The following is a 230,686-nucleotide window of genomic DNA, read 5'->3' as shown; positions in this document are numbered from 1 at the left end:
AGAAAGGGCTAAGGATAAGGTTAGCACATTTTCAGGAGGAATGAAGAGAAGGCTTAATATTGCTTGTGCTATAGCTCATCATCCAGAGATTCTTATAATGGATGAACCTACTGTGGGAATAGATCCTCAATCTAGAAATCATATTTTAAAATCAGTAAAGAGAATGAGAGAGAAGGGAATGACTATTATTTACACCACACATTATATGGAGGAGGTTGAGGAGATATCAACTAGGATTATTATAATGGATAAGGGAGAAATAATAGCTTCAGGAACAAAAGAAAAACTTAAAGAAGAAATATTAAATTCTAAGAAATTTCTTATTGAGGGAGAGGGATTAGATAAGATAAATATAGAAGAATTTTATAATGTTGAAGGAGTAAAGGATGTTCTAATAAAGGAAGGAAAGATTGAGATTACAACCATAAGCTCAATAGAAAATTTAGATAAACTTATAGATATTTTAGTAAATAATTCTGTTAAAATAATTAACTTAAGTAGAGAAGAGGCTAGTCTTGAAACTGTATTTTTAAATTTGACAGGAAAGACATTAAGGGACTAAGGAGGGGGACATATGTATAAGTTTCTACAGATATTTAAGAGAGATTTTTTAAATTTATTAATTAACCCCATGTGGATTTTTTATAGTACAGTTTTTCCTTTTTTACTTGCAGCTATTTTTGGATTTTTAAGTAGTGGTAATTATGGTAAGGAAATTACATCTTATGATTATTATGGCATATCAATAATAATTTATATGGCTTTAAATACATCAACCTTAGCTGCCAATAGTTTTATGGAAGAGAAAATAAAAAAAGGAAATATGAGAATAATCTATTCTCCACTTCCTAAAAGTAACATCTATATTTCAAAAATATTAGCTACAGCTTTATTTTCATGTATATGCCACTTTTTAGTAATAGCACTACTAAATCTAACTTTGAATGTTAATTTTGGAGGTGAAAATATAATTTATATCCTCTTGATATTAGGGGTTTTTGAAGGGTTTGTTTCAATACTTGGAGTATTATTTTGTATTATTTTTAAAAGTGAGAATACTGCAAACCAGGTTTTAAGCATTGTAATAAATATATTTGGAATATTAGGAGGACTATTCTTTAGGTTAGATGGTTTTGGAGAAAGAATGGAAAAACTAAGTTATATATCTCCTGTAAAATGGCTTATTACTAATATATTTAAGGTCATATATGATAGAGATTTTTCATATTATATGCCTACATTATATATATTAATTTTACTATCTATAATAGCTCTATTATTGTGTAGGATATTTTACAAGGAGGAGGATTATATATGTTAAGTTTTATTAAAAATAATTATTACAGAATTAGTAGTAGAAAAGAGTATATTATTACCTCTTTAATATTAACTATGGTTTCAATATATTTAGCAGTATTATTAACCTCAAGTTTAGAGCTAAAGGGAAATATAGCTTTAGTTACTAATAAAAGTGAAGAGATGTTTAAGTCAAATTATATAAAAATCAATATTATGAGCAATGAGCCACCTACCTCTGAGTTACTCCTTGGAAAATATGATGGAGTTATAGTTGATAAAGGGCATGGTGAATATGAAGTTAATACTATAAAGGGTGAAGAGTTTAAAGAAATCTTAGAGGCTTTTATTAAAAATCCTAAGGAGTTCAAACCTGAAAGTAAAGATATAAGAGGGGTAGGGACTAATATTATAGGTTATCTTTTAATGTTTTTGCTTCTTCAAAGTATATTATATATGTTCACCTTAGGAGATGATATGGAACTAAAACAAATAGAAAGAATAATTGCATCTCCAGTATCTCTTTTTAAATATATGTTATCGCATTTTATAGTGGTATTTTTATTAATTTTTCTTCCTTCATTCTTTATACTTACTGTGATGAAGGGGATTTTGGGATTTAATATAGGTTTTAGCCTAATACAATATGCTGTAATTCTTAGTATAGTTATTTCTTTAGGAGTGTCTTTTGCTATGTTTCTTAATTCCTTAATTAAGGTATCAGATAAGACCAATATGATGGGATCTGCCATTGTGATTTTAACCACTATTCTTGCTGGGAGTTTTTATTCTTTTGAGAAGAGAAATAAAATACTTGAAAGTGCTTTATGGATATTACCACAGAAAAGTATTTTAAGTTTTGTACAAGGATTAGAAGGGAAAAGGGAAGTATATTCTATGATTCCTGAACTTTTTTATGTAATTATCATATCAATTGGATTTTATATAATAGCCACTCTAAAAATAAAAAAGGACTATATAGTTAGAAAAGATTAATGTAAAATATTCCTAAGGGTGATGCTATGAATAATAAAATGATTTTGATGTTAACTAGATTAAAAATACCTGAACCAAGAAGAGATTATATACTTAGGGAAAAACTTTTTTCAAAATTAGATAAAATAAATGAATATAAGGTTACACTAGTTAAAGGAGGAGCAGGAGCTGGTAAAACTACTTTAATTACATCTTTTGTTAAGGAGAGAGGAATAAAAAATTTAAGATGGATATCCTTTGATGAGAGCTGTAATAATGTTTTTATATTTTGGAGTTATTTTATAGAAATAATAGGCGAGTATCTAGGGGAATCAAGAGAAGAATTTGTGTCTATCCATGAATCTAATATAAAAAAGGATAATATAGAAAAACTAATAACCCTTTTAATTAACAAGCTAGAAGGGGAAAAGGATATTTATATAACTTTTGATGACTTTTATTATATTACTGATGATTTTTTATTAAGTACCATAGAATTCTTTTTAAATAACGCTCCTAGCAATATCCATATAATAATTATTACTAGGTATGATCCTAATCTATATTTAGCTGCTTTAAGTATGGAGGGAAATCTTCTTATAATAGATGATGATGACTTAAAATTTTCATTAAATGATGGAGTAAAGTTTTTAAATAATACTTTAAAGTTAAGGTTAGACGAGGATACTGCTAATTATATAAGTGAGGTTTCCGAAGGATGGATAGGTGGAATGCAACTTATTGCTACAGCTAAAGTAGGGAATATTAAAAAGGAAATAAGTAAATTAAATCTTAATAATAAGCTTTTAGGAGAATATTTAACAAAGGAAATTTATGAGTTTTTAGATGAGGAAGAAAAAAGATTTTTAGTTTTTACATCTATGCTGTCATATTTTAATGAAGAAATTTGTAATAGGCTTTTAGATGATATAAGGTACAATAAAATACTTAATAATCTTATGGAAAAAAATATTTTAATAATATGTATAGATGAAGAAAGTGGTATTTATAGATATCATAATATTTTAAGAGAATATCTAATAGGTAGATTTAATGAGCTTAGTAGAAAAGTTAAGCTTGAATATCATAAAAAGGTAGCATATATTCTAAAGGATATTGGAGATTATAAGGAAGCTATACATCAACTAATTCTAGGGAAAAATTATGAAGAGGCTATGAAACTAATTTTAGAACAGCCAGAAAATATAACACTATTTTCTTATGTAGATAGAATTCCCATATCATCTATTATTGAAAATCCAGACTTTTCCTACCAAAGTTTTTTTTATCACTACGTGAATATGGAATTTAATAAGTGTAGAGAGTTATACGGTATGCTTGAGGGGAATATAAGTGAGGATCTTAGATATTCAGCCTTTAGGCTTTCAAATTTACTTATAGAAGATAACCTAAAAATTGATGATTCTTCTATAATGTCAATTTCTGAAATTCATAAGCTACCATTAAAAGATATAACTAAAGCTTTTATTTTAATTAAGGATGCTTCTTTTTTATGTATTAATTGTAAGTACAAAGAGACATTAGAATATATAGAGGAGGCTATAAGCTATTCTAAATCTTTTTCTAATTCATATATAGATTTCTTTGCTTTTAGTATTAAATCCTATATATTTGAGGAAATGGGAGAGTTCAATAAATGCATAGAATTTTATGAAGAGATGGAGAAAATAAAGGGTAAAGATGAAAAAAGTTTTATGCTATCAATAAGCTTTTATATAGGTATAACTGGTGTATATTTAAAACAAATGAATATAGAAGCAGCAAAGAAGTCTTTGGAGAGTGTTAATAGAAATTTTTCAGAGGCATCTCTTTCATTGGATAGAGCATATAAATATAATTTAGCAGAATATAAGTTCATTATTGGAGAATATGAAGAAGCTATGGTCTTATTAAGAGAGCTTATGAATATGGAAAGTTATAAAAATACATTATATATATCTTTAATTTTAAATTATGTTTTTAAGAAAAATAAACTTTCAGGAGAGTATATTGAAGAGTTTATAAATTCATATGAAACCATAGAGGAAAAATATAAAACCTTAGAGAGTAAACTTTTATATGCAAATATATTATATAGTAAAGGAAAGGTAGAGGAAGGAATTAAGTTAGTAGATGAGATCTTAAGTTATTCTCGTAGAAACAAAATAAAGATGAAAATAGTACAAGCATCCCTTTGTAAAATAAAAATCATATATGATAATAAAGGGAATAAAAGAGAAGTAATAAATCTTTTTAGAGAAGCAATATTCTATAGTTATGAAAATAAAATACTCCAGCCATATTATCTGCAAGATGAAACCGTAGTTAAGGTAATAAAAGAATATAATAATGAGTTATATAACTCTTTAAATGTAAGAGAAAAATTACATTATAAAGAAGTATTGAAGATATGTAAAATAGGATCTCAAACTATATTAAGTGAAAGAGAGATGGATGTTCTTAATGAAATAGCCAAGGGCGCTTCAAATAAAGAGATAGCAGAGACTTTATGTATTTCATTAGCCACAGTTAAATCTCATATAATTAATATATATGGTAAGCTTCAGGTTAATAACAGGGTGTCAGCCATTGAAGCTGCTAAAAACCTTGGAATATGGTAAGTATTTAAATATAAGTTTAATAAAGTAGCAATTAATGTTTGGAAAAAAATACATTGAAAATATATTCCATTTTGTCTATAATATATTTAAATAAAGGAAAAACTAATGTAGAATTGGTTTTTACTTTATTATAATTAAACTGAGTTATAATCTTTACGATGCTAATATTTAATCTTAGTAGTAATATATATTATTATTGTAGAGAACTATATAAGCCTAAATATAAATATGAAAATATAAATGTAAAGGTGTTGTTAATATGCAAAAAGAGGTAGTTTGTAATTAACTAATTAAATAAGGATTATTCTTAAAAGTATTGTTTAAAATCTTGATTATTCAAGGTTTGTTTGTAGTGCAATTAATTATTAGTTGCTACTATATTATTATAATGCTTTTAAGGGTAATCAGTATTAAATGAGCATGTTACACCTTATTTGCATAGTAGGAGGAACCGTGTTCTAAACACGGTTTTTTTAATGCCTACTTTTGCTACATTTATAGATATAATATAAGATTTTAGTTTAAGTATCTTAAAATATATAGATATACTAATAGTAGTTTATATATGGATTTATCTGATAGTAGTTTTTTTAAGTGAAATAATTTATAAATTGAAGTTTTAACTATAGGGTTTTTAATATAAAGCCTATTTTTTACTAGGATAAACTAAAAAATATCACACCTTTTAAGGGATTGATATTTAGGGGAGGTTCCTATAAAAGATAGGTGTATAGTTTAATGTTTAAAGTAAAACCCTTACGTTTAGAGTTTTAATCATTGAATAAATTAAATTTTTACTTTAAATTACTATAACTATATTTTTAATTTAAGATTAGTAAATTAAAGTCTTATGTCTCATATTTATATTTAGGAAATAACTTTTAAGGTTGTAAGTGAACTTGTGTTCATTTAGAGCCTTTTTATTTTGGAGTGATTATTTTAATGAAAATAAATAAGCATTATATAAAAAAGAAAAGTAATAGGAGGGATGTATATGAAAATAATTAATATAGGAATTGTAGCCCACGTTGATGCAGGAAAAACCACTACAACTGAAAATCTTTTATATTATAGTGGGGTAATAAAGAATATTGGGAGTGTAGATCTAGGAAATACTCAAACAGATTCTATGGATCTTGAACGTAAGAGGGGAATTACAATTAAGTCATCAGCTACATCCTTTACCTTTAATAATGTTAAAGTGAATCTTATTGACACCCCAGGACATGTAGATTTTATTTCAGAGGTTGAGCGTTCTTTAAGTGTTTTAGATGGGGCAATATTAGTTGTATCAGCAGTAGAAGGGATTCAATCTCAAACAAGAATACTATTTAACACCTTAAGAAAATTAGGAATACCAACAATAATTTTTATAAATAAGTTAGATAGGGTGGGAGCAAACTTTACTAAGGTTTTTAATGAAATAAAGAAAACTATGTGTAGTAAGATTGTAAAATTACAAGAGATTTATAGTGAAGGAGGCAGGGAAGTCTCTGTAAATCATACATTTAAAGAAAATATAATAGACAATGCTATTGATGTTTTATCAGATTTAGATGAAGAGTTTTTAGATGAATATGTAAGTGGAGTAAATCACAAAGTAGAGGAAATAGAAGAAAAACTTTTTAAGTATTCAAGGGAAGGAAATTTATATCCAGTGTTTTCTGGTGCAGCATCAATCGGAGTTGGAATTAAAGATTTATTAAATGGCATATCTAAGTATTTACCATTCTCTAGTGAAGACTATGAAGGAGATTTATCAGGAGTAGTCTTTAAAATTGAAAGGACAGAAACAAAGGAAAAGAAGGTTTATATAAGATTATTTAAAGGTAAGCTATCTGTGAGAGAAAAAATAGAGGTCTTTAATAATGACAGAGTAGAAAAGGTTAAAAAAATTAATGCCATAGAGAATGGTAAGCCTATTGAAGTATCTACCATATATGCTGGAGATATTGGAGTCTTATATGGACTTACAAGTTTTAAAGTTGGGGATGTTATTGGAGCTCCCAATCATAGAATAAAGAGTATATCAATAGCGAGGCCCACATTAAAAACTAAAATATCTTCTATTAATAAAGAAGAGAATAATGAATTATTTAAAGCCTTAACACTTCTTACAGAAGAAGATCCATTATTAGAGCTTGGAAGAGATGAGAATGAAAAAGATATTTATGTAAACTTATTTGGGGAAGTTCAAATGGAAATTTTAAGTTCCATACTAAATGATAACTATGGAATAAAAGTAAAATTCTCAAATATTCAAACCATATACAAAGAAACTCCTAAGAGTATTGGCACAGCCACAATGTATATGAGAGAAAAGTTTAATCCCTTCTGGGCAAGTGTAGGACTTAAAATAGAACCCTTAGAAAGGGGAGAAGGATTAAAATATATTTCAGAAGTTACAACAGGATTTTTACCTAAGTCCTTTCAAAATGCTATTGAGGAGGCTGTTCTTAAAACTAGTAAGCAAGGATTATTTGGATGGGAGGTCACTGACATAAAGGTAACCCTTACCTTTAGTGAATTCTCAAGTCCTGTTAGTACTCCAGCAGACTTTAGGGATTTAACCCCTATGGTTTTTATGGAAGCTTTATATAAGGCAGGAACTAAGCTTTTAGAGCCTATACATGAATTTGAACTTAGAATTCCTCAAGAGGTATTAAGCAAGGCCCTATGGGATTTAGAAACAATGAGAGCAGAATTCAATAATCCAATTATTGAGGGTGAAGAATTTTTAATAAATGGACTTATTCCAGTAGAGAATTCAAAAGAATATAAGATGAAGATTGCCTCATACACAGGAGGAAAAGGAATGTTTTTAACAAGATTTTATGGCTACACGGAGATAATTATAGAGGAGGCTAAAGTTCGTGAGAGAAGCACTTATGATCCTTTAAATAAAAAAGAATACTTACTTCATAAACTAAATGTAATTAGAGATTAGTTTATATAAAATTTCTATAATAAGTTTATTTTAAAATCTACTTTATAAGTTTAATATTGATATAATAAGAGAGAAGGAAAACTAGATATGAAAGAAACAATAGAGAGAATAAGAAAATTTAAGGATGAAAGAGATTGGGCTCAGTTCCATACTCCAGAGAATTTAGCTAAAGCTATAAATATAGAATCTGGAGAATTATTAGAGCATTTTCTATGGGATAATAATTATAATAAAAAAGAAGTATGTGATGAGTTAGCAGATGTATTGGTTTATTGCGTTCATATGGCAGATTCTTTAAATGTAGATATAGAAGAAATAATAAATAAAAAGATGGATAAGAATGAAAAGAAATATCCAGTGGAGAAAGCAAGGGGATCAAGTAAGAAGTATACAGAACTTTAATTTAAGATGGAATTATAAAATCAGAAGAAACCCTATGAATTTTTAAATAGGATAAATGCTTCAATTCAATTATGAGTTGAAGTTTTTTTATGAGTAAAAACAGGGAAAATATATAAAATAATTTTTAAAATTGTATGGAAAAATAAAACTCTTTACATATATATGAAGTCTAATGGGTGTAAGAAAAAGTTACTAGTAATTGTTTTCTAGAAGGGGAGGACTTATGAAGGATATAGTTAAACTAGCAATAGAGGGGGATGAGGAGGCTTTTCTTTCTTTAATAAACAATAGAAAAGAGCAGCTATATAGAACTGCCTTTGCTTATGTGAAAAATAAGGAAGATGCCTTAGATATAATTCAAGATACTGTATATAAGGCTTATATATCAATAAATACATTAAAGGAGCCTAAGTATTTTAATACCTGGCTTACTAGGATATTAATTAATAATGCTATAAGTTTAATGAAGAAAAAGAATAATGTAGTTTATTTAAAGGAAGAGGTATTAAATAATATACCAATAACAGAGAAGAATATGGAGGAAAAGTTAGATTTATTATATTCAATAGATAAACTAGAGGAGAAGTTAAAAAGAGTAATTATATTAAAATATTTTAATGACTTAACTATAAAGGAAGTTGCCATGGTTTTAGAGATTCCAGAGGGGACAGTAAAGACCTACTTGAATAAGGGATTAAGTAAGCTAAGAACTTATATGGGAAGGGAGATAGTATAGTATGAATGAAATAGAAGATTTAAAAAAATCAATTGATATACCAGAGGAATTAGACCTAGCTATAAACTTAGGGTTAGAAAGAGGAAGAAAAGAGAGGACAGGTAAGAAAATAAGTTTATTTAAAAGTAAAAGAATAAAAAAGGTAGCTGTGGCAGCAGGAATAGTAATGGTTACTGCTATAGGATTAGGGCTAAGATTTCCAGCTTATGCAGAGGAAATTCCAGGAATAGGACAGGTAGTGGGATATATAAGTAAGACCTTTGGGGTAAATGGTTACGATAATGCTGAAAAAATTTCTTATTCTGCATATGCTGATGGGTATACTATTAATGTGGAAAATATTTATTATGATGGAGATGAGTTAACTGTATTCTACAATGTTAAGGGAGAAAAACCTCTAGATCCTTCTAAGGCGTATTGGTTTCAAGGAAATATAAATTACCATAAGGGATTACAGTATGAATATGGTATGGAAAAAGGAAATTTAATAGATGAGTATACCTTTGGAGGAATGATAAAATATTATGCAAAACCCCACGATGGAAGTAAACTCCCTAAGATATTTAAAGGAGAGTTTGATATTAAGAAAATTCTCATTGGATTTGGAAATACAGAAGAAATAGAAATTAATAAAAAGCCTATAAAGCTAAACCTAAATAGTGAGAATTTAAAAATAGAGGAATATAGTATAGGAAAAGAAATAGAATCCCATGGAAATACTATAGAATTATTAAAATTATATAAATATCCTAATAAGATTGCTATTGATACAAAATATAAGGTTAATAATGAAAATAGAGAATTAAACTACTACCTATGGGATACTAAAAAAGGGATATTAGAGTTTGTTTCTGGAAGTGATAAAGAAGATAATATATTAAGTATAAAACATGGACTTCCTAGTAAGGATGGAGAGGTATTTATTATTCCGGAAACTTCTGATAATCATATACAAAAAGAAAATGTAGAAATAGAAGGTAAGTTAGTAGAGATGGGTAAAAAATATGATTTTGGAAATAGGGGAACAGTAGAAATAGAAGATATTAAACAAGGAGAAAATGAAACTTTCATTACTATTAAGACTACTGGAGAACAATCAAGAGTTAAGTTAAATATATTTGAGGAAGGTACAACTGGTAGCTTTTATATACCTAAGTATGAAGTTGAAAAGGAAATACAAGGTTTATTAGAGCAAAGGGTTAAATATGCCTACCCTAAATTAGATTTAAATAAAAAGTATTATATAGAAGTTGTTAATAGAAATGATGACTATACTATATTAAAGGACCAAATAATAAAATTAGATATTAAATAATATATATGTTACATTAAACAACTTACATTTAACTGGTTGATGACTCAATAAGTTTTAATGTAGTTTTAATATTACAACTTATATAGATAAAGACTATTAAAAATATAAGATAATATAATCATATGTATTGAAGCAAAATTAACTAAAAACTTCAGCCTAGTAATAGGTTGGAGTTTTTTATAGTAAAAAATAGAAAAGGTATTAAAAAATAAAATAATAACTTGTAGTCATATAAATAATTTTTCTAAAAATAGAGGTGTATATATTTAAGAAGAAAAAGAAAAATATATATAGAAAGTAAAAAAAATATGGACATTAAAAAAACATGGTATATAATATACTTTATACCATAATGAGAGTTAGTTGTATTGAGATAATATAAAACATATGAAGAAAGGAGTTTAGAACACTTAATGAAATTAATTTTAAAATATTTAAAAAATTATAAACCTCTTATTGCATTAAATGTAATATCAATTTTTGGTTTTGCCTTAGTTGAGTTAGGCATACCTACAATAATGGCTAAAATTATTGATATTGGTATAGCAAATAATGATGTAAGTTATATAAAAAGAATGGGACTTATACTTGTGGTTATTTCTATAGTTGGGGTTATGGGTACCATATTACTTGGATACTGCTCCGCTAAGATATCAACTAGTATAACTAGAGATATGAGAAATGATGTCTTTAGAAAGTCTCAAGAATTTTCCCACAGTGAATATGATAAGTTTGGGGTATCATCCATGATTACGAGAACCACTAATGATGCTTTCCAATTATTATTATTTACAAATACTTTATTAAGAACCGCATTAATTACCCCAATAATGTTTACCGTAAGCTTAGTAATGATTCTTAAAACAAGTTTATCATTATCTATAGTATTAGCAGTAACCATACCTTTTATAGTAATTGGAGTAATAATTATAGCTAAAAAATCTCACCCAATGTCTCAAATACAACAAAAAAGATTGGATAAATTAAATCGTATATCTAGAGAGAATCTTACAGGAATAAGGGTAATTAGAGCCTTTGGTAATGATGATCATGAGAGAAAAAGATTTGCAAAGACCAATGAAGATTATACAAGCATATCTAAAAAGTTGCATAAGCTTATGGCTATTTCTCAGCCAATGTTCTTCTTATTATTAAATATAGCAATAATAGCAATATTCTGGGTTTCAAGTAATATGATAAATACTGGAAGCCTTCAAGTTGGACAACTGGTAGCTTTTATAGAATATTTATTCCATGCTATGTTTTCTATGATGTTATTCTCAATGGTATTTGTTATGTATCCTAAAGCACAGGTTTCAGCTGATAGAATTCAGGAATTATTAGATGAGAAACCTCTTATTGAAAGTCCGGAAAATGGAACTCGAGATACAGAGGTGAAGGGACTAGTAGAGTTTAAAAATGTTACCTTTGCTTATCCAAATGGGGAGGAAGCTGTACTTAAAAATATATCCTTTACAGCTAAAAAGGGAGAAACAATTTCCTTTATAGGAAGTACAGGTAGTGGAAAAAGTACATTAATTAATTTAATTCCAAGATTTTATGATGTTACAGAGGGTAGTATAACTGTAGATGGAGTAGATGTAAGGGATTATGATTTAAAGTCACTGCGTGAAAAAATTGGCTTTATACCACAGAAAACTCTATTATTTACAGGAACTATAGGAAGTAATATTAAATTTGGTAAGAAGGATGCAGATAAGGAAGAGTTAGAGCACTCTGCAAAGGTATCTCAAGCTTATGATTTTATAACTCATAAACCTAAAAAGTTTGAAGAGTCAATAAGTGAGGGTGGATCTAATGTGTCTGGTGGACAAAAACAAAGATTATCTATTGCAAGAGCAGTAGTTAGAAAACCAGAGATTTATATATTTGATGATAGTTTTTCTGCCTTAGATTTTAAAACAGATGCAACTCTTAGAGCAAGACTTAAGGAAGAAACCACAGATGCTGTAGTTTTGATAGTAGCCCAAAGAATAGGCTCTATACTTCATAGTGATAAAATTATAGTATTAAATGAAGGAGAAGTAGTAGGCATGGGTACTCATAGGGAATTATTAAAGACCTGTGAAATATACCATGAAATTGCATCATCTCAGCTTACAGAGGAGGAATTAGCATAATGAAGAAGTTTAAAACTAGTATAAACAGCCTAGCTACCTTTGTAAGACCTTATAGAGTACCATTTATTACTGCCATTGTATTTATAATAGCAGCAGCAGTCTTTAATGCTCTTGCTCCAATGACAGAAGGATTAATAATAACACAGCTTACAAAAGATGCCTTTAACATGATAAAAGGAGTTGAAGGGGCTTCAGTAAACTTTAGTTATATTTTGAAAACCCTTGGAATTTTAGCTGGAGTTTATGCCTCTAGTGCAATATCAACCTATATAGCTATTTCTTTATTAACCAATGCTATTCAAAATACCATGAGGGATCTAAGAGATGCTATTCAAGATAAGATTAGAAAACTTCCAGTAAGTTATTTTGATAAAAATACTTATGGAGATGTATTAAGTCGTATTACTAATGATGTAGATACAATTTCTAATGCAATGCAGCAGAGTTTTGTTCAAGTGGTTAATGCCGTATTGTCTTTAACTTTAGCTCTTATAATGATGTTTAGAATTAATCTTAACATGGCTCTTTTAGCTATGCTTATAATACCTTTAAGTTATTTAATTTCTAAAGTTATAGTTAATAAATCTCAAAATTTATTTTCTAAACAACAAAAAGCATTAGGTAAATTAAATGGTAAGGTTCAAGAAATATACACAGGGTTTAATGAGATAAAGTTATATGGAAAGCAAGAAGAGGCTATAGAGGAATTTGAAAGTATAAATGAGGAACTTTGTAGTACAGGATTTAAGGCTCAATTTATATCTAGTATAATGTCTCCTTTAATCTCTTTAGTAAGTTATTTAGGTATTGCTGCCATAGGTGTTATTGGAGCATTTTATTCCATTAGCGGAGCTATTACAGTAGGTAACTTACAGGCATTTATACGTTATATATGGCAGATAAATCAGCCACTTTCTCAGGTTACTCAGCTTTCATCTACAATTCAATCAGCCTTTGCATCCATTGAACGTGTGGCTGAAATATTAAATGAAGAAGAGGAAGTTCCAGATTCTAAAACTTCAGTAAGACTCCATAATCCTCGTGGAAATGTTACTTTCCAAGATGTTAAGTTTGGATACACCGATGATAATATGTTAATAAAGGGCTTAAGTGCAGAGATAAAAAGTGGTCAGATGGTAGCAATCGTTGGACCAACTGGTGCAGGAAAAACCACATTAATAAACTTACTTATGAGATTTTATGATATTAAGGGCGGTTCCATAAAGATAGATGGAGTAGATACTAGGGAGATGAAGCGTGAAGACCTAAGGTCAATGTTTGGAATGGTACTACAGGATACTTGGTTATTTAATGGAACAATTTATGATAATATTGAGTATGGTAGATTTGGAGCAACTAAGGAAGAGATTGTAGAGGCAGCTAAAATAGCTAATGTACATCACTTTATTAAAACCCTTCCAGAGGGATATAATATGTTCCTTAATGAGGAAGCTTCTAATATATCTCAGGGGGAAAAACAATTATTAACCATAGCTAGGGCTATAATATCAGATCCTGCAATATTAATATTAGATGAGGCTACTAGTTCTGTTGATACTAGACTAGAAGTATTACTTCAAAAGGCTATGAAGAATATAATGAAGGGAAGGACTAGCTTTGTTATTGCTCATAGGCTTTCAACCATCCGTAATGCAGATTTAATCTTAGTTATAAATGATGGAAATATTATAGAGCAGGGAAATCATGAGGAATTAATGAAAAAAGGTGGTTTCTACGAAAAACTTTATAATAGTCAATTTGAAGATAAGGAAGAAGATTAATCTAAAATATTCTTTTTAAGGATAGTTGTTTTATTTAATATTAAGTAGAAACTTATAAATAAATATTATCTAAGGGTTTTAGAGAACTTTAGAAAAAATATATTTATTTAATATAATAAGGTATGAAGTTTAAGAATTTATCTTAAATTTCATACCTTATTTTTATAGGACTTTAATATAAACTTTTAACCTATTTATTAAGATATTATTGCTTTATCTCAACCTATATATATGCATAAATTAATTTTAAAAACTAAAGCTTTATATAGAATTTCTAAGTAAATTTTATATTACAATTTTATAGTTAATCTAAATTCACATCTCTTCTAGGGATAGTAAGTTTAATTTCTTTCTCTATTTCATCTAAGACATTTTTGTTCTTTGGATCAATAAATAGACAAGTGTATCCTTCTTCTCCAGCTCTTCCAGTTCTACCAATACGATGTATATAAGTCTCTACATTTTCAGGGATATCATAGTTATATATATGACCAACACCACTTACATCTAGCCCTCTAGCAGCTACATCTGTAGCTATTAAATATTGAATATCAGCATTTCTAAAAGATTTCATTATTCTCTCACGCTTTGATTGAAGTATATCACTATGTAATTTTGCACAGTTATATCCACGCTGATGAAGTGCTGCCTCAAGATTATCTACTCTTCTTTTAGTTCTACAGAATATTATAGCCATAAATGGATTATCCTCATCTAAAACCTTACATAAGGAATCTTGCTTCCATCTATCTGTAGTTTCAACTACTTGCTGTTTAATATTATTTAAGGTGATTTCTTCTTTTTCTATAGATACAACTACAGGATCTTTCATATATCTATAAGCTAGTTTTTTTACTTGAGAGTCCATAGTCGCAGAAAAACAAAGAACTTGATGCTTTTTAGAAGTTTCTTTCATAATTTCTTCAACTTCATTTTTAAATCCCATAAGTAACATTTGATCAGCTTCATCTAATACTAATGTTTTAAGATTTTTAAGATTTATGGTTTTCCTTCTAAGATGATCTAAAAGTCTACCAGGAGTAGCAATAATTAAGTGAATATTATTTTTAAGTTTTTTAAGCTGAGAGCCTATATCCTTACCACCATAGGCTGCTAAAATATTTATATCTTTACCTTCTTTAAGTTTCATAGCCTCTTCAGTAATTTGAATAGCTAATTCTCTTGTAGGAGAAATTATTAAAACTTGAGTTGTATTTATATTTGGAGATATATTTTCAAATATAGGAAGTAGGAAGGCAAGGGTTTTTCCAGTACCAGTTTGAGCTTCAGCTATAAGGTCTCTTCCTTCTTTAATATGTATAATACTTTTTTCTTGAATTTCAGTGGGAGTATTAATACCAGAGTTTTTTAGCACATTTATTATATCTTTATTAATTCCTAAGTCTTTAAAATTCATCATTTCATACCTTTCATTAGTAATCTCTATTTTTAATTTCAATTAATAATATCATATTGTTAAGATTAACACTAATAAAAAATAGTATGTATAGTTTAAATTGTTATTATTTCATATTTAGTGAGATAAACTTAAAAATCTTATTGAAGATAGAATACAAATACTTTTTATATATTATAGATTGTTGTGTAAAGTCATCACAAAATATATAACAATATTTATATATTACCCTCATCGTATAATAAATATATTTACACATATAATAAAAAAGTCAGGTTTGGTTATATAAATTAATAACTTTAAAACCTTAGTATTTTTAATAATAAATTTTTATGATGAAACAAAGGAGAAATAAAATTATGAAGAATAAACCAGATGATAGAAGAGATAATGTAGATAAAATTCAATGCAATATTAGTAATACCATTCAAAATATTCATAAGGCTGAAGAAATGATTGAAATAACAGATGATGAAAAAACAAGAGAAGATCTTATGGCCAAAAATGAAAGAAGAGATGAGGCTCTTAATGCTATGAGAAAAGAAATTAAAGATGAAGCAATGGCTAAAGAGAATGGATATAAATAGTGAAAATTATAAAAGTAAAATATACTTATAAGAAATTAAACAATTAGCAATAAGAGGGTAATTTAAAATAAGTTTTTATTTTGAATTACCCTCTTGGAGTTTAAAATACCTTTATGAACAATAGCATACTTTTACAAACTTAATATATCTCTATAAATTTAACATACTTCTATTCTATACACTCAACATACCTTTATAAATCTAACATACTTTAATAAATCTAACATACTTCAATAAACTTTATATTCTCTTTATAGGAATATAGATTTGCATTGAAATTTTATCATATTCTGAGGGGTGACAATGCTCATCATAATACTCAAAATCAAGTTTACTTTCATCAATTTCATATTGGGAATTGGGGAACCAATGTTGAAGTATATATGTCCAAGTTCCCTTTATGGAGGATACAAATTCATCTTCATGAACCGGTGGAGTAGTAAATACAGCATAGGTAGCAGAAGGAATTTCTAGCTTATACATATCCTCAGAGGCCTTATCAAAATTATCAACAGCAACAGCCATTACATATGAAAAATCATCGGTATTCATATCAGTGTTAACACAAATACAATATTCTCCATGTTTTTGTGGATTTAGTTGTTTATATAGCCTTTCCTCGCAATTATTACCATCAAAACCACGGTGAGACCAGAAAGCGGGAATGTCTTTTGAGCGTAACACGTTCTTAAGGTTATTTTTAAATTCATACCCAGCAACCTTAAAACTATGCATGTCTATTATTTTAGGTTCCATAACAATACCTCCAGTTAAATTTTCTTTTAAATATAATAAATTAATTTTCGGGGGAAGCCCTTTAGGAGCATGAAGCCTATATAAGCTTGGAGGATAACCAAAGGTGCGTTTAAAGGCTTTATTAAAACCAGCATGGGTTTCAAAGCCATAATCCATTGCAATATCAATTATCCTTCCCCCTTTAGCTAAATCATGTAAAGCAAATTGCAATTTTCTTTTTGTTACATAGTCCATTACTGATAAGTTAACAAAACTACTAAAGATTTTATAATAATGATAGGTTGAAAAACCTGCAATTTTGGCCAAATCATCTACAGATAAATTATCATGAATATTAGCATCAACATAATCAATGGTTTTTTGAATTAAATTAATATACTCCATGAAGTCACCTCATTTAAATTTCCTAGGATAACTATATAATAACATTTACAAATATAATTTCTTATCCTAAATTGTTAAGATTAAAATTTAAAATAGAATATGACTTAAGATGGAGACATTAGAAAAGTTTAAAGAAAATTTTTATGATGAAGTTTATTGTAAATAAGTAAAATTAATTATGTTATAATCTATAGGATAAAGTAAAATAACTGTTTGTAGGATAAACATAAAGATGATATAAGGGAGAGAGAAAGACTTGGGATGAGGATAAACAAACTACTTAGTAATTATGGAATTTGCTCAAGAAGAGAAACAAATAGATTTGTTGAAGAGAATAGAATAAAGGTAAATGGAGAACCTTGTATTAAAGGACAATGGGTAGAGGAAGAGGATATAATACTCCTTGATAACCAGCCTATTAAGAAAAAACATAAGGTATATATACTTTTAAATAAACCAGTAGGGGTTACTTGTACTTCTGCTAAAGAAGTGGAGAATAATATAATTGATTTTATAAATTATCCAGAATATATTTTTCCAGTTGGAAGATTAGATAAGGAATCTCAAGGATTAATATTAATGACTAATGATGGTGAATTATCAAATAAAATTCTGCAATCAGAAAATCATTATGAAAAGGAGTATATAGTAACTTTAAATAAACCCTTTGATGATTTATTTATAGAAGGGATGAGCAAAGGAGTAGAAATTTGTAATGTAAGAACTAGACCCTGTAGAGTCACTAGAATTAGTGAAGATACATTTTCAATTATTTTAACTCAAGGATTAAATAAACAAATTAGAAGAATGAGTAAAACCTTTGGATATACAGTTATTAGGCTAGAGAGAATTAGGATTATTAATATGACTGTTTGTGGAATAGACATAGGTAAATGGCGTAATATTACTGATGAAGAATTAACAGAACTAAAGAAATTATGAAAATATACACATAATAAAGTGATTTAACTAATTAAATAAGTTAAATCACTTTATTGAATTTCAAGGCTATTTTTTATATTAAAGGGATTAAATATTTGATTATGGTTTATAATATATGAATTTTTAAGATCGGTAAAAGGTGATTTCTCCTAACTTAATTTATACTAATTATCAACTAAGATATATTGAGCAATAATCTCTAAATATCAGGCGATACAATATTTATTTAATTTCTTTTAAGGATTTAAGGAAATAAAGTGTCAAGTCATCATCATTTGAACAGCTAGCATATTGTTCTAGTTGATTTCCATTATACCAAGCACCTGTACCATCCGGAATATATCCTCGCTTTACATACATTCTTTGAGCAGATCCATAGCCATAGTGTAGTCCTACAGATAGAGAAACGAAATCATTCTTCTCTTTTGCAAGTTTCTCTACTACATTCATAATCTTAGTTCCTATACCTCTTTTTTGATATTTAATAAGGACATTAAAATCAACAATTTCAGGTATATTTTTATATGCAAAAGGACCAGTTTTTGCAAAGGAAAGTAGCGTTACATATCCAGCAACATCACCATCTATTTCAGCAATAATAACTAATCTTTCATTATTTTCTTGTTGAGTATAGTAATCATTAAATAGTTCATATGATTTATGCCAATTTTGTTCTGTAAAACCATGAACCAAATTTTTAATATCACTTTTTATCATAGAACGTATAAGTATATTATCTTTATTATAATAAATCATTATAATCCTCCTTTATGTGCATACATTTAAAAATATATAAGATTTCAACATTAGATTAAATTATGTTCCAATATTTATATAACACATATTAAGTTATCTTTTAATCTTATATTATGGAAAGAACTTAGAAAAAAATGGGCTTATTTTAATATAAAAGCTACTTAAGAACCTTTATAATATATGAATTTACATATATTATAACAAGTTCTTATAAGAAATGGTATAATTAGGTATATTGTTTCTTTAAGGGAAAATTTTTAAAATTGTATAGGATGATTTTTAGGGGGTTATCATGCAAAGATGTTGTAAATGCAAAAAAAATTTTCATATATAGAACTTTTATCTTCAACTTTTCAAGGCTATAAAAGCATAAAGTGTAAAAGTTGTAATTCCAGATTTAGAATCAATGAGCTTTCAAGATGGTCAATTTCTGCATTAATACCATTATTAGTTATACTATTTAAAGATTATTTATTAAGTTTAGGAAAAACAAATGCTATGTTGGTTTTGGGACTATATATAGTAATAATTATCTTAATAAGTCCATTTTTAGCTAAATATAAGCAAATAGATGAAAATAAATGATCTCCATAATGGGTGAATCAGCATATAATGACAATTGGATTTCACCTTTTTATTTACATTCCATTATTAATAGTATTTTAAAATAAGTAATAGCTTTTTTATTTAATCTGTAACAGAAAATTTATATCATGATAAAGTAAAGGGAATTTGTATTAAAATATGGGGGAAGATAAAATGAAAAGATTATATAGGTTATTATTTGCTTTACATGTGTTTGTAGGAATAGGGGCTATGGCTGGAGGGTTAGCCGCTATTCTTAATCCTAATAGCCCAATGGGTATCCATACTGATGTATTAAAAAATTCTCCTTTTAATAATTTTTTAATACCAGGAATCATTTTATTTACTGTAATAGGCATTGGGAATATTCTTGCTGCCTTAACTTTTACTTTTAAGTTAAAATATCAAGGATATATAAGTAGCATTTTTAGCTTAGCTTTAGTAATATGGATTGTTGTGCAATGTATAATGCTTAATTCAATTAATTTCTTGCATATTATCTATTTTATTATAGGAATAGTTGAGGCTCTATTGTCAGTAATTATGATTTTCGAGAATAGATTATTTCCAACAAGTATTATTGAAAGTCTGTATAACTCAATAATAAAAAGAGTATAAGATAAATATATAAAAAATTTAAGTTTTCTTATATATTATAATAGACCATTGATAAATTAAGTTTTATCAGTGGTCTATTGATTACTGTGAGAGTAATATAAAAGTAAATAATAAATATAAATAAAAGTTGGTGAGAACTAATATGATTACCTATGTTTTAGATTCTAATATAGTAATAAAATTATGGAATCAAAAGCCAGAATTTTTTAAACTTATGAAAGAAAATAAAAATTTTAAATATATAATACCTAAAAATATAGCAGAAGAGATAGCAGTAAAAGAAAGATGCAGGTATAAAGGTACTTATATTTTGTCACAAAGATTTTTAGATTTAATTAGTTATATAGAGGACTATAAGGGCATTGATATAGAAGATTTTATTAATAAAAATAACATAAAAGTATGTGAGAATAATAAAGCCTATTATTTTAATGATAATAAGTTATCTAAAAATGATTTGATTTTAATATCTTTAGCTAATAGTAATAAAAAATATATTATAGTGACAGAGGACAAAAGAATTTTAAAAGCCTCAAGAGAAATATTAGGATATAAAAAAGCCATAACTTTAGAGGAGTTTATTACTATAGAAGGGAATATTTTATAGGGGGAAACTGTAGAAAACAAGTTTATATATGATATTAATTTATTAAAGGGAAACCATATTTGAGGGGGGTTTATGAAAAAATTTTTTAATTATGTTGAGGAGTTACCATTATTATTTAAGAAACTTTTAGATTCACCAAGTTATAAAATTAATGGGCTTACTGAGGGGAGAATGAAGGAGATACTTGGGGAAAGTTCACCAGTAAAAGGTGTATATATAATGTATGATAATGAAGCGGCTATGTATGTAGGGAGATCAAGGACACTCGCACAAAAGATTGGAACCGATGAAAGGTCATTAGGAAAAATTCAAGCTACTGTATCTAAAAAGATAATGAATTATGAAGAAAGTACTTTTTCCACAATGGAAGAAGCAAGAGAGTATTTGTTTAATAATTATAGAGTAAAATTTATAAAAATAGATGATGAGATATTAAGGGCTTTACTTGTGGTTTATGTGGCAACAGAACTTAAAACACCATTTAATAATTTTATGGAACATTAATTAACAAGGGTTGAGTTTAATATGGACAAGGTACTAGTAATTAATATGAAATGGAAGCATAGGAAAAATCATAAGTTAGGAGAAAATATTTGAATATATTAAGAAATTTTAAGGTGAGATATAAAGAAAGACCTAATATATATGCATTTAGAGTTCTATTTTGGTTATATATATTAATTACTTTCTTATTTGTTGAAAGATTTAATTTTATGATTTTAAATTTAGCTTTAGCATATATACCTCTTGAAATATCGGTAGTTATAGATAATACAGATTATAAAGAAGGACGAATAAATAAGATGAAATATTGGATGCTACTATTATTATGGCTTTTCTTTTATCCTAATTCACCTTATTTAATTACAGATTTTTTTCATTTAGCTAAACTAAATTATATGGATACAGTAATTAGATCTAGATTTACCACTAATCCTTATGTATGGAAACATTTTGCCTATATGGCTACAGGCGTGATTTTAGGAATAGGTATGGGATTACTATCTTTAAAGATTATCTATAGATCATTTATAGACAGTATTAAAAAAGTAAATAGTGTTATATTTGTTACTACTATCTCTTTTTTATCTAGTTATGCTATTTATGTTGGGAGATTTTTAAGGCTACATAGCTTGGATCTTATAATTGCTCCATTAATCACATTAGAACGTATTTTATCAGTATTTTCTTTAAAGTTCTTCTATTTTATAATTTACATGACTATAGTACAGATTATTATATATATTGTATGGAAGCTTATAAAAGATTAGCTTAAGAAAATATATTTCAAATAAATATATTAGTAAAAGTATTATTTTACCTGATGAAAACATTATAAATTATTAATTATATTGTATAGTTAATTAATCCATAGAAGAGGTTGTATTATAATTCATAAATATGTTTTATAATACAACCTTATTTTAATTTGTAATCAATAATATATTTAAAATCACAGGTATTTAAAGTAATTATGGTTTCAAATTTTTTATATATAGGATAAAATTAGATTTGTGTCATACATATTTAAAGGAATAGGAGGGATTACGATAAGTTTTGTATTTTAATATAGTGTATAGGAAATATGAATAAGGATGGTGTGGGGATGAGTGATACAAGAACTAACTTGGAAAAGGGGAAAATAAGTTCATTACTTTTTAAATTATCACTTCCTGCTATTATAGCTCAAATTGTAAATGTTTTATATAATATGGTAGATAGAATATTTATAGGAAGACTTCCAAGTGGAGACATAGCTATGGCAGGGGTTGGTATAGCCTTTCCTATAATTTTAATAGTGTCAGCTTTTAGCGCATTAATAGGGTCTGGAGGGGCTCCGTTATGCTCTATAAAGATGGGAGAAAAAGATAATGATGGGGCAGAGAAGATTATGAGTAATAGCTTTTCTATGCTTATAATTATAGGAATAATATTAACAGTGATTTTCTTAATTTTTAAAGAACCTATACTTTGGGCATTTGGGGCTAGTGAAGCTACTATAGGCTATGCTGAGGATTATTTAACCATATATCTTATAGGAACAGTGTTTGTACAAATAGCTTTAGGAATGAATCCTTTTATAAATACCCAAGGGTTTGCTAAGATGGGAATGTATACTGTTATGATAGGGGCTGCTATAAATATAGTTCTTGATCCTATATTTATTTTTGTATTTTCCATGGGGGTTAAGGGAGCAGCCTTAGCTACAATAATTGCACAAATGGTGTCAGCACTGTGGGTTTTATGGTTTTTATTTGGTAAAAAGAGCATATTAAAATTGAAAAAGAATTACTTAATACCAAAGTTTAATATAGTTATTTCAATACTTGGATTAGGAGTTTCTCCGTTTATAATGCAATTAACAGAGAGTTTAGTACTTATAGCATTAAACAATAGTCTTCAGATATATGGGGGGGACTTAGCTGTAGGATCTATGACGATAATGGGTAGTATAATGCAAATTATATATATGCCTCTTATGGGATTAGCTCAAGGAGCCCAGCCTATAATAGGATATAATTACGGGGCGAAAAACTTTGAAAGAGTTAGAAAAGCCTTTAAGTTATTTTTAGTAACAGCCTTTATTTATACAACGATTTTATGGTTATTATTAAATATAGCACCAGAGTTTTTTGTGAAAATATTTAGTGATGAGCCAGAATTAGTAGATATAACAGCTAAAAATATAAAAGTGTTCTTCTTTGGAATTTTCATGTTAGGAGTTCAAATAGCTTGTCAGCGAACCTTTTTATCACTAGGACAAGCCAAGATATCTTTATTTTTAGCATTACTTAGAAAGGTAATATTGCTTATACCACTAATTTTTATAATGCCTAATTTTTTAGAAGATAAGTTGTTAGCGGTGCTTGTAGCGGAACCTATAGCAGATATATTAGCTGCTATTATAACTCTTATTTGTTTTATTATGTATTATAAAAAATTGTTGAAAGATGATGTATTAACAGAGAATTTTTCTTTAGGAGATTCTTAGTTTATAATACTATAAATTTATAATATATTAAGGCTTTTACAATAAGCATGAATTAGATTTTATCTAATTCATGCTTATTAATTTTTATAAAAATTCTTGAGATAATAATCTTTAAAAATGTATTTTTATAATAATTTAATAAATAAAGGTAGAAAAAAATATTAGGATATTAAACTTATATAGAAAATCAAGGGTAATATTGATATAAATTTTAATTGTATTTAAACAATTATATGAAAATTAAAGATAAGAAGAGATAAATTACAATATTTCCAATAAATAGAATGAATTTAAGGGTAAGTAACCATCAGTGGATTTGAAAGTAATAGAAAATAGGAGTATAAATAAACTGACCGGTCAGTTTAAAAATATTAAATGATTTAGGAGGTTTATATGGAGAGGGTTAACTTTTTTATGGATTATAAGAAAAATTTAGTACAACAATATAATCAATGTGCAGCTTATAAGCTGCTATGTGATAATCAGGGATTTAATCCTAGTATTAACCTAAAATCAGAAAATGATATGGATGAAGTACCATATTTTACAACTACACTTTTTAAAAAATCTCATGGACTGTTTAAGGATTTACTAAGAGTTCCTGCTGATAAATTAGATAAGTGGACAGTTTCTAGTAGTACAAGTGGAGATCCAAGTATAGTTGGTAGAAGAACAAAGGATATAATTAAAATCAAAGAATTTATTGAAAGAGAAAAATCTTTAAAATCTTTAAATGATTATGATTGTGTATTTTATCCAGAGCCAGAGGTAATGAAAAAATATAAAAGTCAAGTTATACTAGGAAAATCTACAGAATCATATATAGGTAATATGCTAGATATATTTAACTTTAGCGAAAATACAATCTTTCTTATAAAACCGGATAAGGAAGATTTAACAATAGATATGGATTCGTTTAAAGCTTTTTTAGAAGATCATAATAATATGGATCATAATCTTTCCATAAGAGGATCAACTATATTATTATTTGATTCAGTAAATAAACTAAAAGATAATATGAAACCAGTTAAATTAGGAAAGAATGCTATAATTCACACTGGAGGAGGAGGTTGGGATGGTAAAAAGGGGAACTTGTCCATGGGATCTGCATTGAGAAGACAAGATTTTGTTGAAATTGTTTCTGAGTTCCTTGGAGTCCCAAAGGAAAACTTTGTTGATAGTTACTCTTTTACAGAAAATAGCTTTCCTATAACCGGACATTATTCTAAAGAATATAAGGATTATTTATTTCATATTCCAACATGGGGAAGGGTTATGATTAGAGATATTAAGACATTAAAGCCTCTTAAGAATGAAGGGGATAAAGGATTCATTCAAATGTTAAATGCCTATGGAACATCAGCTTTTGCTGGGGCTTCAATTTTAGTAGATGATATAGGGGAGATAGTATCTATGGAGGAGTGTCCAGAATGTGGTAGTAAGTTAATGACTATACGAATTTTAGGAAGAGTTAAAGGATCAGAGGCTAAGGGATGTGGGGCTACTCTTAATGTAAAGGAGGGCATATAATGAAAATAGAATATACATGTGGAAGTAATGCTATATCAAGAAACATAAATAATCTTAATCTTGAGTTATTATGTTCAAAGGAAGACGAAATTATTTCTGAATTAGATAGATTAAAGAAAAATAAAGAATTAGCTCATAACATTCCATTAGAAAGTACAATAGAATTATTAGATAAGTGTGCAAAACTATGGTTAGATAAGGAATATTCAAAAGAACATATTAGGATAATTTCACAGATAACCAATCAAAGTGAAGAACTTGTATCCTATGAACTTGAGAATACTATGACAATGCTTTTACGTGAGAATACTGAAAAAATAGTTAAAGAGGAACTAGGAAATATTGAAGTCTTAGATAATTGGGTTGAAACCACTTATGGATATGTTCACAGACAGCCGAGAGGAGTAACCTTTCATAATATTTCTGGTAATGCCTTTGTTGTTATTCCTATGAGTATTTCAATGGGATTATTATCAAAAAACTGCAATTTAGTTAAGGTATCAGGAGATGAACCATACTTTGCATATGCCTTTTACAAAAGCTTATGTGATATAGATATTACCGTTAAAGAACGTTTATCAGTAATTTATTTTAATAGTGAAGAGGGAGATGTATATGATTCAATAGTAAAGAGAAGTAATTGTGTTATACATTGGGGTGGCGATTACTCAGGAAAGATAATGAGAGAGTTATGTGCTAAGTACAATTGCCATTTAATTATGCATGGTGCAAAGATAAGTTTTGAGGTTATAGATAATACGGAGGATATCACCAAAATATCAGAATTAGTTGCAAGGGATATAGTATTCTGGGAGCAAAAGGCGTGTCTATCCCCTAGATTAGTATTTGTTAATAATAATATAGATACTAAAGACTTTGCTGAATCATTATCTAATAATTTGAAGTCTTTAACTGAACTTTTGCCTAAGGCATATTTAAATCCCTGGAGCTCTATGAAAATAATACAAGATAGACAATATTGCCTTTTAAAATATGGATTAATGGATATAGAAAACGTAAAAGTATATTCCTCTTATAATGCAGATTATACAGTAATATTAAATAGTAAAATGCCAGATAAACAGGATATTGATAGATGTTTTAATAGATTTATTTTTATATGTCCATATGATGATATTAATGAAGTTTATAATTATGTGGAAGAAAATCTTAAAGATTATTTGCAAACAATGGGATATAGCGGAGATGATAATAGTTTTATAGAAAAAATCACATTATTAGGTGTAAGTATAGTAACAAAACCAGGAGAAATGCCCCTACATTATCCAGGAACCTCTCATGATGGAATACACAATTTAAATGAAATGACATTTGTAGCTAGTAAACAATTTTAAATAAATAGATAATAGTTATAAAATTAATGTTTATAATGGAGGGAAGGATATGGATTTAAAGAATAAATCAATTATTCTTACTGGAGCTTCTTCAGGTATAGGAAGGGAAATTTTAAATAAGTTAAAAGAGTATGATGTGAAAATTATAGCTGTAGGAAGAAATATAAATAAAATTGAAAGGAGAGATAACATAATACCATTTTCTTGTGATATTTCTAAAAAAGAAGAAGTAGACAGGCTATTTGAATTTGCTGAAAAAAAGTTAGGAAACATAGATATCTTTATAGCCAATGCAGGTTTTGCTTATTGTGAGGATTTAACTACTCCAAGTTGGGAACATATAGAAGAGATTTTTAGTGTAAATGTGTTTTCACCAATATACTCTGTTGAAAAAATGAGAGAGTTAAATAAAGATAGAAAATATTCAGCTATTATAACTTGTTCGGCTGTTAGTGAGGTACCTTTACCTGGATATTCACTATATTGTTCAACAAAGCATGCTATAAATGGATTTGGAAGGGTTTATAATCATGAAACTAGGGAAAATGAGGTTATATCACTGGTTTATCCAATTGCAACGAAAACCAACTTTTTCAAGAATGCTGCCAATAGAGCACCGATACCATTACCAATGCAGGACCCAGAAAAAGTGGCTATAGCAGTAATTGATGGAATTAAAAAAGATAAAAGATTTATTTACCCATCTAAATTTTATACTATTTCAAGAGTATTAAATAGAATACTACCTTTTGTATATCCAATATACGGAGGAATACAAAGGAGAAAATTTTATAAGTGGCTAGAAGGCTGTCAGCCTAATAATATGGCTCAATAGAAATTAATATAAGATTAATTATAAGTTAGTAGTTTAAAGATAAGAATATTATTTAAACTTGCTTAAAAGAAATAGGGAGTATGGTCCCTATTTCTTTTGAGTTTTACGGTAATATGAGAATTTCAATATAATCCTCTAATAAGGGGAATCTTAAAAAAGAGATTTTAAAAATAATAGGGTGTATTTATATAAAATATATATAGAATCTAGGAAAGAGTCATATGATAATATATAATTTAAGAACAGTAGAATATTAACTAAGTAGTAAGTTTTTTTATTTAAATTAATATATAAGTTCTAATATTAAAACTACATTAGATTTAGTCGAAACCAATTAAGTCATTAATCAATGAAATGTAAATTATTTAATGCAATATATATATAAAATTTATATTGCAAATGGAGGGGTAATATGAATAAAACTATTGGGATATTAGCCCATGTAGATGCGGGAAAAACTACTTTTGCAGAGCAAATACTTTATCATACACATAGTATAAAAGAGAGGGGAAGGGTAGATCATAAAACCTCATTTTTAGATAGTAATAATATAGAAAGAGAGAGAGGAATAACAATATTTTCAGATGAGGGAGTATTTACTTATAAGGAAGATAATTATTTTCTAGTGGATACTCCAGGGCATATAGATTTTTCTACTGAGATGGAGAGAGCTATAGGAATAATGGATTATGCAATTATAGTAATAAGCAGTGTTGAAGGCGTTCAAGGACATACAGAAACTCTATGGAGTTTACTTAGAGAATATAAGGTACCTACCTTTTTCTTTATTAATAAGGTAGATAGGGAAGGGGCAGACCCTAAAAGAGTATTAGAAGAAATTAAAGAAAAACTTTCAAGGGATACATATTTTTTAGATAAAGGATTTAGTGAAGATAACATAGCGGGGCCCCTTATTGAATTTATTGCTGAAAGGGATGAGAATCTTTTTAATAAGTATTTAGAAGGGGAGTACAGCTCTATTCTATGGATGAAATCCATGAAAGATTTAATTAAAAAAGGTGAAATGTTTCCAGTGTTTAATGGGTCAGCTTTATTAGATATTGGAATAAAAGAGTTTATAGAAAAACTACATATTTTTACCTACACTGAATATAGGGATGAAAATATATTTGGAGGAATTGTATATAAGGTAAGGTATGATGAAAATGGAGTAAGAATTAGTTACATTAAAGGGTTAAAAGGAAGTCTCAAAGTGAGAGATGAGATTTGTTATGAAAAACATGGAGAGAAGGTTCAGGAAAAAGTAACTCAAATAAGAAGGTATAATGGTAATAAATTTAAGCCTTTAGATGAGGTGTCTTCTGGAGAAATCTTTGCTGTAACAGGATTAAGTAGTGCAAAGGTGGGACAAGGAGTAGGAGAGTTTAAATGTGAAACAAAATATAATATGATACCTACCTTAAAGTCTAGGGTTATTTTTTCAGAAGAATTAAATATAAGGGAAGTATTAAAGAGCTTTAAAATATTAGAAGAAGAAGATCCATCCTTAAATGTTATATGGCATGAAAAATTAAAAGAAATACATATTCATATTATGGGAACTATTCAGTTAGAGGTGATTAAGAAGGTTGTAGAAGAGAGGTTTAAGTTTCAAGTAGATTTTGGACCCTGTGAAATTTTATATAAGGAAACTATTAATGGAAGCATTAATGGATATGGTCATTTTGAGCCTTTAGGTCATTATTCGGAAGTGCATCTTAATATAGAAGGTGGGGAAAGAGGAAGTGGAATAACTTTTGAGAACTTATGCCATGTAGATGACCTATCTTTAGGGCATCAGAATCTTATACATAAACATATATTTGAAAGAGATCATAATGGATTACTTATAGGATATCCATTAACAGATTTAAAGATTACTTTACTTACAGGAAGGGCTCATAATAAACATACCAGTGGAGGAGATTTTAGAGAAGCAACATTTAGGGCCTTAAGACAGGGGATAGAGAAAGCAGAGAATATATTACTTGAACCTTATTATGAATTTAAATTTCAGGTACATATAGATAAAATAGGGAGACTTATGGCAGATATACAAAAGTTAAATGGAAAATTCACAGGACCTGAGTTATTTAATGAAAGCGCTGTGATAAAAGGAGTAGGTCCAGTAGCCACCTTTATGAATTATCCACTAGAATTTATGGCATTGACTAAAGGAAAGGGAAGCTATAGCTTTACTTTTAAGGGATATGAGTCTTGTCATAATAGTGATGAGATAATTGAAAAAATAGGATATAATAAGGAGGGAGATAGTGATTATACCTCTAATTCCATTTTCTGTTCTAAGGGACAAGGTTATGTAGTAAAGGGGTATGAAGCAGAAAATTATATGCATTGTGAGGTTAAGGATAAATAGCGGTAACTTCAATATGCTAAGTTATTAATTATACTAAGGGGTGATTAAAGGTATGGGTAAGAAAAGATGTTTATACTGTGGTAAATTAATAACTAATGATAAAACTTATTGTGATATACAGTGCAAAGATAATTATAATAACTTTGAGCAATATGCAAGTAAAAGGACAAAAGCATTTCTTATATCCCTCTCCATAGCTATGATTATTATATTTCTAGGAATAATATTAATGGCAGCAAGGAAAGAGATAGGTGTAATAATGAGTATTATAGGAGGGGTAGGGGTATTTGGAACATTTATTGTTTTACCATTTGGTACCCCAGAAACAGTTAAGTTACTAGGCGTGAAAAAAACTACACTAATTGTACGGATTGTTGCTTTGGTAATGTTGATTTGGATATTAGTACCGTTTTTAAAAGATGCTATCTTTTAAAAGTAAGTTATAGAAAGGGACTAAAACCTACATTAAACAGGATTTAGTCCTTTTAATTATATGTTTTCTATTTACAGTATATAACATTTTGGATTTATACCATGAATACTGTTTTAAAAATGGACAGAAATAAATCATATCAACACTGCTAGTTATATTAGATCACATGTATTTAAAGTTTTGGATAGAACATTTTATATATTAAAAAGAAAGTAATATATAAGATGGAAAAGGGATGCCTAAAATCAATAATTATAGATTTTAACACATCCCATTTTATTAAATACTGTATCCTGTATTTTCAATGCAAGCCTTAATTTCAGATGAGGTAGCAGGTTCATTATAACCAACCTCTACAGTTCCTCTAGCAAGGTCTACATTAACCATTTGAACTCCTTTTATTTTATCTAAGGCGTTTTTAACCTTGGTTTTACTTTCAGTCCCACCCATGCCTGATACATTATAATGTACTCTTTCCATAAATTTCACTCCTTAATATTTAGCGTTATTTAAGGTTAGTATATATTGTAGAAGGGATTTTTATTCAATACATAAGGAATACTCTTTTAAATGGAATTAAATCCTATGATATAATAGTTATTACTTATAAAACATTTATGACTATAATCTTAAAATTTTAGCTTAACAAGGCTTTTACTTATAAAGAATCTTTTAAAAATAGTTTTACATATATTAATAATTTAGGGGGTGAGAAGATGAATATAAAGGAATTAGAGGAGATTCTTTTAAAAACTTCCTCTAGCTTAATGAGGATAAAGGGAGAAGAAATTTTTAATAAGAGATTAGCAGATAAGATTAAAGGAAAGAACATAGAAGGAATATATAATATATATGGACAGGTTTTAAATCCAATTAATAATGAGGAAATTAAAACTCATATAAAAATAGATTTAAAAAAGAAAAAATTGAATAGTGTAAGATGTAGTTGTGAAAATTTTAAAGAGATATCCATAAATAAAAAGTTATTTATGTGTCAGCATTTAACCGCTACTGCATACAGTTTTCTACATTCATTTTATAAAAATAATAAGGAAGGGAATAGAGAGAGTAAAAGGATAGAGGGAAGTAATAAAAAGCAACAGGTTACTATTCATATGAATGTAATCCATAGATTTTTAAAAGGACATCATAACTATGAGGTAGAGTTTAGATTAGGAGCAAAGCATAAATACTTAATCTCAGACTTAAGATCTTTTATATTAGCTTTAAAGAATAAGGAGAATATTTTCTTAAATCATAGTTTTACATATAATCCTCTAGACTATGATATATCAGAAGAAGATAAAAAAATTATAGAGTTAATTAGTAAATATATTAATAGAAAAGAGTATATATCATCAGGTAAAAGTCTTATAGTAAGCTCTAGAGAGCTTAAGGAATTTTTATATTATACTAAAGAAGAGAAAATTAAATTTAAATACAATGATATAGAGTATACTCCCTCTATTTATAAAAAAGATTTACCTCTTAACTTTACATTAAAAGTTCAAGGGGATAGTTTTGTTTTAACAACTCATAAAAAACTTCCTATTTCCTTAAGTGAAGAAGGGGACATATATCTTTTTAATGATGAATTATATTTACCATCAAAAAATCAGATTAGTAAATATTCCTTATTGTATGATAAGTTTAAAAAGAAAGATAAAATTTTATATAATAAAACCGTGGAAAATTATAATAAACTTACTTGTTTATTAAAAAGTATCTCAAGTAATATTACCTATTCTGAGGAAGTAAAGGCTTTTGGAGAGGAATTATTTAAATTAGAGTTTTTACTATATAAAGACAGGGGGAATATATACTGCAATGTAGAGAAAACTTATAATAATGAAAAGATAAATATCCTAGATAATAACTATAATAGTATAAAAGAAGAAAAGATACTTATGACTCTAGAGGGATATAAGTTTATTAGGGTAGAAAATAGACTTAAATTTATTGGAGGAGATGAGGAACTTTTTAATATTTTAACTAAGAAAAAAGAAGGCTTATATTCTTTAGGAAAGGTCATTTTAGGAGAGGGATTTAAGAATATAAATATATATAATTCCTCTTATATTAATTTAGACTTCTATGAAGATAATATGGGATTTAAAATGTGTTATACCATTGGAGATATTAAAGAAAGAGAACTAAATAGTGCATTTGAAAGCTATAAGCAAGGGAATAAGTTTTATAAAACAAGAAATGGAATATTTATTGACTTTAATGATGAAGGTATAAAAGAATTTTTTAACTTAATTCAAGTATTGATTACTAATAAAAGTATGGAAGAGGGATCAATAGAAGTAGATAAAAATAAGACATTATATATTCTAGAAGCTTTAAAGGATAGAAGTTTTAACATAGGAAAAGGTATTGATTTATTAAAGCATATAGAAGAGAAAATCATAAGTATGAATAATGAAGATATATTAGTTCCTAAAGGGTTAAAGGGAAATCTTAGGCCTTATCAAGTAGAGGGATTTAGGTGGTTTAAGACCATAAGTAATTTAGGCTTTGGAGGGGTTTTAGCTGATGACATGGGTTTAGGTAAGACAATTCAGACCATAGCTTTTCTAACCTCAGAGAAAGATAAAAAATCTTTAATAGTTACTCCTACTTCTTTAATTTATAATTGGAAAGAGGAGATAGAGAGGTTTTCGGAAAGTTTAAAAGTTAAGATTATACATGGAAGTGATAAGGATATAAAGAAATCTTTAGAGGAAGCAGATGTGATTTTAACTACTTATGGAACTTTAAGAAATAATATTGAAACCTATAAAGATATTAAATTTAACTATTGTATTATAGATGAAGCTCAAAATATAAAAAATCCTAAGGCTCAAAGCACCATTTCTCTTAAGAGGATAAATGCAGAGATGAGATTTGCATTAACAGGAACGCCTATGGAGAATAATTTAATGGAGCTTTGGTCCATATTTGATTTTATAATGCCAGGGTATTTATATTCAAAAGAAGATTTTGAGAAAGAGGTTATATATAATCAGGATAAAGGGATAAAACTTCTTAGAGATTTGATTAAACCATTTATTTTAAGAAGGACTAAGGGCGAGGTTTTAGAGGATTTAAAAGAGAAGAGAGAAAGAAAAGTATTGGTTGAAATGACTGATACACAAAAAGCCATATATAGTTCTTATATAAAAGAAGTTAGAGAGAAAATTAAGGAGAATACTAATGATAGAATAGAAGTGTTCTCTTATTTAACAAAATTAAGGCAGATATGTTTAGATCCTACCCTTGTAATTGAAGATTATAAAGGGGGAAGTGGTAAGGTCCATATAGCAATGGAACTATTGGAGGAACACATAAGTAATAATAAAAAGATATTATTATTTTCCCAATTTACTTCTGTGCTAGGTAACTTAGGTAAATTTCTAGAGGAGAAAAATATTGAGTATTTTTATTTAGATGGGGCTACAGAATCTAAAGACAGGGTTAGGTTAGTTAAAGATTTTAATAAGGGTAATAAAGTGAAGGTGTTTTTAATTTCTTTAAAGGCAGGAGGTACAGGATTAAATTTAACCTCTGCTAATACAGTTATACATTTTGACCCATGGTGGAATCCAGCAGTAGAGGATCAGGCCACAGATAGAGCCCATAGAATTGGCCAGAAGAATATAGTTGAAGTTATTAAACTAATAGCTAAGGGAACTATAGAGGAGAGTATCATTAGGCTACAGGAGGATAAGAAAAATCTTATTCAGAGTATTATTAATGAGGAACTAAAAAATAGTGATGCTTTTAATAAACTATCAAAGGAAGATTTATTAAATCTTTTTAATAGGGATTAGAATTTTAAGATTAGCATGGGATATATACCTAGGCTAATCTTATTTAATATATAATTTAGGATGAGAATACGTATTAAAAGTATATGTTTTGTTAAGAAAGTAAGTCATTATAGATGGCAAGTTTTTTAGGTAAGTACATAGATTCTAAGAAAATTGTACAATATATAGTAAAGATTATAGTTGAAGTTATTTGCAGAGTAATTATAGATATCTTCATGGACTAAATATTATAGAAAAAATTTATATAAATACATAAGATTGTGTAAAAAAGCATTGAATATTGAATAAAATATTAAATAATGTATAATTAATATGAATGTAGGACTTATAAACTTTATAATTTTAAAATACTTAAGATGTATTAATTGTTAATGAGGGTAATTTTATTATTTAACAATATAATATATTGCTTTTATGAAAGGATAGGAAGTAAGTAATGTATATTGTAATTGTTGGAGATGGAAAGGTAGGATACACCTTAGCTAAGCATCTATCTGAAGAAGGTAATGATGTTGTTATTATTGACAAGAATATGGAGGCTTTAAAACGTACTACTGATAATCTTGATGTAATGTGTATAAAGGGTAGTGGTACAAGCGTTAAGGTTCTTAAAGAGGCTGAGGTTAATAGAGCAGATGTAATGATTGCTGTGACAAATAGGGATGAAAGAAATGCTCTATGCTGTTTATTAGCAAAAAAACTAGGAGCAAAATATACTATTGCAAGAATTAGGGACCCAGAGTATGCTAGTGAGCTTAATATTTTAAAAAATGAACTTGGAATGGATATGGTTATTAATCCAGAAAGGGAAGCAGCATTAGAGATTGGAAAACTTATAAAGTTCCCGTCCATTTGTAGTGTGGAAAACTTTGCAGATGGAAATGTGGATTTAGTTAGTTTTAGACTTGTTTCAGGAGATAACATAGTAGGAAAGCCAATAAGTGAAATTAAATTTCCAAAGACATCAGTAATAATTTGTGCAGTTGAAAGAGAGCATGAAGTATTTATACCAACTGGAGATTTCGTTCTTGAAGAAAATGATAAAATATATGTTATAGGGGATCATGATAACATAGAAACATTTCTAAAGAACTTAAGAAGATATAAAAAAAGAGTTAAGAATGTAATGATATCTGGAGGAGGTAAGATAGCTTATTATCTTACAGAGAGTATTAGTAAAATTGGAGCAAAGGTTACTATTGTAGAAAAAGAATATGATAGATGTGAAAAGTTAAATGAATTGTTGCCAGAGGCAATTATCATTAATGGAGATGGAACAGATCAAGATTTCTTAGAATCAGAAAACCTAAAAGAAATGGATGCTTTTATAGCATTAACTGGTAGGGATGAAGAAAACTTAATTTCTTCACTTTTTGCTTTAAATGCAAAGGTTAATAATGTAATAGCTAAAATTACCAGGGTAAACTATAATGGCATAGTTAAACAGGTAGGGGTACAAAGTGTTGTAAGTCCTAAGATGGTTACAGCTAATAAAATAATAGGATATTTAAGAGCTTTAAAGAATAAGAATGGATCATCAATTAAAAATTTATATAAGATAGTAGAGGAAAAGGCTGAGGCATTAGAGTTTTTAGCTAATGAAACCACTAAGTGTTTAAATATACCTTTAAAGGATATAAACTTTAAAAAGGGAGTATTAGTTGCTGCAATAGTTAGAGATTCCAAAACCATAATTCCAGGAGGAAACGATTGTATTAAGAATGGAGATGGAGTAATACTTGTAACTGATAGAAAGAATGTAATGGACATTAATGAAATATTAATGGAAAGGGGAGTTTAAAGTGAACTACCCTATAGTATTTAGAGTTTTAGGAACAGTTACAATATATGAAGCTTTAGTAATGATATTTCCTCTTAGTGTAGCCTTAATATATGGTGGAGGGGATGCCAAAAGTTTTGTTATAACTATGATAATAATGCTTTTACTAGGAACCTTAATGACCAAAATAAAATCTAAGAGTAGTGTGTTTTATGCTAAGGAAGGTTTTTTAACTGTTGCTCTTTGCTGGATAGCTATATCAATATTTGGAGCTTTGCCTTTTTATTTAAGTGGATCTATCCCTTCATTTATAGATGCTATATTTGAAACGGTATCAGGATTTACAACTACAGGAGCCTCAATTTTAACTGAAATAGAATCCTTACCTAAGGGAATTGTGTTTTGGAGAAGCTTTACTCATTGGATTGGAGGAATGGGAATATTAATATTCACATTAGCTCTTATGCCTTCTGTAGGAGGGAATACGATACATTTACTAAAAGCAGAAAGCCCAGGACCAAGCCCAGGAAAACTTGTTCCAAGGATAAAGCAAACTGCTAAGATAATGTATTTAATTTACTTTTTTATGACTGTACTTCAGATAATACTACTTAAGCTTGCTGGATTAGATCTTTATAATGCTATGGTTAATGCTTTTGGTACAGCTGGTACTGGAGGATTTTCTAATATGAATACTAGCATAGCTGCTTATAATAATGTTTATGTAGAAGTGATTATAACTGTATTTATGCTTCTATTTGGAGTGAATTTTGTTTTATATTTTCAGCTTATTACAGGAAATATAAAGCAAGCTTTTAGAAATGAGGAAGTAAAATATTATTTTATTATAGTTTTTATATCTATGGTAATTATTGCTTTTAACATAAAGGGAAGTAACGGAATCTCTTTATTAGAATCCTTTAGGCAATCATCTTTCCAAGTAGCTTCTGTGGTAACCACTACTGGATATTCTACAGTTAATTTTGATTTGTGGCCAACTCTTAGTAAGGTAATATTAACATTACTTATGCTTATGGGATGTTGTGCAGGATCTACTGGGGGAGGAATTAAAACTGTCCGTATAGTGCTTTTATTTAAGACTATAAAAAGAGAAATTAATAAGATTATACATCCTAGGATGGTTAACTTAGTAAAGTTAGATGGAAAAGTAATAGAGGATGAGACCATAGGAAGTGTGGCTGTATTTATATTTACATACATTATTATTATTTTAATGGCTGTACTTTTAGTATCCTTCGATGGTATGGATATGGAAACCACCTTTTCATCAGTACTTGCAACTATAAGTAATATAGGACCAGGATTTGGTGTAGTTGGACCTATGGGTAACTTTAGTAGCTTTTCTCCTATAAGTAAATTAGTATTTTCATTTTGTATGTTAGCTGGAAGATTAGAAATATATCCAATGCTAATAATGCTAAGATTTACAAAACTTAAGAGAGCTTAAGGGAAAACTAAATTAATAGATATGCCACATGATAATTGAAACTAAGTTAGATAACCCCTTCTTTAAGATAATTAGTATATAAAATTATCTTAAAGAAGGGGGATTTTTATGTTTAAAATAAATACTTAAATGATTTATTAGGTGAAAATATATATTTGAGGATAAGGCATAATATGTGATTATATTATAGTACTAAATGAATGATTTTGAATGATGGTGAATGAAAATGAATTATTTTGAATGAAAATGATTGATTTATTTTAAAAAATACTGTATTATATGATTAAGGAAGTGATGTAAATGTTAACAGAAGAGAGACATGAACTAATTCTTCAAGAAATTAAGAAAAACTCTGTGGTTTATGTTAGTGAGTTAGTTACATTATTAAATACTTCAGAATCTACCATAAGAAGAGACTTAAATACTCTTCATAAAGATGGAAAACTTAAGAAGGTTCATGGAGGTGCCACAGCTTTAGATAAAGGTATTAATACTAAAGAAGATATGGTAGCTATTAGAAAGAAGCTTCATACAAATGAAAAGATTGAAATTGCAAAGTATGCAGCTAGCCTAATAGAACCAGGGGATTTTGTTTATATAGATGCAGGTACGACTACTGAGATTATGATTGATTTCATTGAAGAAAAGGATGCTGTATTTGTAACCAATGGAATAGGTCATGGTAAAAAGCTTGTAGAAAAACAATGTAAGACCTTTATCCTAGGAGGAGAAATAAAATGGGCAACAGAAGCCACCATAGGAGTAGAGGCTATTAATAGCTTAAAAAAATATAATTTTACAAAAGGATTCTTTGGAGCAAATGGAATATCAAAGAATAGAGGATACACAACTCCAGACATAAATGAAGCATTAGTAAAGGAAGAGGCCTTAGGCAGAACGAGAAATCCTTATGTACTAGGGGATAATTCTAAGTTTGATGAAATAAGCAGTGTTACCTTTGGGCAGCTTTCTAGAGCAGTAATAATTACAACAAAAATTGAAGATAATGAATACAAAGAATTAACAGAAGTACTGGAGGTGCTAAGGTAGTGATATATACTATAACATTCAACCCAGCCTTAGATTATATAGTTAAGGTGGAAGATTTTAATTTAGGAAGTGTAAATAGAACATCCTATGAGGAGATTTACCCAGGGGGAAAGGGAATTAATGTTTCTATAGTTTTAAGAAATCTAGGAGTTCCTAATATGGCCCTTGGATATATAGCAGGTTTTACTGGAGATGAAATAGAAAGAAGAGTTAAAGATTTTGGCTGTAATACTGACTTTATTCACTTGAATGAAGGCATGTCTAGAATCAATGTAAAACTTAAGTCTAAGAAAGAATCAGAGATAAATGGACGAGGCCCAGATATAAATAAGGAAGATTTAGATTTACTTTATAGTAAGCTTGAATCCTTAAAAGAGGGAGATATTCTTGTTTTGGCAGGAAGTATTCCAGTAACTCTTCCAAAAGATATATATGAAAATATTATGGAAAGATTAGAAAAAAACAATATAAAGTTTATAGTTGATGCCACAGGCAAGCTTTTATTAAATGTATTAAAATATAAACCATTTTTAATTAAGCCTAATCATCATGAGTTAGGAGACTTGTTTAATGTAGAGATTAAAAACGAGGAAGAGATAATTTATTATGGAAATAAACTTAGAGAAATGGGAGCGGAAAATGTTCTTATTTCTATGGCAGGAGAGGGTGCCATATTTATTTCTTCTAATGGAAAAGTAATTAAGAGTAAGGCTCCTAAAGGGGTTGTTAAAAATTCAGTAGGCGCTGGAGATTCTATGGTAGCAGGATTCTTAGCAGGGTATTTAAAAAATTTAAGTCTAGAAGAAGGTTTTAAAATGGGTGTTGCTACAGGAAGTGCTAGCGCATTTTCTAATGGACTTGCCACAAAGGAAGAGATATATAGTCTATTAGAGGAAATATAATAACTTATCCTAATATGTGTATTTTAAAAGTAGCCTTCACATTTTTTATTAAGTAGTTTATTTTAATTGATTAAAAGAATAATAGTGCAGAGCTAAGCTGTCAAAAAAAGTAATCTTAATTAAGTAATAGAATTATAAGAGCTAAAATTTAAAGTTAAGTTTAATTTAGTAATTAAGGAGGACATTTATGAAAATTACTGATTTATTAAAGAAGAACGGTATTGAGTTAAACACTAGTATAGAAACAAAAGAAGAGGCTATAAATAAATTAGTGGATTTAATGAATAATACAGGAAGTCTAAAGAATAAGGAAGAATATAAAAAGGCTGTTTTAGATAGAGAGAATTTAAGTACCACAGGAATTGGAGATGGTATAGCTATACCTCATGCAAAAACAAAGGCAGTTAAAAAAGCAGGATTAAGTGCTATGGTTGTTAAAGATGGTGTAGACTATGATTCTTTAGATGGAAATCCAGCCCAGTTATTCTTTATGATTGCCGCACCAGAAGGGGAGAATAATGTACACCTAGAAGTGTTAGCAAGACTTTCAACTATACTTATGGATGAAGAATTTAGAAAAAGTTTAATGGGAGCAAAGGATAAGGAAGAGTTCTTAAAACTTATTGATGATAAAGAAAATGATAAAATAGTTTCAGAGAATAAAAAAACTGAAAATAAGGGTTATAGAGTTTTAGCGGTCACAGCATGTCCTACAGGAATCGCTCATACCTTTATGGCAGCAGAAAGCTTAGAAAATAAAGCTAAGGAAATGGGAGTGTCAATAAAGGTTGAAACGAATGGTTCTGGGGGAGCTAAAAATGTTTTAACAAAAGATGAAATTGAAAAAGCAGAATGTATTATAGTAGCAGCAGATAAAAAAGTTGAAATGGAAAGATTTAATGGAAAGAGAGTTATCCAGACTAAGGTTGCTAATGGAATACACAAGGCAGAAGAATTAATTAACGATGCACTTAGTGGGGATGCACCAGTATATAATCATGGAACAAAAGCTGAGGAATCAAATAGGGATGAGGAAAAAGAGGGAATTGGTCGTGAGATATATAAACACTTAATGAATGGTGTGTCTCATATGTTACCCTTTGTTATTGGAGGAGGAATATTAATAGCACTAGCCTTCTTATTTGATGATTATACTATAGACCCAAAAAACTTTGGATCTAATACTCCTTTTGCAGCTTTCTTAAAAAATGTAGGAGGAACAGCCTTTGGATTTATGTTACCAATACTTGCAGGATATATTGCTATGAGTATTGGAGATAGACCAGCACTAGCAGTAGGTTTTGTAGGTGGTATGCTTGCAAACACTGGTGGATCAGGATTCTTAGGAGCATTACTTGCAGGATTTTTATCAGGTTATTTAGTAGTAGGATTAAAGAAGTTATTCTCTAAGTTACCAAATAGCTTAGAAGGATTAAAACCAGTATTGCTTTATCCATTCTTTGGAATATTATTAATAGGAGCAATTATTACATTTATAGTTAACCCTCCAGTGGCGGGAATAAATAATGGAATCACTAATCTATTAAATAATATGGGAGCCAGTAGTAAAATTTTACTTGGAGCAGTTCTAGGTGGAATGATGGCAATAGACATGGGTGGTCCTATAAATAAGGCAGCTTATGTATTTGGGACAGCTTCCTTAGCCAGCGGTAATTTTGAATTTATGGCAGCAGTTATGATAGGTGGTATGGTACCTCCTCTAGCTATTGCATTATGTACAACTTTCTTTAAAAATAAATTTACTAAGAGGGAAAGACAATCAGGATTAACTAACTATATAATGGGATTATCATTTATAACAGAGGGGGCTATTCCTTTTGCAGCTGCAGACCCATTAAGGGTTATACCAGCTTGTGTTATAGGTTCATCAGTAGCGGGAGCTTTATCTATGGCATTTGGATGTGCATTAAGAGCACCTCATGGTGGAATATTTGTTTTACCTGTTATAACTAATCCATTAGGATACTTTATAGCATTAGTTGTAGGTTCATTTATAGGTATGATAGTGCTTGCTCTATTAAAGAAAAAAGCTAATTAGTATATAAATACTAAAATTTTTATGATGAGTAATTAAATTATTAATATTTATAACTATAAGGGTTTAAAGTAAACATTAAAAAGTAAATAATATATAAAATATAAGTCCTATATCTTTTTTACATAGTAATAAAGATATAGGACTTATATTTTATTGTAATAGTTAGAGTATAAATAGCAAATACTAATTTAGAATAGAAGGAATCTTCATTCAGGTGGTGTTAAAACTTATAGCCATCAGATAAATATTTATTATGTTATAAATATGAATTAATTAAGTTTATAGGGAGGAATTTAAAATGAGGTTAAAAAGAGCATTAGTATTTTTACTATTACTTTTCACCTTTAGTAGTACAACAGTTTTTGCTATGCAACCTAAATCTCCTATTTTAATGGGAGAAATTTTAGAGGTACAAAAGGATGATAAGACTAATACAACTAGATTATTAGTGGAAGGATATATAAAATCCTGTGAAGTTTACAATGAGAAAGTTCTTGTAATAGTAGGAGAAGATACTAAAATAATGGGAGGCTGTGATGGGAAAGATGGAAAGCCGGACTTTGCAAAGGGAGATAAGGTTTTTGTAGTATTAAGTTCAGCTATGACTAAATCCATACCACCTCAATCTTCAGCAAAGAAAATTCAGGTATCTAAGCCTGTAAAATAGAAATCTTAATACATATTGTAAAAACTTATAACTATAACTAATAGAAGTTTTCAAGAGATATATAAATATCTTTTGAAAACTTTTTATTTATGTAGCATATTTGTATCTAAGAGTTTATTGAAAGACTATAAATTTTTAGATAGAATTTAAGTATATTAGTAAGAAATAATTAGAAGATATTTTGTGCCAGTTAAGTATTAAAGCAGTGAAAATTTATACTTTTAAATTATAAAGTCAATAAGTTAAAAACTATTGATTTAAATACCTTAGTTTAACTAGTACAAGAAGTTAAGTTATTATATATTATAAGAGCACTATGAGGTATTATTGAAGTTCAATAAACTCCCAGTGTTTTAACTTTTGAAATATAGGGTTGAAGGAGCTGAAAAATTTTGCTTAAAATAAGTTCAGAACAAGGTCAAAGTATTGTAGATAAGATGATGAAGGTAATACCATATAATATAAATGTAATGGATAATGTAGGAACTATAATAGGAAGTGGTCAAAAAGAGAGAATAGGAGTAGCTCATGAAGGGGCAATAGAGGCTATAAAAAGTCATAAGATGGTTGAAATATACTATGATGGGGAAGGGGCTAAAAAAGGTGTTAATCTACCCATAAGATTTGGGGGAGAGGTAGTTGGAGTAATAGGAATCAGCGGTAATCCAGATGAGGTTAGAGCTTTTGCAGAGCTAGTTAAGGTAACAGCAGAGTTACTTATTAATCAGCAGGATATGATGGATGAAAAAAGATTTAGAGAAAGATTAGAAGAAGAATTTTTTTATCATTGGATATATAACACAAAGGAGTATGAAGAAGACTTCATTCAAAGAGGAAAGAATTTAGATATAGATATATTATATTTAAGGAGAGCTGTTGTAATAGAGGGTCAGAATATAGAAAAAGAGGTTATTAAGAAGTTTTTATTTAAGGGGGAGTATGTTTTAAATTACTATAATAATAAAATATTAATTCTAATACATAAGGATAGGGATGTTAAGGCTCTTATAAATAGAATACTTAAAAAATATGAGAATCTAGAAATAGCCTTTGGTGGACCAGAAAGGATAGTAGGAGTTTCTGCAAAGCAGGCTATAAAAGCTTTAGAGATTGGAAAAACATTGCCTCTTTATAATAAAGTTTATGATTATGAGAAAGTTTCCATAATTGACCTTGTCGTAAAGAATGGAAAATCAAGTTCAATAGTTGAAGAGATGAAGGCCTTAGAGGAAGAGGGCGAGGGGTCAGATCTTATGAAAACTCTAATTACTTTTATAAAAAGAAATGGAGAGATGAGTAAGGTGGCAGAAGAATTACATATTCACAGGAATAGTTTAAGTTATAGATTAAATAAAATAGAAAGTATAACAGGGAAGAATCCAAGAAATTATATGGATTTATATGAGCTTATAAATGGAGTACTAGTACATAGTTTCAATAAAAGCACTGTGCAAATGCACAAAAAATAGGAGGGTTAAATTATAGTTCTGCCTAATGATAATGATTGCATTAACGTTTACAATGATAATATAAATAAAACTAACTGGGGGGAGAACAATGCAAGTAACAGCATTAGGAGCAATTATAGGATTGATTTTGGCAATTGTACTAATAATTAAAAAAGTTCATCCAGCCTATGGTCTGATTATTGGAGCCTTAGTAGGTGGATTAATAGGTGGAGCAGGACTAGTTGAAACAGTAAACTTAATGATAAATGGAACTAAGGGAATTGTAACAGCAATACTTAGGATATTAACAGCAGGAATTTTAGCAGGAGTTCTTATTGAATCAGGAGCAGCGGCTAAGATTGCAGAAACTATTGTAGATAAGATAGGAGAGTCAAACTCATTAATAGCATTAGCAATAGCTACTTTAGTATTAACTTCTGTTGGAGTATTTATTGATGTGGCAGTAATAACAGTATCACCAATAGCATTAGCAATAGCAAATAGAGCAAACATATCTAAAACATCAATTTTAATAGCTATGATAGGAGGAGGGAAGGCAGGTAACATAATGTCACCTAATCCTAATGCCATAGCAGCATCTGACTCTTTTAAAATTCAGTTAACTTCTCTTATGGCATCAGGAATAATACCAGGAATAGTAGGTCTTATTTTAACTTGTATTATAGCTAAAAGATTAATAAATAAAGGAATTAAGGTAAAACAAGAAGAAGTTCAAATAGCTTCATCTGAAAAGCCAAGTTTCCTATCTTCAATTATAGGACCTTTAGTGGCAATAGGACTTTTAGCTCTTAGACCACTATTCAACATAAATGTGGATCCTTTAATAGCACTTCCAATTGGGGGAGCAGTTGGAGCTCTTTCTATGGGAAAGATAAAAAATTTAAATGCTTATGCATGTAGTGGATTAAATAAAATGAGTGGAGTAGCTATATTACTTCTTGGAACAGGAACCATAGCAGGAATAATTGCAAACTCAGGATTAAAAGATTTAATTGTTAATGGATTAAGTAGTTCAGGACTTCCAGCCTTTGCTCTAGCACCAATAGCTGGTATATTAATGTCTGGAGCAACAGCTTCAACTACTTCAGGTACAGCAGTAGCTAGTCAGGTATTTGGACCAACCATACTTGATCTTGGAGTTTCACCATTATCATCAGCAGCTATGATACATTCAGGGGCAACTGTTTTAGATCACCTTCCACATGGAAGTTTCTTTCATGCCACTGGAGGAAGTGTATATATGGATATAAAAGATAGGCTTAAACTTATACCTTATGAATCATTAATAGGTCTTTCTATGACAGTAGTATCTACAATAATATTCGGAATACTAAAGTAAAAAGGAGTAATAGTTATGAAATTTGTTTTAGCACCAGACTCATTTAAAGAAAGCATGAAGGCTATAGAAGTTGCAGAAGCCATGGAAAAGGGAATAAAAAAAGTACTTAATAATGCACAATGTATAAAAGTTCCCATGGCAGATGGTGGAGAAGGCACAACCCATGCTTTAGTTCATTCAACAAATGGAATCCTTGAAAAAATAAAAGTATTAGGACCTTTAGGTAAAGAGGTAGAAGGGGAGATTGGAATCTTAGGAGAAGGTAAAGTTGCTATTATAGAAATGGCAAGTGCAAGTGGACTAGAGCTTCTATCAAAAGAAGAAAGAAATCCTATGATAACAACTACATTTGGAACAGGACAACTTATAAAAGCAGCCTTAGATAAAGGAGTAGAAAAGATACTTATTGGAATAGGTGGAAGTGCTACTAATGATGGGGGAACTGGAATGCTTAAAGCCTTAGGGGCTAAGTTTATGGATGAGGAAGGAAAAGAGTTACCTCTTGGTGGAGGAGAACTTTTAAAGCTAAAACATATAGATATAAGTGGATTAGATAAGAGAATAAAAGATGTAGACATAGAAGTAGCCTGTGATGTTACAAACCCTCTTACAGGAGAAAAGGGAGCAGCTTATGTATTTGCACCTCAAAAGGGAGCAGATAAAAACATGGTTAAGATTCTTGATGAAGGACTTAAAGTTTATAGTAATATAATAAAGGAAACTTTAAACAAGGATATTGAAAATGTAGAAGGAGCTGGAGCAGCAGGGGGACTTGGAGCAGGACTTATGGCATTTTTAGATGCTAACCTTAAAAAAGGTATAGATATGGTTATAGAGTATACGGGTTTAGAAGAAAAAATAAAGGATTGTGACTTTGTATTTACAGGAGAAGGAAGTATAGACTCACAAACTATTTATGGGAAAACCCCTATAGGAGTGGCAAAGCTAGCTAAAAAGTACAATAAACCAGTAATAGCCTTTGCAGGTAAAATAGGTGAAGGAGTAGAAAACCTTTATGATAACGGAATTAATTCCATAATAGGAATTCTACCGGAAATATGTACACTAGAAGAAGCCTTAAAGGACGGAAATAAAAATATGGAAAAGGCAGCAGAGAATATAGCTAGAATAATAAAGCTGAAATAAGAGGATTATAAAATTTTAAGGAACAGTTAATTATATATTTAATTTTAAATTTATTTTTAGGAAGACAGATTAATATATAGGGATCTTAAGTTTCTACTACTTATCCAAGTAAGGAATAAGGAAAGAAAATTAAGGTCCTTATATTATTTTGTTTCTTTATTTATGATTAATTTTTATTAAAAATAGTGATAGATTAGGTAAATAAAATATATAATACATCCTTTAATCTAAAAATAAAATAGTTTAAACACATGATTTTTATTTTTGGAGAAATATAAAATAAGTTTACATAAATATTAGCATAAATTTATGTTAAAGTTTTATGTATATAGCATTATTAAGGATGAAATTTATTTACACATACACCCTTATATGGTATTGTTTTACAAAGGGGGGGTTTTATGATTTCAAATTTATTAAGTAAAAAATTAAAAAAATATATAGCTATTACATTTATAGTGTTTATATCATCACTATCACTATTTAATGTAAAAGCATTTGCAGTTGGTGAACCTACTTGGAATTACACATGGGGATTTGCTAAAGGGTACTCATTAGCTGTAAAATCAAGGTATTGGCAATATGGTACAATGGATTGGACTTCTGCAATTTCGGCCACTCAAAGTGAATATAGTGCATCACCAGCTAATGCATCAATAAGAGTTAGTAGTTCAAATAATTATAATGATTGCAAAATAAGACTTAAATCTGCTGAATGGACACAATATAGTTGGTGGGGAATTACTGATGAGGCAACTGATGTTTCTGGGGCATATACTGTTGATTTGAATTCCTATACAGTTTCTAAGTCTTTTTCTAGTTCATCCCTTGAGTGGTATAAAAAGAAAATAACTGTTCATGAAGTTGGGCATGCATTTGGATTTAATCATGCAACGTCACCAGACTATGTTATGTGTCAAGGGTATATTAATGTAAACTATCTTACAAGTTATGAAAACCAAATGTTAGTAGACCGATATGGTCGATATAATTAATTATTAATAAGGAGAAGTTTATGAAGAAAAAAATTATATTTTCAGTAACTGTAGTATCTCTATGCGGTATTTTAGCTTTTCTTGTTTATGGGAATAGAAATGAAAAAAAAGAAGTTAATAACCCAACTAGTATTTGTATTGAAAATAATGGTGTTAAAGCTGACTTACCCTATATAGAAAATTTAAAGTCTTTAAAAGATGAATCTGATTTAATAATATTGTGTGAAGGTACTAATGTACAAGAAAAAAGAGATTACAAAGGTATTCCAAGTATTGTAACTACAGTTAAAATAAAAGAGGTTTTTAAAGGTACAAAAGATTTAAAGGAAGTTAAAGTAATACAACATGCTAAATTAGATGTTCAACCTAAAAGTGGTGAAATATTAATTATGTTTTTAATGAAGGGTAATGGGATTGACAATCCAGATTGTTATGGTGTAGTTGGAGCAGGACAGGGAATTTATGTATTGGAAGTACAAGATAATATTAACAGTAAAAATACATCAAGCTCAAACTATGAAGAAGCATATATAAAACCACAGGCAATAAAAAATGATAATATATTAAAAGAATTAAATGGGAAATATAAGGATATAAAGAATAAGCTTAAATAATTTTAGTAAGTTAACTAAAAGATAGGAAAGAAACTTTCCTATCTTTTTTTAGAATCACCACTACTTAAAGCTTAATTTATGAAATCTGTATTATTATTTATTATATAATCTAGATCTGGATATATGTTTAAAAGGGTATGTTGGATATATAAAATCTTTATTATATAATAATTATAGTAGATATACAGGGAGAGAAGGATATGTGGAATAAAAAATTACTTACAGCCATAAGATACTATACCCTTTTACTTATAATGCTAGGTATAGTTATGGAGAATAAACAGTTAAATAATGAACTTATAATATTCATATTTTTATTTATAATAAATAACCAGCTAAGATTTTTTTCATTAGATAGTGCTTTTCATAAGGCCATATCTTTTATTATAGAACTTATATTTATAACTCTTGGATATAAGTATGTAGGGGGATACCCTATTTTTTATCTTATATTAGAAGCCTTAGATAGTAATATATTATTTAAGGGAAAATTAAAGACATTATTTAATATGATAATATGTATTCAGGGAGTATATATTTCAGGGGCTCAGAGTTTGGAGATTGAAGCTATTAATATAGGCTTGTTAATAATTTTTATAGCAGTTTTATACTTTGTAAAGGATGAGAATGATAAAAAACTTAAGGCCCAGGAACTCTATGATAAACTTAGGGGATCAGAAGAAAAGCTTAAAAATGCTAATAGAGACCTGGAGATATATGCAAGTTCCATAGAAGAAATCACACTTTTAAGAGAGAGAAATAGATTATCAAGAGAAATACATGATAGTGTTGGACATGCACTATCTACCATAGCCATACAGTTAGGGGCTATTGAGACTATAGTAGGAAGAGATAATAATAGTGCAAAAGAACTTACAAAGGAGCTTAGAAGGTTTACCCAGGATAGCTTAAATGAGGTTAGAATGGCTGTTAGAGAAATAAAGCCAAAAGAGTTTAAAGATTATGAGGGAATTTTAATAATAGAAGAATTAATAAATAGCTTTAAAAAATTAACAGGAGTTGATGTAAGGTTATCCTTTACTAAAAAAAAGTGGCCTTTAAACCCAGATCAAGGATTTATAATATATAGAATAATACAGGAATTTTTAGCTAATAGTGTTAGACATGGAAAAGCTACATTAGTCCATATTTTTATGGCTTTTAGTGACTATAATCTAGTAGTTACATTAAAAGATAATGGACAAGGTGCCGAAAATATAGTAGAAGGAATTGGACTTAAAAGTATGAAAGAAAGGGTTAAAGAAGTGGGAGGAGATTTTAGCTACAATACAAAAATCAATCAGGGATTTTTAGTGAAAATAGAACTATATAAGAAGGAAAAACTTAAAATTCACTCAAAGGAGACAGAGAATGGGGAAAATTAAAGTCATAATAGTGGATGATGAAAAATTAGTAAGAAGTGGTCTTAAAATAATACTTGAGACTTTTAAGGATATAGAAGTAATTGATATGGCATCTAATGGGGAAGAGGCATTGGTAGCTTGTAGACGGAATGAACCCCATGTAGTTCTTATGGATATAAGAATGCCAAAATGTGATGGTGTTTTAGGAACAAAACTTATAAAAAAAGAGTTTAAGGATGTTAAGGTTCTTATTTTAACTACATTTAATGATGTGGAATATATTCATGAAGCTTTAAAATATGGTGCATCAGGTTACATATTAAAGGATAGTGATTATGATTTAATTTATGAAGGAATAAAAGGGTGTTTTAAGGGAAATGTAGTGGTTCATCCAGAAGTTGCATCTAAAATCATAAATGAAAATACCTCATATAATAAAAAAAGTACTGTAGAAGATACAATGACTAACTATGATTTAAATAATAAAGAAATAAACATAATTAAAGAAGTGGCAAGTGGTTTATCTAATAAAGAAATAGGAGAAAAGCTATTTTTGTCTGAAGGAACTATAAAAAATAATATAAGCAATATTTTATGTAAGCTAAGTCTTAGGGATAGAACTCAGCTAACCATATTCGCATTTAAAAATAATATAGTAGAGTAAAGACTAAAAAGTTACCTAATAGCTCCTAATAATAGCTTTATTATTAGGAGCTATTAGACTAGAGGTTCTAAAAAAAGTTAGTCCAATTTTAACTCAAATTGAACTAACTTTTTTAGAGAATTAAAGAACATTACTTACTATTGAACTTTTTTTTATATACTCAATTTCATCTTCATTTCTTGAGATTTCTTCATAACCAAATTTTTTATATAAATACTGATTGCCTAGACTAATTATAATTATTTCTTTATCATAATTAAAGCGGTGAAGTCAGCTATAACAAGCTATATAAAAAGTTACTTAAGTCATTTTGATAGTTACTTATAGTACTAGGAATACCTTCTTAAATTTTCTAAAATATAATTATAGAGGTTAAGGAGGTATTTTTATGTGCAATATAAAGGTGAAGAATATTTCTAAGAGATTTGATGATAAATTAGTTTTAGATAACATATCTTTTGAGATAAAAGAGAGAGATATATTTGGATTAATAGGACCTAATGGGGCAGGAAAGTCTACTCTTATAAGTATAATAACAGGGCTTCTTAAGGCTAATAATGGGGAAGTAGAAATAGGGGGATACTCTATTAAAGATGAACCGTTAAAGGCAAAGGAATTATTAGGACTTGTACCACAAGAGATAGCTTTAATGGAGCAACTATCAGCTTATGATAATTTAGAGTATTTTGGAGCCTTTTATGGTCTTAAGGGAAAAGTTCTAAAGGAGAGAATTCAGGAGGCCTTAGAGGTTACTGGGTTAACAGATAGAAAAAAAGAAAAGGTAACAAAGTTTTCAGGAGGAATGAAAAGAAGACTAAACCTAGCAGTAGCTATAATGCATAGACCTAAACTACTTATAATGGACGAGCCAACTGTAGGAGTAGATCCTCAATCAAGAAATTATATATTTGAGTTTGTAAAAAAAATTAATAAAGAAAATAATACAACTGTAATATATACTTCTCATTATATGGAGGAAGTAGAGAACTTATGCAATAGTATATTCATACTAGATTTAGGAAAAGAAATAGCATCAGGAACTAAATCCTCAATTAAATCCATGACTAGTATTCATGGAAGTATTAAGCTTACCTTAGAAGATCCTAGTGAAGAATTTATTTTAAGAGTAAAGGAATTAGAAGGGGTTAAAGATTCCTTTATTAAAGAAGAGATAATTAATATTTTTATAGATGAAGGTAGGTTTAATTTAGAGGATTTACTTATGTTATCTATGAGGGAAAAGAAGAAGATAAAGAATTTAAATGTAGAGGAGGCATCCTTGGAGGAGGTTTTCTTATCTCTTACAGGAAAAAAATTAAGGGATTAAGGAGAGGATAATGATGAGAGTAAAAGCAACTATAGTAGTTACAATCAAAGGATTAATTTCTCAGTGGAAGCAGCTTATAGTAGTATATGCCATATTTCCTTTATTATTATCCTTATTTATGGGATATACCCAAAGGGATGTTTTTAAGCCAGAAGTAAATATGGACAAGATAAATATTACTATTATAGATGAAGATAGTAGTAACTTTTCTAAAGGATTCAAAGATTTATTTCTTAGTGAAGGTATAAAAGAATTATTTAATATAACAGATAAAGGAGATTATATATTTACAATACCTAAAGGGTATGAAGAGAATATCTTATCTTCTAACGATATTACTATTAATATAGATGAGAAAGAAAGAGTTTCTAGAAGTAATGAAACCATAATAAAAACTGTTATAGAGGAATACGGAAAACAATTAACAGAAACTATGATGATTCAGAATAAGATAGGAGAGTTACCGAAAAATTACAAAGAATCTTCTTTAGAGGAAATCAGTAGTAAATTAAAGGAAGTATCTAAAGGTAATTCAATAAAAAATAATATGGTAAAAGGTGAGAAATCTCTATCCTCTTTTGAAAACCAAGGAGCTAGTCTTATGACTTTTATGGTTTTTTCAATGATTATGGGGTCTGTAGCAGGGTATCATTTGGATAAGGAGAATGGAAGCTTTAAAAGATTAATGGCTACACCAATTACAAAGGCCACTTTCTTTAATTTAGATTTATTAATTTTCTTTATTTATAATCTTATATGTGGAAGTATGTATATCTTAACCTTTAGGATTACAGGTCTTGCCTTTAAAGATGTGAGTTTAATAAATATCCTAGCCATATTATTTTTTCAGAGCATACTTATAGCATCCATAGCAGGAATAATTATTGCCTTTATAAATAAGAAGATGTCAAATATTTTAATTATTATATTTATGTATTTTGAAATAATATTTGGGGGAGGGTTTATTCCATTAAAAGAGGTAACAAATAAAATCTTCCTAGTCTTATCTGATTTTTCACCAGGAAAGGTAATTTCAGAGGCTTATAGAAGTGTTATGGTATTTAATTCCTTTGAGAGAATAGAAAAATATTTAATAATTATGATAATTACTTCAATGGTTATATATGTAATAAGTTTAATAAAAGTAAAGCTTAGATGGGAGGAATAATCATGAAATTCTTAACAATGATATGGGTTAACTGTAAAAGGTATTTTAAAGATTATAAAAATATAATTTTAATGTTTATTCTTCCTATAGCATGTGTGTCCTTAATGAATTTCTTAATGAATAATACTAAAGAAGGATTAGATGCAAAGGTTTCTATAGTGAATTTAGATAAGGGAAGTTTAGGAAGTAAATTTATAGAGGAATTAGGATTAAAGAAATCTTATGATAATATAGAAGAGGGCTTAGAAGATTTAAAAAATTATAATGTTGTTTCTGTATATGAAATACCAGAAAATTTTACAGAGAATTTAAGTAAAAGTATAAAACCAACTATTAAATCATATAAGCTTGAAGAAGGAAATAACACCTTTTTATTTGAATCAAAAATAGAAGATAAGATAAATAAATTTTTAAAGTTTAAAATTCTAGAGGATAATAATATAGTAAATAATGAAAAGGACTTAGATAAAAACATTTTAGGAGTTAAATATAATGTAAAAGAAGGATTATTAAGTTCGGAAGGGTTTATGCCTATAGTTCTTATAATGTTTTTCTTAGTTACCTTTTCTTCTTCTATAAGTTCTGACTTACTAGGTTTAAGAAAAGAAAAAATATTAGAAAGATTTTTATCTACTAATAATAGTGGATATGAAATAATGGGAAGTATCTATATATCAATGATTATTACACAGGTAATAATGTATACAGCTTCCTTTATATTTATGAAAGTAGTTTTTAATTTTAGCTTTGAGAATTTTGGAATATTAATTTTAAATATTGCTTTAATGAGTATGGTATCAATAAGCCTTGGAGTAATGATTAGTAGAATATTTAAGAGTGCAGAGATTGGAAACTTGGTTATAACCATGATATCTATTGTTATGTTTTTCTTATATTTTATGGGCATAGTGGGAGAAACATCCACTAAAATCCCACAGATGGTGGTTATGTTAAATAAATTTACTCCATTTTACTGGGCTCTTGGAAGTATAGAAAAGTCAGTGATATTTCCTAATGCATTTGTGTTAATACTTATATCTTTAACATTTTTTAGTGCAGGGAGTATTAAATATTCAACCTTTGCTAAAAAGTAAGTTAGTAAGGAAAAAAATTGGTTTTAATTTAATAGGTACTAAACTCAAGAAAGACTCTATGGAGTAGGGGAGAAAATCCTACTACATAGAGTTTTTATCTTTATAGAAATAAGAAAGTAAACAAAAACAAGTATTACAAAAATCTATAGATGCTATGGATTTTATTACAATACAGCATATTAATTGTATAGAATTTTATTTTGCAATAATATAAAGTTATATAAAGGTTTTTACATGGAGGAATTATGTACAAGGTTTATTTTAGTCAATATGATAAAGAGATAGAAGTTGAAAATAATAGGTTACTTATAGATGTTATAAGAGAAAACGATTTTAAATTAGAAACACCATGTAACTCTAAGGGATTATGTGGTAAGTGCAAGGTAAGGGTATATGGCCTAAAATCAGAACCTAAGGAAGAGGAAAGAAAATTTTTAAAAAATAATAATGAAAGATTAACCTGTGTTACAAGAATTAATGAAGATATTAAAGTAGAGTTTTTAATAGATGAGAATAAAGCTCTAAAAACTATAAATGAAGGTTATTCCTTAGAAGTAGAGGTAAATAGTAGAGTACATATTAAGAGTTTTAAAGAAATAGATTTAAGTGATATAAAAAGTTATATGGATTCTTTAAATCTTAAAGTAAAGAATATGGAGGTAATTAAAGCATTAGGAAACATATGTAAAAATCATAAGGATAATTTTTATGGAATAGTTTTTGAAGACACTATTATAGAGTTAGTAAAAGAAAAAAAAGACATTCTAGGATTAGCATTAGACATAGGAACTACAGGAATGTCTCTATATCTTTTAGATTTAAAAACAGGAAAGGTTATTAAAAAGACTTCAGCATTAAATCCACAAACTGTATTTGGAGGAGATGTTATATCTAGAATAAGCTTTGCCATGGAGGAAGAGGATGGTGTATACAAGCTTCAGAAGACAATTATAGATAAAATAAATGAACTAATAGGGGAGCTATTAATGGACAACCTTAGTAACAATGATATATATAGTATGGTTGTATCAGCGAACACTACTATGCTACATATGTTACTTGGAGTAAACCCAACATCAATAGCTAAGTCTCCTTATAAAGCAGTGTTTTTAGATAGTCTTGATTTAAGTCCTGAGGAATTAAATATTAAAATAAATCCTAATGGAGTTGTAACCATACTTCCTTCTATATCTGCTTACCTAGGGGCTGATATTACCAGTGGACTAGTAGCTATAGATATAGAAAACTATAAATCAGTGTTATTTATAGATATTGGAACTAATGGAGAAATAGTTTTATTAAAGGATGGAAAGCTTTTTGCAACTTCTACTGCAGCAGGACCAGCTCTTGAAGGAATGAACATAAGCTGTGGTATGAGGGCAGAAAATGGAGCCATAGAAGAGTTTTCCATAGATGAAAACTTTAATTTCTCCTATTCTACAATAGGAGATGTAGAGCCAAGAGGGATATGTGGAAGTGGACTTTTAGATATAACCTCAGCTCTTATAAACTTTGGAATAATAGAACCAAGTGGAAGATTTTCTAAGAATATTAGAGAAGAGTTAAGTAGTAGGGTTAGGGATAAAAAATTTTATATAACAGATGAAATATATATTTCTCAAAAGGATATAAGACAAATACAATTAGCTAAAGGGGCCATAGCTTCAGGGATAAATATGCTTTTAAAAGAATTAGACTCTAATATAGAAGGGATAGACCAGGTGATAATAGCTGGATCCTTTGGATATCATCTAAAAGAGGAAAGTATAAGAACAGTAGGTATAATACCTAAGGGATTTAAGGGCGGTATGAAGTTTGTAGGAAACTCTTCAGTGGAGGGGGCAAGAATAGCCTTGTTAAATAGAGAAAAGTTTTTAGAGATTCTTGAAATAAAAAATAGGGTAGAAGTAGTAGATTTAAGTAGTAAGGATTATTTCCAGAAATACTTTGTAGAAGCTTTAAATTTTAATTAAGTAAGAGGTGCTAAAGTTGAAGAATTTTAAATGCCAAGGAGAGGATAATGAACATATACCACAAGAAATTTTAGAGCTAGGTATACCATTTCCAGAGGCTTATAGTGAAAAACATTCTATGGTAAAGTTATCAAAAGAATTTAATAAATATAAGAATGATTATATTTATTTCTTGCCCTTTTGTTTAACAGTTTTACCAGAAGCTTTTGGAGCAAAGATAAATCTAGGAGATGAAAAATATCTACCAAGGATTAAAGAATATGCTGTAAATTCTTTGGAGGAAATAGATGATTTAAAGGATATAGATTTTAGCAGAGGTAGAATAAGTCAGGTGTTAGATGCTATAGAAGAACTTAAAAAAGAATCAAAATATGTAGCTTTAAAGGTGGAAGGGCCTTTTACAGTGATTACTTCTATAATGGATCCTAGGATATTTTATAAATTATTAAGAAAAGATAAAGATAAAGCCTTAAGTATAATAGATAAGGTAGAGAAAGGGATCTTAGATTATATAAATAAGGCTATGGAAAGAGGCGTAGACATAATATCCTATGGTGATTCCAGTGGTGTAGAGTCTATCATAGGTAAAAAATTATACATGGATTTTAGTGGCAATAGTACATTAAACATAATAAAAGGGTTTGGTAGTAAAAAGTATAAGGGGTTACTTCATTTATGTGGACTTACCTCTTTAAGCTTATATAATAATGAATTTATAGATTTAGTTCCTATAGACTATGATGATGGATTAACCTATGGGGAAGGATTAATAAATATTATGGAAAGAGGAGACTCTACTAGAATATTAGGAGGAAGATGCATAAAGAGTACCAATAAGTTATTAAAGGAATCAGTGGCTTATAAGGTAGTTTTAAAAATATAATCTTAAATTTACAGGGGGAAGAAAGAATGAAAGATATAGAATTATTACTTAATTTAAAAGAAAGCGTAGTTAACATGGAGGAGGATGAAACAAAGGAATTATCAGAGAAGTGTATAGAAGAAAATATAGAACCTTTTAGAGCTATAAGTGAAGGACTAGCTATGGGAATGAAAGAAGCTGGAGATTTATACGAAGAAGGAGAGTATTATATTCCAGAGCTTTTAATGTGTTCTGACGCTATGTATGCAGGTCTTGAAGTTTTAAAACCTAAATTACAAAAAGAGAGTAAGAATAATAACCTAAGAGCGGTGGTAGGGGTAGTAGAAGGAGATACCCATGATATAGGAAAGAATCTTTTTAAAATAATGCTAGAAACTAATGGATTTGAGGTTCTAGATTTAGGACGTGATGTATCTCCTAATGAGTTTGTAGAGGAAGCTAGGAAGTTTAATGCAAACTTAGTTGGCATGTCTACCCTTATGACTACCACTATGGATAATATGCAGGTGGTTATGGATTTACTTAAACAAGAAGGAATGAGAGAAAATGTTGTGGTTATGGTTGGAGGGGGACCTATATCTCAAAATTTTGCAGATAAAATAGGAGCAGATGGGTATGCTCCGGAAGCTTCTAGAGCAGCTAAGCTTGCAAAAAACCTTGTTAGAGAAAAATGCTTAAGTGCTTAAGGAGATTTAGGTATGTTAACATCCAAGGAAAGATTATTTAAGGTTCTTAGAAATGAAGTAGTAGATAGACCACCATGTATATGTCCAGGTGGAATGATGAACATGATAATAGAAGATCTTATGGATATAAGTAAGATAAGCTGGCCGGAGGCTCATAGTGACGCAGTGTTAATGGCTGATTTAGCTTATAGTATGTATGAAAATGGAGGCTTTGAAAACTGTGGAGTTCCTTTCTGTATGACTGTGGAAGCAGAAGCTATGGGAGCTATAGTTTCTTTAGGAAATAAGATTATTGAGCCTAGGGTAACTGAGTATGCTATTAATTCTATTACAGATTATAAAAATTTATCTAATATAGATTTAAATAAAGGAAGAGTTAAAGTTGTTTTAGATTCTATAAAAATCCTTTCAGAAAGAGATTTAGATATTCCAGTTATAGCTAATATAACAGGACCAATAAGTCTTGCCTCATCTATTATGGATCCTATAGATTTTTATAAGGATTTGGTTAGGAAAAAGGAAGAAGCTCATAAATATATGGAGTTTGTAACAGAAAATTTAATAGCTTTTGGGAAAGCACAGCTTCAGGCTGGAGCAGAGGTTATTGCCATATCAGATCCAAGTGGTACAGGAGAAATATTAGGACCAAAGTTATTTAATGAATTTGCAATTTTTTATATAAATAAAATAGTTAAAGCACTAAAACCTTATGCTAAAGGTGGAGTTATAGTTCATATATGTGGTAAATTAAAAAGTGTATATAAAATCTTACAAAACTTAGAGTGTGATGCTATAAGTTTTGACTCTATAACCAGTGTTAAAGAGGTTAAGGAAAATGTTAAAGGTAGAGCGATTATGGGGAATGTTAGTACTCTTACCCTATGTAAAGGGGAGGAGAAAACAATAAGAAATATATCAATCCATTGTATAAAAAATGGAGTAGATATACTATCTCCAGCATGTGGTTTAGGTACAACCACCCCTCTTAAAAATATTAAGGTTATGGTAGAGGAAGCAAAGAAGTTATCTTTTAAGGTTATATAATGAGATTATATTTAAAAGTTGAAGCATTATTAGGAAGTTTACAGTTTAAATATTTTTATTAATAATATAAAAATCCTAATCCTATTAATAAGGTTCAGCTACAATTTACAGGAAGTGAAATATTCATGTAAGTTGTAGCTGAATTTTATTATAAGTATATTTTTAAAGAAGTTTTAAAGAAACTTTCTTATACACAGGTACAAAGAAAAGAATTTTAAATAGATTATATTATAGAAAGATTTGCAGAAGGAGTATTATATGTTCGGAAATTTTACCCAAAATAATAATGCAAAATCATCTAATGATGATAATGTTAAGTTTAATATGAAAGAGTTTCAAGATAAATATTGCATATATGGCAAGTTACCAGGGGTAAGTTCAGATGACATAAATATTTATTACGATAATGACTATATAAGAATTTCAGTAAAGGTCAATAAGTCAATAAGTAGAGGAGGATTTGGAGGAAGCTTTACAATTAATCAATCTAGCAATGTATCTAAAGAATTTTATGTACCTAAAATAGAAGTTAATAAAATCAAGGTGGATTTTGATGGATTTAACTTAGCTTTAGTAGCTCCTAAAATAATAAAGTATACTAAGAGATCTCTTATAGAGATTAAAGATTATACAATAAAATAATAAAGGAAGGTTTATTAGATATAATAGAATACTAAGGTGAAAATAAAAACTATGAGCAATTTTATTTTAATAAATACTCATAGTTTTTATTTTAAACTTTTAATAATATGGATGATTAAAAACAAGGATATATAATTATTTTTAATTAAGGCACACCGTAGGTTTAGATTTTAAATTTTTCAATTAATAGTCTTAGATTTTCAGAATAATCCTTTAGATGTTCTGCTTGAACATCCATCTCTTGTAATCCAGAGGCTTGTTCCTCAGAGGCAGCACTTACTTCTTCAGTGGTAGCAGCTGTTTCTTGAGATACTGCAGCCACATCAGAAATTTTAGATACTACTATATCTTTATTATCATTTATTTTATCTAAGGAATAAGCAAATTCTTTAATACTTTTTTCTAAAGTATTAATCATATTCTCAATGGTAGAGAATTTATCTTTTGTTATTTCTAGACTATTACTAGTTTCTTCATTTAATTTTTTAGTAATATGAGTTTCTTCATAAAGATCTTTTATACTTAGCTTTATTTCCTCAATTACTTTATTTATTTCAGTTGCTGAGTTTGCTGATTCTTCTGCTAGTTTTCTAACTTCTTCTGCAACCACAGCAAAACCACGACCATATTCTCCAGCTCTTGCTGCTTCTATACTTGCATTTAAAGCTAAGAGGCTTGTTTGATCTGTTATTGCTTTAATGGTATCAACTATAAGGCTTATTTCTTCTGATTTATTAGAAAGTAAATCTACCTTATTTGATATAGTGTCACTAGATTGTTTATTTTTTTCATAGTTTTCACTAAGATTTTCTATGGATGAAGATCCTTCTATGGATGATTCTTTAACCTCTGAAGATACCTTAAGCATTGCTTTAGAACTAATTATAGATTTGTTAACTTCATCCTCTAAGCTATTTACTATGTTTACACTTTCCTCTAGCTGAGAAGCTTGTTCTGTAGCTCCCTCTGCAATTTGTTGTACAGATTTTGCAACCTCTTCTCCTACATGAATTGATTCTCTTATCACTCCAAATAAAGTATCAGAACCTTCATTAACCTTATTTGAGGACTCTTTAACTCCTTTTAATAGGACTGACATATCATCTATTAAGGCGTTTACTCCATTAATCATAGAATTTATTTCTGCATTATAGTTAGACTTTGATATTGGTTTATGAGTAAAGTCTCCATCTTTTATTCTATGCAATATAGCTACAACATCTTTAATAGGTTTTGTTAGCTTATCTGTAAATATTTTTGCGATTATTATTGTGAATATGAGAATTATAACAAAAGAAATAAGTGATAATAACATACCTTTTAAAACTATATTAAGTATTTCACTTTTAGGAACAAAAGTTACCATGGTCAAGCCAGTTTCTTCATCTACTTTTTTATAAGTGGCATAAGACTCTGTATCAATCTCAATGTCTTTACTTAAATTATTTCCTAGGTCTTGTATTTCTCCTATCCAAGGAGTATTGCTAGAATTATTACCAATTAAGTTTTTATCCTTATGAGCAATTATAGTTCCTTTACTACTTAAGATAGAAGCAAAGGCTTTATTTCCAAGGTCTATGCTATTTACAGTATCTGAAAGTTTATCAAGCTTTTTATCTATTGCTACTACACCTTGAATTTCACCATTTTTGTTTTTTACAGCTTTAGAATAAGTGATTATCATAGACTTAGTACTTGAATCCTCATAAGGTTCTGATACTACGGTAGTAGAAGGATTTTTTATTGCATCTGAATACCAAGATCTTGTTCTAGGATCATAGTTATCACCTACATTACTTTTTGGAGCAGAAATTAATTTTCCATCATTAGTTCCCATATAGGCAAACATTATATCTTCATTAGTGGTTACATAGTTATTTAAGCTTTTATCAAACCACATAATTTCATTATTTTTATTATCAATTACTCCTTGAGCATTAGGATCTAAAGAAAGGTAATTAATATCCCCTATACTATTCCTATGGTTGCTATTTAATGACTCTTTCAATATTCCTATACCGTTATTGTTTATTTTCTCTAAATCATTACGAAGGGTTTTATTAAGAGAATAAAAATTAATAGCTCCTATTATTAATATTGGAATTATGGATGTTAAAGCTAAAAGCATAAGTATTTCTCGTTTTAAGGTTCGTTCCTTATTAGTTTTCATTACTATCCCTCTTTTCATATGTATTGATATTGATTATCGGAAGCTTTTAACATAAATTTAGATAAAATAATATAAATTTAGACATTTAAATAGAGTTTTTTATAATTTTATTTAAATAATATAAAATACCGTATTATTATATTTAATTCATATTATTTATAATGTGAATTTTATGGTTTTAAAAGCTTCTAATAGTGAGAAGTATAAGATTATCACATATTTTAAAGTGATTTATAGAAAGAGATATGAAACACTTAATAAACACCTTAGTAATATTAAAATAATGTATTAAGAATATAAATTTAAACCTATTGAATGAATTTATGAGCACTGGAAATATGAGATACTTAGCTAATATTTACTTATGAAATAGTAACATTATTTTATAGATAAACACTATACATATTATTAGAAGATAACAGGATGTAAATATTTACATAACGTAGTATATTTACATTATTAAAATTTTTTCTGAATTTAAAAAAATTTTAAAATAGGTGTTGCATAGTAAGAGATAATATGGTAATCTTAGATAGTAGCGATACAAAAATAAAATTAAAGCTTAAGTAGATAATAACTTTCTCCGTTTAAGGATTAGTTAATCGAAAAAGTCTTTAAACAGGAGGAATTTTAAATGGCAGATAAAAATTTAGTATGTAAAGATTGTGGAAATGAGTTCGTTTTCACTGAGGGAGAGCAAGCTTTCTACAAAGAAAAAGGATTCGAAAATGAGCCAACTAGATGTGCTGATTGTAGAAGAGCTAGAAAGCAACAAAGAAACAACAGAAGATACGAGTAATTAGTATTTTATAGGACTATAAGAGTTTCTCTTATAGTCCTTTGTTTTATATTGAGTGACTTTACTTATAAAAATACTTAGAGAAATTTCTCTAGGTATTTTTTATTACAACTTAGTATGTAAAAATTACAACTTAGTTATAATAAATTGAATAGGAAAACAGGATAAAATATAATATTACTATAGATAAACTACTTAAGAACTAAAAATATGGTGAGCTTATATTAATAGTTTAAGTGGAATTTATATTTAATTTTTATGTGATATATCTATATAGGTTAATTTTAAAAACATAAGTTATAGGAGGGGGATAATTTGAAAATAGTAATTAATGAAAAAAAAGAATTTCAAGACACTGAAATAATTATTAATTGTAGACAGCTTGATGAAGAGTTAATAAAAATAATATCCTCCTTAAAAAGTTTAGAAGAGAAGGTAACAGGAAGCTTAAATGGTAAAATTTTTGTTATTGATACTTTGGAAATATATTATTTTGAATCCGTTAATAAAAAGACATTTATATATACAGAAAAAGAAGTTTATGAGACCCACTTAAGATTATATGAGATAGAAGAAAGATTTAAAAATTCACATTTTTTTAGGGCATCTAAATCAACCATTATAAATCTATCTAAAATAAAGATAATAACTCCTCTATTTGGAGGAAAAGTTGAGGCAATTTTAGAGAATGATGAAAAGTTATTTGTGTCTAGACAGTATGTGAAAATTTTAAAAAATAAATTGGATTTTTAGAAGGAGGGATAATATGAAGGAGTTTTTTGATGTAGCATATGATATAAAGGCACTAGTATCATTATTCTTTACTGGAGGATCCTTTATTTATTTTATTATAAGTTTAATAACAGGTAATAAATATATGCCTATAAGTTTTTTATGGCAGATGCTGATATTATCGTTACTTTTAACCTTAATGCAACATTTAATTTATCATGACAGGCTATTACCGAAGTTATCTGTAAAGATTAAGGTCTTATTTCACTATATATTGATTTTAATAACATTAATCAGCTTTATATATTTTTTTAATTGGTTTAATATAAAAGACTTTAGAAACTTTATTATATTTTATTTTATATATACTATATATTTTATTGCTGCATGCACATATTTTTCAATTTATTATAGGACTACTGGAGAAATGTTTAATAAAATGCTTAATAAATATAAAACTTCAAATAAATAAGCTTAGGGGTGAGATTTTATGTATGTAATTGAAACAAATAACTTAAGTAAAACTTATGGTAAACATAGGGGGATAATTGATGTAAATATAGCTGTTAAGAAGGGAGAGATTTTTGGATTTATTGGACCTAATGGAGCCGGGAAATCTACCACTATAAAAACTCTTCTGAATTTTATATATCCAACTAGTGGAGGGGGAACAATCCTAGGTAAGGATATAGTAAAAGAAAGTATGGAAATAAAAAAGCATATAGGGTATGTTCCTAGTGAAGTAAAGTATTATGAAAATGTTAAGGTTTTAGACTTAATAAATTATGCGGCATCTTTTTATCCAGAGAGTAATAAGGAGGATATAGAAGATATTATTAAGGAGCTTGATATTGAAAAGAATAAGACCATGGGAGAATTAAGCCTTGGTAATAAGAAAAAAGTTGCTATAGCACAAGCTATTATAGGTAAGCCAAAGGTTTTAATCTTAGATGAGCCTACTAATGGACTTGATCCTATTATGCAAAATAAGTTATTCTCCATATTGTTAAAAGAAAAAGCTAAGGGAACAACTATATTTTTATCTTCTCACAACCTAGTAGAGGTTCAAAACTTGTGTGATAGGGTATGTGTAATAAAAGAAGGACGAATAGTTGATACATTAAATATTAAAGAGTCTAATGAGAGATTAGGTGTTAAGGTAACATTAAAAGGGGAAGGGATAAATGAGGAAAAGATACTCAGCATGTGCTACAAGGTTATAAATAAGGAAGAGAATAAATATTGCTTTATTTATAGAAATAATGTAGACAAGCTTATAAAAGAGTTAAGTACCTATACAATAGATAATTTGCTTATTGAAGAGGAGAGTCTTGAGGATACGTTCCTAAATTATTATAAGAAGGAGGGAAATAAATAAGATGAATGTACTAAAGTTTGAAATAAAAAATTTAATTAAGTCAGCTTTAATATGGTCTTTAATATGTAGTGTTCTTGTAATACTATTTATAGCATTATTTCCTAGTATGAAAAATAGTGGAATGAAAGAATTAGTAGGAGCAGAATTAAATGCTCTTCCACCATCAGTATTAGAAGCATTTAATTTAGAATCTACTATGGATTTTTCAAATATATCTCAGTATCTAGCTTACGCTATGCAATATATAGTTATGGCAGGAGGAGTATATGGAGCTATACTTGGAGTATCTTCTCTTATAAAGGAAGAGACTGAAGGAACTATAGAATTTTTATATTCAAAGCCAATTACAAGAACTAGGATAGTAACCTACAAACTACTAGCTTCAGCTATAGTATATTATATTTATATATTTATAGTGGGATTAGCTACTAATATCATATCCTTTATGGTAATACCAGAAGATGTAAAGGCTTTAGATGTTATTATGGATATAAAAACTATATTTATAGGGTTAGCATTTTTAGGATATGTTTTTATGGCCCTAGGATTTTTAATATCAACTATTATTAAGTCATCGAAAATAGCAGTCCCTACAGCTATTGGGGTATTTTTTGTAACATACTTTTTAGGGATAATAGGAAAACTAAAAGAAGGATTAAGATTTTTTAAGTACCTATCACCCTTTGAATATGCGGTCCCATCCAATTTAATTAAAGATGGTTTTGATTTAAGTTATATATTTATGGGTATGGGTATTATTATAATTTCAGTTATAGGTACCTATGTTATCTATAGTAAAAAAGATATGAGAATTTAGAATATATAGTATAGTTAATAGGTAAATTAACAAAGAAAAAAGTTTAGCTTAGGGTTATGTTAGGTAAGGAGATATATAATTCATTACTAAACATAACCTTATTTTAAATATGGAAGAAAGGGCATAATATGGAGTAGTAAAAAGTTTGACATTAAAGACTTAGGAATGTATAATGGTTTGCATAGGAACTAATAAACTACTATAATTAATTCTTCTAAATCTATAAAAGTTCTAAATAGTTTGCGTAGAAACTTATTTTATAGTGAAAATCTCATTAAACCTAGACATAGATTAAAAGTTATAATTTAAAGCAATTATCCTATAAGTTTCTATAATCTATATTAGGGCTTTAGGCCATAATAAATTTTAGATTATAGCTATAAATTGACAGCATATGAATAAAGTATTAGAATTAGTTTGTATAAGAACTTTTAGAGGTGAAGTATATGAGTAACAATTTTAGTGCTTTTGAAATAGCAATGTTAATTAGGGAGATATATTCTAAAACTATGGCTTTAGTTGGGGATAATCTTAAGGAAAGTGGGCTTACCCACCAGCAAATAATAGTTATAAAATTAATCGCTCATAACAAGGAAATGACAATATCAGAGTTATGTGAAGCTATGAGCTTAGCTAAGGGAACAGTGTCAGGTATAATTAATAGAATGGAAAAAATAGGATATATAGAAAAAGTTAAGCATAAAGAAGATATGAGAAATACCTATGTAAGGTTCGGAAAAGAAGGATTAGAATTTGCAAAAAAATTTAGAACTACCATTAATGAGAATTTTAACACTATGTTCAAAAACACCAGCGAGGAAGAATTAATTGAAATAGCTAAGAACCTAAAACATATATTAGAAAAGCTTGAGGAGTGATAATAAATGAATGGATTATTAATATTTGCTATTGTTACAATAACTGCTGCATTAATTTTTTATACCATTGGAGTATTTGGAGAGAAAAAAGAAGGAAGTCTTAAAAAGAAGCATGTGATTATATTCTGGATAGGATTACTTTGTGATACCATAGGAACCACATCTATGAGTATTATAGCTAAAGAATCTAATGGAGGAATATTTACAGGAGGATTACATGGAATTACAGGAGCACTAGCTATTATATTAATGCTTATACATGCAGTCTGGGCAACTTTTGTATTATATAAGGGAAATGAGGAGAAGAAATTATTTTTCCATAAATTTAGTATGATAGTATGGCTTATATGGCTTATTCCTTATTTCATTGGAGTATTTATTGGAATGTCACATTAAAAATTTAATTTATAGTTTGAAATTTTATGAACTTTTTTATATATACTAGAAAATAATATATATTTACTTGTATAATTTTTATAATACTTTATAATATAAGTATAAAATAAAATATAAAGCTAGGGGTGCCTAATAGGCTGAGATATACCCTTGTACCTGATCTGGATAATACCAGCGTAGGAAAGCATTTAAATACATTTTTTATATTTGTAAGATAGTACTAAAAGCTATATTCTATGCTAGAATATAGCTTTTTTATTTTTTATAAAAAGGGGAGAATTTATATGAAGAACTATAGAATACCTACACTTACTATAGCAGGATCTGATTCATCAGGTGGAGCCGGAATTCAAGCAGATCTTAAAACCTTTAGTGCTCTTGGAACCTATGGTATGAGTGTTATAACAGCTATAACAGCTCAAAATACAAAGGGAGTATTTTTAGTTGAAGACCTAAGTAATGAGATTATAAAAAAACAAATAGAAGTAGTTTTTGAGGATATCCCTCCTAAGGCTGTAAAAATAGGAATGGTATCTAGTCCTTATATAATAAAAGAAATTGTATATACCCTTAAGAAATATAACACTAAGTATTTAGTAGTAGACCCAGTTATGATATCTAAAAGTGGATATTCACTTTTAAAGCCAGAGGCTAAAGAAAATTTAATAAAATATCTTATCCCAATGGCTTACATAATAACCCCTAATACACTAGAGGCAGAGGAAATAACAGGTATCCACATAGAAAATTTAGAGCATATGAAAAAAGCAGGAGAAAAAATCTTAGAACTTGGACCTAAGTATGTACTTATGAAGGGAGGTCACTTAGAAGGAGAGGCAGTAGATGTTCTCATAGGAAAAGATACCTTTAAGGTTTATAAATCAGAAAGATTAGATAGAAAAAATACTCATGGTACAGGTTGTACATTATCCTCAGCCATAGCTTCTCATTTAGCGCTAGGCTACGAAATAGAAGAAGCGGTAGGACTTAGTAAGGTATATATAACTGAAGCAATTAAAAATAGTTTTGATATAGGACATGGAGTAGGACCCGTTCATCATTTTTATAGATTTCAGGAGGGAAAATAATGTATGACTTAATAAATAAGGTTAAGGAAATAAATCCACTAGTACTTCATTATACTAATCAGGTTACAATAAATGATTGTGCTAACATAACATTAGCCTTAGGGGCTAGTCCTTTAATGAGTTATTCCTATGAAGAGGTAGAAGAAATAGTTAAGGTATCTAGTTCAGTAATTATAAATATAGGAACTATGAATTCAGAGTACTTAGAGTTATTTATAAAGGCGGGAAAAGCAGCTAATAAATATAATAAACCCTTAGTCTTAGATCCTGTTGGGGTTTTTGCTACTAAGACTAGAAGTGACTTTACTAATAAGCTTCTTAATGAGGTAAAGTTTTCTGTTATAAAGGGAAATGTAGCAGAGATAAAGTATATAGGTGGCTTTGATGTAAAAGGACAGGGTGTGGACTCCTTTGATGATGAGGAGGCTGAAGAAGAGGTTATAAAGAAGGTAGCGTTAAAATTAGGTTGTGTAGTAGTGGCTACAGGAAAAATAGATATTTTAAGTGATGGAGAAAAGATAATAAAAATATATAATGGTACACAAAAACTTAAAGGAATAACTGGGACAGGCTGTATGACTGGAAGTCTTATAGGAAGTTATTTAGGGTGTACAGAAAATATTTTAGAGGCTGCAGCAATGGGGATTCTTACTATGTCCCTAAGTGGTGAAATTAGTGATAAGGATGATATAGCACTTGGAAGCTTTAAAGTAAAATTAATGGATACAGTTTATGGATTAACTAAAGAAAAGATAGAAAGTTATAGCAAGGTTGAACTTATATAAAAGAATAGGAGAATACTTTAAAGGAGGGATAATAATGAAAGAAAAATTAGAACTTTATTTAGTTACAGATTCAGATATGTTAAAGGGAAGAGACTTTTATAAGGTTATAGAAGACTCTATAAAGGGTGGAGTAACTATGATTCAGCTAAGGGAAAAAGATGCCTTAGGAAAAGAATTTTTAGAAAAGGCTTATAATCTTAGAAAGTTAACTAAAAAATATAATATACCACTTATAATTAATGATAGAGTAGATATAGCTCTTCTTGTGGATGCAGATGGGGTCCATGTAGGGCAGAAGGATATACCAGCCAAAGAGGTAAGAAGATTAATAGGAAAAGATAAGATTTTAGGGGTATCTGCTAGAACTATAGAGGAAGCTATGAGGGCAAAAGAAGATGGAGCTGATTATTTAGGAGTAGGAGCTATATTTTCAACTACCACTAAATTAGATGCAAAGAATGTAAAAAAAGAGGAAGTAAAAAAAATAAAAGAGGATGTAGGTTTACCTATGGTGGGAATAGGAGGATTAAACTTAGGTAATATACAGAAAACATTTAATTATGGATTAGATGGATATGCAGTAATATCTGCTATATTAGGAGCTGAGGACGTATATAGTGAATGTATAAAATGGAATAAAGCTATTAGAGAATAGCATAATAAGGTGATATATAGAAAAGTATCTATGAATTAGTCTTAAATTCATAGATACTTTTTTAATTGTAGAATTTAATATATTAAGCTTTTAATATATGGTTATTTAATATAGTAAGTTTACTTTAAAGCTTAAAGTAAATTTTTATGTGGTCTCAGTAGCAGTATTTATATCTAAGTTTTCATTTTCAGAAGATTTAACCATAATAGCAGATGCTATCATAAAGCATAACCCTAAAAATTTAACTATGGAAAAGTCTTCGCCAACTATAGTCCAACCTAGGATTGCAGATATAACTAGTTCTACTGAACTTATAATTCCTACTATTGATAGATCTATTCCTGTCTCTATACCTGATAGATAGAATATGTAAGCTAGGGAAGCTGGTATTAAGCCAAGTCCAAGCATAAGGAGTATGGTAGAAGTATTTCCCAGGTAATGTGTCATATTCCATGGCTTTGCTAAAGGAGTCATAAATAGGGCACCAAATAAAAAACCATAGATTATAAGTGTTAGACTTTTGCAATTATTTAAGGCACCTTTACTTATTATAGGCATTAGAGCATAGGTTATACTTGACCCTATACCAAGGAAGATTCCTAAAAGATTTAGAGAAGAGAAATCAAAAACTCCACCAGTGACAGCTACAATTGCTCCTATAAAACATACACATAAAGAAATTTTTTTTCTTTTATCTATTCTTTCTTTATATACAATACTTGAAAATAAAGCTACAAATAAAGGTGAGGTATATAAAAGTACTGCAGATACAGAAACGCCAATTTTATTTATTGCATTAAAATAGAAGAAATTAAAGGCAGCTTGGCATATAAAACCTATAAGTATGGAATACAAAAGAGAAGATTTATTTATTTTTAAAGCTTCTGGAATAGTAAATAAGGAGTATAAAGATAATATTATAAATCCTAAAAATAATCTTGTAAAAGCAACTTGCTCTGGAGTTAAACCTTTTTGTATAAGTCCATCAACAAAAATTCCAATGGTTCCCCACAAAACCCCAGCTATAGCAATTAAAAAGCACCCCTTGTTTTTCATGGTAATCCCCCTTAAAAAATAATTAGTGGTATTAAGCCTTATGAAAAGCTTTTAATCACAATTAATAGATTACCTAAGTAAGTGTATTTATGTCAATAAGTTAAGGGATAAAATATTTACTATTTTTATAAGAATAATTAATCTATTACAAGGTATATAGATCTAAGCAATAAAAAACCACCAGTAAACTTAGAAGAGTCCACTGGTGATTTTTTATTATATAGATGTATTTATTATATAGATTTATTGAAAATATAAAATCTATTGTTTATTTTTATTAGTATTTTCCTCTAACTTATTATCTTTAGTGTTTTCATTATTAGAAGTCTTGTTATTAGTAGTATCTTTAGAACCTTCATCATTAGAAGCTTTATTGTTATTTTCTTTAGGAGTATTAGATGACTCCTTGTTTTTAGAGGTATTCTCCTCTTTCACCTTTGAGGTATCTTCTTTTTCTTCACTATTACTAGAAAAAAGATCACTAAAGAAATCTGTTATAGAATCCCAGGCATTAGAGAAAAAGTTTCCTATCTTAGAGAAAAAGCCTTTAGCTTCCTCACTAGTTAATTTGTCCTTTAAATCTTTGGTAACCTGATTTAATTGATCCTTAATATCTTTAAAGTTTAAGTCTAATTTATTGATTTTATCCATAAGCTCAGTAATAGTTTTAACATCATCATCATTTAATTTTGAGTGATTTTTAGTTTCTTTTTTTACTATTTTTTCAATTTCTTTTTCATTTTTAGGTTTTTCTTTAACTACATCTTTTTTTATCTCATTTATTAAATTAGCTGCATCATCTTGTCCTATTTTTTCTCCTAAGTCTCCAGTAACTACTATTTCTTGGTTTGCAGCTTTCTTTTTATCTTCATCTATTTTTTCACCTTTTTTACTGTTTTCAAATCCTTTTAATATTCCAGTAAGAGCAGCAGTACCAGACACATTAAATGGAGCAGAAGCCTTAACTTCAGCATTTTTAATACCAGCGGTGATTAGAGCATTCCTTATCATTCCCTCAGTAACCCAGTAAATATTATTAGTGGATATTTTTAGACCACCACTAGATGTAGGTTCTACAAAGGAGCTTGATATGGATCTTGTACCTAGTTGTTTTGAAGAAGCTACTCCTTTTAAGTATTTTTCCTCTTCATCTATGGTAACCTCAAGAACATTGGCTTCTTTTCTATCCACTCCAAAATATTTAAGCATGTCTTCTTTTTGCTCTTTAGTTAAATCAGCACCTAAAGTAACTACCTTAAATGCATCAGCATGGGCTTTTTTAGAAGGGAGGCTTCCCAGTAAGGTTATAGTAAATAAAATAAGTAAAATTTTACTTAAAGTCTTTTTAAACTTCATTTTGTAATCTCCTTTATGTTTTGTTATTAAGAAAAATTTAAGTAGTTAACTTTAGTTTATCCTTGTAAGGATTAATGATAATTAAATTTTAAGCTAAAAGTTATCTATTCCTATGTAGGTATTATTTACTACAAAAGGTTCATAAGTAAAGCAGTATAGTTTTTACCCACAGGATATATTAGATTTTTCTACTATGTTGTATATTATAGCATAGTAGGAAATAGAAAGAAGTTTAAATAATATTACAAACCATATTGAATATATTAAATTATAGTTTTTAGTAGTATTTTATATTAAAGAAGGTAACCAGACAGTCCTAAGATTCTTATAAGTATCTATATAAAAAACAAAATAATGATACAATATATGTATAATATGGGATTAAGAAGGAGTGGGCCTGTGAGAAGATATAAGAAAGTAATAAGGTGGGTATTAATAATATTAATTGTAATTTTCTCTTTAGTATTTTTATATGCATATAATTCAGGATTTTCTATTGAGGGTTCTTTACCGGAAATAGGTGATTCTATAAAAGGGGATGAAGTTCTATCAGTTGAAGATATGAAGGAAGACTTAGATTTTATAGTTGAGAGACTTAAAAAGATACATCCTAAAACCTATAATGGATTTACTAAAGAGCAAGAGGAACTTATTGAGAATATATATATAAAAATAAAAGTTCCTATGGAAGCACAAGATTTTTATTTTTTAGCAAATGAAATAGTTACTTCATTTAAGGATGCTCATACTAGTCTCTCTTTAAGTAAAAATGAGAATAATAGGGGATTAAAGCTAAAAATTAAATGGCTTTATGATGGACTTTATATTACGTCTTCTAGCGGCACATTAAATAAAGGAGATGAGATAATTAGTATTGGAGACGAAACTATAGAGGATATTCTAAAAGAATTGGAGAAGATAATTCCAGCAGAAAATATTTATTGGGTTAAGGTAATTGGAGAAAAGTATATCTTAGATGAATTTTTTCTTAAGCATCTAAATTTAATCCATAATAATGAGGATGTAAAAGTTAAAGTAAAAAGAGGAGAAGAAACTATAGTAAGTAAGATTAAGTTAGAGGAGAATTATAGAGAAAAGGAAGATAAAAAATTAGCATATTATAATATATATAAAGAAAACTCTTTAGGGATATTTACATTAAACTCTTGTGAAAATAATGGAGAATATAATAATAAGTTAGAGAGTTTTTTTAAGGAAGTAAGGGATAATAAAATAGAAAATATAGCTGTGGATTTAAGAAATAACACTGGTGGAAATTCTAAGGTAATAAATAGTTTTATAAGCTACTTAAATATAGATGATTATAAAGTTTTTAGTGGAACATATATAAGGTTTTCTAAGTATGCTTCAGATCAAAATGGTCATCTGAAAAACTTCGGTTATAAAGAATTTAGTGGATCAAATGATAAAAATAAAAAGGTTAAAGATAATACCTTATTATTTAATGGAAAAACCTATGTATTAACCTCTAATAAAACTTTTAGTTCTGCTAATGATTTTGCTATGACAATTAAGGATAATAACATTGGAACAATTATTGGTGAACCTACAGGAAATGCTCCAAGTTGTTATGGAGACATCATAATGTGTCAAAGTCCTAAGGGGAAATTTATACTATCAGTTTCTTATAAGAGGTTTTATAGGGCAGATAAGAGTAAAAATAATGAAACTTATATGAGTCCAGATATTATTGTAAATACTACTATAGAAGATATTATTAATGATAAAGATCCTCAAGTTGAAAAACTTAAGGAAGTTACAAATATTTCATTGAATTAAATCCTTTCCTTAGTAAAAAATAATAATAGAGTCAATAGAGAGGAGGAAGGGAAATGAAAAATAATAAAAAAACTAGCAACAATAATCAATGGACATCTTCTGTGGAGAACACAGGGGAAACAAAGGAAAGAGAGCATAAAACAGCTACAGATAACCAATGGACATCTACAGCTAAAACTAAAAAATAATTTATTTAATTTAGATTAAGTATTACAGCTATTTTATAAGGGTTAACATAAGACTTAATAGAGTATAGATAAATTATTTTGAGATTATAAATATATGGATATAATATTTTATACTAAAGTTATATGTAAGTTTAACAATATATCTTAAGCAAGTATTGATATTAAAAGATATGTTTAATAAAGAAGAAGAGCTTCAGCACAGGGCTCTTTTTTTCTTTTTTATTCAAGATATTAAATATATTTTAATTAAATATAAAGTAAAGAAAATAAAAATAATTAAGCAGTGAGGAGATATTTTAGGGAGAGATAAATTTTTATTAGTAAAGAAAGTATGGATTATATTAATAAATAGTAAAATTTACTATTAAAGTTGACTATTAGTCATTTTGGTAATATTATAGTTATGTAAATAAAATGACTAATGGTCATTAAAAGAGGAGAGCTTGTTAGGAATGAAAGCAGTTGAAGAAAACAGGAGTGGGAAAATCCTTGAAAAGAAAATAATAAAAGAGAAAAATATATACAACGCAGCCTATGATTTATTTACTACTAAGGGGATAAATAATACAGCTGTTGATGACATAGTGAAAAAAGCAGGAGTAGCTAAGGGAACCTTTTATCTATATTTTAAAGATAAATATGACATTATAAATAAATTAATACTCCAGAAAAGTAAGCAAGTCTTTAGTGAGGCTATGGATGAAACTGAAAAGCGAGGAATTGAAGATTTTGAAGAAATGTATTTGTTCTTTGTAGATTACATAATAGGATATTTTAAAGAGAATAAAATAATGCTTAAACTTATCAATAAGAATTTTTCTTGGAGTGTTTATAAAACTGCTTTAGAGAAGCATGAAAAATATGATGAAGTAGACAAGACCCTAGGGTTATTTATAAATAATTTAATGGAAAGAGGAATGGATAGAGAGGAGGCGGAACTTACATTATTTATGGTAGTAGAATTAGTTGGAAGTGTTTGTTATAGTTCTATAATTCATAATGAACCTGTAGACATAGACACTATTAAGCCAATTCTATTTAAAAAGATATTAGCTATGATAAGACAAGATTAAAGGAGATGATAAAGGTGAAGAGGTTTGGAAAGTTTATCTCAGAGCATAATGTATTAGTGCTTATAATAGGGGTTGCTTTACTAATTCCAGCTACCTTAGGCATGATAGGTACAAAAATCAATTATGACATCTTAAGTTATTTACCTCAAGAATTAGATTCCACAAAAGGACAAACTGTATTAGATAAAGTTTATTCAGATGCAGCTACCTCCCTTTTAATTGTGGAAGGGATGGAAGAGAAAGATATTGTTAAACTTAAGGAAGATGTAAAAAAGGTAGATGGAGTAGAGGATGCTTTTTGGATTGATGATGCACTAGATATAAGTATTCCTAAAGAAGTTTTACCAGATAAAATTAAAAATAATTTATACAGTAAAGATTCTACTATGATAATTATAAAATTAAAAGAGTCAGCAGCATCAGAAAGAACTCAAAATACTATAGCTAGTATAAAAAAGCTTATGAATAAACAGTGTTTCTTAAGTGGAATATCAGCTATAGTTAAGGACACAAAGGATCTAGCAGATAGGGAAACTCCACTTTATGTAGTATTAGCAGTGGTATTCTCAACTATTGTTTTACTTTTATCTATGGAATCAGCATTAGTACCAGTAATATTTCTAATAGCCATAGGTATGGGAATTTTATATAATATGGGAACGAATATTTTCCTTGGAGAAATTTCTTATATTACTAAGGCATTAGCAGCAGTACTTCAACTTGGAGTTACCATGGATTATTCTATATTTTTAATGCATAGGTATGAAGAGGAACTTGTAAATCATGAAAGTAAAAAAGAAGCCATGACAGAGGCTATCTCAACTACTATGTTATCTATTTCAGGTAGTTCTTTAACCACTATAGCTGGATTCTTAGCTCTTTGTACTATGGATTTAGCATTAGGAAAAGATATAGGTATTGTAATGGCTAAAGGGGTTGTAATTGGGGTATTATGTGCAATAACTATATTACCAGCTTTTATATTAACCTTTGATAAATTAATTCATAAGTTTAAACACAGAACTATATTGCCTGAATTTAAAAAAGTATCATATTTAGTAATAAATCATTATAAGGCATTTATAGTAATATTTATAGTAGCTTTTATACCAGCAATATTTGGAGCAAAAAACACATCAGTGTATTATAACTTAGATGAATCACTACCGAAAGATATGGAGTCAATAGTAGCAACAAATAAACTAAAGGATGAATTTAATATGATGACTACTCATTTTATATTAGTTAATGATGAGATACCACCATATAAACTTAAAGAGATAACAAGTAAAATTGAAAAAGTTGATGGAATTGAAAATGTTCTATCTTATGATAAATTTATTGGACCAACCATACCAGAGGAGTTTGTCCCAGATAAAATAAGGGATATATTTAAGCAGGGTGGTTACAACTTAATTTTGGCTAATTCAAAGTATAAATCAGCAGAGGAAGCTGAAAATATACAAATTCAAGAACTTACAGATATAGTTAAAGCTTATGACGAAAAAGCTATGGTAGCAGGGGAGGGGGCTTTAACTAAGGATTTAATAAATATAGCAGATGAAGATTTTAAGAAGGTTTCTATAGCCTCTACTTTAGCTATATTTATAATAATACTTTTAGTATTTAAGTCTGTAAGTATACCAGTACTTTTAGTTTCAGCTATAGAATTAGCTATACAAATAAACATGGGTATACCTTATTATACAGGAACAGTTATACCCTTTATTGCCAGTATTGTAATAGGCACTATACAGTTAGGAGCCACAGTAGATTATGCAATACTTCTAACCTCTAGGTTTAAAGAAGAACTTAATAGAGGATATGAGAAAAAGGAAGCTATGAGGGTAGCATTAGAAGGGTCAGCAAAATCTATAACTACCAGTGCTTTAACCTTCTTTGGAGCTACTGGAGGGGTTGCTCTTATTTCAGATATGGCTCTTATTAAGAGCTTATGCCTTTTAATTGCAAGGGGAGCTTTAATAAGTATGGTAGTTATTATATTAGTGCTTCCATCTTTACTGTTAGTTTCAGAAGGGATTATTTCAAAAACATCAAAGAACTGGAAGAGTGAAGAGAAAATAGAAGAAGCTAAAAATATACCGGTATAGGAGGGGTTATTATGAGAAAATCAATGTCTAAAAAATTGGTAGCAATGGTTACCTTAATATCAATGGCAAGTACTACCACTGTATATGGGTTGGAAATAAATAAGGATGAGTCTGTATATATAACCTTAGATTCTGATGGAAAAATAGAAAATAAAATAGTAAGTGCTTGGATACATTCTGATGAAGAAGGAATAGAAATTAAAGATAAAGCAAAATTAGAAAATATTAAGAACGTAAAGGGAGAAGAAAAACCTAAAATAGACGGAGAAGATGTAACATGGAATTTAGAAGGAAATGATTTATATTATAGAGGGGATGCGAAAGAAGAGATTCCACTAGATGTAACAATAAAATATTACTTAGATGATAAGGAAATATCTCCTAATGATATAAAGGGTAAGGATGGAAATATAAAAATAGAGTTAGAGTTTAAAAATAACTCTTATAAGGAAGTTGAAATTAAAGGCGAAGAAAGAAAAATATATACTCCTTTAGTAACTGCAGGAGAGGTTGCATTTTCTTTAGACAAGTTTTCAAATGTAAAGGTAGATGGTGGGTCTGTTATTTCAGAAGGAAATAATAATATTGTAGTATTTACGGCGTTTCCAGGTATGGAAGAAAGTTTAGGACTTAAGGACTTTAATATAGATCTTGGAATTGAACTTAGAGATAAAATTGTAATAGAAGCAGAAGCAAAGGATTTTGAAATGGGATCTATTATGATGGTTTCAACTACAAAGCTACCAGAATTTAAAGAGTTAGAGTCATCTTCAAATATTGATGAATTAAAAGAGGCTTTAGATAAGTTAAAGGATGGAAGTAGTGAACTTTTAGATGGTACAGGAAAGTTAAAAGATGGAGTAAATGAAGCGAAGAACAAATTACAAGAAGCAAAAAAATCCTTAGAAGATCCTAAGACAAAAGAAAAACTAGGCTTAATAATGGATAATAACAAAGTTAGTAGGGCTAGTACTTTAATAGATCATGGATACTTTGCAAAGGATTTAGATACATCTAAAATAAAAGAGATTCTTCCTTTAATTACAGAAGAAAATCTATATCATGGAAATGTTTTAATGGAAGATGGAAAGGTTTTAATAAAAAATGCTAAAACTTTTGAGGAATATATAAAAAAAGTAGAGATACTTAAAAAGGATAAGGAACTTAATGAACTCTTAAATAGTGGGCTTTCAATAAAGAAGCAATATGATGCTATATCTCCTAATACAAAAGACAAACTTAATATTCTTTTAAATGCAACTACTAATGAAAATATAATTAAGGGTCAAAATCTAGTAAAGGGAGCATTAAATACTGATAAAGATATGAATAATCTTATAGGGGGATTATTAAAGGCAACAGGTACTTCAAATATTAATGATGCTATTAAGGTTATAAATAATAATCTTAATAATGCTCAAAAGGCTTTAGGAAATGAAAATCTAGGAAAGCTTCAAGACATGGGTAAAGATTTTGAAAAATATGGTCAAAGTTATTTAATATTAAAATCCTATATGGTACGAGATATGAAGGAAGGATTAGATTTTAATAAGGCAAAAGAGAAGGCTATTTCAACCATATCTATGGTTTATGGAGAACAAGGTAATATGCTAATTCCTATGATTAATTCCATGACTATTAATGATTTTACTAAGGAAGCTATGAATGGGGATGCATTAAAACTCTCTTCTTACAAGAAATATATGGATGAAACTGTAAAAGACATAAAAGGAATTGCTCCAGGATTAAATGGGGTACAAGCTATCCTAGATGGAGGAGAACTTCAAAGATTATTAGGTTTTTATGGAACAATGAAGGAAAATGAAGCCTTTATAAAGCCTTTAATGGAAACTTATTTAAGCTTAAATGAGGAAGACATAAATTCTATTGTAGAAGTTAAAAATTCAGTAGCAAAGCTTTCTAAGGGAATTGAAGAAAATAAGGAGAAGTTAGATGGAATAGAGAAGGCTATAGAAGATTTTACTCATAATAATAGTAATGTTATAGATGAAATAAATAAATTTAAAAAGGATTTAAATGATGCAAGGAGCTTAATATCTACTTTAGAAAATTTAGCTAGTAATAAAGATAATATAGATATTAATGAAACAAAAGTATTAATTACAAAACTTATGACAATGCAAAATGACTTAAAAGAAAGTGAAGATATTTTAAGAATCACTAAAGACTCCCTTTCTAAAGGAAATATAGATAGGGCAAGAAACTTAATAAACTCTCTTCCTAAATTGCAAGAGGGAATAGAAACTCTAGCAGATGGAACAAATAAGCTTAATGATGGTATGAAGAAGTTTAATGATGAGGGAATAGAAAAACTGCATAAAGAGGGAAATGAAAAGGTTGAAGACATAGAGAAGATAATGGATATAAAAGATGAGGTAGTCAACCTTTCTAAGGAATATGATAGCTTTTCAGGCAAAGGAGAAGGAATAAACAGTAATGTTAAATTTATTATAAAAACAAAGGAAATAAGGAATGACAGTAAGGAGAAAGATGAAAAAGTAAAAAAAGAAGTAGTAAAAGAAACCACTAAGGAAAGCAAGAGTTTCCTAGGATGGATTAAAGGGCTGTTTTCTTAAGTAAAATCTTATTAATATTAAATTAGTAAAATTATTAGTTTAAACTATAAGATTTTAATATAAAACATTAGATTATTCATTAAAAATATCCTTAATCTATAGTGCTTTAGGCTGGTGTATAAATTAAATTTTAAACTTTAAACCCTATAAGGTTTTTAGGTTTAAAGGTAATAAAATTATCATCTTAAACCCTTAGAGTATAAAACTTTAGTTTTTAGGAATAAATGATTTTAGAGTGATAAATCAAATAAATATAACAAATTATACATCTATAGTTAATTTTATTAATATAAAATATAAGCACTATGATTTATTAAGTTTAATATTTAATAAATTTATAGTGCTTACTTATATTAAGTTTAATATTAAATTATTAAATAATAGTGTAAATTTTAAGCTTTGACATGGTTTTTAAAAATTTATAACATATTTTATAAAATGCATAAGCTTATAATAATATCATTAAATTAAACTAATAATATATAAATATCATATATTAGAATAGAATCTATATATTTAAGTTTATATATAGAGGAGTAATAATTAATTTTAAGGAGAAATGTATGAAGAAAAATTTTACAATAGACTTAATTTTTGAATATATATTATGCGCTATATGTATTTTTTATGTGATTATAGGGAGTATTACAGTAAAAGAGGGGTATATATTTTCTTCTCTTATTACATTGGGAACTATTATAGGAATAAGAATATTTTTTACCGCATGTAAAATAAAATTACCAATTTCTTTAAACTTAACAATTCAGTTTTTTATATTTATATCTATGATATTAGGAAAAATAAATAATTTCTATGGTTTATTTCCATGGTGGGATTTGTTTCTACATTTAGTATCAGGACCGGTTTTAGTTATGGTTGGATATATAATTTTTATAAAGATAAATAAGAAAAACATTAAAAATAATGTAACTGCAATTACAATAGTTATGTTTTCTTTATTTTTTGGTATTGCTATGGCTGGATGTTGGGAAATTTTCGAGTTTACTACGGATAAGTTATTAGGACTAAATTCTCAGGGCGGAAGTCTTCAAGATACTATGGAGGATATCATAGCTGGAACATTAGGATCAATTTTTATGATCCCCTTCTTATTAAAATATCTAAAGTATGGTAAAGGGGCTTTCTTTCATAATTTAACTAAGTCTATGATTGGAGAAAATCATAAAGATTATAATAAGAATAACTAAAAATATATTTAAAAAGAAATTAATAAAATACAATATTTAAGAAAAATAAAAAAACAGAACATAATTAAAGAACTATTTCCTTTAATTATGTTCTGTTTTTTATAGTATATTAAAATTATAGAGATTTTATATATGGATTTTTGCATAATTCTTGAAGTTTATCCTTATCTAATATATATATTTTCTTGTTTTCACACCTTATAACTTCTTCTGACTCAAGTTCTTTAAAGGTTCTATTTAGATGTCTATAGGTGGTTCCTAAGAATTGAGCAATTTCTTTAAAGGATGAATTTAAAATTACATAGTTTTCATCTGTTATATGGTGAGTTAAATAACTAGATAATCTATTTATAAGAGGATACACAAAATTATAGGAACTATTATTAATAGTTACATAAAGCTTTTCACTTAAAGAACTTATTAAATGATGAAGGAAATTAATATTATACATATATTTTTTTCTAAGGATATCAGAAGGTATTGCTATTAGATAAGTGCTTTCTATTGAGTTAACATCACAGAGTATAGGAACATTTTTAAAAAGTTCTAAGTCTCCTATAGAATTAAAATCTTTATAAAATTTTAAAAACATTGATTTACCATTTTCAAAAAGATAAGAAATTTTTATTTGTCCATCTACAAGTAAATAATAGTATTTAAGAGGACAGGTTGATTCTAATATATATTCATCCTTCTCATAAAAATGTAGGGTAGCATATTCTAATATTTCTTTATCTAATATGTTATCTATATTGTGTTTAATAATATAATGGTTTAAAAGGTCTTTGTCTAAAATTTTTTTCATAAGTTTCTCCTTAATAGGACATATGTCCTATATAAATTCATGAGAATATTGTAATTTATTTATAAGGTGTTGTAAAGTATAAGTATAGTAGAATAATGGAAATATAACTATTTATCAGAATATATATTTAATATTAAAATTAGTACAAAACATAAGGTAAAGAATATTAAGTTAATCTTTTGGGATATTAGGTTAAATGATAATATTTGAATATGATATAATTATAAAAAATTAAACAATAGATTAATAATTATAAAAATTATTAATTATATGGGGGGTATTATGAAATACGATATTATAATGTTTGATGCAGATGACACTTTATTTGATTTTAAAAAATCTGAAAGAGAAGCTTTTAAAAATACTATGGGTGAATTTAATATAGAATATGACGAAAACTATCATCTAAATATATATAAGGATATAAACAGGGTTATATGGAAGGAACTAGAGGAGGGGCTTATTACCCAAAAGAAATTAAAAGTTGAAAGATTTAAGCGATTATCATACAGGTTAAAGGTTAAATTTGATGAAGAAAAATTTGCAGAATCATATATGAATCATTTATCCTATGCATCTTATGTATATGAGGATAGTATAGGACTTTTGGAGGAGCTACATAAGAATAACAGACTTATTATAATTACCAATGGACTTAAGAAAGTCCAAGATAATAGAATAAAAAAATCTACTATAGCAAAATACTTTGAATATATAGTAGTATCTGAGGAAGTTAAGATATCAAAACCAGATCCTAAAATATTTGAACATACTTTAAATAATATAAGTTACACTGACAAAAGTAAGGTTTTAATGGTGGGGGATAGTTTAACTTCTGATATACAAGGAGGAATAAATTTCGGCATAGATACTTGCTGGTTTAATCCAGAGAAAATTGTTAATACAACAGAAATAAAGCCTACTTATGAAATTGCTAACTTAATAGAACTGAAAAGTATCCTTTAAAATATATAATTTTACTATTTAAAATAAACACTATGTTTCTATTTTAGAAAGTCATAGTGTTTATTTTTATAGGGAGATATAAAGGAAGACCTATTCTAATATAAGGTGTTTTTATTTATATAAATAAAACTTTTTTCACTTAAGATATATGAATTGATGATCCCTTTGGAACATTGTCCCATATCCATTTAGCATTTTGTATAGCTAGTCTTACGCATCCATCAGAAATAGCCATTCCAAGGCGACCATCTCTTACAGAACCATCAAGGTTATATAAAATAGAGTGGAATAGGTAATTATCTTTTATTTGAGTATAATACCAACACTTATAACCATGGTTAACACCAAAATAGAGTCCTTTGATTCCTACATTAAAGTTTCCTTTTGGTGTTGGAGTTGGGGGCTTGCCAATAGAACATAAATAGCTTTTTATAAGCTTCCAATTATTTTTAGAGCCTTGAAAAACATTTGTTTTAAAGTTTTTAGTATCTACCCATATAAAATAATTTGTAGGGCTAGAAAAGTTATTTTTATTTACAAAATCTGATGCAGAAGTCATATAGGGAATATCTTGTCTAAAATCTTTAGATATTAAATATAACTTATGTTTTAGTAAAGAGTAAGGTTTATATAAGGATTTTTTTAGAGACTTCTTCATTATAACTGCTCCTAGAAATATTATATTACTATATAGTATATTAAAATAAACTATATAAATATGTTTTAAATATTTAGTATATTATAAGATATAATAAAACTTAAGTACTTATAAACACATAGGCTAGGAGGCGTAGTTATTGAAAAAATTTAATGTAGCAGTTATAGGAGCAGGAGCAGGAGGATTAACCATAGGGTATACAGCAAAAGGGTTTAATAAAACTGTGGTTTTAATAGATAAAAATAGACCAGGAGGAGAATGTACCTTTGGAGGCTGTGTTCCAAGTAAAGCTTTTATAAATATAGCAAATCATATATATAAGGCCAAGGAGTATATAAATATAGTTCCAAATACAGAGGATATATTAAAAAAGGTAAGGGAAGTAGTAGAGAGTGTTTATGAAGCCAAGAGTATAGAAGTTTTAAAAAAAGATGGAATAGACTATATAAATGGCTTTTGTAAGTTTATAGATAAAAACACATTAGAAGTAGAAGGAGAAATAATAAAGGCAGATAAAATATTTATAGCTACAGGATCATCCCCTAAGATACCACCTATTAATGGACTAGATAAGATAGATTATTTAACTAATGAAAATATATTTTATAAGGATAAACTACCAAAGAGCATAATTGTACTTGGCGGGGGTTCCATAGGAGTAGAGCTTTCCCAGGCTATGAATAGGATAGGAATTGAAGTGTATTTAATTGAAAAGAATCCTTACATAATGTATAAAGAAGAGGGGGAACTTTCAAAGAGTTTAGAGGAAATATTAAGAAAAGAAGGAGTGAATATATATACTTCTTGTAATGCTAAAAATATAGAAAAGTATAAAGATGGTATAAAGCTTACCATTGAAAAAAACAATAAAGAAGAGAACATATACTCAGAGAATATTCTAATAGCAGTAGGAAGGGTACCTAACATAAAAGGACTTGAGTTAGAAAAAGTGAACATAGATTATGATTTAAAAGGAATAAAGGTAAATGAGTATTTAGAAACTTCCCTAAAGGGAGTATATGCTGTGGGAGATGTGGTAGGACCCTATTTATTTTCCCATATGGCAAATGTACAAGGAATTGCAGCAGTTAAAAATGCATCGCTTCCAATAAAAGAAAAAATGGATTATTCAAAGGTAGCATGGTGTACATTATCAGAACCAGAATTCGGTAGAGCAGGCCTTAGAGAAGATGAGGCAAGAAAAATATATGGAGACTCCATAAGGGTCTATGTAGAAGATTATAAAGATTTAGATAGAGCAAAATTCAAAAATAATCCTAAGGGTAGAGCTAAAGTAATATGTGATAAAAAGGGGTATATTTTAGGGGCAAGTGTTTTGGGAGATAGGGCTGGAGAAATTATATCAGAAATTCAAACCTTAAAAAGTTTAGGAATTAATTTAAAAAAGCTAACAAAGGTAATACATCCTTACCCTAGTTATTCAGAGATATTAGTAAAAATAAGTAAAAAATTATATGTAGATACTCTTTTAGATAATCCCTTTATTAAAGCATTTAAGAGGTAGTAAATAAACATTTATAAATGAATTATTTAAATTTTTTATATAAGTTTCAGGGAATATATAACTATATATAAAGCCTATAGAGACTTAACATTAAATAATATACCTAATTACTACCTAGGTAATAAAAAATTATGATAAGGAAAGTTGTGGCTTTGAAAGAAAGTTGAATCAAAATTCAAATAATGATAATGTTAACTATTATTAGAGGTATAGCTAGCATTATAAAATAAAATATTAACATCAAGAGACTATACATTCTTGCTTTTAGGAGAACGTATAGTCCTTTTTTATTAGGTAGATGATTATATGGCTAAATGATAAGTATATGAAACTTTACAACAAATTTACATTTTAAATAAATTTCTCATATACTAATTGTTTATAATATAAACTTCTGGTTAAATAATAATAGTAGTCTTCATTAAACAAAATAAAATAATATCACTGGAGGCGATATCTTTGAAACAAAAAATTTTAATAGTAGAAGATGAATTAGCTATATCAAGATTAATAAAATTAAATTTAGATATTGCTAATTATGATTCAAAAGAAGTGTATGATGGCTTTGAAGCACTTCATATTATTGAAAAAGAGAAGTTTGACTTGATACTGCTAGATGTTATGCTACCTAGTATTGATGGATTTACTATAATGAATAAGATAGAGCACTTGAATATTCCTGTTATATTCTTAACAGCTAAAGACTCACTTTTTGATAAAGTTAATGGACTGAAATTAGGAGCGGAAGATTATATTGTTAAGCCTTTTGAGGCGATGGAGTTGTTAGCAAGAATTGAAACAGTACTTAGAAGATACGGAAAAGCTAAAGAAATTTTGGAATTTAAAGATATAACAGTATATCTAAAGGAAAGAATAGTAAAGAAGAATGGTCAATTAGTAGAGTTGACTCTTAAGGAATATGAATTATTACTTATATTGATTCAAAATAAAAATATAGCTTTAACAAGGGAAATGTTATTGGAGAGTGTCTGGCAGTTTGATTATTTTGGAGGTACTAGAACCGTTGATATGCATATTGGGGCGGTTAGAAAAAAACTGGACTTAAATGATAATATTAAGACAGTTTATAAAATTGGCTACCGGTTGGAGGATTAATTGATGAAATTTTGGAAAAGAATATACATTTTCTCTTTAATTTTATTTATTTTAACCTTTAACTTTGCAGGCATTTCAATAATAGAAAAAATTCATAATGAAGCATTAAAAAGAGAAATAAATAGATGCTTAGGTGAACATTTGAGTATTTATTCAGGAGTGAATTTAAGTCTCCCTGTATATAACACCTTAAAAAGATATTCCCGTAATATAAACTCAGATGATGAAATTTTATCTAATGCTATTAATGATTATTATAAAAAGTACAATGATAAAAATGCTTATGTAGAGATTATAGATGCAAATAGCAAGATTATATTTAGTAATATAAATTTTAAAATCCCTGATACAAGAGAAGAACTAAGGTCCCTTCAACCAGACATAAGACAATATATTATAAAGGATATAGATAATAAATCATTTATATTCATATCAAACTTAATAAATATAAACAATAAATCCTATACATTTACCTATGTACGCAATATTTCAGAAATTTATGAGGAAAGAGAAAATCAATATGTTTTTTTTATCAAACTGGATCTAGTAGTATCTCTGATTTTCATGATCTTTATGTATTTTGTAAGTAAACATATAACAAAACCAATACAGAATCTTATAGGGGCTACCAAAAGAATAATTAAAGGAAATTTTTCTGAAAAGGTAGAAATAAACTCTAAGGATGAATTTGGTGTACTAGCAGAAAATTTCAATATAATGACTGAAGTTGTTGAGGAAAAAATAAATGAATTAGAAATAAATAATAGTGAAAAACAGAGGTTTATTGATAATTTAACTCATGAATTAAGAACACCATTAACTTCAATAATAGGGTATGCAAATTTACTTCGTTCCACCAAATATAATGAGGAAATTTTTATAGATAGTCTTGATTATATATATAAAGAGGGAAAGCGATTAGAAAAATTATCTTTTAAACTAATGGATTTAATACTATTAAAAAAAGAAGAATTTAAAATGCAAAAGGAAAGTATAAAAAACATTGTTTTTGAAGTAAAAGGGTCATTGCTTCCAAAACTCATTGAAAAAAATATAAGCTTAGTAATAGATGATAAGGATTTTGAACTACTGATGGAGCATGATTTAATGAAGGTGTTATTATTAAATCTTATAGACAATGCTATAAAAGCTTCCAAAGTTAACTCGGAAATTCACATTGGTATTAACAAAGATAAATATGAAGTTGTAATACAAGACTATGGTATAGGTATTCATAAGGAGCATATAGATAAAATTTTTGAACCCTTTTATATGATTGACAAATCAAGAACTAGGGCAAACAATGGTGCAGGATTAGGTTTAGCAATATGTAAAAGTATATTAGATATTCATAATGGAAGCTTTAAAGTTGAAAGTAAAGTGGACAAGGGTACATCAATTAAATTAATATTTAATACTCTTAAGGGTGGTGATTCTTACAATGAAAAATAAGAAAGTAATCCCATTATTAATAGTTTTTAGTATATATTTAACTTCCTGTGGTAATTTTAATAGCATAAAAAAAAATCAACTGGTAATTGAAAAGCTTGATAAAAATACTCCCTCTACTTCAGATATATCAAATGAAAAGAAAGTTTTAACAGAGGAAGAAGCTAAATTAAAAGCTTTAGAAGTTTTAGAAAAATATTTTAATATAAAGCTTTATTTAACAGAGGTTGGATCTAATGTTGAGTTCCATAGTTCATCTATGATAAAAAAATACTTAGCTGAAGTAACTCCAAATAGCTATTCAAAAGAGCAGATAGAATATAATAAATCCGCGTTAGAAAATGGTTTATATGAGGTGAATTTTTATAATAAAGTAGAAAACCAAGCAAAAGATACAGAATTCAAATATTTTTCTATGAAAATAGATTCAAAAACTGGAGAATGCGTATTTTTTAATGGTTATTATAATGATAAGGCGACAGCTTCTTCAAAGAGCCACATTTATATAGAAGAAGCAAAAAAAATAGCAGAAGAATTTATACTAAAAAATAATATTGGTAATATTAAAAATATAAAGCTAGTTAATGAAAATCAGAGAAGACAAAATGAGGGCGTTAACTACCGCTTTTTATTTGAAGATGCTGATGCAGCTTACAAGAAAGTACTAATTTGTATTGATGGAGACACTAAAAAAGTATACAACTTTTCAATAGGAGTAATGGAGATAATTTATTTTCCAACTGATAAGTGGTAAAAAGATTATATGAAAAAGGGTTCAACTTATTATTAAGATAAGTTGGACCTTTTTATTTATAACTTTACAACTTCCTTACGACTTGTAAAAACTTACCATATATTTAAACTTTACAATTAATTATATAGCCAAATGAAGAACAACTACATTAGTAACTACAACTTAGTTCAATTTATATAATATTTTGCTATAAAATTGGGAGGAGAAGTATGTGAGAAAGATAAATAAAGCTTTATTATTTGTATTATCATCTCTATATTTAGTTGGATGTAACAGCGCTGACACTAGTAAAATAAGCAATGAAAAGAAGGTTATAACACTTACTACCTTTAGTGCAAGTGAATTTTTAAAGGTATCAGAAAAGATGTACGAAGCTAGACATCCAGATATAGATATACAAATTAATGAGTACCTAGGAGAAATGAATACTTTGAAAGATGGAGCTGTAGAGAAATATATACAACAGACTAATACCAAGATGTTAGCAGATAATGGTCCAGATATTCTTCAATTTGATCATTTATCTGTAGAAAACTATGCAAGCAAAAATTTACTTGCCAATTTAACAGAGCTGATGAATGAAGATAAAAGCTTTAACAAAGACAATTATCATATGAATATTATTAATAACTCAACATTAAATGGAACATTATATGATATGCCTATGAGATTTTCTATTAGAACCTTAGTTGGTGATGAAGAAGCTATAAGCGAAACTAGAATAAATATTAATGATAAAAATTGGGATTGGTCAAAATTTATTGAAAATGGTGAAGCCTTACTTGATAAAAATGTACATAGTACAGTTATCGCAAATATGGAACCAGAACGTATGTTTAATGAATTAGTAAAAGATGAGTATAGTAAACTAGTGGATTCTATTAATAAAAAAGCTAATTTTCAATCAGATACATTTATTAATTTACTTAATACTTTAAAGAGTATGTATGAAAAAAAAGTGGCTACTAATGAGACTTCATATATAGGAGATTCTTACTTTATTAATTATTTAGCAATTTCTGAGGAAGATTTTTTCTTAGGCCCATCAGCATTTTATGAGCATGGAAAAACCTATTTAAAACCTCAAAAAAGTGATGAAGTTGGGAAAATTTCCTTTGCAACAACTATGAAGCTTGGAATAAATAAAAAATCATCAGTAAAAAAAGAAGCCTGGGATTTTCTTAGGTTTTTGATGTCAGAAGATGTGCAGAAGCTAGACTTTGATATAAAGGGATTCACAATCAATAAAAATGTATATGAAGAAAAAATGAAAAAAATAAAGGAAGCTCCCCTTACTCATCCTAATGGAACAATAATAAATGTTAAAAATCAGGACATAGAAAGACTAAATGAAATAGTAAATAGAGCAAATATACATTTAACTGAAGATGCTACAATGGAAAAGATTATGACTGAGGAGTTTAAAGCTTTTTTTAGTGGGCAAAAATCAGCTCAGGAGATCTCAAGACTGATTCAAAATCGTATAAGTATATATTTAAATGAATAATACTAAAAAATTTAAAGTATAGGGAGGAAAGAAAAAATGAAAAGAAACAAAATATTAATTATATTAATTACAGCGGCTTTAGCCATGAATACGGTAGGATGTGCTAGTACTTCGGAAACAGGAGTAATTAAAAATCCTCAGAATACTTCAGCTGAAAGTTCACAAACAAATGTGAAAACCCATGGAGAAACAAATACACAAACATTAGATTATTATGAAAAAAACAGCTTTTCAAAAGAAGAGCAGGAAATAGTAGATAGAGCTAAAAACTCCATTCCTAAATTAAGGGAGCTTGCTGAAAAAGAGAAGGCTTACTATTATAATCCACTAAATACAGTTATATTATCAAAACCTAACCCAAATTCAAAGGATAAATATAAAAAGGATTATTATGAAGTATCAATAGATATGTTGCCAGCTTATATATTAGTAAATAAGAACAATAAAGATATTGTATTTCGTGGTATAAATGATGGCAGAAATATGAGTAGTAAAGAGATAGAAAATATTATGCTAAGCAGGCAAGAAGAAAGATTAAGTTTAAAGCAAAAATCTATGAACTTAAGAAAGGGTATTAAAACAGAGGTTAAGGATAAATTACAGAAGAAAGTTAGGGAAGGCGAAAATATTACGGACAAAGATGTATTGGATTTTGCTAGGGAAGTTTTGGAACCTGAATTTAAATATATGAGAGTAGATGAGAAAAAAAGAGCTGAAGAAGAAAAAGTAATATCAAGACCAAATCCAAAGGGGGAAACAAAATTAGATAGAGAGTATTATAGGGTTAAATGTTACTTTGGCACATTATTTATTAAGCCTACCTTTGAAGAAAAAGATATATATCAGCTACTTTTTGAAGGTAAACCAGGAGATATTATATTCTCATTTGAATATTTAATTACCAGCACAGTTCAGAATGATGTAAGCTCTAAATTTTCTAAATAGAAGTATAGTGAATAAATAAATCAAAATTCACAAGAGCCAGGTCTTAAAAGATACTATATGTGAGCTTTTTAATTAATACAGGAATTTAACCTGAACTTTAAAAGGAGTTTTTATGAAATTGAGTAAATGGATAAGCAAAGAGAAAACTGCAGTTGCACTTTTTATCGCACCAAGTTTCATTGGATTTTCTATATTTTATATTATACCTTTTATTATTGGAGTATATTATTCTTTTATTGATAATGCTGTTAATGGTTCATTTGTGGCATTAAAAAACTATAAAGAGTTATTAAGTAATAGTTCATTTGTTAAGGCATCCAGTAATACTTTTATATTTATGGCTATTGGAATTCCTCTTATTATCATGATTTCATTAATGATAGCAATGTCTTTAAACAAAACTTTGTATTTTAGAAATATATTAAGAGGTGCATTTATACTACCATTAGGTGTTACTGTATCTTCTATTATTATAGTGTGGCAAATATTTTTTGATTGGAATGGTGTAATAAATCAATGGATAAGTGTATTTGGAATAGAGAGAGTTGATTGGATGAAATCAGAGTGGGCAATGTGGGTTTTGATTTCCATATATATATGGAAAAACATTGGATACAATATAATTCTATTTTTAGCAGGATTACAAAGTATTCCTAGAGTTTATTATGAAGCAGCGGATATAGATGGGGCGGGGAAATTTGCTAAATTTAGAAATATTACAATTGTTTACTTAACACCTACAATGTTTTTAGTTGTGTTAATGTCAATAATTAACGCCTTTAAAATCTTTAGAGAAACATATTTAATTGCAGGAGCTCACCCATATGATTCAATTTATATGATTCAACATTATATGAATAATATGTTTATATCTCTTGATATGCAAAAATTAACGGTGGCAGCAACTTTAATGTTTATTGTTATTTCATTAGTAGTATTAATATTATTCTTCATTGACCATGGTTTTAGAAAATATATGGAATAAGGAGGAGCTCATGAATAAATTAAAAAAAGTTAAGAAACTTGTACTTACATTAATCCTTGGAATTGTTGCAACATTTATGTTATTTCCTATATTAATTACTATAACAGACTCATTTATGACAGAAAAAAAAGTTGCTGAAAATTATCAAGTAATGGGGACTATGCCTAATAAAAATGAAGGAAATACCTTTGCTAATTTATCTTTGATACCAGAAAAAGTATCAATTGATCAATATACTTCTGTTATAAAAAATGATACCTTCAAAAGTATGTTTAAAAATTCAATCATTATGGTTATCCCTATTGTATTGGGACAGTTAGTTGTTGCATCTCTAGCAGCATATGTATTTGCAAAAATTAATTTTCCAGGAAGAGATATATTATTTATGATATATTTGCTCACTATGATTATGCCATTTCAGGTTACAGTAGTACCAAGCTATATTATAGCCAATCATCTAGGGTTATTAAATACTGCATCTTCAATTATTTTTCCAGGAATATTTGAAGCATTAGGTGTATTTGTTATTAGACAGTTTATGATTAATATTCCTAATTCATATATTGAAGCAGCAAAGATTGATGGTGCAGGACATTTTACAATATTCTTTAAGGTTATTCTTCCATTAATCCGTCCAGCCATTGGTGTATTAGTTGTTTTATTATTTGCTGATTATTGGAATATGATTGAACAACCATTGATTTTTTTAGAGGATAAAATTAAACAACCATTATCTTTATATCTATCACAGTTTAATAAAGAAATGCTAGGAAGCAGCTTTGCAGCATCAATTCTATATACAGTTCCTCTAGTAGGCATATTTTTATATGCAAAATCTTACTTAGTTAGAAGTGAACATTTATCTGGAATTAAGTAATTATTTAGATACTAAAAATAAGAGTTTTTAGTGAACCAATATATAAAGAAACAGGTGAGCCAGCATGGATTCTTCCTTTAGCATGGTCTCAGACAAGGTTTGTACTGACTATTCTTAAAATGGTCAATACAGAAGAACTTTAATTTAAATAAACTATTTTGTAGGAGGCTAGCAAATGGAGAATTTATTACTTAAGAATGTCTATAAAACATATTCAGGAAATGTAAATGTTGTAACAGATTTTAACTTGAAAATTCAGGATCAAGAATTTATTGTCTTGGTTGGACCCTCAGGATGTGGAAAATCAACAACTTTAAGAATGATTGCTGGGTTAGAGGAGATTACATCAGGAGAGATATACATAGGCGGTAAGCTTATGAATGATGTTTCTCCAAAAGATAGGAATATAGCAATGGTATTTCAAAGCTATGCATTATATCCACATATGACAGTTTATGAAAATATAGCTTTTAGTTTAAAAATTAAGAAGTTAGCGAAAGATCAAATTTATAAGAAGGTTAGAGAAGTAGCGGAAATACTTGATATTATCCAATTGCTTGATAGAAAACCAAAGGAATTATCAGGAGGACAAAGACAAAGAGTTGCATTAGGACGTGCTATGGTTAGAGAATCAAAGGTATTTTTAATGGACGAACCGTTATCAAATTTAGATGCAAAGCTTAGAACTCAAATGAGATCAGAAATTACTAAGCTTCACCAAAAACTTAAAACTACATTTGTTTATGTTACTCATGACCAGACAGAGGCAATGACTATGGGAACAAGAATTGTTGTTATGAAGGATGGTATAATTCAACAGGTAGATACACCAAAGAATATATATGATTATCCTGAAAATATGTTTGTTGCAGGTTTCATAGGCAGTCCACAGATAAATTTTATTGAGGTAGTGGTAATAGAAAAGGATAAGAAAATAGTGCTGTCTATGGAGGATGGAACTATATTAAATCTATCTGAAAAACAACAGGAAACTCTTAGAAATAAAAATTATTTAAATAAAAATATAGTACTTGGTATTAGACCAGAGCATCTCCATTATGTAAATATAGATGAGCCATCAAGTAGCTGTAATATAATAAAGTCAGAGGTTGAAGTTACTGAGCTTACAGGTGCAGAGCTATATCTTCATGTAAAAATAGCATCTCATTCGGCTATAGCAAGAGTGGATGCAAATATTGATATGAAAAGTTTTCATACAGTGACCCTTCAGTTCCAATTTCATAATATGAAATTATTTAATAAAGAAACTCAGAAAATCATTAATGAAGATTGATGAATAAAGTTCACATGAATATATAAATTACCTTTAATAGTAAGTAAGATGGAGGAATTGATTTTGTAGCATCCGTTCTATATATGCCTCCACTGATATCTATATTTTTATATACAAAATTTTATTTTGTTAAAAGTAAGCACTTATCTAGAACTAAGTAATTACCTAGATAGGAAAAAAAATTTACAACCTCGTTACAACTTACAAGAATTTATCATATATATACATCCTATAATTTATTATGTAATCCAATAAAACATATGATAAGGATTGATAAATAAAACCGAAGGAGAGTATGTAGAGGATGAATCCTAAATATAAGCGAAAAAGAAAAAAGCATTTAATAAGAATAAGCTTGAGGTTAATTTTATTTTTAGTTTCTATATTTTCATTAATTTTTATAGTTAGGTCCATTGGGAATGAAAGTATAACTAATAATAACGTTAAAGCTACAGAGGAAAATAATATAAAATTAAAGTATGATGACAACAACAAAAGTTTTGCAAATAACAATGTAAAATTTACAGTAGCCATAGATCCAGGACTATAAGTTCCGCGGGTGTTTTTGAAAAAGATGTAACTTTAAAAATTGCCCTTAAAGTTGGGAGATTATTAGAAAAAGATAATATTAAAGTAGTGTATACAAGAAAAAATGACACAGTTTCCTGGCCTTCTAATACAAAAGCAGACCTTAAAGAAAGAGTTAAAATTTCAAATGAAGCAAAAGCAGACCTATTTGTTTCAATACATGCTAATAGTAACACTAATACCTCTTATAAAGGTGTAGAAGCCTGGTGTAGAGCTCCTAATACTGAGGGAGAAAAGCTTGCTAGAAACATACAAAAGGAGCTAGCTAATTATAATTACACTACAGATAGAGGAATAAAATATGAAACTGAGGGTTCTTTAGCTGTATTTAAACTTAATAATTCCACATCCACATTAGTTGAACTAGGCTTTTTATCTAATTCTTCTGATGCTGAATTTATAACATCAGAAAGTGGGCAAGATAAATGTGCGGAAGCTATAGAAAAAGGTATATTAAATTATAAAGCCTCCTATAAAAAATAAAGTGAAGTTTCTAAAAATAAATATAGGGTAGTAGTATTATTGAGTGTGTAAAAAAATCTGTGTAAACCAGAATTTTGATATGTTATGAAAATATATCTAAATTTTGGTTTGCACAGACTTTTATTATGTTAAAGAAAGAATTATTAAAATAAGTTATTAAAGATAATAACTTATCAACAGCACATTACTTGTAACAAGCTCTAATGTGATAATAAACCACGGTATCTAAATGGTCTTTAGTAAAAAATTTAGAAGCTTTAATGATCAAATTTTTTACTAACCTACAGAAGTATTAGTTTAAATAATTCTTATTATGTTTTTACTTTATGTAAATAGAAATTACAATAAAGACCTATTATTTAATTCTATCATCATTCTCATATTTTCCTATAAAAGGCTCTTCATCTTTAGAAATATATATTCCGTCACCATGTCTAACATCATTTTCCCACTGACCAGTATATCTATTTCCATTAGGATAAATTTCAGTACCATATCCTTCACGTAAGTCATTTACCCATTGACCACAGTAGATATCTCCATTAGAAAATGTATATGTACCAAAGCCATGCTTTAGGTCATTTTTCCATTGACCTTCATATTTTTCTCCATCACTCCAAATATATACTCCATCACCAGTTCTATAATCACGAACCCAATAACCTATGTATTTTTCACCATCAGGCCATATCATCTCACCATAACCATCCATTAAATTATCCTTAAATTCTCCTCTATATATGGTACCATTTGCATAGGTGAATATTCCTTTACCGTGTTTTTTGCCATTTAATCTTTCACCTTCATAGGTACCAGTGGTACTATGGTCTGTAATAGTTGCATTAGAAACTTTTTTCATCATAGGCTTTAAAGCAGTAGTTTTCTTGAAATTTATTTTATTCATTAAAGTTATCATCCTCTCCAATTGCTATTAATAATTTAAAATAAAAGATTTATATTTTAATTCATAGTATAATAATAAACTATAAACTATAAAATACCAACAGTTAATATTATTAACTACTAATAGTTTATCTCAAATAATTAAATAAAATTCTATAGACTACATCAAAAGGGGGAGGTATATATGGAAAGTAATAAAAAAAGTTTAGTTGAGATACATTTAGCTGTACTTTTATTTGGGCTTTCAGGAGTATTTGGGAAACTTATTAATCAAAGTTCAATAATTATAGTACTTGGAAGAGTTTTCTTCTCTAGCATATTTTTATTTATAGGGATTCTTATTTTTAAGAAAAATATAAAATTAAACCATAGGAATCATTATTTTTATGTTTCAATTATGGGAATAATTTTAGCTATCCATTGGTTTACATTTTTTAAAGCAATACAGGTTTCAACTGTTGCTATAGGACTTTTTACTTTTTCAACCTTTGCTGTATTTGTAACATTTTTAGAACCCTTATTTTTCAAGGAAAGGATTAAGGGAAAGGATATAGTAGTTGCCTCTATTACAATAATTGGGGTATTTTTAATACTGCCTGATTTTAGCTTAAGTAGTAATGTAACTGAGGGAGCTTTATATGGGATAATATCAGCCTTAACCTATGCAGTTCTTTCAATTATGAATAGAAAGTTTGTAGGAGAGTATTCATCACTTATTATATCCTTTTATGAGCAATTTGTAGCCACTATTGTACTACTTCCTTTTGCTTTTATATATAAGCCAGTATTTTCTACTGGGGACATAATTTTTATTATAATATTAGGATTATTTTTTACAGCCTTAGCTCATTCCTTATTTATAAATGGATTAAAAGGAGTAAAAACTCAAGTTGCCAGTATAATATGTAGTCTAGAACCAGTTTATGGAGTTTTATTTGCAACTATTATATTGAAAGAAATGCCACACCCTCAAGTTCTTTTGGGTGGGAGTATTATATTAGCAACATCAATTTATTCAACTTTAAAAAATTAGAAATGGAGAAAATAATGAAAGATACATGGGAATGCAAGTGGATTGAGGACATAGATTTCCTTAGGGATAATTTAATAGAAAAACATTGTAATTTATTTTGTAATATAAAGAAAAAAGAATTTTTAACATATGTAAATAATTTGAAGGAAGAAATTAATAATTTAGACTTTAATGATATGAAGGTTGAATTAAGTAGAATTGTAGCTAGCATTGGGGATGCCCATACTGCTATAGCTTTTCCAGTTAAATACTTTATTCCAGTAGAATTTTATTATTTTAAGGATGGAGTATATATTACAGAAGATTTATATGGTAATAATATAAAAAATCATAAGGTCTTAAAGATAAGTGATATGAGAATAGAAGAAGTTTTAGAAACTTTAAAAGAAATTATATCCTATGAAAATGAAAGTTTTTTTAAACACAATGTGGTTCAATATCTAAAGGCCACGGAAGTCTTATATGGAGCTCTTTTAATAGATAATATCAATGAAGTAACTATGACTTTAGAGGATCTAGAAGGAAATATTAAGACTAAAACTATAAAAGCTTTAGATAGAGAAGAGTTAAAACAAGCTATTAAGGAGAGAAAAGAGATAAGCTCTGTGGAAGTTCCACTTTGTAGAAGAAATAAAGATAAGCTTTATTGGAGGGAATACATTAAAAGTAATAAAACCTTGTATTTAAAATATAACTCTTGTAGGGAAATGGAAGGGTTATCTGTTGCAGAGTTTATAAGGGATACCATAGAATTTATAGAGAATAATTATATAGAAAGACTTATAATAGATTTTAGGGATAACCTAGGGGGAGATTCAACCCTTTTTGATCCTTTTATAGAATATGTAAAACATAAATCCAAATTAAACAAGAAACATAATCTTTTTATAATAATAGGGAGAAAGACTTTTTCATCAGCACTTTTAAATGTCTATGAATTAAAGAATAACACAAAGGCTTTAATTATAGGAGAAGCCACGGGAGGGAAGCCTAATTGTTATGGAGAAATAAAGAGATTTAATCTTCCAAGCAGTGGCTTTAGTGTAAGTTATTCCACAAAGTTCTACAAGTTAATAGATGATGATCAGGTTAAGACCTTGCTTCCAGATATAATGATAGAAGAAACTATAGAAGATTTTATTAATAATAGAGATCCAGTAATGGAGTATATTAAAAAAATTATATAATTTAGAAAACTCCTCTTTAGGATTTAGAGAAATAAATCTTAAAGGGGAGTTTTAAATTTTAGATAGATTTAGCAATAATATTATGACGCATAAATTTATTAGAAAAACTTTTTATACCTTTTCGAAGTTACATTTTATTACAATTATTTGTCATCTATTTCTAAAGTTGAATATATAAATAAGGCATAAAGCTTCTTATTAATATATAAAAAATTAAAATAATTTGTAAAAAAACAAAAAAGTAGTAGAATAAATAGGGGAGAAATTCTTAACATTTGGAGGGATTATATGAAAATAAAAGAAAAATTATTAAAGGCTATTCCATTACTTGTAATTATAGCCTTGATAGTAAAGGTTTGCATTTTTATGGGGGTTGTAAGAGGAGTAAAATATAAGATAGATATACATAAGTTTTATACTATATATTATTGCTTACCTATAATATGTATCCTAGGATTAGGATTCTTATTTAAGGGAAAAGGCAAATATATTTATTGGATTGTAGCAGATTTTATTTTAAGTGTAATGATGGTCTTAGACCTAGCATTATATAGGGTATCCTATGACTTTTTTGGACTAGAAAAGATTGTATTTAAGGATTTAATAGTAAAATTCAATGGAAGAATGTTAGATTTCAAAAAACTTGATGTGGTATTTTTTATTGATTTAATAGTTATAGGAATAATTTATTTTCTAGGAAGAGAGTTTATAGTACATAAAAGAAGGGCAATATTATCTGTAGTACTTATAGTAATTTCCATAGGATCTATGAAGCTACTTGAATATGGGGCTGATAATGGAAAAATATTTAATGGGGATTATCCAATATATAATAAGTCCTTTTGGAATCCTAACATAATAATGGGGAATTTAGGTCCAATAAATTATCATATATATGACTTTAAGACTTTAATAGATAGACTTCCTAAAAACAATAAGGAAGACATTAAAGAGATAGATAATTGGTTAAAGTATAATAAGGAGGATATAGAAGATAACAAATACAAGGGAAAGCTTAAGGGGAAAAATGTAATTTTTCTTCAGGTAGAGTCCTTAGAAGAGTTTGTTATAGGTAGGGAAATTTATGGACAAGAGATAACACCAAATATGAATAAACTTCTTAAAAATTCTCTATACTTTAATAATATCTATGAACAGAATAATGCTGGTAGCTCTATAGATTGTGACCTTATGGCATTATCTTCAGTGCTTCCTTTAGGGGATAGTATAACCTTTTTAACTAGACCAGAGGTTAAATATAATTCTATAATGAGGGTTTTAAAGAAAGAGGGATATACGTCATATTCTTCTCATCCAGAGGATATACAGGACTTTAATTGGGGAAAAGCTCATAAAGCGGCTCTAGGTACAGAGAATTTATGGCCAGTGACAAATTATATGTTTGATGAGTCAGAGGGACCTTTTGGAATGATATCAGATAGAACCTATTTAAAACAATTTGTAGAAAAATTAGAAAATGTGAGTAAGCCATTTTATGGATTGGGTGTAACAATTTCTAGCCATGGACCTTTTGACTTAAAGGATGAAAGTAAAATGTTAAATTTACCTGAAGATTTAAATGGAAATATTCTTGGTAAGTATTTTCAATCTTTAAGGTATACAGATGAGCAAATAGGAAAAACCATAGAGAGTCTTGAAAAAAAGGGAATGCTAGATGATGCTATGGTAGTTATATATGGAGATCATGCAGGAGTACATAAGTACTATAATAGTAAATTAGAGGATGTAAAGTTAGAGGGAGACTGGTGGAAGGATACTGATAAAAAAGTACCTTTAATAATTTATAATAAAGACTTACAGGAAAATAAGATAGAAGCTTATGGTGGACAAATTGATATAATGCCTACAGTTCTTTATCTTTTAGGAGTAGAGGATAACCTTTATAGAGATAAAGTTATGGGAAGAGTATTAGTTAATACAAAGAGAAATTATACTGTAATTAAAGATAATGAGATAAGGGGAGAAATTAATAGTGAGGAAGAGGAAAAACATATAAAATCAGCTTATGATATAGGAAGAAAGATAATACTTAATCACTATTATGAGAAAAAGAATTTACTTCCTTAAGCCATTTAAAATAATTATAAGATTTAATGTAAATCTTCAACTTATTCATTAAAAGTATAGTTGATTTAGCTGGATTTATACATCTTGATGAATTAAGATAAATTAATAAAGCTTTAAAGAATAAGTTAAAAGTTATTTTTAAATCTCTATAAAATTATTACAAGGAGGGAATTAGTCGTGGAAAAAGTTTTAATAACTGGTGGAAATGGATTTTTGGCAAATAGATTAAAAGAGTCATTAAAGGAAAGGTATAAAATCTATAGCTTTAGTAGGGAAGATTTAGATGTAACTAATGAAGCTAAGGTATTAGGTATATTTAGAGATATAAAACCTAATTACGTGATACATACAGCTGCTATTGCAGATACGGGAAAATGTGAGAATAATAAGGAAATGTCCTTTAATATAAATGTTAATGGAACCATAAATATTGCAAAGGCAGCTAAAAGTGAGAATGCTAAGGTGATATTCTTAAGTAGTGAACAAGTTTACAATGGAAATGAGGAAGAAGGACCTTATTCAGAGGAAGTTATCCCAAAACCTAATACAGAGTATGGAAGACAAAAGCTTAAAGGAGAAGAAGAAGTTTTTAAATATAATAAGGACTCTATAGTTTTAAGATTAACCTGGCTATTTGGCATGCCAGAGAGAAATAAAAAGGTAAATTCTAATATATTATTTAATACATTAAATGCATTAACAAGAAGGGAAAAAATAAGAATATGCTCTAATGAATTTAGAGGTATGACTTATGTCTACGACATAGTAGATAACTTTGAAAAGATAATGCAGCTTAAAGGTGGAATATATAATTGTGGTAGCGAGAATAATATGAGCTCCTATGAAACTTCTTCTTATATATGTAAGTCTTTAAATGTAAGCTATGATCATAATGATATTATTTTAGAGGATACAGAAAAATATAAAGAAAAGCCAAGAGATTTAAGGATAAGCAATAAGAAGCTAAAAGATCAAGGTATAGACTTTGATACTACTAAAAAAGGAATAGATAGAGTAATTAAGGAATGGAGCTTAATACTTTAATAAAAGATAAATTATAAAAATAAAGCTAAGGTTTAAGTAAAATGTATTAGGCAGAATAGACTTTTTATTGTCTATTCTATATGGTGTATTTTAAATAAACATAGCTTTATTTTTATATTTCAAACTTATTCTATATCAATATCTTGAAGACTATTAAATATTTTATTACTACCTATTACTTTATAAGCTTCAGCTATTACATTAATGGCATATCCTGTATATATATCAGATATTCCAGAGAGATCTAAGGAGGAGTCTGAGGGATTAAAATTGTTTTCCTGTTGTTTTAGCCTGGAAAAAGCAACATCGGTTAATAATGTTATACCAATTAATATAATTTTATTTGCAAGTAGAGCATCCCTAGCAGAGTTATTTAGGACGCTTCCTATACCCTCTTTATTTAATAAAATAGCATTTCTTGCTTCTTTAGCTGCTTCTCCTAAGATTATGTAGCCTAGTATAGTAATATATATTCCAGATAATTCATCTTGGATTAGGCGGAGACTTAAGTCTAAATCCTTATCCTTATTATCATTCTTCTTATTATTAAGGTTTTCCGTTGAATCCTTAGAATCATTATAAATCATATACAACACTCCTTATAATTTATAATACAATTTATTTTAAGATTGGTGAAAGTTACATTAATATATAATATGTATTAATGTAAAGAATAGAGTTATGGATAATATATTTTATAAAAATATTTAGAGGAGGTGTATTATATGAAAAGATATGTAATTGTAAGTTTACTCGAGGGAGAGGAGAAAAAATTTCATAAAAGTCTAGTAAAGGAAGTATGTGATAAATTTAATGTAAGACCACAGAAACTTCCTATGCATATAACCTTAAAGGCTCCTTTTGAGATAGAGTCCATAGATGAGGTGGAGAAGACTACAGAAAAGTTTGTAGAAAACAGAAAATCTTGTGGAATTGAGATAAAAAATTATGATCATTTTAGAGATAATGTAATCTTTATGGATATTTTACCTTCTAAGGAAGCTCTAGAACTTCATAAGGAATATTATTTGGAGTTAAAAGAAATTGAGGATCTTAATTGGAGTAATAATGAAGGGGAGAGTATAAAGTTTCATTGCACTTTAGTAAGCAGAAGAATAAGTTCTAAATTTAAAGACATATGGAATCATGTAATAGAAAAAGAGATATTTTTTAAAAGTGCAATAAGTAATATAACCATAATGGAGTATAATTTCTATAAAAACATATGGGAAGTATATAAAAAGTTTTATTTAAATGATTAAGAGAGTATTTAGCAAGAAAAAATTTACTATATAAAAATTATTTATTTAAGATAAAATTATAAAACATGCTAAGTTTATTAGAAAAAAAGAACTAAAGAAAACCTTAGCAAGGTCGATAATAAAACAATAAATTTAATCTTTAGTTTCTAGGGACCATAATATAAATATGGGGGGATTAAATTGAAATTTAAAAACTTAAGAAGCAGAACCTTATTTTCAATATTGCCAGTTGTAATAGCATCTATGGTTATTGTTACAATAATAAGCTATTTTAGTTCAAAGACTTTAATTAATAAAGAAATAGGAACTAAAATGGAGAACCAGTTAAAAGCCAGCAGTGAGGAAATACAAAAGAAACTCTTAAAGCATCAACAAATAACCCAATCTCTTAGTAAGACAGTTGAATCATCCTATAAGGTTATTAATGAAGATAACTATTCTAATATTCTTAAAAATGTAATTGGAACCAATGAAGAAACCTTAGGAGCAGGGGTATGGTATGAGCCTTATAAGTTTAACAATAGCAAGAAGTATTTTGGACCCTATGCTTTTAAGGATAAGGGAGTTATAAAGTATTCAGATGAATATAGTAATGATAATAGTAAATACAATGAAGAAGAGTGGTATAAGATAGGAGTAAATAGTAGTAAAGAAATCCAATGGTCAAAGCCATATATTGATAAAGTAAATGACATAAGCATGGTTACTTCTACTAGCCCTATTTATGATGAAAATAAAAACTTTATGGGGGTAGCTACTTCAGATATAGGTCTTTCCACAATACAAAGTATGATAGAAGAAGTTAGAATAGGAGATACAGGTAGAGCCTTTTTAATTGATAGTTCAGGAGTTTACATAGCGGATAAAGACAAAGATAAAATAATGAATAAGAATATAAATGAAGAGAAAAATGAAAGTCTTAAGAAGCTAGGAGAAGAAATACTTAAGAATAAGGCTGGACAATCCTCCTTTAAAGAAGGTAAAGAAGAAAATATTATATACTATATGACTATACCTAACGTGGACTGGGCTATAGGTATGTATATTAATAAAGATGAATTATATAAACCTGTTCAAGGTCTTTTACTTAACCTTGTTATTGTTGGAATAATTGCAGTTATAGTTTCAATAGTTGTGGTAACTTTATTTGCAAGATATTTAACTAATAATATAAGTGGTGTAAAGGGAATGGCTATGTCAATAGCAGAAGGTGATCTTACTAAGACATTAGAGGTTAAATCTCAAGATGAAATTGGAGAAATGTCAAATTATATAAATAAAATGGCTGAGAACTTAAGAAGTATAATACTAACCATAGGAGAGAACTCTCAGGATATGAGTGCAGCTAGTGAGGAACTTTCAGCTATGGTTCAGGAGATTACTTCTCAGGCAGAAACAATAGGAGAAGCTGCCAATGGTATAGCCTCTAATTCTCAGGATGCTAGTGCAGTATCAGAAGAGGTAAATGCTTCTGTAGAGGAAGTTAGTGCTAGTATAAATATACTTTCTAATAAGGCTATGGATGGACGACATCAGTCAGAGGAAATAAGTGAAAGAGCAATTAAGATAAGTGAAGAAGCAAAGGAGTCCAGCTTTAGGGCGAAGGATTTATATAAACAGAAACAAGACAATATAATAAAGTCTATTGAAGATGGGAAAGTAGTATCAGAGATTTTAGTTATGGCAGAATCCATAGCTAGTATATCTGAGCAGACTAATCTTCTTGCATTAAATGCAGCTATAGAGGCAGCTAGAGCTGGTGAAAGTGGTCGTGGATTTGCCGTGGTTGCAGATGAAGTGAGAAAGCTTGCTGAGGAATCTTCTAAAACTGTAGGAGAAATACAAGACACAATAGGTAAGGTTCAGAAGGCATTTAAGAACTTATCCAATAATTCTGTGGATATACTAGAATTTATAAATGGGGAAGTATTAAAGGATTATGAGCTTTTAGTTGATACAGGAGATAAATATAATAAGGATGCTGAATTCTTAAATATTATGTCTAAGGATATTTCAGCAATGTCTGAGGAAGTTAATAAGACTATTACTGAGATAAGTAATGCAATACAAATAGTTGCAGAGAATTCAGAAACTACTGCAGATAGTACTGAAGGTATATTAAACAGCATTAAAGAAACTGCAGAGGGAATGAAGCAAGTTTCTGCAACAGCTCAAGGACAAGCAGAAACAGCAGAAAAATTAAATGTAATGGTTCAAAGATTTAAAATTTAATAGTATAATATAAATAGGGGTGGCTTTAGGGTCACCCTATTTATATATTGTAATTTTAATATAAAGAAATTTATTAAATAGAAAAGGAGGAGGGGCAGTGGCTTATAATTACGAGATATTAATAAAGTTAGCAGAGAGGGCTGCATTACTTCTTACCTGTTTATTTGTAATAACCAGGATACCAAGATTTAAAGAAATATTTCAAAAGGATGCTTATGAAAAGAAGGATTTAATTATTCTTTGCATAGTGTTTTCTATGTTTGCAGTTTTTGGAACTTATACTGGGGTACATGTAGAAGGGTCCTTAGTTAATGTTAGAATAATCACTGTAATATCTGGGGGAATATTATTTGGACCCTTTGTAGGTATAGTTACAGGATTAGTTTCTGGAATACATAGATATATAATAGATATAAATGGAATAACCTCAATACCTTGTCTTATAAGTAGCATAGTTGCAGGCCTTGTATCGGGATATATAAATAAAAAAATTGAAAAACATCATAGATGGATCGCTGGTATAATTGCAGGAATGTTTTGTGAGGCACTTACCATGGGACTTATACTGATTCTTACAGAGCCTTATGAAATAGGATTAGGTATAGTATCTAAAATAGCCTTTCCTATGATACTTGGAGAAATTAGTGTAGGATTTATTGTTCTTTTAGTTGAAAGCGTTGAAGAGGAAAAGGAAAAGGTGGCAGCAAAGCAAGCAAAACTTGCCTTAGATATTGCCAATAGAACATTGCCATACTTTAGGAAAATTAATAGTGAGTCCTTAATTAAAATATGTAATATTATAAAAGAAGAAATAGAAGCAGATGCTGTTGCTATAACTGATAGAGATAATATTTTAGCCTATGTAGGGGTTGGGAGTGAATACTACAATATAGGACATGAAATCATAAATGAAGCTACTAAGATTGTTATAAATACAGGAGAAATGAGTATAAATAATAAAGATGCAGATAATAAAAGTAATAAAATAAAATCTTCTCTTATAATACCACTTAAGGATAAGAATAATGTAATAGGAGCTTTAAAAATATATTATACTAGAGCCCATAAAATAACTTATTCTATTCAAAGTCTTGGAGTAGGTCTTTCTCAAATTATTTCTACCTTAATGGAGGTTTCTAAGGTTGAACAGATAAAGGAAATGGCTAATAAGGCAGAGATTAAGGCTCTTCAAACTAAGATAAATCCTCATTTTCTTTTTAATGCCTTAAATGCTATAACTTCTTTTATAAGAATAAATCCAGATAAGGCAAGGGAGCTTATAATAAATCTTTCAAGTTATTTAAGATTCAATTTGGAGCTAAATGATGAATTTATACATATAAGAAAAGAACTTAATCAGGTGAGGGATTATATAGAGATAGAAAAGGCTAGGTTCGGAAACAAGCTTAAAGTGGTTTATGATATTGATGAGGTAGAGGTAAAGATGCCAAGTCTTATAATACAGCCCTTAGTTGAAAATGCAATAGTTCATGGAGTGCTTAAAAATAAGGGTCAAGGAACAGTTACTATAAGAGTAAAGGATGAGAAGGAAAAGGTTAAAGTAGTAATAGAGGATACTGGTATTGGTATAGAAGAGGATATAATAGAGAGGGTATATAATGATAATATGCCAGATAATAAGATAGGTCTTTATAATGTTCATTTAAGATTAAAACTTATTTATGGAGAGGGACTTAAGATAGAAAGATTAGAGAAGGGTACTAAAATAGAGTTTTTTGTAAAGGGGTGATTTTATGAAGGCTATAATAGTGGAGGATGAATTTTTAGCTAGAGAAGAACTTAAATATTTTATAAAAAATTATAGCAATATTGAAATTGTAGATGAGTTTGAGGATGGAATAGATGTACTTAAATTTATTCAAGAAAATCAGGTGGATGTAATATTTTTAGATATTAACATAGCATCTCTTGATGGAGTTTTACTTGCAAAAAATATAAGTAAATTTTCTAAAAAACCATATATAGTTTTTATAACAGCTTATAAAGAACATGCAGTAGAAGCTTTTGAGGTAGAGGCTTTTGATTATATCTTAAAGCCTTATTCTGAAGAGAGAATAAAATCTATGTTAAAAAAGTTGGAACTTAGTTATAAGGATAGAAATGATGAAGAGCATAAAACATCAGTACGTAGTAGAATAAGTCTTTGGAAAAATGAAAAGATAATAGTTGTGGATATAGATGAAATCTACTATTGCGAGGCAAAGGAAAGGGTAACTTATGTTTATACTAAAGATGAAGAGTATTCTGTAAATATGAGTATATCAGAGTTCTATAATAGCCTTCCAAAGGAGAAGTTTTTCAAATGTCATAGATCTTATGTGGTTAGCATAACAAAGATTAGGGAGATAATTCCTTGGTTTAACAATACATATAACTTAAGATTACAGCATGTAGAGGCTGAAATACCAGTAAGTAGAAGCAATATAAAAGAGTTTAAACAAATAATGAATATATAAATGTATTTTATGTAGGTTTTTATGCATTTCATTCAAGAAACACTAAAAACTCATAACCCTAGGTTTATAATTAAGACATAAAAAAGAAATCATAGTAAAAATCTTAAGAATAAAACTAGGGAGTGAGTTAAATGAAAGAAAAGAAAGTTTACGGATTTATAATGCAGGCTCTAATTTTTTCAACTATAATGCTTTTATCTAATGTTATTGTAAAGGTTTTGCCGGTACCTATGCCAGCATCAGTTATAGGAATGGTGATACTATTTTTACTACTTTGCACAAAGGTTGTAAAGCTGGAAATGGTAGAAGGTCTTGGAGGATCATTAACATCTAAAATTGAATTTTTCTTTGTTCCATCAGGAATATCAGTTATAAATTCTCTTCCAGTTATGGAGAAGTACGGAATACAAATTTGTTTAACAATATTTATTGCAACTGTTATATTACTTGGTATTACAGGATTATTCTCAGACCTTATATTAGGAAAGGATACATCAAAAGAACTTAATGCTAAGGATAATAAGATAGATTTAAAAGATAGAAACAATAAAGGAATAGATAATAAAACTTCATTAGATAAGTTAAAGGAGGTTGTTTAGTATGACTCCATATTTCGGAATAGTAGTTTCTTTAGTAGCCTATGGCATTGGTAAGGTTTTGTTTAGTAAGACTAAGGGGTTCTTCCTCTTTACACCTTTATTTGTATCTATGATACTTGGAATACTATTTTTAAAACTAGGCAATTTCTCTTATGAAGAGTATAGTAGCGGAGGAAAAATAATAAACTTCTTTTTAGAACCGGCAACAATTGCCTTTGCCATACCTTTATATAAACAAGTAGATAAGCTTAAAAAATATTGGTGGCAAATACTATCAGCTATTACAGTAGGTTCAGTATTCTCAGTATTAATAGTTTATATATTAGGAAAAGTATTAAGCTTAGATTTAGCTGTTATGAAGTCAATGCTTCCAGAAGCGGCTACTACATCTATAGCATTACCTTTATCACAAGGCATGGGAGGAATACCTTATATAACATCCTTTGCGGTTATATTTAATGCAGTTATTGTATATGCTGTAGGAACTAACATCTTGAAATTATTTAGAATAAAGAATCCTATATCAAAGGGACTTTCTTTAGGAACAGCTGGACATGCACTAGGAGTTGCAAGAGGTATGGAACTTGGAGAAGTTGAGGCAGCTATGGGAAGTATAGCAGTAGTTGTAGTTGGAATTATTACAGTAATAGTAGTACCTATATTTGCTCAAATTATGGGATTATATTAGTAAAGAATTTTGAATTATGGCTTTAAAGTCTAATATTAATTAAGTAAGTAGTAGAATTTAAATGAAATTTATAAAATATAAAAAATTATACAAGGTTATAAAAAATGGATGAAAAGCTTAAATGGTAGTTTTTCATCCTTTTTTATATTATAAATTAATTTTGAAAAGAATATTTACTAGAAATATATCCTTTATTTTTATATAATTAAGAAAAAACTTTATAAGGAGATAAAATGTTTAGTACAGAGGGAATTTTACAAATTTTAAATGATTTTAGTTATATAGCAATTCCTTTAAGTATAGGAATAAGTACTTTAATAGCGGTATTAGGAGTACTTCCTTCAGTTTTTATAACTGGAGCTAATATAATGTTTTTTGGAGTTTATTATGGATTTATTATATCTTTAATGGGGGAAGTTATAGGGGCAGGAGTGTCCTTTTATATTTATAGAAAGACCTTTAAAAATAAGGTCCATACAATAAAAGGAAAATATAGGGTTGTAGATAAGATATTAGAGTCTAAGGGAAATAAGGCCGGTATGTTAGTTTTAGAAGGAAGACTTATACCTTTTGTTCCATCTGGAGTTGTAACCTTAGCTTCATCAGTTAGTAATATTAACCTTAGTATATTTCTTATGGCTACTTTTGCTGGAAAGGCACCTTCCATTGCCTTGGAAGTATTAATAAGTTATGATGTTATAAATATAAATAGTAATCTGCCAAGGCTTATTATAACATTATTGGCTTTAGTTCTTATAGGGTTTACAATTAAAAGTAAAGAGGAGTCAAAGGATTAAAAGTTTATATATACTTTAATAAGTATTAGTCATAAAAATAGAGTAAGGTGTAGTTTAAATACCTTACTCTATTTTTATATAAATGTTTTAGACACCTATTTTACTTTTATTTATATAAGCATATATTTATTGATAATAAGGGTACATATTAAGCAAAGAATAAGGGTAATTATTGAAAATAGGGAAAGGATTTTACTTTCATGCCATCCTTTAAGTTCAAAAGAATGATGAATAGGTGTCATAGGAAAGAGTTTTCTACCTGTTATCTTAAAAAATATAACTTGTATTATTACAGATAAAACTTCAATTACAAATATAAGACCTACAATTAATATTGTTATTTGTAAATTTAGTATTAGTGCTATTGAAGAAATAATACCTCCAAGGGCTAGTGAGCCAGTATCTCCCATAATTATTTTAGCGGGATAAGAATTAAATTTTAAAAATCCTAATAGTGATCCACAAAGAATAGAGGAAAATAGGGCTAAATTATAATGATTTGTAATTATGCTTATCACTGTGAAGAATGTTAATATAATTAAGATTAATGTAGTGACAAGTCCATCAACGCCATCAGTTAAGTTTACTGCATTAGTTGTGGATAAATAGAAGAATAGGGTAAAAGGAATATAATATATTCCAAGATTAAGGAATCTAGGGATAAAAGGAATAAATATTTCTTTACTAATAGAGGGATTAAAATAAGTAAAAAAAGATAAGAAACCAGATACTATTATTAATAGTACAAGTTTTTGAAAGGGAGAGAGTCCCTTATTATGTCTACCACATATTTTTAATACATCATCTATAAATCCTACGGCGCCAAATAGTAAAAGAGATAAGATGCAAATTAATACTTCAACATTTTTGTATCCTAAAAAAATCATTGATAGTAAAACAGAAGAAAGAATAAAAATAATTCCCCCCATGGTAAGAACCCCAGTCTTTTTCTTGTGGTTCTTAGGAGCTTCTTCATTTATAGGCTGACTAAATTTTAATAGTTTAAATATAGGAAGAATTAGAGAGTAAGAGACCATAGAAATAAAAAAGCTTATAAGAGTAAAGAGAATAATATGGTTCATTAAAACCACCTCCTAAAATATTGATAAATACATTTTTTATTGTAAGTTATATAAATATTAAGTAAAGGTTATTTCAAATTCCTGAAATAGATTTTAGGGTAGGAATAGGTAAAACCTTGGTAAATAAGGAATACAAGGTATAAGAAAAAATATCACTTTGTTAAATAGAAAATATTTAGTAAAATAGTAGTTAAGATTTTTCAACTTATTGAAAAAATATGATATATAAGATAGGGTTTCTAAGGAGGGGAAAAGGTGAGTTATTACAGCTTTGAAGAAGATATTATAAGAAATATAAAAAACAACACAATATGGATAGTTGAAAATAATTATAGAGGGAGTCAAACCTTAGCAGCTAGTAAGCTAGATATAAGGGTAAATACTTTAAATACCTATATAAAAGGAAATACTAAACCATCAATAGCATTTATATATAAGATATGCAAGGAAAATAATATTTCTATAAATGATTTTTTTACTATAAACCTTAGAGAGAATAAGAGAGAAGGAGTTAAAAAGCAACAAATAGAGGGAGTATATAATAAATTTGTGGGAAAATATTATACTTACTTTTTTGTAGTAGATTCTAATTCATTAAAAGAAGGTCTTATTCAAGAAGGGGTAATTAACATAAATTATAAGGGAGAAACAGATTTTGAAATATTAAATACCAATAAAAGATTTATAGGACATTTCACATTTTCTAATGAGTTATTATTTTTAAATCTTAAAGATAATAAAGAAAAAGTAAGTATTACAATGAAAAGTCCTAGTAAAACTATAAAAGAAAAATATATTTCTGGAGTTGGAATTATTAATATATCTTCTCCTGAAGATAATAGAGTTCCTAGTTCTCAAAAGATTATCTTAAGTAGAGTTAGAATTCCTATAGATAAATATTTTAACACCTTAAAAGAATTTCTTTCTTTAGGTTTAGAAATAAAAATAAAAAAGAAATTTTTAAGAGAAATATTTATAAAACATATAAATATAGAAAAACATAGAATAAATGAATTAAATACATTAATAGAACATAGGAGAATATCAGATGAGGACAAGATATGTCTAGGATACAAGGAAATTAAGTTTATACAAGAATTATTAACTAAAGAGGAGTTTATAATAGTGCAAAGCCATATTTTAAGTAGTGAAAATATTAAAGATGTAGTTTTTATAAATAGCATAAAGGCCAATGTAGAAGATAATAGAATGATATATAAGTTTATAAAAAATGAATTTAAGGACAAGGTAAAGTTTAAGTAATATGAGATTTTATTAATTTAAAATAAATAACCTTATAGGGTTTTAATATAAATACTTAACTTATTCATTGAAAGATACCGGTAATTTATATGATATTAGGTAGGGGTGTAAATAACCCTATAGTACTTTAAAATATTACTTTTAAAGTTAATAGTATGATTTAGAAGAAGTGTAAAGTATATGTATAAATTTTAGGAGGAAAAATGAAAAAGTCTTTTAAAATAAAAATAATAATAAGTTTTTTAACTCCAGGAATTTTAATTTTAAAAACCATTCTAAAAAATTATCCTTATGTAATAGAAAATTACTATTCTAAAGGGATAAATAAGTTTTTAATAAAAATATTAAGTAAAGTTACAGGAGTTTTTCCTTTTTCTTTAGCTGAGTTTTTAGTTGGGATTTTATCTATAACTTTAATTATTCTTATTATAAAATTACTTAGAAATTTTAATAAAAAAGAATTACCTAATAGCATACTTAATATAACTTCTTATTTATCTCTTTTGTATTTTTTATTTATGGTTATGTGGGGATTTAATTATTACAGACTTCCATTAAGTAATATAATTAATTTACCTGTAGAAAAATCATCTAAAGAAGATTTATATAATTTATGCTTAAGCCTAGTAGAGAGAGCTAATGCCCTTAGGGAAGAATTAGATGAGGATTCTAATGGAGTTATGAAACTCCAGTTAAGCAGTAAAGAGGTTTTTAAAGAGGGAAAAATATCCTATGAAAATCTTAGTGAAAATATAAAAGAATTAGATGGGGAGTATGGATTAGCTAAAGGAATTATATTATCAAAGCCTATGACTTATACAGGTATAACAGGAATATATATGCCTTATACAGGAGAGGCCAACGTAAATGTAAACATAACAGATATGATGTTACCATCTACAGTTTTACATGAGATGGCTCACCAAAGAGGGTTTGCAAGGGAAGATGAAGCTAATTATATTGCTTATGTTGGAGGAGTAAATCATCCAAGAAAAGAGTTTCAATATTCGGGAATAATGTTAGGATTAATACATTCTGTAAATGCCTTAGGAGACAAGGACATGGAAGCTTATAAAAATATAAAAAGTAAATATTCTCGGAAGGTAAGAAGAGATTTAAACTATCAAAGTGAATTTTGGAGTAAATATGAAGGAAGTGTAGAAGAATATGCCAGTAAGGTCAATAGTAATTACTTAAAATCTAATGGACAAGGTGACGGTGTAGAAAGCTATGGAAGAATGGTGGATCTTCTTATGGCAGAATATAAGAAAAAATTAAAAGGAGACTATTATGGAGGATAAGAAAAAGCAGCTAATAGAAGTTTATAATATTTTAACTAGTAGTGGAGTATATTTTTACTATGACAGTGAGGATATTCAATACGGAGAAGTGACTAATATGTATATAGGAGAGAATTCTAATATGTTTCTTCAAATTGATTTTGAAAAGGAGTATGAAATAACATTAGAGGATTTTCAAATATATCATAGTAAGGAAAATATTAATTATTATGATTGGACTGATATAAGAAAGTTTGATGAAATTTTGGATGAGTTAAATTAATGAATATAGTGAATTAAATAATAGTAGAAGGTAAAAAAGAATTAAGCTTTAAGCAGGTAAATTTTATAATTTACCTGTTTCTATATTTATAAAATAAAAGGATGTAAAATCCATTTTAATAAATAAATTTTACATCCTAAAAAAATATATATAACTATTATTAATCTCTACAATATTTGGAGTGCTTACAATTAACATGAATATGAACTGCATGAGTATAGATTTTTATTTCCCCGCATTCATCTTTTTTATAATGATTATCATGTTTATTACAAGGCCTTGAAGATGGAGCTTCATATTTTTCAAATTCTTCGTATTTATCATAAAGTTTAGATTCATCCATAGCTAATCTCTCCTTGTAATTATAATTTATAATATGGTTTATAATATATGATATTAAGATTATATAAATATGTGATAGAAAAGGAGGGAGTAGTTATGAGAATATATGATGGAAAACTTATTAATGATGAGTTAAAGTTTGGAGTTCTTACAACAGAAAATATTGAACAAGCTATAGAAAGAGCAGGAACTAAGAGAGGAAATAAGGGCTTGGAAGCTGCAACTACTGCCATAGAAAGGGCTAACTTAATAAAAAGTATATAAGTTTCTTCACTGTAATAAGGTAAAGTAGTACAAAGAAAAATTGACATAATAGTTGAAAAAATGAAATTTTTAATATATTGTATATCAATAAAAACAAATCCATAGCTAAGATGTATATGCTTTAGTTATGGATTTATTTTTTTGCATATATGAAAAGAGAGACTATAGCCATTGAATATAAAGGGTTATAAAGATATTTAACTTTAAAAAATATATTTATTTTTAAGTTAAATAGAATTTAAAAAATATTTTAATTAAATATACTATCAATAAAATGAATCTCTGAACGATAAGTTTAATGAAAATAAAATTATTATTAAAGTCGAACGAAAAATGTTGATTTATATTCCATATCTTATATAATTATTTATAATATGGAATATACAAAGAAAGGAAGTGAAAAATGAAAAAATAATTTTTGCTTAATAATTTTTAATTAACAACTTTTAATTAATAAAAAGGGGGAGAAAAAATGAGTAAAAATTATAAAAAAATGACTAAATCATCATGTAGCAGAAAAGGTTTTGCTAAGTCCTTAAGTATGATGACCATAGCAGCGGTGTTAATTGCTAATAGTACGGTAAGTGTTTTTGCTAAAGAAGTAAGTAAAGAGAAGATAAGTAAAGATGGGGTAAAGGTTCTAGGTAAAGAGGTAAATAAGAAGGATAGAGAACCTGGTGGTAAAAAAGTTCTAGATGATGAAAAGGTTTTAGGTAAGGAGAAAATTTCAGATACTGAAAGAATAGAAAGAGCAGAAAGCGTTAGCTATAGTGAAACAAGGAAATATACCTTTAAGGAGTTAAATGCTCTAAGTTATAGTGATTTAATAAAAACAATTAAGTCTATAAAATATGGGGACGTTCCTGAATTATTCCAGTTTAATAATGATAGCTATGAGTTCTATAAAAATGAGAATCGTGTACAGGCCCTAATAGATGCTCTTACTAACATAGGACAAACTTATACAAAGGAAGATGATCAAGGAATAGAAACTGTAGTTGAATTCTTAAGATCTGCTTTTTATCTTGGATATTATAATCAGCAGCTTAAGTATTTAAATACAAGAGAGTTTCAAAATAGATGTATACCTGCTATTAAGGCTATAGAAAATAATCCAAATTTTGGTTTAGGAACAAAGACTCAAGATAAGGTTGTAGAAAATCTTGGTAGCTTTATAGGTAATACCATATGTAACCCAGAAACAGTTAATGGTGTGATTAAAATATTTGATCAATATGATAGTAATTTAGCAGCTTATTCTAAAGAGAACAGCAAGGGAAGAGCAATATACGCATTAATGAAGGGGATAGACTACCAAATAGTAAATGTAGATCTTTATGGAACGGCACCTAAGGATACCATTTTCTATGGAAAAATAGATGGATATATAGGAGCTTTAGAAAGAGTAGCTCTTCTAGGGAATAGGTTAACAAGTGACAATAAGTGGTTTGCTGAGAATGGAATATATTTTACAGGAAGAATGGGTAATCTTAGAAATGATCCTAGAATATCTCAAAAGGCATTAACTGATGCTATGATGATATATCCTTATTTATCTTCTTTATATTACACTGCTGCAGAAAGGTTAGATGAAAACTTTGATGGTAAAAACTCTAATGGAGTTGCTATAGACTTAGAAGCTCTAAAAGAATTAGGAAAAGAAAAGTATCTTTCTAAAAATTATACATTTGATAATGGAACCTTTGTAGTAAGGGCTGGAGATAAGGTTTCAGAAGAAAAGATAAAAAGGCTTTACTGGGCAGCTAATGAAGTTAAAGCTCAATACCATAGAGTGGTTGGAAATGATAAGCCACTAGAGGCTGGTAATCCAGATGATATACTTAAGGTTGTAATTTATAACTCACCAGAAGAATATGAGATGAATCTTAAGCTCTATGGATATGAAACTGATAATGGAGGAATGTATATAGAAGGAATAGGAACTTTCTTTACTTATGAAAGAACACCTGAAGAAAGTAGATACACTTTGGAAGAGTTATTTAGACATGAGTACACTCATTATCTACAGGCAAGATATGTGGTTCCAGGAATGTGGAATGAAGGAGAGTTCTATAAAGATGGCGCTCTTACTTGGTATGAAGAAGGAACAGCAGAGTTCTTTGCAGGAGCAACCCGTACAGGAGGAATACTTCCGAGACAATCAGTAGCTAGTTATTTAGATCAAGATGAGGCAAGTAGATTATCCCTAAAACAACTCTTATATTCTAGATATGGAACATGGGACTTCTACCACTATGGATTTGCATTCTCAAACTATATGTATAATAAAAACGTAGAGATGCTACAAAGGATGACAAGCTATATTAAGAAAAATAATGCTGAGGATTATAAAAAATATATAAAAGAATTAAGTGAAGATAGTAACTTAAATAAAGAATATCAAAAATATATAGATGATCTTTTAGCAAATTATGATAACTTAACAGTGCCTCTAGTATCAGATGATTATACAAAATCACATCCAGAGAAAAGTAATAATGAAATAGTTAATGAAATAGATTCAGTTTTAGATTTAAATAACATTACAACAGAGATAAATAAATCAATGTATTTTAACACCTTTAATATTCAAGGTACATTTGTAGGTGGAAAGGCAACAAATGAAGATGCTGACTGGAAGACCATGAATAAAAACCTTGATGAAGTTTTAAAGAAATTAGAAAATAGTTCATGGAGTGGATATAAGACTTTAACAGCATATTTTACTGACTATAAGGTAAATAGTGATGGAAACTATGAGTTTAAAGTTAATTTCCATGGTTTATCTACAGATACTAAGGTTAATGTGGAAAATAAGTTACCGATAGCAGATGGAGAAGTAGATGCTACAGGAGTAACTAACGAATCAATAAAGTTTAATGGGGAAAAATCTCGTGATGAAGATGGAACAATAAAAGAGTACCTATGGGATTTTGGAGATGGAACAACAAGTAAAGAAGTTAAAGGAACCCATAACTATGAAAAAGAGGGAGTATATAAGGTTACTTTAAAGGTTACAGACGATAAAGGTGGACAAAGCGAAAAAGTCTTTGAAGTGAAAATAGTAAAAGGAAATTCATCAGGTAGAACCATTGAGACTGAACCTAATAATGAATTTAAGCAGGCTAATGGTGATGTAGTATCAGGACAAACTATTTCAGCTAGCTTTACTAAGGGAGATTCATCAGATAAGTTCTACTTTGATGTAGAAAAGGATGGAGAAGTAACCATAGATGTCAAAAATCCTAATGGATTAGGCATTAACTGGACTCTTTATAAAGAAGGAGATCTTAATAAATATATAGCATATGCTTTAAAAGATGGAACTTCACTAATCAATAGGGTGAAATTAGCTCCAGGAAGATACTATTTAAATGTATATAATTATGATAGTAATAAGTTAGGTGATTACACTTTAACTATAACTGGAGGTCTGAAAGGAAGCCTAGAGGATGGAGTTATAAAAGAGGTTGAAGGTAACAATAGCTTTGACAAGGCTATGGCTATAAAAAAAGGTAATACAGTAAATGCATATATTGATGATAATGACTACGAAGATATATATAGCTTTACATCAGACGGTGTTTCCGATGTGGAAATACTATTAGAAAAACAAGATAATATTAAGGTAAATTGGCTTCTTTATCATGAAAGTGATTTAAAGAATTACGTTGCCTATGCTAATATTAATGGAAATACTTTAAAGAATACCTATAAGGGAAAACCAGGAAAATATTATATTCATGTATATAAGCATGATACTAATACAGCAGGTAGCTATACTTTAAATCTAAAGTAATAAAAGAAAAGGTATTCTTAAAAGTATAGAAAAAAATTATTAATATAAAACACATAGCCTATATCTTAGATTACATAGTAATTAAAGATATAGGCTTATTTAATGGGAAGTAGGAAAATATAAGTAACTTATAGGGATGAATACATAAGTAGACCTTTGGTTAAGTTATAAAAAGTATTTAGTTGACTTTTTCATAATCATTCGGAAATATAAAGGACCTTTTAGGTCTTTTTTAGGAAAAAACAAATGAAATATAATAAACATAAAGAGGATGGTATACTATGGAGCTAAATAAAGATTGTATTGATATTTTAAAATATATGAAAGAAAAAAATGATTATGTAAGGATTCAAGAACTTGCAGAGAAATACAAGGTTACAGATAGAGCTATAAGATATAAGGTGGATAAAATAGAAGAGTTTTTAGTGAAGAATGGCTTAGGATACCTAGATAAGCAGCACAGTAAAGGGGTAAAATTACCTAACAATAAGAAAGTAGTGGACTTTATCAATAAATTTGTAGGAGACTATACCCCTTATAAATATGTTTATTCAAAGGATGAAAGAATTAAGTTTATAATTGTAAAACTTCTTCAAAGTAGCAAGCCTATAACAATAGGAGAATTTGAAAGTAAACTATGTATTTCTAAAAATACTGTTTTAAAAGAACTAGATGAAGTAGAGATATGGCTAGAAAGTAAGGATTTAGAACTTTCTAGAAAGCCCAAAGTTGGAGTTTTAATAGAAGGAGAGGAAATAAAAAAGAGGAAGGCTTTAATTGAAATAACTTCAGAGACAGTTTCCTCAGAAGCTTTAGTAAATTATATATCAAGAAGAATGATTCAATCCAAAATAAATAATCTTCAGTTTGATATATTATTTTCAGATATAGATATAGACTTTATAGATAATATAATAAGACATGCAGAAGTGGAGCTTAATAGGGAATTTAGTGATGAAGCGTATGGAGGTCTTATAACACATCTTGCCATAATGATAAAAAGAATTCAATTAGATAAAGAAATACATCTACCAGATATCAACAATGAGGTAGTAAAAAATACAAAGGAATATGAGGTTTCAGGAAATTTAATTAAAAGAATAGAAAAACATTATGGTATAAAGGTTCCAGAGGTTGAAAGAAGCTATATAGTTATACATCTTCTTGGAGCAAAAGTTTTAAGAGATAATGAAATTTACAAAGATGATCAATATAAACTTAACGATCTATATGGAGTAGTAAAAGCAATGACAGAGGAAATTGAGGAGATTTATACTTTAGACTTTGGTGAAGATAAAGAAAAACTCTTAGATGATCTCCTTCTCCATTTAAGGCCAAGTTTATATAGGATAAAGTATGGAGCTAATCTTATAAATCCATTATTTGATGAGATAAAGCTTAACTATAGGGATTTATTTTCTAAGGTAAAGATGGTAGCTAAGCATTTAGAGGATTATGTGGGTAGTACTATAGATGATCACGAAATATCATATATCGTAATTCACTACGCAGCAGCTTTGAGAAATTACAACCAAAAACATAATAAAAAAGCAAGGATTGTATTAGTGTGTGGAACAGGAATAGGAACAGCTAAGATAATATCTTCATATATATGTGAAAAGTTTAAGGTTGATATAGTTTCAACTACAGCCAGCAGAAATATATTAAGTTTAGATAAAAGTTCTTATGATTATATAATAACTACTGTTGATATACCAGATCTTAGAGAAGATGAATATATAAAAATAAGCCCTCTTTTATTAGAGAAGGATTATAAAAGTTTAGAGAAGTATTTAGCTGTTAACCATAAATCCAAAGTTAATTCAGAAGAGACATACGTTGTAAAAAGAATTATGAATATAGTTGATAAATATTGTGATATAAGAGATAGAGAGCAGCTACAATATGAACTTATGTATGAACTTAAAAGAAGAGAAGAATACACAAAAATAGAAGAAAAAACATATGTACTAAAAGATTTTATAAAATCGGATACTATAAGACTTAAGGCAAATTGTAAGGACTGGAGGGAAGCTATACATTTAGGATGTGAACCTTTAATAGAAAAAGGATCTATAGGAGAGGATTACACTAAGGAAATAATAAAAAACTTAGAGAATATAGGTCCTTATATGGTAATAGCACCTTCTATATGTTTAGCTCATGGAAAGTTAGATAAGGGAATAGAGGGAACATCTATGAGTCTTTTAAATTTAAAGTATCCAGTTAAGTTTAATAATGAGCTTAATGATCCAGTTAAACTTATAATAACCTTTGCTACAGATGATGATGAAAGACATTTAAATGCTTTATCAAACCTTATGGAACTTATAACCAATAAGGAGGATGTGCATACTGTTATGAATTCTTCATCTAAGGAAGAGATTATCGAGCTTATAAATAAATACTCTAAGTAGATTTAAGGAGGGAACTAAATGAAAAAAGAAGAATTGAGTTTACTAGAAGAAAAGTGCCGCAGAGTGCGTAGATTAATAATTAAGGAAATAGGTCATTTAGGAACAGGGCACGTGGGAGGAAGTCTTTCAGAGGTGGAAGCTTTAGTACTTTTATATAATAAAGTTATGAACATAGATGTTAAGAATCCTAAAATGGAGGGAAGAGACAGATTTGTATTATCTAAAGGACATGGTGGGCCAGGACTTTATGCAGTCCTTGCTGAAAAAGGATATATAAAAGAAGAAGATCTATATACCTTAAATCAGCCTAATACTAAACTTCCAAGTCATTGTGATATGAATAAAACAAATGGAATAGATATGACTACAGGATCTTTAGGTCAGGGGATATCTTGTGCTGTTGGTATGGCTATGGCTTCTAACATAAGAAAAGATGGAGCTTATATATATGCAATGGTAGGGGATGGAGAATGTCAAGAAGGTCAGGTTTGGGAATCAGCCCTTGCTGCATCAAGCTTTAAACTTAATAATTTAATTGCTTTTGTAGATTTTAATAAGCTGCAATTAGATGGACCTTTAACTGAAATAATAGAAATGTCACCTATGGATAAAAAATGGGAATCCTTTGGATGGAATGTTATAAATGTAAATGGACACTCCTTAGAGGAAATAGATAGTGCTATAGAAGCTGCAAAAATGCAGCATAAGCCTACTATGATAGTGCTTCATACCATAAAGGGTAAAGGTGTATCCTTTATAGAAGAAATGGGATTTAAGAATCATAGTATGAGTCTTACAAAGGAACAAATCGAAAAAGCTCTTGAAGAACTAAAGTAGGAGGTGTTTAGTTATGGAAATGAGACAGGTTTTATGTAAAGAATTAGAAAATTTACTTAAGGAAGATGAAAGAGTTATAGTTATGGATGCAGACTTAGCAAGTGCTAATGGTACCTTAGCTCTTAGAGATAAATTTAAAGATAGGGCTTTAGACGTGGGAATAAGTGAGCAAAATATGGCTAGTATGGCAGCAGGAATGAGTGCCTATGGTATGAAGCCTTTTATATGTACCTTTACTGCCTTTGCTACAAGAAGAATATGTGACCAAATAGCTATATCTATGTCTTATGCAAAACAAAATGTAAAGATAATAGGAACAGATGCAGGGGTTTCCTCTCAACTTAATGGAGGAACTCATATGAGTACTGAGGACATAGGAGTTCTAAGAAGTATTCCTGATGTAACTATAGTTGAAGTAGTAGATGAAGTACAGTTAGAACAAGCTATTAAGACTTTAGCTAATCATGAGGGTGTAGTTTATCTTAGAATGGTAAGAAAGGATGCACCTAAGGTATTTGAGGATGATTATAAGTTTAATTTATATAAGGCTGATACCTTAAAAGAAGGGAAGGATGTAACAATATTTGCTACAGGACTTATGGTATCAGAAGCTTTAAAAGCCTCAGAGAAGCTTAAAGAAGAAGGGATAGAGGCAGAAGTTATAAATATCCACACAATAAAGCCGATAGATAGGGAATCTATAATAAAGTCAGCTAAGAAAACAGGAGCTGTGGTAACTTGTGAAAATCATAATATTATAGGTGGATTATATAGTGCTGTTTCAGAGGTACTTTGTGATGAGCTTCCTACACCTGTTAAGGCAGTAGGAATAAGAGATCACTTTGGAGAGGTAGGAAAGCTAGATTTCCTAATGGATAAGTTTAATATGACATATGAAACTATAGTAGAAAAATCTAAAGAAGTAATAAAAATGAAAAAATAAAGGTAATAGTATAGACTATTAATAAGTGGGTTTGTAGAAGCTTAATGCTGATGCAAACCCACTTTCATTAAGAGCTATAATACAAGGATATAATCTTATAAATCTAAGGGATCTAGATTGAAAAAGCCAATTAATTCTTATGGATATATGGGTTTGTAGAAGCTTAATGCTAATGCAAACCCATTTTTCCTTATTTAATATCATATTTAAAAAGTTCAATTTTTCAAATTCACTTAGAAGTAGAAGGGAGTGAAAACATATTCAAAGAGAAAAAATAATTTTATATAATAATATCATAGAGAAAAACAAATAATAAATAAAACCAAAACAAAGAGAGAGGACTTAAGATGTTAGATAAGTTAATAACTTCAGAGGTTATAAAGGTAAAAGAAAGATGTGAAGATTGGAGGGAGGCTATAACTTTAGGAGTAAATATTTTAATTAATGAAGGAAGAGTGAAAAAGGATTATGAGGATGCTATATTTAGAAACTTTAAAGAACTAGGTCCTTATATGGTAATAGCTCCAGGAATAGTTTTATCCCATGCAAGGCCAGAGGATGGTGTTTTAGAAACTTCTATGAGTTTAGTAACATTAGAGAATCCTATAGAATTTGGAAGTGAGCTTAATGATCCAGTGAGCTTAGTGATTACTTTAGCTGCTACTGATAGTACGGGGCATATGGGAGCTTTAGCAAATCTTATGGAGCTTTTTATGAATAATGAAGATTTAAATAGGGTTATTAAAGCAAATAACAAAGAAGAAGTTTTAGAAATAATAAGCAAATATAGTAAGTAATTTTAAATATAAGTAAAAAATAAAAATAGAAAGAAATTTAAGGAGGAATATATTATGAAAATATTAGTATGTTGTGGAAGTGGACTTGGAAGTAGTTTTATGATTGAGATGAATATAAAGAAGGTATTAAATGAGTTAAATGTTACAGGAGTAGAAGTTAACCATTCAGATTTATCATCAGCAAAGGGAATGCCTTCAGATATATATGTAGGGACTAGAGATATAGCAGTACAATTAACAGGACTTGGTGGAGAAGTTATTTCTTTAAACAATATGATAGATATAAATGAGCTTAAAACAAAGCTTCAAGAAACTCTAACTAACATGGGAAAAATAAAATAAATTTATAGGAAGGAAGATAGAGCATGTTAAAGTTCTTATTAGATATACTTAGCGTACCAGCTGTTTTAGTTGGATTAGTAGCATTAATTGGGCTTGTACTTCAAAAGAAGTCAGCCTCAGAAACAATAACAGGAACCATTAAAACTATAATGGGATTCCTAATATTAGGTGGGGGAGCATCCATAGTAGTTGGAGCTCTTGGACACTTTGGAACTATGTTTGAACAAGGATTTGGAATACAAGGAGTTGTGCCAAACAATGAAGCTATAGTTGCTTTAGCTTTAAAAGAATATGGAACACAGACCGCACTTATAATGGCTTTTGGTATGATAGCTAATATATTAATAGCAAGATTTACAAAATTAAAATATATATTCTTAACAGGACACCATACATTATATATGGCTTGTATGGTAGCAGCTATATTAATTGCAGGAGGAGTTAAAGGATTACCACTTGTTATCATAGGATCTATAGTATTAGGACTTATAATGGCTATAATGCCAGCTCTTGCTCAACCTACAATGAAAAAAATAACAGGAGTAGATGATGTAGCCTTTGCACACTTTGGAACTTTTGGATATATATTATCTGCTGGAGTTGGTAAGTTAGTTGGAAAAGGATCAAAGTCTACTGAAGAAATAAATTTCCCTCAAGGATTAACATTCTTAAGAGATACATCTGTAGCAATAAGTTTAACTATGTCAATTCTTTATATAATAGTAGCTTTAGCAGCAGGTCCAACTTTTGTTGAATCTAAGCTAAGTGGGGGACAAAACTTTATAGTATTCTCCCTAGTACAAGCTATAACCTTTGCTGGAGGAGTTTATGTAATCCTTGCAGGTGTTAGATTAATATTAGCAGAAATAGTACCAGCTTTCAGAGGAATAGCTATGAAGCTTGTACCAAATGGAAAACCAGCTTTAGATTGCCCAGTTGTATTCCCTTATGCACCAAATGCAGTACTTATAGGATTCTTATCAAGTTTTGTTGGTGGAATAGTTGGAATGTTTATCTTAATAGCATTAGATGCTACAGTAATATTACCAGGAGTAGTACCTCATTTCTTCTGTGGAGCTACCGCTGGAGTATTCGGTAATGCTACTGGAGGAAGAAGGGGAGCTATAATAGGAGCATTTGCTCAAGGATTATTAATAACTTTCTTACCAGTATTACTTTTACCTACTTTAGGAAACTTAGGTTATGCAGGATCTACCTTTAGTGATGCAGACTTTGGAGTTATAGGAATAATACTTGGAAAATTATTAGCATTAATAAGCTAGTTTAGAAGATTAAAAGAGTTAAAAGACATAATCTTAGGAAGGTGATTTTATGAAATTATTTATAGATACAGCTATAACAGAGGAAATTATAAATGCAAATCATATGGGAGTTATTTGTGGAGTAACTACAAATCCTTCATTAATAGCAAAGTCAGGAAGAGATTTTAAGGAAGTTATAAAAGAAATAACATCCATAGTAGATGGACCAATAAGTGCAGAGGTTATAAGTCTTAAATCAGAAGAAATGGTAGAGGAAGCCTTAGAACTTGTGAAAATACATGAAAACATAGTTATAAAGCTTCCAATGACAGAAGAAGGATTAAAGACTACAAAGATATTATCATCTAAAGGAATAAAGACTAATGTAACACTAATATTCTCAGCAGCTCAAGCATTACTTGCAGCAAGAGCAGGGGCTACTTTTGTAAGTCCATTCCTTGGAAGACTTGATGATATTGGAATGGATGGAATGAACTTAATAGAAGAGATAGTAGATATTTTTGATGTACATGGTATAGAAACAGAGATAATAGCAGCTAGTATAAGAAATCCTATTCATGTAACTAGAGCAGCTAGAATAGGAGCACATATAGCTACAGTTCCATATAAGGTAATAAGAGAGATGACTAAGCATCCTTTAACGGATATAGGAATAGAAAAGTTCTTAAAAGATTGGGAAGGTGCTATAAAATAGTTTAGTATAAGAAATCTATGGGCAAGGAATGGTTTATAATTAACTGTTCCTTGTTTTTTATATTATGAAATATATATGGATAAAGAGGATAGTTAATTTAAATTGTAGAAAATTATATAGTACTATTAAGTTTAAAGACTTATATTTTTAAGTAAGGTGGTTATTATATGGTTGGGGAAAATAGAGAGATATTAATAAAAAAATCCCATGAAAGATCTGAGGGGTATGGGGTTTTAAGAAATATTAGTTGTTCTAAAAAGATAATTTATGGAGAAGAAGTTAATGAAATTTTACATCACAATAAAAAACTTATAGAAATATCAAAGTATTATATAGATATGGTACATTCTGCTCTAAATGATGATGATTTTATAATAGTATTGACAGATAAGGAAGGGTGTATCTTATATATTAAAGGACATGATACTATAACTAAGGACTTTCAAAAGATAAATTTTGTAGTGGGAGCTTATATGAATGAAAAAAATATAGGTACTAATGCTATGGGCACTGCTATAAAGGAGGATAAGGCGGTTCAAATAACAGCTAAGGAGCATTATATAAATATGTTTCAGGATTTTACCTGTTCTGCTGCGCCTATACATAATACTAGGGGAGAGGTAATAGGAAGCTTAAATTTAACAGGAAAATATAAAAATAAGCATCCTCATACTCTAGGGCTTATTATTTTTGGAGTGAGGGCAATTGAAAATGAATTATATAAACAGCAAACAAATATAATACTAAATGAAACCTATAGCTATATGGAGAGCATTATAGATAATCTAGATAAAGGAATAATAATTGTAGATATTAAAGGAAAGGTAAGAAATATAAATAAATTAGGTCTTAAAAGATTTAATAAGGATAAGGATGAAATTGTTGATAAGAATATAGAATACTTAGTACCTAATTGGAAAAGTATATATGAATACTTTAAAGAGGGAAATAAGAGTTATAATAAGGAGATTAAATTTGAACATAATAGTAAATATAAAACATTACTAAAATTTAAGCCTGTAAGAATTAAAGATAAAGTTATTGGGATGGTTTTAATTCTTTCTGATAAAAAAGAAGAAAATAATAATTTAAAAAATACAACTGGAGCCTTTTACAATTTTGAAGATATAATAGGAAATAGCGCTGCCATAGAAAATGTTATAACTAATTGCAGAATAATATCTAACAGCCCATCAACTGTACTTATAGAGGGGGAAAGTGGTACAGGAAAAGAAGTTTTAGCTCAAGCTATGCACAATTATAGTCATAGAAAAAATAATAAGTTTATAGCAATAAACTGTGGTGCTATACCAGAGAGCATAATAGAAAGTGAATTATTTGGTTATGAGGAAGGGACATTTACAGGAGGACTTAGAGGAGGAAAAAAAGGAAAATTTGAGTCAGCTAATGGTGGTACATTATTTTTAGATGAAATAGGGGATATGCCGCTGGATATGCAAGTGAAACTTCTTAGAGTCCTTCAAGAGAGTAGGGTTACAAGGCTTGGAGGTAATAGGGAAATACCCTTGGATATTAGAGTAATAGCTGCAACCAATAGAAATCTAAAAGAAGAAATAAAAATAGGTAAGTTTAGAGAAGATTTATATTATAGGATAAGTGTAATCCCAATAAGGTTACCACCACTTAGGGAGAGAAAGGGAGATCCTATTATTCTTATAAATTATTTTCTAAGAATAAAGGCATTTAAGTTAAATAAATCTATACCAAGCATAGAGAAAGAGTTATTAGATAAACTTATAAATTATAGATGGCCAGGAAACATAAGACAGTTAGAAAATTCTATTGAAAATTTAGTTAATCTTAAAGGGAATATATCTTTTGATTTGTTTGAAGAAGAGGTAAAAACTATTAAAAATGAAGAAGAAATTCAAGAACTCAATTTAGAAAGCTATATAGGATCTCTTAATGATATGGAAAAGCTTGCGATAATAAAGACTCTTAGAGTGTATAAGGGGAATATAACTAAGACTTCAAAAAAATTAGGAATAAGTCGAAATACCTTATATAGTAAAATTAAAAAGTTCAATATAGAACTGTGAAGAAAATGAACAATGTCCTATAATTGAGCAAAAATAATTAGCTTGAAGTTCAGTTATAGGACACTATATTTTGGAATAAAGTTATTTTTTTCACATATAAATAGCCATGGAGATAAATTTATTAAAAAAATATATAATTGGCACTAGAATTGCTGAATTATGTATATAGGTAGGATATATGCTCTTTAATTAATTTAGGGGATTAATTAAGAGGAGAAAATTATAAGAGTATATATTAGTATTTGCTTATATAACATAAGTATGATTGATAATTTATAAACAATATGTGTTTCTTAAGATACCTACCACTAGAAAAAGTAAATTAATATAATTTAGGGGGAATAAATTTATGGCACGTTTTACATTACCAAGAGATATTTATCATGGAGAGGGTTCTTTAGAGGTTCTAAAAACCATTAAAGGAAAGAGAGCCATTATAGTTGTAGGTGGAGGCTCAATGAAAAGATTTGGTTTTCTAGATAGGGTACAAAAATATTTAGAGGAAGCAGGAATTGAAACATTGCTATTTGAAGGAGTGGAACCAGATCCATCAGTAGAAACTGTTATGAAGGGTGCAGAAGAGATGAGAAAGTTCCAGCCAGACTGGATAGTTGCAATGGGAGGAGGATCTCCAATAGATGCAGCTAAGGCTATGTGGATTTTTTATGAATATCCTGAGTTTACCTTTGAAGAGGCAGTAGTACCTTTTGGATTACCAGAGCTTAGACAAAAGGCAAAGTTTATAGCTATACCATCAACTAGTGGTACTGCTACAGAAGTTACAGCCTTCTCCGTAATAACTGATTATAAGGCTAAAATAAAATATCCATTAGCTGATTTTAACATAACTCCAGATATTGCAATAGTTGATCCGGACCTTGCACAAACTATGCCAGAAACCTTAGTAGCTCATACAGGAATGGATGCTTTAACTCATGCTATTGAAGCATACACAGCTTCATTAAACTCAAATTTTTCAAATCCATTAGCATTAAGAGCTATAGTAATGGTTAAGGAAAATTTAATAGATTCATTTAAAGGAGATGTAAAAGCAAGAAACTTAATGCATGAAGCTCAATGTCTTGCAGGCATGGCTTTTTCTAATGCCTTACTTGGTATAGTTCACTCTATGGCTCATAAAGTTGGGGCAGTATTCCATATTCCTCATGGCTGTGCTAATGCTATATTCTTACCTTATGTAATAGATTATAATAGAAAAGAATGCGAAGATAGATATGGAGATATAGCTAGAGCTTTAGGTTTAAAGGGAGAAAATGATAAAGACCTTACAGATTCTCTAATTGAAACTATAAATGAGATGAATAAAAAATTAAATATACCACATACAATGAAAGAATATGGTGTTACACAGGATGACTTTAAAAACAATCTTAAGTTTATAGCACATAATGCAGTATTAGACCCTTGTACTGGATCTAACCCAAGAGCTATAGATGATAGTGCTATGGAAAAGGTGTTTACATGTGCTTATTATGGGGAAAAAGTAGATTTTTAGTAATGAAAAATAAAAATCTATATATTAAATAAAAAAAGTAGTATTATATGATTTTTAGTAGAAAAATATAAAAATAATCTTATAAAAATTATATTCAATAAAATTACAATTTAAACTAAAGAATTATTATAAAAATAAGGTACATGGATATAGGTATTAAATATCCATGTACCTTATATTATTAAGTTTAGTATATATTAAATAATTTACATTTCACTGATTGATGACTCAATAAGTTTCAACTGAATCTAATGTAGTTTTAATATTAGAACTTATATACATCTTAATTAGTCTATTTTTCTTTAGCAGTTAAGGTTGACTTTAGGATTATCATAAACCATATAAGACTTATTCCAAGTAAAGCATGTCCAGTTCCTGAGATATGGCTTAACCCTTTAAAATCAGAGCCGTTAACTTGTAATATTCCACGCATAGTCAAAGAAGCGCAAGTCCAAAGTAGTGATATATTATATAAAATAAACCACTTATTAAAGTTTTTATTTTTAGTTAAGTCTAAACTAGAACTTCCTAAGGTAAGTATAAGGAAAAATATAAATCCTAAGGTAAAAAGGTGAGGATGGACTGTAGTAAGATTTGTACTTCCAGTGAACTCATTAAATTTCATGAACTCTCTAGCAAATACTCCAGAAGCCATTCCTAGAACCAAATAAAAAAAACAGGCATTAAAAAGTTTTTTCATATAAATCCTCCTATAATAATTATTACAATCTAATAATATCTGTTAATTAATTATATATTAAGTAGTATATAGTTACAATGATAAATTCATTACATATATTTTATGAATAAATCAAAGTTATCATTAATAAGAATTATATATAATAAGATATTGGGGGGTTAAAGAGAGAAGAAACTATGCTTATAATATAAGCATAGGGTAATAGTTCCTATTTGAAATTCAAATAGTAGTAGTACTTTTTAAAACTCAAGGAAGAGATTGATAAATAGATTAAATATTTTTAAATAATTGGTGGAAACGATTTACAATATACTGTAAGATAATTATAATAATAGATAGAATATTATAAAAATTGCGCATATTACTTAAGCAAAACTTATATAGTAACAAATAAATCATATAGGTAGTAAGATAGGAAATAATTATCCAAAAGTCTACAAAATATTTTTCAAATATTCTGAAGAGTTAGAATATAAAATGGAGGTAGGATAATGGAAAACTTAAAAACTACCCCCCTAATAGGGGAGTATGAGAAATATGGAGGCAAGGTAGTTGACTTTGCTGGTTATGCCCTTCCTATACAGTTTAAAGGAATCCTTAATGAGCACGAGTCAGTAAGAGAGAGAGCTGGTCTCTTTGATGTATCTCATATGGGAGAGGTAACTGTAAAGGGAAAGGATGCTGAAGGTTTTGTACAATATCTTATGACAAATGATATAGAGGCATTAAAGGACAATGATGTTGTTTATACTTTTATGTGTAATTTCAATGGAGGAGTTGTAGATGACTTATTGGTTTATAAGTTCTCCAAAGACTATTATTACTTAGTTGTAAATGCTAGTAATAAGGATAAGGATTTTAAGTGGATAGTAGATAATAAAGGGCAATATGATGTTGAAATTAAGGATATATCAGAAGAGGTAGCTCAATTAGCACTTCAAGGGCCAAGGGCTCAAGAAGTTTTGCAGAAACTAGTACCTTCGGATTTATCAGAAATAAAGTTCTTTAAGTTTAAAGATGAAGTTTTAGTAAATGGAAAGAAGTGCCTAGTTTCAAGGACAGGGTATACAGGAGAAGATGGGTTTGAGATATATTGTGAGCCACAGGATGCAAAATATCTTTGGCACGATATATTAGAAGCTGGAAAAGAAGAAGGAACAGAGCCAATAGGTCTTGGAGCTAGAGATACCTTAAGATTCGAAGCTACTCTTCCTCTTTATGGTAACGAAATGGATGATACTATAACTCCGCTAGAAATGGGTTTTGGCTTCTTTGTAAAGCTAAACAATGGAGATTTTATAGGAAAAGATGTTTTAGCTAAACAGAAAGAAGAAGGAGTAAAAAGAAAACTTGTAGGCTTTGAAGTTTTAGATAAGGGAGTAGCAAGGCATGGATATCCAGTAGTTAAAGATGGTAATGAAATAGGACATGTTACCACAGGGTATATGTCACCTACTTTAAATAAAACTATAGGATTTGCTCTTGTAGATGCAGATAATTCTGCTTTAGGTACAGAGTTATCAATAAAGGTAAGGAATAGAGAGCTAAAAGCAGTGGTTATTAATAAAAAATTTTATGATAAAAAGACAAAAAAATAGGAGGGATTTATAATGGCAGTTTTAGAAAATCTATTATACACTAAGGATCACGAATGGATAAAGGTGGAAGGAAGTAAGGCATATATAGGGGTTACAGACCATGCACAGAAACTACTTGGAGATATAGTTTATGTTGAGTTACCAGAGGTAGATACTGACTTTGAAAAGGGAGATGTATTAGGCGTAATTGAATCTGTGAAGGCAGCAGCAGACATATATATTGCTATAAGTGGTACAGTTGTAGAAATAAATGAAGAATTAATAGACAATCCAGCAGCTATAAATGAAGCAGCCTATGATAATTGGATGATAGCAATTGAAATTAAAGATGAAAATGAATTAAATGAATTATTAAGTCCAAAGGATTATGAAGAAATCTGTAATGAGGAGGAATAGTATGTTTCCTTATATACCAAATACAGAAAAGGAAGTAGAGAAGGTTTTAAAAATTTTATCTATAGATTCTATGGATAAGCTTTTTACGGATATCCCAGATAAGGTTAAGTTAAACAGAGACTTAAATCTTGAAAAAGGATTATCAGAACTTGAAGTTGAAAAGAGAATGAAGGATTTAGCAGGAAAGAATAAATCCATAGAGGAATTAACTTGCTTTTTAGGAGCAGGAAGTTATGACCATTACATTCCATCTATAATAAAGCACATATTATTAAGAGGGGAATTCTTCACTGCATATACTCCTTATCAACCAGAGTTAAGTCAAGGTACCCTTCAAGGTATATTTGAGTATCAAAGCATGATATGTAATTTAACAGGAATGGAAGTTTCCAATTCTGCTATGTATGATGGAGCTACAGCTACTGTAGAAGCAGCTATGATGGCAATAGATAATACAAAGAGAAAAACCATAGTTGTATCATCAACTGTAAATCCAGAAACAATAGCAGTTTTAAATACTTATCTAAAGTATAGAGGATATAACTTAGTAGAAATTGATGAGAATGAAGGAAGTACAGATTTTGAAAAATTAAAGGCATCTTTAAATAAAGATGTAGCAGCTGTAATAATACAAAGTCCTAATTTCTTTGGAGTTATAGAAGATGCAGAGGAAATAGTCAAATCTATTCATGATAATAAATCTATTTTTATAATGAATGTGGATCCTATATCCCTTGGAATATTAAAGAGTCCAGGAGAAATAGGAGCAGATATAGTGGTTGGAGATGCACAATGCTTTGGTTCTAATATGAGCTTTGGAGGACCAGGACTTGGTTTTTTAAATACTACAAAAAAGCTTATGAGAAAGATGCCAGGAAGAATTGCAGGACAAACTGATGATGGATATGGAAATAGAGGTTTTGTTCTAACGCTTCAAGCAAGAGAACAACATATAAGAAGAGAGAAAGCAACCTCTAATATATGTTCAGATCAAACTTTAGTTTCCATAGGTGCTGCTATATATATGGCTACTCTTGGAAAGAAAGGTATTAAAGAAGTAGCACTGCAGTGTTTAAATAAGTCTCATTATGCCTTAGAGAAGTTAACTCAAAGTGGAAAGTATAAGAAAGCCTTTGATAAACCTTTCTTTAAAGAATTTGTTATAAAAGCAGATAACTGTCCTTGTGATATAAATAATAAATTATTAGAAAATAATATCTTAGGTGGATATAACTTAGGAAAGAACTACCCTAAATATAAAGATTCTATGATGCTTTGTGTTACTGAAAAGAGAACTAAGGAAGATATTGATAAATTAGTTAAGGTCATGGAGGAGATATAATGAAGGATTATAATAAAATTATATTTGAGCTTTCCAGTGAGGGTAGAATTGGATATAAGCTTCCTGAATTAGATGTACCAGAAGTTAATTTAGAAGAAGTTCTTCCTAAAAATATTATAAGAGAAGGTGAGCTTAATCTTCCAGAGGTAAGCGAAGTAGATGTGTTAAGGCATTATACAGCTTTATCTAATAAAAATTATTGTGTGGATAAGGGATTTTATCCTTTAGGATCTTGCACAATGAAATACAACCCAAGAATAAATGAAGATATGGCATCACTTCCAGGATTTAGCAAGATTCATCCTCATCAAAAGTCAGATAGTGTTCAGGGAGCATTAGGTCTTATGTATGATCTTTCAAGTAGGCTTTCTGAAATTACAGGTATGGATGATTTTACCCTTCAACCAGCAGCAGGAGCTCATGGAGAACTTACAGGGCTTTTACTTATAAAGGCTTATCATGAGGATAGAGGAGATTTTAAGAGAACTAAAATAATAGTTCCAGATTCTGCTCATGGAACTAACCCTGCTAGTGCAGCAGTTGCAGGGTTTGATGTGGTAGAAATTAAATCCTTAGAGGATGGCTCTGTATCTATTGAAGCACTTAAAGATGCGTTAAATGATGAGATTGCAGGACTTATGTTAACTAATCCGAGCACCTTAGGATTATTTGAAAAGAATATAAAGGAAATAAGTGATTTAGTTCATGAGGCTGGTGGTCTTGTATATTATGATGGTGCTAATTTAAATGCTATTATGGGAGTGGCAAGGCCAGGGGATATGGGTTTTGATGTATGTCATTTAAATCTTCATAAAACTTTCTCTACTCCTCATGGTGGTGGAGGACCAGGAGCAGCACCTGTTGGGGTATGCACAAAACTTTCTAAGTTCCTTCCAGTACCTATAATTAAAAAAGATGAAAATAAGTTCTTATTAGACTATGATAGAGAAAAGTCCATAGGAAGAATAAGAAGCTTCTATGGTAATTTTGGAGTTTTAGTTAGAGCTTATACCTATATTTTAACTATGGGACAGGATGGGTTAAAGAAAGCTTCAGAAAATGCAGTATTAAATGCTAATTATATAAAAGAAGCTTTAAAAGATCACTATAAAGTGGCTATAGATGAAATCTGTAAACACGAAGTTATATTTGCGGGACTTAAGGACAATCCTAATAAAGTATCTACTCTAGATGTGGCGAAGAGATTAATAGATTATGGAGTTCATCCTCCAACAGTATATTTCCCATTAATAGTTGAAGAAGCTTTAATGGTAGAACCAACTGAGACAGAGAGTCTAGATACTATTAATCACTTTATAGAAGTTATGAAAAAAATAGCTGAAGAGGCAAAGGAAAATCCAGAATTATTACATGATGCACCTTATAATACACCAGTAAGAAGATTAGATCAGGTTAAGGCTGCAAGAAACCCAGTATTAAAGTGGTAGTAAATAGAGGTGTGGCTTAGGTCACACCTTTTATAATCCTATGATTTTGTTTTAATTATTATAAAAATTCAACTTAATGAAAGTATATATAACTTGGATTTTTATATAGATGTAATCTTTAGTATTTAAAACTAAATTTTGAATTGCTATGATTTTATAGTGTTAAAATATTGAATTTATAAAATTAGTACCTATATAGGGTTATGCTTAGGAAAAATTTAAGAAGAATAGTAAAGAATAATTAATAATATATTAATAAATATATTGGAGGGATAACATGAAAGATATAATTGTTTTAGGTGGAGGACCAGGTGGATATGTAGCTGCTATAAGGGCAGCACAACTTGGAGCAAGTGTAACTGTTGTGGAAAGAGATAGCTTTGGAGGGACATGTCTTAATAGAGGATGTATTCCAACAAAAACTATATATAGGACAGCAGAAATTTTAAACATATTAAAACATATTAATGATTTTGGGATAAGTGTTAAAGATTATGAAATAGATGTAAATAAGATACAAGAAAGAAAAAGAGAAATAATAGGCTCTTTAGTAGGGGGAATAGAAAAATTACTAAAGGGTAATGGAGTAGAAGTAATAAGAGGAAATGGTACCATAATTGATAAAAATAGAGTTAAGGTTGAAACTGAGAATGGAGAAGTTATTCTTGAAGGAAAGAACCTTATTATAGCTACTGGATCAAAGTCTGAAATTCCAAATCTTAAGGGGATTCATAATAAAAAAGTAGTTACCAGTGATGAAATATTAGAGTTTACTGAAGTTCCTAAGAAACTTGTGGTTCTAGGTGGAGGAGTCATAGGAATGGAGTTTGCTAGTATATTTAACTCTATGGGAAGTGAAGTTACTGTTATAGTAGCTAGGGATTCTATTCTTTATGATATAGATAGAGAAATAAGCAAGAGATACACTGCTATGGCTAAAAAATCAGGTATAGAAATACTAACTTTAACCTCTGTAAAAGAAATAGATGGTGAAGAATTAGTAAAAGTAATTTGTGAAGGCAAAAAAGGTGAAGTTGTTATAGAAGCAGATTTAGTTTTAGTAGCTAAAGGTAGAAAAGCTAGTTATGACGGTGTGGATATTGAAGCCTTAGGGATAGAACTTAATAGAAAAAGTATAAAAGTAGATGAGAATTATGAAACTTCTGCTAAGGGTATATATGCTATAGGAGATGTTAATGGAATATCCCTTCTTGCTCATGCAGCTTCTCACCAAGGAGTAGAAGCAGTGGAACATATTATTTTAGGTAAAAAGTGTCATAAATCAGTAATTCCAAGCTGTATATTTACTTTCCCAGAAATAGCAGTGGTAGGACTTACTGAAGAGGAAGCTAAGGCTAAGGGCATAGAATATAAAAAGAATAAATTTTTATTTGGAGCCAATGGTAAGGCTTTAGCTTTAGGAGAAGGGGAAGGTTTCGTAAAGGCCATAAGTGATGAAAATAATAAGCTTATAGGAATTCATATTATGGGTCCTCATGCTTCAGATTTAATTCTAGAGGCAACTATAGCTGTGGAAAAATCTATGACTGTAGCAGATTTAAAGGAAGTGGTACACAGTCATCCAACCTTAGGAGAAGCCCTCCATGAGGCAATATTAGGATTAAATAAGGAAGCTATTCATAGTATAAATAAATAGGGAAATTAAACTGTAGCAACCTTATGGGAGCTACAGTTTAACTTGTTTTATAAAGTGAAATTAATGTAAATAGGATAAAATCATTAAAAAAATAAGATGGAGTCATAGGTTACCCATCTTATTCTTTATTTTTTATTTATAAGATTTTACATCTTTATATATATAATCTAACATATGATTTTTAGTTTCATTGATATCATAAACTTCATACCAAAGTCCATCGGTTAAAAACTTACCATTATAGTATCCCTCTTGAGGAAAGCGGTTCTGCTCAAAAGAGTAACTAGTGCCTTTAGTTGAGAGACTTATAATATCAGAGGAAGATAAACTAGTCTTTATATAAGGTAATACCTCATCTATTAAAGAATTAAGCTGCATAAGATTTAAACTCTTAGCTTTCTTAAATATTTCTTCAAGAACCTTCCTTTGCCTATCAGTTCTTTCTAAATCTCCATTTCCAACATATCTTATTCTGCAATATCCAAGAGCTTGGATACCACTTAAATGTTGCATACCAGTACCAGGAATAAGATTATAAGATTCCCCAGTTCTCTTTGCAGAGTCTTTTATATATTGATTAACCATTTTAAGTTCATAGTCTTTTATATTCATATCTATTCCACCCATAGCATCGATAACCTTAGGAAGGGTTGAGAAGTCAACCATTATAAAATCTTTTATGTTAAGGGCAAAGTTTTTATTAAGGGTTTTAACAGCAAGCTGAGGACCACCATAGGCATAAGCATGATTAAGCTTAGTTTTACCATGGCCATCTACAGGGACATAAGAGTCACGAAGGATAGATGTGAGTTTTAGCTTACTACGGGATTTATCCACAGTAAGCACCATTGTAGCATCAGATCTACCATTGGTTTCATTTTCACTTTTATCTACTCCAAAGAGAGCTATATTTATTATATCATTAGACTCTTTTTCTTTTTCTTCATCTATACCTAAGGCTTCTTTAGAAGTATCAAGGTCTACTGTATTTATTTTACTTACCTTGTTATGAATAATATAATATCCGGTGCCGAGAATTACCAGTAAAAAAGCTATTATGCAAGATATTATTATTTTAAGTTTTTTTCTAGGTTTTTTATTTCTTCTTTTTTTATTCATTGTTTTTTTTGAGTCATCACTCATAAGAACAACTCCTTTTAAATAATAGTAATTATAATTATATTTTTAAAATCATATCTTCTATTATATAAAGTTATATATTTTAGCAGGTTACAAAAAATCTACGATAAAATGAAATTTTATATAATATTTACCTTTAAAGTTAACAATGAGTTTAAAATATAAAAGTTAAAAGAACGTATTTCTATAAAACTTTTTAAGTTTTGGTTTCATTAGTTTTCAATTTGATCAATAGTAATATAATAATTTCCATTAGGAGAATGAACCTCTACTTTTTCATGAAGCCTATGTTTATAGATGGCTTTTCCAAGAGGAGATTCTATACTTATTTTACCTTCTAGTGGATCTGCATCTATGGTAGTTACTATTAAGAATTTTTCAATTTCATCATCCTCAAATTTTATATATACAGTTTTTCCTATACCAACCTGGTCTTCGGACACTATATCCTCAATTAAAATAGATGTCTTAATCATTCTTTCAAGAAATCTTATCCTACTTTCGTTCCTAGCTCTATCTCTTTTAGCAGACTTATACTCAAAGTTTTCACTTAAATCACCGTGAGCTCTAGCTTCTTTTAAGTCTTCATTAATTTGTTTTCTAGTAACAACTTTACGATACTCAATTTCATCCTCAAGCTTCTTTATGGCTTCCTTAGTAAGGTAATTATGCAATTTAAAGCACCTCTTTTCTAAGAATATTCTTATATTATAAAATAAATAAATTTAAAAGTTATGTTATTAATATAAGATGGATTATAAAAATCATTATAGTATATAGAACATTAATATACAATAATTACTAAGTTTAGTGTTTATATATTTAGCATAAGGTTTAGTAGGTATTATTTATTATATATTAGGAAAAAATATAAGGGTAGAGATATGGATAAAATACCATAATAAATAAAACTTAATATAAGCTAAAAAATTATAGGTATAAAAGGAAAAAAGGAGGAAGTATTATGAGAGTTAGGGATATATCTATTCCAACAGCTTTAGGAGTAGCAATTACAGTAGGATCTTTAGCTTTAAGATATAATGATATAAAAAAAAGAACAAGAAATCCTAAACTAAAAAGACTAGTGGTGGGGTTTGGAGCAGCTCATATATTATTAGGGACTATAGATTTAATTAAAGAAAATCCTAGATATGTTTAAAAACTAAGGGGTGTAACATTAAGTTATGTCCCTTAGTTTTTAAGGTTATATCCTATTTAACTATTAAGATTTAGCTCATTAATTTATTAAAGAATGGATAGTTAATATTTAATATGATTTTTAAAATGAGCTTGAATTCTATTATTATAAGTAAAATATAAGCCGCTGAAAATATAAGGATTTTAAAACTTAGAACTCTATAATGTACTTAAATAACATATAAATTTAGGAGGGGTTTATTTAAGTAGTATATGGTAAAATATACTTAGTACATAAGAAAAGGGAGGAGAATATGAATACATTTTACGTATATATAAAAAGGTATTATAAACTATTTCTTGTAGCAATATTTTCTTTGATGATAGAGATATTTTGTGATCTTATGCAGCCTACAATAATGTCCAAGGTTGTTGATATAGGAGTTAAAAATAAGGATATTAATTATGTAATTAATATGGGAGGAGTTATGGTTTTAGTGACCCTTATAGGAGCCTTGGGAGCAACTGGAAGAAACATACTATCTAGTACTGTATCTCAAAGTTTTGCTTCAGATTTAAGGGGGGATCTTTTTAAAAAAATAAATTCTTTTTCATTTAAGACATTAGATAATTTTACAACACCATCTTTGGTAACTAGACTTACAAATGATGTGACCCAGGTTCAGAATTTTGTTAATGGACTTATGAGAATTTTTGTTAAAGCACCTTTAATAGGAATAGGTGCTATTATTATGGCATCTAGGTTAAATCCTCCTATGGCCATAATTCTTATAATTATATTACCTATTATAATTTTAATAATATTTATGAATATGAGAATATCTTATCCATTCTTTATAAAAATTCAAGGAGCTGTGGATAGGGTTAATGGGATAATGAGAGAGTATTTAGGTGGAGTAAGGGTAGTTAAAGCTTTTAATAGATTTAACTATGAAAAACATCGTTTTGAAAATTCTAATGAAGAATTAACTAAGCTATCTAAAACTGCTATGATGGTAAATTCTTTATTTTCTCCAGGAATAACTTTAACAGTTAACCTATTTATAGTAGTAGTACTTTGGGTAGGAGGAAATAGAGTTAATAATGGAACCATGGAGGTTGGACAAGTAATAGCTTTCACTAATTATATGACTCAAATTTTATTTTCTCTTATGATGATTTCTCATGTATTTACTATGTTTATTAAAGCAAAGGCCTCCACAAAACGTATAGGAGAAGTTTTAAGAGAAGACAGTGATGATGTAAGGAAGGAAAGTGGTAACAGCTTAGATTTACAAGGAAATGTAGAGTTTAAAGATGTAAGTTTTTCTTATTTTAATAATTTAGAGGACTTAGTACTAAAAAATATTAGTTTTAAGGCTAAGGCTAAGGAAACCATAGGAATAATTGGCTCAACAGGTTCTGGGAAAAGTACTTTAGTAAATTTAATACCAGGATTTTATAATACAAATTTAGGACATATTGAAATAGATGGAGTTAATATAAAGAATATAAATTATAAAAGTTTAAGGGATAGCATAGCTATTGTACCTCAGAAAACAGTGCTATTTACAGGGACAATAAAGGATAATATTTTGTGGGGAAAAGAAAATGCAGATTTTGAAGATATTAAGGAAGCAGCATCTGTAGCTATGGCCCATGACTTTATAGTAAATACCAAAGATGGATATGATACTATTCTTGGAAAAGGTGGAGTTAATTTATCTGGAGGACAGAAACAAAGAGTTTCTATTGCAAGGGCTCTTATAAAGAAACCTAAAATTTTAATATTAGATGATTGCACTAGCGCTTTAGATACTTTAACTGAAACTAAAATTAGAGAAGGACTAAAAACCTATTTAGGAGAGGTAACTACATTTATAATATCCCAGAAAGTAACCTCTGTAATAGAAGCAGATAAGATAATAGTTATAGACAATGGAGAAATAGTAGGAATAGGAACCCATAAAGATTTAGTAGAGAGTTGTGATGTTTATAATGAAATATTGAATTCTCAGCTAGGTGAAGAGGAGTGGAAGTAATATGAGCAATAATAAAGACAGTAATAAGTCTAAAATAGAGGAATTTGCAGATTTTTCTTCCATGGGTAGAAGTAGTAGGGGAAGAGGTACAAGAGGTCTAAAGGGTCCAAAACCTAAGAATATGAAGGGGACTTTAAAAAGACTATGGGAATATTTTCAGAATGAAAGAAAGTTACTGGTTATATTATTTATATGTGTAATAATTTATTCTTTAGTCACATTATTAGTACCATATATAATTGGAAAATCTATAGATTCTATGTCTAAGGGAAAAGACAACGTAGATTTTTCTTATCTTAAGGTAACTATTATTTCATTAATAATAGCTTATATAATTAATGGAGTATTAACTATTATTCAGGGGCTAATTATGGCAAAGGTATCTCAGAGTATTGTAAAAAATCTTAGAAAAACTTTATTTGAAAAACTTCAAAAACTACCTCTAGCTTTCTTTGATTCTAATAGCCATGGAGACATTATGAGTAGATTAACTAATGATATAGATAATATTAGTAGTGTTATAGCCCAATCTACTACTGAACTTATGTCAGGAACAATAACTATTTTAGGGTCTATCATTATGATGATAATTTTAAGTATTCCCTTAACTCTTGGAACCTTAATCATAGTACCATTAATATTTTTACTTACAAAATCTATAACTAGAAAAACTAGGGTTCTTTTTAAGGAGCAACAAATAATTCTTGGGAAACTTAATGGACATATTGAAGAATCAATATCTGGAATTAATATAGTAAAGGCTTTTAACCATGAAGAAAAGAGTATATATGAGTTTGAAAAAATAAATAAGGATTTATATAATGTGGGAGTGAAGGCACAAATTAGATCAGGTTTTTTAATGCCTATGATGAATGTTATAAATAATATAGGTTTCACAATGGTTGCTTTAATTGGGGGAATTTTAGCCACTAAAGATATCATAACCTTAGGAGTTATTGCTAGTTTTTTAAGTTATTCTAGGCAGTTTTCAAGACCTCTTAATGATTTAGCTAATATTTTTAATAGTTTACAATCAGGGGTTGCAGGGGCAGAAAGAGTTTTCAATATTTTAGATGAAGAGGAAGAAACTTTAGATAGTAAAGGAGCAGAGGCGTTAATAAACCCTAAGGGAGAAGTGGAGTTCTCTAATGTTACCTTTGGGTATGGGGAGGATTCAGTTATCTTTAATAATATAAGTTTTTATGCAAAGCCAGGAAGCAGTACTGCCATAGTTGGTCCTACAGGAGCAGGAAAAACCACCATTGTTAATTTACTTACTAGGTTTTATGAAATTAATAAAGGAGAAATTTTAATAGATGGCAAAAATATAAAAAGTTATACTAGGGATAGCCTTAGAAAAACTTTTGGTATAGTTCTTCAAGATACCTATCTTTTTTCAGGAACCATAAAGGAAAATATAAAATATGGATCATTAAATGCTACTGATGAAGAAGTTTATAGAGCAGCTAAAATGGCAAATGCTCATAGGTTTATAAGTCATCTTAAGGATGGATATGAAACAGTTCTTACAGAAAGTGGAGCTAATTTAAGTCAAGGACAAAGACAGTTAATAGCAATAGCTAGAGCAATACTTTCTAATCCATCTATTTTAATACTAGATGAGGCCACAAGTAGCGTTGACACCCGTACAGAACTTCAGATACAGGATGCTATGGTAAAGCTGATGGGAGGAAGAACTACTTTTATAATAGCTCATAGATTAAGTACTATTCGTAATGCTAATAATATTATGTTAATAGACAAAGGAATTATAAAGGAAAGTGGAAGTCATGAAGAGCTTATAGCTAAAAGAGGAGAATATTACAATATGTATTTTAATCAATTTAAGGGACTTGTAGAATATTAACATAGAAGAGCTTTTTAGTTCTTCTATTTTTATATATAAATATTGTGGTTAAATATGTTTTTATTGGAAATACTAACATGGTAGAACACTAAAATATATTTTCATGAGGTGAAGTTATGAGAATACCAAAGCATATAGGAATAATCCCAGATGGTAATAGAAGATATGCAGTATCTAAAGGGTTAACTAAAGCCATGGGGTATGACCTTGGAATAGATCCAGGATTAATTCTCTTTAAACTTTGTCAAAAGCAAGGTATAGAAGAGATAACATATTATGGATTTACCACAGATAACACAAAGAGACCAGCAGATCAAAAGAAAGCTTTTGTAAAAGCTTGTATAGATGCAGTTAATCTTCTTTCAAAGGAAGATGCAGAACTTCTAGTAATAGGGAATAGTTCATCGAAAAGTTTTCCTAAGGAGTTAATACCTTTTACTAAAAGAAAAGTCTTTGGCAAGGGGGGAATAAGAGTGAATTTTTTAGTGAATTATGGATGGGAATGGGATTTGAATTTATTAAAAGAATCACAGATAAATAGAAAAAACATAACTGGAAACATAAACTCTAAGGATATTTCAAGAATTGATCTTATAGTAAGATGGGGAGGAAGAAGGAGACTGAGTGGCTTCTTACCAGTTCAATCAGTATATTCTGACTTTTATGTTATAGAAGACTACTGGCCAGATTTTAAGCCACAGCACTTTTATGATGCTTTAAGCTGGTATAATAATCAAGATATTACTCTTGGAGGTTAGAATAAAACAACAGTATATGTTTTTTCAACGATTTCGGTTTTGAGGTGCAAAAAAGTTTTTCATAGTTAAAATAGAAAGTAATTTCACAACTGAATTCACAATAAAACCACAAAATAAAAGTCGGCAAATCTTTGCCGACTTTTTTAAAGGTTATATAATTTTAATATAATTCACTAAAATCATGATTTATTATTTCTATCAATTTAAATTCTTCGTTTTCAAATTCAAATTTTAGTATACAACAATTTCCAAGCCTTTCTTTTTGGTCAATATGGCTAGTGTGAGCCCAATACCTCATAAATTGACGACAAGCAGCTCCGTGAGAAACAGCTAAAACAGTATGATGGTCATCATTTTTCATAATTGAACAGAGGGTTTCTGCAACTCTATTTCTCAATTCAATTTCATCTTCACCCCCATAATTAACAAAAAAATCTCCATAAGGTAATGGTGGATTCAAATCCTCGCTTTCCCCTTCAAAGGTACCAAAATTCCACTCTTTGAGTCCCTTGACTCTTTTATATGGAGTATTGGAAATGTACTCCAAGGTATCGCAAGCTCTTTCAGATGTAGATGAATAGGAATGGTCAAAATTTATATTATTTGTTTTGAAATATTCTCCAGCTATGATGGCTTGTCTAATTCCTAACTTAGTTAATGGAGCATCGCACCATCCTTGGATTTTTCTTCTAACATTAAAAAGGGTTTGACCATGTCTCATTAAGTATAATGTTTTTTTCATAAATTCATCTCCTAATTTTAGTATATGTTAATTTAATAAGCTAATAACCTGTAATTTAACCTCTATACATAAAGAATATTAGATATTTTCATTTTTCGTAGTCACTATTACTAATTCATATTTTATTTGTGACAAATATTCTGCTCTAGGTACTGATGATAAAAAACTCCAAATCTAATTGAGGACATTTTTATAGTAATATTTAAACTTACATATTCTATTTTAATTTCTCCTTGATTTTTGTTATATTCATCTTATAATAAATTGTATCACTAGGTAGTAGCTACCGAGCAAGAGTTTTTTATTTTTTAGTTTAGGAGGGGAATTTTATGTGTACAACTAAAGAGGTGTGTGACCAAGTTGGGATATCTTACGAAACATTAAAATTTTATTGTAAAGAAGGTTTAGTGCCTAATGTGAAAAGAGATAAGAATAATTATCGTAATTTTGATGAAAAAAATATTGCGTGGTTAAAAGGGTTACAATGTTTAAGGAAATGTGGTATGAGTATTAAAGATATGAAGCTATATATGAATTATTGTTTAGAAGGTCTTTCTACAATTCCAGAGAGAAAAGAGATGCTTAATAAATCAAAAGATTCTTTAGTTAAGCAAATTAAAGAACTTAATGAATGTATTAATTTTATTGATAATAAGCAATCTTTCTATGATGATGTACTTACTGGTAAAATAAAATATACTAGCAATTTAATTAATGTAGAAAATAAAGATGATACTTATTAAAGATTTTATTATAACAACAGTGGGTAACTGGATTAGAAATAAGAATATAAATAGCCAAGCATTTCATTTGATGGTCTTTCCTAACTACTAAGCTCTTTTTATATTGTATACTAATATATCTAAAAATTGAAAAATCACAGCATTAATAAATTTATTAAAGGCTGTGATTTTGCTTGTAATCTTTATGATATTTTAGTTTTACATTTTAAAACTGAACACGCTCATATGTTTTATCCTGCTGTTTAATTGTTAATATTTTAAATATATAAATGCTAAACAGATAACTCTTCTATTTCCACATAGTATACGTTGCAGTTACGACAAACAGTTATAGTAACAATATAGCTGTTGTCCACTTGTTTTTCTTTCAATAGTTTATTAAAGGATTTACCTTCATAATTTGATGATATATCACTTATAACGTAATTAGAATCTTTAGTAAATATGTAGAAGTGATACTCTAAAAATCTAAAAACTTTTTCTTTTTCTTTTACCCCATTAAGGCATTTAGAGCAAGGCTCCTCATAATAAGCCACATCAAATTCTACTTCATTAGATCCATTTAAAATATTTAATACAGTTTTAGTATCTATATTATTAATAGGATTTTCTTCATCATTAATAAAATACTCACAGTTGTTTTCAGAAAGCTCATAATTTTTATCATTAAAGCTAAAGGTATAATTTCCCATAAGTCACCTCTTATAATTATAAGTTTTATTTATAATTATAGCACTTTACTCAATAATTTAAACATAAAGTTAAATTATTAGGGGTAAACAGGGATTACAAAGGTTATAGAGTAAGTGGGAGAATTGATTTTATAAAACTCATTAAGTATAATATTTAATGGGAATATTTAAATTTAATTATGATAAATCCTTAAGTAATAACCTTTAAAAATATAGATAGAGATTTAAGAATATAAAGGTTTTTAAAGTTAAGGGAAAACATTTACAAAGGAGGATAGGATAGAATGTCATAGTTAAAAATACATTTACTAAAGAGAGGGGTAAAACATATGAATAATAAGGAGAAACACTTAGATGAAGTAGATAAAAAAATACCAGTGGTAGAGACATTGCTATTAGCTTTTCAACATGTACTGGTAATGTGTGCAGGAGCTATTGCAGTTCCTTTAATTGTAGGTAATGCAGTAGGCCTTTCTCAGAATCAAGTTATATTTTTAATTAGTGCAGACTTATTTCTAGCTGGAATAGCTACGGTAATTCAAAGTATAGGTATAAAAAACATTATTGGAGCAAAAGTGCCTTTAGTTTTAGGTACAAGCTTTGTTTCTGTAAATGCTATGGTAGCCATAGCTGGCACTTATAAGGGAGATCCAGAAACAGCAATAACCACTATTTTTGGAGCAGTTCTTATTGCAGGACTTTTTTGCTTTTTAATGGCACCGTTTTTTGGAAAGTTACTAAGATTTTTACCAAAGGTGGTTACAGGAACTGTAGTTACAATTATAGGGTTATCTTTACTTCCAGTAGCTATAAGATGGTCAGCAGGTAACAATATAGGCGCAGAAGATTTTGCAAGTTCTAAGAATATTTATATGGCTTTATTTGTTCTAGGAGTTATTCTAATATTAAGTAAGGTATTAAAAGGAGTATGGAATAATATGGCCATACTGTTAGGAATTATAATAGGTACTATAGTATCTAGTTTTTTTGGTATGGTAGACTTTACACTAGTTAGAGAGGCGAGTTTTATAGGAATTGTGAAACCTTTTTATTTTGGTATGCCAAGGTTTGATATAAGTGCTATTATGTCATTAATCCTTATAGTTATAGTAAGTATGACTGAGTCTACAGGAAATATGATGGCTATCCATGAAATTGTAGGTAAAAAGGTTGATAATAAACAAATAACCAGGGGACTAAGATGTGATGGATTAGCTACTATGATGGCAGCTATATTTAATACTTTTCCTCATACATGCTTTGGACAGAATATAGGTCTTGTTAATCTAACAGGGGTTAAAAGTAGATATGTAACATCAGCAGCAGGATTTATATTAATAATTCTAGGGATATTTCCAAAACTTGCAGCAATAATTGCAGCAATTCCATATCCTGTTCTTGGAGGAGCAGGATTTATAATGTTTGGAATGGTTGTATCTGGAGGGATAAATACCTTAGGAAAAGTTCAATTTAATGGTACTAAAAATGGGATTATAGTAGCAGTTAGCATAGGAGTTTCTTTAATTCCACTAGCAGTTCCTAATTTTTATCAAAGCTTTCCAACTTGGGTAAATACCTTATTTCATAGTGGAATAACCACAGGGAGTTTAATGGCTATTATATTAAATATATTGTTTAATGAGATAGGAAATAATAAAAATTCCTCAACTATAAATGAAAGCAATAGAGTAGCATAACATAAGATTTTAATTTATATAAAGCATTAAACCTACAAAGCCTTTATGGAGAGTATAAGGGTAAGATATAAAGCTTTTAAATTATTAAATGTAAAAAACTATGAGTTTTTCTTAAGACTCATAGTTTTTTAGAGTGTTTTCACCTTAGAACATAACTTATACAGATGTTAACTCCTTTAAATTAGGGGGTAACTATTGTATAAAATAATCTTAATTTATAAACCCTATATTAAAATATAGGCATCCTACCTTAAAAACTTACTTATACCTGTTATTTATTCAGTGATAAATAAGACTTTTAAGGTATGTATAAATTAAGAAGTGATATAGTAATTCTATAGAAGAGAAGGCTGCAACTCATAAATTTAAAATCTATTTTATAAAATTTATAGGGAAAATATTTATGTATACAATGAAAATAACTCTTGAATTGATGAAATATTCAGATAAATAATATATAATATAAGATATGTTATAGGGAAGTAATATAAAATAAATTTAAGGAGTTAGGTATTTTAATATGTTAGATTATAGTATTAAAGATATTTATAATTTGCTAAAGGATCTTTTAAAAGAAACTATAATAGATATAGAACCTGTAGGGAATCATGACATTAATAGACATTTGGTTTATAAAGTTTATACAAAGGGAAAAAATAAAATACTTAAGATATATTATAAGAAAAATAAAATAGATAATGAGGTTATAGCCTTAAGACTTTTAGAAGATACAAAAGTAAAATCCCCAAAAAATTTTTTGAGTGGAGAGTTTGAAAATGGAGATCCATGGCTTTTATATGATTTTATAGAGGGGGTTACTCTTAAGGAAGTTATTAAAACTATGCCAGAGGAGAAGAAGGAAAAGTTATTTGAAGAAATAGGAAGAGAACTTGGAAAACTACATAGTAGTTATGGGGGAGATTATTTTGGTCCCTTAGGAAAGGTAATGAAGGGGGAAAGCAAAGAACATAGTTATTACAATAAGTCACTTAACTCTATAGATGAATATAGAAAAGTAATAGAAACTTTAGATCTTCCCCATAAAGAGCTTATAGACAGCGGATTTAATTACCTTTATAATAATTTAAATTTAATAAATATAGAGGTAAAGCCAACATTATGTCATGGAGATTATAATGAGAGAAACATATTAGTCAAGGAAGACTATGAAGGGTACACTATAACCTCTATAATAGATTTTGAGACAAACCATCTTGGAAATAATGAAGAGGACTTAGTGTCCTTATATTTACTTTCTTTTAGGCAGAATAAAGATCTTGAGAGAAAGTTTTTAAAAGGATACAGTAAATTTGAGACTTTATATACTGATTTTAATAAAAGATTAAAATTTTATATGATAAAATTTATTCTAGGAAATTGTACGTGGTCCTATAGTAATGCAAAAGACTATTATAACTTAAATATACAGTGGCTTTATGAGGTGTTAAATGAAGAGTAGAATGTAAAAGTTCTACTCTTTTTTATGCTATAGATATATCATATGAGAATTAAAATTAAATCACCAGCTATCATTACTTAATGTGTATTAAAAGATTGAGTTTTGAGGTAGTTTATCTATATAGATTTACTTAGAAAAAAGCTCTCCTAAGTCTTAGTTTTATAGAATCATAGATCTATGGTTTATAGAAAGTAGTTTTACTTTAAGAATGAACTTACATTAGAAGTATTTATGAAGTACTTATATTATTTCAGAGGGATATATATATGCTTAGGGAGAATTAGAGCAAATTAAATCCACATTATTATAATTATAACAAGGATTCTTTAAATTTCATGGTTATAAGAATTTGATATAAGCTTGAAATTTAATATACTTATAATTAGGAGGCTAGATAGATGAAGCGAGGATTAAAATATAAATTTTTCACCTTATTTTCTTTGCTTATTGCTATAGTTGTTATTATTGGGGGGACTTCTTTAGGTAATATATTAAAAATAAAAAGTACTACTGATACCTTGATGAATGATAATTACTATTCAATAGATGCTACTAATAATATGCAAAAGTGTGTAGATAATCAAAATAATTCTTTGATAAATTTTATAAATTCAGGAGAAGAAAAATATAAAAAGGAGTTTTATCAATATAACGCTGAATTTTTTAAGTATTATACCTTTCAAAATAACAATATAACAGAAGAGGGAGAAAAGGAAGTAAATGCAGAGGTACTTAAAGATTATGATGAGTTTATTGAAAAATCAGCTTTGATATTTAATAGTAATAAAAGAGATATAGAGAGTATATTAAAGATATATACTAAAGAAATACAACCTAAATATATGAGTTTAAAAAATAATCTTAGAATAATAACAAGTTTAAATGAGGAAGGGCTTTTAAATAAAAAAGAGGTCTTAAAAGAAACTGTAGAAATATCCACATATACAATGATATTTATATCAATTATACTAATAGTTACAAGTCTTATATTATCAATAAGATATATAAATAAATTTTTACATCCTATACTACTTTTAAAAGAAGATATTATAAAGGCTAGAGAAGGAGACTTTAATCATAGGGCTAAGATAGTGTCAGATGATGAGGTAGGGCTTTTAGCAAAAGAATTTAATAGTATGAGCGAAAAAATATGTGAGTTTAAAAACTCTACCATAGGGAAAATCATGGAGGAGAAGAATAAATCTGAGGCTATAGTTAAGAGTATAGTGGATCCATTAATTGTATTAGATGATAGTTTAAGGGTAGTATCCTTAAATGATTCCTGTGAAAGAGAGTTTAACATGTCACTAAATAAAATTCAGGATCATCATATATTAGAGGCTATAACAAGTGGAGAACTTTTTGACTATATATCTAAGTTTATAAAATATGATAAGGAAAAAATCTCTAAAATAATAAACCTAGATGACTCAGTATATGATGTGAACTTATCATATTTTATGGATAGTGATAGAAGAAAAAGAGGGGTTATAGTATATTTTCATAATATAACTGAACTTAAAAGAATAGAAAAAATGAAGCAAGACTTTATAGCTTCTCTTTCTCATGAAGTAAAGACTCCATTAACATCTTTAGTAATGGGAGTGTCCCTTTTAGAGAATAGAGATACTCTTGAGGAAAATAAAAATATAATTAATACCATATCTGATGACTGTCAAAAGATAGTTAACTTAATAAATAATTTTTTAAGAATTCATGAGATTGAGTCAGCTGATAATCTTTTATTTAAGGAAGAGTTATCAGTAGAAGAACTAGTTGAAACAGCTTTAGAGTCCTTTTTTATAATCGCAGATGTTAAGGATATAAGTTTAATAACTGAATATGATGAAGATATACCTTTAATAAGTGGAGATAGAGAAAAGTTAGGATGGGTAATAAATAATATTTTGTCCAATGCAATAAAGTATTCAAATGAAGGTGGATTTGTAAGGATAAAAGTAAAAAATAATAAAGAGTCAGTAGAAATTCAAGTTAAGGATAATGGAAGAGGAATCTTAGAGGAGGATTTACCTAGAATTTTTGATAAATTCTATAGAGGGGTAGATGATGTGGAAGGTACAGGTCTTGGACTGGCTATTTCTAAGGATATAATAGCACTTCATAAGGGTACCATAAGTTGCGATAGTATTTATCAGTATGGAAGTATATTTAAAATAACTTTACCATTATGGGAGGATGAAGATGAAGAATAAGGTATTGATAGTAGATGACGTTAAGAATATAAGAGAGATGCTTAGAACTTGTCTTCAGGATGAAGGATATGAAGTTTTTGAAGCCACTTGTGCAAGGGAAGCTATGGAATGTATAGAAAAAGAGAATATAAAAATAGTTTTTAGCGATATAAAGATGCCAGAAGTCAATGGCACAGAACTTCTAAAGAGTATAAAGAATCATAATAGGAATATAATAGTAATAATAATGACGGCTTTTGGAACTATAAAAAATGCAGTGCAATGTACTAAGTATGGAGCTTCTGCCTATCTTCAAAAACCTTTTACAGCTAAAAGGGTTAAAGGTATACTAGATGAGGTTTTAGGAAAAGAGCAAGCAAAAACAGATATTAATTTTTATATAACCTCTGCAAAGAAGCTTTTAGATAAAGGGGATATAAATAAGGCTCATGAGATATTGAAAAGAGCTCTTATAATAAAGGATGACTGTGGAGAAATATATAGCCTTATAGGAGATATTGAGGAGATAAGTGGAGAACATGAGAAGGCAGAAAACTTTAGAAGCTTTGCTAAAGCTTTAGGATTTCATAAAGATGATAATGTGAGTAAAAGTTAACAGTTATGTAGGAAAACTATGTGTAAAACTTTGGCTACAATAGTAAATAGTTTGTTGAATTTTGTAATATTATGTGGTAATATTTTAATGTAATTTAATATAAAGTATTGATTATGAGGAATATGGTTAAAATCCATAGCAGCCCCCGCTACTGTAATTGCAGACGAAAAACAAAATCCACTAGATAATTTATATCTAGGAAGGTGGTTTTAGGATGAAGCAAGAGCCAGGATATTCTAATCTATAGTTTTTGAAATTCTACACATTCTTCGGAGGGAAGAAGTTAGTTTCACATAATATGTATATATGAAACTTCCTTTCTAGTATTTATAGTAAGGAAGTTATTTTATTTTAAGGAGTTGATTTATTGAGAGGAATAGATTTTTTAAGTAGTCCTTTCTTAAAGGAAGAAAGTCTTTTATTTGATCATGAAGTTTCTACAGATTATTTATGTAGTAATATAGCTTTAGTTTCAGAGCGTGCAAGGAGAAAATATCCAAAGCTTCATAAAGAATTAGATCCTTTAGTAGAACAGGTATATCATTTAAATGGATCTATAAGGGGAAAACTTTCTATAGATGAGAAGGATCTTATAGCTCTTCATGAAAGATATAAAAATATAAAAGGTAAGGTAGAGCATAGAGCAAAAGGAATGTTACTTCCAAAGGGATGTGAAATTGCCTGTAGGATACATATACTAAGATGTGAAGTAATACAGGTAGTAAGAACTATGCATAAGATAAAACATAGTGGAGTAGAGGTTCCTAATATATTATTTGATTATGGAAACCTGCTAGCCAATTATTTCTTTGTATTAAGTCTTTATGCTAACGAATTAGAAGGTAGAGAAGAGGAAGAATTTATCTCAAAGAGTTATTAGGAGGAAAAAATGAAGAACAATAATTTTAAAATAATAATATCATCATTACTAGTATTATTAATTGCAGTGGGTGGATTTTTAGGGTATAGGTATTACAATGAAAGTAAAAAAGTAAAAGGAAGTAAGGATATTGTAGTAGTAGTTAAAGATAGTAAAACAAACTATGATAAAACCCATAAGCATTCAACAGATACAGAGACCCTTGGAAAAGCCCTAGATGAAATGAATATAATAGGAACTAAGGATTCTCAATTTGGAAGATATTTAGAAAAGGTTGATGGAATAACTGTAAATGCAGATAATAAGGAATGGTGGAAAATTATAATTAATGGTGAGGATTCTCAATCAGGAATAGATGAGGCTCCTATAAAAAATGGAGATAAAATAGAGATTATCTTAACTGTAGGGTGGTAGTTATGAGTCATAGGGTAAATCCAATAAAAGAAATGATAATATTATCACTTCTTGGAACTATAGTATTTGTACTTCAAAGTGCATTAAGCTTTCTACCAAACATAGAGCCAGTATCATTTTTACTTATAATATACACATTGATATTAGGAAAAAAAGCAATAATTCCTGCTATGGTTTTTAATATGTTAATAGGACTATTAAGAGGCATGGGGACTTGGTGGTTTGGATATTTAATAGTTTGGCCTCTTCTTGTTTTAATAGTTTTACTTTTTAAGAATATTATTAAAGAGAATTTTTTAGGGTGGAGTATTTTATCAGGAGTATTTGGTCTTATTTTTGGGGCCTTATATGCTATACCACAGATAATAATAACATCTCCTAGCGTAGCTTTAGCATATTGGATTAGAGGTATTCCTTATGATATAGTCCATATGGTAGGAAATTATTTTATTATGCTTATTTTAGGAAAAAGAATATATAAATTATTATCATCTCTATTAAAGAAATCCTTAAATTAATTATAATAGAAAAAATATATATTAACTTTAGTACATACTTAAGAATTTACTTATGTACTAAAGTTTTTTTATTGGGTATAATAGAATATATGTTCGTGTATTTGAGGGGTGAAATATTTTGGAGAGAAAAATTTTACATGTGGATATGGATGCCTTTTTTGCCTCAGTAGAGGTTTTAGATAATAAATCTCTTAAGGGAAGGCCAGTAATAGTCGGAGGAACATCTGAAAGAGGAGTTGTAGCCACATGCTCCTACGAAGCAAGAAAGTATGGAGTTAGGTCTGCCATGCCAATTTTTATGGCAAAAGCAAGATGTCCTCAAGGGATATATTTACCTGTTAGACATTCTAGGTATAGGGAAATTTCAAAAGAAATATTTAATATTTTCTATGAGATAACCCTTTATGTAGAGCCCCTTAGTATAGATGAGGCATTCTTAGATATAAGTCATATGGATATGAACCCTGTTTATATTGGAAACTTACTGAAGGAAAGAGTTAAAAAAGAAATAGGTTTAACCTTATCAGTTGGAATATCTTATAATAAGTTTTTAGCTAAACTAGGATCAGATTGGAATAAACCTAATGGATTAAAGGTTATCACAAAAGAAATGATACCTAATATATTATTACCACTACCTATAAATAAGGTTCATGGTTTAGGGAATAAATCTGTAAAGAAACTAAATAATATAGGGGTTTTTACCATTGAGGATTTATACAACCTATCAGAAGAATTTTTTATGGATTATTTTGGTAAATGGGGAAAGGAAGTCTATGAGAGAATTAGGGGAATAGATAATAGGGAAGTTAAGGTTATAAGAGAAAGAAAATCCATAGGAAGAGAAACTACTCTTAGGGAAGACACTAAGGATAAGGATAAACTTAAAGAATATCTAAGAAGGTTTTCTTATGATATTAGTGAAACTATGAAGGGGAAAAATATGAGGGGGAAAACAATAACTATTAAAATTAAGACTAGTACTTTTATAAGTCATACAAAAAGTAAGACTTTAAATAATTATATAAGTTCTGAGAATGAAATTTATAAAGAGGCACTAGATGTTTTAAATACTATAGATTTTGTAGAAACCATCAGACTTATAGGGGTATCTGTTTCTTCTTTAAAAGAAAACAAGGTTGAACAAATAAGTTTTTTTCTATAAAGATTTAAAATGAAAAAACTTTGAAGGCTGTGGAGTTTATAGTTAGTAACTAATTGTGTCCATGTCAATGTCATACTTCGTTAATTATATTTTTATATTCAAAAAGGACTTCTAGCTTTTATAGCTTGAAGTTTTTGTAGTTTGAAGTCTTTAAATCAACTGTATAATATCATTGACTCCAGCATCTCTATTAATATCATCAATAAATAGAGATAATAAGAGGAATATTAAGAAAACTTCTTTTCATTAAAATAAATAAAAGAATATTATTTTGACTTAATAATAATGGTTTATTATAATTTCTTTAAACTATAAATATATAATTCAATGAAGAGAAAAGTAATTAGTATATTAGTATTTAAAGAGAGTGATGGATGGTGAGATCATCATAAGAAAGTTATTAATGAAGGACATCTCTGAGAAGTTTATCTGAATTTAGTAGGATAAAACCATTAACCTAGGTTATAAGGTAAGAGATAACTTTAAGTTTTTAAAGTTAATTAGGATGGCACCGTGGATAATAGCATTCACTCCTTATATGGAGTAGATGCTTTTTTTATTTATACAAACTCTGAAAATATTATGAATTAATTATAATATTTCTTCATAGAAGCCTAAGATGGAGATGTTAAGTAAATTTTGGTGCAGGAATAATTTTTATATATTACATTTCTTTAAATGTTTAAAGTTAATTAGGATGGTACCGCGAAAGTCTTCGCTCCTAAAGGGAGAGAGGGCTTTTTTTTATACTTATATGACTTAAGAATAACTTAGATAATAAGGAAATAATATTATATAATTTGGAGGTTTTATTATGAGTAGAAAGGTTATTAAAGAATTAAACAGGCATATTGGAGAGAAGGTTTTAATAAGTGGATGGGTTCATAGAATAAGGGAACTTAAAAATATAGTGTTTCTTATTCTAAGAGACAGAACAGGACTTGTACAATGTGTAGTTGATAAAAATAATCCATACATTAAGGAACTAAAGATAGAAAGCGTAGTATCAATTGAAGGAATAGTTAAGGAAGGAAAGAATAAATTTAATGATTTTGAGGTAGAAGTTTTGGAGATTGAAGTTTTAAGCAAAGCTTTAGAGGAACCACCTATTGAAATTAATAAAGAAGAATTAGAGGTTTCATTAGATACTATGTTAAATAATAGGGTTCTAAGTTTAAGACATAGTAGCCAAAATTCCATATTCCATATTAAAAATATTATAGTCAAAAGCTTTAGAGAATTTTTATGTGAAGAAGGATTTATGGAAATATTTACTCCTAGAATTGTAAAAGAAGGAGCAGAAGGGGGAACAGAAGTATTTAAGGTTAATTATTTTGGAGAAGAAGCATACCTTGCTCAAAGCCCTCAGTTTTATAAGCAGATGATGGTTATAGGAGGATTTGAAAGGGTATTTGAAATTGGGACTTTCTTTAGAGCAGAGTCTCATGATACCAATAGACATTTAAATGAGTTTATAAGCATGGATCTTGAAATGGCATTTATAAATGATGAAGAAGATATTATGGATATGGAGGAAAGGCTTATAAAATATATATTATATAAGTTAGATGTAGAAGGAAAGGAATATGTTAAAGGGTTTAATGGAGGAATTCCAGTAATTGGGGAAACTATACCTAGAATAGATATTAATGAAGTAGCTAAAATATTAAAAGAAAACTTTAACAAGGATCTAGAAGGAAGAGATTTAGATTCAGAGGGAGAAAGGCTTATATATAAGTATGTAAAGGAAAAGTTCAATAGTGACTTTGTCTTTGTAACAAACTATAGTAGAAAAAAGAGACCTATGTATACTATGCCTAAGGGAGAGGAAGGAACCCGTTCCTTTGATTTAATATTTAAGGGGGTAGAGATAACTTCAGGAGGTCAAAGAATTCATGACTATAATATGCTAGTAGAGAATTTTAAATATAGGGGTATAGACCCAGAGAGTTTTTCAAGCTACACAGAAAGCTTTAAGCATGGGGCACCACCTCATGGAGGATTAGCTATAGGCCTTGATAGATTTGTAGCATTACTTCTTAACTTAGATAATGTAAGAATATGTACAGCATTTCCAAGAGATAAAAATAGACTTATACCATAAAGAAAATTATTTAATGTAGGGCTTTATACAATATGTTAAGAGTAAAATTAAAATATAAAAATAAAAGATAAAAAAAGCTTTACTTATTTCTAGAATGTGATATACTAAGTGAGTAAATAAAAAAAGATTTAATAGCTAGTAATGATTCCTCTATTTGGAAATCAATTAATAACTTTAAATCTAAGAAAATGGAGGAATTGTAAATGGCAGATAAGAATTTAGTATGTAGAGATTGTGGAAATGATTTCGTATTCACAGAGGGAGAGCAAGCTTTCTACAAAGAAAAAGGTTTCGATAACGAGCCAACTAGATGTGCAGATTGCAGAAGAGCTAGAAAGCAACAAAACAACAACAGAAGATACGATAGATAATATAATATCTTTTGAAGACTATAAGAGAATTCTCTTATAGTCTTTTTTAATCTTCCCTTTTATACTATTGTATTTATAACATTAGAAATATAAGTTTTAACGCTTGTGTAATTGATTACAATAAGAGGTGTTAAATTACATATTATTTTATTAAATAAGGAGGGATTAAAATGGAAGTAATTGAAGTGAAAAACTTAAAAAAATCTTTTAAAATTTCTAAAAGAAATCCTGGAATTAAAGGGGCTTTTGGTGGATTATTTAAAAGAACTTATGAGAATATAGAAGCAGTAAAAGATGTTAATTTTACTATAAACCAAGGTGAAATAGTTGGGTATATAGGACCTAATGGGGCAGGAAAGTCTACAACTATAAAAATTCTTAGTGGAATAATGGTACCAGATGGTGGAGAGTGTGTAATCCTTGGCAGAACTCCTTGGAAGGAGAGGATAAATCATGTAAAAAATATAGGGGTTGTTTTTGGACAAAGGTCACAGCTGTGGTGGGATCTTCCTTTAAGAGATTCCTTTGAACTTTTAAAAGATATTTATAAAATACCAAGGAACACATATGAGGAAAATTTAAAAGAGCTTACAGAGATATTAAACACTAAGGATCTTATGGATATTCCAGTAAGACAATTATCCCTTGGTCAAAGAATGAAATGTGAGCTCATGGCATCTCTTCTTCATAAGCCTAAAATATTATTTTTAGATGAACCTACCATAGGCTTAGATGCAGTTTCAAAGCTAGTAGTTAGAGATTTTATCAAAAAGATAAATAGAGAAAGAGGGGTTACAGTAATTTTGACAACCCATGATATGGATGATATTGAAGATCTTTGTCATAGAGTTATAGTTATAGGAAAAGGTAAGGTATTAAGTGATGGACCTCTAGAGGATTTAAGAAAAGAAGTGTTATCAGAAAGAAGAATAATATTAAATACTTTTAATCCAATAAGCCAGAATCAGATCAATAAAATTTTGTCCCATAAATCTTATATTAATTATATAGAAAGTAAAAATGATAAAGTAATTCTAGGATTTGATCCTAATAAAACCTCCTCTCAAGATTTAATATCATTTTTATCCTCAAAAGTTTCAATAAAAGATATGCTAATAGAAAACCCACCTATAGAAGAAATTATTTCAAAACTCTATAAAAAATTTAATATAAATTAGGGGTGGAAATATGAAAAGTTATATAATCTTAATAAAAATGAGATTTATATTATTACTTCAATATAGAGCAGCTGCTTTTGCTGGAATATGTACACAAGTGTTATTTGGTTTTGTACGTGTAATGATTTTGATAGCGTTTTTTAGTAATGGCGGGGAATATCCCTTAAATCTTAAGGATACTGTAACCTATATATGGCTTAGTCAAGGGCTAATTGCAATGTTTCCATGGAATGGGGATAAAGAGATACAAGCTATGATAAAAAGTGGAGGGGTAGCCTATGAGCTATGTAGACCCACTAATTTATATTTTACATGGTATTCAAGAGCTCTAGCTTTAAGAGTAGCACCTACTATGCTAAAGTCTTTTCCTATTATTTTACTATCTATGGTATTTTTAAAAGAACCTTATAGAATGTATCCTCCAGAAAGCTTTTCTAGTCTTATTTTATGGGGAATAGGCACAGTATTAGCTTTATTTTTAAGTTGTGCCATAACTAATATAATAACCATACTAACTTTATTTACTATAAGTGGAGAAGGACTTAATAGAATACTACCATCCATTATAACCTTTTTATCAGGAATGATAGTGCCCCTTCCCTTATTTCCCGATAGATTTAGAAAGGTTTTAGAAGTTATGCCCTTTTCTAGTATTTTAGATGTTCCTTTAAGACTTTATATAGGGGATATAACTGCAGATAAGGCACTATATTTTTTTAGTATTCAACTAATATGGATAGTAGTTTTAATTGGGTTTGGTTACCTTTTATTAAATAAGCTATTAAAAAGAGTAGAGATAATGGGAGGGTAGATTTATGAAACTTATTAATGGAATTAAATTATATTTTACCTACGTAAAGACATCCATAAGAAGTCAAATGGAGTACAAGACCTCCTTTATTTTATTAAGCTTATCTACGTTTTTTGTAGGTTTTACAGAGTTTTTAGGGGTTATAATATTATTTGATAGATTTGGAAACATAAAAGGATGGACGCTATATGAAATAGCATTATTTTATGGAATGATAAATATGACTTTTTCCATAGCAGAAGCTATGGCTAGAGGTTTTGATCTTTTTAGTAGACAAGTTATAAGTGGAGATTTTGATAGAATACTTCTAAGACCCAGAAGTACAGCACTTCAGATATTGGGAGTAGAATTTACTGTTATGAGAATAGGAAGGATTTCATTAGGACTATTTTTAATTTTATATTCATCCTGTAAGCTTAATGTAGTTTTTGATTTTTATAATATAAGCTTATTACTATTTTCAGTTATAGGAAGTGTATGTCTTTTTATAGGATTATTTATAATTCAAGGGACAATGTGTTTTTGGTCTACAGAAAGCTTAGAGATAATGAATATGTTAACCTATGGTGGAGTAGAAACTATGCAGTATCCATTATCTATATATGGAAAATGGTTTAAAAGATTTTTTATATTTGTAGTTCCCTTAGGATGTGTTAATTATTTTCCTCTTATTCTCTATATGAACAAAGATGATTATATAAATTATCCTAGGATATTATATTATTTAAGCCCATGTCTTGGAATAATCTTTCTTTTAGTGTCCTTAAAGCTATGGAATATAGGGGTTACACATTATAGGTCCACAGGGAGTTAGTAAGTTTAATAAGTTAATAATTTTAAGGGAATAATTTAACTAGAACGAGATAAGAGGGAAATAGAATAAAAATATTTTGACAAAATATAAAACTATTGATAAAATTTAATGTCTTATATTGAAAAACAAGGAGAAAAAAATATGATAGAAAATGATTTTAAAAAGTTAGCCATAGGCAATGATATAATAAAAGGATTAACTAATCTAGGATTCACAGAGGCAAAAGAGGTACAGAAAAAAGTTATCCCTTTTATGCTCTCATCTAAGGATATTATAGTTAAGTCAGAAACAGGAAGTGGAAAAACTGCCAGCTTTGGAATTCCACTATGTGAAAAGGTAGAGGTAGAAGAAAATAAAATTCAAGGAATTGTCTTAACTCCTACAAGGGAACTAGCTCTTCAGGTTAAAGAAGAGATTTCTAATATAGGAAGAGTAAAAAAAGTAAGATGCGCTGCTATTTTTGGAAAACAGCCTATGAAAGAGCAGATAAATGAATTAAAGCAAAGGGTACATATAGTAGCAGGAACTCCTGGAAGGGTAATAGACCATATTGAAAGAGGAACTATAAATCTAGAAAATGCTAAATATTTAATTATAGATGAAGGGGATAAAATGCTTAATATGGGCTTTATAGACCAAATAGAAAAAGTAATTAATGCCCTTCCTAAAAATAGAAGTATAATGTTATTTTCTGCTACCATGCCTGAAGCAGTAGAGAAGCTTTGTGTAAAATATATGAATAACCCTGAAAAGGTAACTGTAACTACAAAGGTAGTAAATAGAGAGAGAATAGAAGAAGTTTACTATAATGTAGAGGATAAGGATAAGTTTAAAGCCTTAAAGAGGGTAATATATGGGGAAGTGCCTAATAGGGGAATAGTATTTTGTAATACTAAGGATACAGTTAAAAATGTTATAAAGCTTATGATTAATGAAGGGTTATCAGCAAAGGAACTTCATGGAGATATGGAGCAAAAGGAAAGACTTAAAATAATGGAAGACTTTAAAAATGGAGATTTTCAATTTTTAGTTGCTACAGACATAGCAGCTAGAGGAATACATGTTGATGATATAACCCATGTTATAAACTATGATGTGCCAGGAGAAAAAGAGGCATATGTCCATAGAATAGGTAGAACAGGAAGACAAGGTAAAAGTGGAAATGCTATAACCTTTGTTTCTAACTATGAAACTAAATTCTTAAGGTCCATAGAGGAATATATAGGATATACAATAACTCATGGTACTTATGCAGAAGATAGTAAGCTAAGAGAGGGAAAAAAGCTTTTAAAAGAAAAAAGCTCTAATCTTAAAAAGTCTGTTAAGCCTAAAAATATAAATAAGGATATAGTAAAAATCCATTTAAATGGTGGAAAAAAGAAGAAGATAAGACCAGGAGATATAGCTGGAGCATTAAATAGTATAGAGGGAATAACATCAGAAGACGTAGGTATAATAGAAGTTCAAGATGGATTTTCCTATGTAGATATATTAAATAAAAAAGGAAATACAATTCTAAATAATTATAAAGAATTATCAATAAAAGGTAAAAAAATAAAAATACAAAGAGCTAAAAATTAAAAAGATAGTTGGAATAATAGAATATTTTAGTATTTACTAATACTTTATCAATAATATTTTAAAAGAGTATGTGGTTTAATAGTAATTATTGCTAAAAAATATTATATTACTAAAAAAATATATAACTATTGCAAAAGTTTTTTCAGGTGATATAATAAAAAACATAAAATTAAATACGAAAACTTCTTATCAAGAGAAGCCGAGGGACTGGCCCGAAGACGCTTCAGCAACCAATAGTTTTATTATAGGTGCTAAATCCAGCAGAGTCTTTAAGACTCTGGAAGATGAGAAAAGGTATATCTTTAAAATGAGCGCTCATTAAAGAGAAATTTACCCTATTCGAATCTTCGAATAGGGTTTTTTGTTTTAAATTTTATTATAAATAATTAAATTAAAGAGATATTAATTTAAAAGTAAATATGTAAAAAATTATAATTACTTTAAATATTACTTTAAAGCTTAGATTAACTTAATTTTAAGAAGAAAGGGGAGGTAAGTATGATAGAAATAAAAAATATTAAAAAGACCTATGAAACTCCAAGTGGAAAAGTAGAGGCTTTAAAAGAGACAAGTTTAAATATAAATAAAGGCGATATATATGGGATTATCGGATATAGTGGAGCTGGTAAAAGTACTTTGATAAGATGTATAAATCTACTTGAAATCCCTGATGGGGGAGAAGTTATTATAAAAGATGTTAAATTAACATCTTTAAGGGAGAAAGAACTTAGAAAATCTAGAGAAAAGATAGGTATGATATTCCAGCATTTTAATTTAATGAAATCAAGAACTGTGGCAGAAAATATAGCTTATCCACTAAAAGGTAAGGGTTTAAATAAAAAGGATATAGATACTAGGGTTGAGGAACTTTTAAGCCTTGTGGATTTAAAAGATAAAAAAAATTCATACCCATCTCAGCTTAGTGGTGGACAAAAGCAAAGAGTAGCTATTGCAAGGGCACTAGCAAATAATCCAGAGGTGTTATTATGTGATGAAGCAACTTCAGCTTTAGATCCTAAGACTACTAAATCAATACTTGGATTATTAAAAAAGATTAATAAAATGCTAAATTTAACTATAGTACTAATAACCCATGAGATGCAGGTTATTAAAGAAATATGTAACAGGGTAGCTGTTATGGATAATGGATATGTTGTGGAAAAAGGAGAGATTACTAATATATTCTCAAATCCTAAGGAAAATATAACTAAGGATTTTATAGCCACAGTGTTAAATGAGGAAAAGGAAGCAGAAATAGCAAGGGAAGAAGACTTTGAAAATGTATATAAGTTATCCTATGTAGGAGGAAAAACAAGGGAAGCTATAATATCTAAGGTTTCAAGAGATTTTCAGGTGGATATTAGCATCCTTTATGGGAATATTGAAAAAATACAAGATACTATCCTTGGAAATTTATTAGTTAAGGTAGAAGGAGAAAGTAGTAATACTTTAAAAGCATTAGAATTTATAAGAAAAGAAGGAATAAAAGTAGAGGTGATTAAGGATGATAGATATAGCAAACTCTATAGCGCCTAATGTGGTGGAGCTATTTCCAAATATGATTTTAGCATTAAAAGAAACCTTAATAATAGTTTTAATATCTGGTATAATTTCAACGGCAATAGGGATACCCCTTGGAATAATATTAGTAGTTACAAGACCAAAGCATATATTAGAAAATAAGGTTATCTTTAAAATTCTAAGTAGAATAATAAATATATTAAGATCAATACCATTTATAATACTTTTAACTGCAATAATACCTTTTACAAGATTTGTAGCAGGGACAACCATAGGAATAAAAGGAGCGCTAGTTCCTTTAGTTATAGGAGCTATACCATCTATAGTAAGACAAATAGAAGCAAGTCTTTTAGATATAGATGAAGGAGTTATAGAAGCGGCTAAAGCTATGGGATCTAGTAACTTAGAAATTATATATAGGGTTTTATTAAGAGAAGGTCTACCATCTATTATTTATGCTCTTACCATAACAACTGTTAGTTTAATTGGTTTCTCAGCTATGGCAGGAACTGTTGGAGGAGGAGGTATTGGAGACTTTGCAGTGAGATATGGATACCAATACTTTAAAACAGATATAATGGTGGCTACCATTATAATAATGATAGTTTTAGTAAATTTAGTACAATTCTCAGGAGAGGTTTTAAGAAAAAGGTTTATTCATTAAAATTTATAATTTAAGAGGTGATTTACATGATTAAAATAAAAAGATTATTAGGATTAGCGTTAGTGTCAGTAATAGGAGTATCAGTATTTGTTGGATGCTCTGGTAAAAAGGAAGAAGGAAAAAGTAATGAAGAAAAGGTTGTTAAAATAGGAGTTACAGGAGATGGAACTGTGGAACCAAAATCTCCTTGGGCCTATGTTCAAAAACAACTTGAAAAGGAAAATATAAAAATAGAATTTGTTGCTTTTGGTGATTATAATAGACCTAACTTAGCACTTGCAGAGGGAGAAATAGATTTAAATTCTTTCCAACACGTTGCTTTCTTAGAGACCTTTAAAAAGGATCATAATTTAGACCTTGTACCAATAGGAAATACTAATTTAGCACCTATGGGAATACACTCAAAAACATTAAAAGATCCAAAGGAAATTAAGGATGGAGGTAAAGTAATAGTACCAAATGATAAATCCAATGAAGGAAGAGCACTTCTTATCCTTGAGGAAACGGGTCTTATAAAACTTAAAGAAAATATAGGTTATTATCCAACTCTTAAGGATATTGTAGAGAATAAGAAAAACTTAAAATTTATAGAGGTAGCAGCAACTCAAATACCAAGATCCTTAGATGATGCGGATTTAGCAGTTATAAACAGTGGAGTTGCATCTCTTGCAGGGCTTGATCCACAAAAATCTCCAATATTTTTAGAAGATGTAAAGTCTGAAAAAGCAAAACCTTATATAAACGTTATAGTTGCAAGAGGAAAGGACAAGGATAACGAAACTTATAAGAAAATTGTTAAGGCTTATAATACAGATGAAGTAAAGAAGTTAACTCAAGAATACCACAAGGGTGGAGTGGTACCAGCTTGGTAAAATCAAATAATAAGTAATAAGTAATAAATATTAATCTTAAAATGTTATATTTCTACTATATAAAATTGGTTGTTTAAAAAGGAATATTTATAAGTTACCATAGAGAAAAAGGATGCATATAAGGAAGGTGGGTTTTTCCTTATGCATCCTTTTGATTCTTTAATAATACTATTTTAAAATTTTTTTAATATAATGTATACTTTTTTATACATAGTGAGCAAGATAGTTACATATAAAAAAGTTTTCTATTTTTCATATTAGTAATGTAGGAACATTGTTTTTCTTCAAGATAAACCAGTAAGATAGAATTAAGACTTTGACAATAGGGGAAACTATTGATAAAATTAATAGTTACTGAATTTAGAAAAAAGAGGTAGATACTATGGATATGAATTTTGAAAAACTAGGATTAAGTAAGAATATTACAGAAGGATTAGATAAATTAGGAATTAAAGAACCTACAGAGATTCAAGAAAAAGCGATTCCTGCTTTGTTAAAGGGAGATAATGTGGTAGCTCAATCAGAGACAGGTACAGGTAAAACATTGGCTTATCTATTGCCTATAATGGAAAGGATAGATACTTCAAAAAAGGAAATGCAATGTATTATACTAGCTCCAACCCATGAGCTAGCATCTCAAATAAATAGTACCATATCAGAACTTATAAGTGTTTGTGATCTTAAGGTAACAGCTACTCCTTTAATAGGAAGTGCTAATATAACTAGACAAATGGAAAAATTAAAGAAAAAGCCACATATATTAATAGGCTCAGGTGGACGTGTATTAGATCTTATTAAAAAGAAAAAGATTACAGGTAATACAATAAAAACTTTAGTTTTAGATGAAAGTGATAAGCTTTTTGATAAGAATAATAAAGCTGGCACAAAGGAACTTAGAAATTCTCTAAATGAAGATATTCAAATTATGATGTTCTCAGCAACCTTAACAGAGGCATCTATTACAGGAGCTCAAACTATAATGGAGGATGCTGAGGTAATTAGAGTTAAGGAAGAAAATACTGTTAATGAAGATATAGACCATGGATATTTTATTTCAGAGCGTAGAAATAAAATTGACGTTCTTAGAAAGATAGTTCATGCAGATAAAATAAGCAAGGCATTAGTATTTATTAATAGTGGTTATAATGTAGATATAGCTTTAGATAAGCTTAAATTCCATAAACTTAAGGCAGAGGCGTTACACGGAACTAATGGAAAAGAAGATAGAAAAAGAGCACTAGATAATTTTAGAAAGGGAAAAGCAACCCTTCTAATTGCTACAGATATAGCAGCAAGAGGACTAGATATAAAGGGAATAACTCATGTTATAAACTTAGATTTACCAGAGGATTCAAAAGACTATATACATAGAGCAGGAAGAGTTGGTAGAGCAGGAGAAAAGGGGATATCATATTCCTTAGTAGATCCTAAGGAAGAAAAAGTTATAAAAAGGTTTGAAAGAGATTTAGGCATAGAAATAGAAAAGTTAGACTTATATAAAGGGAATGTAATAGAAGGTTAATAAAAGGGACTTATTGAAACATATCAATAAGTCCCTTTAGTATATTATTAATGAAAAAATTTAATTTAGTCATAAATATAGGGGTGCTTTCATAATATTAGATAAAGTAAATCTTTTAATAGTAAGATTTATAGGACTTTTATATTAAATTTATAAACCTTATGAAGTAGTGTCTAGTTAATTCATATTATAATAATGAATTATTTAGATAAAAATTAAGAAGATAAATTTATTATGGAGGGATGGGTATGCCTGATAAAGGAAAGAGTAAGAGCGGGTCAAGTAAAAACAGTGGAAAAAAAGATTCTAAAGGAAAAGAAAAGAAGAAGGAAAAGAAAAAATAAAATCTTAATATTTAAGAATATTAAGAGGTTAAGTAAAGGAATAAAACCACTAAGGATTAAATATTATCCAAGGTGGTTTTATTTTTTATATATTAAATCTAGGCTATGTTTTATATAAAATTAAGGATGTATTATATTAATAGTGAGAACTGGTGCATTTATTACAATAAGTTATAAAGCATATAATATATAGTATAAATCATATGCTGTGTACTATAGTATATTAGGATCTATATTATTTTTAGATTCACCATAATAATGAAGAGGTCTTAAAGCAGGGCCATTTATTATCTCTCCTTTATAAGTGAATCTAGAGGCGTGACAAGGGCAATCCCAAGATTTTTCTCCATCATTCCACTTAAGCTCACATCCAAGATGAGTACAAGTTATATCAACCATGTGCATAACTCCATCTGCATCCTTATAAGCACCATATCGCTCACCTTCAATGCTAACTACCTTCCCTTCATCTTCTTCTAAGAAAATATCATGGTCTCCCTCATTTATTTTTCCTTTCAATAAGTCTTTAGCCACATGCCCTCCTAATGAAATAAAGTTTTTAGTGGATTCTAAGGAGAAACTACGGCTAGGGCTAAATATATCTTCGTAGATGTTCTTACCATCAACTATAAGATCTTTTATAATTTGTGCTGCTAGGGTTCCAGTAGACATACCCCATTCATTAAAACCAGTGGCTACATATATATCCTTTGAAGAGGAGGTTAAGTGACCAATATAAGGGACTGAGTCTAAGGACTTATAATCTTGAGTGGACCAATGATAAGGAATAGATTCCACTGTAAAGGTGTTAGTAGCAAAATCTACTAAGTTATTATAACGACCTAATGTACTTCCTCCATGAGCAGTTTTGTGTCCTTCTCCTCCTATTAGAATAAGTGGTTTTTCTTCAGTGTTTATACTTCTTAAAGAACGGCCAGGGTCCTCTGCATTTATAAACATAGCATTTGGAAACTCTTCTTTTATATTACAGGCTATAACATAAGAGCGTTTTGCAACTAATTTAGTGAAATATAATCCAAAGCCATCATAAAAAGGAAATTGAGAAGCTATTATAACCTTTGAAGCTATGATATTTTTTCCATCATCAGTGGTTAGGGTTATTTTCTTTCCCTCTTCTTGATTTAAGTCCATTATATGGGTGTTTTCGAAAATATAACTTCCGTGGCTATGAAGATTTTTAGCTAAGGATAGAATATATTTTCTCGGATGAAATTCTCCTTGATTTTCAAAAGAAACAGCAGCTTTTACAGAAAGAGGCAAAGGAATACTATCTACTAATTTAGATTTTAATCCTATGCTAAGAGCAGCTTTATGTTCTTTCTCTAAGGTTTCCAAATAGCTATCCTCTAGGGTATACATATAGGAAGGAAGTCTTTTGAAATCACAATCTATATTATATTTCTTTATAGTATCCTCTATAAAATTTATAGACTCTTCATTAGCCATTCCATATTTAGCAGCAGCATCGAATCCAAAGGAAGATATAAGTTTATCATAGATTAAATGGTGTTGAGAGGTGATTTTAGCTGTAGTATTACCAGTAGCAAGGGAAGCTAAGGTGTTTTTTTCAAAAATCCCTACATTAAATCCAGCTGTCTTTAGTAACATTCCGCAGGTTACACCTGTTATCCCACCTCCTACAATGGCTATATCTATTTCTATATTATCTTCTAGTTTAGGATATTGAGAAGTAGTAGTTGAGTCTATCCAATAGGAATTAAGGGTGCTTTTAAATCCACTTAAGTCATAAGTTTTTATCATTTTAATCCTCCTTATAGGTATTTATCATATTTTTTCCTAAATTAATAAACCTATGCACATATAGGAATATCTTAAGGAGAAGTATATATTTATATGAAAGTCTTTATGAATCTACTAATTTAGAATAAAAATATATAAGCAAAAGAAATAATAAAAACTTAATTTAGATAAAGTTTTTATAGAAGGATAAGTGTATATAAAATAATTTAGATATTTTTAATACTATATTTAAAATTTAGAAGACAAGTATTTAAAATACTAAGCAATGGGAAAAAATTATTAATATAAGTAAATTTAAGTGAAGATATAAGAGGAAAGGTAGGTGAGGGTTTTGATTTCTAATTAGGGGAAAATTTTTTATGGTTTTAGAAATCAAAATTAATATGTTAAAAAGAATACATAATCCAGATATCTATCATGGAAATAGAAGAAAAAAGAACTTTTTTGAAGGATGGTATTTTAAGTTAGTGGATAGATGGGGGAAGGAAAGCCTTGCATTTATACCAGGAATTTATAAGGGAGAAGATAAAGGGAAGTCTCATAGTTTTATACAAGTGCTTCAAGGAAACAAATGTAGTTATAATTACATAAAATATAAGGAAGAGGATTTTATATATTCTAAAAATAAGTTTAACATAGCTATTAGAAAGAATTTATTTAGCCTAAATTCTATAAATATAGATTTACAATTTAAAGATTTATATGTTAAGGGTGTTCTTAGATTTAAGAATATAAAAAAGTGGCCAGATACATTTATAAATCCAGGAAGTATGGGGTTCTATAATTACTTTACTTTTATGGAGTGTTATAGCCAGGTATGTGCTTTAAATGGAGAGGTTCAAGGATATTTAGAGGTGAATGGAGAAGAAATAGATTTTAATTTAGGAAAAGTTTATATAGAAAAAAATTGGGGCAGGGAATTTCCAAATTCGTGGATATGGATTCAAAGTAATTCTTTTAAAGAAAAAAATGTATCTATCACATGTTCTATAGGAAGGGTACCTTTTATATTTGGAAGCTTTAGTGGATTTTTAGTTGGGATAACTTTAGAAAATAGATTTTATAGTTTTACTTCAATAAATAAGAGTAGAATGGACTTTAAAATAAGGGGGAGGGATGTAATTATAACTTTCCTAAGAGGAAATCTTTTACTTACTATAGAAACCTTTAGTGATAATAAAGAATTTATGTTATGTATGGGACCTAAGGGAAAGTCTATGATTCCCCTTGTTTATGAGACTCTTAAAGGAAGGGTAGTAATGGAGCTTAAGAATATAAAAACTAATGAAATTATATACAAAGGAGAAGGAAAGGCTGCAGGAATAGAATATGGGGGAGAGTTTATGGATAATTATAAGTTGTAGAGCTTAACATATAAAGTAATTAGTAGTTATAGAATATATTATAGTTTGTAGGGAGTCTAAAGAGGATTTATTATTTACTATGTTGTAGATATAAAAGTATGTTGTAGATATAGAAGTATGTAGTAGATACAGAAGTATGTTTTAAATATAAAAGTATGCTGGAAATATGAGAGTATATTATAGTAAAGTGGTAGAAAGGAATTTTAGATTTATAGATATATCTATGTTTAAAGTATAGAAATATATTTCAATAGTGTAGATTTATGTATTAAACGTAGAGGTGTGCATTAAAGGTATAAGGAGGAAATATGAATATAGCTATTATTGGAGATACCCATGTTAAAAATAGATTAGATAGACTAAGAAGATTTTTAGAGGAAAATATACAGGGATTTGATCTTATAATACATGTAGGGGATATTTTATCAGAAGAAGCTTTAGACTTAATAGAGAGTTTTAATAATACAGTAGCTGTATATGGAAATAATGATAAAGACCCCATAAGAAAACGGATTTCAGAAAAAGAGATATTAAATATAGAGAATTATAAAATTGGAGTTTTTCATGGAAGTGGTAAAGAGAAAACTACAATGGAAAGATCCTATGATGCTTTTTTAGGAGAAGATATGGATATTATATTGTTTGGACATTCCCATAGTCCACTTATTAAAACCCATAAAGGAGTACTTATGATAAACCCAGGATCCCCAACTCATAAAAGAAGGGAAAGGCTTTATTCTTTTGCAGTTTTAAATATAAATAAAGAAAATATAGAAGCTACTATTAAGTTTTTCTCATAATTATAGTTATTTTATATAGAGTGTAGGATATATGATTGAGGATTCTATACTTAAGAACATAGGAGTATATGAAAAATTATAAAGGAAAGAACCCACATATATATGGTATAATAACTAGTATTATATAAATTAATTAAAATTAGATTAATTATAGATATTAATGTAACCTGTATAAGAAAGGAATTTTAACATGGGAAAAATATTAGTTTTAGCAGAAAAACCTTCTGTAGGTAGAGAAATTGCTAGAGTATTAAAATGTAATAAAAAAGGTAATGGTTTTATAGAAGGAGATAAATATATTGTAACATGGGCATTAGGTCATTTAGTAACCTTAGCAGATCCAGAGGTTTATGATGAAAAGTATAAGACTTGGAAGTTAGAAGATTTACCAATGTTACCGAAATATTTAAAGCTTGTGGTTATTAAGCAAAGTGGAAAGCAGTTTAGTGTGGTTAAAGCACAGCTTAATAGAAAAGATGTAGAGGAAATAGTAATTGCTACTGATGCTGGTCGAGAGGGCGAACTAGTAGCAAGATGGATACTTGAAAAAGCCGGGGTTAAGAAACCTATAAAAAGACTTTGGATATCCTCCCAAACAGATAAGGCAATAAAAGATGGATTTAGAAATTTAAAACCTTCTTCTCAATATGATAATCTATACAAGGCAGCAAAATGTAGGTCAGAAGCAGACTGGGTTGTAGGATTAAATATAACTAGAGCTCTTACCTGCAAACATAATGCTCAATTAACTGCTGGACGTGTGCAATCTGCAACCTTAGCAATGATAGTAAATCGTGAAGAAGAGATAAGAACCTTTAAGCCAAAGAATTACTACGTAATAAATGCTAAGGCAAAAGGTTTTACTCTTCAATGGAGAGATAAAAATAATAATAGTAATATTTTTGAAGAGGATAAGGTAAATAAGATTCTATCTTCTACTAAGGGGAGAGAAGGAATTGTAGCTAATGTGACTGAAAGCTATAAAAAGCAATTTGCTCCAGCTCTTTATGATTTAACAGAACTACAAAGAGATGCTAATAGGATATTTGGATATTCAGCAAAACAGACCTTATCCATAATGCAAAGGCTATATGAAAACTATAAAGTATTAACCTATCCTAGAACAGATTCAAGATATATTTCTACTGATATAGTTGAAACTCTGCCAGATCGTTTAAAAGCAATTTCAGTGGGAAGCTATAGAGCTTTAGCTACAGAAATTTTAAATGGAAAGATAAATCCTCATAAAGGATTTGTAGATAATAGTAAGGTTAGTGATCACCATGCCATAATCCCAACAGAGGAGAGAGGAAATATAGGGCTTTTAAGTAGTGAAGAAAGACACATTTATGATTTAGTAGTTAAAAGATTTTTATCAGTAATGCTACCACCTTATGAATATTTACAAACTACAATAACTACAGAAATTAATGGGGAAACCTTTGTAGCAAAAGGAAATGTTATAAAGTCAAAAGGTTGGAAAAAGGTATATGATAGAATAGATGAATTAGCTGAAGATGAAGAGGATAAAGATAGTCAAGTATTACCTGTAATTAAAAAAGGGGATACATTAAATATACTTTCAGTTGAAAGTAAAAAGCAACAAACAAAGCCACCATCAAGATTTAACGAGGGAACACTTCTTTCAGCTATGGAAAAACCTCAAAAGTATGTAGCAGTAGATAAAGTTTCTGCTAAAACCTTAGGGGAAACTGGAGGTATAGGAACAGTTGCTACAAGGGCTGATATTATAGAAAAGTTATTTAATATGTTCTATATAGAGAAAAATGGAAAAGAAATAATTCCAACAGGAAAAGGAAAGCAACTTATAGAACTTGTACCAGAAGAACTAAAATCACCTTTAATGACAGCTAAGTGGGAATTAGCATTAGAACTTATAAGTAAGGGTAAAAAAGACCCAAAGGCTTTCACTGATGAAATGAGAGAATATGCATGTGAGCTAGTAAAGGATGTTAAGGGAAGTAGTGAAAAGTTTAAGCATGATAACATTACTGGTAAAAAGTGTCCAGAGTGTGGTAAATATATGCTAGAAGTAAAAGGAAAACATGGGGTAATGAATGTATGCCAAGATAGAGCTTGCGGACATAGAGAAAATGTAAGTAAGTTTACTAATGCAAGGTGCCCAGAATGTAAAAAAAGATTAGAGCTTAGAGGGAAGGGTGATGGCCAAATCTATGTTTGTCCTAATTCTAACTGTAACTTTAGAGAAAAAGCATCTGTATTTAGCAAGAGATTTGATAAAAATGATAAGGTAAATAAGAGAGAAGTAAATAATATAATGAAAAAGATGAAAAAGGAAGCAGAGGAACCATTAAATAATCCTTTTGGAGATTTAATGAATATGTTTAATAAGGATAAATAAGTAAAGGGAAGTAATGAAACTCATTATTTAAGATAAAGTATATCTTAAATAATGAGTTTTTAGAATTCAGTTGTATCTAAAGATGATATGAAACAAGAACTAAAAGAAAGCTCATTAAGTAGACATAGCTAAAAGTTAGTTTATTTTCTACTTAACGAGGAAATTTTGCAATGATTATAATATAGAGTAAACAATAACATATGATATGAAAATTATATAAAACTAGAAGATTACGTATATGGGGTAATATGTAAATTGATATCATAAAACTCTTAAATTATAATATTAAAAAACTAATAACCAAGGCAAATATCTTACATATTAATTCTTTGTTTTAGTATATTTATACTTATGTACATAAATTTAAAAATAAACTTATTATTTTAAAACAGATAGAAATAAAGATAAAGAGTTGATGATATTCATGCTTAGACTTCATCTTAAATTAAAGTTAAATAAATAGCAGTGCTTATTATTTCATAAAATAGAATACATTTTTTAAAATTAAGCTATAACTATTTAATTTACTCTCCATGTTCTTAAAAGATTATTATCTATACTTTTTATTATTTCTCTCCATTCAAAGCAGTCACGTATAATTTTGCTGTACTTACCATTACTTAATTCCATATCAGCATCAATCATATTTGTTACGACTTTAGAGTAATAAAGGTTATTAGGAGATGTTTTATCCCATGTTAGCGCCATTAGTTTTCCAAAGTAATCTCTTGCATCTAATAATGCAGTTTTAAATTCTTCCTTTTTATCTTTAAAGTGCTGTTTAAACTCCTCTTCAATGCCTGGTAGTTCAACTTCATCAGCATGATAAGATCTTTTAGCAAGATTTTCAGGAATTGTTCCTTGTTCGATAAGATTATGCTCATATATTTCAACCAATACATCAAATGCACCACCAGAAAATGGTAAAGATAAATCATGTTCTTCTGTTACATCTAACATGTCTGACATTTTCATATCATTAAATACACTTCTTATAGATTCACTTTCGTTTAATTCCCCTACACGTGATAGCTCGTTTATTGAAAAAAGGTTACCTTTTGTGTTATCTAATAGATGATTTAAGACACTATCAAAATGAAGTAAGGAAACTATGCTTATTAAATCACCAAAAGCTTCATGATGTCCACCATATTCATATGTTTCACTTTCTTCTGAGTCTGGAAAACCGATAACTTCATATTTTATTATATGACCAAGTTCATGCGCAACAACATCAAAGTTTTCGCAATAAGGATTTTCAAAGTCAGTAGATAAATGATTCTTTCTAGGAAATCCGAACTCAATGAATCCGTATCCTGCATGGGCATTATTCCAAACTATACGTGGAATTATTTCTAAACGTGAATAATGAGCGCGGAAAAACCAAGGAATTGCCTTACCAAAATAATCCTCCCATATATCAAGAACACGTCTAATTGAAGCATACATAGATGTAGACCCAAAAGCTCTATCTTTAGGATCTATATAATCAAAGTGTCCCTCAGAATCGGGTTCAACATTAGGATAATGTTGCCCACTATAAGGGGGAAGATATGGATGATCATAAGGATTTTTATTCTTTGCATCAATGACATACATTCTATCATCTTGTGGGCCAGCTTTAATAGTCCCTGGTTTAGAATTAATATATATTAATTCAGGTTCATTAAAGCCTTTCAAATTTTTATTTTGAGGATATACACGGAATCGAGTTCCAGTTTCTGATAGTTTAGTATCTAATTCTTGTGACATTATAATTCTCCTTTCAACTATATTATTTTGTTTTTATACAGTAGTATTTAATACTGCATACTAAAAGATTATAGTGTCACTTATAGAGTCTCTGTTATCTTTATTTTTATACTAGTGATTTTTAAATTAAAATAAATATTATGGTCGTGACTTAAGCTAAAATACATTAAATTCCTTCTAAAAGTTTAATATATAAACAATTAATTTCTATTAATTATAACAGATAAAAAATATTTCAATAAAGTTCTATATGTTACCTATAGTGCATTTGAATAATAAGTTATATATAGTGCAATATACATAATGTTTGTTATTAAGGTGGTGGGAAAAGTTTATTATAGATTGTATAGTAAATTCTTTCAGATAAAAATATAAATATATCTAAGGAGAGAAAATTATGAAAAACAATATAACTACTTTATTAATTGTTAGGCATGCAGATATAGATATTCCAACAGAAATAAAAGATGATAGAAACATAATCTTGAATGAACGTGGAGAAAAGCGAGCTGAAAATTTAGCTAAAGTTGTTGGGAAGGCTCCTGTAGTAGTTTATACAAGTACTGTTATTAGGTCAATACAAACAGCTGAACCTTTGCTAGAAAAACTATCTATTGAAAATAGAAAAAATGATGAGTATGAAAAAATTGTAGAAGATATTTTATTAAACTATGAGGGAAAAGTAGTACTAATAGTTCATCATTCTAATTCAATACCAAAGATTATAGAGAAATTTACTGGAGAAAGTAATCATGTTATTAATGGATTTGATGATTTCTATATAGTTAATTTTTATCATTCTGAGGATATTGAAAGCAATCATGCAAATGTTATACATTTAAAATATGATGTTTAAATAGAAATAAAAATTTGATTTTTAAGTTTATGTTAAGCTAATAATATAAAAAATAAAGATAATTATAGTAGTTTCTTCTCAAGAATATTTTGCAGATCTTATTAAGAATTTTAAGTATATTAAAATTTATCTCTTTAAATAAAATTTTTATATAAGATAATATAACTTATAATAAGGGTTTATTTCAAATTTTCAATAAAATTTGAAATAAACCCTTTATTGTACTTGGCATGAAAAATTAAAGACTAATTAACTTAAAAGCTCGTCTATCTTTTTTTCAGCCTCTTCCTTCTTTAAGATACCTAATTCTTGATGTTTTTCTATCTTTTTTATTGCCTCAAAGTTATCTATGGTTTTTCTAAGTTCTTGGATTCTTTTGTTATAGGCAGCCTTATCTATGTCTTCCAATACAAGAGCTTTATCTAGTTTTTCTTTCTCTTTTAAGAAGTCTTTTTCAAGGGTAGCTTTTTCTTTTAAAATCTTTTCTTTTGCAGCTTTTTTTTCAACTTCTATAATTTCATTATTTAAGTTTTGTATTTCTTCATAGATATTTTTAAGGTTATTTAGTAGATTTTCACTATCTATATTATCTTTATCCTTACAGTTAAAATGATCATAGGCGATTGATTTTCCGAGTTCTGTGTAGCCAGACTCCAGTTCTTTCTCTAAAGATTTAATCTTTTCTTTTAAATTATCCACAGATTCTAGGTTGTTTTTTGATAGGGTAGAAGAATTAAAAATCTTTTTTATAAAAGACATACAAACCCTCCTTTATATAAAATTAAAATGCCATAGTAGGCATATACATTTAAATATATGAATATACTTAGAGATAAATTACAACTATATGAAAAATATATAATAATTTATTTATGTAGGTTGACATAGCCTGATGTAACCGTTATACTAATAGTAGTATAACGAATTTGTAAACAAAAACACTATATTCCCCAAAATATATTGTTAAAAAAGTGGTTAGAATAAATGAGGTATCATTATTCTAACCACTTTTTTATGTTTATTAGATTATATACAATCTTAGGGATTTTTAGTGATGAGGAAGAATTAAATTCATCTAGAATAACATGAGGAAATTTTTATAAGGAAAATTAATATGACACAACAATCATATATATTTAGAGGTATGAATATAACTCTAGGTAGGTTATATTCACAAAGGGGAAATTAGAATTTATTTATGTGGGTTGACAGAATATAATGCATTCGTTATACTAATAGTAGTATAACGAATTTGTAAACAAAAACACTATATTCCCCAAAATATATTGTTAAAAAAAGTGGTTAGAATAAATGAAAGTATCATTATTCTAACCACTTTTTTTATAAAAATTAAAGGTAAGTCTAGTAAGTTTTAGGATATAGTTATTTATAATCATGAAAATAAGAATCAAAAATTTCATTAATAGCTTTTTCGCAACTAGAGTAAAACATAGAATATCTACTCATAAGTTCTTCGGCTTCCTTTGTAAGCTCAGAACCACCCCCGTGAGCACCTCCAGTTTTTCTTATTATTAGAGGAAATCCTAATTTTTTTTCAATGCTTTTTATAAGGGTATGAGCCTTGTTATATGAGATACCATAACTTTTAGCAGCTTCAGATAAGGAACCTTTTTCTTTAACTCCATTTAGTAATACATAGGGACCTTGTCCAAAAGCTTTACCATCCTTATCTAGCCATATTTTATATTTTACATCAAACAAAAGTAACATCTCCTTAAAATAACATTAGGTATATTAAACTATATTATTGATTATAGAAAAGTACAGTTAAACAATGCTTAAGCTTATAGAAAAGAAAAGTTTTTAGTAACTATTAATTTATATATATTTTAACCCAAATAATTGAAGAGTTAAAGCATTATAGAAAGTTTATATAATGTGTTAAAGATTATTTTAGAGATAATAAAAAAAAGTATAAATATTTAACAAGTAAAAGAAAATAAGAACTTAATAATTAAAATTATTAAGTAATAGGTTTACAAATTATTAATTTTTAAATATTAAGACGAATATACAAATAAATCCTTATAAAATCATTTGGATATTAGAGAAACTTATATATAATTAATGAATATTTAGGAAAAATTTAATAATATTTTTTAAAATATAATAAAGCAAAGAAAATAGAAGAATTCCCCTAATATATATGGGTTAGATAGTAATATTTAATAATAGTAGAAGTTAAACACTAATGATTTTTTTTAAAGATTGTGTTAAAATTTATACTTGGGATGTAGAAAAATGTTATATGAGAGAGAAAGATTTTGTGGAAAATACCTATTTGATATAAGGTATGCTTATATTGAATAAGTGAGGTTTCCGGTGATTATAATATGGTTATTTATGTAACCTATTATAATTTGTTACAGTATCTAGGGGGTTTCTATATTGATATATGGGTTAAGGAAATTTCTAAAAAGAGATACTTATCTGTATTATAAGAAATTCACCTTATTTTAGGTAAAGATTCAAGATAATTAAGGTAAACTTAGGAGGATACTATGAAAAGTGTAATAATTAATGGAGTAGCTTTAGAAGTTCAAGATAATATAACCATATTAAAAGCAGCTAAAGAAAATGGGATAGACATATCTACTTTATGTTTCTTGAAGGATTGTAATGATGTAGGAAATTGTGGAGTTTGTGTAGTTGAGGTAGAGGGAAAAGATGAATTAGTTACAGCTTGTAATACTTTTGTAGAGGAAGGTATGGTAATAACCACTAATTCTGAAAGAGTAACTGAAAGAATAAAAGAAAGAATATCTAATATGCTAGATTCTCATGAATTTAAGTGCGGTCCTTGTAAAAGGAGAGAAAATTGTGAGTTCTTAAAATTAGTTATAAAGCATAAGGCAAGAGCTTCAAAGCCATTTTTACCTGCAGATAAATCAGAATATATAGATGACAGAAGTAGGTCTTTAGTTATAGATAGATCTAAGTGTGTAAAGTGCGGAAGATGTGTGGGAGCATGTACTAATAAAACAGGTACATCTACTATAAAATTTGTAGATAAAGATGGAGAAAAGGTAATAGGAACAGAGGGATTAAAATGTTTCGATGAAACTAGCTGTTTATTATGTGGACAATGTGTAATTGCATGTCCAGTAGATGCTTTATCAGAAAAGAGTCATATGGATAGGGTGAAATCTGCATTAGAAGATACTGAAAAGCATGTAATTGTAGCTATGGCTCCATCAGTAAGAACCTCTATGGGAGAGTTATTTAAGATGGGTTATGGGGTGGATGTAACAGGAAAATTATATACAGCATTAAGAAATCTTGGATTTGACAAGATATTCGATATAAACTTTGGAGCAGACATGACTATAATGGAAGAGGCTACAGAGTTTGTTCAAAGAGTTAAAAATAATGGACCTTTCCCAATGTTTACATCATGCTGTCCAGCTTGGGTTAGACAGGTCGAAAATTACTATCCTGAACTTTTAGATAATATATCTACAGCTAAATCACCACAGCAGATATTTGGTGCAGCTACTAAGACTTATTATCCATCTATAGAAGGATTAGATCCAAAGAGTGTATATACTGTTACTATAATGCCTTGTACTGCTAAAAAGTACGAAGCTGATAGAGAAGAGATGGAGAATGATGGTTTAAGAAATATAGATGCTGTTATAACCACTAGAGAGCTTGCAAAAATGATAAAGGATGCAAAAATAGATTTTGCAAAACTTGAAGATAGTGTAGTAGATCCAGCTATGGGAGAGTATACAGGAGCAGGAGCTATTTTTGGAGCAACTGGCGGAGTTTGTGAGGCAGCTTTAAGAAGTGCTAAAGATTTTATTGAAAATAAGGAATTACAAAACATAGAGTATGAAGAAGTAAGAGGACTTAAGGGAATAAAAGAAGCAGCTGTTGAAATAGGTGGACAAGAATATAATATAGCAGTAATAAATGGATCTTCTAACCTGTTTGAATTTATGAAGTCTGGAAAAGTCAATGAAAAACAATATCACTTTATAGAGGTAATGGCATGTCCAGGGGGATGTGTAGATGGCGGTGGACAACCTCATGTAAGTGCTGCAGATAGAGAGAAAGTAAATATAAGAGCGGTGAGAGCATCAGTACTTTATAATCAAGATAAGAATCTTAAGAGAAGAAAATCTCATGAAAATGAAGCTTTAATTAAGATGTATGAAACTTATTTTGGTAAGGCTGGAGAAGGACTAGCTCATAAGCTTTTACATTTAAAATATAAAAAGTAAAGAGCCATTTAAATTAATAGGATTAAAATCTTATAGAAACCCTCTAACTTTTGCTGATTTTTAGTAAAAGTTAGAGGGTTTTCTTTTATTATAAATTATAAGTTAGAAATAATAACATATTATCTCTTAATATGCTATTCTCCTTTACATAAATTACCTCATTATAAAATTAATCTAAATTCTTAAGTTATTAAAGAGAATCTAGCAATCCTTTTTACCTATTGCTTTTAAGGGGGATGTAAGTTTTATTATTAGCTTTATACTTAGAGTATTATTACAATCTATTTTGTAACAAGTAATCAATTTTAACATTATTCCTTAAAAAAGCTTAAAGTATAACTTTAATACTTGTCTATCTAGTAACCTAATTATAGGACATGAGGTTTTAATATTATGTAAACTGTTTAGAAAAATAAATGTATTTTTACATAAACTTATGGGAGAGGAGTATAATTATATTAAATAAATAAGGAAATATATGATTATAAATTATAGAATGGGGGAGATTTATGTATAATATGTTTTTAAGGCTCTTAGTTGCAGGAATACTAGCGGGACTTATAGGAATTGAAAGAGAACTTAGATCTAAAGAAGCGGGGCTGAGAACGCATTTTTTAGTAGGTATTGGTAGTGCCTTAATAACCATTGTTTCAAAGTATGGGTTCTATGATATATTAGGACTTGATGGTATTGGCTTAGACCCAAGTAGAATAGCAGCACAGATTGTAAGTGGAGTTGGATTTCTTGGAGCAGGAACAATAATACTTCAGAAACAGGCTGTTAAAGGTCTTACTACAGCAGCAGGAATATGGGCTACATCTGGTATCGGTATAGCTGTAGGGGCAGGGCTTTATGAGATTAGTATATTTTCTACAGTATTAGTTTTAGTAGGACTTGAGATACTTCAAAAATCATTAAAGACTATTTTAAGAGGACAAGTTGATATGGTGATAGATATATTAAAAGAATCTAAAGGGGACATAATTAAATCCATAGAAGAATGTAAGGGAAATGTAATTTATTATAAGTCTAGAAAAAGTCGTAATAATGGGGAGGAAACTTATACTGTGGAGTTAAAAGTTAGGCTAAAAAAAGAAGGTAAAGCCTTAGATATTATAAGAAAGATAGAAGATACAGATGGGGTTATTAGTGTAGAAGTGGAGAATATATAAGTAGAATCAATAATTATCAAAATAATAAAATTTATCATGATGATAATAAAATTCTAATAATGATAATTATTTTTATAAAATCAGGAGATATTTTTACATTATATTATATAGGAGGTAGATATTTTTCCTATAGGGAAATTATCTAAGGAATTTTAAAGTTAAGAAAAAGTTTACAAAAATAAATCTATTAATTTAAATTAAGGATTATAATAAATAAGTAAAATAAGGAGTAAGAAAGAGAGTAAACACAGATAAATCAATAGAGCAATAGTAAAAAGTAGAATAGATATAAATTTATAAAAAGACAATTACTAATTTTGGATTGAAAATTGCTTTATAAATTTAGTGCTTAATTTTTATTAGGTAAAAGGGTTAGAGATAAATAAAGTAATTTAGCTAGGTGATTAAATTAATGTATATGAATATAATGACTTTTCTTTATAGGACAAGGGCTACTATCCTAAAGGTCAAAAGCATTAATTATAATTGATATAACATTTAATTCATATAATTAGATGAGTTTATGGATTTTTATAATGTATGAGGAAGATTAAAAGTCTAGCTTTAGTATATATTTTATATTGTATTTTAAATAAGGGGGAAGACAGATGAGGACTTTAATAAAAAACGGGACTATAGCTACGGCTTCCGATGTTTTTGAGGGTGATATTTATATTGAGGATGGAATTATAAAAGAAATAGGCATTGATCTAAATATGGAAGTAGATGAACTTATTGATGCAAATGGAAAATTTATTATACCTGGTGGAGTAGATGTACATACTCATTTTGATTTAGATGTGGGAATAGCAAGAGCAGCAGATGACTTTTATACAGGAACAAGGGCAGCAGCTTGTGGAGGTACCACATCGGTAGTTGATCATATAGGATTTGGTCCTGTAGGATGTAAACTTAATCATCAAATAAATGAGTATCATAAATTAGCAAAGGATAAGGCAGTAATAGATTACAGCTTTCATGGAGTTATACAACATGTGAATGATGAAGTTTTAAACGATATGGAGGAACTAGTTAAAGAAGGAATATCAAGCTATAAATTTTACTTAACTTATGGATTTAAGGTAAGTGATGAGGAGGCTTTTAAGGTACTTCTTAAGTCAAAGGAAGTAGGCTCTATAGTAACAGTTCATCCAGAAAACAACGATACTATAAATTATTTAAGAGAAGATTTTGTAAAAAAAGGATTAAAGGCTCCTATTTATCACAGTAAGAGTAGACCTGTAGAGTGCGAAGGAGAGGCTATAAATAGAATGTTAAATTTAGCTTCATTAGCTTCAGATTCACCTTTATATATAGTTCATTTATCTTGTAAGCTTGGGTTAGATTATATAAAAATGGCAAGGGAAAGAGGACAAGAAAATGTTTATGCAGAAACATGCCCTCAGTATTTATTATTAGATGAAGAAAGATATAACCTTCCAAATAATGAAGGGTTAAAATATATAATGAGTCCTCCATTAAGAGAGGAATATAATAAAGAAGCTCTATGGGATGGTATTAGAGATGGATCTATACAGGTTGTAGCCACTGACCATTGTCCTTTTAACTTCAATAAAGAAAAGCAGCTTGGAAAAGATGATTTTACTAAATGTCCAAATGGAGCACCAGGTGTAGAAGCAAGAGTTCCTCTCTTATTCTCAGAAGGAGTAATGAAGAATAGAATATCCATAAATAAGTTTGTAGAAGTAATAAGTACAAACCCAGCAAAAATCTTTGGATTATATCCAAAGAAGGGAAGTATAATGGCTGGATCAGATGCAGATATAGTAATAATAGATAAAGAGAAAAAAGTAACTATAACTAAGGATATTCTTCATGAAAATGTGGATTACACACCATATGAAGGATTTGAGGTTCAAGGGTATCCAGTACTTACTATGGTTCGTGGTAAGGTTGTAATGAAGGATAATGAATTCTTTGGAGAAAAGGGTTATGGAGAGTTTATAAAAAGAAAACCATATTGTAAGAATTAAAACTTAACAATAATTAAATCTAAGACTTTACTGCTAAATCTAATAAGATTAGTAGTGAGGTCTTTTCTTTATTTTACAAAAATTTAAACTATAATAGACTGTTTAATACTTTATGGAATTGATAAAATTGTTAATTTATATACTAATGTTTTATTAAAATAATTAATAGAACATGTTATATTGATTAATATTGACAATAATAGCTTTCTGTAATATCCTATCTTAGGGACATTTAGCGAAAAAATTTACAAAATGTTAAATTAAGGAGGAAATATGAAGGAATTACATAATGTAAAGATAGTAACGGCAGACCCTTCAGCCTTAGGTTTATTTGGACTAGCTATAATAACTTTAGTAGCATCTTCTCAAAAATTAGGAGTTACTAATGGAGTATCTTTAGTTTTACCTTGGGCAATATTTTTAGGTGCTTCTGCTCAATTAGTTGCATGTATAAATGATTTTAAACATAATAACACCTTTGGTGCAACAGCATTTGGAGCTTATGCTTTCTTTTGGTTTGCTATGGGCTTTACTTGGATTATTCAAAAGGGTGTATTAGGAGAGGGACTTGCAGCGGCTGCAGATACAAAACAATTAGGTTTTGCCTTTCTTGGATATTTAATATTTACTATGTTTATGACCATAGGAGCTATGGAAACTCATAAGGTATTATTTTCAATATTCTTATTTATAGATTTTTTATTTTTAGGTTTAACTATGAATTCACTAGGAGTAATGCCAGAATTAGGTCACCACATAGCAGCATATTCAGAACTTATAATATCACTATTATCTTTTTATGGTTGTGGTGCTGCAGTGCTTAATACTCACTTTGGAAAAGTATTTTTACCTGTAGGAAAGCCTTTTGGAATATTTAAGAAATAAATATATTTATAGAGAAATGGAGTAAATATATTGTACTATTATTTAAGAGATTTTAGTATTAAAAGCTTTTAAATAGATATACAATATGATAATTGAAACTAAATTACTAGCTATTATTATTTAATATGTATTAAAAGAGTAATCTTTTAGGTGGTTTATCTATAATAAAAAGTAAGGAAAGTCTTATGGGCTTTCCTTACTTTTATTTTAAACAGTATTTGTAGAGAGTAAAATAATTATTTTTTATTTTTCATATAATCATCCATAGCTTCAGCTACTTTTTTAGAGTATTTAACAGCTTCAACTACAGTCCTTGCTCCAGTTACCACGTCACCACTAGCAAAAACACCTTCTTTTGTTGTATTTCCAACATCATCTGTTATTAGAAGGCCCCATTTATTTATTTCAAGACCAGTGGTATTAGAAACTATATTAGCTCTAGGACCTTGGCTTACAGAGACTATTACACTATCTGCTTTGAAAAGACCTTCACTATCTTCTATAGTTGACACTACAACTTTTCCATCTTCATTTAAAGATCTAGATACCTCTAAATATTTAACCCCTTCATCGGTAATTTCTATAGGAGATTTTAAGAGTTGAAATTTAACCCCCTCCTCCTTAGCCATATTAAGCTCATGCTTTGTTGCTGGCATGTCCTCAAATGTTTTTCGATAAAGTATGTATACTTCCTTTGAACCTTGTCTTAAAGCAGTTCTAGCAGCATCCATAGCTACATCTCCAGCACCTATAACACAAACTCTATTTCCTAAGTTGTATACCTTAGGATTTTTAAGATAATCTATAGCATAATGAACATGACCAAGACTTTCACCCTTTAGATTTAATTTATTAGGTTTCCATACTCCAGTACCTATAAATATAGATTCATATCCATCATTTTTAAGATCTTCTAAAGTAATAACAGGACCAATTAAGGTATTAGGTCTTATTTTAACTCCAAGCTGAAGTAAGAAAATCTTGATTTTTTCTAAAATATCCTTTGGAAGTCTAAACTCTGGGATACCATATCTTAATACCCCACCAATTTCATCATGAGCATCAAATAAAGTTATATCATATCCTTTAAGAGCTAATTTAAAAGCAATGGTTATACCAGCAGGTCCTGAGCCTATGATTGCAACCTTTTTATTAAGTTTTTCTCTTTGGGTAAAGGTCTTTAAATTAAGAAATTCATTGGATATTATATACTCCATTTCATGGAAAGGTATAGGCTCATCTTTAATTCCTTTTATACAATGACCAAAACATTGTTTTTCGTGAGGACAAATTAGTGCACATACTACAGAAAGGGGGTTATTATTAAATAAAATTTCCCCTGCTTCTTTAAGTTTACCTTCTTGAAATAATTCAATTATTTCTGGAATTGGGGTATTTACAGGACAATTTTTACTACATCTTGCATTTTTACATTTATAACATCTATCAGCTTCTTTTAATAGTTTATTCAAACCATACACCTCCATTTATATTGTAATTATAAGCAAAGTTTCAGGAAAAGCATATGTTTTTTATTTAAATAGTATATGCTTTATCTTTATAGTAACAATATTTATATTATAACTTTCTTAGGGTAAAGTGACAATATGATAGTAATTAAAAATATTTAAGAAGAAAGAATATTTATTAATTTATTATTTTAATATATATTAAACCTAAAAAGATATATTTTAATGGTTTATAATTTTAAAATTAAAAAAATATAAATTTACTCTTGAAAAAAAATAATAAAGTTGTATAATTAGTTTTAAAATAAAAATTAAATAACTTATCAAGAGAGGTGGAGGGACTGGCCCTGTGAAACCCGGCAACCAATATATACTTTTATGAGTATATATACGGTGCTAAATCCTGCAGCATTGCTGAAAGATAAGGGAATCTTAAGGTGTAGATAAAGAGCCTAAAGGATAATCCTTTAGGCTCTTATTTTTTTATCCTTCTCCCAAAATTTATTATGAAAAATAACCAGCTTCAGTTGCAGAACTAAAAGATAAGTAACATTTTAGGGGGTAAATTTATATGAATATAAGTAAAAAGTTTAATGAAAAGGAAGTAGTTTTTTCTTTTGAGGTTTTTCCTCCAAAGGATACAACACCTATAGAAAGTATATATGGTGCTTTAGACAAGCTTACAGGCCTTAATCCAGATTTTCTTAGTGTAACCTACGGTGCAGGGGGAAGTCTTAAGAACAATAAAACTTGTATGTTATCTTCATATATAAAAAATTCTTGTAAAAAAGAAGCCTTAGCTCATTTAACCTGTATAGGATCTACAAAAGATGAGATAGACTTTATTTTAAAAGAATTAAAGGATAATAATATAGAAAATATTTTAGCATTAAGAGGTGACATTAGAGAAGAAGATAATACTAGAGGGGATTTTAAATATGGACATGAACTTATAAGTTATATAAAGTCCAAGGGGAATTTTAGGGTGGTGGCATCTTGTTATCCAGAAGGACATGCAGAGAATAAGAATATAGAGAAAGAAATAGAAAATACTAAACGAAAGTTAGAGGCAGGAGCAGATTCCTTTATATCACAATTATTCTTTGATAATGAGATATTTTTAAGATACTTAGAGAGTTGTTATAGTAAGGGGATAAATGCTCCAATACAAGCAGGAATTATGCCTGTAATAAATAAAAATCAAATTAATAGAATAGCTAGTCTTTGTAGAGTTAATATTCCTAAAAAGTTTCTAAGAATTATGGATAAGTATGGTCATGATAAAGAGGCATTGAAGGATGCAGGAATAGCTTATGCTACAGAGCAAATAGTAGATTTGGTTTCAAGTGGAGTTCAGGGAATTCACCTTTATACCATGAATAATGTTTATGTGGCCACTAAAATAAATGAAAATTTATCAACTATATTAAAGTCTATAAACAATAAGATTGCTATATAATTTAATATTAACATAGGGTTTTAAGTTGAAAATTAATTTACACATTTCTCTAAAATAAATTAAGGATGTTTTTAAATAAATGGGTTAAGCGTTTATATTAAAATCCTATAAGTTTAATAAAATAAAATTCGATTTAAAGAAGAGTCACTAAGGCTAAATTTTACTTAAAGGAATTAAAAATTTTAAAATTATTATTTCTATTCTTAAAAAAATTATTACCATAAATAAAGATTATAAAAATAAATATTTGTTTTAGGAGGAATAAAAAATGCAAAAAGTTGAAAGTTTTAAACTAGATCATACAAAGGTAAAGGCACCTTATGTTAGAAAGTGTTGTGTACTTCAAGGAGAAAAAGGAGACAAGGTTACTAAATTTGATTTAAGATTTACTCAGCCAAATAAGGAATCAATACCAACAGGAGCAATTCATGGACTTGAACATTTACTAGCAGGATATTTAAGAGATAATTTAGGAGAGATTGTTATTGATTTATCTCCAATGGGATGTAGAACAGGGTTTTATTTAATACTTTGGGGAGAGGTAGAACCAGTTAAGGTTAAGGTAGCCTTAGAAAAATCTTTAGAAGAGGTATTAAATGCTACTGAAATTCCAGCAGCTAATGAACTTCAATGTGGGAATTATAGAGACTTATCTTTATTTGGAGCTAAGGAGTATGCAAACCTTGCACTAACTCAAGGGTTTTCACTAAATATATATGGTGAGGATGATGAATAATTTTATCTTAAATATAGATAAACAAGAGGTTCTAAGATATTTAGGACATAGAGGTCAGGAGTTTTCTAAGGAGTTAAATAAAACCATAGATGAAGAAATTGAGGAAATTAAGAGTATGGCTAGGATAAAGGGAATATATAATAAATATTCTATTACCCTGGATGATGGACAAGTTATTTTAGAAGAAAGTAATTTAATTCTTAAGGGAAAGAGTATATATAATCATTTAAGTAAATGTAGTAAGGTTTATTTAATGGCAGTAACCCTAGGAATTCATGTGGATAAAAAAATAGCTTATTATGAAAAATTTGACCTTACTAGGGCCTTAATTTTAGACGCTTGTGCTACAACTTTAGTTGAAGAGTATTGCGATTATCTAGAAGGTATTATAAAGGAAGAAGAGGAAAAATCAAATAACACCATAACCTGGAGATATAGTCCAGGTTATGGTGATTTAACCATAGATATTCAAGGGAAGTTTTTAAGAGCATTAAATGGAGAAAGAGCTATTGGACTTACAGCATCTAGCCATAACCTATTAATACCAAGGAAATCTGTAACTGCTATTATAGGAGTTTCAGACTTTAAGATAGATAAAGGGGAAAGAGGATGTGAAAGTTGTATAGGAAAGAAAGACTGTAGTTTCAGGAAGGTGGGGGTAACCTGTGGAGGTTAAAGAGTATATAAGAAAGAACATATTAGTTTTTGATGGGGCTATGGGTACTATGCTTCAAGATATGGGTTTAAAGCTTGGTGAATTACCAGAAGAGCTAAATATAACATCTTCAAAAACCATAATAGATATCCATAGAAGATATATAAATGCAGGGGCAAAAGTTATAACAACTAACACCTTTGGAGCTAATAAGATAAAGCTTAAGGATTCTGAGTATTCAGGGGAAGAGATAATTTCCTCAGCCATTAACAATGCAAAAGAGGCCAGGGGAAATAGTGAGTCCTATATAGCGTTAGACATAGGGCCAATAGGACAACTTTTAAAGCCTATGGGAACTCTAAGCTTTTATGAAGCTTATGATATATTTAAAGAGCAAGTTGAAATAGGAGTAAAATATGGGGTAGATATTATTCTTATAGAGACTATGACAGATTTATTAGAGGCTAAGGCAGCAGTTCTTGCAGCTAAAGAAAACTCAGATATTCCAGTGTTTGTAACCATGACTTTTGAAAAGGACGGAAGAACCTTTTCAGGAACTGATATTTTGTCCATGGTTATTACATTGGAAGGTTTAGGAGTAGATGCTTTAGGAATAAATTGTTCCTTAGGCCCATTGGAAATGTTACCCTTAATTGAAGAGCTTACCTCCTATGCCTCAATTCCACTTATTGTTCAGCCTAATGCAGGGCTTCCTATAGTTAGAGATGGAAGAACTGTATATGATATAGGAAAAGAAGAGTTTGGGGAATTTATGAAGGCCTTAATTCTTAAAGGGATTAATATAGTAGGAGGATGTTGTGGCACTACAGATGAATTTATAAATGAACTTTATAAACTTACAAAGGGTAGGAAACCTTGTGAGGTTATAAATAAAAACATTGTAGGACTATGTAGTTCTTCAAAGACTATACTTATTAATGGGGTTAATATTGTGGGAGAGAGGATAAATCCCACAGGAAAAAAGCTGTTTAAGGAAGCTTTAAAAAATCAAGATATGGATTATATATTAAAAGAAGCTATAGAACAAGTAGAAAAAGGATCCAATATATTAGATGTAAATGTGGGGCTTCCAGATATAGATGAGAAGGCTATGATGAAAAGAGTAATAGAAGAGATACAGGCTATTATAAATACTCCTCTTCAAATAGATTCTAGTGATGGAGAAGTTATAGAAGAAGCTCTTAGAATATATAATGGAAAGGCTATTGTGAACTCTGTTAATGGAGAAGATAGTAAGCTTTTAGAAATCCTTCCTATAATAAAGAAGTATGGGGCTATGGTGGTTGGGCTTACCTTAGATAAAAAAGGTATACCAGAAAAAGCTGAGGATAGATATAGAATAGCAGAAAAAATAATAAGGGTAGCAGAGAGTTATGGAATAGGAAGAGAGAACATAATAATAGATTGTTTAACCCTAACAGCATCTACTAATCAAGAAGAAGTTATAGAAACCTTAAAAGCTATAGAGATGGTAAAGAACAATTTAGGGGTAAAAACAACCTTAGGTGTTTCAAATATATCTTTTGGACTACCAAACAGAGGGCTTATAAATAAGACTTTTCTTTCCATGGCTTTAACTAGGGGGTTAGATCTTCCTATAATAAATCCTAAAGATGAAGAAATGTTAAATATAATAAATGCTTTTAAGTTATTAAATAATGAGGATAAGGGTGGAGAAGGTTTTATTAATAAATACTCTAATGTAGAGGTATCTAAAGAAAATAATCATAAAGAAAATAAACATATGGATATAAAGGAAATAATAAAAAGGGGCTTAAAAGATAAATCTTATGGGGCGGCAAAAGAACTTTTAAAGATTAAAGATGAACTTTCTATTGTAAATGAAGAGTTAATTCCTGCTTTAGATCAGGTGGGAAATGATTTTCAAAGTGGAAAAATATTTCTTCCTCAATTAATACAATGTAGTGAAACAGTAAAGGGAGCCTTTGAGGCTGTGAAGGAAAGCTTAGTAAGAAATAATAGGAGTTCTATAAGCAAAGGAAAGATACTTTTAGCTACAGTGGAAGGGGATATTCATGATATAGGAAAAAATATAGTAAAGGTGATACTAGAAAATTACGGGTTTGAAATAGTGGACCTAGGAAAAAATGTAGCTACTGAAGATATTGTAAATAAAGTAAGAGAAGAAAAGATAAAATTAGTGGGGCTTAGTGCATTAATGACAACTACAGTAAAAAGCATGGAAAAAACTATTAAAAGATTAAGAGAGGAAAAGCTTGACTCCTTAGTTATGGTAGGAGGAGCAGTTCTTAATGAGGATTACGCAAGGCTTATTAAAGCAGATTTTTATGCAAAGGATGCAAAAGAATCAGTTAATATTGCAAATAAAGTTTTTTCAGAGGAATAAAATTACTTAAAAGTATTATAGGGCTTAAAAGTTGAAGTTTATTTTATACAATAGCTAAACAGCACCATTTAAAAGAGTTAACACCGAACAGGTTAAGTCCTGAGATCAAAATCATATATAGGGTTTTAATATAAAGAATTAACTTATTCATTAAAATAAACTTAATTTATAATGCTTTAGTCAGATGTATAAATTAAATTTAAAACTTAAATCCCTATAAATAGAAAATATATAAAAATAATAAAATAAAAAAGGCTTTATTACTTAGATAGGGGTAATAAAGCCTTTTTATGATTTATAAATTTACTTTAAAGGTGCTACAGTAAATCTACTATTAAAGGATTCCATTATATTAACAGTATTTCTACGAGAAGCATTAATTTTACCTAAGGTTTCCTTATTATATTTAGAAGTAATTTCACTTATTTCTTCATGTAATGGAATAATAGAATAACTATATTTCTCTTCACCTATAGGGGTTTTATTTACCCAGGTAGGAATATAGTCTACCTTATTTATTTTAATGGAATTATCATCTAAGGATTTTCTTATGGTAAAGTTTAATATTACTCCATCCTCTGTGCCTTCTTTCTTCACAATATCATATCTTTGATTGGAAATAAAATTCCCAAGAGAATAAGCTACTAAAGTTTCTTTTGAAGTTTTACTAGAATATAAAAACTCCATAGGTTGTATTACATGAGGATGACTACCTATTATAACGTCTACCCCATAATCATTTAAGGCTTTAGCTATGGAGATTTGATAGGCATTAGGCTTAGAGTTATATTCATCCCCCCAGTGCATATAAAAGACTAAAACTTCAGCACCTTCTTTTTTCATTGTATTAACTCTTTTTTTAAGTTTATTTAGGGTTTCTTCCATATTGCTAGGGTCAAATGTATCTATAAGTTTTTCAGCATTTTTATCAAGAACAATGGAGTTTATAGTTTTATTTCCTTTATTCATTGGAGTTTCAAAAACAAAGTTTGAGAATCCAATATTTATTCCTTTTATATTTTTTATTAAATAAGTTTTAGAATTTTCAGTATCTTTAATACCTACAAGATCTAAATTATGATTTTTTATAGTTTTAGCACTTCTAATTAACCCATCAGTTCCCCTATCTAATATATGATTATTAGCAGCAGTTACCATATTAAAACCAGATTTTTTTAAGGCATAGAGTATTTCATCAGGGGTATTGAATAAAGGATAACCTGAATATGTTTTTTCTTTTCCTCCAAGGGATGTCTCAATATTTGCTATAGAAAAGTCAGAGTTACTTATGTAAGGTTTTATCTCATTAAAATAAGAGGTGAAATCATAGGATTTTGTAACTTCGTTATATTGGGATAATAATTGGGTTTCATGAACTAGAATATCACCTACAGCAGTAAGATTCACATCTATATAATTTTCATCAAGCTTTATATTTGAAGGGTTAATATTACTTGAGAGGTCTTTAGATGTGGATTTATTATTTACTAGTAAGTAACTAAATAAAGCTATAATGAAACATATTAAACCGATATATACTTTTTTCATTTAATACCTCCTAACCTATTATATGGATTTTAATACTTATATCCTATATATAGCCATAAAGTATAGTTTATAAACCTATGCTATTTTCAAGAGTTTAATTTAAATATAAGAAGCATTTTTAAATTTATTTTACGTATCTTACCTTAGGGGGGGAAGAAATTAACCTTTTGAACTAGTTAATTATTAAAATGGTCAAAATTAGTGATTTTAAATTATAAGGTAACTAGAATAAGAAATTAAATTAGTTTTTATTTAAGATATACATAGGGATAAGAGGATTATATAAGATGCATAATATGAAAGGATCATAAAAAGAATATATGTTAAAAATATAGTTTTTTTATGAAACTACACCAGTTATATATATTATTTCATAAAAATTAGAATAAAAAAACAATAAATTAGAAAAGTTTAATATATTTTTAAAAATGCAATTGTTTTAATGTGGAATTATAATAAAAAAAACAAGGAAATTACAAGATTTTTTATAAATATTTAAATAAAGGTGGATAAAATAGAGATAAAATTTAAAAAAATGTTATTTTTTAAAAAATAAATTGCTTTAGATGTCACATTATGTATAATAATATGTGTTGCGATTTTAACATTGACACAATCTAAATTAGGGGGAACTAAAGATGAGCGAGAATGAGAAAAAAATTAAAAAATTAAACTTGGTAGCTTTAATTCTTATGATATTTACATCGGTTTTTGGATTTGCTAACATGCCAAGATCATTTTATCTTATGGGATATGGAGCTATACCGTGGTTTATATTAGCTGCAGTAACATTCTTTATACCTTATGCCTTTATGATGGCGGAATATGGAGCTGCCTTTAAGAATGAAAAGGGTGGGATATATTCATGGATGGATAAGTCCGTGGGACCTAAGTATGCTTTTATTGGGACCTTTATGTGGTACGCATCCTATATAATATGGATGGTTAATATAGCATCTGCAATATGGATTCCACTATCTAATACCATATTTGGAAGAGATAATACTTCAACTTGGAGTATATTAGGATTAAATTCAACTCAAACTCTGGGAATTCTTGGAGTGATTTGGATAATAGTAGTTACGCTTACTGCATCTAAGGGGCTTGAAAAAATAACCAAGATAACATCTGTAGGTGGTACTGCTGTAGCTCTTTTAAATGTAGTATTACTTATAGGAGCAATAATAGTTCTTATAGCTAATAAGGGAGAACTAGCCCAGCCTATAGAAGGAGCTTTAGATTTAGTGAAATCACCTCATCCATCTTATCAGTCACCTATTGCTATGTTATCCTTTTTAGTTTTTGCAATATTTGGATTTGGAGGAATAGAAGTTATAGGAGGACTAGTTGACCAAACAGAAAAACCGGAGATTACCTTTCCAAAAGGTCTTACCATAGCTGCAATAGTAATCTCTATAGGATATGCAGTAGGTATATTCCTCTGTGGTATATTTATTAATTGGAATAATGTGTTATCAAGTAATGATGTTCATATGGGAAATGTAGCCTATGTAATGATGAGAAACCTAGGATTTGAAATAGGAAATTCTCTTGGATTAAGTGAATTAGCCTCATTAAATTTAGGAGCATGGGTTGCTAGGTTTGTTGGATTTTCAATGTTCCTTGCCTTAACAGGAGCCTTCTTTACACTAGCTTATTCACCTTTAAAACAATTAATAGAAGGAACTCCTAAAAAAATATGGCCATCTAAAATAGGAGAAATTAAAAATGGGATGCCAGTAAATGCTATGAAGCTTCAAGGGATAATAGTTATAGTGATGATTTTAGCTGTATCTTTTGGGGGAGAAGGAGCATCAGAGTTCTTTTCAAAATTAGTACTTATGACAAATGTAGCCATGACCATACCATATATGTTCTTATCAGGAGCTTTTTCATCCTTTAAGAAGAAAAAGCATATAATAAAGCCTTTTGAGGTTTATAAATCTTATAATGGAGCCTTAATAGCTTCAATAATTATTACCTTAGTTGTTGGATTTGCTAACTTATTTACTATAATAGAACCTGCTATGAGAGGAGACTTATCTTCCACTCTTTGGATGATAGGAGGTCCATTGGTATTTAGTTTACTTGCTATTATTATATATAGTAGATATGAAAGAAGCTTAAGAAAAGATAAATCTAATAAGGATGTAGCATAAATTATATAAACAATAGAAATTATTATTTAGTATTTTTTGTTATTAAAACTTGAAATTATTAGTGAAATGTTATATTATTAATACCTAGTTCATATATGTTATATAATGAGGCGAGGAAGGAGAAAGATTAATGAAAAAAACTTTTAAGCTATTAGGTATTATATGTGTTATTATAATTTTCACATTTAGTTTTATGGCTTGTAACAAAAAACAAACTTTGCAGGTGTTTAACTGGGGAGAGAACATAGATGAGGACTTAATTAAAGAATTTGAAGATAAGTATGATATAAAAATTACTTATTCTACCTATGATACTAATGAGGATATGTACTTATCAGTAAAATCAGGGAAAACAAATTATGATGTAGTAGTCCCATCAGATTATATGGTTCAAAAGATGGTAAGGGAAAATTTATTAGAGGAAATAAACTTTAATAATATTCCTAATTTTAAAGAAATAGATGAATCTTTTCTTGGAAGACCCTTTGATCCAGAAAACAAATATTCTGTGCCTTATATGTCAGGAACCATAGGTATATTATATAATAAGGATATTATTAAGGAACCAGTGGATAGCTGGAATATACTATGGAATGAAAAATATAAAAAGCAAATGTTTATATTAGATGCCCAAAGAGATGCAATAGGAATGGCTTTAAAGAGGCTTGGATATTCACTAAATACAACTAATGAAGAGGAGCTTAAGAAGGCAAAGGAAGAACTTATTAAGCAAAAACCATTAGTACTTGCTTATGTACAAGATGAGGTTAAAGATAGAATGATAGCTGGAGATGGAGCTTTAGCAGTAATATGGTCAGGAGAAGGATTAAACCTTCAAGATGAGCATCCTAATCTCCAATACGTAGTTCCCAAGGAGGGAGCAAACTTCTGGGTAGATTCATTATCTATTCCAAAGGGAGCTAAGAATAAAAAAGAAGCAGAGCTTTTCATAAACTTTATGTGTGAGAAGGATTCAGCCTTAAGAAATGCTTCCTTAGTTGGATATACAACACCTCATAAAGAGGCTCAAAAATCTCAACCAGAAAGTATAAGAAATAATAGGAATGCTTATCTTCCAAAAGAAATATTAGATAAATGTGAAAACTATGAGGATCTAGGTGATAAGCTTAAATTATATGACGAGGTTTGGACGGAAGTAAAGGTTAATAACTAAAGAAAAAGATTTTTTCTTTAAGATAGTTTTTAAGGATTAATGCTAATTTTATATTAGTATTAATCCTTTTATTTTAGAAATATTTTATATGAAATATATAAAGCTTAAAGAAATTAAAGTGTTTGAGTAATAAACAAAAATTAGTTCAATTTGTTATTGTAATTGATAAAGATTTTAATATTGAAGATTTAAGAAAAGTATATATAAGAATATAAAGAAAAAATATTATATAAAACTCTCCAATATATAAAAAAATAAAATAATTTTATAAATTACTGTTAATTTATAAAGAAAACAGAGAAAAGCTATTTATAAATACATAAAAGTTATATAAACTAAAGATATTGAATGTAATAGTATGTAATCCTATAAATATATAAATTTAGGAGGAATATCATGGCATTAGAGATGTTTCGGTTCATAGATGAAGCCTTAAACACCTTAGAGGATAATTTTGAAAGCTTATATGAGATTTCAAAGGAACTATCAGAATTTTTTGAAGATCAGGTTCTTGAGCATAGTGAAGGATATATAAATATTAACTCAAGGGTTAAAACCCCAAATAGCTTAAAGGAGAAAATACTAAGATATAGCTATTATAACTTATATAAAGATTCAATAGAACTTTTTAAGAACTTATCTGACCTTATAGGTTTAAGGATTGAGTGTAGATTTATAGAAGATGAAGCATTAATATATAATATATTAACTAGATATTTTAATGAATTAGATAAGGATGGATTTTATTACAATAAAAATAACAGAAGTATAAGTTTAGATTTAAATGGAAAGCAACCAGAAAAGCAAAAGAATGGATTTAAAATTTATAAAATAGATGGAAAATATAAAAAGAATAATAAGGTTATTAATTTTGAACTTCAAATAAAGGCTCTTGTTAATATATTTTGGGGAGAGATAGAGCATAAAATAATATATAAGAACTATAACTATATGCTAGGAGATGGTTTTTTAAAGGATATAATGGGATCTATTAAGAATAACCTATCTATGATAGATCATCAATTGCTTATAATATATAATCAATTTAATAAATCAAATACCACAAATCCAGTTATAAGAAAAGCTCAATCAGAATCCTTGTTATCTAAAATTATATATGACATGTTCTCCACAAGAATGAAAAGTAGTATAGGGGTAGACATAGATTTTAAAAGACCCTGCGATACTATAATGAGTTATATTTTTAGAGGTAATAATATAGAGAAAATGGATGAGTATGGGGATACCTTAGTAAAAGCTTTTTCAAGATTAAATGAAATAAACAAAGAGTATATAGATTTTAACTCAATAATAGAATTTGAAAGAAGAGTTGAGTTCAATGATGAGTTTTCTAATATGGTGGGAGAATTATTTTTAGAATCTATAAATAAAGAATTTTTATGGAATCTATTTTTTAGAATATTATTTATAGTGGAAAAAGGAGATAATTCTAAGGCTTTAGAAAAATTTATAGAATTTTTAAGAGAGAGATTTATAAAAAATCCTGAATTTTTAAAGATGGGTAGTAGATTTAAAGAAGAAGAAATATCTATTATAAAAAATGATGTTATGAGAATAATAGCTGTTAGTTTTAAGACAATAAAATCTATAGACATTATATATGAGGAGAATATAGATAAAATTAATGAGGCATTAAGTAAAATAATAGAGCTTATAATGGAAGAAAATAAGGACTATAATGAGTATATAGTATATAGAGATATATACAATTATTTATTATACTTAAAATTACTATCTATATTTAACTGTAAATTAGATAGTAATAATTTAGAGGCTTTAATTTGGAGTATAAATAAAACCCATATGAAGGATGATTTAAATGATAATCTTTTAAAATATTTAGACCATATGAGTTTACTTTCAAAAATAAAACCACAGGATATTTTATCTTTATTAAATCATGATCATTTTACAATGGATTAAAAGTATATTATAAAAATTTATGGAGGTAGAAGATGCAGATTGAGGATTTAATTCTAGAAAGAGATGGAGAAAATATAAGTATTAGTTGGAGCAGTAGAATAAATAAAGAGGTAAAGATTTATTGGACAAATACTCCTAAAATTAATGATAATATAAAATTAATAGGGACTGCAAAAGAGAATTATATAAAGTTTAAAGATCCAGAACCTAATGTTAGAAACTATTATATATTAGAATCTGAAGGATATAATACAGAAATTTTAGGAGAAAGACTCCTGCCTCTTAAAGGGGTAAATAACTTCAGAGATATAGGGGGATACAAAACTGAAGATGGAAGACGAGTAAAGTGGAATAAGTTTTATAGGTCAGATGCATTAGGTACCCTAACTATGGAAGATATAGAATATGTAAAGAAGTTAGGGGTTAAAGCAGTCTTTGATTATAGATCTAATATGGAAGTAGAAAAAAGCCCAGATCCTAATATAGATGGGATTGAATTATTTAATATATCAGCAATGAGAGCATTAGATAAAAGTGATAAAAACTTTAGTATGTTTGATCTTATAAAGAAGGAAGGTAGCTTAAAACATATAGATAAAGATATGCTAAAGAATGGATACAAAGACATGGTAATTAATAATGAAGCCTTTAGGGAAACCATTAAATATATAGATAAGAAAGAGAATACTCCTATAATTTTTCACTGTACTGCGGGAAAAGATAGAACAGGTCTTGCAGCTGCCTTAATACTAATAGCCCTTGGAGTTTCAAAGGAAACCATATTAGAAGATTATATGTTAACAAATACCTATATAAAGAGCAATAATGATAGGTTAATGAAGCCGATTATTTCTATGTTAAAGGATAAGGAAAGCATTGATATATTTAAAGCTTTAATGGGTGTAAAAAAGGAATATATATTAGAATCATTTAATACAATAAAAGATAATTATGGAACCATAGAAAATTATTTAAATAAAGAGTATGGATTAGATGATGAGAAATTAAATAGATTAAGGGATTATTATTTATATTAAACATTAGAATAAGAAATACTAAAATATATTCTTTGAAAGGATGAGTATTATGGATATAATTGATTTCAACGAAATTAAAAATAAAGCAAGAGACAAGGATATAGATAAGTTTGAACAATATATATATGGGCTATATTATTCCTTAGCTCAAGGACAAATAACTATGAAGGATTTATATAGCAATTTAAATGAATACATGAAGGAAAATAATATATCTCAAGAAAAATTAATTAATATACAAAAAGAGATAATGAAAAGATATGGATTTAATTTTGAGGATATAGAAAATCAAATGAAGAGTATGGGAATAGATACTCAGAACTTTAATATGAATATGGATTATGAAGCCCTTAGAAAGACAATGAGTTTTAAAGAGAAATATAAGGATAAAATACAGGAAAAAGTATTTATTGTGTATGAGATAAATAATATTAAAATATATATTACTGGAAATGAAGTTATACTAAGGGGAGAAGGAAAAGTTAATCTTCAAAATAATAAAATAAGTGAATTCCTATGTTCTTATAAGAAGCTTTTAGGAGATGAAACTTTAAAGGTTTCTATATTTGAGAATGTACAGGAGTATGACTATTAGAAGATATAGGGGGATGTAAATGAATATAAAAGAAGGAACAAAATTTTCTCAAATAAAGAAGGTAACAGAAGAGGATAGTGCAAACAAATATGGGTCAGGTACCTTAGAAGTATTTGCAACTCCAGCTATGATAAGTTTTATAGAGAATACATGTAAAAATTCTGTAGAGGGCTGTTTAGACCAAGGTTTTACCACAGTTGGTACAGAAGTTAGTATAAAGCATATAAAGGCAACACCAATAGGTATGGAAGTGGTATGCACCTCAGAACTTATAGAAGTGAAAGGTAAGAAGCTTGTATTTTCTGTGGAAGTTGTAGATGAAGAAGGGAAAATTGGAGAGGGTCTTCATAAAAGATATATAGTAAATTCAGAAGATTTTTTAAAGAACACATATAAGTAATAAATAAGACTATTTTAAAACTAAAAAGGAAACACTACTTAGAGTATTAATTTTAGGTGGTGATATAATGAGTAGCAAATCTAAGATAACTAAAAATAATAATACTGGTAATGAATTAAACAATATGAAAACCATAGGTAATTTTACAAAGAATGCTGTGAAAACTTTTGAAGAAAACATAGTAAATAAAAAAGATTTTCTTGAGAATAATAAATTTAAATAACCCTAATAAAAGGAGATATAGTGAAAGGATTAAGCTATGCTCCTTTTTTTATTAAATAAACTAAGACAGTGGTTTTTAATTTTTACCTAAAAGTTTGATATAATATTTTATGTGTAAAAGATTAATAGTACATTTTTACTTAGGAGGTGAAAGCCATAAAGAACATTTTCTTTGAATATAAAAAGATAATAGGAGATTTAAAATTTGGGTTTAAAAGATTTATTAAATTTCAAATAGCCACTAAAATGCTTATAACCTTAGTCTTTATACCAATTATAAATCTTCTTATTAATAGTCTTATGAAGAATAAAGGAGTAAGTACCTTAGCAAATAATCAGCTATTTAAATTTATAATATCTCCTCAGGGTATATTGCTTATGTTACTTTTAATTATAATAATGAGCTCCATTATTCTTATAGAAGTAGGAGGATTAGTAGTTTTAAGTCATCAAATATATTTAAGAAAAGAGGAAAGTAGTTATTTAGAAATACTTAAATATTGTTTGTTTAAAATACCAAGGTTTAAGGGGGTCGGGGGAGTATTAGTACTTCTAAATATAACCATATTTACCTCTATGCTAAGGATTGGATTATCATCTAATTCTATTAATATATCAAAGATACCAGATTTTATAATGGATTATATTTATAGTAATAATCTTATAACAGTACTTTATTCTATATTAGTTTTAATTGTAGTGGTTTTATCTATAAGATGGATATTTTCTATGAACTTTATTATGTTAGAAAATAACTCCTCTTATGAAGCGATAAGGAATAGTGGAAGACTTGTGTCTAGGAATCTTAAGGTGTTTTTAAAACAATTTATAGGTATAACTTTAATGAACATTTTTATATCCTTATTTCTTTTAGTCCTATGGATGATTTTAGTCTATGGACTTATAAAATTCGTAGGAATAGAACCAGGAGCTAAAAGACTTATCTTAGCATTTTTTAAACTATTTCAGTTTATTATAGTTATATCTCTTAGCTTTCTTCTTCTAGCTTTTGAAACCCAACATTATACAAGACTTTACTACAAATTATACTATAATGATATAAGTAAAATAATAGTTCCTTTAAAACTTAAGGAAAGGTCATATAAGACATTTTTAAATAAATTATTTAAAAGAAAAAGATTTATATTTATTAGTTTTGTAATAATATTAGGATTCCTAACCCTAGTAACTAAAGAAATAATAGATGAGTCAGTGGATGCAAAGTATAGCGTAGACATAACTGCCCATAGGGGAAGTTCTAAAGAAGCACCAGAAAATAGTATGTTAGCTATAAGAAAAGCTATAGATAATAAGGCGGATTATGCAGAAATTGATGTTCAAGAAACAAGGGATAGAAATATTGTGTTAATTCATGATAGTAATTTAAAAAGGCTCACAGGGGTAAATGATTATATATGGAACTTAGACTATGATTATATAAAAACTTTAGATATATCCTATGGAACTAAGGAATATTCATTAGAAGAAAATATACCTTTACTTGAAGAAGTATTAGAATTATCAAAGAGCAAAATAAAGCTTAATATAGAAATAAAGCCTAATAATGATAATGAGGAAACTATGGCTATAAAAGTATTAGATTTGATAAAGGCTTATAATATGGAGGATGAGGTAATTATAACTTCTATGAACTATGATGTTCTTCAAAAGGTAAAGGATATAGATAGCAATATAAAAACAGGATATATAATGTATGCCATAGTAGGGGATTATGAGAAATTAAATGTAGACTTATTTAGTGTAGAAGAATCCTTTGTTACAAAGAGATTAGTAAGGGAAGCTCATAGACTTGAAAAAGAGGTTCATGTGTGGCTTGTAAATAATGAAGATGGACTTAAGAGACTTATAGATTTAGGGGTAGATAATATTATAACTGATGAAGATGAATATTTCTTATCCATATTAGAGGAAGAAAAAGAGAAGGACTATTTTAGTAAATTTTTAGAGTTTATGATATATTACTAAAATATATTAGGAAAGTTATTTTAAATTTAAAGGCAATGTACCTAAAGTTAATGGTACATTGCCTTTAGGTTTTTATAAATTTAAGGAAATAAAAAATTCGTTAAAGGTAATGTAGTGAGTTCTAGATATGGTTATTAAATTATTAATTATAAGCTGTGAAAGTTTGCTGTTACTTAAAGGGTTGCTTATTTCATCTTTATTTCTATGGAATTCTAATATTTTCTCAACTACATTGTATAGGGGATCCATAATGGACTCTTTCCTGCAACCATAATGCTTAGCATTCATTTCAAAGAAAATGGGAATATAAGAACTTAGAAATTCATCAATGTAAAGATGTACTGTTTCTAGCTTATCTTTTAAAGGAATGGGGGATAGCTCTATGGAACTTACAGATTTTAATATTTTATTCCAGTCTTCTCTAAAAATATTTATTGCTAAGTCCTCTTTGCTTTTAAAATAATTATAAAAGGTTCCAGTAGCTACTCCAGATTCTTTAGTGACTTCTCTTATGTTAAGTTTTGAGTATCCATTATTAAGTAAAATTTTCTTTCCTTGGCTTAATAGTGTATCTTTTATGTTATTTATTATCTTTGGCATATATACCACCAACCTTACTGAATATTGTTCATATTATAACCTTACATTAAAGATTATTCAATACATATAAAATTATAAGCATTTAAAACTAATATACAATCTAAAATTGTAATGACTAAAATTATATATTAGTTAAGTTATACCACTAGAATTATTCACATTTATAATTAGAATTTTATACCTTAGAAATTTAGCCCAGTAATTTTCACTCCTCCTAGATTTAACTATATAACAAGTTAAGTAAAATTAGTACTAATCTATATATTGAATTATATTTTTTAACTTTAAATTAACTTAGTTTTAACTTTAAATAAATTTTTATATTATAATTGAAGTAATATATAAAACATGGTATATATAAGAAAAAAGTAAAGAGTTTTAAAGAAGGTGGGATAAGTATGAATAAAATTATAGACACTATAAAATCTAGAAGAAGTGTTAGGAAATTTAAAGAGGATAAGATTAAAGAAGAAGAGCTTTTAGCTATTTTAGATGCGGCCATCCATGCACCATCTGGACATAATGATCAGCCATGGCATTTTACAGTAATTGAGAGAAAGGAAATGTTAGAGAGAATAAATAGGGAAGCTAAAGAGGAAATGATAAAAAGTGAGGAGGAGTGGATTTGTAAAATAGGAAAATCAAGTAGAAATATATTACATGATGCTCCTACATTAATCATAGTTTCAGGTAGAAGTGATACCTATTCACCTTTAATAGATGCTTCTGCAGCTACAGAAAATCTTATGATAGCAGCTACTAGCTTAAATATTGGGACATGTTGGGTTGGACTTGTAAACTATTTCTTTAAAAATCTAGAGAATATAAAGTTATTAGGGATTAAGGAAGGATATCAGCCTTTTTATGCTATAGCAGTGGGATACATAAAGGAGGGCTATGAAGCACCCAAAATAAATAGAAATAAAGAGGTAGTTAATTATATAAAATAAATATATTCTATAATTATAATGGGGCTGTCCTACTAATAATAGATAATACAATATATTGTATTATTTAGTGCGACAGTCCCTTATAAAATTATTAAAAGGAGTATAAGGAGTAACCAAAATGGTTACTCCTTATCTAAGTCTAGTGAAGTCTCATCTAAAATATATATTTCTTTTTCTTTAATTTTTTCTCCAGATTTCTCAGAATACACTGTATATATACCAGGAATAACTTCAAAATAGGAGGCTGTATATTTATCTTCATTTAAATATATTGGTCCTTCTGAACCACGGGTAATTTTTATTGGAGTAAGTTTTAATTTTTTATCTTCAGTTAAATATATATTTTCTCTTATTTTAATTTGTTCTTTTGCCTTTGACTCAGAAACCTTATTTATTATTTCTTTTTTTAAATCTGTATCTTTATTCAGAAGGGTTATAAATGCAGATTTTTGAGAAGAAGTTAAGTTTTTATTAGATATTATATTACTTAGAACATTAATATCTTTAAGTTCTATAGAAGAGGTTAAATTTTTATTAAAATCTCTTATAGAGCTATATAACATTATTGAAGACACACTTTTATAGGCAATAAATAAAGAGCCTAATACAAGAAATCCAATATAAATATATTTATATTTATTTAGTTTGTCTCTTCTTATTTTAGATAATTCTATTCTTCTTTCTTCTTCTTTCTTCTTAAGATACACATCTTTATTAATTTTTTTTAATTCCTCGTTGGCTTCTTTTAAAAACTTACTAGAAACTAAAACCACCTTTAAGTAGTTTAGTAGTTTTGGATTAATACTTTTAGCATAATTTTCTTCTTTTAAGGTTAAAAACTCTGAAGCTATATTATAAATAGAATCTAGATCTGAGTCTTTTAATATATCCTTATATTGTAATAAATGCTTCTCTAGGTTTTTTACTTTTAATAAAGGAATATTTGATACATTAAGTATCTTACAATCATTATTAAGCAAGACTCCTAAAGGATATACCCTTATATAATCTGTGGACTTTTTAGAAATTTTAATTTTTTCATTTATATTTTTTTCTAATAATTTACAACACATAAGTAAAGAAGTCTTAAAATTTTTACTTATGAGATGCTTATGCATACCTTGATGTTTAAATACCTTACCATCATTTGTGACCTCAATAAATATAGAATCATCTAGGTCAAGGTTAAATGCTTTTAAAACAAAGATTCCTTTTTTAGTTATTATAACCTCATCTAAATCAATGTTTTCTCCATTAACATTTACTGATATGTTATGGAAAGTTTTTGTGTTAGAAATTTCATTTAAGATTTTTAGTATTGAGTTATCTTGAGAAAGAGTAAATTTAATTGAATTAATTAATTTCAAGTTATTTATAACTTGAGAAATTAATTTTTTTAAATCACCATATTCCTCATGAAAAAACATATTTGAAATTTCTTTAGGGACTTCCACTACCCTAGAGAGTTCAGAAGAAGTGTTACAATAAGTAGAAACTTCTTCTTTGTAGCACTGGAGAATATGTACAATGGATTTAAGGTTCTGTGCCTTAGTTTTACTTAGATCATTAAATTCCCTTATTATAAGGTTTTCAACTTCATTAAAATATGATAGTACATTATTTTTATCATATTTTAAGTCATCAATAGGATTAAAATTTAAACTGTATAATTCCTTACCCAAATTGTCTTTTGTGTCCATTAAATTAGAAAACATTAGTAGTACCCCCAAAAGTAATGCTATTATATATATTCATATGAATATATTGTATAATTTATTCAACCAATTAGTAAAGACATTATACCACGAAAATGATATAATATTTCAAGAAAAGTGAGGTGTTATAATGAGTGATTTAGCAGGAAATGGATGTGACGTCTTAGTTCCTTTTAATGAAAGAAAGCCTTTAGAGGAAATCGAACGTAGCCTAATAAAGAAATATAGGAAGCAAATTTGGTCTAAATTTGTTAAGGCAGTTAAGGATTATAACCTTGTAGAGGATGGAGATAAAATAGCAGTAGCTATATCTGGGGGAAAGGATAGCTTGATTATGGCAAAGCTTTTTCAAGAGCTTAAAAGGCATGGTCAGATGGATTTTTCTCTTGAATTTATAGCAATGGATCCAGGATATCATGAAAATATTAGGGAGCTTCTTATAGATAATTGCAATTATTTAAATATCCCTTTACATATATTTAATTCAGGTATTTTTGATGTAGTAGATAAGATTGCAAAGGATTATCCTTGCTATATGTGTGCTAGAATGAGAAGAGGAGCATTATATTCTAAGGCGAAGGAATTAGGATGTAATAAGCTGGCTTTAGGTCATCACTTTAATGATGTTATAGAAACTACTTTATTAAATGTGCTGTATGCAGGTAACTTTAAGACTATGCTTCCAAAGATAAAAGCTTCTAATTTTGAAGGAATAGAGCTTATAAGACCACTTTATTATATTGAAGAGAAGAATATTCAAAAATTCACTCAAAGCAGTGGTATATGGCCATTAAACTGTGCTTGTATGGTAGCAGCTAAAAAGATAGGAAATAAGCGTTATGAAATTAAAGCACTTATAGAGAATATTAAGAAGGACTTTAAGGATGTTGATAAGTCTATATTTAAGTCTGCAGAAAATGTAAATGTAGAATCAATTCTAGGATGGATAGAAGGGGGAACTCATCATTCTTATCTAGATGAATATGATAAATAAAGTGTTATATTAGAGATTTAAATTTTATAACTATAATATAAAAGACTTTCCTAATAATTTAATAGGAAAGTCTTTTTAATTATTCATGAAATTTACATAACTAAGTTACTAGGTTAAAAAGCATATTAATATGTGGTGGTTTTATAAATTTAATACTTATTTAAATAGTCATATTTATTTTTACTTAAAAGATTATATGAGCTATTAAAGTTATTATAGGTAATGTTATCAAAGTTCTTATAATAAATATAAAAAGCAAATCTTTAACATTTAGAGGTATTTTAGATCCTAGTATAAGACCTCCTACTTCAGACATATATATAAGCTGGGTAACAGATAAAGCAGCTATTATGAATCTTGTCATATCACTTGCTATATTACTAGCTATAACTGAAGGAAGAAACATATCTGCAAAGCCTACCATAATTGTTTTAGATGCGGCAGCAGCTTCAGGGATTTGAAGTAGCTTTAAAAGTGGAATAAAGGGTAATCCAAGCCACTCAAAAAAACTAGTATATTCTGCTATGATTAAAGCTAAGGTTCCCATAGACATTATTACAGGAGTTACTCCAATCCACATATCAAATATATTTTTAAATCCATCTAAAGAAACTCTCTTAATAGTATTTTCAGGAGAATTTGCTTTTTCTATAGCTTTTTCTAAACCAAAGGAAAAGCTAGTATATCCTTCAGGGATGATTTCATTTAAGTTATTATTACTATTATTATAATAGCTATCGTTTATCTTACTTAAAGGTGGAATCCTTGGAATTATAATAGCGGCAACAACACCAGCAAAGGATACAGTAAGATAAAATGGAACAAACATATGAGAAAGATTAACTTGAGCTATTACAACTAAAGCAAAGGTTATAGATACTGCAGAAAAGTTGGTAGCTATAACAGCAGCCTCTCTTTTTGAGTAAAAACCATCCTCATACTGTTTGCTAGTTAAAAGAACTCCGATAGTACCATCACCAAGCCAAGAGGTTATACAGTCTATAGAAGATCTTCCAGGTAATTTAAATATAGGTCTCATTACTTTTGTAAGTAAAGAACCGAAAAATTCTAAAAGTCCAAAATCTAAAATTAAAGGTAATAATAAACCAGCAAATAAAAATACTCCAAATAGTACAGGTAAAAGGCTAGTTAATAAAAGTCCACCAGTATTTTCAGACCATATAGCCTCAGGTCCTATTTTAAAATAAGTTGAAATTACAAATATAAAGCCTAGGGTTCTTGACAAAAACCATACCTTAGAAATATTAAATAAATTATTTAAATATTTACTATTTATTATAAACTTAGGTTTAAAAATCTTAGTAATTAAAGTTAAAGTAAAGGCTAGGGATATAATAAAAGTCATTATAAAAGGAAGATAATCTCCTAGCACCTTTGATATTAATTTGGACAGCATAGCTACTGGTATAGTAACCTCTCCATTAAACACCATTGGGGTCATAAATAGTAGTATTCCTATAAACGAAGGAATTAAAAATTTTAATAAAGCTTTTAGGGTAACTTTATTAAATTTAGATAATTTTATTTCCATGAGTACACCTCTTTTTTCTTATGTTTTTAATTTAATTATAAATACATAATAATGTATAATAATGCATAAATCAAGGTTTTATTCAATGAAAATATAGGATTATTTGGATTTGCATATGCATAAATATACCTAAAATTTTGTTTTAAGTAAGGTTAATATATAGCTTGGAAATAATAAAAAAGTCTGCACACATTTATGGAAATATAAATAAATTAATATAAACACTATACAAAATAGGAATTATAATGTATTATTAAACCTATAAAGAGATAAAGTTAAACTTATATGGAGGGAATTATGAGCTGTTTAGGAAATTTAATATGGATAATATGTGGTGGGTTAATACATGCTGCAGGGTGGCTTATTATAGGAGGATTTTGGTGTTTAACAATAGTTGGAATCCCTATAGGAAAACAATGCTTTAAGATGGCATCTTTACAATTTGCACCCTTTGGAAAGGAAGTAGTTACCGTTAATGATTCAGGAATTAGTCTTTTGTTAAACATTCTATGGATAATATTTGGTGGATTTTTATTATGTCTTGGAAATCTAATAAGTGGAATATTATTATGCATAACAATAGTAGGTATTCCTTTTGGACTTCAGTTCTTTAAGCTTGCTAAATTGTCACTATGTCCTTTTGGGAAAAATATATATTAATAATATTATTATATTTAATAAGGGCTCTCTTTCTAAAGCAAATTTAATAGGAGGAGAGCTTTTATTTTATGATTTTTTATTAAAAAGTATAGTTTTTTAAATTAAAATATTATAGAAAATTAATATAGGGAATAATAATGGCAGTTATATAGAATAGTCATCACAAAATATATTTATTTTTAATCCATAACTTTTATGAAAATTATTCATAGAAAAATTCTGAAAAAGGCTAGTTATATGGCATTAGGAGGCATTTTATGATATAGTAGTAGGCGGAGTACTAGTATTATTTTAAGTGCTAAAATTATGTGCAAGAGAGTTGGTGGTAGTTATGGATAGTTTGCCCGATGGGAATAATTTTAATAGTAACTTAACAAAAATAAGGGAAGCCATAGCTATAAACCAGTATAAGGTTTCCCCTTAAAGAAAGGGGATTATCAATGGAAAAAATAATAGAACTTTTAAAGGATAATAAATTATTAGAGGCTAAAACAAAACTTATAGACCTAAATGTAGTTGATATCGCACAATTATTTGAGGAAATTGATAAAGAAAATGTAGTAAAAACTTTTAGAATTTTACCAAAGGATATTGCAGCAGATGTATTCTCATATTTAAATTATGATGAACAACGAGTGATCATAGAGTCTATAACAGATAGTGAAATAAGTAATATAATAAATGATTTATTTGTAGATGATGCTATTAATTTATTAGAAGAGATGCCTGCAAATGTAGTTAAAAAAATTCTTGAAAATGCAGAGGAGCATAAAAGAACTGTAATAAATCAATTTCTTAATTATCCACTAAATAGTGCAGGTAGTGCAATGACCATAGAATATGTGGATTTAAAAAAAGAGATGACCATAGAAGAAGCTATAAAGCATATTAAGAAAACAGGAGTAGATAAAGAAACTATAGACACCTGTTATGTAATAGATAAGGATAGAAGGCTTGAGGGTGTTTTATCCATAAGAACTATTATTTTGAGTCCTAATGAGGCTAAAATAAAAGATGTAATGGAAAGTAAGGTTATATGTGTAAATACGGTAGATGATCAGGAAACTGTAGCTAATATATTTAAGAAATATGACTTTACTGCCATGCCTGTAGTAGATAAAGAGAATAGATTAGTTGGAATAATAACCATAGATGATATAGTTGATATTATAGAACAGGAAAATACAGAAGACTTTCAAAAGATGGCAGCTATGGAGCCTTCAGAAGAAGAGTATTTAAAAACCAATGTGTTTTCTTTAGCAAAGCATAGAATTATATGGCTTTTAGTCCTTATGATATCAGCTACCTTTACAGGAAATATTATTAAAAAGTTTGAAGATGTGCTTCAATCTGTTGTAATACTAGCAGCATTTATACCAATGCTTATGGATACTGGTGGAAATGCGGGATCACAATCCTCTACCTTAATAATAAGAGGATTAGCCCTTGGAGAAATTAAACTTAATGATTTTATGAAGGTTATATGGAAGGAATTAAGGGTAAGTAGTATTGTAGCTGTTGTATTATCATTAGTGAATTTTTTAAGGTTATATTTATTAGAAGGTACAGATATATATATTTCTATAACAGTATGTATAAGCTTATTCTGCACTGTAATATTAGCTAAGGTTATAGGAGGGGTTCTTCCTATAATTGCGAAAAAGTTTAAGCTAGATCCTGCTATAATGGCAAGTCCACTTATAACCACTATAGTAGATGCTTTTGCTTTAATAATATATTTTACCACAGCCAAAGTTCTTGTTGGAATATAAATATACCTTATTAAAACTAGTATATAAGGATTTTTTTAAATGTTTTTATAATATAAGATAATTATAAGTTAAAAGGAAGCTGTATGATAATGCATGGGTATGCACTATCATACAGCTTCCTTTTATAAATCATAGGTTTTAACTTTAATCTTATATAGGGCTTTAATATAAGTACTTAACTTATTCATTAAAAATATTATTGACTTGTCTTGCTTTACCCAGATAGATAAATTAGCTTTTAAAATTAAAACCATAGAAAATTAAAATCATATTTAAAGTTATTTTATACAATAGCTAAAACACTTGATTTAAAGGAGTTAATGTGTGTATATCTTAAGTTCTAAGATGAAAGTCCTATATGGTAACATTATAATTGAGAGAAATTTATTATTTCTATATTATTAGATTTTATATAGTCCTTTAATCTAGTACTAGTTAATATTTTAAGCTCTTCCTCTCTAAAGTCATTATAGGAACTTAAAGACCTAAGTTCTTCATCTGAATATCCAGGATGCATCATAAATTCTAATATAGAGTTTGAATCCTTATGTTTATTAAGAATAGATATAAGGTTTTCAATGGTTGCTCCATCTTTATAAAAACTATCTGTAAAATCTGTAGTTTTTATATTTTCTTTATTACATAAAAGTTTAATAGAAGTAGTACCAGACCTTAAGGGAACATTAAGCTCCTTAGAAAGCTTTATAACTATATCTAAAAGCTCAGGATAAAACATAAAAAAGTGATGATGACCATCTATATGATTAAGTTCTAAACCACAACCTAAAAACTTATTAACTTGGGCCCTCATTTCTTTTTCAAACTCATCTATATTTATATTACATGGAAGCTTGGATACAGATTTGAAAAAGTCTCCATTTTCATCTACCAAGGACTTAACTAATGAGGGAGGAAGCACTGGTTTTCTATTTGTTAAAGTTAAGTGAAGTCCTAGGCTAGTTATATCATTTTCTTTGGCATACCTTATAGAATCTTCAAAATAAGGAGAGTTAACCATAGCTGTTGTATCACTAAGAACCCCCTTCTTAATTGCCTCAATTATTCCTTTAGAAACTCCTTTAGTTAGTCCAAAATCATCTCCGTTAAATATTACTTTCATAAAATCACCCCTAAAGATTTGTATACTTTAAGTATAGACTATAAAATATATTTTTCAAAATTTTATATGATTTTTATAAGAGCTTATCATAGACTATAGAAAAATTTAAAGAAGTTATAGAATATAATAATAACTATAAATAATACTTTTCCTAAATAGAGATTTGTTATATAATTATGTCTGTAAAATTATGTGAAAATATATTGTAATTTACATATTTTTATTCTATTATGTCTACTCTAAGCAAAAGATTAATTTATATAAAGAAACCATATAAAGCTTACGATAAGTATATAATCTAGGAGGGATAAAAATGAAAAACTTAACTATTAAGGAAAGGACTAATAACATATTTGCATTATGTATTTGGGTACTTGGAATTGTTTACTCAATAGGGTGTACAGGCCTTATTTTAAGAGGACTTATAAACTTATATGCTGGCATAGCGGCTCTTGTTCTTATGCTAGGTTCTTGTCTTATAATGACTTATTTTTATTTAAAAGACAGGGGAAATGTAAAGGTAAGACATATATGTGGAACCCCTTTTGCCATTACATATTTTCTATTATTATTTTTCTGTGAGATAAAAACTACTCCATTACTTATTATACCTATGATAATAGTGGCTACAGCTTATATAGAGGTAAGATTTCTTATTATACCTATAGTTGGAACTGTACTATTTAATATTGGATGGGTTTATAAGAATTTATCTCCAGAAAACTTAGGGATAATAGCTATGGAAGAGATGATAATAGGACTATTTATATTTTCTATAATTTTGGTTACAAAATTTTCAGAGTCTATGACTAAAAAGGCTGAGGAGGAACAATTAAAGGTTATAGAAGCTAATAATAAGCAACAGGGACTTCTTAAAGAGATAAATAAAGCTATAAATCTTCTAAATAAAAATACTGGAAATTTAAATAGTATGATAAATTCTATAGAGAAGTCATCAAATGTAATACATGGAGCTATGAGTGAAATCGTTAAGGGATGTGAAAGCACAGCTTCTAATATAGAAGAGCAAACCACAGCTACCACTAATATACAAAATGAAATAACCACAACTGCTGAGCTTTCTAAGGAAATGAAGAACTATTCAGAAGAGAGTGGTAAGATTTTTAATGAGAGCATAATAGTAGTCAAAAATCTTTCAGAAAAAGCATCTCTTGTAAAAACTAATAATAGAGAGGTCTATGAGATTTCAAAGAGCCTCAAGGATAAAACAAATAAGGTTCAAAGTATAATAGACATGATAACAGGTATATCGGATCAAACTAATCTTCTTGCATTAAATGCAGCTATAGAAGCAGCAAGGGCTGGAGAGCTTGGAAAAGGTTTTGCAGTGGTGGCAGATGAGGTAAGAAAATTAGCAGAACAAAGTAGGGCATCCTCAGAAGAGATATCAGGAATAATTCTTGATTTAGAAAAAGAGGTTAATAAGATATCTAAGTCAGTATCTAACTTGAATGAAATCAATGAGGAAGAAAGCGCTTTAGTTATAAAAACAGAGAATAACTTACAAGGGTTATTTAGTCACATAGCCGAATTTACAAAAGGAATAAATGAATTAAATGATAAAGTTCAATTTGTAATGAATTATAATAATAATATAAATGAGTCTATATTAAATTTATCTGCTATATCAGAGGAAACCCTCTCTAATTCTCAAGAAGCTAATAGTAATTTAGAAGAGTATATGGAGGATATGTATAATGCAAAATCTTCTGTAGAGGAACTTGTTACCTTATCTGAAAATATGAAAATCTTAGTAGAGTAGAATATATATAAGGTTTTATCCCATAATAATAGTGTAAACTTCTATTTAAGGAGGAAATACTATGACAAAAGATAAGGATAAGAGTAATAAAAAGGTTAAAACAAAGATAGTTCAAGGAGAAAAAGGTCCTTATATAAGTGAGGTTCAGGAATTTGAAGAGCCAGTAGGTTATGAGGAAGCTTTTAAAACATATTATCCTAAAGACAAAGAAGTTTAGTATAAATAGAAAAGGTATATCGTAATATATTTTATGATATGCCTTTTTGTTATATTTTTTTAATAAGTATAAAGTTTTAAATTACTGAGAAAACTCAATATAGTTAATCAGTTGCATATCAACTGTTATCTCCCACCTTACACGTGGATGGGGGGGATAGTGAGTAGCCATGAGATAAATAGGAGATTATTTTAGTAAGGTACTTTATTAATGACTATTTAAAGCTTCTATTAATAAGGAGGATAATATGAGAAAATCAAAAATAACAAGGGAAATAAGTTTATTAATCATAATAACTTTTATTTTTGTCCTAGGATGTGGAGAAAAAAAAGATATAAATAAATATAGAGCAGTTAAAACTTACACAGAAAAAAGAAGTACTGTAGAAAATCATATTAAAAGCACTCTAAGGACTTTAATAAGTGATGAATATGAAGGACGATTAGTTGGAAATAAGGGAAATATTTTAGCAGAAAAGTATATTGAGGACACCTTTAGAAATAACGGATTAGAGCCCTATATTAAAGATAATTATTATCATAGCTATAATCAAATAGTATATCTAAATAATGAAAGCAATCATTATATGAAGGTGAGTTTTAAAAATGGAGAATTTAAGGAATATGTTTATGGCAAGGATTATATAGATTTAAATAGAAGCAATGATTTAAGTCTAGAGGGTAAGATAACGTTTAATAATGAAAGTAGATCAGAGGAGTTTATAGGAGTTTTAGAGGATAATAATCCTAACCTAGGACTATTAATTAGAGGATTTAAAGGAACATTTTTAAAAAAGGAAGTTTTTGAAGGCTATGTAAGGATAGGTACAGGAATAAAACCAATTTTTCAGATCTCACCTAATATGTATGAGGAACTAAAAAGTAAGGAAGCTGTTGAGGCACAGATAAAATCAAGATACAAGGTAGAAAACAAAAAAGTAAATAATGTGGTTGGGAAGATTAAGGGTGAAAATTCAAAAGAAGCCATAGTTATATCGGCTCACTTTGATCATGTTGGCAGGGATGGAGATTCTATATTTAGAGGGGCTATAGATAATGCTTCAGGAACTACAGTGCTTTTAGAACTATCTAGGGAGTTAAGTAGACTTTCAAAAGAAAAGAGATTTAATAAAGATATAGTATTTTGTGCCTTTAATGGAGAAGAACAAGGACTTATAGGAAGTAGGGAATTTGTACCTATTTTAAAAAAGGATTATGAAAAACTATATAATATTAATATAGATTGTGTTGGAAAAAAAGATGGAGAAAATCTTTTATTAGCTGGAATAAAAGACAATGAACATGATTTTGTTAAAACAATGGAAAAATATTTAAATAAATATAAGTTAGATTTTAAGGTAAGAAATATGGAAGGTTCTAGTGATCATGCCTCTTTTGTAGCTAATGAAATATTTGGAGTTACCTTAGGTCAAGAAAATATGTTTAAGGGTACTAAAATTCATAGTATTAGAGATGATGAGACCTTAGTAGATTATGATTACATTGGAAGGGTGTATGATGCTGTATTAGAATTTATATTAGCAAATAGTCATAAGAATTTCCAATTAGAGTAATTAAAATATTAATACACTATTATTGTAAATTTGATTTAACAGTTTTTTATTTAAATGGTACTCTTATGTAAATCTAAGAAATTAATATGTTTACATTAGGGTATAAAGGTTAAAATTAAAAAAATGTTGGTGGGATAATTTAAGTTTTAATATAGAAGCCTTATCTATTCTTTATAAGAATAGATTTAGCTCCAGGTTGTATATCATAGTTTTAATTTTATGATATATAACCTGGAGCTTTTCAATAATTTAACTTAAGCTTAAGTTATTGAATATGTATAAGTAAAAATTTAATATTTTTATCTCCCCAGCCTAAATCAAAGGGAACATGGTATCTATCTACAGTGTGAGAATTAATTAATGGATATCCATGAGAGTCAAAACCAGTAATTATAGCAGTATGATCTATATCATTACCTTTATCATAAGCAATTACATCTCCAAGGGTTAATTTTCCAATAGCTCCATTTGAGGATTCTTTTAAGGGCTTTGTCACTTCTTTAAAATCACCTTTTTTAACTAGTTTTCCTTTGCCACTATAAAGAAGATAGTTTTTAAAGGCATCAGCATTACTCCAAGAGGCACTAGTTTCAGCTCCATTATATCCTTTATATATGCAATACCATGTGCCATCTTGTTTTAAGCTCCCAGCATCTTTATCACCAAGGCATTGAGAAACATAGTTGGTACAATTTCCACCTACTCCAGTAAAGTTTTTATACCTAGTATTATATTTATTGATTTCCTTTCCAGTTGCCCAGGGTACACCACAGTAAGTATCAGCATAGGATACAGCTTTCAATCTATCAAACTTTGAAGAGGAGGAGAGTTCTACATTGGTTCTTACATTATTTACAAAGTCATAATTTTTTTCCTTAGGTGCTGGAAGTAAGGTTTCGGAATAATTAACTTCATAAGTCTTTAGTCCATCTTCAAAGCAATCTAGATAATAATCATTTATTATAACCATATTAGAATCATTAATTTTTAGGGAGATATTATGAAATAAATTCACCCCAAACACATTTTCACAATTATCCTTATCATTAGAATATCCATAGGTAACCTTTACTCCTTCATCAACTCTAACAGTTGCAGAGTTTTTTCCTAGGGTAACCTTCTTAAAGTTTGGAATAGATTCTATGGATTTAATTATCATTCCTCTTTCAGAAGCCCAATCTCTTAAGTATTTAGCTCTTTTAACTTCATGTTCAAAGGACCACTTTCCATAATTATTTTTTAAATCATAATTATCTTTAAAGTTTTCTAGATCTCCACTTAAGGTGAAATTATTTCTAATTTTAAATATATTATTTATAAAATCTGTAACATTATTTTTATCTATTTCCTCTTTGGTATAGGCGCTGACTTCCTTTTCATTAAAGGAAAATAACATAATAAAAATAATAAAAATAGAAAAACATCTATTAAATATTTTCATACTTCACACTCCTTAATGATGATTACAATATATTGTTCCATAAAGGCAGTATATATATTACTTTAAAATAATTTTTTATAATTATGAAGTTAAAGTATTAAAAGAATTAGTAGCATATATAAGATACATAAAAAATAAAGATGTGGTATAATTATTAAGAAATTAAATGGGTAAATCCCTAAATCCATTAAATTTAGTCTTAGTTTATTAAAGGCTATAATATTTATTTTTTTAATGAATAAGTTGACTCAGATTCTACTTATTCTAAAAAGGTGTATAAATATTATAGTAAAGGCTGAATTTTGTGGGACTGGTTCGAGAACTCCCAGTATAAAAAACTAAGGATTTACGGTAAGGTGACATAGCTGTATCCTTGGCTATGGCTTTTTTGCGTTTAATTAAGCCATGGAGCCCGTTCTCAATAGTTGAGAAAAGGAGAAGGAATATGGAAAAAAGGAGAAAAGTAATTATTGATTGTGACCCAGGAATTGATGATTCCTTGGCATTACTTTTAGCTCTAAAATCAGAAGAGCTAGAAGTTGTAGGAATAACCATAGTATGTGGAAATGTTCCTATTAAAGAAGGGGGAGAAAATGCTTTAAAGACTTTAGAAATACTTAAAGCACTTCATATCCCAGTTTACTTAGGGGAAGAAAAACCTCTTAAAAGACAACTTGTAACAGCTCAGGATACCCATGGAGAGGATGGCCTTGGAGAATGCTATTTTGAAAAAATAGAAGGAGCAGAAGTGAAAGAAGGAGCAGTGGATTTTATAATAGATACCCTTAGAAAAGAAAAGGTATCCATTATAGCATTAGGTCCTCTTACTAATATAGCTAAGGCCATAGAGAAAAATAAAAAAGTTTTTGAAAACTTAGAAGAGTTTGTATCTATGGGAGGGGCATTTAGAATTCATGGAAACTGTTCTCCAGTAGCTGAATTTAATTATTGGGTAGATCCTCATGGAGCAGATTATGTGTTTCAAAATTTAGGACATAAGATTCATATGATACCTTTAGATGTTACAAGAAAAATCGTATTAACTCCAAATATACTAGAAGGAATTAGAAGACTCAATAATCCTATAGGAGAGTATATTGTAAAAATCACTAAATTTTATGTGGATTTTCACTGGAAGCAAGAAGGAATAATTGGATGCGTAATTAATGATCCTCTAGCAGTAGCATATTTTATAGACAAATCCCTTTGCACTGGATTCTCTTCCTATGTAGAGGTTGTAAAAGAAGGGGTAGCTGTTGGACAAACTATTGTAGATAAGGAAGACTTTTGGAGAAAATCTCATAATTCCTTAGTCCTTAATGAGGTAAACTCTAAAGAGTTTATGTATAGGTTTCTTGAAACAGTATTTAAGGAAAACCATGAAACTTTAAGAAAGCTTAAGGAGGTAATATAAATGAAAAAATTATCTCCATTAAAAATAAGCATAATAGGATTTGCCGTAGCACTAAATATTGTAGGAGCCTTTATAGCATTAAATCTTAGACTACCTATATATATGGATTCCATTGGTACTATAATGATTGCTTTTCTTATGGGACCAGTATACGGAGTTATAACAGGGATTATTGGGAGTTTTATAAGTGGTATTACCTTTGATATATATTCCATATATTTTGCGCCAGTACAAATATTTGTAGGGCTTTTAGGTGGAATTATGTTTAAGGGCGGTTTTATGAAAGGATATAAGATGCCTTTTGGGGTATTAATTCTATCTATTTTTTCATCACTTATAGGAGCCATAATAGCAGCTTTTTTATTTAATGGGGTTACATCCTCAGGATCTTCATATATAGTAACCATTATTTCAAATTTAGGTTTAAATAAGGTTATAAGTGTATTTTTAGTTCAATTTATAACTGATTATATAGATAGATTTATAAGTGTAGCTCTAATATTACCAGTGGTTCTATCACTTCCAGAAAGATTTAAACATAAGATTATAAGGAGTTAATTATGGATAGATATAGTATAATTGAAAATAAAAATCATAGAGAAATAGTACTTTTAAAAGGCTTTCCTTGTGTATGGGGAAAATGTAGCTTTTGTGATTATATATTAGATAATTCAACTAATGAAGAAGAAATAAATGAGATAAATTTTAATGTGCTTAGTAATATAACAGGAAAATATAAGGTTTTAGAGGTAATAAATTCAGGAAGCTGTTTTGAGATTCCTAGAAAAACCTTAGAAAAAATAAAAGAAATTATAGATGAAAAGGGAATAGAGAAATTATTTTTAGAAAGTCATTGGTGTTATAGAAATAGGTTAAATGAAATGAGAGAATTTTTTAATATTCCTATTATATTTAAAATAGGAGTAGAAACTTTTGATTATGATTTTAGAAATGATTTTCTAAATAAAAATGCTAAATTTAAAGCTCCAGAGGAGTTAAAAGAGTATTTTGATTCCCCGTGTATTATGGTAGGAATAAAAGGTCAGAGTAAAGAAAGCATAGATAAAGATATGGAGATAATACAAAATATATTTACCCATAGTACGGTAAATATATTCACCCCTAATACCTCTAAGTTAGAAAGAGATGGGGAGCTTATAAAATGGTTTATAGATAAATATTCCTTCTTAGATAAAAATCCTAATATAGAGATACTTTATAATAATACGGATTTTGGAGTGGGAGATTAAAAGAAACTGCACCTTGTGGAATATAAGGTGCAGTTTCTTTTTATAGTTATTACTCATAAAAATTATGTAATAAATATAATTAAACAGTATTTTATAAAAATATTTAATTTAGTTATAAACATTTTTATTATAAGGATGGTGATAATTTAAAATGGATGTATTGTAAGAGAAAGTAATTTAAGGATTATTTAAGGGTAAATACTAAAAAATCTAGTATAATGAGACATGATAAGAGAATAGTTGGGGGGATTTTAAGTGATCTTAGAAGTGAAAAATTTAGAAAAGTCCTTTAAAAAGGTAAAAGCAGTAGAGGATATATCTTTTTCTTTAGATAAAGGACAAGTTGTTATATTAGCAGGACCTAATGGAGCAGGTAAGACCACAACCATAAAATGTATACTATCCTTATTAAAAAAAGATGGGGGAGAAATAAGCATATATGGAAAGGACGTTAAGGGTAGGAGTGCTAGGGAAAAGCTTGCCTATATTCCAGAAAATCCAGATATATATCCTCTTCTTACAGTTTGGGAACATCTAAAATTTATAGCTTTGGCATATAGATTAAAGAACTGGGAGGAAGATGGAGAGAGGCTCTTAGAAAAGTTTTATATACTAGAAAAGAAGCATACCTTAGCTAAGGAACTATCAAAAGGAATGAAGCAGAAATTATCCATTGCCATGGCTATACTTCATAAGCCAGATATATTTTTCATAGATGAGCCTTTTATAGGGCTAGATCCAAAGGGAATAAAGGATTTTAAAGAAATTTTAAAGTCACTAAGAGATGAAGGGAAAACCATGTTAGTAAGTACTCATATATTATCTTCCATTGAGGAGTTAACCGATGAAATAATAATAATTAAAAAAGGGGAGCTTATTGCAAAAGGATCAAAGAGGGTATTAATAGAAAAATATGGCTTTAATGAAAACGCTACTTTAGAGGATGTTTTCTTAAAGATAACAGAAGAGTAGGTGATTTTAATATGAGTAAAGATTTTTTTACTTTAGTATATATGGATCTTTTAAAGTGGAAAAATGGGTTTAAATACTCCCTTACTAATCCAATAATTGCTATAAAAAAATTTTTTTCATTGATTTTTCCTCTAATATTCATTATTATACCTATGCTATTTTCAGGTAATAGAAATAAGGGTAAGATAAGAGAGTTTTTAACTCCAGAGGCTTTTTTGAGTGCTAGAGCATGTGTAACCCTAATAATATTTATTGTAACTTGTATTATCATATATAAATTTTGTAATGATCATACTCCAGGAGGATTTAATATAAATGATGTACATTATCTTTTTCCAAGCCCCATAGGAGAGAAGACTATACTTCTATATAGTATGCTTAGAAGTGCTATTATATCGATTCTTACCTATATATACCTATGGATAATATTACTTATCACTGGATTTAAAGGAATGGGAATAAACCTATATAATATGATATTTTCAAGCCTAATGGTAATAGTTTTAGTAGTTTTCTTTAAATCCTTAGGATATCTTATTTACTCTTTAAAAATAAGATTTAATTTAAAAAATAGTTTTAGAATCTTAGGACGGATATTTATTGGAATTCTTCTAGTGTATATAGGAGTTTTAGCATATAGGCTATATATAACCAATTTTCAATTTAAAGAAGTTTTTGAAAACCTTGTTATAGATAAAATATTTATTATAAGTAGTTTTGAAAAGGGAATAACTCTACCTTTATCCTTAAGTAATATAATACCATATAAAGAACTTATTACATTGATAGTAGTTACATCCTTACTAATAGCAGGTTTTTTAATATTTGGAGTAAATTATTATGAAGATGTAGCAGAAATTGTAGAGGGTAGAAATGATATTCTCAAAGTAACTAAGAGCTATAAGGATATGGATACAGCGGCAGAGGGGAATTATAAAAAGGTGAAAACTTCCATTAAATCTAAAGAGTTCTTTGGAGAGTGGGCATTTCTTTGGAAGCAAAACCTAACTAGCGGAAAGAAAAACATGACTAAAAAAAGAATAGGCATGGTCTTACTTATGATAGGTATAGGATATATCTTATCTAGAATTTTGAGTGGGGATAAGGAGTCTGTAGATAAAATACTACTTAGTATTGTTGGATTTATGGCTATATTTCAAGCAAATTCTTCGGCAGGAGAAAGTCTTAAAAGAGAACTTAACAATATGTATATATACATATTACCAGGCTCTGCGCTAAAGAAAATAATAGCAATAGTTACCCAGCCAGTAGCCTTATCTATTATTTATAAGTCTTTAATGTTTTTACCTTTACTCATCTTTTTAGAGGGAAATAAATTCCTAATTATATTAGCTCTTTTATCTAGTTCCATGTTTAGCTTTATAGGAATATTAAAAACTCTTTTAATTCAGCTTTTAATTCCTAGAGATGTAGAAATTAATGATGGAGGGTTTATAGGGACATTAATAAATCTCATGTTACTAATTATACCTATAGCTGTAGCAGTTATAGGGGTAAAGGTCTTGGAAAATACTATATTAGCCTTTATATTTGTTATAATTTCCTTAGCTATAGAAATTATAATTTTATTAATGGTTACAGATAAAATATTTAATAAATTAGAATACTAGTCTTTATAAAAGGATTTTCAAGATCATAAATATAAATAGTTTAACCACTAAGAGTATTAGGAATTTAGTATAATACTTTTAGTGGTTTTATTATGTTTTATTTTAGAGCCTTAGTTTTAAAATCAGGCTATATATTATATTTAAAGGTGGGTTATTAAAAAGTTGTCTTAAATTAAATTTTAAAGATTAGGAATTAACATTGTATTCATAATCAAGGATTGAGTATATGAATGAATCCCTTTTTTCTTTTTTAATTAACATATGCAAATGAGTAATTATAAATTAATATTTAAATATTTTTATATTTAACTTAAGGCTTTAAATAGAGGGTATAATTAAGAAATACCATATGAGATTATAAGGAAGTGTATTTAAATGAATAAGAAAATATTAATAGGAGAGATGGCAAAACTCCATAATATATCCACTCAAACCCTAAGATATTACGATAAAATAGATCTTTTTAAACCAAGATATGTAGATAATGAAAATGGATATAGATATTATGATATAGAACAATTTGGACACTTAGATTCTATTATATTTTTAAAAAGATTAGGTATGCCTCTTGAGGAAATTGAAAAATATTTTAGTGATAGAAATTTAAATTTTATGAAGGCGGTTCTTAAGAGCCAAAAGGAAAGATTAGAAAGGGAAATAGAGATTCTTAAAGAGAGAGAAAAAATTATAGATTATAAGCTTAAAATTTTACATATTTATGGGGAAGAAAATAATTTAGATACTTGTTATATAAAGAATATCGAAAAGAGGAATATGATATATCTAAACTTTGAAAAAGATAGGGATATAGTAGAAGTTGAATATGGAATAAAAACTCTTAGCAATATAATAAATGATGAGTTATGCTTATTTAAAGGTATGATAACCTATATATTAGATAAGAATAATATTAATAACAACATATATAAGGAATGGAAATCTTTAGCCTTAGTTTTTCAAGAAAAGATGATGAGATTTAATAAGATGAAGAAGGTAAATGAGGGAACTTATGCAACTATTGCTTTTAAGGGAAATATAGAAGGGGGAAAGAGTTATTATAATAAACTATTAAGATTTATTAAAGAGAAGAATCTTACCATATGTGGAGATGGTTTAATAGTTACCATAAGTGATATAGCTTTTTCATCCTATGAAGAGGACCATATATATGAGATACAAATTCCAGTAAATAAATAAGAATTAGGTTAAAAGAAATTCACATTAATAATATATTAAGACTATTTTAGATAATTAGATAAAGAAATCTTTATTATTATAAAAGAAAAGATTATGGGAAATTTGTAATTTTATTCTCTGTATTATATAATTTACCCAAGTATAACTAAAGGTAAATACTGCATATTTTATAAAAATTATTTACTACCTAAAAGGAGGTGAATCCCTTTAGTTTAAGGGAGATTTATGTTTAAATATATACTTATATTTTGGGCAGCTTTATTTGGATATTTTTTTCTAAGAGTTAAAAAAGGAAATAAAACAACTTAAAATTATTATATATGAACAGTGATTTTTATAAAACAATAAGTGGTTAGGATGGGGTGAAATTATGTCTTTTATAGAAAGAGTAAAAATAATCAAAAAAGAAGTATATAAGTTTAAGAAAGAATATCTTAAGAATAGCATATTAGAATTATTAGAGGAAGATAAAACTTTAGAAGATATAATTAAGCTACATAGTTTTTTAATAGAAAATATTATAGAAATCCATAATGAAGAGGAGGATTTTCATAATAGAAGAATACTAGAAGAGAATATTAATATAAGCAACTGTATTCATGATTTTAACAATTGTAGAAGGGCATATAATACTTATATTTTAAATAAAGTTAAAGAAGTATATTTTATTGGAGATATTCATTCGGATAGTATAAGTATAAAAAGAATCCTAAGTAAAGTGAATTTTTTTAATAAAATTGAAAAGAAAGAAGACTTTGCACTCCTATTTCTTGGAGATTACGTAGATAGAGGAGAGAATCACTTAAAAACCATAGAAATTTTACTTATTTTAAAATACCTTTTTCCTGAAAATATCTTTTTACTTAGGGGGAATCACGATGGTGGATATTTAGAGGAAGAAATATATAAATTAATAGTGGGGAGAAATTCTAATACAACAGATAGAGATTATTTTATATCATATATTTATAACTTGTTAAAAGAAAATAGCTTAGAATTAGACCTATTAAAGTGTTATATAGATTTTTTCCATTCCCTTTCTATAAATGCATTTGTTAAAAGTGAAAAACATGTATACATGGGGGTTCATGGAGGGCTTCCTAGGCCACTTGATAATGAAACTTTTTATAGTCATATAAAATCCCTGAGAGATCTTACAAATGAAAATATTGTAGATTTAATAAATAGAACCATAGTTCAAAACCTTCTTTGGAGTGATCCTAAGGAAGGGGACATAGAGGAAACTAAAAATAAGGGAAGATTTTATTTTTACAAAGAACATTTTAATAGCTTTAGGAAGAGGTTTGGCATATATAAGGTTATAAGAGGACATGAAGCTTATGAGGAAGGATATAAGGAGTTTTTTGAAGGAAAACTTTTATGTATATTTTCTAGTGGAAGATTAACTGATGCAATGGGGAATCAGGTTAATCATGAGACTAACTATAGAAACATAAGTCCTAAGATAATAAGATTATATAAGGATAAAGAGGAGATAATAGCTCTTTAATCTAGGGTTGTGGCAACTGTTATCCACAACCTTTTAAAGGTTGGGGGTGTTACAGCTCTGGTAGCCATCAGATAAAATCTAATTAAAGAAATAAGAGATTTTATAAATATCCTCTATATACTTAAAAATATACAGGATTATGAAAAGTTAATGGATAAAAGTATCCTTATTTAAGGAGAGGTATTTTGAATAAAGAATATTTTTTAAATGAAGTAAAAGAATTAAATAAAGAACAAAAAGAGGTTGTGGAAGCAACGGGAGAAAATCTACTTACTCTATCACCAGCGGGTACGGGAAAGACAAGGGCAGTAGCCCTAAGAACGGCAAATATAATTTTAAAGGGAGAAAATCCAGAAAAGATACTATGTGTTACCTTTACTAATAAGGCTTGTAATGAGATGAAGGATAGAATAATAAATACTGTAGGAAAAGAAGGACAAAGGGTATATGTAAAGACTTTTCATGGATTTTGTTTTGATATAGTAAAAAGCGAAGCTAAGAAAAATACAGATATATCAAGTGATTTTTTGGTTTTTGATGAAGAAGATTGCAGTGAAATAATTAAAGAAATTTTAGGACATATTAAAATGGACCTATTTATGCTAAGTAGCTTTATATATGAAGTTAAACATCATTCTGTAGCTGTAGAGCCTATATATAGAAGTGATATAGAATATGTAACCAAGGACTTTTTAAGTAAAAAAGGAGAAGGATTTTTTAAAAAATTCTCTAAAGGAGAAAGGATAGCCTTTACAAAGGATGCTTTAAGAAAGCGTGGATATGGACTTATAAGATTATATAATTCTATATTAAAAGAAAGACATGGCTTAGATTTTAGTGATCTTGTAATAAATACCTATGAAATATTAGAGGACAGGGAAACTTTAAATAGGTGGAGAGAAAAATTTAATTATATTCAAGTGGATGAAGTTCAAGATACTAGTTTATTAGAGTATGAAATAATAAAGAGGTTAAGTTTAAATAAAAACTTAAGCTTCTTTGGAGATATAAATCAAACTATTTATAGTTGGAGAGGATCCAAGCCTTTTACAATAATAGAAGATTTTAAAGAAGAATTTAAAAATGTACGAGTTATACATTTTAATAAAAATTATAGATCTACACAGGTTATTATAAAGTCATCTAATGAGTATTTAAAAACTATTGAAAGAATATATATGATAGAAGATGATTTGAAGAATAAGGAAATAGTCACAGAGGGAAATAAGATAGGGGAAAAGTTAAAGTACAAGGAGTTTAATACTTTAGAAGAGGAAGGAAACTTTATTTGTAATATTATAGAAAAATATTATAAGGATGATTTAAGTTCAGTAGCAATTCTAACAAGGAATAATAGACTAAATCTTGCCTACTCTAGCATATTAGAAAAAAGAGGTATACCTTCTTTTTTAGTAGAAGAATTTAAATTTTTTAGAAGGAAAGAAATTAAGGATGCTCTAGCCTATTTAAAACTTGCCCTAAATAAATATGATGTAAATAGTATGAAAAGAATAGTTTTAAATTATGTATCAAGGGTAGGGGATAAGACTATTGAATACATAGAGAAGAAGGGAAATAAAGATTTAGGCATAAGGCTTACAGACTTTTTAGAAAGTAGTACCATCTCCTTAGGAGAGCCTTATAGAATGTTATGTGATGCTATATTAAGTGGAGATGTAGTGATATTTGATGTAGAGTCTACAGGAGTTGATATAACAAAAGATGAGATAATACAAATAGCAGCCATAGGTCTTAATAGGTATGGAAGTGTAACTACTTTTGAAGAGTTTATAATACCAAGTAAATCTGTTGGATCTTCAGAAGAGGTTCATGGATTTAGTGATGAATATTTAAAGCAAAATGGAAAGAGCCCTAAGGAAGTTTTTTTAAAATTTTTAAGTTTTATAAAGGATAGGGTTGTAGTAGGCCATAATGTACAATATGACCTTGGAATATTAAATAGTGAACTTAGAAGACTTAACTTAGAGCCATTTAAAATTAAAGGATACTACGATACTTTGGACATAGGAAGAAAACTTTATCCTAATCTTGAAAATCATAAACTTGAAACCTTAAGTAAGGTTCTAAAATCAAATGTAAAACCTAGCCATAATGCTATGGATGATATTTTAGCCACTAAAGATATTTTATTATCTATGGCAAAGAAGCTTAATAGTACCTCTATGGAAAGAATGGCTGTTATGGGGCTTTATAATAAAAGATTTAAGGATCTTAAAGAGCAAATGGATGAATTAAGAGAACTTATGGAGATGGAAAGACCATATAAGGTATTAGAAAAAATTTATGAAATAAGTGGGATTATTGAATATTATAAGAATAAAAATGAAAATAATAGGGTAGAAAATTTAAAGGAATTATATAACTTCTTTAAAAATGGAGATAATTCTCTAGAAAGTCCAAAGGATTCATTAATAAGACTACTTACAATAACTTCATTATCAAATAGTGAAATAGACAGAAGCTTTTCTAAGGAAAAGAAGGTACCAATAATTACAGTGCATCAAGCTAAGGGTTTAGAATTCAAAAGAGTGTTTTTACCAGCCCTAAACAATGGAGTGTTTCCAAGCTTTATGAGTAAAACAAGGGAGGAAATATTAGAGGAGTGTAGGCTCTTTTATGTGGCAGTTACTAGAGCAAAAGAAACCCTATATTTAACTAGACATAGACATAAGTATGAAAGAGAGAATATTAAGGAAGAAGGAAGCAGGTTTTTAAATTATTTAGATAAAGAGTTAATAGAGAGTTTATAGAGAGCTATCTCACAATAAAAAGTGAGATAGCTTATTTTTGTTGTGAGATTAAGAAAATTAAGAAAAGGTAATTTCAAATGATTTTTATAATTTGAAATTGTGGACTCTTTAAAGTAGTTTCTTAGAAGGAGTTATTTCTTATTGGAATAAAGAAAATCTTCCTTAAATAAAAATATTATATATAAAAGATATTTAAGTTTTAAAATAATGATAAAAAAATAACATAAAACTTTAGTGGACGAAAATAATAAAGAAATAATAATAACATAAAAGCTTAGAGTAGGACAGAGAAAATTAGAGGTTTTTAATAAGTTAATAGATATAAAACATTAATTATCAATAGTAAACAATTACAAAAGGTAAGAAGTTATTAATTTAATAAAAAGTAGTAATGGTCTTTACAGAATAAAATAATTGTGATAATATTAACAATATAGAGAGGGAAAACATTAAAGTAATCTTAAAAAGAAGAAAAAATATCTGAAGAATATAAATTATAATTATATTTTTTTAGTATAGATTGTTAGTTATTTAACAAACAATCTATAAGACGAATTATTAATTCAATTAACTACCATATTATAAATAAAGAATTTTAACTAAATAACAGTATTATATAAATAATAGGAGTGAGAATTTATGAGAGTAAATAATGCAGAAACACTTATGAAAAGATTAGACCAAGTAAGAGAGGCACAAAGAAAATTTGCCACCTATACTCAAGAGCAGGTGGATGATATTTTTACAAAGGCCGCCATTGCTGCAAATAATGCAAGAATAGCTTTATCAAAAATGGCTGTTGAAGAAACAGGAATGGGAATTGTAGAGGATAAGGTTATAAAAAACCATTTTGCTTCAGAATATATATACAATAAATATAAGGATGAAAAGACTTGCGGAGTTATAGAAAAGGATGAGGCTTTTGGAATAACAAAGATAGCAGAACCCATAGGAGTAGTAGCTGCAGTTGTTCCAACAACAAATCCAACTTCTACAGCAATATTTAAAGCACTTATTTCCTTAAAAACAAGAAATGGAATAATATTTTCTCCTCATCCAAGAGCTAAAAATTCTACTATAAAGGCAGCAAAAATAGTTCTTGATGCTGCAGTTAAAGCAGGAGCACCAGAGGGAATAATAGGATGGATTGATGAACCCTCTGTTGAATTATCCCAAATAGTTATGAAAGAAGCTGATATAATACTAGCAACTGGTGGACCAGGAATGGTTAAAGCCGCTTACTCTTCAGGAAAGCCAGCTATAGGAGTTGGGGCTGGAAATACACCAGCTATAATTGATGAAACAGCTCATATAAAAATGGCAGTAAACTCAATTCTTTTATCTAAAACCTTTGATAATGGAGTTATATGTGCATCAGAACAATCCATAATTGTTATAAAGGATGTATATGATGAAGTGAAAAAAGAACTTAAGGAAAGAGGAGCATATATATTAAAGAAGGATGAAATAGATAAGGTTAGAAATATAATATTAAAAAATGGAAATTTAAATGCAGATATTGTAGGTCAGCCTGCAACAAAAATAGCTCACATGGCAGGAGTTAAAGTTCCAGAATCAACTAAAGTTTTAGTTGGAGAGGTAAAATCTGTAGAACTTGAAGAACCATTTTCTCATGAAAAGTTATCTCCAATACTTGGAATGTATAAGGCTGAAACCTTTGAAGAAGCTTTAAAAAAGGCTGAAAGATTAATAGAGCTTGGAGGATTTGGTCATACTTCAGTATTATATACCGATCAAAATAGATGTAAGGATAGAATAGATAGATTTGGTTCAACTATGAAGACTGGAAGAACTATAGTTAATATGCCAGCATCTCAAGGAGCTATAGGTGATATATATAACTTTAGATTAGCACCATCATTAACTCTTGGCTGTGGTTCATGGGGTGGGAACTCTGTATCAGAAAATGTAGGAGTTAAACACCTTATAAATATAAAGAATGTGGCTGAGAGGAGAGAAAATATGCTTTGGTTTAGAGTTCCAGAAAAAGTATACTTTAAATATGGTAGTTTAGGAGTTGCCCTTCAAGAACTTAAAGATATGAATAAAAAGAGGGCCTTTATAGTAACAGATAGGGTATTATTTAATTTAGGATATGCAGATAAGATAACTAGTATATTAGAAGCTAATAACATAGAATTTAAAGTGTTTATGGACGTGGAACCAGATCCAACCTTAAATACAGCTAAAAAAGGTGCAGAGGAAATGAAGACCTTTGAACCAGATACAATAATAGCTTTAGGTGGGGGATCAGCTATGGATGCTGCTAAGATAATGTGGGTACTATATGAGCATCCAGAGGTTAAATTTGAAGATTTAGCTATGAGATTTATGGATATAAGAAAAAGAGTATATAAATTTCCTAGAATGGGAGAAAAGGCAGAATTAGTATGTGTTGCAACCTCAGCTGGAACTGGATCAGAGGTAACTCCATTTGCAGTTATAACAGATGAAGAAACAGGATGTAAATACCCACTGGCAGATTATGAATTAACTCCAGATATGGCAATAGTTGATGCAGAACTTATGATGAATATGCCAAGGGGACTTACCTCAGCTTCAGGAATAGATGCATTAACCCATGCCATAGAGGCTTATGTATCAGTTCTTGCATCAGAATTTACCAATGGATTAGCCCTAGAAGCTATAAGACTTATATTTAAGTATTTACCAATGGCTTATAATGAGGGAACAACTAATGTTAAGGCAAGAGAAAAGATGGCCCATGCATCCTCTATGGCAGGAATGGCTTTTGCAAATGCCTTCCTTGGAGTATGTCACTCTATGGCTCATAAACTTGGATCAATGCATCATGTACCTCATGGAGTTGCCAATGGATTACTTATAAATGAAGTAATTAGATTTAATGCTACAGACAGCCCAAGAAAACAAGCTGCCTTCCCACAGTATAAATATCCAAATGCTAAGTGGAGATATGCAAGAATAGCAGATTATTTAAATCTTGGGGGAAATAGTGAAGAGGAAAAGGTAGAGCTTTTAATAAATGCCATAGAAGAGTTAAAGGCAAAGGTTAATATACCAACTACCATAGAAGAGTTTGGAGTATCTAAGGATAAGTTTTATAGCACTTTAGATGAAATGAGTGAGCAGGCTTTTGACGACCAATGTACAGGAGCTAATCCAAGATATCCATTAATATCTGAAATTAAACAAATGTATGTTAATGTATTTTCAAATAAATAATTTTTCTTTGAAAATATAAAAATAAAAATCACACCCGAAATGAATTACAAGACTCACAAAGTGGCTCTACACAATGTTGTAGGGCTTCTTTGTTTCTTAAAATTATTATATTTAGACATAGAATAAGTTTTTTGATATAATAAGCCTTAGTGTTCAATTAAAATATGTTTTTAGAGAGGAAAATGCCAATGATTACAGTAAGTAACATAAGCTTAAGATACGGAGCAAGAAAGTTATTTGAGGAGGTAAATTTAAAGTTTACCCCAGGAAATTGTTATGGTGTAATAGGAGCTAATGGAGCAGGAAAATCAACATTTCTTAAAATACTTTCAGGGGAAATTGAGGCTAACACAGGAGAGGTTATAGTACCTAATAATGTTAGAGTTTCAGTACTTAAGCAAGATCATTATCAATATGATGAATATGAAGTTTTAGAAACAGTAATAATGGGAAATGAAAAACTTTATTCCATTATGAAAGAAAAAGATGCTTTATATGCAAAGGCTGATTTTAGCGATGAGGATGGAATTAAGGCATCAGAACTTGAAGGTGAATTTGCAGAACTTAATGGTTGGGAAGCTGAGGCTGAAGCTTCAATGCTTCTTCAAGGTCTTGGAATAGGAACAGACCTTCATTATAAAATGATGAATGAGCTTAAGGGTGATGAAAAGATTAAGATTCTTTTAGCTCAAGCTTTATTTGGAAAGCCAGGAGTTCTTATTCTAGATGAGCCTACTAACAACTTAGATATAAAGGCTATTAACTGGCTTGAGAACTTTTTAATGGATTTCGAAGGAACAGTAATTGTTGTTTCCCACGATAGACACTTCTTAAATACTGTATGTACACATATATGTGATGTGGATTTTGGGAAAATTAGACTTTATGTTGGTAACTATGATTTCTGGTATGAGTCTAGCCAAATAGTTGCTCAAATGATTAAGGATCAGAATAAGAAGAAAGAGGAAAAGGTAAAGGAACTTCAAAACTTTATAGCAAGATTCTCAGCTAATGCATCTAAATCTAAACAAGCAACTTCAAGAAAGAAGCTTTTAGATAAGATTACCATAGATGAATTACCTTCTTCTTCCAGAAGATATCCTTTTGTTGGCTTTAAACCAGAAAGAGAAGTTGGAAATGATGTTTTATTTGTAGAGAATTTAAGTAAGACTATAGATGGGATTAAGGTTTTAGATAATGTTACCTTTAGAATAGGAAGAGAAGATAAAATTGCCTTTGTAGGTGATGAAATAGGGGTAAGTACTTTATTTAAAATATTAACTGGAGAATTAGAATCAGATGAAGGAACATACAAGTGGGGAGTTACTACATCTAATGCATATTTTCCAAAGGATAACTCAGAATTTTTTAATGACTGTGACTTATCTTTAGTTGATTGGTTACGCCAATTTTCAGAGGAGCAAAGTGAAAGTTATTTAAGAGGTTTCCTTGGAAGAATGTTATTCTCAGGAGAAGAGGCATTAAAAGAGGCTAAGGTTCTATCAGGGGGAGAGAAAGTAAGATGTATGCTATCTAGAATGATGTTGTCTAGTGCAAACATACTTATATTAGACCAACCAACGAACCACTTAGATCTTGAATCTATAACTGCTTTAAATAATGGTCTTATGGATTTTAAGAGCGTAGTTCTTTTTGCATCTCATGACCATCAATTTATACAAACTATTGCTAATAGAATAATAGAGATAAATGGAGAGGGAATAATCGATAAGCAATGTACTTATGATGAATTCCTAAAGGGAAAAGGAATAGAATAGGATTTTTTATAGGATTTTTACTGGAGAGCTAGTAAAAATCCTATTTCTTTATTTTTATAAGTTAATTTATGAAAAAAGCTTAAATTTTAAAATAACATTAGCACAATATAAGATAAATTAACTAAAAAACAACATATTTAAGATGGCATATATCAGGAAGTATTTAATAATTTGTATTTTAAAACATAGAGAATAAATATATAATAAATATATAGGTTATATAGGAGTTTAGTCATGGGAGGGTTAGGTATGAAACATAAAGAAAAGGAAGAAATTGGAGTGAAAGAAGAAGCAGGGGAGATAGTTAGATTTAATAAGGCAAAATCATTGGACCTTTTTTTAGGTATAATATTTATTTTTTTATGTATTAGCTCTGTAATGGGAATGAAAGATGTATCTGCAACTACTGGAAAGTTATCTATAGGAATAGCTATATTTAATGGGTTAATGTCAGTGGTTTCAGGATATTTTGGATTTATGCTCCTACTTAGAGATAAACTAGGATACATAAGACTCGGAAAAGATTGTATAGGATTTAATAAAACTTTTAAAGAAAAAAAGATTTTATTAAAAGATATCTTGAAAATTATAAAAGTTACTAAGAAAGAAAATCTTGTAGCCTATAGAGTTGTAGCTAAGGGTATTATATTAGAAGTACCAATGGAATACTATAAGGAAGAAGAAGTAAATAAAATAAATGCTTATCTAAAGAGTAAAGGGAAACTTTAAAATTACTATAGAATATTTTTTTTCATAGGACATAAACTACAAAAAGAAAGGAGAGTGTCTTATGAATAAAACAAATAATAGTACAGATAAAGGTCAAAAAAGGGTAGAGCTTCAAAATATGCCAAAGGGTAGAGGTTATAAGAGAACAAAACCTAGATATGAAAATTTTAAAGGCGAGCCTATAGAGTAATATGAAGTTAAGAAGGGATATATATTTTCCCTTCTTAATTTTTGTTTAAATTTCAAAAGTAAACTCATCCTAGCGTATCAATAAAAGAAACTTAGAGAAAAATATAGAAATAATCAGTATTGATGGAATAATCACATGTATTTTAGATGTAATGAAATAAAATAGTAGAAGATTTTATATAAAATAAGTCATGTCCTCAAAAATAAGGACTATTGATTTTTGAAAATTAAACAGATTAAGATAAAGAACCAGCAATTCTTTTAACAGTAAATAATTAGCGAAAAGCTAAGATTAAACTTTTAAATTGAGAGTTTGATCCTGGCTCAGGATGAATGCTGGCGGCGTGCTTAACACATGCAAGTCGAGCGAGAGAGTCTCTTCGGAGACAATCTAGCGGCGGACGGGTGAGTAACACGTGGGCAACCTGCCTTGTAGTGGGGGATAGCCCTCCGAAAGGAGGATTAATACCGCATAATATTGCTTTAAGGCATCTTAGAGCAATCAAAGGAGTAATCCGCTACAAGATGGGCCCGCGGCGCATTAGCTAGTTGGTGGGGTAAT

The 230,686-nt window shown here is 28.5% G+C and carries 193 protein-coding genes, 1 rRNA gene, 1 pseudogene, 5 riboswitches and 1 other annotated feature (1 of these 201 cut by a window edge); of the genes and pseudogenes, 166 read left to right on the top strand and 29 right to left on the bottom strand.

The features are described 5' to 3' along the window. From BR69_RS0101000 to BR69_RS0100955, 10 genes are all read left to right on the top strand, one after another. On the top strand, positions 1 to 562 hold the 3' portion of the coding sequence (locus tag BR69_RS0101000; protein ID WP_027631507.1) for an ABC transporter ATP-binding protein. The gene continues 377 nt to the left of window position 1, outside the view; 562 of the gene's 939 nt are visible here — the last part of the coding sequence; the start codon falls outside the window, past its left edge; the stop codon is at positions 560 to 562. A gap of 12 nt (positions 563 to 574) precedes the next feature. Further along, positions 575 to 1,321 carry an ABC transporter permease gene (locus BR69_RS0100995; protein WP_027631506.1) on the top strand — a complete coding sequence of 249 codons (747 nt, stop codon included), beginning with the start codon at positions 575 to 577 and terminating at the stop codon, positions 1,319 to 1,321. Further along, complete coding sequence (locus tag BR69_RS19635) at positions 1,315 to 2,292, top strand: ABC transporter permease (protein ID WP_051623434.1); 978 nt, start codon at positions 1,315 to 1,317, stop codon at positions 2,290 to 2,292. Before BR69_RS0100995 ends, BR69_RS19635 begins: the two co-directional genes overlap by 7 nt. A 26-nt stretch (positions 2,293 to 2,318) precedes the next feature. Then, positions 2,319 to 4,892 carry a LuxR C-terminal-related transcriptional regulator gene (locus tag BR69_RS0100985; RefSeq protein WP_027631505.1) on the top strand — a complete coding sequence of 858 codons (2,574 nt, stop codon included), beginning with the start codon at positions 2,319 to 2,321 and terminating at the stop codon, positions 4,890 to 4,892. A 994-nt stretch (positions 4,893 to 5,886) separates the two neighbouring features. Further along, a complete protein-coding gene (gene tet / locus BR69_RS0100980) occupies positions 5,887 to 7,839 on the top strand; it encodes a tetracycline resistance ribosomal protection protein (protein WP_027631504.1) in 1,953 nt (650 codons plus the stop codon). An 87-nt stretch (positions 7,840 to 7,926) separates the two neighbouring features. Beyond that, positions 7,927 to 8,241 (top strand): nucleotide pyrophosphohydrolase, encoded by a 315-nt coding sequence (locus tag BR69_RS0100975; protein WP_027631503.1) that lies wholly within the window; start codon positions 7,927 to 7,929, stop codon positions 8,239 to 8,241. A gap of 223 nt (positions 8,242 to 8,464) precedes the next feature. Further along, the gene (locus BR69_RS0100970; RefSeq protein ID WP_027631502.1) at positions 8,465 to 8,977 is read left to right on the top strand and encodes a sigma-70 family RNA polymerase sigma factor; all 513 of its coding nucleotides are present in this window, start codon (positions 8,465 to 8,467) and stop codon (positions 8,975 to 8,977) included. A 1-nt stretch (position 8,978) separates the two neighbouring features. Next, on the top strand, positions 8,979 to 10,292 hold the full coding sequence (locus BR69_RS0100965) for a DUF4179 domain-containing protein (protein ID WP_027631501.1): 1,314 nt from the start codon (positions 8,979 to 8,981) through the stop codon (positions 10,290 to 10,292). A gap of 413 nt (positions 10,293 to 10,705) precedes the next feature. Continuing rightward, positions 10,706 to 12,433: an ABC transporter ATP-binding protein gene (locus tag BR69_RS0100960; RefSeq protein ID WP_027631500.1), complete on the top strand. Its 1,728-nt coding sequence runs from the start codon at positions 10,706 to 10,708 to the stop codon at positions 12,431 to 12,433. Further along, positions 12,433 to 14,214, top strand: coding sequence for an ABC transporter ATP-binding protein (locus tag BR69_RS0100955; RefSeq protein ID WP_027631499.1), 1,782 nt, complete (start codon positions 12,433 to 12,435; stop codon positions 14,212 to 14,214). Before BR69_RS0100960 ends, BR69_RS0100955 begins: the two co-directional genes overlap by 1 nt. A 304-nt stretch (positions 14,215 to 14,518) precedes the next feature. On the opposite strand, the gene BR69_RS0100950 is transcribed toward BR69_RS0100955, so the two are convergent. Beyond that, positions 14,519 to 15,631, bottom strand: a complete 1,113-nt coding sequence (locus tag BR69_RS0100950; RefSeq protein ID WP_034849011.1) for a DEAD/DEAH box helicase — start codon at positions 15,629 to 15,631, stop codon at positions 14,519 to 14,521. A 359-nt stretch (positions 15,632 to 15,990) separates the two neighbouring features. Here BR69_RS0100950 and tlp point away from each other — a divergent pair, with 359 nt between their 5' ends. Next, positions 15,991 to 16,218 carry a small acid-soluble spore protein Tlp gene (gene tlp, locus BR69_RS0100945; protein WP_027631497.1) on the top strand — a complete coding sequence of 76 codons (228 nt, stop codon included), beginning with the start codon at positions 15,991 to 15,993 and terminating at the stop codon, positions 16,216 to 16,218. Positions 16,219 to 16,458: 240 nt separating this feature from the next. Here tlp and BR69_RS0100940 read toward each other — a convergent pair whose 3' ends face one another. Further along, entirely contained in the window at positions 16,459 to 17,358 is a 900-nt protein-coding gene (locus tag BR69_RS0100940; RefSeq protein WP_027631496.1) for an AraC family transcriptional regulator, read from the bottom strand. Positions 17,359 to 17,619: 261 nt separating this feature from the next. Between BR69_RS0100940 and BR69_RS0100935 the strand changes: the two genes are divergently transcribed. Then, positions 17,620 to 18,300: a pseudouridine synthase gene (locus BR69_RS0100935; protein ID WP_027631495.1), complete on the top strand. Its 681-nt coding sequence runs from the start codon at positions 17,620 to 17,622 to the stop codon at positions 18,298 to 18,300. Positions 18,301 to 18,522: 222 nt separating this feature from the next. On the opposite strand, the gene BR69_RS0100930 is transcribed toward BR69_RS0100935, so the two are convergent. Beyond that, a complete protein-coding gene (locus BR69_RS0100930) occupies positions 18,523 to 19,056 on the bottom strand; it encodes a GNAT family N-acetyltransferase (protein WP_027631494.1) in 534 nt (177 codons plus the stop codon). 309 nt (positions 19,057 to 19,365) lie between these two features. On the opposite strand from BR69_RS0100930, the gene BR69_RS0100925 reads away from it, so the two are divergent. From BR69_RS0100925 to BR69_RS0100875, 11 genes are all read left to right on the top strand, one after another. Then, positions 19,366 to 19,641, top strand: a complete 276-nt coding sequence (locus BR69_RS0100925; protein WP_027631493.1) for a TIGR04104 family putative zinc finger protein — start codon at positions 19,366 to 19,368, stop codon at positions 19,639 to 19,641. 174 nt (positions 19,642 to 19,815) lie between these two features. Further along, positions 19,816 to 20,259 (top strand): hypothetical protein, encoded by a 444-nt coding sequence (locus BR69_RS0100920; protein ID WP_027631492.1) that lies wholly within the window; start codon positions 19,816 to 19,818, stop codon positions 20,257 to 20,259. Between the two features lie 142 nt (positions 20,260 to 20,401). Then, positions 20,402 to 20,866 carry a PIN domain-containing protein gene (locus tag BR69_RS19630; protein WP_051623433.1) on the top strand — a complete coding sequence of 155 codons (465 nt, stop codon included), beginning with the start codon at positions 20,402 to 20,404 and terminating at the stop codon, positions 20,864 to 20,866. A gap of 72 nt (positions 20,867 to 20,938) precedes the next feature. Next, positions 20,939 to 21,370 (top strand): hypothetical protein, encoded by a 432-nt coding sequence (locus tag BR69_RS0100910; RefSeq protein WP_027631491.1) that lies wholly within the window; start codon positions 20,939 to 20,941, stop codon positions 21,368 to 21,370. 89 nt (positions 21,371 to 21,459) lie between these two features. Then, positions 21,460 to 22,137, top strand: coding sequence for a DUF1361 domain-containing protein (locus BR69_RS0100905; RefSeq protein ID WP_027631490.1), 678 nt, complete (start codon positions 21,460 to 21,462; stop codon positions 22,135 to 22,137). A 335-nt stretch (positions 22,138 to 22,472) separates the two neighbouring features. Next, the gene (locus tag BR69_RS0100900; RefSeq protein ID WP_027631489.1) at positions 22,473 to 23,858 is read left to right on the top strand and encodes an MATE family efflux transporter; all 1,386 of its coding nucleotides are present in this window, start codon (positions 22,473 to 22,475) and stop codon (positions 23,856 to 23,858) included. 393 nt (positions 23,859 to 24,251) lie between these two features. Further along, the gene (locus BR69_RS0100895; protein ID WP_027631488.1) at positions 24,252 to 25,388 is read left to right on the top strand and encodes a LuxE/PaaK family acyltransferase; all 1,137 of its coding nucleotides are present in this window, start codon (positions 24,252 to 24,254) and stop codon (positions 25,386 to 25,388) included. Beyond that, positions 25,388 to 26,743, top strand: a complete 1,356-nt coding sequence (locus BR69_RS0100890) for an acyl-CoA reductase (protein WP_027631487.1) — start codon at positions 25,388 to 25,390, stop codon at positions 26,741 to 26,743. Before BR69_RS0100895 ends, BR69_RS0100890 begins: the two co-directional genes overlap by 1 nt. A gap of 49 nt (positions 26,744 to 26,792) precedes the next feature. Beyond that, on the top strand, positions 26,793 to 27,578 hold the full coding sequence (locus tag BR69_RS0100885) for an SDR family NAD(P)-dependent oxidoreductase (protein WP_027631486.1): 786 nt from the start codon (positions 26,793 to 26,795) through the stop codon (positions 27,576 to 27,578). 412 nt (positions 27,579 to 27,990) lie between these two features. Next, a complete protein-coding gene (locus BR69_RS0100880; RefSeq protein ID WP_027631485.1) occupies positions 27,991 to 29,955 on the top strand; it encodes an elongation factor G in 1,965 nt (654 codons plus the stop codon). Positions 29,956 to 30,007: 52 nt separating this feature from the next. Further along, positions 30,008 to 30,388 (top strand): DUF2116 family Zn-ribbon domain-containing protein, encoded by a 381-nt coding sequence (locus BR69_RS0100875; protein ID WP_027631484.1) that lies wholly within the window; start codon positions 30,008 to 30,010, stop codon positions 30,386 to 30,388. A 279-nt stretch (positions 30,389 to 30,667) separates the two neighbouring features. On the opposite strand, the gene BR69_RS0100870 is transcribed toward BR69_RS0100875, so the two are convergent. Then, complete coding sequence (locus BR69_RS0100870; protein WP_027631483.1) at positions 30,668 to 30,868, bottom strand: heavy-metal-associated domain-containing protein; 201 nt, start codon at positions 30,866 to 30,868, stop codon at positions 30,668 to 30,670. Positions 30,869 to 31,104: 236 nt separating this feature from the next. On the opposite strand from BR69_RS0100870, the gene BR69_RS0100865 reads away from it, so the two are divergent. The 22 genes from BR69_RS0100865 (at position 31,105) to BR69_RS0100760 (ending at position 58,537) form a co-directional block, all read left to right on the top strand. Next, positions 31,105 to 34,203, top strand: coding sequence for a DEAD/DEAH box helicase (locus BR69_RS0100865; protein WP_027631482.1), 3,099 nt, complete (start codon positions 31,105 to 31,107; stop codon positions 34,201 to 34,203). A 436-nt stretch (positions 34,204 to 34,639) separates the two neighbouring features. Beyond that, positions 34,640 to 36,004 (top strand): Trk system potassium transporter TrkA, encoded by a 1,365-nt coding sequence (gene trkA, locus BR69_RS0100860; RefSeq protein WP_027631481.1) that lies wholly within the window; start codon positions 34,640 to 34,642, stop codon positions 36,002 to 36,004. Position 36,005: 1 nt separating this feature from the next. Further along, complete coding sequence (locus BR69_RS0100855; protein WP_027631480.1) at positions 36,006 to 37,451, top strand: TrkH family potassium uptake protein; 1,446 nt, start codon at positions 36,006 to 36,008, stop codon at positions 37,449 to 37,451. 300 nt (positions 37,452 to 37,751) lie between these two features. Then, the gene (locus BR69_RS0100850; RefSeq protein WP_027631479.1) at positions 37,752 to 38,501 is read left to right on the top strand and encodes a DeoR/GlpR family DNA-binding transcription regulator; all 750 of its coding nucleotides are present in this window, start codon (positions 37,752 to 37,754) and stop codon (positions 38,499 to 38,501) included. After that, on the top strand, positions 38,501 to 39,403 hold the full coding sequence (gene pfkB, locus BR69_RS0100845; RefSeq protein WP_027631478.1) for a 1-phosphofructokinase: 903 nt from the start codon (positions 38,501 to 38,503) through the stop codon (positions 39,401 to 39,403). The genes BR69_RS0100850 and pfkB overlap by 1 nt, the downstream gene beginning before the upstream one ends. Before the next feature lie 187 nt (positions 39,404 to 39,590). After that, a complete protein-coding gene (locus BR69_RS0100840) occupies positions 39,591 to 41,462 on the top strand; it encodes a PTS fructose transporter subunit IIABC (protein ID WP_027631477.1) in 1,872 nt (623 codons plus the stop codon). 298 nt (positions 41,463 to 41,760) lie between these two features. Next, on the top strand, positions 41,761 to 42,129 hold the full coding sequence (locus BR69_RS0100835) for a hypothetical protein (protein WP_027631476.1): 369 nt from the start codon (positions 41,761 to 41,763) through the stop codon (positions 42,127 to 42,129). Positions 42,130 to 42,521: 392 nt separating this feature from the next. Then, positions 42,522 to 43,598 (top strand): CdaR family transcriptional regulator, encoded by a 1,077-nt coding sequence (locus BR69_RS19625; protein WP_051623431.1) that lies wholly within the window; start codon positions 42,522 to 42,524, stop codon positions 43,596 to 43,598. Positions 43,599 to 43,686: 88 nt separating this feature from the next. Further along, entirely contained in the window at positions 43,687 to 44,937 is a 1,251-nt protein-coding gene (locus tag BR69_RS0100825) for a GntP family permease (protein WP_027631475.1), read from the top strand. Positions 44,938 to 44,952: 15 nt separating this feature from the next. Next, positions 44,953 to 46,083 (top strand): glycerate kinase family protein, encoded by a 1,131-nt coding sequence (locus BR69_RS0100820; protein WP_027631474.1) that lies wholly within the window; start codon positions 44,953 to 44,955, stop codon positions 46,081 to 46,083. A 401-nt stretch (positions 46,084 to 46,484) separates the two neighbouring features. Further along, positions 46,485 to 47,078 carry a matrixin family metalloprotease gene (locus tag BR69_RS0100815; protein ID WP_027631473.1) on the top strand — a complete coding sequence of 198 codons (594 nt, stop codon included), beginning with the start codon at positions 46,485 to 46,487 and terminating at the stop codon, positions 47,076 to 47,078. Positions 47,079 to 47,098: 20 nt separating this feature from the next. After that, positions 47,099 to 47,692 (top strand): hypothetical protein, encoded by a 594-nt coding sequence (locus tag BR69_RS0100810; RefSeq protein WP_027631472.1) that lies wholly within the window; start codon positions 47,099 to 47,101, stop codon positions 47,690 to 47,692. Positions 47,693 to 47,892: 200 nt separating this feature from the next. Then, the gene (locus BR69_RS0100805) at positions 47,893 to 49,077 is read left to right on the top strand and encodes a sensor histidine kinase (RefSeq protein ID WP_027631471.1); all 1,185 of its coding nucleotides are present in this window, start codon (positions 47,893 to 47,895) and stop codon (positions 49,075 to 49,077) included. Continuing rightward, positions 49,064 to 49,720 carry a response regulator transcription factor gene (locus BR69_RS0100800; protein WP_027631470.1) on the top strand — a complete coding sequence of 219 codons (657 nt, stop codon included), beginning with the start codon at positions 49,064 to 49,066 and terminating at the stop codon, positions 49,718 to 49,720. Before BR69_RS0100805 ends, BR69_RS0100800 begins: the two co-directional genes overlap by 14 nt. A 388-nt stretch (positions 49,721 to 50,108) precedes the next feature. Further along, entirely contained in the window at positions 50,109 to 51,047 is a 939-nt protein-coding gene (locus tag BR69_RS0100795) for an ABC transporter ATP-binding protein (RefSeq protein ID WP_027631469.1), read from the top strand. Between the two features lie 10 nt (positions 51,048 to 51,057). Next, a complete protein-coding gene (locus BR69_RS0100790) occupies positions 51,058 to 52,215 on the top strand; it encodes an ABC transporter permease (protein WP_084315157.1) in 1,158 nt (385 codons plus the stop codon). 2 nt (positions 52,216 to 52,217) lie between these two features. Beyond that, a complete protein-coding gene (locus BR69_RS0100785; protein ID WP_027631467.1) occupies positions 52,218 to 53,309 on the top strand; it encodes an ABC transporter permease in 1,092 nt (363 codons plus the stop codon). A gap of 245 nt (positions 53,310 to 53,554) precedes the next feature. Continuing rightward, a complete protein-coding gene (locus BR69_RS0100780; protein ID WP_027631466.1) occupies positions 53,555 to 55,282 on the top strand; it encodes an ASKHA domain-containing protein in 1,728 nt (575 codons plus the stop codon). 16 nt (positions 55,283 to 55,298) lie between these two features. Beyond that, positions 55,299 to 56,165, top strand: a complete 867-nt coding sequence (locus tag BR69_RS0100775) for a uroporphyrinogen decarboxylase family protein (protein WP_051623430.1) — start codon at positions 55,299 to 55,301, stop codon at positions 56,163 to 56,165. A gap of 26 nt (positions 56,166 to 56,191) precedes the next feature. Next, a complete protein-coding gene (locus tag BR69_RS0100770; protein ID WP_027631464.1) occupies positions 56,192 to 56,851 on the top strand; it encodes a corrinoid protein in 660 nt (219 codons plus the stop codon). Positions 56,852 to 56,863: 12 nt separating this feature from the next. Continuing rightward, complete coding sequence (locus BR69_RS0100765; RefSeq protein WP_027631463.1) at positions 56,864 to 57,895, top strand: methylcobamide:CoM methyltransferase MtbA; 1,032 nt, start codon at positions 56,864 to 56,866, stop codon at positions 57,893 to 57,895. A 258-nt stretch (positions 57,896 to 58,153) separates the two neighbouring features. After that, a complete protein-coding gene (locus BR69_RS0100760) occupies positions 58,154 to 58,537 on the top strand; it encodes an alpha-crystallin domain-containing protein (protein WP_027631462.1) in 384 nt (127 codons plus the stop codon). A gap of 163 nt (positions 58,538 to 58,700) precedes the next feature. Here the strand turns inward: BR69_RS0100760 and BR69_RS0100755 are convergent, their stop codons facing one another. Further along, positions 58,701 to 60,707 (bottom strand): methyl-accepting chemotaxis protein, encoded by a 2,007-nt coding sequence (locus BR69_RS0100755; RefSeq protein ID WP_027631461.1) that lies wholly within the window; start codon positions 60,705 to 60,707, stop codon positions 58,701 to 58,703. Positions 60,708 to 61,341: 634 nt separating this feature from the next. On the opposite strand from BR69_RS0100755, the gene BR69_RS0100750 reads away from it, so the two are divergent. The 10 genes from BR69_RS0100750 (at position 61,342) to thiE (ending at position 68,235) form a co-directional block, all read left to right on the top strand. Further along, positions 61,342 to 61,506, top strand: a complete 165-nt coding sequence (locus tag BR69_RS0100750; RefSeq protein WP_027631460.1) for a zinc-ribbon domain-containing protein — start codon at positions 61,342 to 61,344, stop codon at positions 61,504 to 61,506. Between the two features lie 315 nt (positions 61,507 to 61,821). Further along, entirely contained in the window at positions 61,822 to 62,259 is a 438-nt protein-coding gene (locus BR69_RS0100745) for a LytTR family DNA-binding domain-containing protein (RefSeq protein ID WP_027631459.1), read from the top strand. A 13-nt stretch (positions 62,260 to 62,272) separates the two neighbouring features. Then, a complete protein-coding gene (locus BR69_RS0100740; protein ID WP_027631458.1) occupies positions 62,273 to 62,710 on the top strand; it encodes a DUF3021 family protein in 438 nt (145 codons plus the stop codon). An 18-nt stretch (positions 62,711 to 62,728) separates the two neighbouring features. Next, on the top strand, positions 62,729 to 63,616 hold the full coding sequence (locus tag BR69_RS0100735; RefSeq protein ID WP_027631457.1) for an ABC transporter ATP-binding protein: 888 nt from the start codon (positions 62,729 to 62,731) through the stop codon (positions 63,614 to 63,616). Position 63,617: 1 nt separating this feature from the next. After that, on the top strand, positions 63,618 to 64,433 hold the full coding sequence (locus BR69_RS0100730) for an ABC transporter permease subunit (RefSeq protein WP_027631456.1): 816 nt from the start codon (positions 63,618 to 63,620) through the stop codon (positions 64,431 to 64,433). 446 nt (positions 64,434 to 64,879) lie between these two features. Continuing rightward, positions 64,880 to 65,311: a MarR family winged helix-turn-helix transcriptional regulator gene (locus BR69_RS0100725; RefSeq protein ID WP_027631455.1), complete on the top strand. Its 432-nt coding sequence runs from the start codon at positions 64,880 to 64,882 to the stop codon at positions 65,309 to 65,311. A 6-nt stretch (positions 65,312 to 65,317) separates the two neighbouring features. Continuing rightward, positions 65,318 to 65,707, top strand: a complete 390-nt coding sequence (locus tag BR69_RS0100720) for an HsmA family protein (protein ID WP_027631454.1) — start codon at positions 65,318 to 65,320, stop codon at positions 65,705 to 65,707. A 111-nt stretch (positions 65,708 to 65,818) separates the two neighbouring features. Further along, positions 65,819 to 65,907, top strand: a riboswitch (TPP riboswitch). 84 nt (positions 65,908 to 65,991) lie between these two features. Further along, positions 65,992 to 66,795: a bifunctional hydroxymethylpyrimidine kinase/phosphomethylpyrimidine kinase gene (gene thiD, locus BR69_RS0100715; RefSeq protein ID WP_027631453.1), complete on the top strand. Its 804-nt coding sequence runs from the start codon at positions 65,992 to 65,994 to the stop codon at positions 66,793 to 66,795. After that, positions 66,795 to 67,580 (top strand): hydroxyethylthiazole kinase, encoded by a 786-nt coding sequence (gene thiM / locus BR69_RS0100710; protein WP_027631452.1) that lies wholly within the window; start codon positions 66,795 to 66,797, stop codon positions 67,578 to 67,580. The genes thiD and thiM overlap by 1 nt, the downstream gene beginning before the upstream one ends. Positions 67,581 to 67,614: 34 nt before the next feature. After that, complete coding sequence (thiE, locus tag BR69_RS0100705; protein WP_034849005.1) at positions 67,615 to 68,235, top strand: thiamine phosphate synthase; 621 nt, start codon at positions 67,615 to 67,617, stop codon at positions 68,233 to 68,235. Positions 68,236 to 68,379: 144 nt separating this feature from the next. On the opposite strand, the gene BR69_RS0100700 is transcribed toward thiE, so the two are convergent. After that, positions 68,380 to 69,291 carry a DMT family transporter gene (locus tag BR69_RS0100700; protein WP_027631450.1) on the bottom strand — a complete coding sequence of 304 codons (912 nt, stop codon included), beginning with the start codon at positions 69,289 to 69,291 and terminating at the stop codon, positions 68,380 to 68,382. Positions 69,292 to 69,552: 261 nt separating this feature from the next. Further along, positions 69,553 to 70,647, bottom strand: coding sequence for a DUF1002 domain-containing protein (locus tag BR69_RS19620; RefSeq protein ID WP_051623429.1), 1,095 nt, complete (start codon positions 70,645 to 70,647; stop codon positions 69,553 to 69,555). Positions 70,648 to 71,046: 399 nt separating this feature from the next. On the opposite strand from BR69_RS19620, the gene BR69_RS20980 reads away from it, so the two are divergent. The 6 genes from BR69_RS20980 to BR69_RS19610 all read left to right on the top strand — a co-directional run bounded on the left by BR69_RS20980 (position 71,047) and on the right by BR69_RS19610 (position 79,624). Next, the gene (locus BR69_RS20980; protein WP_051623428.1) at positions 71,047 to 72,447 is read left to right on the top strand and encodes a S41 family peptidase; all 1,401 of its coding nucleotides are present in this window, start codon (positions 71,047 to 71,049) and stop codon (positions 72,445 to 72,447) included. A gap of 53 nt (positions 72,448 to 72,500) precedes the next feature. Further along, positions 72,501 to 72,635 (top strand): hypothetical protein, encoded by a 135-nt coding sequence (locus tag BR69_RS22255; RefSeq protein WP_278246072.1) that lies wholly within the window; start codon positions 72,501 to 72,503, stop codon positions 72,633 to 72,635. Between the two features lie 452 nt (positions 72,636 to 73,087). After that, a complete protein-coding gene (locus tag BR69_RS0100680) occupies positions 73,088 to 73,708 on the top strand; it encodes a TetR/AcrR family transcriptional regulator (RefSeq protein WP_027631449.1) in 621 nt (206 codons plus the stop codon). A gap of 14 nt (positions 73,709 to 73,722) precedes the next feature. Then, entirely contained in the window at positions 73,723 to 75,819 is a 2,097-nt protein-coding gene (locus BR69_RS0100675; protein ID WP_027631448.1) for an efflux RND transporter permease subunit, read from the top strand. 11 nt (positions 75,820 to 75,830) lie between these two features. Then, complete coding sequence (locus BR69_RS0100670) at positions 75,831 to 78,416, top strand: YhgE/Pip domain-containing protein (RefSeq protein ID WP_027631447.1); 2,586 nt, start codon at positions 75,831 to 75,833, stop codon at positions 78,414 to 78,416. A 563-nt stretch (positions 78,417 to 78,979) separates the two neighbouring features. Beyond that, entirely contained in the window at positions 78,980 to 79,624 is a 645-nt protein-coding gene (locus BR69_RS19610) for a DUF2238 domain-containing protein (protein ID WP_051623427.1), read from the top strand. A gap of 115 nt (positions 79,625 to 79,739) precedes the next feature. On the opposite strand, the gene BR69_RS0100660 is transcribed toward BR69_RS19610, so the two are convergent. Continuing rightward, positions 79,740 to 80,429 carry a Crp/Fnr family transcriptional regulator gene (locus tag BR69_RS0100660; RefSeq protein ID WP_027631446.1) on the bottom strand — a complete coding sequence of 230 codons (690 nt, stop codon included), beginning with the start codon at positions 80,427 to 80,429 and terminating at the stop codon, positions 79,740 to 79,742. 282 nt (positions 80,430 to 80,711) lie between these two features. On the opposite strand from BR69_RS0100660, the gene BR69_RS0100655 reads away from it, so the two are divergent. Beyond that, entirely contained in the window at positions 80,712 to 81,395 is a 684-nt protein-coding gene (locus tag BR69_RS0100655) for a YjjG family noncanonical pyrimidine nucleotidase (RefSeq protein ID WP_027631445.1), read from the top strand. A gap of 139 nt (positions 81,396 to 81,534) precedes the next feature. On the opposite strand, the gene BR69_RS0100650 is transcribed toward BR69_RS0100655, so the two are convergent. Continuing rightward, positions 81,535 to 81,954, bottom strand: coding sequence for a L,D-transpeptidase (locus BR69_RS0100650; RefSeq protein ID WP_242840640.1), 420 nt, complete (start codon positions 81,952 to 81,954; stop codon positions 81,535 to 81,537). A gap of 238 nt (positions 81,955 to 82,192) precedes the next feature. On the opposite strand from BR69_RS0100650, the gene BR69_RS0100645 reads away from it, so the two are divergent. The 11 genes from BR69_RS0100645 (at position 82,193) to BR69_RS19600 (ending at position 93,576) form a co-directional block, all read left to right on the top strand. Further along, positions 82,193 to 83,578: a dihydrolipoyl dehydrogenase family protein gene (locus BR69_RS0100645; protein ID WP_027631443.1), complete on the top strand. Its 1,386-nt coding sequence runs from the start codon at positions 82,193 to 82,195 to the stop codon at positions 83,576 to 83,578. A 459-nt stretch (positions 83,579 to 84,037) separates the two neighbouring features. Further along, complete coding sequence (locus BR69_RS0100640; protein WP_027631442.1) at positions 84,038 to 84,694, top strand: response regulator transcription factor; 657 nt, start codon at positions 84,038 to 84,040, stop codon at positions 84,692 to 84,694. 3 nt (positions 84,695 to 84,697) lie between these two features. Then, positions 84,698 to 86,146 (top strand): sensor histidine kinase, encoded by a 1,449-nt coding sequence (locus BR69_RS0100635; protein WP_027631441.1) that lies wholly within the window; start codon positions 84,698 to 84,700, stop codon positions 86,144 to 86,146. After that, positions 86,136 to 86,897: a YcdB/YcdC domain-containing protein gene (locus BR69_RS0100630; RefSeq protein WP_027631440.1), complete on the top strand. Its 762-nt coding sequence runs from the start codon at positions 86,136 to 86,138 to the stop codon at positions 86,895 to 86,897. Before BR69_RS0100635 ends, BR69_RS0100630 begins: the two co-directional genes overlap by 11 nt. A gap of 211 nt (positions 86,898 to 87,108) precedes the next feature. After that, positions 87,109 to 88,404, top strand: a complete 1,296-nt coding sequence (locus BR69_RS0100625) for an ABC transporter substrate-binding protein (protein WP_027631439.1) — start codon at positions 87,109 to 87,111, stop codon at positions 88,402 to 88,404. 36 nt (positions 88,405 to 88,440) lie between these two features. Next, positions 88,441 to 89,349 carry a hypothetical protein gene (locus BR69_RS20975; protein ID WP_027631438.1) on the top strand — a complete coding sequence of 303 codons (909 nt, stop codon included), beginning with the start codon at positions 88,441 to 88,443 and terminating at the stop codon, positions 89,347 to 89,349. Positions 89,350 to 89,461: 112 nt separating this feature from the next. Next, positions 89,462 to 90,334 (top strand): carbohydrate ABC transporter permease, encoded by an 873-nt coding sequence (locus tag BR69_RS0100615; protein ID WP_207640744.1) that lies wholly within the window; start codon positions 89,462 to 89,464, stop codon positions 90,332 to 90,334. Between the two features lie 10 nt (positions 90,335 to 90,344). Further along, positions 90,345 to 91,211, top strand: a complete 867-nt coding sequence (locus BR69_RS0100610) for a carbohydrate ABC transporter permease (protein ID WP_027631436.1) — start codon at positions 90,345 to 90,347, stop codon at positions 91,209 to 91,211. A gap of 175 nt (positions 91,212 to 91,386) precedes the next feature. Continuing rightward, positions 91,387 to 92,505: an ABC transporter ATP-binding protein gene (locus BR69_RS0100605; protein ID WP_027631435.1), complete on the top strand. Its 1,119-nt coding sequence runs from the start codon at positions 91,387 to 91,389 to the stop codon at positions 92,503 to 92,505. A 304-nt stretch (positions 92,506 to 92,809) separates the two neighbouring features. Further along, the gene (locus BR69_RS0100600; RefSeq protein ID WP_027631434.1) at positions 92,810 to 93,055 is read left to right on the top strand and encodes a hypothetical protein; all 246 of its coding nucleotides are present in this window, start codon (positions 92,810 to 92,812) and stop codon (positions 93,053 to 93,055) included. Next, entirely contained in the window at positions 93,025 to 93,576 is a 552-nt protein-coding gene (locus tag BR69_RS19600; RefSeq protein WP_084315151.1) for an N-acetylmuramoyl-L-alanine amidase, read from the top strand. Before BR69_RS0100600 ends, BR69_RS19600 begins: the two co-directional genes overlap by 31 nt. A 355-nt stretch (positions 93,577 to 93,931) precedes the next feature. Here the strand turns inward: BR69_RS19600 and BR69_RS0100590 are convergent, their stop codons facing one another. Continuing rightward, on the bottom strand, positions 93,932 to 94,480 hold the full coding sequence (locus BR69_RS0100590; RefSeq protein WP_027631433.1) for an MORN repeat-containing protein: 549 nt from the start codon (positions 94,478 to 94,480) through the stop codon (positions 93,932 to 93,934). 183 nt (positions 94,481 to 94,663) lie between these two features. Here BR69_RS0100590 and BR69_RS0100585 point away from each other — a divergent pair, with 183 nt between their 5' ends. The 4 genes from BR69_RS0100585 to BR69_RS0100570 all read left to right on the top strand — a co-directional run bounded on the left by BR69_RS0100585 (position 94,664) and on the right by BR69_RS0100570 (position 99,831). Further along, the gene (locus BR69_RS0100585) at positions 94,664 to 95,512 is read left to right on the top strand and encodes a DMT family transporter (protein ID WP_027631432.1); all 849 of its coding nucleotides are present in this window, start codon (positions 94,664 to 94,666) and stop codon (positions 95,510 to 95,512) included. A 14-nt stretch (positions 95,513 to 95,526) separates the two neighbouring features. Continuing rightward, positions 95,527 to 96,699, top strand: a complete 1,173-nt coding sequence (locus tag BR69_RS19595) for a S41 family peptidase (RefSeq protein WP_051623425.1) — start codon at positions 95,527 to 95,529, stop codon at positions 96,697 to 96,699. Positions 96,700 to 96,987: 288 nt separating this feature from the next. Further along, entirely contained in the window at positions 96,988 to 98,787 is a 1,800-nt protein-coding gene (locus BR69_RS19590; RefSeq protein WP_051623424.1) for an LTA synthase family protein, read from the top strand. 177 nt (positions 98,788 to 98,964) lie between these two features. Then, positions 98,965 to 99,831 (top strand): SDR family oxidoreductase, encoded by an 867-nt coding sequence (locus BR69_RS0100570; RefSeq protein ID WP_027631431.1) that lies wholly within the window; start codon positions 98,965 to 98,967, stop codon positions 99,829 to 99,831. A gap of 125 nt (positions 99,832 to 99,956) precedes the next feature. Here the strand turns inward: BR69_RS0100570 and BR69_RS0100565 are convergent, their stop codons facing one another. Next, a complete protein-coding gene (locus BR69_RS0100565) occupies positions 99,957 to 100,418 on the bottom strand; it encodes a hypothetical protein (protein WP_027631430.1) in 462 nt (153 codons plus the stop codon). 138 nt (positions 100,419 to 100,556) lie between these two features. Here BR69_RS0100565 and BR69_RS0100560 point away from each other — a divergent pair, with 138 nt between their 5' ends. From BR69_RS0100560 to BR69_RS0100530, 7 genes are all read left to right on the top strand, one after another. Further along, entirely contained in the window at positions 100,557 to 101,093 is a 537-nt protein-coding gene (locus BR69_RS0100560; RefSeq protein ID WP_027631429.1) for a 2'-5' RNA ligase family protein, read from the top strand. Positions 101,094 to 101,273: 180 nt separating this feature from the next. Continuing rightward, positions 101,274 to 103,325 carry a methyl-accepting chemotaxis protein gene (locus BR69_RS0100555; protein ID WP_027631428.1) on the top strand — a complete coding sequence of 684 codons (2,052 nt, stop codon included), beginning with the start codon at positions 101,274 to 101,276 and terminating at the stop codon, positions 103,323 to 103,325. Positions 103,326 to 103,422: 97 nt separating this feature from the next. Next, entirely contained in the window at positions 103,423 to 105,075 is a 1,653-nt protein-coding gene (locus BR69_RS0100550) for a sensor histidine kinase (protein ID WP_027631427.1), read from the top strand. A gap of 4 nt (positions 105,076 to 105,079) precedes the next feature. Continuing rightward, positions 105,080 to 105,802 carry a LytR/AlgR family response regulator transcription factor gene (locus tag BR69_RS0100545; RefSeq protein ID WP_027631426.1) on the top strand — a complete coding sequence of 241 codons (723 nt, stop codon included), beginning with the start codon at positions 105,080 to 105,082 and terminating at the stop codon, positions 105,800 to 105,802. A gap of 131 nt (positions 105,803 to 105,933) precedes the next feature. Beyond that, positions 105,934 to 106,401: an antiholin-like murein hydrolase modulator LrgA gene (gene lrgA / locus BR69_RS0100540; RefSeq protein ID WP_027631425.1), complete on the top strand. Its 468-nt coding sequence runs from the start codon at positions 105,934 to 105,936 to the stop codon at positions 106,399 to 106,401. Position 106,402: 1 nt separating this feature from the next. Continuing rightward, positions 106,403 to 107,089, top strand: coding sequence for an antiholin-like protein LrgB (gene lrgB, locus BR69_RS0100535; RefSeq protein ID WP_027631424.1), 687 nt, complete (start codon positions 106,403 to 106,405; stop codon positions 107,087 to 107,089). Positions 107,090 to 107,322: 233 nt separating this feature from the next. Then, positions 107,323 to 107,886, top strand: a complete 564-nt coding sequence (locus tag BR69_RS0100530; RefSeq protein WP_027631423.1) for a TVP38/TMEM64 family protein — start codon at positions 107,323 to 107,325, stop codon at positions 107,884 to 107,886. 110 nt (positions 107,887 to 107,996) lie between these two features. On the opposite strand, the gene mraY is transcribed toward BR69_RS0100530, so the two are convergent. Beyond that, positions 107,997 to 108,968 (bottom strand): phospho-N-acetylmuramoyl-pentapeptide-transferase, encoded by a 972-nt coding sequence (gene mraY, locus BR69_RS0100525; protein ID WP_027631422.1) that lies wholly within the window; start codon positions 108,966 to 108,968, stop codon positions 107,997 to 107,999. A 255-nt stretch (positions 108,969 to 109,223) separates the two neighbouring features. Between mraY and BR69_RS0100520 the strand changes: the two genes are divergently transcribed. The 3 genes from BR69_RS0100520 (at position 109,224) to BR69_RS0100510 (ending at position 111,794) form a co-directional block, all read left to right on the top strand. Continuing rightward, positions 109,224 to 110,231: a helix-turn-helix domain-containing protein gene (locus tag BR69_RS0100520; protein WP_027631421.1), complete on the top strand. Its 1,008-nt coding sequence runs from the start codon at positions 109,224 to 109,226 to the stop codon at positions 110,229 to 110,231. Between the two features lie 203 nt (positions 110,232 to 110,434). Further along, the gene (locus tag BR69_RS0100515) at positions 110,435 to 111,532 is read left to right on the top strand and encodes a DUF3810 domain-containing protein (protein ID WP_034848993.1); all 1,098 of its coding nucleotides are present in this window, start codon (positions 110,435 to 110,437) and stop codon (positions 111,530 to 111,532) included. Further along, on the top strand, positions 111,522 to 111,794 hold the full coding sequence (locus BR69_RS0100510) for a hypothetical protein (protein ID WP_051623423.1): 273 nt from the start codon (positions 111,522 to 111,524) through the stop codon (positions 111,792 to 111,794). The genes BR69_RS0100515 and BR69_RS0100510 overlap by 11 nt, the downstream gene beginning before the upstream one ends. A 160-nt stretch (positions 111,795 to 111,954) precedes the next feature. Here BR69_RS0100510 and BR69_RS0100505 read toward each other — a convergent pair whose 3' ends face one another. Next, positions 111,955 to 112,137, bottom strand: a complete 183-nt coding sequence (locus BR69_RS0100505; RefSeq protein WP_027631418.1) for a hypothetical protein — start codon at positions 112,135 to 112,137, stop codon at positions 111,955 to 111,957. 137 nt (positions 112,138 to 112,274) lie between these two features. On the opposite strand from BR69_RS0100505, the pseudogene BR69_RS21335 reads away from it, so the two are divergent. The 11 genes and pseudogenes from BR69_RS21335 to BR69_RS0100445 all read left to right on the top strand — a co-directional run. Continuing rightward, positions 112,275 to 112,400 (top strand): annotated as a pseudogene (locus BR69_RS21335) (6,7-dimethyl-8-ribityllumazine synthase); the annotation flags it as partial. Positions 112,401 to 112,872: 472 nt separating this feature from the next. Then, on the top strand, positions 112,873 to 116,199 hold the full coding sequence (locus BR69_RS19585; protein ID WP_034848990.1) for a collagenase: 3,327 nt from the start codon (positions 112,873 to 112,875) through the stop codon (positions 116,197 to 116,199). A gap of 281 nt (positions 116,200 to 116,480) precedes the next feature. Beyond that, a complete protein-coding gene (locus BR69_RS0100490) occupies positions 116,481 to 118,616 on the top strand; it encodes a BglG family transcription antiterminator (protein ID WP_027631417.1) in 2,136 nt (711 codons plus the stop codon). A gap of 18 nt (positions 118,617 to 118,634) precedes the next feature. Further along, positions 118,635 to 119,453 (top strand): transketolase, encoded by an 819-nt coding sequence (locus BR69_RS0100485; protein ID WP_027631416.1) that lies wholly within the window; start codon positions 118,635 to 118,637, stop codon positions 119,451 to 119,453. A 13-nt stretch (positions 119,454 to 119,466) separates the two neighbouring features. Further along, positions 119,467 to 120,396 (top strand): transketolase family protein, encoded by a 930-nt coding sequence (locus BR69_RS0100480; protein WP_027631415.1) that lies wholly within the window; start codon positions 119,467 to 119,469, stop codon positions 120,394 to 120,396. A 347-nt stretch (positions 120,397 to 120,743) separates the two neighbouring features. Beyond that, entirely contained in the window at positions 120,744 to 121,193 is a 450-nt protein-coding gene (locus BR69_RS0100470; RefSeq protein WP_027631413.1) for a PTS sugar transporter subunit IIA, read from the top strand. A gap of 54 nt (positions 121,194 to 121,247) precedes the next feature. Further along, the gene (locus BR69_RS0100465; protein WP_027631412.1) at positions 121,248 to 121,535 is read left to right on the top strand and encodes a PTS sugar transporter subunit IIB; all 288 of its coding nucleotides are present in this window, start codon (positions 121,248 to 121,250) and stop codon (positions 121,533 to 121,535) included. Positions 121,536 to 121,558: 23 nt separating this feature from the next. After that, positions 121,559 to 122,818 (top strand): PTS ascorbate transporter subunit IIC, encoded by a 1,260-nt coding sequence (locus tag BR69_RS0100460; RefSeq protein ID WP_027631411.1) that lies wholly within the window; start codon positions 121,559 to 121,561, stop codon positions 122,816 to 122,818. A gap of 49 nt (positions 122,819 to 122,867) precedes the next feature. Continuing rightward, positions 122,868 to 123,512: a fructose-6-phosphate aldolase gene (fsa, locus tag BR69_RS0100455; RefSeq protein WP_027631410.1), complete on the top strand. Its 645-nt coding sequence runs from the start codon at positions 122,868 to 122,870 to the stop codon at positions 123,510 to 123,512. Between the two features lie 167 nt (positions 123,513 to 123,679). Further along, positions 123,680 to 125,572: a sigma-54-dependent Fis family transcriptional regulator gene (locus tag BR69_RS0100450; RefSeq protein ID WP_027631409.1), complete on the top strand. Its 1,893-nt coding sequence runs from the start codon at positions 123,680 to 123,682 to the stop codon at positions 125,570 to 125,572. Positions 125,573 to 125,921: 349 nt separating this feature from the next. Then, positions 125,922 to 127,088, top strand: a complete 1,167-nt coding sequence (locus tag BR69_RS0100445; protein WP_027631408.1) for an iron-containing alcohol dehydrogenase — start codon at positions 125,922 to 125,924, stop codon at positions 127,086 to 127,088. A gap of 292 nt (positions 127,089 to 127,380) precedes the next feature. Here the strand turns inward: BR69_RS0100445 and BR69_RS0100440 are convergent, their stop codons facing one another. Further along, a complete protein-coding gene (locus BR69_RS0100440; protein WP_027631407.1) occupies positions 127,381 to 127,788 on the bottom strand; it encodes a DUF2871 domain-containing protein in 408 nt (135 codons plus the stop codon). Positions 127,789 to 128,279: 491 nt separating this feature from the next. Between BR69_RS0100440 and gcvT the strand changes: the two genes are divergently transcribed. The 5 genes from gcvT (at position 128,280) to lpdA (ending at position 134,229) form a co-directional block, all read left to right on the top strand. Continuing rightward, positions 128,280 to 129,386 carry a glycine cleavage system aminomethyltransferase GcvT gene (gcvT, locus tag BR69_RS0100435; RefSeq protein WP_027631406.1) on the top strand — a complete coding sequence of 369 codons (1,107 nt, stop codon included), beginning with the start codon at positions 128,280 to 128,282 and terminating at the stop codon, positions 129,384 to 129,386. 12 nt (positions 129,387 to 129,398) lie between these two features. Beyond that, complete coding sequence (gcvH, locus tag BR69_RS0100430; RefSeq protein ID WP_027631405.1) at positions 129,399 to 129,782, top strand: glycine cleavage system protein GcvH; 384 nt, start codon at positions 129,399 to 129,401, stop codon at positions 129,780 to 129,782. Between the two features lies 1 nt (position 129,783). Continuing rightward, on the top strand, positions 129,784 to 131,124 hold the full coding sequence (gene gcvPA / locus BR69_RS0100425; protein WP_027631404.1) for an aminomethyl-transferring glycine dehydrogenase subunit GcvPA: 1,341 nt from the start codon (positions 129,784 to 129,786) through the stop codon (positions 131,122 to 131,124). Beyond that, positions 131,124 to 132,572 (top strand): aminomethyl-transferring glycine dehydrogenase subunit GcvPB, encoded by a 1,449-nt coding sequence (gcvPB, locus tag BR69_RS0100420; protein WP_027631403.1) that lies wholly within the window; start codon positions 131,124 to 131,126, stop codon positions 132,570 to 132,572. The genes gcvPA and gcvPB overlap by 1 nt, the downstream gene beginning before the upstream one ends. 277 nt (positions 132,573 to 132,849) lie before the next feature. Continuing rightward, on the top strand, positions 132,850 to 134,229 hold the full coding sequence (gene lpdA, locus BR69_RS0100415; RefSeq protein WP_027631402.1) for a dihydrolipoyl dehydrogenase: 1,380 nt from the start codon (positions 132,850 to 132,852) through the stop codon (positions 134,227 to 134,229). A 132-nt stretch (positions 134,230 to 134,361) separates the two neighbouring features. Here the strand turns inward: lpdA and BR69_RS0100410 are convergent, their stop codons facing one another. Both BR69_RS0100410 and greA read right to left on the bottom strand, forming a co-directional pair. Further along, positions 134,362 to 135,372 (bottom strand): LCP family protein, encoded by a 1,011-nt coding sequence (locus tag BR69_RS0100410; RefSeq protein WP_084315149.1) that lies wholly within the window; start codon positions 135,370 to 135,372, stop codon positions 134,362 to 134,364. A gap of 209 nt (positions 135,373 to 135,581) precedes the next feature. Next, positions 135,582 to 136,043, bottom strand: a complete 462-nt coding sequence (gene greA, locus BR69_RS0100405) for a transcription elongation factor GreA (protein ID WP_027631400.1) — start codon at positions 136,041 to 136,043, stop codon at positions 135,582 to 135,584. 290 nt (positions 136,044 to 136,333) lie between these two features. Between greA and BR69_RS0100400 the strand changes: the two genes are divergently transcribed. From BR69_RS0100400 to BR69_RS0100385, 4 genes are all read left to right on the top strand, one after another. Further along, a complete protein-coding gene (locus tag BR69_RS0100400) occupies positions 136,334 to 136,528 on the top strand; it encodes a hypothetical protein (protein ID WP_027631399.1) in 195 nt (64 codons plus the stop codon). A gap of 292 nt (positions 136,529 to 136,820) precedes the next feature. After that, entirely contained in the window at positions 136,821 to 138,548 is a 1,728-nt protein-coding gene (locus BR69_RS0100395) for an ABC transporter ATP-binding protein (RefSeq protein ID WP_027631398.1), read from the top strand. A 1-nt stretch (position 138,549) separates the two neighbouring features. Further along, positions 138,550 to 140,415 carry an ABC transporter ATP-binding protein gene (locus tag BR69_RS0100390; protein WP_051623422.1) on the top strand — a complete coding sequence of 622 codons (1,866 nt, stop codon included), beginning with the start codon at positions 138,550 to 138,552 and terminating at the stop codon, positions 140,413 to 140,415. 116 nt (positions 140,416 to 140,531) lie between these two features. Then, positions 140,532 to 141,173, top strand: coding sequence for an undecaprenyl diphosphate synthase family protein (locus BR69_RS0100385; protein ID WP_027631396.1), 642 nt, complete (start codon positions 140,532 to 140,534; stop codon positions 141,171 to 141,173). A gap of 160 nt (positions 141,174 to 141,333) precedes the next feature. Here BR69_RS0100385 and BR69_RS0100380 read toward each other — a convergent pair whose 3' ends face one another. Next, the gene (locus BR69_RS0100380; protein ID WP_242840635.1) at positions 141,334 to 141,894 is read right to left on the bottom strand and encodes a histidine phosphatase family protein; all 561 of its coding nucleotides are present in this window, start codon (positions 141,892 to 141,894) and stop codon (positions 141,334 to 141,336) included. A 350-nt stretch (positions 141,895 to 142,244) separates the two neighbouring features. Here BR69_RS0100380 and BR69_RS0100375 point away from each other — a divergent pair, with 350 nt between their 5' ends. Continuing rightward, positions 142,245 to 142,658, top strand: a complete 414-nt coding sequence (locus BR69_RS0100375) for a MerR family transcriptional regulator (protein ID WP_027631394.1) — start codon at positions 142,245 to 142,247, stop codon at positions 142,656 to 142,658. A 272-nt stretch (positions 142,659 to 142,930) separates the two neighbouring features. Here the strand turns inward: BR69_RS0100375 and BR69_RS0100370 are convergent, their stop codons facing one another. Next, positions 142,931 to 143,350: a DUF3785 family protein gene (locus BR69_RS0100370; RefSeq protein ID WP_027631393.1), complete on the bottom strand. Its 420-nt coding sequence runs from the start codon at positions 143,348 to 143,350 to the stop codon at positions 142,931 to 142,933. A gap of 329 nt (positions 143,351 to 143,679) precedes the next feature. Between BR69_RS0100370 and BR69_RS0100365 the strand changes: the two genes are divergently transcribed. The 18 genes from BR69_RS0100365 (at position 143,680) to BR69_RS0100275 (ending at position 163,729) form a co-directional block, all read left to right on the top strand. Then, a complete protein-coding gene (locus tag BR69_RS0100365; RefSeq protein ID WP_027631392.1) occupies positions 143,680 to 145,047 on the top strand; it encodes a nucleobase:cation symporter-2 family protein in 1,368 nt (455 codons plus the stop codon). A gap of 520 nt (positions 145,048 to 145,567) precedes the next feature. Beyond that, positions 145,568 to 146,506: an aminoglycoside phosphotransferase family protein gene (locus BR69_RS0100360; protein ID WP_027631391.1), complete on the top strand. Its 939-nt coding sequence runs from the start codon at positions 145,568 to 145,570 to the stop codon at positions 146,504 to 146,506. 398 nt (positions 146,507 to 146,904) lie between these two features. After that, on the top strand, positions 146,905 to 148,719 hold the full coding sequence (locus BR69_RS0100355) for a sensor histidine kinase (protein ID WP_027631390.1): 1,815 nt from the start codon (positions 146,905 to 146,907) through the stop codon (positions 148,717 to 148,719). Continuing rightward, positions 148,709 to 149,314 (top strand): response regulator, encoded by a 606-nt coding sequence (locus BR69_RS19580; protein WP_051623421.1) that lies wholly within the window; start codon positions 148,709 to 148,711, stop codon positions 149,312 to 149,314. The genes BR69_RS0100355 and BR69_RS19580 overlap by 11 nt, the downstream gene beginning before the upstream one ends. An 80-nt stretch (positions 149,315 to 149,394) precedes the next feature. Then, a riboswitch (cobalamin riboswitch) is annotated at positions 149,395 to 149,567 on the top strand. A 114-nt stretch (positions 149,568 to 149,681) separates the two neighbouring features. Continuing rightward, the gene (locus BR69_RS0100345; RefSeq protein ID WP_027631389.1) at positions 149,682 to 150,194 is read left to right on the top strand and encodes a hypothetical protein; all 513 of its coding nucleotides are present in this window, start codon (positions 149,682 to 149,684) and stop codon (positions 150,192 to 150,194) included. 9 nt (positions 150,195 to 150,203) lie between these two features. After that, on the top strand, positions 150,204 to 150,608 hold the full coding sequence (locus BR69_RS0100340) for a DUF4430 domain-containing protein (protein WP_027631388.1): 405 nt from the start codon (positions 150,204 to 150,206) through the stop codon (positions 150,606 to 150,608). A 2-nt stretch (positions 150,609 to 150,610) separates the two neighbouring features. Continuing rightward, positions 150,611 to 151,126, top strand: a complete 516-nt coding sequence (locus tag BR69_RS0100335; protein WP_034848979.1) for a hypothetical protein — start codon at positions 150,611 to 150,613, stop codon at positions 151,124 to 151,126. 118 nt (positions 151,127 to 151,244) lie between these two features. Next, a complete protein-coding gene (locus BR69_RS0100330; RefSeq protein ID WP_027631386.1) occupies positions 151,245 to 152,291 on the top strand; it encodes a DNA polymerase IV in 1,047 nt (348 codons plus the stop codon). Positions 152,292 to 152,609: 318 nt separating this feature from the next. After that, positions 152,610 to 152,829: a binding site (T-box leader), on the top strand. A 276-nt stretch (positions 152,830 to 153,105) separates the two neighbouring features. Then, on the top strand, positions 153,106 to 154,395 hold the full coding sequence (gene aspS, locus BR69_RS0100325; RefSeq protein ID WP_027631385.1) for an aspartate--tRNA(Asn) ligase: 1,290 nt from the start codon (positions 153,106 to 153,108) through the stop codon (positions 154,393 to 154,395). A gap of 203 nt (positions 154,396 to 154,598) precedes the next feature. Beyond that, entirely contained in the window at positions 154,599 to 154,766 is a 168-nt protein-coding gene (locus tag BR69_RS0100320; RefSeq protein ID WP_027631384.1) for a zinc-ribbon domain-containing protein, read from the top strand. A 170-nt stretch (positions 154,767 to 154,936) separates the two neighbouring features. Then, entirely contained in the window at positions 154,937 to 155,944 is a 1,008-nt protein-coding gene (locus tag BR69_RS0100315; protein ID WP_027631383.1) for an ABC transporter ATP-binding protein, read from the top strand. Between the two features lie 10 nt (positions 155,945 to 155,954). Then, complete coding sequence (locus tag BR69_RS0100310; RefSeq protein ID WP_027631382.1) at positions 155,955 to 156,755, top strand: ABC transporter permease; 801 nt, start codon at positions 155,955 to 155,957, stop codon at positions 156,753 to 156,755. Positions 156,756 to 156,759: 4 nt separating this feature from the next. Then, positions 156,760 to 157,569 (top strand): ABC transporter permease, encoded by an 810-nt coding sequence (locus BR69_RS0100305; protein WP_207640743.1) that lies wholly within the window; start codon positions 156,760 to 156,762, stop codon positions 157,567 to 157,569. 141 nt (positions 157,570 to 157,710) lie between these two features. Further along, on the top strand, positions 157,711 to 159,150 hold the full coding sequence (locus BR69_RS0100300) for a DEAD/DEAH box helicase (RefSeq protein ID WP_027631380.1): 1,440 nt from the start codon (positions 157,711 to 157,713) through the stop codon (positions 159,148 to 159,150). Between the two features lie 183 nt (positions 159,151 to 159,333). Beyond that, positions 159,334 to 159,441, top strand: a riboswitch (SAM riboswitch). Positions 159,442 to 159,648: 207 nt separating this feature from the next. After that, positions 159,649 to 160,686 carry a methionine ABC transporter ATP-binding protein gene (locus BR69_RS0100290; RefSeq protein WP_027631378.1) on the top strand — a complete coding sequence of 346 codons (1,038 nt, stop codon included), beginning with the start codon at positions 159,649 to 159,651 and terminating at the stop codon, positions 160,684 to 160,686. Beyond that, on the top strand, positions 160,655 to 161,335 hold the full coding sequence (locus BR69_RS0100285) for a methionine ABC transporter permease (RefSeq protein WP_027631377.1): 681 nt from the start codon (positions 160,655 to 160,657) through the stop codon (positions 161,333 to 161,335). The genes BR69_RS0100290 and BR69_RS0100285 overlap by 32 nt, the downstream gene beginning before the upstream one ends. Before the next feature lie 26 nt (positions 161,336 to 161,361). Next, positions 161,362 to 162,207, top strand: coding sequence for a MetQ/NlpA family ABC transporter substrate-binding protein (locus BR69_RS0100280; protein ID WP_051623420.1), 846 nt, complete (start codon positions 161,362 to 161,364; stop codon positions 162,205 to 162,207). A gap of 382 nt (positions 162,208 to 162,589) precedes the next feature. Then, complete coding sequence (locus tag BR69_RS0100275) at positions 162,590 to 163,729, top strand: DEAD/DEAH box helicase (protein ID WP_027631375.1); 1,140 nt, start codon at positions 162,590 to 162,592, stop codon at positions 163,727 to 163,729. Between the two features lie 557 nt (positions 163,730 to 164,286). Here BR69_RS0100275 and BR69_RS0100265 read toward each other — a convergent pair. After that, positions 164,287 to 165,855, bottom strand: coding sequence for an FAD-dependent oxidoreductase (locus BR69_RS0100265; protein WP_027631374.1), 1,569 nt, complete (start codon positions 165,853 to 165,855; stop codon positions 164,287 to 164,289). Between the two features lie 359 nt (positions 165,856 to 166,214). Here BR69_RS0100265 and BR69_RS0100260 point away from each other — a divergent pair, with 359 nt between their 5' ends. From BR69_RS0100260 to BR69_RS0100250, 3 genes are all read left to right on the top strand, one after another. Beyond that, positions 166,215 to 167,219: a tocopherol cyclase family protein gene (locus BR69_RS0100260; RefSeq protein WP_207640742.1), complete on the top strand. Its 1,005-nt coding sequence runs from the start codon at positions 166,215 to 166,217 to the stop codon at positions 167,217 to 167,219. 308 nt (positions 167,220 to 167,527) lie between these two features. Further along, positions 167,528 to 168,019, top strand: coding sequence for a metallophosphoesterase family protein (locus BR69_RS0100255; RefSeq protein WP_034848972.1), 492 nt, complete (start codon positions 167,528 to 167,530; stop codon positions 168,017 to 168,019). Between the two features lie 190 nt (positions 168,020 to 168,209). Beyond that, positions 168,210 to 170,402 carry a DNA topoisomerase III gene (locus BR69_RS0100250; protein WP_027631371.1) on the top strand — a complete coding sequence of 731 codons (2,193 nt, stop codon included), beginning with the start codon at positions 168,210 to 168,212 and terminating at the stop codon, positions 170,400 to 170,402. A gap of 519 nt (positions 170,403 to 170,921) precedes the next feature. Here BR69_RS0100250 and BR69_RS19575 read toward each other — a convergent pair. Further along, a complete protein-coding gene (locus BR69_RS19575) occupies positions 170,922 to 172,154 on the bottom strand; it encodes a gluzincin family metallopeptidase (protein ID WP_051623419.1) in 1,233 nt (410 codons plus the stop codon). 397 nt (positions 172,155 to 172,551) lie between these two features. Here BR69_RS19575 and BR69_RS0100240 point away from each other — a divergent pair, with 397 nt between their 5' ends. Beyond that, positions 172,552 to 173,010, top strand: coding sequence for a phosphoglycerate mutase family protein (locus BR69_RS0100240; RefSeq protein WP_027631370.1), 459 nt, complete (start codon positions 172,552 to 172,554; stop codon positions 173,008 to 173,010). 249 nt (positions 173,011 to 173,259) lie between these two features. Here BR69_RS0100240 and BR69_RS0100235 read toward each other — a convergent pair whose 3' ends face one another. Both BR69_RS0100235 and BR69_RS0100230 read right to left on the bottom strand, forming a co-directional pair. Further along, the gene (locus BR69_RS0100235) at positions 173,260 to 173,769 is read right to left on the bottom strand and encodes a hypothetical protein (RefSeq protein WP_027631369.1); all 510 of its coding nucleotides are present in this window, start codon (positions 173,767 to 173,769) and stop codon (positions 173,260 to 173,262) included. A gap of 624 nt (positions 173,770 to 174,393) precedes the next feature. Beyond that, positions 174,394 to 174,732, bottom strand: coding sequence for a winged helix-turn-helix domain-containing protein (locus BR69_RS0100230; protein WP_150112238.1), 339 nt, complete (start codon positions 174,730 to 174,732; stop codon positions 174,394 to 174,396). A gap of 800 nt (positions 174,733 to 175,532) precedes the next feature. Here BR69_RS0100230 and BR69_RS0100225 point away from each other — a divergent pair. From BR69_RS0100225 to BR69_RS0100210, 4 genes are all read left to right on the top strand, one after another. Then, a complete protein-coding gene (locus tag BR69_RS0100225; protein WP_027631367.1) occupies positions 175,533 to 177,257 on the top strand; it encodes a ferredoxin hydrogenase in 1,725 nt (574 codons plus the stop codon). Between the two features lie 509 nt (positions 177,258 to 177,766). After that, positions 177,767 to 178,429, top strand: a complete 663-nt coding sequence (locus BR69_RS0100220) for an MgtC/SapB family protein (protein WP_027631366.1) — start codon at positions 177,767 to 177,769, stop codon at positions 178,427 to 178,429. Between the two features lie 608 nt (positions 178,430 to 179,037). Further along, complete coding sequence (gene hydA, locus BR69_RS0100215; protein ID WP_027631365.1) at positions 179,038 to 180,423, top strand: dihydropyrimidinase; 1,386 nt, start codon at positions 179,038 to 179,040, stop codon at positions 180,421 to 180,423. A gap of 273 nt (positions 180,424 to 180,696) precedes the next feature. Then, positions 180,697 to 181,308 (top strand): acetate uptake transporter, encoded by a 612-nt coding sequence (locus BR69_RS0100210; protein ID WP_027631364.1) that lies wholly within the window; start codon positions 180,697 to 180,699, stop codon positions 181,306 to 181,308. Positions 181,309 to 181,544: 236 nt separating this feature from the next. Here the strand turns inward: BR69_RS0100210 and BR69_RS0100205 are convergent, their stop codons facing one another. Beyond that, entirely contained in the window at positions 181,545 to 182,795 is a 1,251-nt protein-coding gene (locus tag BR69_RS0100205) for an NAD(P)-dependent oxidoreductase (RefSeq protein WP_027631363.1), read from the bottom strand. 299 nt (positions 182,796 to 183,094) lie between these two features. Then, positions 183,095 to 183,205, top strand: a riboswitch (SAM riboswitch). 143 nt (positions 183,206 to 183,348) lie between these two features. On the opposite strand from BR69_RS0100205, the gene metF reads away from it, so the two are divergent. The 4 genes from metF to BR69_RS0100185 all read left to right on the top strand — a co-directional run bounded on the left by metF (position 183,349) and on the right by BR69_RS0100185 (position 188,016). After that, on the top strand, positions 183,349 to 184,236 hold the full coding sequence (gene metF / locus BR69_RS0100200; protein ID WP_027631362.1) for a methylenetetrahydrofolate reductase [NAD(P)H]: 888 nt from the start codon (positions 183,349 to 183,351) through the stop codon (positions 184,234 to 184,236). A gap of 268 nt (positions 184,237 to 184,504) precedes the next feature. Beyond that, positions 184,505 to 184,972 carry an S-ribosylhomocysteine lyase gene (locus BR69_RS0100195; RefSeq protein ID WP_027631361.1) on the top strand — a complete coding sequence of 156 codons (468 nt, stop codon included), beginning with the start codon at positions 184,505 to 184,507 and terminating at the stop codon, positions 184,970 to 184,972. Beyond that, a complete protein-coding gene (locus BR69_RS0100190; protein ID WP_027631360.1) occupies positions 184,965 to 185,648 on the top strand; it encodes a hypothetical protein in 684 nt (227 codons plus the stop codon). The genes BR69_RS0100195 and BR69_RS0100190 overlap by 8 nt, the downstream gene beginning before the upstream one ends. After that, positions 185,638 to 188,016, top strand: coding sequence for a homocysteine S-methyltransferase family protein (locus BR69_RS0100185; RefSeq protein ID WP_027631359.1), 2,379 nt, complete (start codon positions 185,638 to 185,640; stop codon positions 188,014 to 188,016). The genes BR69_RS0100190 and BR69_RS0100185 overlap by 11 nt, the downstream gene beginning before the upstream one ends. A 303-nt stretch (positions 188,017 to 188,319) precedes the next feature. Here the strand turns inward: BR69_RS0100185 and BR69_RS19570 are convergent, their stop codons facing one another. Continuing rightward, positions 188,320 to 189,564 carry a CapA family protein gene (locus BR69_RS19570; protein ID WP_051623418.1) on the bottom strand — a complete coding sequence of 415 codons (1,245 nt, stop codon included), beginning with the start codon at positions 189,562 to 189,564 and terminating at the stop codon, positions 188,320 to 188,322. A 638-nt stretch (positions 189,565 to 190,202) separates the two neighbouring features. Here BR69_RS19570 and yjeM point away from each other — a divergent pair. The 8 genes from yjeM to BR69_RS0100140 all read left to right on the top strand — a co-directional run bounded on the left by yjeM (position 190,203) and on the right by BR69_RS0100140 (position 199,081). Beyond that, entirely contained in the window at positions 190,203 to 191,723 is a 1,521-nt protein-coding gene (gene yjeM, locus BR69_RS0100175; RefSeq protein WP_027631358.1) for a glutamate/gamma-aminobutyrate family transporter YjeM, read from the top strand. 130 nt (positions 191,724 to 191,853) lie between these two features. Beyond that, positions 191,854 to 192,897 carry an ABC transporter substrate-binding protein gene (locus BR69_RS0100170; RefSeq protein WP_027631357.1) on the top strand — a complete coding sequence of 348 codons (1,044 nt, stop codon included), beginning with the start codon at positions 191,854 to 191,856 and terminating at the stop codon, positions 192,895 to 192,897. Positions 192,898 to 193,293: 396 nt separating this feature from the next. After that, complete coding sequence (locus BR69_RS19565) at positions 193,294 to 194,841, top strand: GTP pyrophosphokinase (RefSeq protein WP_051623417.1); 1,548 nt, start codon at positions 193,294 to 193,296, stop codon at positions 194,839 to 194,841. Positions 194,842 to 194,873: 32 nt separating this feature from the next. Beyond that, positions 194,874 to 195,878, top strand: coding sequence for a tyrosine-protein phosphatase (locus BR69_RS0100160; RefSeq protein ID WP_034848967.1), 1,005 nt, complete (start codon positions 194,874 to 194,876; stop codon positions 195,876 to 195,878). A 49-nt stretch (positions 195,879 to 195,927) separates the two neighbouring features. Next, positions 195,928 to 196,473: a DUF3867 domain-containing protein gene (locus BR69_RS0100155; protein WP_423219664.1), complete on the top strand. Its 546-nt coding sequence runs from the start codon at positions 195,928 to 195,930 to the stop codon at positions 196,471 to 196,473. 19 nt (positions 196,474 to 196,492) lie between these two features. Then, positions 196,493 to 196,873: a thioesterase family protein gene (locus BR69_RS0100150; protein ID WP_027631354.1), complete on the top strand. Its 381-nt coding sequence runs from the start codon at positions 196,493 to 196,495 to the stop codon at positions 196,871 to 196,873. A 67-nt stretch (positions 196,874 to 196,940) separates the two neighbouring features. Beyond that, the gene (locus BR69_RS21935; protein WP_162832168.1) at positions 196,941 to 197,096 is read left to right on the top strand and encodes a hypothetical protein; all 156 of its coding nucleotides are present in this window, start codon (positions 196,941 to 196,943) and stop codon (positions 197,094 to 197,096) included. 146 nt (positions 197,097 to 197,242) lie between these two features. Further along, on the top strand, positions 197,243 to 199,081 hold the full coding sequence (locus BR69_RS0100140) for a glycerophosphodiester phosphodiesterase (protein WP_027631353.1): 1,839 nt from the start codon (positions 197,243 to 197,245) through the stop codon (positions 199,079 to 199,081). Between the two features lie 72 nt (positions 199,082 to 199,153). Here the strand turns inward: BR69_RS0100140 and BR69_RS0100135 are convergent, their stop codons facing one another. Further along, on the bottom strand, positions 199,154 to 199,681 hold the full coding sequence (locus BR69_RS0100135) for a TetR/AcrR family transcriptional regulator (RefSeq protein WP_027631352.1): 528 nt from the start codon (positions 199,679 to 199,681) through the stop codon (positions 199,154 to 199,156). A gap of 398 nt (positions 199,682 to 200,079) precedes the next feature. On the opposite strand from BR69_RS0100135, the gene BR69_RS0100130 reads away from it, so the two are divergent. Further along, positions 200,080 to 200,631 carry a nitroreductase family protein gene (locus BR69_RS0100130; RefSeq protein WP_027631351.1) on the top strand — a complete coding sequence of 184 codons (552 nt, stop codon included), beginning with the start codon at positions 200,080 to 200,082 and terminating at the stop codon, positions 200,629 to 200,631. Positions 200,632 to 200,753: 122 nt separating this feature from the next. Here BR69_RS0100130 and BR69_RS0100125 read toward each other — a convergent pair whose 3' ends face one another. Then, positions 200,754 to 202,346 (bottom strand): hypothetical protein, encoded by a 1,593-nt coding sequence (locus BR69_RS0100125; RefSeq protein WP_027631350.1) that lies wholly within the window; start codon positions 202,344 to 202,346, stop codon positions 200,754 to 200,756. Between the two features lie 130 nt (positions 202,347 to 202,476). Between BR69_RS0100125 and BR69_RS0100120 the strand changes: the two genes are divergently transcribed. Continuing rightward, complete coding sequence (locus BR69_RS0100120; RefSeq protein ID WP_027631349.1) at positions 202,477 to 203,340, top strand: tRNA 2-thiocytidine biosynthesis TtcA family protein; 864 nt, start codon at positions 202,477 to 202,479, stop codon at positions 203,338 to 203,340. A gap of 184 nt (positions 203,341 to 203,524) precedes the next feature. Here BR69_RS0100120 and BR69_RS0100115 read toward each other — a convergent pair whose 3' ends face one another. After that, positions 203,525 to 204,886 (bottom strand): YjiH family protein, encoded by a 1,362-nt coding sequence (locus tag BR69_RS0100115; RefSeq protein WP_027631348.1) that lies wholly within the window; start codon positions 204,884 to 204,886, stop codon positions 203,525 to 203,527. Positions 204,887 to 205,189: 303 nt separating this feature from the next. On the opposite strand from BR69_RS0100115, the gene BR69_RS0100110 reads away from it, so the two are divergent. After that, positions 205,190 to 205,552, top strand: a complete 363-nt coding sequence (locus BR69_RS0100110) for a YccF domain-containing protein (RefSeq protein WP_027631347.1) — start codon at positions 205,190 to 205,192, stop codon at positions 205,550 to 205,552. 440 nt (positions 205,553 to 205,992) lie between these two features. Next, positions 205,993 to 207,324, top strand: coding sequence for a magnesium transporter (gene mgtE / locus BR69_RS0100100; protein ID WP_027631346.1), 1,332 nt, complete (start codon positions 205,993 to 205,995; stop codon positions 207,322 to 207,324). A 367-nt stretch (positions 207,325 to 207,691) separates the two neighbouring features. On the opposite strand, the gene BR69_RS0100095 is transcribed toward mgtE, so the two are convergent. Then, a complete protein-coding gene (locus tag BR69_RS0100095; protein WP_027631345.1) occupies positions 207,692 to 208,444 on the bottom strand; it encodes a carbohydrate deacetylase in 753 nt (250 codons plus the stop codon). Between the two features lie 313 nt (positions 208,445 to 208,757). Here BR69_RS0100095 and BR69_RS0100090 point away from each other — a divergent pair, with 313 nt between their 5' ends. From BR69_RS0100090 to BR69_RS20970, 3 genes are all read left to right on the top strand, one after another. Further along, positions 208,758 to 210,227: a methyl-accepting chemotaxis protein gene (locus tag BR69_RS0100090; RefSeq protein ID WP_027631344.1), complete on the top strand. Its 1,470-nt coding sequence runs from the start codon at positions 208,758 to 208,760 to the stop codon at positions 210,225 to 210,227. A gap of 61 nt (positions 210,228 to 210,288) precedes the next feature. Further along, positions 210,289 to 210,444 carry a hypothetical protein gene (locus BR69_RS21740; protein WP_160169928.1) on the top strand — a complete coding sequence of 52 codons (156 nt, stop codon included), beginning with the start codon at positions 210,289 to 210,291 and terminating at the stop codon, positions 210,442 to 210,444. A 247-nt stretch (positions 210,445 to 210,691) separates the two neighbouring features. Further along, a complete protein-coding gene (locus BR69_RS20970) occupies positions 210,692 to 212,017 on the top strand; it encodes a M28 family metallopeptidase (protein ID WP_051623416.1) in 1,326 nt (441 codons plus the stop codon). A 265-nt stretch (positions 212,018 to 212,282) separates the two neighbouring features. Here the strand turns inward: BR69_RS20970 and BR69_RS0100075 are convergent, their stop codons facing one another. After that, positions 212,283 to 213,458, bottom strand: a complete 1,176-nt coding sequence (locus BR69_RS0100075; RefSeq protein ID WP_027631343.1) for an amidase domain-containing protein — start codon at positions 213,456 to 213,458, stop codon at positions 212,283 to 212,285. A 304-nt stretch (positions 213,459 to 213,762) separates the two neighbouring features. Next, a riboswitch (PreQ1 riboswitch) is annotated at positions 213,763 to 213,806 on the top strand. 97 nt (positions 213,807 to 213,903) lie between these two features. On the opposite strand from BR69_RS0100075, the gene BR69_RS0100070 reads away from it, so the two are divergent. The 13 genes from BR69_RS0100070 to BR69_RS0100005 all read left to right on the top strand — a co-directional run. Beyond that, positions 213,904 to 214,872, top strand: a complete 969-nt coding sequence (locus BR69_RS0100070) for a nucleoside hydrolase (RefSeq protein WP_027631342.1) — start codon at positions 213,904 to 213,906, stop codon at positions 214,870 to 214,872. Beyond that, positions 214,873 to 215,430, top strand: coding sequence for an ECF transporter S component (locus BR69_RS0100065; protein ID WP_027631341.1), 558 nt, complete (start codon positions 214,873 to 214,875; stop codon positions 215,428 to 215,430). It begins immediately after the preceding gene. Between the two features lie 2 nt (positions 215,431 to 215,432). Then, positions 215,433 to 216,122, top strand: coding sequence for a radical SAM protein (locus tag BR69_RS0100060; protein WP_027631340.1), 690 nt, complete (start codon positions 215,433 to 215,435; stop codon positions 216,120 to 216,122). A 255-nt stretch (positions 216,123 to 216,377) separates the two neighbouring features. Then, a complete protein-coding gene (locus tag BR69_RS0100055; RefSeq protein ID WP_242840634.1) occupies positions 216,378 to 217,094 on the top strand; it encodes an ABC transporter ATP-binding protein in 717 nt (238 codons plus the stop codon). Between the two features lie 11 nt (positions 217,095 to 217,105). Then, positions 217,106 to 218,725, top strand: a complete 1,620-nt coding sequence (locus BR69_RS0100050) for a putative ABC exporter domain-containing protein (protein WP_027631338.1) — start codon at positions 217,106 to 217,108, stop codon at positions 218,723 to 218,725. A 375-nt stretch (positions 218,726 to 219,100) separates the two neighbouring features. Next, positions 219,101 to 219,922 carry a MerR family transcriptional regulator gene (locus BR69_RS0100045; RefSeq protein ID WP_027631337.1) on the top strand — a complete coding sequence of 274 codons (822 nt, stop codon included), beginning with the start codon at positions 219,101 to 219,103 and terminating at the stop codon, positions 219,920 to 219,922. Between the two features lie 370 nt (positions 219,923 to 220,292). Next, positions 220,293 to 221,432: a metallophosphoesterase family protein gene (locus BR69_RS0100035; protein WP_027631336.1), complete on the top strand. Its 1,140-nt coding sequence runs from the start codon at positions 220,293 to 220,295 to the stop codon at positions 221,430 to 221,432. A gap of 185 nt (positions 221,433 to 221,617) precedes the next feature. Further along, a complete protein-coding gene (locus BR69_RS0100030; protein ID WP_027631335.1) occupies positions 221,618 to 224,203 on the top strand; it encodes a 3'-5' exonuclease in 2,586 nt (861 codons plus the stop codon). A gap of 639 nt (positions 224,204 to 224,842) precedes the next feature. Beyond that, complete coding sequence (gene adhE, locus BR69_RS0100025; RefSeq protein WP_027631334.1) at positions 224,843 to 227,428, top strand: bifunctional acetaldehyde-CoA/alcohol dehydrogenase; 2,586 nt, start codon at positions 224,843 to 224,845, stop codon at positions 227,426 to 227,428. Between the two features lie 188 nt (positions 227,429 to 227,616). Then, positions 227,617 to 229,206 carry an ABC-F family ATP-binding cassette domain-containing protein gene (locus BR69_RS0100020; RefSeq protein WP_027631333.1) on the top strand — a complete coding sequence of 530 codons (1,590 nt, stop codon included), beginning with the start codon at positions 227,617 to 227,619 and terminating at the stop codon, positions 229,204 to 229,206. 249 nt (positions 229,207 to 229,455) lie between these two features. Beyond that, a complete protein-coding gene (locus BR69_RS0100015; protein ID WP_150112236.1) occupies positions 229,456 to 229,935 on the top strand; it encodes a hypothetical protein in 480 nt (159 codons plus the stop codon). Between the two features lie 61 nt (positions 229,936 to 229,996). After that, complete coding sequence (locus BR69_RS22250) at positions 229,997 to 230,125, top strand: clostri-philic family protein (RefSeq protein ID WP_278246071.1); 129 nt, start codon at positions 229,997 to 229,999, stop codon at positions 230,123 to 230,125. A gap of 300 nt (positions 230,126 to 230,425) precedes the next feature. Next, positions 230,426 to 230,686: ribosomal RNA gene (locus BR69_RS0100005) — 16S ribosomal RNA — on the top strand; the annotation flags it as partial.

The sequence above is a fragment of the Clostridium hydrogeniformans DSM 21757 genome, from assembly GCF_000686705.1.
In the GTDB taxonomy this organism is placed as follows: domain Bacteria; phylum Bacillota; class Clostridia; order Clostridiales; family Clostridiaceae; genus Clostridium_Z; species Clostridium_Z hydrogeniformans.
Note: the sequence above shows the minus strand (reverse complement) of the source record. Positions and strands in the feature narration are given on the sequence as shown.

Excerpts from the sequence above, each read along its gene's own strand:
- tlp (WP_027631497.1), top strand. The coding sequence starts at position 15,991 with ATGAAGAATAAACCAGATGATAGAAGAGATAATGTAGATAAAATTCAA.
- BR69_RS0100590 (WP_027631433.1), bottom strand. The coding sequence starts at position 94,480 with ATGAATAAAATAAATTTCAAGAAAACTACTGCTTTAAAGCCTATGATG.
- BR69_RS0100755 (WP_027631461.1), bottom strand. The coding sequence starts at position 60,707 with ATGAAAACTAATAAGGAACGAACCTTAAAACGAGAAATACTTATGCTT.
- BR69_RS0100235 (WP_027631369.1), bottom strand. The coding sequence starts at position 173,769 with ATGTCTTTTATAAAAAAGATTTTTAATTCTTCTACCCTATCAAAAAAC.
- gcvH (WP_027631405.1), top strand. The coding sequence starts at position 129,399 with ATGGCAGTTTTAGAAAATCTATTATACACTAAGGATCACGAATGGATA.
- BR69_RS19575 (WP_051623419.1), bottom strand. The coding sequence starts at position 172,154 with ATGTCACAAGAATTAGATACTAAACTATCAGAAACTGGAACTCGATTC.
- BR69_RS0100780 (WP_027631466.1), top strand. The coding sequence starts at position 53,555 with ATGTACAAGGTTTATTTTAGTCAATATGATAAAGAGATAGAAGTTGAA.
- BR69_RS0100155 (WP_423219664.1), top strand. The coding sequence starts at position 195,928 with ATGGATATAATTGATTTCAACGAAATTAAAAATAAAGCAAGAGACAAG.
- BR69_RS0100290 (WP_027631378.1), top strand. The coding sequence starts at position 159,649 with ATGATAGAAATAAAAAATATTAAAAAGACCTATGAAACTCCAAGTGGA.
- thiD (WP_027631453.1), top strand. The coding sequence starts at position 65,992 with ATGAAGAACTATAGAATACCTACACTTACTATAGCAGGATCTGATTCA.
- metF (WP_027631362.1), top strand. The coding sequence starts at position 183,349 with ATGAATATAAGTAAAAAGTTTAATGAAAAGGAAGTAGTTTTTTCTTTT.
- BR69_RS0100075 (WP_027631343.1), bottom strand. The coding sequence starts at position 213,458 with ATGAAAATATTTAATAGATGTTTTTCTATTTTTATTATTTTTATTATG.
- BR69_RS19630 (WP_051623433.1), top strand. The coding sequence starts at position 20,402 with ATGATTACCTATGTTTTAGATTCTAATATAGTAATAAAATTATGGAAT.
- BR69_RS0100315 (WP_027631383.1), top strand. The coding sequence starts at position 154,937 with ATGGAAGTAATTGAAGTGAAAAACTTAAAAAAATCTTTTAAAATTTCT.
- BR69_RS0100810 (WP_027631472.1), top strand. The coding sequence starts at position 47,099 with ATGAAGAAAAAAATTATATTTTCAGTAACTGTAGTATCTCTATGCGGT.
- BR69_RS0100960 (WP_027631500.1), top strand. The coding sequence starts at position 10,706 with ATGAAATTAATTTTAAAATATTTAAAAAATTATAAACCTCTTATTGCA.
- BR69_RS0100670 (WP_027631447.1), top strand. The coding sequence starts at position 75,831 with ATGAGAAAATCAATGTCTAAAAAATTGGTAGCAATGGTTACCTTAATA.
- BR69_RS0100565 (WP_027631430.1), bottom strand. The coding sequence starts at position 100,418 with ATGATTTATAATGATTCTAAGGATTCAACGGAAAACCTTAATAATAAG.
- BR69_RS0100305 (WP_207640743.1), top strand. The coding sequence starts at position 156,760 with ATGAAACTTATTAATGGAATTAAATTATATTTTACCTACGTAAAGACA.
- BR69_RS0100285 (WP_027631377.1), top strand. The coding sequence starts at position 160,655 with ATGATAGATATAGCAAACTCTATAGCGCCTAATGTGGTGGAGCTATTT.
- BR69_RS0100160 (WP_034848967.1), top strand. The coding sequence starts at position 194,874 with ATGCAGATTGAGGATTTAATTCTAGAAAGAGATGGAGAAAATATAAGT.
- BR69_RS0100870 (WP_027631483.1), bottom strand. The coding sequence starts at position 30,868 with ATGGAAAGAGTACATTATAATGTATCAGGCATGGGTGGGACTGAAAGT.
- BR69_RS0100610 (WP_027631436.1), top strand. The coding sequence starts at position 90,345 with ATGAATAAATTAAAAAAAGTTAAGAAACTTGTACTTACATTAATCCTT.
- BR69_RS0100825 (WP_027631475.1), top strand. The coding sequence starts at position 43,687 with ATGCAAGTAACAGCATTAGGAGCAATTATAGGATTGATTTTGGCAATT.
- BR69_RS0100660 (WP_027631446.1), bottom strand. The coding sequence starts at position 80,429 with ATGAAAAAAATTTTAGACAAAGACCTTTTAAACCATTATATTATTAAA.
- BR69_RS0100150 (WP_027631354.1), top strand. The coding sequence starts at position 196,493 with ATGAATATAAAAGAAGGAACAAAATTTTCTCAAATAAAGAAGGTAACA.
- BR69_RS0100225 (WP_027631367.1), top strand. The coding sequence starts at position 175,533 with ATGAAAAGTGTAATAATTAATGGAGTAGCTTTAGAAGTTCAAGATAAT.
- BR69_RS19590 (WP_051623424.1), top strand. The coding sequence starts at position 96,988 with ATGAAAATAAAAGAAAAATTATTAAAGGCTATTCCATTACTTGTAATT.
- BR69_RS0100050 (WP_027631338.1), top strand. The coding sequence starts at position 217,106 with ATGAGTAAAGATTTTTTTACTTTAGTATATATGGATCTTTTAAAGTGG.
- BR69_RS0100385 (WP_027631396.1), top strand. The coding sequence starts at position 140,532 with ATGAGAATACCAAAGCATATAGGAATAATCCCAGATGGTAATAGAAGA.
- BR69_RS0100805 (WP_027631471.1), top strand. The coding sequence starts at position 47,893 with ATGTGGAATAAAAAATTACTTACAGCCATAAGATACTATACCCTTTTA.
- BR69_RS0100700 (WP_027631450.1), bottom strand. The coding sequence starts at position 69,291 with ATGAAAAACAAGGGGTGCTTTTTAATTGCTATAGCTGGGGTTTTGTGG.
- BR69_RS0100795 (WP_027631469.1), top strand. The coding sequence starts at position 50,109 with ATGTGCAATATAAAGGTGAAGAATATTTCTAAGAGATTTGATGATAAA.
- BR69_RS0100135 (WP_027631352.1), bottom strand. The coding sequence starts at position 199,681 with ATGCCAAAGATAATAAATAACATAAAAGATACACTATTAAGCCAAGGA.
- gcvT (WP_027631406.1), top strand. The coding sequence starts at position 128,280 with ATGGAAAACTTAAAAACTACCCCCCTAATAGGGGAGTATGAGAAATAT.
- BR69_RS0100835 (WP_027631476.1), top strand. The coding sequence starts at position 41,761 with ATGAGGTTAAAAAGAGCATTAGTATTTTTACTATTACTTTTCACCTTT.
- BR69_RS0100815 (WP_027631473.1), top strand. The coding sequence starts at position 46,485 with ATGATTTCAAATTTATTAAGTAAAAAATTAAAAAAATATATAGCTATT.
- BR69_RS0100935 (WP_027631495.1), top strand. The coding sequence starts at position 17,620 with ATGAGGATAAACAAACTACTTAGTAATTATGGAATTTGCTCAAGAAGA.
- BR69_RS0100375 (WP_027631394.1), top strand. The coding sequence starts at position 142,245 with ATGTGTACAACTAAAGAGGTGTGTGACCAAGTTGGGATATCTTACGAA.
- BR69_RS0100965 (WP_027631501.1), top strand. The coding sequence starts at position 8,979 with ATGAATGAAATAGAAGATTTAAAAAAATCAATTGATATACCAGAGGAA.
- BR69_RS0100275 (WP_027631375.1), top strand. The coding sequence starts at position 162,590 with ATGGATATGAATTTTGAAAAACTAGGATTAAGTAAGAATATTACAGAA.
- BR69_RS0100605 (WP_027631435.1), top strand. The coding sequence starts at position 91,387 with ATGGAGAATTTATTACTTAAGAATGTCTATAAAACATATTCAGGAAAT.
- BR69_RS0100850 (WP_027631479.1), top strand. The coding sequence starts at position 37,752 with ATGTTAACAGAAGAGAGACATGAACTAATTCTTCAAGAAATTAAGAAA.
- BR69_RS0100720 (WP_027631454.1), top strand. The coding sequence starts at position 65,318 with ATGAATGGATTATTAATATTTGCTATTGTTACAATAACTGCTGCATTA.
- BR69_RS0100890 (WP_027631487.1), top strand. The coding sequence starts at position 25,388 with ATGAAAATAGAATATACATGTGGAAGTAATGCTATATCAAGAAACATA.
- BR69_RS19620 (WP_051623429.1), bottom strand. The coding sequence starts at position 70,647 with ATGAAGTTTAAAAAGACTTTAAGTAAAATTTTACTTATTTTATTTACT.
- BR69_RS0100360 (WP_027631391.1), top strand. The coding sequence starts at position 145,568 with ATGTTAGATTATAGTATTAAAGATATTTATAATTTGCTAAAGGATCTT.
- BR69_RS0100320 (WP_027631384.1), top strand. The coding sequence starts at position 154,599 with ATGGCAGATAAGAATTTAGTATGTAGAGATTGTGGAAATGATTTCGTA.
- BR69_RS0100195 (WP_027631361.1), top strand. The coding sequence starts at position 184,505 with ATGCAAAAAGTTGAAAGTTTTAAACTAGATCATACAAAGGTAAAGGCA.
- BR69_RS0100955 (WP_027631499.1), top strand. The coding sequence starts at position 12,433 with ATGAAGAAGTTTAAAACTAGTATAAACAGCCTAGCTACCTTTGTAAGA.
- BR69_RS0100735 (WP_027631457.1), top strand. The coding sequence starts at position 62,729 with ATGTATGTAATTGAAACAAATAACTTAAGTAAAACTTATGGTAAACAT.
- BR69_RS0100355 (WP_027631390.1), top strand. The coding sequence starts at position 146,905 with ATGAAGCGAGGATTAAAATATAAATTTTTCACCTTATTTTCTTTGCTT.
- BR69_RS0100875 (WP_027631484.1), top strand. The coding sequence starts at position 30,008 with ATGGGTAAGAAAAGATGTTTATACTGTGGTAAATTAATAACTAATGAT.
- BR69_RS0100240 (WP_027631370.1), top strand. The coding sequence starts at position 172,552 with ATGAAAAACAATATAACTACTTTATTAATTGTTAGGCATGCAGATATA.
- BR69_RS0100110 (WP_027631347.1), top strand. The coding sequence starts at position 205,190 with ATGAGCTGTTTAGGAAATTTAATATGGATAATATGTGGTGGGTTAATA.
- BR69_RS0100930 (WP_027631494.1), bottom strand. The coding sequence starts at position 19,056 with ATGATTTATTATAATAAAGATAATATACTTATACGTTCTATGATAAAA.
- BR69_RS0100615 (WP_207640744.1), top strand. The coding sequence starts at position 89,462 with ATGAAATTGAGTAAATGGATAAGCAAAGAGAAAACTGCAGTTGCACTT.
- trkA (WP_027631481.1), top strand. The coding sequence starts at position 34,640 with ATGTATATTGTAATTGTTGGAGATGGAAAGGTAGGATACACCTTAGCT.
- BR69_RS0100310 (WP_027631382.1), top strand. The coding sequence starts at position 155,955 with ATGAAAAGTTATATAATCTTAATAAAAATGAGATTTATATTATTACTT.
- BR69_RS0100750 (WP_027631460.1), top strand. The coding sequence starts at position 61,342 with ATGGCAGATAAAAATTTAGTATGTAAAGATTGTGGAAATGAGTTCGTT.
- BR69_RS19580 (WP_051623421.1), top strand. The coding sequence starts at position 148,709 with ATGAAGAATAAGGTATTGATAGTAGATGACGTTAAGAATATAAGAGAG.
- thiE (WP_034849005.1), top strand. The coding sequence starts at position 67,615 with ATGAAAGAAAAATTAGAACTTTATTTAGTTACAGATTCAGATATGTTA.
- BR69_RS0100120 (WP_027631349.1), top strand. The coding sequence starts at position 202,477 with ATGAGTGATTTAGCAGGAAATGGATGTGACGTCTTAGTTCCTTTTAAT.
- lrgB (WP_027631424.1), top strand. The coding sequence starts at position 106,403 with ATGACTCCATATTTCGGAATAGTAGTTTCTTTAGTAGCCTATGGCATT.
- BR69_RS19570 (WP_051623418.1), bottom strand. The coding sequence starts at position 189,564 with ATGAAAAAAGTATATATCGGTTTAATATGTTTCATTATAGCTTTATTT.
- gcvPB (WP_027631403.1), top strand. The coding sequence starts at position 131,124 with ATGAAGGATTATAATAAAATTATATTTGAGCTTTCCAGTGAGGGTAGA.
- BR69_RS0100390 (WP_051623422.1), top strand. The coding sequence starts at position 138,550 with ATGAGCAATAATAAAGACAGTAATAAGTCTAAAATAGAGGAATTTGCA.
- BR69_RS0100260 (WP_207640742.1), top strand. The coding sequence starts at position 166,215 with ATGGTTTTAGAAATCAAAATTAATATGTTAAAAAGAATACATAATCCA.
- BR69_RS0100470 (WP_027631413.1), top strand. The coding sequence starts at position 120,744 with ATGTTAGATAAGTTAATAACTTCAGAGGTTATAAAGGTAAAAGAAAGA.
- BR69_RS0100020 (WP_027631333.1), top strand. The coding sequence starts at position 227,617 with ATGATTACAGTAAGTAACATAAGCTTAAGATACGGAGCAAGAAAGTTA.
- BR69_RS0100760 (WP_027631462.1), top strand. The coding sequence starts at position 58,154 with ATGTTCGGAAATTTTACCCAAAATAATAATGCAAAATCATCTAATGAT.
- BR69_RS19610 (WP_051623427.1), top strand. The coding sequence starts at position 78,980 with ATGAAGAAAAATTTTACAATAGACTTAATTTTTGAATATATATTATGC.
- BR69_RS0100985 (WP_027631505.1), top strand. The coding sequence starts at position 2,319 with ATGAATAATAAAATGATTTTGATGTTAACTAGATTAAAAATACCTGAA.
- BR69_RS0100095 (WP_027631345.1), bottom strand. The coding sequence starts at position 208,444 with ATGAAAGTAATATTTAACGGAGATGATTTTGGACTAACTAAAGGAGTT.
- BR69_RS0100440 (WP_027631407.1), bottom strand. The coding sequence starts at position 127,788 with ATGAAAAAACTTTTTAATGCCTGTTTTTTTTATTTGGTTCTAGGAATG.
- BR69_RS0100970 (WP_027631502.1), top strand. The coding sequence starts at position 8,465 with ATGAAGGATATAGTTAAACTAGCAATAGAGGGGGATGAGGAGGCTTTT.
- BR69_RS0100065 (WP_027631341.1), top strand. The coding sequence starts at position 214,873 with ATGAAAAAATTATCTCCATTAAAAATAAGCATAATAGGATTTGCCGTA.
- BR69_RS0100485 (WP_027631416.1), top strand. The coding sequence starts at position 118,635 with ATGAAAAAAGAAGAATTGAGTTTACTAGAAGAAAAGTGCCGCAGAGTG.
- BR69_RS0100530 (WP_027631423.1), top strand. The coding sequence starts at position 107,323 with ATGTTTAGTACAGAGGGAATTTTACAAATTTTAAATGATTTTAGTTAT.
- BR69_RS0100995 (WP_027631506.1), top strand. The coding sequence starts at position 575 with ATGTATAAGTTTCTACAGATATTTAAGAGAGATTTTTTAAATTTATTA.
- BR69_RS0100880 (WP_027631485.1), top strand. The coding sequence starts at position 27,991 with ATGAATAAAACTATTGGGATATTAGCCCATGTAGATGCGGGAAAAACT.
- BR69_RS20970 (WP_051623416.1), top strand. The coding sequence starts at position 210,692 with ATGAGAAAATCAAAAATAACAAGGGAAATAAGTTTATTAATCATAATA.
- thiM (WP_027631452.1), top strand. The coding sequence starts at position 66,795 with ATGTATGACTTAATAAATAAGGTTAAGGAAATAAATCCACTAGTACTT.
- BR69_RS0100090 (WP_027631344.1), top strand. The coding sequence starts at position 208,758 with ATGAAAAACTTAACTATTAAGGAAAGGACTAATAACATATTTGCATTA.
- gcvPA (WP_027631404.1), top strand. The coding sequence starts at position 129,784 with ATGTTTCCTTATATACCAAATACAGAAAAGGAAGTAGAGAAGGTTTTA.
- BR69_RS0100510 (WP_051623423.1), top strand. The coding sequence starts at position 111,522 with ATGGAGGATAAGAAAAAGCAGCTAATAGAAGTTTATAATATTTTAACT.
- BR69_RS21740 (WP_160169928.1), top strand. The coding sequence starts at position 210,289 with ATGACAAAAGATAAGGATAAGAGTAATAAAAAGGTTAAAACAAAGATA.
- BR69_RS0100370 (WP_027631393.1), bottom strand. The coding sequence starts at position 143,350 with ATGGGAAATTATACCTTTAGCTTTAATGATAAAAATTATGAGCTTTCT.
- BR69_RS19595 (WP_051623425.1), top strand. The coding sequence starts at position 95,527 with ATGAAAGATACATGGGAATGCAAGTGGATTGAGGACATAGATTTCCTT.
- BR69_RS0100560 (WP_027631429.1), top strand. The coding sequence starts at position 100,557 with ATGAAAAGATATGTAATTGTAAGTTTACTCGAGGGAGAGGAGAAAAAA.
- BR69_RS0100770 (WP_027631464.1), top strand. The coding sequence starts at position 56,192 with ATGAAAGATATAGAATTATTACTTAATTTAAAAGAAAGCGTAGTTAAC.
- BR69_RS0100505 (WP_027631418.1), bottom strand. The coding sequence starts at position 112,137 with ATGGATGAATCTAAACTTTATGATAAATACGAAGAATTTGAAAAATAT.
- BR69_RS0100900 (WP_027631489.1), top strand. The coding sequence starts at position 22,473 with ATGAGTGATACAAGAACTAACTTGGAAAAGGGGAAAATAAGTTCATTA.
- BR69_RS0100545 (WP_027631426.1), top strand. The coding sequence starts at position 105,080 with ATGAAGGCTATAATAGTGGAGGATGAATTTTTAGCTAGAGAAGAACTT.
- BR69_RS0100255 (WP_034848972.1), top strand. The coding sequence starts at position 167,528 with ATGAATATAGCTATTATTGGAGATACCCATGTTAAAAATAGATTAGAT.
- BR69_RS20975 (WP_027631438.1), top strand. The coding sequence starts at position 88,441 with ATGAAAAGAAACAAAATATTAATTATATTAATTACAGCGGCTTTAGCC.
- BR69_RS21935 (WP_162832168.1), top strand. The coding sequence starts at position 196,941 with ATGAGTAGCAAATCTAAGATAACTAAAAATAATAATACTGGTAATGAA.
- BR69_RS0100170 (WP_027631357.1), top strand. The coding sequence starts at position 191,854 with ATGAAAAAAACTTTTAAGCTATTAGGTATTATATGTGTTATTATAATT.
- BR69_RS0100300 (WP_027631380.1), top strand. The coding sequence starts at position 157,711 with ATGATAGAAAATGATTTTAAAAAGTTAGCCATAGGCAATGATATAATA.
- BR69_RS0100335 (WP_034848979.1), top strand. The coding sequence starts at position 150,611 with ATGAGTCATAGGGTAAATCCAATAAAAGAAATGATAATATTATCACTT.
- hydA (WP_027631365.1), top strand. The coding sequence starts at position 179,038 with ATGAGGACTTTAATAAAAAACGGGACTATAGCTACGGCTTCCGATGTT.
- BR69_RS0100790 (WP_084315157.1), top strand. The coding sequence starts at position 51,058 with ATGATGAGAGTAAAAGCAACTATAGTAGTTACAATCAAAGGATTAATT.
- BR69_RS0100210 (WP_027631364.1), top strand. The coding sequence starts at position 180,697 with ATGAAGGAATTACATAATGTAAAGATAGTAACGGCAGACCCTTCAGCC.
- BR69_RS0100490 (WP_027631417.1), top strand. The coding sequence starts at position 116,481 with ATGGAGCTAAATAAAGATTGTATTGATATTTTAAAATATATGAAAGAA.
- BR69_RS0100410 (WP_084315149.1), bottom strand. The coding sequence starts at position 135,372 with ATGAGTGATGACTCAAAAAAAACAATGAATAAAAAAAGAAGAAATAAA.
- BR69_RS0100655 (WP_027631445.1), top strand. The coding sequence starts at position 80,712 with ATGAAATACGATATTATAATGTTTGATGCAGATGACACTTTATTTGAT.
- BR69_RS19585 (WP_034848990.1), top strand. The coding sequence starts at position 112,873 with ATGAGTAAAAATTATAAAAAAATGACTAAATCATCATGTAGCAGAAAA.
- BR69_RS0100925 (WP_027631493.1), top strand. The coding sequence starts at position 19,366 with ATGCAAAAAAAATTTTCATATATAGAACTTTTATCTTCAACTTTTCAA.
- adhE (WP_027631334.1), top strand. The coding sequence starts at position 224,843 with ATGAGAGTAAATAATGCAGAAACACTTATGAAAAGATTAGACCAAGTA.
- BR69_RS0100480 (WP_027631415.1), top strand. The coding sequence starts at position 119,467 with ATGGAAATGAGACAGGTTTTATGTAAAGAATTAGAAAATTTACTTAAG.
- BR69_RS0100250 (WP_027631371.1), top strand. The coding sequence starts at position 168,210 with ATGGGAAAAATATTAGTTTTAGCAGAAAAACCTTCTGTAGGTAGAGAA.
- BR69_RS0100730 (WP_027631456.1), top strand. The coding sequence starts at position 63,618 with ATGAATGTACTAAAGTTTGAAATAAAAAATTTAATTAAGTCAGCTTTA.
- BR69_RS0100785 (WP_027631467.1), top strand. The coding sequence starts at position 52,218 with ATGAAATTCTTAACAATGATATGGGTTAACTGTAAAAGGTATTTTAAA.
- BR69_RS0100650 (WP_242840640.1), bottom strand. The coding sequence starts at position 81,954 with ATGACTTCTGCATCAGATTTTGTAAATAAAAATAACTTTTCTAGCCCT.
- BR69_RS0100205 (WP_027631363.1), bottom strand. The coding sequence starts at position 182,795 with ATGGAGGTGTATGGTTTGAATAAACTATTAAAAGAAGCTGATAGATGT.
- BR69_RS0100190 (WP_027631360.1), top strand. The coding sequence starts at position 184,965 with ATGAATAATTTTATCTTAAATATAGATAAACAAGAGGTTCTAAGATAT.
- BR69_RS22255 (WP_278246072.1), top strand. The coding sequence starts at position 72,501 with ATGAAAAATAATAAAAAAACTAGCAACAATAATCAATGGACATCTTCT.
- BR69_RS0100600 (WP_027631434.1), top strand. The coding sequence starts at position 92,810 with ATGAATCCTAAATATAAGCGAAAAAGAAAAAAGCATTTAATAAGAATA.
- BR69_RS0100460 (WP_027631411.1), top strand. The coding sequence starts at position 121,559 with ATGTTAAAGTTCTTATTAGATATACTTAGCGTACCAGCTGTTTTAGTT.
- BR69_RS0100220 (WP_027631366.1), top strand. The coding sequence starts at position 177,767 with ATGTATAATATGTTTTTAAGGCTCTTAGTTGCAGGAATACTAGCGGGA.
- BR69_RS0100585 (WP_027631432.1), top strand. The coding sequence starts at position 94,664 with ATGGAAAGTAATAAAAAAAGTTTAGTTGAGATACATTTAGCTGTACTT.
- BR69_RS0100070 (WP_027631342.1), top strand. The coding sequence starts at position 213,904 with ATGGAAAAAAGGAGAAAAGTAATTATTGATTGTGACCCAGGAATTGAT.
- yjeM (WP_027631358.1), top strand. The coding sequence starts at position 190,203 with ATGAGCGAGAATGAGAAAAAAATTAAAAAATTAAACTTGGTAGCTTTA.
- aspS (WP_027631385.1), top strand. The coding sequence starts at position 153,106 with ATGAGTAGAAAGGTTATTAAAGAATTAAACAGGCATATTGGAGAGAAG.
- BR69_RS0100865 (WP_027631482.1), top strand. The coding sequence starts at position 31,105 with ATGAATATAAAGGAATTAGAGGAGATTCTTTTAAAAACTTCCTCTAGC.
- BR69_RS0100910 (WP_027631491.1), top strand. The coding sequence starts at position 20,939 with ATGAAAAAATTTTTTAATTATGTTGAGGAGTTACCATTATTATTTAAG.
- BR69_RS0100515 (WP_034848993.1), top strand. The coding sequence starts at position 110,435 with ATGAAAAAGTCTTTTAAAATAAAAATAATAATAAGTTTTTTAACTCCA.
- BR69_RS22250 (WP_278246071.1), top strand. The coding sequence starts at position 229,997 with ATGAATAAAACAAATAATAGTACAGATAAAGGTCAAAAAAGGGTAGAG.
- BR69_RS0100680 (WP_027631449.1), top strand. The coding sequence starts at position 73,088 with ATGAAAGCAGTTGAAGAAAACAGGAGTGGGAAAATCCTTGAAAAGAAA.
- BR69_RS0100950 (WP_034849011.1), bottom strand. The coding sequence starts at position 15,631 with ATGAATTTTAAAGACTTAGGAATTAATAAAGATATAATAAATGTGCTA.
- BR69_RS0100035 (WP_027631336.1), top strand. The coding sequence starts at position 220,293 with ATGTCTTTTATAGAAAGAGTAAAAATAATCAAAAAAGAAGTATATAAG.
- lpdA (WP_027631402.1), top strand. The coding sequence starts at position 132,850 with ATGAAAGATATAATTGTTTTAGGTGGAGGACCAGGTGGATATGTAGCT.
- BR69_RS0100365 (WP_027631392.1), top strand. The coding sequence starts at position 143,680 with ATGAATAATAAGGAGAAACACTTAGATGAAGTAGATAAAAAAATACCA.
- BR69_RS0100740 (WP_027631458.1), top strand. The coding sequence starts at position 62,273 with ATGAAGGAGTTTTTTGATGTAGCATATGATATAAAGGCACTAGTATCA.
- BR69_RS0100395 (WP_027631398.1), top strand. The coding sequence starts at position 136,821 with ATGAATACATTTTACGTATATATAAAAAGGTATTATAAACTATTTCTT.
- BR69_RS0100380 (WP_242840635.1), bottom strand. The coding sequence starts at position 141,894 with ATGAGACATGGTCAAACCCTTTTTAATGTTAGAAGAAAAATCCAAGGA.
- BR69_RS0100465 (WP_027631412.1), top strand. The coding sequence starts at position 121,248 with ATGAAAATATTAGTATGTTGTGGAAGTGGACTTGGAAGTAGTTTTATG.
- BR69_RS0100820 (WP_027631474.1), top strand. The coding sequence starts at position 44,953 with ATGAAATTTGTTTTAGCACCAGACTCATTTAAAGAAAGCATGAAGGCT.
- BR69_RS0100280 (WP_051623420.1), top strand. The coding sequence starts at position 161,362 with ATGATTAAAATAAAAAGATTATTAGGATTAGCGTTAGTGTCAGTAATA.
- BR69_RS0100885 (WP_027631486.1), top strand. The coding sequence starts at position 26,793 with ATGGATTTAAAGAATAAATCAATTATTCTTACTGGAGCTTCTTCAGGT.
- lrgA (WP_027631425.1), top strand. The coding sequence starts at position 105,934 with ATGAAAGAAAAGAAAGTTTACGGATTTATAATGCAGGCTCTAATTTTT.
- BR69_RS0100265 (WP_027631374.1), bottom strand. The coding sequence starts at position 165,855 with ATGATAAAAACTTATGACTTAAGTGGATTTAAAAGCACCCTTAATTCC.
- BR69_RS0100895 (WP_027631488.1), top strand. The coding sequence starts at position 24,252 with ATGGAGAGGGTTAACTTTTTTATGGATTATAAGAAAAATTTAGTACAA.
- BR69_RS0100765 (WP_027631463.1), top strand. The coding sequence starts at position 56,864 with ATGTTAACATCCAAGGAAAGATTATTTAAGGTTCTTAGAAATGAAGTA.
- BR69_RS0100125 (WP_027631350.1), bottom strand. The coding sequence starts at position 202,346 with ATGTTTTCTAATTTAATGGACACAAAAGACAATTTGGGTAAGGAATTA.
- BR69_RS0100635 (WP_027631441.1), top strand. The coding sequence starts at position 84,698 with ATGAAATTTTGGAAAAGAATATACATTTTCTCTTTAATTTTATTTATT.
- mgtE (WP_027631346.1), top strand. The coding sequence starts at position 205,993 with ATGGAAAAAATAATAGAACTTTTAAAGGATAATAAATTATTAGAGGCT.
- BR69_RS0100940 (WP_027631496.1), bottom strand. The coding sequence starts at position 17,358 with ATGGAGTATATTAATTTAATTCAAAAAACCATTGATTATGTTGATGCT.
- BR69_RS0100060 (WP_027631340.1), top strand. The coding sequence starts at position 215,433 with ATGGATAGATATAGTATAATTGAAAATAAAAATCATAGAGAAATAGTA.
- BR69_RS0100015 (WP_150112236.1), top strand. The coding sequence starts at position 229,456 with ATGAAACATAAAGAAAAGGAAGAAATTGGAGTGAAAGAAGAAGCAGGG.
- mraY (WP_027631422.1), bottom strand. The coding sequence starts at position 108,968 with ATGAACCATATTATTCTCTTTACTCTTATAAGCTTTTTTATTTCTATG.
- BR69_RS0100630 (WP_027631440.1), top strand. The coding sequence starts at position 86,136 with ATGAAAAATAAGAAAGTAATCCCATTATTAATAGTTTTTAGTATATAT.
- BR69_RS0100840 (WP_027631477.1), top strand. The coding sequence starts at position 39,591 with ATGAAAATTACTGATTTATTAAAGAAGAACGGTATTGAGTTAAACACT.
- BR69_RS19565 (WP_051623417.1), top strand. The coding sequence starts at position 193,294 with ATGGCATTAGAGATGTTTCGGTTCATAGATGAAGCCTTAAACACCTTA.
- fsa (WP_027631410.1), top strand. The coding sequence starts at position 122,868 with ATGAAATTATTTATAGATACAGCTATAACAGAGGAAATTATAAATGCA.
- BR69_RS0100045 (WP_027631337.1), top strand. The coding sequence starts at position 219,101 with ATGAATAAGAAAATATTAATAGGAGAGATGGCAAAACTCCATAATATA.
- BR69_RS0100130 (WP_027631351.1), top strand. The coding sequence starts at position 200,080 with ATGAATAAAATTATAGACACTATAAAATCTAGAAGAAGTGTTAGGAAA.
- BR69_RS0100400 (WP_027631399.1), top strand. The coding sequence starts at position 136,334 with ATGAGAGTTAGGGATATATCTATTCCAACAGCTTTAGGAGTAGCAATT.
- BR69_RS0100450 (WP_027631409.1), top strand. The coding sequence starts at position 123,680 with ATGGTTGGGGAAAATAGAGAGATATTAATAAAAAAATCCCATGAAAGA.
- BR69_RS0100975 (WP_027631503.1), top strand. The coding sequence starts at position 7,927 with ATGAAAGAAACAATAGAGAGAATAAGAAAATTTAAGGATGAAAGAGAT.
- BR69_RS0100800 (WP_027631470.1), top strand. The coding sequence starts at position 49,064 with ATGGGGAAAATTAAAGTCATAATAGTGGATGATGAAAAATTAGTAAGA.
- BR69_RS19635 (WP_051623434.1), top strand. The coding sequence starts at position 1,315 with ATGTTAAGTTTTATTAAAAATAATTATTACAGAATTAGTAGTAGAAAA.
- BR69_RS0100445 (WP_027631408.1), top strand. The coding sequence starts at position 125,922 with ATGGCACGTTTTACATTACCAAGAGATATTTATCATGGAGAGGGTTCT.
- BR69_RS0100340 (WP_027631388.1), top strand. The coding sequence starts at position 150,204 with ATGAAGAACAATAATTTTAAAATAATAATATCATCATTACTAGTATTA.
- BR69_RS0100725 (WP_027631455.1), top strand. The coding sequence starts at position 64,880 with ATGAGTAACAATTTTAGTGCTTTTGAAATAGCAATGTTAATTAGGGAG.
- tet (WP_027631504.1), top strand. The coding sequence starts at position 5,887 with ATGAAAATAATTAATATAGGAATTGTAGCCCACGTTGATGCAGGAAAA.
- BR69_RS0100920 (WP_027631492.1), top strand. The coding sequence starts at position 19,816 with ATGAAAAGATTATATAGGTTATTATTTGCTTTACATGTGTTTGTAGGA.